This window comes from Microbispora sp. NPDC046973, assembly GCF_040644495.1.
In the GTDB taxonomy this organism is placed as follows: domain Bacteria; phylum Actinomycetota; class Actinomycetes; order Streptosporangiales; family Streptosporangiaceae; genus Microbispora.
Map to the genome: position 1 here is coordinate 118685 of NZ_JBEYWQ010000005.1, position 230686 is coordinate 349370.

General features: G+C 73.0%; 188 protein-coding genes, 2 pseudogenes and 1 riboswitch (2 of these 191 cut by a window edge). Of the genes and pseudogenes, 130 read left to right on the plus strand and 60 right to left on the minus strand.

Annotated features, from left to right (window positions below; translation table 11 throughout):
* The 4 genes from ABZ860_RS12900 to ABZ860_RS12915 all read left to right on the plus strand — a co-directional run.
* Positions 1 to 187, plus strand: partial view of an ammonium transporter gene (locus ABZ860_RS12900; RefSeq protein ID WP_357219126.1) — the final stretch only. 1118 nt of this gene lie to the left of the window's left edge; the window shows 187 of its 1305 coding nt (coding positions 1119-1305); its start codon lies off the left edge, out of view; the stop codon is at positions 185 to 187.
* A gap of 130 nt (positions 188 to 317) precedes the next feature.
* Positions 318 to 1244 carry an ABC transporter ATP-binding protein gene (locus ABZ860_RS12905; protein ID WP_357219128.1) on the plus strand — a complete coding sequence of 309 codons (927 nt, stop codon included), beginning with the start codon at positions 318 to 320 and terminating at the stop codon, positions 1242 to 1244.
* A complete protein-coding gene (locus tag ABZ860_RS12910) occupies positions 1241 to 2812 on the plus strand; it encodes a hypothetical protein (RefSeq protein ID WP_357219131.1) in 1572 nt (523 codons plus the stop codon). The genes ABZ860_RS12905 and ABZ860_RS12910 overlap by 4 nt, the downstream gene beginning before the upstream one ends.
* A 43-nt stretch (positions 2813 to 2855) precedes the next feature.
* Positions 2856 to 3620, plus strand: a complete 765-nt coding sequence (locus tag ABZ860_RS12915) for an ABC transporter permease (protein WP_357219134.1) — start codon at positions 2856 to 2858, stop codon at positions 3618 to 3620.
* Between the two features lie 66 nt (positions 3621 to 3686).
* On the opposite strand, the gene ABZ860_RS12920 is transcribed toward ABZ860_RS12915, so the two are convergent.
* The gene (locus ABZ860_RS12920; RefSeq protein WP_357219136.1) at positions 3687 to 4829 is read right to left on the minus strand and encodes an ROK family transcriptional regulator; all 1143 of its coding nucleotides are present in this window, start codon (positions 4827 to 4829) and stop codon (positions 3687 to 3689) included.
* Positions 4830 to 4934: 105 nt separating this feature from the next.
* On the opposite strand from ABZ860_RS12920, the gene ABZ860_RS12925 reads away from it, so the two are divergent.
* The 5 genes from ABZ860_RS12925 to ABZ860_RS12945 are packed head-to-tail and all read left to right on the plus strand — an operon-like array spanning position 4935 to position 9933.
* Positions 4935 to 6230, plus strand: a complete 1296-nt coding sequence (locus ABZ860_RS12925; RefSeq protein WP_357219139.1) for a sugar ABC transporter substrate-binding protein — start codon at positions 4935 to 4937, stop codon at positions 6228 to 6230.
* 3 nt (positions 6231 to 6233) lie between these two features.
* Positions 6234 to 7181 (plus strand): sugar ABC transporter permease, encoded by a 948-nt coding sequence (locus ABZ860_RS12930; RefSeq protein WP_357219141.1) that lies wholly within the window; start codon positions 6234 to 6236, stop codon positions 7179 to 7181.
* Positions 7178 to 8023: a carbohydrate ABC transporter permease gene (locus ABZ860_RS12935; protein ID WP_357219142.1), complete on the plus strand. Its 846-nt coding sequence runs from the start codon at positions 7178 to 7180 to the stop codon at positions 8021 to 8023. Before ABZ860_RS12930 ends, ABZ860_RS12935 begins: the two co-directional genes overlap by 4 nt.
* A gap of 24 nt (positions 8024 to 8047) precedes the next feature.
* Positions 8048 to 9049 carry a hypothetical protein gene (locus ABZ860_RS12940; RefSeq protein ID WP_357219145.1) on the plus strand — a complete coding sequence of 334 codons (1002 nt, stop codon included), beginning with the start codon at positions 8048 to 8050 and terminating at the stop codon, positions 9047 to 9049.
* Positions 9046 to 9933 (plus strand): BadF/BadG/BcrA/BcrD ATPase family protein, encoded by an 888-nt coding sequence (locus ABZ860_RS12945; protein ID WP_357219149.1) that lies wholly within the window; start codon positions 9046 to 9048, stop codon positions 9931 to 9933. The genes ABZ860_RS12940 and ABZ860_RS12945 overlap by 4 nt, the downstream gene beginning before the upstream one ends.
* A gap of 122 nt (positions 9934 to 10055) precedes the next feature.
* On the opposite strand, the gene ABZ860_RS12950 is transcribed toward ABZ860_RS12945, so the two are convergent.
* The 4 genes from ABZ860_RS12950 to ABZ860_RS12965 all read right to left on the minus strand — a co-directional run bounded on the left by ABZ860_RS12950 (position 10056) and on the right by ABZ860_RS12965 (position 14324).
* Positions 10056 to 10328, minus strand: coding sequence for a GlsB/YeaQ/YmgE family stress response membrane protein (locus ABZ860_RS12950; protein ID WP_357219662.1), 273 nt, complete (start codon positions 10326 to 10328; stop codon positions 10056 to 10058).
* Between the two features lie 460 nt (positions 10329 to 10788).
* Entirely contained in the window at positions 10789 to 11970 is a 1182-nt protein-coding gene (locus ABZ860_RS12955) for a cytochrome P450 (RefSeq protein WP_357219665.1), read from the minus strand.
* Between the two features lie 231 nt (positions 11971 to 12201).
* Positions 12202 to 13290 carry a M20 family metallopeptidase gene (locus ABZ860_RS12960; protein ID WP_357219152.1) on the minus strand — a complete coding sequence of 363 codons (1089 nt, stop codon included), beginning with the start codon at positions 13288 to 13290 and terminating at the stop codon, positions 12202 to 12204.
* A 17-nt stretch (positions 13291 to 13307) separates the two neighbouring features.
* Positions 13308 to 14324 carry a LacI family DNA-binding transcriptional regulator gene (locus tag ABZ860_RS12965; RefSeq protein ID WP_357219155.1) on the minus strand — a complete coding sequence of 339 codons (1017 nt, stop codon included), beginning with the start codon at positions 14322 to 14324 and terminating at the stop codon, positions 13308 to 13310.
* Positions 14325 to 14529: 205 nt separating this feature from the next.
* Between ABZ860_RS12965 and ABZ860_RS12970 the strand changes: the two genes are divergently transcribed.
* The 16 genes and pseudogenes from ABZ860_RS12970 (at position 14530) to ABZ860_RS13045 (ending at position 27968) form a co-directional block, all read left to right on the plus strand.
* The gene (locus tag ABZ860_RS12970; protein ID WP_357219157.1) at positions 14530 to 15510 is read left to right on the plus strand and encodes a substrate-binding domain-containing protein; all 981 of its coding nucleotides are present in this window, start codon (positions 14530 to 14532) and stop codon (positions 15508 to 15510) included.
* A 17-nt stretch (positions 15511 to 15527) separates the two neighbouring features.
* On the plus strand, positions 15528 to 16307 hold the full coding sequence (locus tag ABZ860_RS12975; RefSeq protein WP_357219159.1) for an ATP-binding cassette domain-containing protein: 780 nt from the start codon (positions 15528 to 15530) through the stop codon (positions 16305 to 16307).
* Positions 16304 to 17317 carry an ABC transporter permease gene (locus ABZ860_RS12980; protein ID WP_357219161.1) on the plus strand — a complete coding sequence of 338 codons (1014 nt, stop codon included), beginning with the start codon at positions 16304 to 16306 and terminating at the stop codon, positions 17315 to 17317. Before ABZ860_RS12975 ends, ABZ860_RS12980 begins: the two co-directional genes overlap by 4 nt.
* Positions 17314 to 18372, plus strand: coding sequence for a phosphotriesterase-related protein (locus tag ABZ860_RS12985; RefSeq protein ID WP_357219163.1), 1059 nt, complete (start codon positions 17314 to 17316; stop codon positions 18370 to 18372). Before ABZ860_RS12980 ends, ABZ860_RS12985 begins: the two co-directional genes overlap by 4 nt.
* Positions 18373 to 18403: 31 nt before the next feature.
* The gene (locus ABZ860_RS12990; protein ID WP_357219165.1) at positions 18404 to 19153 is read left to right on the plus strand and encodes a glutamine amidotransferase; all 750 of its coding nucleotides are present in this window, start codon (positions 18404 to 18406) and stop codon (positions 19151 to 19153) included.
* Position 19154: 1 nt separating this feature from the next.
* Entirely contained in the window at positions 19155 to 20096 is a 942-nt protein-coding gene (locus ABZ860_RS12995) for a nucleoside hydrolase (RefSeq protein WP_357219168.1), read from the plus strand.
* A 41-nt stretch (positions 20097 to 20137) separates the two neighbouring features.
* The gene (locus tag ABZ860_RS13000; RefSeq protein ID WP_357219170.1) at positions 20138 to 21091 is read left to right on the plus strand and encodes a ribokinase; all 954 of its coding nucleotides are present in this window, start codon (positions 20138 to 20140) and stop codon (positions 21089 to 21091) included.
* A gap of 242 nt (positions 21092 to 21333) precedes the next feature.
* The gene (locus tag ABZ860_RS13005; RefSeq protein WP_357219173.1) at positions 21334 to 22533 is read left to right on the plus strand and encodes a hypothetical protein; all 1200 of its coding nucleotides are present in this window, start codon (positions 21334 to 21336) and stop codon (positions 22531 to 22533) included.
* 124 nt (positions 22534 to 22657) lie between these two features.
* A complete protein-coding gene (locus tag ABZ860_RS13010; RefSeq protein ID WP_357219176.1) occupies positions 22658 to 23128 on the plus strand; it encodes a lamin tail domain-containing protein in 471 nt (156 codons plus the stop codon).
* Positions 23129 to 23407: 279 nt separating this feature from the next.
* Complete coding sequence (locus ABZ860_RS13015; RefSeq protein WP_357219178.1) at positions 23408 to 23890, plus strand: hypothetical protein; 483 nt, start codon at positions 23408 to 23410, stop codon at positions 23888 to 23890.
* A 241-nt stretch (positions 23891 to 24131) separates the two neighbouring features.
* Entirely contained in the window at positions 24132 to 24545 is a 414-nt protein-coding gene (locus tag ABZ860_RS13020) for a YchJ family metal-binding protein (RefSeq protein ID WP_357219180.1), read from the plus strand.
* Positions 24546 to 24873: 328 nt separating this feature from the next.
* Positions 24874 to 25200, plus strand: a complete 327-nt coding sequence (locus ABZ860_RS13025) for a hypothetical protein (RefSeq protein WP_357219182.1) — start codon at positions 24874 to 24876, stop codon at positions 25198 to 25200.
* A 212-nt stretch (positions 25201 to 25412) separates the two neighbouring features.
* Positions 25413 to 25943 carry a hypothetical protein gene (locus ABZ860_RS13030; RefSeq protein ID WP_357219185.1) on the plus strand — a complete coding sequence of 177 codons (531 nt, stop codon included), beginning with the start codon at positions 25413 to 25415 and terminating at the stop codon, positions 25941 to 25943.
* 154 nt (positions 25944 to 26097) lie between these two features.
* The gene (locus ABZ860_RS13035) at positions 26098 to 27315 is read left to right on the plus strand and encodes an ROK family transcriptional regulator (protein WP_357219188.1); all 1218 of its coding nucleotides are present in this window, start codon (positions 26098 to 26100) and stop codon (positions 27313 to 27315) included.
* A gap of 102 nt (positions 27316 to 27417) precedes the next feature.
* Positions 27418 to 27492 (plus strand): annotated as a pseudogene (locus tag ABZ860_RS13040) (hypothetical protein); the annotation flags it as partial.
* 305 nt (positions 27493 to 27797) lie between these two features.
* The gene (locus ABZ860_RS13045) at positions 27798 to 27968 is read left to right on the plus strand and encodes a hypothetical protein (RefSeq protein WP_357219191.1); all 171 of its coding nucleotides are present in this window, start codon (positions 27798 to 27800) and stop codon (positions 27966 to 27968) included.
* Between the two features lie 6 nt (positions 27969 to 27974).
* Here the strand turns inward: ABZ860_RS13045 and ABZ860_RS13050 are convergent, their stop codons facing one another.
* Complete coding sequence (locus ABZ860_RS13050; RefSeq protein ID WP_357219194.1) at positions 27975 to 28829, minus strand: SAM-dependent methyltransferase; 855 nt, start codon at positions 28827 to 28829, stop codon at positions 27975 to 27977.
* A 161-nt stretch (positions 28830 to 28990) separates the two neighbouring features.
* On the opposite strand from ABZ860_RS13050, the gene ABZ860_RS13055 reads away from it, so the two are divergent.
* Positions 28991 to 29176 (plus strand): hypothetical protein, encoded by a 186-nt coding sequence (locus tag ABZ860_RS13055; RefSeq protein ID WP_357219196.1) that lies wholly within the window; start codon positions 28991 to 28993, stop codon positions 29174 to 29176.
* Between the two features lie 54 nt (positions 29177 to 29230).
* A complete protein-coding gene (locus ABZ860_RS13060) occupies positions 29231 to 30106 on the plus strand; it encodes a TIGR03619 family F420-dependent LLM class oxidoreductase (protein WP_357219197.1) in 876 nt (291 codons plus the stop codon).
* 696 nt (positions 30107 to 30802) lie between these two features.
* On the opposite strand, the gene ABZ860_RS13065 is transcribed toward ABZ860_RS13060, so the two are convergent.
* From ABZ860_RS13065 to ABZ860_RS13080, 4 genes are all read right to left on the minus strand, one after another.
* Positions 30803 to 30949 (minus strand): hypothetical protein, encoded by a 147-nt coding sequence (locus ABZ860_RS13065; protein WP_357219200.1) that lies wholly within the window; start codon positions 30947 to 30949, stop codon positions 30803 to 30805.
* A 260-nt stretch (positions 30950 to 31209) separates the two neighbouring features.
* On the minus strand, positions 31210 to 31458 hold the full coding sequence (locus ABZ860_RS13070) for a hypothetical protein (protein WP_357219202.1): 249 nt from the start codon (positions 31456 to 31458) through the stop codon (positions 31210 to 31212).
* 148 nt (positions 31459 to 31606) lie between these two features.
* The gene (locus ABZ860_RS13075) at positions 31607 to 31948 is read right to left on the minus strand and encodes a hypothetical protein (RefSeq protein ID WP_357219205.1); all 342 of its coding nucleotides are present in this window, start codon (positions 31946 to 31948) and stop codon (positions 31607 to 31609) included.
* A complete protein-coding gene (locus tag ABZ860_RS13080) occupies positions 31945 to 32583 on the minus strand; it encodes a hypothetical protein (RefSeq protein ID WP_357219207.1) in 639 nt (212 codons plus the stop codon). The genes ABZ860_RS13075 and ABZ860_RS13080 overlap by 4 nt, the downstream gene beginning before the upstream one ends.
* Before the next feature lie 102 nt (positions 32584 to 32685).
* Between ABZ860_RS13080 and ABZ860_RS13085 the strand changes: the two genes are divergently transcribed.
* The 6 genes and pseudogenes from ABZ860_RS13085 (at position 32686) to ABZ860_RS13110 (ending at position 38514) form a co-directional block, all read left to right on the plus strand.
* The gene (locus tag ABZ860_RS13085; RefSeq protein WP_357219210.1) at positions 32686 to 35415 is read left to right on the plus strand and encodes an AAA family ATPase; all 2730 of its coding nucleotides are present in this window, start codon (positions 32686 to 32688) and stop codon (positions 35413 to 35415) included.
* Positions 35416 to 35476: 61 nt separating this feature from the next.
* The gene (locus ABZ860_RS13090) at positions 35477 to 35764 is read left to right on the plus strand and encodes a hypothetical protein (RefSeq protein ID WP_357219213.1); all 288 of its coding nucleotides are present in this window, start codon (positions 35477 to 35479) and stop codon (positions 35762 to 35764) included.
* Positions 35757 to 36467 carry a hypothetical protein gene (locus tag ABZ860_RS13095; protein ID WP_357219216.1) on the plus strand — a complete coding sequence of 237 codons (711 nt, stop codon included), beginning with the start codon at positions 35757 to 35759 and terminating at the stop codon, positions 36465 to 36467. The genes ABZ860_RS13090 and ABZ860_RS13095 overlap by 8 nt, the downstream gene beginning before the upstream one ends.
* Before the next feature lie 210 nt (positions 36468 to 36677).
* The gene (locus ABZ860_RS13100; protein ID WP_357219219.1) at positions 36678 to 37085 is read left to right on the plus strand and encodes a transposase; all 408 of its coding nucleotides are present in this window, start codon (positions 36678 to 36680) and stop codon (positions 37083 to 37085) included.
* A gap of 709 nt (positions 37086 to 37794) precedes the next feature.
* Positions 37795 to 37995, plus strand: a pseudogene (locus tag ABZ860_RS13105) (hypothetical protein); the annotation flags it as partial.
* 45 nt (positions 37996 to 38040) lie between these two features.
* Entirely contained in the window at positions 38041 to 38514 is a 474-nt protein-coding gene (locus ABZ860_RS13110; RefSeq protein WP_357219222.1) for a nuclear transport factor 2 family protein, read from the plus strand.
* On the opposite strand, the gene ABZ860_RS13115 is transcribed toward ABZ860_RS13110, so the two are convergent.
* Complete coding sequence (locus tag ABZ860_RS13115) at positions 38486 to 39433, minus strand: helix-turn-helix domain-containing protein (protein WP_357219225.1); 948 nt, start codon at positions 39431 to 39433, stop codon at positions 38486 to 38488. The two genes, ABZ860_RS13110 and ABZ860_RS13115, sit on opposite strands and share 29 nt — an antisense overlap.
* Before the next feature lie 88 nt (positions 39434 to 39521).
* Here ABZ860_RS13115 and ABZ860_RS13120 point away from each other — a divergent pair, with 88 nt between their 5' ends.
* Genes ABZ860_RS13120 through ABZ860_RS13130 form a run of 3 tightly spaced genes read left to right on the plus strand, consistent with a single transcriptional unit; the run spans position 39522 to position 42674 of the window.
* Complete coding sequence (locus ABZ860_RS13120; protein WP_357219228.1) at positions 39522 to 40712, plus strand: hypothetical protein; 1191 nt, start codon at positions 39522 to 39524, stop codon at positions 40710 to 40712.
* A complete protein-coding gene (locus ABZ860_RS13125) occupies positions 40712 to 41488 on the plus strand; it encodes an SDR family oxidoreductase (protein ID WP_357219231.1) in 777 nt (258 codons plus the stop codon). The genes ABZ860_RS13120 and ABZ860_RS13125 overlap by 1 nt, the downstream gene beginning before the upstream one ends.
* Before the next feature lie 31 nt (positions 41489 to 41519).
* On the plus strand, positions 41520 to 42674 hold the full coding sequence (locus ABZ860_RS13130; RefSeq protein WP_357219234.1) for a sulfotransferase: 1155 nt from the start codon (positions 41520 to 41522) through the stop codon (positions 42672 to 42674).
* A gap of 56 nt (positions 42675 to 42730) precedes the next feature.
* Here ABZ860_RS13130 and ABZ860_RS13135 read toward each other — a convergent pair whose 3' ends face one another.
* The 4 genes from ABZ860_RS13135 to ABZ860_RS13150 all read right to left on the minus strand — a co-directional run bounded on the left by ABZ860_RS13135 (position 42731) and on the right by ABZ860_RS13150 (position 48703).
* A complete protein-coding gene (locus tag ABZ860_RS13135) occupies positions 42731 to 45790 on the minus strand; it encodes a caspase family protein (RefSeq protein WP_357219237.1) in 3060 nt (1019 codons plus the stop codon).
* Positions 45791 to 45793: 3 nt separating this feature from the next.
* Positions 45794 to 46198, minus strand: a complete 405-nt coding sequence (locus ABZ860_RS13140) for a hypothetical protein (RefSeq protein WP_357219240.1) — start codon at positions 46196 to 46198, stop codon at positions 45794 to 45796.
* A gap of 141 nt (positions 46199 to 46339) precedes the next feature.
* Positions 46340 to 47836 (minus strand): sugar ABC transporter ATP-binding protein, encoded by a 1497-nt coding sequence (locus tag ABZ860_RS13145; RefSeq protein ID WP_357219243.1) that lies wholly within the window; start codon positions 47834 to 47836, stop codon positions 46340 to 46342.
* 66 nt (positions 47837 to 47902) lie between these two features.
* Positions 47903 to 48703 carry a DeoR/GlpR family DNA-binding transcription regulator gene (locus ABZ860_RS13150; RefSeq protein ID WP_357219246.1) on the minus strand — a complete coding sequence of 267 codons (801 nt, stop codon included), beginning with the start codon at positions 48701 to 48703 and terminating at the stop codon, positions 47903 to 47905.
* Positions 48704 to 49037: 334 nt separating this feature from the next.
* On the opposite strand from ABZ860_RS13150, the gene ABZ860_RS13155 reads away from it, so the two are divergent.
* The 5 genes from ABZ860_RS13155 (at position 49038) to ABZ860_RS13175 (ending at position 56435) form a co-directional block, all read left to right on the plus strand.
* Entirely contained in the window at positions 49038 to 51587 is a 2550-nt protein-coding gene (locus tag ABZ860_RS13155) for a PA14 domain-containing protein (protein ID WP_357219249.1), read from the plus strand.
* 223 nt (positions 51588 to 51810) lie between these two features.
* Complete coding sequence (locus tag ABZ860_RS13160) at positions 51811 to 52881, plus strand: ABC transporter substrate-binding protein (protein ID WP_357219252.1); 1071 nt, start codon at positions 51811 to 51813, stop codon at positions 52879 to 52881.
* Positions 52882 to 52979: 98 nt separating this feature from the next.
* Positions 52980 to 54530 carry a sugar ABC transporter ATP-binding protein gene (locus tag ABZ860_RS13165; RefSeq protein WP_357219255.1) on the plus strand — a complete coding sequence of 517 codons (1551 nt, stop codon included), beginning with the start codon at positions 52980 to 52982 and terminating at the stop codon, positions 54528 to 54530.
* Positions 54523 to 55473, plus strand: coding sequence for an ABC transporter permease (locus ABZ860_RS13170; RefSeq protein WP_357219258.1), 951 nt, complete (start codon positions 54523 to 54525; stop codon positions 55471 to 55473). The genes ABZ860_RS13165 and ABZ860_RS13170 overlap by 8 nt, the downstream gene beginning before the upstream one ends.
* Entirely contained in the window at positions 55470 to 56435 is a 966-nt protein-coding gene (locus tag ABZ860_RS13175) for an ABC transporter permease (protein WP_357219261.1), read from the plus strand. The genes ABZ860_RS13170 and ABZ860_RS13175 overlap by 4 nt, the downstream gene beginning before the upstream one ends.
* 195 nt (positions 56436 to 56630) lie before the next feature.
* On the opposite strand, the gene ABZ860_RS13180 is transcribed toward ABZ860_RS13175, so the two are convergent.
* On the minus strand, positions 56631 to 57071 hold the full coding sequence (locus ABZ860_RS13180; RefSeq protein WP_357219264.1) for a DoxX family protein: 441 nt from the start codon (positions 57069 to 57071) through the stop codon (positions 56631 to 56633).
* Positions 57072 to 57174: 103 nt separating this feature from the next.
* Here ABZ860_RS13180 and ABZ860_RS13185 point away from each other — a divergent pair, with 103 nt between their 5' ends.
* A complete protein-coding gene (locus ABZ860_RS13185; RefSeq protein ID WP_357219267.1) occupies positions 57175 to 57744 on the plus strand; it encodes a TetR/AcrR family transcriptional regulator in 570 nt (189 codons plus the stop codon).
* Between the two features lie 185 nt (positions 57745 to 57929).
* Here ABZ860_RS13185 and ABZ860_RS13190 read toward each other — a convergent pair whose 3' ends face one another.
* Entirely contained in the window at positions 57930 to 58382 is a 453-nt protein-coding gene (locus ABZ860_RS13190; protein WP_357219269.1) for a helix-turn-helix domain-containing protein, read from the minus strand.
* Positions 58383 to 58474: 92 nt separating this feature from the next.
* Between ABZ860_RS13190 and ABZ860_RS13195 the strand changes: the two genes are divergently transcribed.
* Positions 58475 to 59068, plus strand: coding sequence for a dihydrofolate reductase family protein (locus ABZ860_RS13195; RefSeq protein WP_357219272.1), 594 nt, complete (start codon positions 58475 to 58477; stop codon positions 59066 to 59068).
* A 72-nt stretch (positions 59069 to 59140) separates the two neighbouring features.
* Complete coding sequence (locus tag ABZ860_RS13200) at positions 59141 to 59524, plus strand: PPOX class F420-dependent oxidoreductase (protein WP_357219275.1); 384 nt, start codon at positions 59141 to 59143, stop codon at positions 59522 to 59524.
* Positions 59525 to 59560: 36 nt separating this feature from the next.
* Here ABZ860_RS13200 and ABZ860_RS13205 read toward each other — a convergent pair whose 3' ends face one another.
* Positions 59561 to 61807 (minus strand): glycoside hydrolase family 3 C-terminal domain-containing protein, encoded by a 2247-nt coding sequence (locus ABZ860_RS13205; protein ID WP_357219278.1) that lies wholly within the window; start codon positions 61805 to 61807, stop codon positions 59561 to 59563.
* 160 nt (positions 61808 to 61967) lie between these two features.
* Positions 61968 to 64325, minus strand: a complete 2358-nt coding sequence (locus ABZ860_RS13210) for a glycoside hydrolase family 3 N-terminal domain-containing protein (protein ID WP_357219281.1) — start codon at positions 64323 to 64325, stop codon at positions 61968 to 61970.
* 305 nt (positions 64326 to 64630) lie between these two features.
* Here ABZ860_RS13210 and ABZ860_RS13215 point away from each other — a divergent pair, with 305 nt between their 5' ends.
* Together ABZ860_RS13215 and ABZ860_RS13220 are read left to right on the plus strand one after the other, a co-directional pair.
* Complete coding sequence (locus ABZ860_RS13215) at positions 64631 to 65674, plus strand: LacI family DNA-binding transcriptional regulator (protein WP_357219284.1); 1044 nt, start codon at positions 64631 to 64633, stop codon at positions 65672 to 65674.
* 405 nt (positions 65675 to 66079) lie between these two features.
* The gene (locus ABZ860_RS13220; RefSeq protein WP_357219287.1) at positions 66080 to 67339 is read left to right on the plus strand and encodes an MFS transporter; all 1260 of its coding nucleotides are present in this window, start codon (positions 66080 to 66082) and stop codon (positions 67337 to 67339) included.
* Between the two features lie 20 nt (positions 67340 to 67359).
* On the opposite strand, the gene ABZ860_RS13225 is transcribed toward ABZ860_RS13220, so the two are convergent.
* Positions 67360 to 67995: a class I SAM-dependent methyltransferase gene (locus tag ABZ860_RS13225; RefSeq protein ID WP_357219289.1), complete on the minus strand. Its 636-nt coding sequence runs from the start codon at positions 67993 to 67995 to the stop codon at positions 67360 to 67362.
* A gap of 266 nt (positions 67996 to 68261) precedes the next feature.
* On the opposite strand from ABZ860_RS13225, the gene ABZ860_RS13230 reads away from it, so the two are divergent.
* The 4 genes from ABZ860_RS13230 (at position 68262) to ABZ860_RS13245 (ending at position 72838) form a co-directional block, all read left to right on the plus strand.
* Positions 68262 to 68957 (plus strand): peroxiredoxin, encoded by a 696-nt coding sequence (locus ABZ860_RS13230; protein ID WP_357219291.1) that lies wholly within the window; start codon positions 68262 to 68264, stop codon positions 68955 to 68957.
* Positions 68958 to 69055: 98 nt separating this feature from the next.
* Positions 69056 to 70411, plus strand: coding sequence for a D-arabinono-1,4-lactone oxidase (locus ABZ860_RS13235; RefSeq protein WP_357219668.1), 1356 nt, complete (start codon positions 69056 to 69058; stop codon positions 70409 to 70411).
* 56 nt (positions 70412 to 70467) lie between these two features.
* Positions 70468 to 72243: a glycoside hydrolase family 15 protein gene (locus tag ABZ860_RS13240; RefSeq protein ID WP_357219294.1), complete on the plus strand. Its 1776-nt coding sequence runs from the start codon at positions 70468 to 70470 to the stop codon at positions 72241 to 72243.
* Positions 72244 to 72367: 124 nt separating this feature from the next.
* A complete protein-coding gene (locus ABZ860_RS13245) occupies positions 72368 to 72838 on the plus strand; it encodes an SPW repeat protein (protein WP_357219297.1) in 471 nt (156 codons plus the stop codon).
* 91 nt (positions 72839 to 72929) lie between these two features.
* Here ABZ860_RS13245 and ABZ860_RS13250 read toward each other — a convergent pair whose 3' ends face one another.
* Positions 72930 to 74459 (minus strand): nitrilase-related carbon-nitrogen hydrolase, encoded by a 1530-nt coding sequence (locus ABZ860_RS13250; RefSeq protein ID WP_357219300.1) that lies wholly within the window; start codon positions 74457 to 74459, stop codon positions 72930 to 72932.
* Positions 74460 to 74685: 226 nt separating this feature from the next.
* Between ABZ860_RS13250 and ABZ860_RS13255 the strand changes: the two genes are divergently transcribed.
* Both ABZ860_RS13255 and ABZ860_RS13260 read left to right on the plus strand, forming a co-directional pair.
* Positions 74686 to 75816 carry a sensor histidine kinase gene (locus ABZ860_RS13255; RefSeq protein WP_357219302.1) on the plus strand — a complete coding sequence of 377 codons (1131 nt, stop codon included), beginning with the start codon at positions 74686 to 74688 and terminating at the stop codon, positions 75814 to 75816.
* 4 nt (positions 75817 to 75820) lie between these two features.
* Positions 75821 to 76501, plus strand: a complete 681-nt coding sequence (locus ABZ860_RS13260; protein WP_357219305.1) for a response regulator transcription factor — start codon at positions 75821 to 75823, stop codon at positions 76499 to 76501.
* Between the two features lie 187 nt (positions 76502 to 76688).
* Here ABZ860_RS13260 and ABZ860_RS13265 read toward each other — a convergent pair whose 3' ends face one another.
* The gene (locus tag ABZ860_RS13265) at positions 76689 to 77351 is read right to left on the minus strand and encodes a DUF4097 family beta strand repeat-containing protein (RefSeq protein WP_357219308.1); all 663 of its coding nucleotides are present in this window, start codon (positions 77349 to 77351) and stop codon (positions 76689 to 76691) included.
* Positions 77352 to 77632: 281 nt separating this feature from the next.
* Between ABZ860_RS13265 and ABZ860_RS13270 the strand changes: the two genes are divergently transcribed.
* Both ABZ860_RS13270 and ABZ860_RS13275 read left to right on the plus strand, forming a co-directional pair.
* Positions 77633 to 80236: an MXAN_6230/SCO0854 family RING domain-containing protein gene (locus tag ABZ860_RS13270; protein ID WP_357219311.1), complete on the plus strand. Its 2604-nt coding sequence runs from the start codon at positions 77633 to 77635 to the stop codon at positions 80234 to 80236.
* 260 nt (positions 80237 to 80496) lie between these two features.
* A complete protein-coding gene (locus ABZ860_RS13275) occupies positions 80497 to 80715 on the plus strand; it encodes a hypothetical protein (RefSeq protein WP_357219314.1) in 219 nt (72 codons plus the stop codon).
* Between the two features lie 51 nt (positions 80716 to 80766).
* On the opposite strand, the gene ABZ860_RS13280 is transcribed toward ABZ860_RS13275, so the two are convergent.
* Positions 80767 to 81162: a hypothetical protein gene (locus ABZ860_RS13280; RefSeq protein WP_357219317.1), complete on the minus strand. Its 396-nt coding sequence runs from the start codon at positions 81160 to 81162 to the stop codon at positions 80767 to 80769.
* A gap of 222 nt (positions 81163 to 81384) precedes the next feature.
* On the opposite strand from ABZ860_RS13280, the gene ABZ860_RS13285 reads away from it, so the two are divergent.
* The 5 genes from ABZ860_RS13285 (at position 81385) to ABZ860_RS13305 (ending at position 87247) form a co-directional block, all read left to right on the plus strand.
* Entirely contained in the window at positions 81385 to 81852 is a 468-nt protein-coding gene (locus tag ABZ860_RS13285) for a hypothetical protein (RefSeq protein WP_357219320.1), read from the plus strand.
* 6 nt (positions 81853 to 81858) lie between these two features.
* Positions 81859 to 83127, plus strand: coding sequence for a hypothetical protein (locus ABZ860_RS13290; protein ID WP_357219323.1), 1269 nt, complete (start codon positions 81859 to 81861; stop codon positions 83125 to 83127).
* 10 nt (positions 83128 to 83137) lie between these two features.
* Entirely contained in the window at positions 83138 to 84523 is a 1386-nt protein-coding gene (locus ABZ860_RS13295) for a hypothetical protein (RefSeq protein ID WP_357219326.1), read from the plus strand.
* Positions 84520 to 86397 (plus strand): peroxidase family protein, encoded by a 1878-nt coding sequence (locus ABZ860_RS13300; RefSeq protein WP_357219329.1) that lies wholly within the window; start codon positions 84520 to 84522, stop codon positions 86395 to 86397. Before ABZ860_RS13295 ends, ABZ860_RS13300 begins: the two co-directional genes overlap by 4 nt.
* Positions 86398 to 86524: 127 nt before the next feature.
* The gene (locus ABZ860_RS13305) at positions 86525 to 87247 is read left to right on the plus strand and encodes a GNAT family N-acetyltransferase (protein ID WP_357219332.1); all 723 of its coding nucleotides are present in this window, start codon (positions 86525 to 86527) and stop codon (positions 87245 to 87247) included.
* 86 nt (positions 87248 to 87333) lie between these two features.
* On the opposite strand, the gene ABZ860_RS13310 is transcribed toward ABZ860_RS13305, so the two are convergent.
* Both ABZ860_RS13310 and ABZ860_RS13315 read right to left on the minus strand, forming a co-directional pair.
* Positions 87334 to 87621, minus strand: coding sequence for a DUF6295 family protein (locus ABZ860_RS13310; RefSeq protein ID WP_357219335.1), 288 nt, complete (start codon positions 87619 to 87621; stop codon positions 87334 to 87336).
* A gap of 11 nt (positions 87622 to 87632) precedes the next feature.
* The gene (locus tag ABZ860_RS13315) at positions 87633 to 88376 is read right to left on the minus strand and encodes a dienelactone hydrolase family protein (RefSeq protein ID WP_357219338.1); all 744 of its coding nucleotides are present in this window, start codon (positions 88374 to 88376) and stop codon (positions 87633 to 87635) included.
* A gap of 312 nt (positions 88377 to 88688) precedes the next feature.
* Positions 88689 to 88831, plus strand: a riboswitch (cyclic di-AMP (ydaO/yuaA leader).
* A gap of 301 nt (positions 88832 to 89132) precedes the next feature.
* Here ABZ860_RS13315 and ABZ860_RS13320 point away from each other — a divergent pair.
* Positions 89133 to 89795, plus strand: a complete 663-nt coding sequence (locus tag ABZ860_RS13320; protein ID WP_357219671.1) for a CHAP domain-containing protein — start codon at positions 89133 to 89135, stop codon at positions 89793 to 89795.
* Between the two features lie 86 nt (positions 89796 to 89881).
* Here the strand turns inward: ABZ860_RS13320 and ABZ860_RS13325 are convergent, their stop codons facing one another.
* Positions 89882 to 90481: a DUF305 domain-containing protein gene (locus ABZ860_RS13325; protein ID WP_357219341.1), complete on the minus strand. Its 600-nt coding sequence runs from the start codon at positions 90479 to 90481 to the stop codon at positions 89882 to 89884.
* Positions 90482 to 90809: 328 nt separating this feature from the next.
* Between ABZ860_RS13325 and ABZ860_RS13330 the strand changes: the two genes are divergently transcribed.
* Positions 90810 to 91604 (plus strand): SRPBCC domain-containing protein, encoded by a 795-nt coding sequence (locus ABZ860_RS13330; RefSeq protein WP_357219344.1) that lies wholly within the window; start codon positions 90810 to 90812, stop codon positions 91602 to 91604.
* Positions 91605 to 91666: 62 nt separating this feature from the next.
* Here the strand turns inward: ABZ860_RS13330 and ABZ860_RS13335 are convergent, their stop codons facing one another.
* Entirely contained in the window at positions 91667 to 92932 is a 1266-nt protein-coding gene (locus ABZ860_RS13335) for a PHB depolymerase family esterase (protein ID WP_357219347.1), read from the minus strand.
* A 299-nt stretch (positions 92933 to 93231) separates the two neighbouring features.
* Between ABZ860_RS13335 and ABZ860_RS13340 the strand changes: the two genes are divergently transcribed.
* Positions 93232 to 94032 (plus strand): IclR family transcriptional regulator C-terminal domain-containing protein, encoded by an 801-nt coding sequence (locus ABZ860_RS13340; protein WP_357219350.1) that lies wholly within the window; start codon positions 93232 to 93234, stop codon positions 94030 to 94032.
* Here ABZ860_RS13340 and ABZ860_RS13345 read toward each other — a convergent pair.
* The 5 genes from ABZ860_RS13345 to ABZ860_RS13365 form a co-directional block, all read right to left on the minus strand.
* Positions 94029 to 95000: a zinc-binding dehydrogenase gene (locus tag ABZ860_RS13345; protein WP_357219353.1), complete on the minus strand. Its 972-nt coding sequence runs from the start codon at positions 94998 to 95000 to the stop codon at positions 94029 to 94031. The two genes, ABZ860_RS13340 and ABZ860_RS13345, sit on opposite strands and share 4 nt — an antisense overlap.
* Before the next feature lie 110 nt (positions 95001 to 95110).
* Complete coding sequence (locus ABZ860_RS13350) at positions 95111 to 95470, minus strand: hypothetical protein (protein ID WP_357219356.1); 360 nt, start codon at positions 95468 to 95470, stop codon at positions 95111 to 95113.
* On the minus strand, positions 95467 to 96330 hold the full coding sequence (locus ABZ860_RS13355) for an extradiol ring-cleavage dioxygenase (RefSeq protein ID WP_357219359.1): 864 nt from the start codon (positions 96328 to 96330) through the stop codon (positions 95467 to 95469). The genes ABZ860_RS13350 and ABZ860_RS13355 overlap by 4 nt, the downstream gene beginning before the upstream one ends.
* Positions 96323 to 97168 carry a citryl-CoA lyase gene (locus tag ABZ860_RS13360; RefSeq protein ID WP_357219362.1) on the minus strand — a complete coding sequence of 282 codons (846 nt, stop codon included), beginning with the start codon at positions 97166 to 97168 and terminating at the stop codon, positions 96323 to 96325. Before ABZ860_RS13360 ends, ABZ860_RS13355 begins: the two co-directional genes overlap by 8 nt.
* A complete protein-coding gene (locus ABZ860_RS13365) occupies positions 97161 to 98342 on the minus strand; it encodes a CoA transferase (protein ID WP_357219365.1) in 1182 nt (393 codons plus the stop codon). Before ABZ860_RS13365 ends, ABZ860_RS13360 begins: the two co-directional genes overlap by 8 nt.
* Positions 98343 to 98678: 336 nt before the next feature.
* Here ABZ860_RS13365 and ABZ860_RS13370 point away from each other — a divergent pair, with 336 nt between their 5' ends.
* The 5 genes from ABZ860_RS13370 to ABZ860_RS13390 all read left to right on the plus strand — a co-directional run bounded on the left by ABZ860_RS13370 (position 98679) and on the right by ABZ860_RS13390 (position 109798).
* Positions 98679 to 100127: an amidohydrolase family protein gene (locus ABZ860_RS13370; protein WP_357219368.1), complete on the plus strand. Its 1449-nt coding sequence runs from the start codon at positions 98679 to 98681 to the stop codon at positions 100125 to 100127.
* A gap of 81 nt (positions 100128 to 100208) precedes the next feature.
* Positions 100209 to 100643, plus strand: a complete 435-nt coding sequence (locus tag ABZ860_RS13375; protein ID WP_357219371.1) for a group II truncated hemoglobin — start codon at positions 100209 to 100211, stop codon at positions 100641 to 100643.
* A gap of 96 nt (positions 100644 to 100739) precedes the next feature.
* Positions 100740 to 101444 (plus strand): 3-oxoacyl-ACP reductase FabG, encoded by a 705-nt coding sequence (gene fabG / locus ABZ860_RS13380; RefSeq protein WP_357219374.1) that lies wholly within the window; start codon positions 100740 to 100742, stop codon positions 101442 to 101444.
* A 242-nt stretch (positions 101445 to 101686) separates the two neighbouring features.
* Positions 101687 to 108979 (plus strand): amino acid adenylation domain-containing protein, encoded by a 7293-nt coding sequence (locus ABZ860_RS13385; protein WP_357219377.1) that lies wholly within the window; start codon positions 101687 to 101689, stop codon positions 108977 to 108979.
* Positions 108980 to 109003: 24 nt separating this feature from the next.
* Positions 109004 to 109798, plus strand: coding sequence for an alpha/beta fold hydrolase (locus ABZ860_RS13390; RefSeq protein WP_357219380.1), 795 nt, complete (start codon positions 109004 to 109006; stop codon positions 109796 to 109798).
* Between the two features lie 23 nt (positions 109799 to 109821).
* On the opposite strand, the gene ABZ860_RS13395 is transcribed toward ABZ860_RS13390, so the two are convergent.
* Positions 109822 to 110643, minus strand: coding sequence for a 4'-phosphopantetheinyl transferase superfamily protein (locus tag ABZ860_RS13395; RefSeq protein WP_357219383.1), 822 nt, complete (start codon positions 110641 to 110643; stop codon positions 109822 to 109824).
* Positions 110644 to 110848: 205 nt separating this feature from the next.
* On the opposite strand from ABZ860_RS13395, the gene ABZ860_RS13400 reads away from it, so the two are divergent.
* The 7 genes from ABZ860_RS13400 to ABZ860_RS13430 all read left to right on the plus strand — a co-directional run bounded on the left by ABZ860_RS13400 (position 110849) and on the right by ABZ860_RS13430 (position 126705).
* On the plus strand, positions 110849 to 111661 hold the full coding sequence (locus ABZ860_RS13400) for an enoyl-CoA hydratase-related protein (protein ID WP_357219386.1): 813 nt from the start codon (positions 110849 to 110851) through the stop codon (positions 111659 to 111661).
* Positions 111658 to 113601, plus strand: coding sequence for an ACP S-malonyltransferase (fabD, locus tag ABZ860_RS13405; protein WP_357219389.1), 1944 nt, complete (start codon positions 111658 to 111660; stop codon positions 113599 to 113601). Before ABZ860_RS13400 ends, fabD (ABZ860_RS13405) begins: the two co-directional genes overlap by 4 nt.
* Positions 113602 to 113642: 41 nt before the next feature.
* Positions 113643 to 120428 carry a beta-ketoacyl synthase N-terminal-like domain-containing protein gene (locus ABZ860_RS13410; protein ID WP_357219392.1) on the plus strand — a complete coding sequence of 2262 codons (6786 nt, stop codon included), beginning with the start codon at positions 113643 to 113645 and terminating at the stop codon, positions 120426 to 120428.
* Positions 120429 to 120542: 114 nt separating this feature from the next.
* A complete protein-coding gene (locus ABZ860_RS13415; protein WP_357219395.1) occupies positions 120543 to 122225 on the plus strand; it encodes an MDR family MFS transporter in 1683 nt (560 codons plus the stop codon).
* Between the two features lie 207 nt (positions 122226 to 122432).
* On the plus strand, positions 122433 to 123332 hold the full coding sequence (locus ABZ860_RS13420; RefSeq protein WP_357219397.1) for a DUF6039 family protein: 900 nt from the start codon (positions 122433 to 122435) through the stop codon (positions 123330 to 123332).
* 88 nt (positions 123333 to 123420) lie between these two features.
* Entirely contained in the window at positions 123421 to 125778 is a 2358-nt protein-coding gene (fabD, locus tag ABZ860_RS13425; protein WP_357219400.1) for an ACP S-malonyltransferase, read from the plus strand.
* A gap of 3 nt (positions 125779 to 125781) precedes the next feature.
* On the plus strand, positions 125782 to 126705 hold the full coding sequence (locus tag ABZ860_RS13430) for a DUF6039 family protein (RefSeq protein ID WP_357219403.1): 924 nt from the start codon (positions 125782 to 125784) through the stop codon (positions 126703 to 126705).
* A gap of 85 nt (positions 126706 to 126790) precedes the next feature.
* Here the strand turns inward: ABZ860_RS13430 and ABZ860_RS13435 are convergent, their stop codons facing one another.
* Both ABZ860_RS13435 and ABZ860_RS13440 read right to left on the minus strand, forming a co-directional pair.
* Complete coding sequence (locus ABZ860_RS13435) at positions 126791 to 127159, minus strand: VOC family protein (RefSeq protein WP_142648886.1); 369 nt, start codon at positions 127157 to 127159, stop codon at positions 126791 to 126793.
* Between the two features lie 157 nt (positions 127160 to 127316).
* A complete protein-coding gene (locus tag ABZ860_RS13440; protein ID WP_357219406.1) occupies positions 127317 to 127724 on the minus strand; it encodes a DUF3224 domain-containing protein in 408 nt (135 codons plus the stop codon).
* A 180-nt stretch (positions 127725 to 127904) separates the two neighbouring features.
* Between ABZ860_RS13440 and ABZ860_RS13445 the strand changes: the two genes are divergently transcribed.
* Positions 127905 to 128621 (plus strand): PIG-L deacetylase family protein, encoded by a 717-nt coding sequence (locus tag ABZ860_RS13445; protein WP_357219408.1) that lies wholly within the window; start codon positions 127905 to 127907, stop codon positions 128619 to 128621.
* A gap of 147 nt (positions 128622 to 128768) precedes the next feature.
* Here ABZ860_RS13445 and ABZ860_RS13450 read toward each other — a convergent pair whose 3' ends face one another.
* Together ABZ860_RS13450 and ABZ860_RS13455 are read right to left on the minus strand one after the other, a co-directional pair.
* Entirely contained in the window at positions 128769 to 129518 is a 750-nt protein-coding gene (locus ABZ860_RS13450; RefSeq protein ID WP_357219410.1) for a class I SAM-dependent methyltransferase, read from the minus strand.
* A 91-nt stretch (positions 129519 to 129609) separates the two neighbouring features.
* Positions 129610 to 131703, minus strand: coding sequence for an alpha/beta hydrolase (locus ABZ860_RS13455; RefSeq protein WP_357219413.1), 2094 nt, complete (start codon positions 131701 to 131703; stop codon positions 129610 to 129612).
* A 269-nt stretch (positions 131704 to 131972) separates the two neighbouring features.
* Here ABZ860_RS13455 and ABZ860_RS13460 point away from each other — a divergent pair, with 269 nt between their 5' ends.
* The 6 genes from ABZ860_RS13460 to ABZ860_RS13485 all read left to right on the plus strand — a co-directional run bounded on the left by ABZ860_RS13460 (position 131973) and on the right by ABZ860_RS13485 (position 157975).
* On the plus strand, positions 131973 to 132236 hold the full coding sequence (locus ABZ860_RS13460; protein ID WP_357219416.1) for an acyl carrier protein: 264 nt from the start codon (positions 131973 to 131975) through the stop codon (positions 132234 to 132236).
* A 52-nt stretch (positions 132237 to 132288) separates the two neighbouring features.
* Complete coding sequence (locus ABZ860_RS13465; protein ID WP_357219419.1) at positions 132289 to 133848, plus strand: amino acid adenylation domain-containing protein; 1560 nt, start codon at positions 132289 to 132291, stop codon at positions 133846 to 133848.
* Positions 133849 to 133951: 103 nt separating this feature from the next.
* Positions 133952 to 155221, plus strand: a complete 21270-nt coding sequence (locus tag ABZ860_RS13470; RefSeq protein ID WP_357219422.1) for an SDR family NAD(P)-dependent oxidoreductase — start codon at positions 133952 to 133954, stop codon at positions 155219 to 155221.
* Positions 155218 to 156459 carry a hydroxymethylglutaryl-CoA synthase gene (locus ABZ860_RS13475; protein WP_357219425.1) on the plus strand — a complete coding sequence of 414 codons (1242 nt, stop codon included), beginning with the start codon at positions 155218 to 155220 and terminating at the stop codon, positions 156457 to 156459. The genes ABZ860_RS13470 and ABZ860_RS13475 overlap by 4 nt, the downstream gene beginning before the upstream one ends.
* Before the next feature lie 16 nt (positions 156460 to 156475).
* A complete protein-coding gene (locus ABZ860_RS13480) occupies positions 156476 to 156715 on the plus strand; it encodes a phosphopantetheine-binding protein (RefSeq protein WP_357219427.1) in 240 nt (79 codons plus the stop codon).
* Between the two features lie 27 nt (positions 156716 to 156742).
* The gene (locus tag ABZ860_RS13485) at positions 156743 to 157975 is read left to right on the plus strand and encodes a beta-ketoacyl synthase N-terminal-like domain-containing protein (protein ID WP_357219430.1); all 1233 of its coding nucleotides are present in this window, start codon (positions 156743 to 156745) and stop codon (positions 157973 to 157975) included.
* A 166-nt stretch (positions 157976 to 158141) separates the two neighbouring features.
* On the opposite strand, the gene ABZ860_RS13490 is transcribed toward ABZ860_RS13485, so the two are convergent.
* The 3 genes from ABZ860_RS13490 to ABZ860_RS13500 form a co-directional block, all read right to left on the minus strand.
* On the minus strand, positions 158142 to 158816 hold the full coding sequence (locus ABZ860_RS13490) for a Crp/Fnr family transcriptional regulator (protein WP_357219433.1): 675 nt from the start codon (positions 158814 to 158816) through the stop codon (positions 158142 to 158144).
* A gap of 238 nt (positions 158817 to 159054) precedes the next feature.
* Entirely contained in the window at positions 159055 to 159255 is a 201-nt protein-coding gene (locus tag ABZ860_RS13495; protein WP_357219436.1) for a ferredoxin, read from the minus strand.
* Between the two features lie 73 nt (positions 159256 to 159328).
* Positions 159329 to 160525, minus strand: coding sequence for a cytochrome P450 (locus ABZ860_RS13500; RefSeq protein ID WP_357219438.1), 1197 nt, complete (start codon positions 160523 to 160525; stop codon positions 159329 to 159331).
* Positions 160526 to 160834: 309 nt separating this feature from the next.
* Here ABZ860_RS13500 and ABZ860_RS13505 point away from each other — a divergent pair, with 309 nt between their 5' ends.
* Complete coding sequence (locus ABZ860_RS13505; protein ID WP_357219440.1) at positions 160835 to 161467, plus strand: hypothetical protein; 633 nt, start codon at positions 160835 to 160837, stop codon at positions 161465 to 161467.
* Positions 161468 to 161494: 27 nt separating this feature from the next.
* On the opposite strand, the gene ABZ860_RS13510 is transcribed toward ABZ860_RS13505, so the two are convergent.
* A complete protein-coding gene (locus ABZ860_RS13510) occupies positions 161495 to 161998 on the minus strand; it encodes a MarR family transcriptional regulator (RefSeq protein ID WP_357219442.1) in 504 nt (167 codons plus the stop codon).
* 137 nt (positions 161999 to 162135) lie between these two features.
* Positions 162136 to 162543: a four-helix bundle copper-binding protein gene (locus ABZ860_RS13515; protein ID WP_357219444.1), complete on the minus strand. Its 408-nt coding sequence runs from the start codon at positions 162541 to 162543 to the stop codon at positions 162136 to 162138.
* 220 nt (positions 162544 to 162763) lie between these two features.
* Between ABZ860_RS13515 and ABZ860_RS13520 the strand changes: the two genes are divergently transcribed.
* Positions 162764 to 162955 carry a DUF4236 domain-containing protein gene (locus tag ABZ860_RS13520; RefSeq protein WP_357219446.1) on the plus strand — a complete coding sequence of 64 codons (192 nt, stop codon included), beginning with the start codon at positions 162764 to 162766 and terminating at the stop codon, positions 162953 to 162955.
* A 206-nt stretch (positions 162956 to 163161) separates the two neighbouring features.
* Here ABZ860_RS13520 and ABZ860_RS13525 read toward each other — a convergent pair whose 3' ends face one another.
* Both ABZ860_RS13525 and ABZ860_RS13530 read right to left on the minus strand, forming a co-directional pair.
* A complete protein-coding gene (locus ABZ860_RS13525) occupies positions 163162 to 163491 on the minus strand; it encodes a DUF3140 domain-containing protein (protein ID WP_357219449.1) in 330 nt (109 codons plus the stop codon).
* A 1-nt stretch (position 163492) separates the two neighbouring features.
* Complete coding sequence (locus ABZ860_RS13530; RefSeq protein ID WP_357219452.1) at positions 163493 to 163720, minus strand: DUF2945 domain-containing protein; 228 nt, start codon at positions 163718 to 163720, stop codon at positions 163493 to 163495.
* A gap of 165 nt (positions 163721 to 163885) precedes the next feature.
* On the opposite strand from ABZ860_RS13530, the gene ABZ860_RS13535 reads away from it, so the two are divergent.
* From ABZ860_RS13535 to ABZ860_RS13550, 4 genes are all read left to right on the plus strand, one after another.
* Positions 163886 to 164110 carry a type II toxin-antitoxin system HicB family antitoxin gene (locus ABZ860_RS13535; RefSeq protein ID WP_357219455.1) on the plus strand — a complete coding sequence of 75 codons (225 nt, stop codon included), beginning with the start codon at positions 163886 to 163888 and terminating at the stop codon, positions 164108 to 164110.
* Positions 164111 to 164319: 209 nt separating this feature from the next.
* Positions 164320 to 164934, plus strand: a complete 615-nt coding sequence (locus ABZ860_RS13540) for a hypothetical protein (RefSeq protein WP_357219457.1) — start codon at positions 164320 to 164322, stop codon at positions 164932 to 164934.
* Between the two features lie 261 nt (positions 164935 to 165195).
* Positions 165196 to 165861 (plus strand): fasciclin domain-containing protein, encoded by a 666-nt coding sequence (locus ABZ860_RS13545; RefSeq protein WP_357219459.1) that lies wholly within the window; start codon positions 165196 to 165198, stop codon positions 165859 to 165861.
* Positions 165862 to 166314: 453 nt separating this feature from the next.
* Positions 166315 to 167088 carry a hypothetical protein gene (locus ABZ860_RS13550; protein ID WP_357219462.1) on the plus strand — a complete coding sequence of 258 codons (774 nt, stop codon included), beginning with the start codon at positions 166315 to 166317 and terminating at the stop codon, positions 167086 to 167088.
* Positions 167089 to 167153: 65 nt separating this feature from the next.
* Here ABZ860_RS13550 and ABZ860_RS13555 read toward each other — a convergent pair whose 3' ends face one another.
* On the minus strand, positions 167154 to 167354 hold the full coding sequence (locus tag ABZ860_RS13555) for a transposase (protein WP_357219465.1): 201 nt from the start codon (positions 167352 to 167354) through the stop codon (positions 167154 to 167156).
* 155 nt (positions 167355 to 167509) lie between these two features.
* Between ABZ860_RS13555 and ABZ860_RS13560 the strand changes: the two genes are divergently transcribed.
* The 7 genes from ABZ860_RS13560 (at position 167510) to ABZ860_RS13590 (ending at position 175872) form a co-directional block, all read left to right on the plus strand.
* Positions 167510 to 169684, plus strand: a complete 2175-nt coding sequence (locus ABZ860_RS13560; protein ID WP_357219467.1) for a glycogen debranching N-terminal domain-containing protein — start codon at positions 167510 to 167512, stop codon at positions 169682 to 169684.
* Between the two features lie 30 nt (positions 169685 to 169714).
* Positions 169715 to 170170: a DUF6157 family protein gene (locus ABZ860_RS13565; RefSeq protein ID WP_357219470.1), complete on the plus strand. Its 456-nt coding sequence runs from the start codon at positions 169715 to 169717 to the stop codon at positions 170168 to 170170.
* Between the two features lie 178 nt (positions 170171 to 170348).
* Positions 170349 to 171017, plus strand: coding sequence for a dienelactone hydrolase family protein (locus ABZ860_RS13570; RefSeq protein WP_357219473.1), 669 nt, complete (start codon positions 170349 to 170351; stop codon positions 171015 to 171017).
* A 24-nt stretch (positions 171018 to 171041) separates the two neighbouring features.
* A complete protein-coding gene (locus ABZ860_RS13575; RefSeq protein WP_357219476.1) occupies positions 171042 to 172019 on the plus strand; it encodes an aldo/keto reductase in 978 nt (325 codons plus the stop codon).
* Positions 172020 to 172118: 99 nt separating this feature from the next.
* Entirely contained in the window at positions 172119 to 172988 is an 870-nt protein-coding gene (locus tag ABZ860_RS13580; RefSeq protein WP_357219479.1) for a carotenoid biosynthesis protein, read from the plus strand.
* Positions 172976 to 174544 carry an FAD-dependent oxidoreductase gene (locus ABZ860_RS13585; RefSeq protein ID WP_357219482.1) on the plus strand — a complete coding sequence of 523 codons (1569 nt, stop codon included), beginning with the start codon at positions 172976 to 172978 and terminating at the stop codon, positions 174542 to 174544. Before ABZ860_RS13580 ends, ABZ860_RS13585 begins: the two co-directional genes overlap by 13 nt.
* A complete protein-coding gene (locus tag ABZ860_RS13590; protein WP_357219484.1) occupies positions 174541 to 175872 on the plus strand; it encodes a glycosyltransferase family 2 protein in 1332 nt (443 codons plus the stop codon). The genes ABZ860_RS13585 and ABZ860_RS13590 overlap by 4 nt, the downstream gene beginning before the upstream one ends.
* Here the strand turns inward: ABZ860_RS13590 and ABZ860_RS13595 are convergent.
* Positions 175823 to 176437, minus strand: a complete 615-nt coding sequence (locus tag ABZ860_RS13595) for a glycerol-3-phosphate acyltransferase (protein ID WP_357219486.1) — start codon at positions 176435 to 176437, stop codon at positions 175823 to 175825. The two genes, ABZ860_RS13590 and ABZ860_RS13595, sit on opposite strands and share 50 nt — an antisense overlap.
* Here ABZ860_RS13595 and ABZ860_RS13600 point away from each other — a divergent pair.
* Entirely contained in the window at positions 176394 to 177134 is a 741-nt protein-coding gene (locus tag ABZ860_RS13600) for a spheroidene monooxygenase (RefSeq protein ID WP_357219489.1), read from the plus strand. The two genes, ABZ860_RS13595 and ABZ860_RS13600, sit on opposite strands and share 44 nt — an antisense overlap.
* Positions 177135 to 177220: 86 nt before the next feature.
* On the opposite strand, the gene plsX is transcribed toward ABZ860_RS13600, so the two are convergent.
* The 4 genes from plsX to ABZ860_RS13620 are packed head-to-tail and all read right to left on the minus strand — an operon-like array spanning position 177221 to position 181971.
* Positions 177221 to 178294 (minus strand): phosphate acyltransferase PlsX, encoded by a 1074-nt coding sequence (gene plsX / locus ABZ860_RS13605; protein ID WP_357219491.1) that lies wholly within the window; start codon positions 178292 to 178294, stop codon positions 177221 to 177223.
* Position 178295: 1 nt separating this feature from the next.
* Positions 178296 to 179225: a phytoene/squalene synthase family protein gene (locus ABZ860_RS13610; RefSeq protein WP_357219493.1), complete on the minus strand. Its 930-nt coding sequence runs from the start codon at positions 179223 to 179225 to the stop codon at positions 178296 to 178298.
* Positions 179222 to 180748: a phytoene desaturase family protein gene (gene crtI / locus ABZ860_RS13615; protein ID WP_357219496.1), complete on the minus strand. Its 1527-nt coding sequence runs from the start codon at positions 180746 to 180748 to the stop codon at positions 179222 to 179224. Before crtI ends, ABZ860_RS13610 begins: the two co-directional genes overlap by 4 nt.
* Positions 180745 to 181971, minus strand: a complete 1227-nt coding sequence (locus ABZ860_RS13620) for a polyprenyl synthetase family protein (protein ID WP_357219499.1) — start codon at positions 181969 to 181971, stop codon at positions 180745 to 180747. The genes crtI and ABZ860_RS13620 overlap by 4 nt, the downstream gene beginning before the upstream one ends.
* A gap of 221 nt (positions 181972 to 182192) precedes the next feature.
* On the opposite strand from ABZ860_RS13620, the gene ABZ860_RS13625 reads away from it, so the two are divergent.
* The 4 genes from ABZ860_RS13625 (at position 182193) to ABZ860_RS13640 (ending at position 185076) form a co-directional block, all read left to right on the plus strand.
* Positions 182193 to 183272, plus strand: a complete 1080-nt coding sequence (locus tag ABZ860_RS13625) for a MerR family transcriptional regulator (protein WP_357219501.1) — start codon at positions 182193 to 182195, stop codon at positions 183270 to 183272.
* A gap of 111 nt (positions 183273 to 183383) precedes the next feature.
* Complete coding sequence (locus ABZ860_RS13630) at positions 183384 to 183905, plus strand: sigma-70 family RNA polymerase sigma factor (protein ID WP_357219504.1); 522 nt, start codon at positions 183384 to 183386, stop codon at positions 183903 to 183905.
* Between the two features lie 2 nt (positions 183906 to 183907).
* Complete coding sequence (locus tag ABZ860_RS13635; RefSeq protein WP_357219506.1) at positions 183908 to 184882, plus strand: DUF523 and DUF1722 domain-containing protein; 975 nt, start codon at positions 183908 to 183910, stop codon at positions 184880 to 184882.
* Positions 184879 to 185076 carry a TspO/MBR family protein gene (locus ABZ860_RS13640; RefSeq protein ID WP_357219508.1) on the plus strand — a complete coding sequence of 66 codons (198 nt, stop codon included), beginning with the start codon at positions 184879 to 184881 and terminating at the stop codon, positions 185074 to 185076. Before ABZ860_RS13635 ends, ABZ860_RS13640 begins: the two co-directional genes overlap by 4 nt.
* A 29-nt stretch (positions 185077 to 185105) precedes the next feature.
* Here the strand turns inward: ABZ860_RS13640 and ABZ860_RS13645 are convergent, their stop codons facing one another.
* A complete protein-coding gene (locus ABZ860_RS13645; RefSeq protein ID WP_357219510.1) occupies positions 185106 to 186266 on the minus strand; it encodes a pyridoxal phosphate-dependent aminotransferase in 1161 nt (386 codons plus the stop codon).
* Between the two features lie 56 nt (positions 186267 to 186322).
* On the opposite strand from ABZ860_RS13645, the gene ABZ860_RS13650 reads away from it, so the two are divergent.
* The 3 genes from ABZ860_RS13650 to ABZ860_RS13660 all read left to right on the plus strand — a co-directional run bounded on the left by ABZ860_RS13650 (position 186323) and on the right by ABZ860_RS13660 (position 188819).
* On the plus strand, positions 186323 to 186871 hold the full coding sequence (locus ABZ860_RS13650) for an XRE family transcriptional regulator (protein ID WP_357219674.1): 549 nt from the start codon (positions 186323 to 186325) through the stop codon (positions 186869 to 186871).
* Between the two features lie 113 nt (positions 186872 to 186984).
* Positions 186985 to 187860 (plus strand): MEDS domain-containing protein, encoded by an 876-nt coding sequence (locus tag ABZ860_RS13655; RefSeq protein WP_357219513.1) that lies wholly within the window; start codon positions 186985 to 186987, stop codon positions 187858 to 187860.
* Entirely contained in the window at positions 187857 to 188819 is a 963-nt protein-coding gene (locus ABZ860_RS13660) for a sensor histidine kinase (RefSeq protein WP_357219515.1), read from the plus strand. Before ABZ860_RS13655 ends, ABZ860_RS13660 begins: the two co-directional genes overlap by 4 nt.
* 48 nt (positions 188820 to 188867) lie before the next feature.
* Here the strand turns inward: ABZ860_RS13660 and ABZ860_RS13665 are convergent, their stop codons facing one another.
* A complete protein-coding gene (locus tag ABZ860_RS13665; protein ID WP_357219518.1) occupies positions 188868 to 189374 on the minus strand; it encodes a MarR family transcriptional regulator in 507 nt (168 codons plus the stop codon).
* Positions 189375 to 189460: 86 nt separating this feature from the next.
* On the opposite strand from ABZ860_RS13665, the gene ABZ860_RS13670 reads away from it, so the two are divergent.
* Positions 189461 to 191761, plus strand: a complete 2301-nt coding sequence (locus ABZ860_RS13670) for a phosphoketolase family protein (protein WP_357219521.1) — start codon at positions 189461 to 189463, stop codon at positions 191759 to 191761.
* 163 nt (positions 191762 to 191924) lie between these two features.
* Positions 191925 to 193901: a threonine--tRNA ligase gene (gene thrS, locus ABZ860_RS13675; RefSeq protein ID WP_357219524.1), complete on the plus strand. Its 1977-nt coding sequence runs from the start codon at positions 191925 to 191927 to the stop codon at positions 193899 to 193901.
* Positions 193902 to 194028: 127 nt separating this feature from the next.
* Here the strand turns inward: thrS and ABZ860_RS13680 are convergent, their stop codons facing one another.
* Positions 194029 to 194580: an Asp23/Gls24 family envelope stress response protein gene (locus ABZ860_RS13680; RefSeq protein ID WP_357219527.1), complete on the minus strand. Its 552-nt coding sequence runs from the start codon at positions 194578 to 194580 to the stop codon at positions 194029 to 194031.
* Between the two features lie 228 nt (positions 194581 to 194808).
* On the opposite strand from ABZ860_RS13680, the gene ABZ860_RS13685 reads away from it, so the two are divergent.
* Complete coding sequence (locus ABZ860_RS13685) at positions 194809 to 195360, plus strand: HIT domain-containing protein (RefSeq protein ID WP_357219529.1); 552 nt, start codon at positions 194809 to 194811, stop codon at positions 195358 to 195360.
* A gap of 36 nt (positions 195361 to 195396) precedes the next feature.
* Here ABZ860_RS13685 and ABZ860_RS13690 read toward each other — a convergent pair whose 3' ends face one another.
* Positions 195397 to 197529, minus strand: a complete 2133-nt coding sequence (locus tag ABZ860_RS13690; protein ID WP_357219532.1) for a hypothetical protein — start codon at positions 197527 to 197529, stop codon at positions 195397 to 195399.
* Between the two features lie 75 nt (positions 197530 to 197604).
* Positions 197605 to 197952 (minus strand): hypothetical protein, encoded by a 348-nt coding sequence (locus ABZ860_RS13695; protein WP_357219535.1) that lies wholly within the window; start codon positions 197950 to 197952, stop codon positions 197605 to 197607.
* On the opposite strand from ABZ860_RS13695, the gene ABZ860_RS13700 reads away from it, so the two are divergent.
* Positions 197851 to 198312, plus strand: coding sequence for a transposase (locus tag ABZ860_RS13700; RefSeq protein ID WP_357219677.1), 462 nt, complete (start codon positions 197851 to 197853; stop codon positions 198310 to 198312). The two genes, ABZ860_RS13695 and ABZ860_RS13700, sit on opposite strands and share 102 nt — an antisense overlap.
* Here ABZ860_RS13700 and ABZ860_RS13705 read toward each other — a convergent pair.
* Together ABZ860_RS13705 and ABZ860_RS13710 are read right to left on the minus strand one after the other, a co-directional pair.
* Entirely contained in the window at positions 198260 to 199861 is a 1602-nt protein-coding gene (locus tag ABZ860_RS13705) for a family 10 glycosylhydrolase (protein ID WP_357219537.1), read from the minus strand. The two genes, ABZ860_RS13700 and ABZ860_RS13705, sit on opposite strands and share 53 nt — an antisense overlap.
* Before the next feature lie 224 nt (positions 199862 to 200085).
* On the minus strand, positions 200086 to 202218 hold the full coding sequence (locus tag ABZ860_RS13710; protein ID WP_357219540.1) for an elongation factor G-like protein EF-G2: 2133 nt from the start codon (positions 202216 to 202218) through the stop codon (positions 200086 to 200088).
* Positions 202219 to 202488: 270 nt separating this feature from the next.
* Here ABZ860_RS13710 and pgsA point away from each other — a divergent pair, with 270 nt between their 5' ends.
* From pgsA to ABZ860_RS13805, 19 genes are all read left to right on the plus strand, one after another.
* A complete protein-coding gene (gene pgsA / locus ABZ860_RS13715; RefSeq protein WP_357219543.1) occupies positions 202489 to 203094 on the plus strand; it encodes a phosphatidylinositol phosphate synthase in 606 nt (201 codons plus the stop codon).
* Positions 203091 to 204065: a phosphatidylinositol mannoside acyltransferase gene (locus ABZ860_RS13720; RefSeq protein ID WP_357219545.1), complete on the plus strand. Its 975-nt coding sequence runs from the start codon at positions 203091 to 203093 to the stop codon at positions 204063 to 204065. Before pgsA ends, ABZ860_RS13720 begins: the two co-directional genes overlap by 4 nt.
* Entirely contained in the window at positions 204062 to 205195 is a 1134-nt protein-coding gene (locus tag ABZ860_RS13725; protein ID WP_357219548.1) for a glycosyltransferase family 4 protein, read from the plus strand. The genes ABZ860_RS13720 and ABZ860_RS13725 overlap by 4 nt, the downstream gene beginning before the upstream one ends.
* Before the next feature lie 40 nt (positions 205196 to 205235).
* Entirely contained in the window at positions 205236 to 205775 is a 540-nt protein-coding gene (locus tag ABZ860_RS13730) for a hypothetical protein (RefSeq protein ID WP_357219551.1), read from the plus strand.
* A gap of 135 nt (positions 205776 to 205910) precedes the next feature.
* A complete protein-coding gene (locus tag ABZ860_RS13735) occupies positions 205911 to 206912 on the plus strand; it encodes a DUF3048 domain-containing protein (RefSeq protein ID WP_357219554.1) in 1002 nt (333 codons plus the stop codon).
* 107 nt (positions 206913 to 207019) lie between these two features.
* A complete protein-coding gene (gene pdxS / locus ABZ860_RS13740) occupies positions 207020 to 207934 on the plus strand; it encodes a pyridoxal 5'-phosphate synthase lyase subunit PdxS (protein WP_357219556.1) in 915 nt (304 codons plus the stop codon).
* A gap of 210 nt (positions 207935 to 208144) precedes the next feature.
* Positions 208145 to 209833, plus strand: a complete 1689-nt coding sequence (locus ABZ860_RS13745; protein WP_357219558.1) for an alkaline phosphatase D family protein — start codon at positions 208145 to 208147, stop codon at positions 209831 to 209833.
* A gap of 87 nt (positions 209834 to 209920) precedes the next feature.
* Positions 209921 to 210346: a MarR family transcriptional regulator gene (locus ABZ860_RS13750; protein ID WP_357219560.1), complete on the plus strand. Its 426-nt coding sequence runs from the start codon at positions 209921 to 209923 to the stop codon at positions 210344 to 210346.
* A gap of 126 nt (positions 210347 to 210472) precedes the next feature.
* Entirely contained in the window at positions 210473 to 211063 is a 591-nt protein-coding gene (gene pdxT / locus ABZ860_RS13755) for a pyridoxal 5'-phosphate synthase glutaminase subunit PdxT (protein ID WP_357219562.1), read from the plus strand.
* Between the two features lie 3 nt (positions 211064 to 211066).
* The gene (locus ABZ860_RS13760; RefSeq protein WP_079316516.1) at positions 211067 to 211819 is read left to right on the plus strand and encodes a YebC/PmpR family DNA-binding transcriptional regulator; all 753 of its coding nucleotides are present in this window, start codon (positions 211067 to 211069) and stop codon (positions 211817 to 211819) included.
* A gap of 142 nt (positions 211820 to 211961) precedes the next feature.
* Complete coding sequence (locus tag ABZ860_RS13765; protein ID WP_357219565.1) at positions 211962 to 213134, plus strand: GNAT family N-acetyltransferase; 1173 nt, start codon at positions 211962 to 211964, stop codon at positions 213132 to 213134.
* A 110-nt stretch (positions 213135 to 213244) separates the two neighbouring features.
* On the plus strand, positions 213245 to 213847 hold the full coding sequence (gene ruvC / locus ABZ860_RS13770) for a crossover junction endodeoxyribonuclease RuvC (protein ID WP_357219680.1): 603 nt from the start codon (positions 213245 to 213247) through the stop codon (positions 213845 to 213847).
* Positions 213844 to 214464 (plus strand): Holliday junction branch migration protein RuvA, encoded by a 621-nt coding sequence (ruvA, locus tag ABZ860_RS13775; protein ID WP_357219568.1) that lies wholly within the window; start codon positions 213844 to 213846, stop codon positions 214462 to 214464. Before ruvC ends, ruvA begins: the two co-directional genes overlap by 4 nt.
* A 113-nt stretch (positions 214465 to 214577) precedes the next feature.
* Positions 214578 to 215627: a Holliday junction branch migration DNA helicase RuvB gene (gene ruvB, locus ABZ860_RS13780; protein WP_357219570.1), complete on the plus strand. Its 1050-nt coding sequence runs from the start codon at positions 214578 to 214580 to the stop codon at positions 215625 to 215627.
* Positions 215628 to 215869: 242 nt separating this feature from the next.
* Positions 215870 to 216226 carry a preprotein translocase subunit YajC gene (yajC, locus tag ABZ860_RS13785; RefSeq protein WP_357219573.1) on the plus strand — a complete coding sequence of 119 codons (357 nt, stop codon included), beginning with the start codon at positions 215870 to 215872 and terminating at the stop codon, positions 216224 to 216226.
* An 89-nt stretch (positions 216227 to 216315) separates the two neighbouring features.
* Positions 216316 to 218058 carry a protein translocase subunit SecD gene (gene secD, locus ABZ860_RS13790; protein WP_357219575.1) on the plus strand — a complete coding sequence of 581 codons (1743 nt, stop codon included), beginning with the start codon at positions 216316 to 216318 and terminating at the stop codon, positions 218056 to 218058.
* On the plus strand, positions 218058 to 219098 hold the full coding sequence (gene secF / locus ABZ860_RS13795; protein WP_357219578.1) for a protein translocase subunit SecF: 1041 nt from the start codon (positions 218058 to 218060) through the stop codon (positions 219096 to 219098). Before secD ends, secF begins: the two co-directional genes overlap by 1 nt.
* Positions 219099 to 219246: 148 nt before the next feature.
* Positions 219247 to 219753 carry an adenine phosphoribosyltransferase gene (locus ABZ860_RS13800; protein WP_357219581.1) on the plus strand — a complete coding sequence of 169 codons (507 nt, stop codon included), beginning with the start codon at positions 219247 to 219249 and terminating at the stop codon, positions 219751 to 219753.
* Between the two features lie 279 nt (positions 219754 to 220032).
* Positions 220033 to 222213: a bifunctional (p)ppGpp synthetase/guanosine-3',5'-bis(diphosphate) 3'-pyrophosphohydrolase gene (locus ABZ860_RS13805; RefSeq protein WP_357219583.1), complete on the plus strand. Its 2181-nt coding sequence runs from the start codon at positions 220033 to 220035 to the stop codon at positions 222211 to 222213.
* 95 nt (positions 222214 to 222308) lie between these two features.
* Here the strand turns inward: ABZ860_RS13805 and ABZ860_RS13810 are convergent, their stop codons facing one another.
* Positions 222309 to 223538: a DUF349 domain-containing protein gene (locus tag ABZ860_RS13810; RefSeq protein ID WP_357219586.1), complete on the minus strand. Its 1230-nt coding sequence runs from the start codon at positions 223536 to 223538 to the stop codon at positions 222309 to 222311.
* Positions 223539 to 223597: 59 nt separating this feature from the next.
* A complete protein-coding gene (locus ABZ860_RS13815) occupies positions 223598 to 224446 on the minus strand; it encodes a peptidylprolyl isomerase (RefSeq protein WP_357219589.1) in 849 nt (282 codons plus the stop codon).
* A 269-nt stretch (positions 224447 to 224715) separates the two neighbouring features.
* Here ABZ860_RS13815 and ABZ860_RS13820 point away from each other — a divergent pair, with 269 nt between their 5' ends.
* From ABZ860_RS13820 to aspS, 3 genes are read left to right on the plus strand one after another with little or no spacing between them, the layout of a single operon-like run.
* Entirely contained in the window at positions 224716 to 225399 is a 684-nt protein-coding gene (locus tag ABZ860_RS13820) for an MBL fold metallo-hydrolase (protein WP_357219683.1), read from the plus strand.
* The gene (gene hisS / locus ABZ860_RS13825; RefSeq protein WP_139575019.1) at positions 225399 to 226655 is read left to right on the plus strand and encodes a histidine--tRNA ligase; all 1257 of its coding nucleotides are present in this window, start codon (positions 225399 to 225401) and stop codon (positions 226653 to 226655) included. The genes ABZ860_RS13820 and hisS overlap by 1 nt, the downstream gene beginning before the upstream one ends.
* Complete coding sequence (gene aspS / locus ABZ860_RS13830; protein ID WP_357219592.1) at positions 226652 to 228400, plus strand: aspartate--tRNA ligase; 1749 nt, start codon at positions 226652 to 226654, stop codon at positions 228398 to 228400. The genes hisS and aspS overlap by 4 nt, the downstream gene beginning before the upstream one ends.
* Positions 228401 to 228460: 60 nt before the next feature.
* Here aspS and ABZ860_RS13835 read toward each other — a convergent pair whose 3' ends face one another.
* Positions 228461 to 229369 (minus strand): peptidylprolyl isomerase, encoded by a 909-nt coding sequence (locus ABZ860_RS13835; RefSeq protein ID WP_357219594.1) that lies wholly within the window; start codon positions 229367 to 229369, stop codon positions 228461 to 228463.
* A 215-nt stretch (positions 229370 to 229584) separates the two neighbouring features.
* Between ABZ860_RS13835 and ABZ860_RS13840 the strand changes: the two genes are divergently transcribed.
* Both ABZ860_RS13840 and ABZ860_RS13845 read left to right on the plus strand, forming a co-directional pair.
* On the plus strand, positions 229585 to 230052 hold the full coding sequence (locus ABZ860_RS13840; protein ID WP_357219597.1) for a hypothetical protein: 468 nt from the start codon (positions 229585 to 229587) through the stop codon (positions 230050 to 230052).
* Positions 230053 to 230068: 16 nt separating this feature from the next.
* Positions 230069 to 230686 carry the beginning of a replication-associated recombination protein A gene (locus ABZ860_RS13845; protein ID WP_357219599.1) on the plus strand. 702 nt of this gene lie beyond the right edge of the window, so 618 of the gene's 1320 nt are visible here — the first part of the coding sequence; the start codon lies at positions 230069 to 230071; the stop codon falls past the right edge of the window.

Genomic DNA, 230686 nt, shown 5'->3' on the forward strand with positions numbered 1-230686 from the left:
CTACGGGATCGGCAAGCTGATCCACCGGCTGATGGGTTTCCGCGTGAGCGAGGAGGACGAGGTGTCCGGCGTCGATCTGGCGCTGCACGCCGAGACCGCCTACGACCACGGCGTGCTCGACCACGCCGTGCGGCTGCGCACCCATCGCCCCGCGCCGGCCCAGCCGGATCCGCGTCCCACGACCTGATCGGCCTGATCGGTCCGAGCGGGTTCGCCGCCGGTGATGCCGGCGCCGTCGGTGCCGGGGTGCGTGACCTAACAGCAGTGTGACAGGCGGTGTTCGGCCCGTTTTAGGCCGGTGTCCGTACAACGGTCGCATGCAGGCACCCATCGAAGTCGCCGGGCTGCGCAAGCGGTTCGGCCACACTCTCGCCCTCGACGGCATGTCGTTCACCGTCCGGCCCGGCCAGGTCACCGGCTTCGTCGGGCCGAACGGGGCGGGCAAGTCCACCACCATGCGTGTGATCCTCGGGCTGGACGCCGCCGACGAGGGCCACGCGCTGATCGACGGCCGGCCGTACACCAGCCTGCGCACGCCCCTCTGCCATGTCGGCGCGCTGCTGGACGCCGGCGCGCTGCAGCCGAGCCGCACCGCCCGCAATCACCTGCTGTGGCTGGCGCACTCTCAGGGACTGGGCAGCCGCCGGGTGGATGAGGTGCTGGAGCTGGTCGGCCTCGGGCCGGTGGCCCGGCGCCGGGCCGGCGGGTTCTCGCTGGGGATGCGCCAGCGGCTCGGCATCGCCGTCGCGCTGCTCGGGGACCCGCCGGTGCTGCTGCTGGACGAGCCGGTCAACGGCCTCGATCCCGAAGGCATCGTGTGGATGCGCGGCCTGCTGCGGTCGCTGGCCGCCGAAGGGCGGGCGGTGCTGGTCTCCAGCCACCTCATGAGCGAACTGCAGGACACGGCCGATCACCTCGTGGTGGTGGGCAGGGGCCGCGTCATCGCCGACACCGGCGTGGCCGAGCTGATCACGGCCGCTTCCCGCGGCCGGGTCACGGTGCGTACTGCGGCACGCTCCGAGGCCGTGTCGGCGCTGGCCCGCGCCGGCGCCGCCGTCGACGCCGTCGCCGTGGCGGATCGCGACACGCTCGTCGTCTCCGGACTGCCCGCCGAGCGCGTCGTGGCCGTACTCAACGCCGGCGCGGTGCCGTTCTCGGAGGTGGCGACGTATCGGGTGACGCTGGAGCAGGCATACATGGACCTCACCGGCGAGGCGGTCGAGTACCGGGGAGCGGCGCGATGATCCCGGTCTCGCCCGGCCGCGCCGCCGCGCGGGCGGAGCGCGCGGGCTTCCACCGGCTGCTGCGCGCCGAACTGACCAAGTTCCGCACGGTACGCGGCTGGGTCGTCACCATGGCCGCGGCAGCGCTGGTCATGGTGCTGCTCGGGCTGCTGTCCGCGGCCGGCAGCCACGCCTCGTGCGGCGGCGCCGGCGGCGCCGAGATCACCTGCCCGCCACCGCTGACGGGACCGGACGGCCAAGCGGTGAACGACAAGTTCTTCTTCGTACATCGGCCGCTGACCGGCGACGGCGGCATCACCGCCCGCCTCACCTCCCTGACCGGCCAGATCCGCAAACCCGACGTCACGCCGGGAGAACGCAACCTCGTCACCGGGGTCGTGCCGTGGGCCAAGGCCGGAGTCATGATCAAGAAGAGCACCGAGCAGGGCTCGTCGTACGCGGCGGTGCTGATGACCGGCGGGCACGGAGTGCGGATGCAGCACGACTTCATCCACGACACGGCCGGCCGGCCGGGAGGCGTCTCCCCGCAGTCTCCGCGCTGGCTGCGACTGGTCCGCTCCGGGGACGTCCTCACCGGCTACGAGTCGGCCGACGGCACCACCTGGACCCGCGTCGGCACCGCCACCCTGGCCGGACTCCCGCAGACCGTCCGGATCGGCCTGTTCGCCACCTCTCCCGGCGACCTGACGGTCACCCGGGGAGATCTCGGCGGGTCCGTCGCGGCCGAGCGCTTCACCGAGGCCACCGGCGAGTTCGACCAGGTCACCGTGGAGGGCGCCGGGGCGCGCACCTGGCGCTACGACGACATCGGCGCCACCGTCGACCCCGACGGGTCGATCCACCATCCGGGCCGCGCCGGCCGATCGGGCGGCGGCTTCTCCGTCACCGGTGTCGGCGACATCGCGCCGGCCGTCGAAGGCCCGGCCGTCGAACGCCCGTTGAGCAGTGCCCTGACGGCCCTCGTCGTCGTCATCGTGGTGGCGGTCGTGTTCATCACCGCCGAATACCGGCACGGACTGATCCGCACCACGTTGCTGGCCGGCCCGAGCCGCGGCCGGACGCTGCTGGCCAAGGCCGCCGCGCTCGGCCTGGTCACCTTCGCCGCCGCCCTGCCCGCCACCACGGCCACGTTCGTGCTCGGAGGACGAATCCTGCGCGCCAACGGCAACGCCGTCCTGCCGGTGTCCCTGCTCACCCAGGCGCGCATCGTGGCCGGCATGGCCGCGCTGCTCGCGCTGGCCGCGGTGCTCGCCCTGGCCCTCGGCGCGCTGCTGCGCCGCAGTGTCGCGGCGGTCGTCACCGCCGTCGTGGTGATCGTGTTCCCGCACGTCATCGCGACCACCTCGGTCCTGCCCGACACCGCCGCGCGATGGCTGCTGCGCCTCACTCCGGCGGCCGGCTTCGCCGTCCAGCAGAGCATCCCCGAATACCCGCAGGTGCTGGGCCACTACGCGCCCATCGCCGGCTTCTACCCGCTGCCGCCGGTGGCCGGCCTCGCCATGCCGGCCGGTTACGCCGCGCTCGCCCTCGGCGCGGCCGTCCTCCGGCTCCGCAGGACCGACGCATGACACCTCGTGGTCCACACATCGGCCCCACGGACGGGAGATCGGCATGAGAGCGCACCTGCACGCGGAATGGACCAAGCTGCGCACCATGACGAGCACCGGATGGTTGCTGGCCACCACCGTCATGCTCACCGCGGCCGGTGGCGCCGCCGCCTCCGCCGTGGTCTCCTGCGACAGGCAGGGGTGCGGCTACGACCCCGCCGAGATCGGCCTCTTCGGGGTCCAGATCAGCCAGGCGGTCGTCGCGATCCTGGCCGTCCAGGCGGTCGCCGGTGAATACGGCAGCGGCATGATCCGGCTCACCTTGACCGCCATGCCCCACCGCGCCAAGGTCCTGGCCGCCAAGGCGATCGTCCTGGCCGGCCTGACCCTGATCGCCGGGACCGCCGCCGTGCTCGCCTCCGTGCTGGCGGCGCGACCCATCCTGCTCGATCGCGGCTTCCCGCCCGGCCTGCTCCTCCTCACCGGCGGCCCGATGCTGCGCGCCGCCTTCGGCTCCGTCCTGTATCTGGTGCTCATCGCCCTGTTCGCCCTGGGGGCGGCGACCGCCGTGCGCGACTCCGGCGCCGGCATCGGCGTCGTCCTGGGACTGCTCTATCTCTTCCCCGCCCTCATCCTCATGATCGGCGACGCGGACTGGCAGCGGCTGCTCTGGCGGATCTCCCCGATGAACGCCGGGCTCGCCATCCAGGCCACCACCGGCCTGGGCGGTCTCCCCCTCACCCCCTGGGCGGGGCTCGGCGTGCTGACCGCGTGGGCCGTCGCGGCGCTGCTCTGCGGCGGGTTGCTGCTGCGGGCGCGCGACGCCTAGCGGACGACCTCCGCGACCGCCGATCCCGGGTCGCGAAGGGGCCGGCGTGCTCGCCGCCGGGGCCGTTCAGGCGTGGATCAGGCGGTGCAGGGCCTGCTCGCGGGCGAGCACGGCGGCGCCCTCGACGGTGGCCGTCGCTCCCAGACCGCTCCGCCGGATCTCGACGGGGATGGACAGGGTGCTCAGGGTCTCCTGGACACCCTGGACGAGGAGCGGGTTGGAGCCCACCCCGCCGCCGAGGACCACCAGGCCGGGATCGAGCAGCGCGACGACCGCGACGATCAGCCGCCCGACCTGCGTGGCGTGCTCGGTCACGGCGCGCTGCGCCGGCGGGCAGCCCTCGCCCGCCCGCCGGAACAGCTCCTCGGCGCTCGTGGGCGGGGCTCCCTCCGACGCCGGCCACGCGGCGGCCGTACGCAGCAGCAGGTGCTCGGCGCCGAGGAAGCGCTCCAGGCCCTCGGGGACGGGCTCCCGGCCGGCGTCCCACGGGAAGGGCAGGTGGGCGACCTCGCCGGCCCAGCCGGACGCCCCGCGCAGCAGCCGTCCGCCGATGACCAGCGCCGCGCCTATCCGCACACCCGCCTGCACGTACGCGAACTGCGCGGCGTCCTGCGCCACGCCGAGGTTCCCCTCGGCGACGGCCGCGCAGTTGACGTTGTTCTCCAGGAGCAGCGGGGCCGGGGGGAGTGACAGCGCCTTCAGCATGTCGTGCACCTCGGGCGACTGCGAGGCGGCGGCGGGGTCCCTGTCGGTCACGACGGTCGGGAGCGCGATCACGATCTGCCGCAGCGGCCCGCTGTCGCCGAGCCGCGGCAGCGTCTCGCGCAGGAGCGCCCCCGCGGCGTCGGCGCTGGCCGTCAGGTCCGCCGTGCCGGACCGGGACGCCGGGGACGTGACGTCGCGGCTGACGCCCAGCAGCCGCTCGCCGCTCAGCGCGTGCGCGTGGATGCGCGTGCGGGTGACGCCGACGTCGACGCCCAGCACGTGACCGGCCCCTTCGCCGATGCGCCACAGCAGCGCCGACCGGCCGGTGTGCCCTTGGACGGAGCCGTCCTCCCGCACGAGGCCGAGCTCCTCGAGCTCGGACATCGCCGTGGAGACGGTGGGTTTGGACAGGCCCAGCGCCTGGCTGATCTGAGGGCGGGTGGCCCGGCCGCGCCGGGTGAGCTCCGCCAGCACCGCCCGCGCGCTCGTGCTCAGTGATGTCATCCCGATCCCCGCAGCTCCCGCTTCCACTTGATCCTTTCGTACCTGCCCTTGACATATCCTAGCCCACTTCGTTAGGTAAATGACCTAACTAACTGGAGGCTGGTTATGCACTCGATCTCACGCCGGAGGCTTCTGAGCCTGCCGCTGGCCCTCGGCGCGGCCGCGGTCCTGCCCGGTTGCGCCGTGTCCGGACCTTCCCGCGGCAGCGGCGGCTCCTCGGGCCCCGTCACGCTGAACGCCCTGTTCATGAAGCAGGCCAGCTACAGCGAAGACGACATCCGCGGCATGCTCGCGGCGTTCCGGAAGGCCCACCCGGACATCACGGTCCAGCCGACCTTCGTCGCGTACGAGGCCCTGCACGACAAGATCGTCATCTCGGCCCCGGCCGGCACGTACGACGTCGTGTTGATCGACTGCATCTGGCCGGCGGAGCTGGCCAGTAAGAACATGCTGCTCGACGTCACCGACCGCTACGAGCAGGCCTGGCTGGACGACATCCTGCCCGGCACGCTCGGCTCCGTCACCTACAAGGACCGCAGGTACGGGATGCCGTGGATCCCCGGCGGGAAGATCTTCTTCTACAACACCCGGATGCTGAAGGACGCCGGGGTCGACGAGACGGCGATGTCGACCTGGGACGGCGTGCTCGAGGCCGCCAGGACGCTGAAGGCCAAGAAGGTCGTCGAGCATCCGCTGGTGTGGAGCTGGGCGCACGCCGAGGCGATGATCTGCGACTACGCGCAGCTTCTCGGCGCGTTCGGCGGCCGCTTCCTCGACGACGCGGGCAAGGCGGCCTTCCACCAGGGCGGCGGGCTGCGGGCGCTGGAGTGGATGAGGCGCACGCTCGACGAAGGGCTCAGCGCGCCCTCCTCGACGAAGCTGCTGGAGGACGACGTCAAGAAGGTCGTCGTCCAGGGCGACGCGGCGATCGCGCTCAACTGGGACTACATGTACAGCGAATCCAACGACCCGAAGCAGTCGAAGATCGTCGGAGAGCTGAAGCCCGCGGTCAGCCCCAAGGGACCGGGCGGTCAGGGCCCGGCGGTCGACGGGTCGATGGGCCTGTCGGTCACCGCGACCTCCAGGCATCCCGACGCCGCGTGGCAGCTCGTCGCCTTCCTGTGCGGGAAGGACAACCAGCTCCAGTACGTCGAAAGGTCGCTGCCGGTGTGGAACAGCGCCTACGAGGACCCCAAGCTCACGAGCGGGGCGCAGGCGCCGCTGGTGGCGGCCGACAAGGCCCAGTACGGCTCGCTGATCGAGCGCCCCCAGGTCGTGCAGTACAACGCGGTGAGCCAGGAGATCCAGGCCGGGCTGCAGTCCTGCCTGGTCGGCGGCACACCCGCGGCCCAGGCGCTGTCCGAGGCCGCGGCCAAGGTCGACCGCGTCATCGGGGGCTGACCGGTGTCCCTGACACTGCGGCGCCCCGCACCCACGGCTCCGCCGGCGGCCGGGGCCGGACGGGGGAAGGTCGAACGCCAGTGGCCGCTCGCCCTGGCGCTGCTGGCCCCGGCGATGATCGTCGTGTTCGGCGTCGTCCTGTATCCCATGGGCCGCACGCTGGTGCTCAGCCTCGTCGACGCCACCTCGGCACTGCAGACCGAGTTCACGTTCTCCGGGCTGTCGAACTACACGGCGCTGCTGTCGAACTCCGAGTTCTGGGCCACGGTGTGGCGCACCGCGGTGTTCACCGTCTTCTCCACGGCGGTGGAGCTCGTGGTCGGCCTGCTGCTCGCGCAGTTCCTCAACCAGCGCATCCGCGGTCAGTGGTTCTTCCGCAGCCTGGTGGTCCTGGCGTGGGCGCTGCCCACCATCGTCAGCGCCAACATGTGGCGGTGGATCCTCCACCCCGAGTACGGCGCGCTCAACGGCCTGCTGATGAACCTCGGCCTGCTCGACTCCTACCAGGACTGGATCGGCGGCCCGACGCAGGCGCTGTTCGTGGTGGCGCTGGTCGACGCCTGGAAGACCACGCCTCTGGTGGCGATCCTGCTGCTCGCCTCGATGCAGACCATCGGCGACGACGTCTACGAGGCGGCGGCCATGGACGGCGCCGGGGCGGTGCGCCGGTTCCTGTCCATCACGATCCCGATGCTCAAACCGGCGATCGCGGTGGTGCTGGTGCTGCGCACCATCGAGGCGTTCAAGGTCTTCGACATCATCTACATCATGACCAGGGGCGGCCCCGACTCGGGGACCACCACGATCGCCTTCTACACCTACCTGCAGGCCTTCTCCAACCAGGAGTTCAGCCTCGGCTCCGCGGCCGCCTACCTCACCGTGCTGTTCATCTTCGTGCTGTCGCTGGTCTACCTGCGCATGCTCCGTACCGATTCGGGGGCGACGGCGTGAGACCCTCCCGCTTCTACCGGCCCTCGATGTATGTGTGCGGGGCGCTGCTGGCCGCCGTCGTCCTCGGGCCGTTCGCCCTGCTGCTGCTCGCCAGCGTGTCCCCGCAGGCCGGCCTGCTCGGCAAGCCGCCCGACCTGTGGCCGGACTCGCCCACGCTGGACCGCTACGCGGCGATCTTCACGCAGGCGGCGGGCGGGGTCGCGGGCGACTTCCGCGTGGCCCTGGTCAACTCGCTGGTGGTCGCCGGGTGCAGCGTCGCGGTGAGCCTGGTGACCGGCGTGCTCGGCGCCTACGCGTTCGCGCGGCTGAGGTTCCCCGGGCGCGGGCTGGTGCTGTTCGTCTTCATGCTGACGTACATGATGCCGCCGCTGGCGCTCGTCGTGCCCATGTACATGACCGGCGCCGCGCTCGGCCTGCTCGACACGCGGACCTCGCTCGTCGTGGTCTACTGCTCCTTCACCACGCCCTTCGTCCTGTGGCTGCTGTCCGGCTACTTCCGCGCCCTGCCGGCCGAACTCGAGGAGGCCGCCCGCATCGACGGATGCGGCCGGGTCGGCGCGCTGATCCGGGTGGTGCTGCCGGTGGCGCGTCCGGGCCTGATCTCCGCCGGACTCCTGGCGTTCCTCATGGCGTGGGACGAGTTCTTCTACGCACTCATCTTCACCTCGTCCCCGGCGTCGAAGACGGTCCCCGTGGCGCTGGCCGAGTTCACCGGCCGCTACAGCCTCGACTTCGGCCTGATGGCCGCGGGCGGCCTGCTCGCCGCCGTGCCGCCGGTGCTCATCGCGCTGATCTTCCAGAAGCACATCACCCGCGGGCTGGCCGCGGGTGCTGTCAAGTAACCCTCGCTTGTGAGAGAAGGTTCGATGTCCCACGACATCTCCATGTCCGACGCGCTCGACCGGCAGCCCGAGGCGCTGGCCTCCGCGGTGCGCACCCTGCGCGCGCAGCTCACGGGCTCCTGGCCCGCGCCGCGCCGCCCGCTGTTCGTGGCCATGGGCGCCAGCCACGCCGCCCTCGCGGCCTGCGTGCACCAGCTGCGCGCGTACGGCATCTGGGCGGGCAGGGCCGGATACGGGGAGATCCCGGCCGCCATCCCCGCCGCCGACGTCGACCTGGTGGCGGGGGTGTCCCAGTCGGGCCGCAGCGCGGAGACGATCGACGCCCTGCGGGAGGTGGAGGCGGAGCGGCGGCTGGCCGTGGTCAACATCGCCGAGTCACCGCTGGCCGAACTGGCGGGCACCGTGCTGAGCTGCGGGACGGTGCCCGATTCCAAGGTGTCCACCTCCGGGTTCACCGTCACGCTCGCCGCCCTCGGGATGCTGGCCGACGCGTGGGCGCTCGGCGGGCCGGCCGACGTCTGGCAGTCGCTGGCGGACCGCCTGGACGAGACCGCCGGGCGGGCCGAGGACACCGTGGACGTCCTCGTGCAGGACGTCGCGCAGAGCGTGGCGGCCGACGTCGTCGGTGCCGGGGCCTCGCTGACCGCCGCCGAGGAGGGCGCGCTGATGCTGCGGGAGGCCTGCCGGCTTCCCGCCACGGCGTACGAGACCCGGCAGTATCTCCACGGGCCGATGGAGTCGGCCGGCCGGACCGCGCACATCGTGATCGGGGACGAGCGCGAGGCGGCGCTGGCCCTGCAACTGGCCGAGGCCGGCCACCGGGTTCTCTACGTCGGGCCGTGCGCGACGCAGGTCCCGCACGTGCGGATCCCGCGCCTCGCCCCGGTGGCCCGCGCGATCATCGAGAACAGCGTGCTCCAGCGGCTCGTCGTCCAGGTGGCCGCCGCGCGGAACGTTCCTGTCGGCGAGTTCCTGTTCTCCATGGACGACACGAAGGTGGACACCCTCGCCGTGGAGAACGCGTGAGAGGCGTGGCCGTCGGCGTCGACGTGGGCGGGACGAAGACTCACTGGCGTGCGGCCGGGGAGGAGGGCCACGTCGCGGACCGCGTGGTGCCCAGCGACCTGGGATCGGACATGGACGACCTGGCCGAATGGCTGGTGTCGGACCTGCGCGCGTGGGGGGTGCCGTACGACGCCCTGGGCGTGGGCGCGCACGGATGCGACAGCGCGTCCCTGTGCCGGAGGCTGCGCGACCTGCTGAGCGCGAGGCTCGCGGTCCCGGTGCGGGTGGTCAACGACGCCCACCTCCTGCCGCACGCGGCCGGCGTCCCGGGCGCGATCGGCGTGATCGCCGGCACGGGGTCGGTCGCCGCGGGCACGGGTCCCGGCGGCGAGCCCCTCCTCGCCGGCGGCTGGGGATGGGCTCTCGGTGACGAGGGATCGGCCGCCGGGCTCGTACGCGAGGCCGTGCGCGCCACCTGCCTGCGCCACGACGCCGGCCTGCCTCCGGACGAGCTGGCGCGGGGCCTGCTCGCGGCCTTCCACGCGGACGAGGTGCCGGGGCTGTCGCACGCGCTGACCCGCTCGCCGAGCGCGGAGGAGTGGGGCCGTCACGCTCCGGTCGTCTTCCGGGCGGCCCAGCAGGGATCGGGGGTCGCGCTGCAGGTCATCGAGGAGGGGGGACGGGCGCTGGCGAAGCTGGTCGAGACGCTGATCTCCCGTGGGGCGTCGGCCGCGGCGGTGGTCGCGGCGGGCGGGGTGCTCACCACGCAACCTCCGTTGTTCACCGCCCTGGCCGACGCGCTGGGCAAGAGCCACCCGGACCTCCCCGTCATGCTGCTCGACGCCGACCCCGTGGACGGCGCGGTGCGGCTGGCCAGGGAGCTCCTCGCCGCTCCGCAGGCCTGACCGGGCCTTGCCCTGACCCCGGCGGCGGTGACGCGTTCGGGGCGATGCCTGTTCTGGGTACACGCAAGCGGCCCCGGTCCGGATACCTCGGACCGGGGCCACCAGGGCACAAGCACATACATCTAGTCGAGGCGGCGCCGGGCGTACAGGTTGGCGGCCAGGATGACTCCGACCGCGGCGAGAACCACCTGGATGATCAGTTCGATCCAGTCGATGCCGCGGGTGTCGGCGACGCCCAGGGCTCCGGCGATCGCCGTGCCGATGAGGGCGGCGACGATGCCGATCACGATGGTCAGCCAGATCGGGATGCTCTGACGTCCAGGTACGACGAGCCGGCCGAGCGCGCCGATGACAAGCCCGATGATTATGGCGGAAATGATGCCTGTTACGGCCATTACTTCACGCTCCCATGGTTCGCTGTCCCAGCTTGTGCCCTTACGGCCCGGTTCGGACACATAACGAATCGGTAGCATGGTGCCGATCGCCGTGTTCGTCCAGCTCACACAGGCCGTCAGAGCATGCGCGACCTCCGTCCCGGCGGGACGTCACGCTGTTCACCGCGTCACCGGTCGCCTGTCGCTGTCAGGCGGTCCCAAGACTCTCGATGACGCCGAGGACGCCCTTCGCCGGTTCCTCGGGGGCCAGCGGCGGCGGTGAGGACCGAGGCGCCGGTGAAATAGCCGGCCGCCGGCAGCATTTGCCGGCGAGGTCTCGAATCCGGACGGACGGATGGACGAGTTCCTATTCGCGGTCCCGTCCGTCACGAGCGAGAGCCGGCCCCCGGCGTTGCACGCGGAGGGCCGGCTGCCCGGCGTTGCACGCGGGAGGCCAGGTGCTCGGCGGTGAGCGGGACGCCTACCAGGCGATCGGCATCGTGGTCAGGCCATGGACGACGGTGAGGGAGCGGAACACGGGCTCGCCCGCCAGTCGCAGGCCGGGGAACCTGCGCAGCAGGGCGGGGAACGCGATCCGCATCTCCATGCGGGCCAGGGGAGCGCCGAGACAGTGATGGATACCGTGTCCGAACGCGACGTGGCCGATGACTTCACGGCGGATGTCGAGGTCGTCCGGGTTCGGCATGAGCCCCGGGTCGCGGTTGGCGGCGGGAAGGGAGCAGATGACGGTCTCGCCCGGGCCGATGGTCCGATCGCCGAGCCGGACCTCGGCCGTAGTGATCTTTACCGTCCCGGAATGCACGATGCTCAGCCACCGCAGCAGTTCCTCGACGGCGGCGTCCACGCGGTCCGGTTCGTCGCGCAGCAGCGCGAGCTGGTCGGGGTGCCGCAGCAGGGCGAGCGTGCCCAAAGACAGCATGTTGGCCGTGGTCTCGTGCCCGGCGAGCAGCAGCAGGCTGCCGATGCCGGTGAGTTCGGCGTCGCTCAGCTCGTCGCCGTGCTCGCGTACGAGCATTCCGAGCAGGTCCTCACCGGGATCGTTGCGGATCGTCTTGATCAGGCCTGCGATGTACGCCCTGGACTCCGCCGCCGCGGCCGCGCGTTCGTCCGGAGACAGGGACACGTCCAGGATCCGCTTGGTCGTCCCCTGGAAGCCGTCCCGGTCGGCGTACGGCACGCCCAGCAGTTCGCAGATCACCAGGGAGGGCACCGGGAGGGCGAAGTCCGTCACCAGGTCGGCGGGCGGTCCGCCGCGCTCCATGGCGTCCAGATGGTCGTCGACGATCTGCCGGACTCTGGGCTCCAGCCGGCGCATGCGGCGGACGGTGAACTCGGCCGTGAGCATCCGGCGCAGCCGGGTGTGCTCGGGCGGGTCGGAGCCGAGCAGGTTGCCGGCGCGCATCGCGGCGGCCTCCTCCTCGCTGGGCGGCGGTGCGCCGGGCGGCCGGAGCGGAGGCACGAGCGCGTTGCTGAACAGCTCGGGATGGCTCAGCACCGTGCGGACATCCTCGAATCTGGTGACCAGCCAGGCGTCGGTGCCGAAGACGGTGCGGAGCCGGGCCACCCCCTCCTCGTTCCGCAGCGTGGAGAGCTCAGGGGCGGGATGGAATCCGTCCCGTCGCATGTGCAGGGGCGGGGACATGTCGCGCACGCGACCTCCTCGGGTCACCGGAAGCCTGATGATCACCTTGCCACAAACCGACCATAACCGTCCGGTGCCCGCCGTGGACAATCGTGACACGACTGTGGCGGCCACGCAGGCGGCCGGACCGCCGGTCGGCCGATCCCGGCGACGACGGATCCCTGTGGTGCCGGGCCCGGCCGGGCGGCGTCGTCCGCTGCCGTCCGGCCGGTCGCCGGGCCGGTCACGTGATCAGGAGAACCGTCCGAGGGCGGCGGTGTAGATCTCGACGGCCTCCTCGATCCGATGGACCAGGCAGTACTCGTCGGTGACGTGCGCCTGCTCGGGCTCGCCGGGGCCGCAGACGACCGTGGGCGCCCCGCCACAGGCGGCGGCGAGGACCGAGGCGTCGGTGAAGTAGCTGGCCGCCGGGCGGTCGCCGGGCGCGCCCGCCCCCGCCTCGACCAGGGCCCGGACGAACGGGTCGTCCGGCTCGGTCCAGATCGCGGGCAGGTCCACGAGCACGTCGAGGGTCGCCTCGTCGCCGAGCGCGGCCTGCAGCCGCTCGCGGAGCCGTCCGTGGTCCTGGCCGGCGACGGTGCGCAGGTCGATGGTCGCGGCGGCCAGGTCGGGCACGGAGTTCACGTTGATCCCGCCGCGCACCGTCCCCACGTTCACCGTGGACGGGCCGAGCCAGGGGTGGTCGGGCACCCCGGGGTCGAACGTCTCGACGGCCCCGATCGCGCGGGCGAGCTTGTAGATCGCGTTGTCGCCCAGGTGCGGCATCGAGCCGTGCGCCGTGATGCCTCGCGTCGTGGCCTCCAGCCAGAGCGCGCCCTTGTGCCCGAGCAGCACCCGGTTGGAGGTCGGCTCGGCCACCAGCAGGGCGCGCGACCTGCCGACGAGCCCGGCGGACACCATGCCGGCCGCGCCCTCGCAGCCGGTCTCCTCGCCCACGGTGAAGACCATCTCCAGGGCGGCCTTCGGCCCGGTGCGGCGCACGTGCCGCTCGGCGGCGACCACCAGCGCGGCGACGCCGGCCTTCATGTCGCTCGAACCACGCCCGTACAGGCGGTCGCCGTCGATCTCCGCGCCGTGCGGCGCGTGCCGCCACGCCTGCCCGCCCAGCGGAACCGTGTCGAGGTGCCCGGTCAGCGTCACCGGTTCGCCCGTGCCCCAGCGGGCGACCAGCCCGGTGCGGCCGGGCGCGTGCTCGTGCGTGCGCACCGCGAAACCGGCGTCGGACAGCCGTCTCGCGATCGGGCCGGCCACCGCGGCCTCGCCCCCGCCCACCGAGTCGATCCTGATCAGCTCACGTGCCAGCTCGACCGCCTCGTTCACGCGGCCTCCTTCCTCAGCTACTCCGCGACGCCGGCCGCCACCGGCCGGCTGGTCTGCCGCACGACGAGCCGTGGAGCGATGGCGATGCGCTGCGCGGGCCGGGGGTCGCCGGCCTTGACCTGGCCGAGCAGGCGCACGGCCTCCGCCGCCATCTCCTCCACCGGCTGGCGCACGGTGCTGAGCGGCGGGTCGCACATCGTCGCGTGTCCCACGTCGTCGAACCCCACCACGGCCACGTCCTCGGGGACGCGCACCCCGCCGAACCGCAGCGACCGCACCAGGCCCACGGCGATCTCGTCGTTGGCGCAGACGACCGCGTCCGGCAGCCGGCCGGAGTCGAGCAGCCTGCGCCCGGCCTCGACGCCCCATTCGAGGGTGAACTCGCCCAGCAGCGGCGGCAGGACCTCCACGCCGGCCCGCGCGGCGGTGCGTTCGAACCCGCTGAGCCGTAACCGGGCGGAGGAGCTCTCCAGGCGGCTGCCCGCGAAGACCACCGAGCGGGCTCCGCCCGCGATCACGTGCTCGACCGCGAGGGCCAGCCCGGCCTCGTCGTCCACGCCCACCCAGTCGGCCCCGCCGCCCTCGATGTAGCGGTCGACCTGCACCAGCGGCACCCGGCGGGCCGCGTCCAGCACCGCGGGGACGCTGGCCTCGATGTCGCACGGGCTGATGATCAGGCCGTCCACGCGCCGGGCCAGCAGGGTCTCCAGCCTGCGGGCCTCGACCTGCGGACTGTACTGGGACGCGCACAGCAGCAGGTCGGTGCCGGAGTTCTGCAGCTCGCGCTCCACGGCCTCGACGATCGTGGTGAAGAACGGGTTGCCGATGCCCGGGACGACCATGCCGATGGTGCCGGTGGTCTGGTCGCGCAACGCCTTGGCGACCGCGTTCGGCTGGTAACCCAGTTCGGCGGCAGCGCGCGCCACCCGCTCGGCGATCTCCGGCGTGACCTTGCGCCGCCCCGAGAGGGCACGGGAGGCCGAGGCCACGGAGACGCCGGCCGCTCGTGCCACGTCGTGAATCGTCACGCCCATCGTGTAATCGATTTCCCTTGATCTTTGCCAACGATCGACCTTGTCGACCTTTGTGACGCCAGGATCACCAGGAACGATAGAGGTTCTGTGAGGAAAACGCACCCTTGACGGTGCTTTTTTGGTCCCACTAGCATGCCCGAAACTCGGGTAATCGATTACCCAATCGATCTCACTCCTTCCCGCCCCCCCGAAAGGCTCATCTCTCATGGCGCGATCCACGAGGCTCATCCGCCTGACAGCGGCGACGACGATCCTGGCCACCGGCCTGCTGGCGGCGGCCTGTGGCGGCTCGGACGACTCCGGCGCTTCCGGAGGCTCCGGCGGAGACCGGCCCCGGGTCGGGCTGGTCCAGATCAACCAGCAGGCGATCTTCTTCAACGAGATGAACGCCGGCGCCCAGCAGGCGGCGAAGGAGGCGAACGTCGATCTCACGATCTTCAACGCCAACGACGACCCGGCCAAGCAGAACGAGGCCGTCGACAACTTCGTCCAGCAGCAGTTCGACGCGGTCATCGTGGTCGCCATCGACGTCGAGGGCATCAAGCCCGCCGTGAAGATCGCCAAGGACGCCGGGCTGAAGGTCGTCGCCGTGGACGCGATCGTCGACTCGCCCGCCGTGGACACCCAGGTGGGCGTGGACAACGCCGCGGCGGCCCAGCAGGCGGGCGACTTCGTCAACAAGTGGGCCCAGGCGCAGGGCCTGACCGCACCGAAGATCGGCGTGGTGGGCGCGCTGAACTCCTTCATCCAGAACATCCGCAAGGACGACTTCAACAAGACCGTCGAGGGCGCGGGCGCCAAGATCGTGCAGACCGTCGACGGGCAGAACAAGCAGGAGGCCGCGATGGCGGCCGCGGAGAACCTGCTCACCTCCCGCTCCGACATGAACATCGTGTACGCCACCGGCGAGCCGGCCCTGCTCGGCACGGTCGCCGCGGTGAAGTCGCAGAACGCGGCCGACCGGGTCAAGGTCTTCGGCTGGGACCTGACCAAGGAGGCCATCACCGGCATCGACGAGGGGTTCGTCGCCGGGGTGGTCCAGCAGGACCCGAAGACCGAGGGCTACGAGGCCGTCAAGGAGGCCAAGGCCCTGATCGGCGGCGCCCAGGCGAAGAAGAAGATCGACGTGCCCGTGACGATCGTGACCAAGGACAACGTCGACCCGTACCGCGCCACGTTCAAGTGAGCGGCGAAGGGACTCGCATGACCGACCAAGAGGCGGGTCGCGTTGACCGGGTGGTCATGCGCGACATCCGCAAGCGCTACGGAATGGTCGACGCGCTGCGCGGCGTGACGCTGCGCGTCGGCCCGGGAGAGGTGGTGGGGCTCGTCGGCGACAACGCGGCCGGCAAGTCCACCCTCATGAAGGTGCTGGCCGGCGCCGTCGTGCCGGACTCCGGCGAGATCGTCTTCGACGGCCGGCCGGTCGCCTTCGCCAGCCCGAAAGACGCCCGCGAGCTGGGCATCGAGATGGTCTACCAGGACCTCGCGCTGTGCGACGACATCGACGTCGCCGGGAACCTGTTCCTCGGCAGGGAGCCGCGCAAGGCCGGCGGGATGATGCTCGACGTCCGCAAGATGCACGCGGACGCCCGTCGCCACCTCGACGCGCTGAACATCCGGATCCCGCTGACGGACATCCCCGTCGGAGGGCTGTCGGGCGGCCAGCGGCAGGCGGTCGCCATCGCCAGGGCGGTGACCTTCGGGCCCAAGCTGCTCATCCTCGACGAGCCGACGGCGGCGCTCGCCGTCGCCGAGGTCGAGACCGTCCTCGAACTGATCAAGACCGTCTCGGCCCAGGGCGTCTCGGTGATCCTCATCACGCACCGCCTGCAGGACCTCTTCCGGGTCTGCGACCGGCTCTGCGTCATGTACGAGGGCACGCTCAGGGCCGACCTGGACGCCCGGAGCACCAGCCTCGAACGGCTCGTGTCGGAGATCGTCGCCCACGACGAGGAAGACAAGGAGGGGAGGCGACGGTGACCGCCACCAAGACCGGGACCAGCCAGCGGGTCGTCACCACCAGGTCGGCCCGGGCCAGCGCCCACATCGGCCGGCACGCGCAGACGATCGCGATCGCGGTCGTGCTGGTGGTCCTGCTGATCTTCTTCGCGTTCTCCGCCGACCGGTTCGCCACCACCGGCAACGTGCTCAACCTGCTGCGGCAGATCGCCCCCACGCTGGTCGTCGCGACCGCGATGACCTTCGTGATCAGCACGTCCGGCATCGACCTGTCGGTCGGATCCACGGTCGCGCTGTCCGGGTCGCTGCTCGCGATCGTGCTGCAGCACGGGTGGAACCCCACCCTCGCCCTGGTCGCGATCCTCGCGCTCGGCGCGCTGATCGGGTTCGTGAACGGGTGGTTCTCCTCCTACCAGAACATCCCGCCGTTCATCGTCACGCTCGCGATGCTGTCGATCATGCGGGGCACGGCGCTGCGCGCCACCGAGGGCTACTCGACCCCCATCGACGGAGACCTCTGGATCGTCCAGATCGGACAGGGCCGCATCGCCGGAGTGCCCGTCCCGGCCATCCTCGCCGTGATCATCGCGCTCGTCGGCTGGCTCGTCCTCACCCGCACGCCGTTCGGCCGCTACGTCATCGGCCTCGGCTCCAACGGCGAGTCGCTGCGCCGCACCGGTGTGAACACGCGGAAGGTCGGGCTGACCGTCTACGTGCTCACCGGCCTGGCGGCGGCGGTGGCGGGCGTGCTGATCGCCACCCGGCTCAGCTCCGGCTCGTCCAACGCCGGCTCCGGCTTCGAACTGGAGGTCATCACGGCCGTCGTGCTCGGCGGCACCAGCCTCTTCGGCGGCCGGGCGAGCATGCTCGGCACGATCCTCGGCGCGCTCACGCTCGGCGTGATCGCCAACGGCCTCGTGCTGCTGCACGTCTCGCCGTTCTACGTGCAGATCGTGCAGGGCGGCATCCTGCTGCTGGCCATCTTCGCCAACAGCAAGGTGTGGGCGAAGTTCGGAGCCATCCGCAAATGACCTCCGCCTCCCGGCCTCCGGCCGTGACGACCGTGCTCGGCCCGGTGTCCCCCGACGACCTCGGGATCACGCTCTGCCACGAGCACCTCCGCAACGACGGCGCCCGCGCCTGGCACCCCGCGCCCGAGGGCGACGCCGAGGGCGAGCTGATCGCCCGCGACCGCCTGCGGTTGGAGTTCCTCGGCAGGCTGCGCAACGACCCGTACCTCTCCCGCGACAACGTGTCGCTGGACGACACGGGGACCGCGATCGAGGAGGTGCGCAGGTTCGCCGAGCGCGGCGGGCGCACGCTGCTCGAGGTGACGCCCGAGGGGATCGGGCGGGCCCCCGCCGAGCTGGTCGCGATCGCCCGCGCCACCGGGCTGAACGTCGTCATGGGCTGCGGCTTCTACCTGGAGAAGACCCATCCGGCCCGGGTCCGCCAGATGAGCGCGGCGGACGTCGCCGACGAGATCGAGCGCGACCTGACCGAGGGCGTGGACGGCGTTCGCGCGGGCGTGATCGGCGAGATCGGCGTCTCGCCGGACTTCACCGCCGAGGAGGAGAAGGTGCTGCGCGGCGCGGCCCGGGCGCAGGCCCGCACCGGCGTGCCGCTCTCGGTCCACCTCCCCGGCTGGGTGCGGCACGGCCACCGCGTGCTCGACATCGTCGCCGAGGAGGGCGGCCTGCTCGCCGGCACCGTGCTCTCGCACCTCAACCCCAGCGGGGCGGACCGCGACTACCAGGTGTCCCTCGCCCTGCGCGGCGCCTACCTCGGCTACGACATGTGCGGCATGGACTACCTCTATCCGGGCGAGGGCCAGTCCCCGTGCGACGAGGAGAACGCCGCCGCGGTGGCCTGGCTGGTCCGCGCCGGGATCGGGAACCGGGTGCTGCTCTCCCAGGACGTGTTCCTGAAGACCATGCTCGTCCGTTACGGCGGGACCGGCTACGCCCACATCCTCACCCACTTCGTCCCGCGCCTGCACCGGCACGGGCTGACCGCCGGCGACACCACCCGGCTGCTCGCGGACAACCCGCGCGAGCTCTTCCTCGCCGCCGCGCGCGGCCACTGATCACACACACGAACAGAAGGAGAAGATTTCCATGACCCGCGTGCTGGTCGCCGGCGAATCGTGGGTGAGCCAGTCGACCCACTTCAAGGGCTTCGACTCGTTCACCACGACCACCTACCACACCGGAATCGATCCGCTGCGGGACGTCCTGGTGGCCGACGGCATCGAGGTCGACCACCTGCCCGCGCACGACGTGCCCGCGTTGTTCCCCGGCACGCCCGAGGCGCTCGCGGCGTACGACGTGGTCGTGCTCTCCGACATCGGGGCCAACAGCATCCTGCTGCACCCCGCTACGTGGCTGACCAGCGAGAAGACCGTCAACCGCATCGACCTGCTGGCCGACTGGGTGGAACAGGGCGGCGGCCTCGCCATGGCCGGCGGCTACCTGAGCTTCCAGGGCTTCGAGGCCAAGGCCGCCTTCGCCGGCACGGCGGTCGAGCGGGTGCTCCCCGCCCGGATCTCCCGCTACGACGACCGCGTCGAGACCCCGCAGGGCGTGCCCGGCCTGCTCGCCGGCGACGCGCACCCTATCGTGGCCGGACTCCCCGCCCAGTGGCCCGACCTGCTCGGTTACAACCGGTTCGCGCTGCCCGAGGACGCCACGCTGCTCGCGACCGTCGCCGGCGACCCCCTGCTCGCCGTACGGCAGGCGGGGGAGGGCCGCACGCTCGCCTGGGCCTCCGACATCGCGCCGCACTGGTGCCCGGACGAGTTCGTCTCCTGGGACGGCTACCGCACCCTGTTCACCCGTGCGGTCCGCTGGCTCGCGAAGGAGCTCTGACATGCCGATCCCGGTGATCCTCGACTGCGACCCCGGGCACGACGACGCCATGGCCATCCTGCTCGCGGTGGCCCACCCGGCGATCGACCTGCGCGCGGTCACGACGGTCGCGGGAAACCAGACGGTGGAGAAGACCGCGCTCAACGCGCGGCGGATGCTGAGCCTGGCCGGCGTCACCGGCGTGCCGGTCGCCGCCGGCTGCGATCGCCCGCTCGCGGCGCCGCTGGAGATCGGCGACTACGTGCACGGGGAGAGCGGCCTGGACGGCCCGGCGTTCGGGGAGCCGAGCGTCCCGCTCGACCCCCGCCACGGCGTGGACCTCATCCACGACACGCTGGCGGCCGCCGCCGAGCCGCTGACCGTGGTGGCCATCGGCCCGCTGACGAACATCGCCACGCTGCTCCGCCGCCATCCGGAGGACCGCGAGCGGATCAGGGAAGTCGTGATCATGGGAGGCTCCACGGATCGCGGCAACCACACGCCGTACGCGGAGTTCAACGTGTACGCCGATCCGGAGGCGGCGGCGGAGGTGCTCGGCAGCGGCGTGCCGACGACGTGGGTCGGGCTCAACGTCAGCCACCAGGCGCTGGTGACCGCCGACGTGCTCGCCAGGATCGAGGCGCTCGGCACCCCGCTCGCCCGCGTCTGCGTGGAACTGCTCACGTTCTTCGGCTCCACCTATCACGAGACGTGGGGGTTTCCCGCGCCGCCGCTGCACGACCCGATCACGGTGGCGTACCTGATCGATCCCACGGTCCTGACGTACGAGCGGGTGGGCCTGCGGATCGAGCTGGACGGCCGGCACACCCGGGGAGCGACCGTGGCCGACCTGCACCGACGCATGGACTGGGAGCCCAACGCGAACGTCGGGACCGGGCTGGACCGCGACCGGTTCTGGGATCTCATGATCGGCGCGATCGAGACGCTCGGCCGGGCCTCCTGAGCGTCTCCGCAGCACTGACAGCCTGAAACAGGAGGAACGTCATGGAACCGAAAGGTGTCGTCGTCGTCGGGAGCATCTCCGCGGATGTCACCGCCTTCACCCGCCGCCTCCCGCGCCGGGGAGAGACCGTTCTCGGCGACGACGTCACCTTGGTCCTCGGCGGGAAGGGAGCCAACCAGGCGGTCGCCGCCGCCCGTGCGGGAGCGCCCACCTGGCTGGTCGGCTGCGTCGGCACCGATCCGTTCGGTGAGATCGTCTCGTCGGCGCTGCGCTCCCACGGCGTGGCGCTGACGGAGGTCCGCGCCGTCGAGAACCGCACGGGCGTCGCGCACATCAGAGTGGACGCGTCGGGCGAGAACGACATCGTGATGACTCCTCTCGCCAACGCGGACCTCAGCGCCGAGATGGTGGACGAGAGCATCCGGGCCGTGCGCGGCAAGGCGAGCGTGCTGCTCCTCCAGCTCGAGATTCCCGCCGAGGTCGCCTGCCACGCGGCCGAAGCGGGTGCGCGGGCCGGGCTGACCGTGGTGCTCGACCCCGCGCCCGCGCAGCCGCTGCCCGACCACGTGTGGCCGCACGTCGCCGTCGTCACCCCCAACGAGAGCGAGGCCGCCGCGCTGACCGGGGTGGAGGTCGTCGACGTCGCGTCGGCCGAGCGGGCCGCGGCCTGGTTCCTCGGCCGCGGCGTGCGGCACGCGCTCATCACGCTCGGATCGGCCGGCGCCCTGTCGGTCACCCCGGAGCGCACCCGGCACTTCCCGGCCTACCCCGTCACCCCGGTCGACACCACCGCCGCGGGCGACGCCTTCACCGGCTCCCTGGGCGCGGCCCTCGCGGCGGGCCTCGACACCGCCACGACCATCCGGCGGGGGATGGCCGCCGGAGCCCTGGCGACCACGCTGCCCGGCGCCAGCCCCTCGCTGCCCGATCGGAAGGCGGTGGACGAGCTGGTCGCCCTGCACAGCGTCGCGGAACCGGGCGACCGAGGCCGCTGATCGTCCCCCGCCGGAGAAGGGGCGTGCGGGAGCAGGCAGAGGCGTGTCGTGCGGGAGTGCGCAGAGGCATGTCGAGCAAGAGCGAGTGAAAGAGCAGGCAAAGCCGCCTTCGGACCGCACCCGGCGGGCGTTAGCGTCTCGCCGACCCGTCGCGCCGCGCCGCTCCCGTGCCGCGTCCGCGGCCGGTCGTGGTGACCGTACGGGCCGGGCCGGGCACAGCCCGCCGCGAGGAAGGGGCAGGCGTGGGACGAGCGCGTGGAACCGGTGCCGTGACCATGGTGCTGGCGATCATCGGAGGGTTCGCCCTCGCCGGTTGTGCGGCGCAGCCGGCCCCGCCGCCTGCCGAGCCGCCGGGGGCCGCGCCCTCGCGGGTCACGAGCACCGGGCCGGCGTCCGCTTCGCCGTCGCCGGACACCGCCGCGTCGCTCGAGGCGAGAGGCCGGGATCGGGCCGACGTCTACGCGGCCGACCGGCCGGGGATGCTCAGCCCCGTCGTCAGGGGGTTCCGCTCCCTCGTGTACGTGCCCAACAGCGAGAGCGGCACGGTCGACGTCATCGACCCGGAGACCTACCGCATCGTGCGGCACTTCACGGTCGGGGCGCTGCCCCAGCACGTGGTGCCGTCCTGGGACCTCAAGACGCTGTGGGTGAACAACAACCGGGGCAACTCCCTGACCCCCATCGACCCCCGCACGGGCAAGCCCGGCCACCCGGTGCCCGTGGAGGACCCCTACAACCTGTACTTCTCGCCGGACGGCGCGTACGCCCTGGTCATGGCGGAGCGCAACAACCAGCTCGACCTGCGCGACCCGCACAGCATGAAGCTGCTGCGCTCGCTGTCGCTGCCCTGCCGGGGCATCAACCACGGCGACTTCACCGCCGACGGCTCGGTGTTCCTCGCGAGCTGCGAGTTCAGCGGCGACCTGGTCGTGCTCGACTGGCGGACGCCGAGCGTGATCCGGCACATCCACCTGGGCCACATGAGCATGCCGCAGGACGTGAAGCTGTCGCCCGACGGCACCGTCTTCTATGTGGCCGACATGGAGCGGCACGGGGTGTGGCTGGTGGACGCGGCGACGTACACGGTCATGCGGTTCCTGCCGACCGGCCGGGGCGCGCACGGCCTGTACGTGAGCCGCGACTCGCGCCGTCTGTACGTGTCCAACCGGGGCGAGGGATCGGTGTCGGTCGTGTCGTTCCGGCAGCGGAAGGTGGTGGACGTCTGGCGCATCCCCGGCGGCGGCTCGCCCGACATGGGCGGGGTGTCGGCCGACGGCACGAAGCTGTGGCTCAGCGGCCGCTACCACGGCGTGGTCTACGTCTTCGACACCCGGGACGGCAGGGTCGTCCGCACCATCCCCGTCGGCGCGGGGCCGCACGGGCTGTGCGTGTATCCGCAGCCGGGCCGCTACTCACTCGGCCACACGGGCATCTTCCGGTGACGCGCTGATCTCCCTCGCAGGACGCTCCATCGGATGCAGAACCGAGACGGGAACGGTCCATCTGCATCAAGGGCGGTCAATATGATCGATGCCGATCATGTCCCCCCATCCCAGGAGCATCCCTGTGCGTACCCGATCTCTGCTGGCGGCCGCAGCGGTGGCCGCCGGCGTGGTCGCCGTCTCCCACCCCGCCCACGCGGCGGGCCCCGCCGTACGGATCACGAAGATCTACTACGACTCGCCCGGCTCGCCGGACTTCGGCGCGAACAGCAGCCTGAACGGCGAGTACGTGCAGGTCAAGAACACGACGAAGAAGGCCGTCAGTTTGAAGGGCTGGACCGTCCGCGACGACACGAAGCGGTCCGATCACATCTACACGTTCGGCCCGTTCACTCTCGGAGCCGGGAAGACGGTCACGCTGCGGACCGGCCGCGGAAAGGACACCTCCACCACCCTCTACTGGGGCCGGAGCGGGGGAACGCTCGCCTACATCTGGAACCAGACCAAGGACAAGGCGTACCTGCGGAACGCCTCCGGCATGCTGGTGGACTCCTGCGCGTACAACTCGTCGCGGCAGGACTACAAGATCTGCTGACCGCGGCCGGCCCTGCGACCCGGCCCCCGGCGGAGTAGCGCCGGGGGCCGGGTCGTCCTGCCCGGCGCGGAGTGAAACATTCAGCGGCCACGGCGGGATTTCGACCAGCTTCGCCACCCTCTCTGTCCTGGTCGTGGCGGAACGGTGTTCCCAAGGTCCCCGGGGTGCGTCCTTTAACGCCCGACCGGATCGAGCCCCGCGATCGCCGTGCTGGATCGGTCCGTGAATCTCGCAATAACCTCCGGGCACTCGGCACTCCTGCAACGGATGAGGTGTGAATTGACCGCACGCTCGCGAGGACGTCGCCTGACGACGTCGATCGCCATGGCCATCGCCGCGATGGCCGCCGCGCTCCTGCCGCTCAGCCCTGCGCACGCGGCGTACGGCCCGGACCAGCCGGTCTACCTGCAGCTGGTGAGCAACGACGGCAACGCGACGCAGCTGGCCCTCCTGGACGGCACGGTGGCGTTCGACGACGGGAACACCAAGTACCGCTACTCGCTGCGGCTGTGCTGGCAGCACGCCTACCCCGCGCCCTACTTCCTGATCAACGTCAACGGCACGAGCTCGTCGTGGCCGACCCAGACCGGGACCACGTCCTATGCCGGGTGCCAGCAGGCCTTCCTGTACAGCGGCGAGGTGAACTTCGGCAGCACCGTCCGTAACGTCCGCTTCGACGTGACCGGAGGGTGGTTCGGCAGCAACGGCCAGTACCAGACCCGCACCAAGAGCACCGGCACCTACGACAACCCCTACAACTGACCGGCTCGGGTGCGACACTCCGCCCGGTGAGGCGGGCTGAGGCTCGCGCCGGCGGCGGGGACGGCTGAACGGCTGAACGGCGAGGTCTCCGGCATGGCGGTCCTTCGTGGAACCGCCTGCCGGAGACCTCGTCGCCGTCCGGCGACGCGCAAGCCGGGACTCCCGCAGTGGCGTCCGCGGTCTGTGCGAGGAGCCGGGGACGGCGGGGCGGGCGCTCGGCCGGGGGCGATAGCCTCGCGGGGTGAGCCGCACCTCTCGTTCCCGCCGGGCGCCGCGCGCCGGCGAGCCCTGTCCCTGTGGCCTGCCGGCCGTCTACGGCGAATGCTGCGGCCGGTTCCACGCGGGGCAGTCCGTGCCGACGGCCGAGGCGCTGATGCGCTCGCGCTTCTCCGCGTTCGCCGTCGAGGACGAGGCGTACCTGCTGCGGACCTGGCATCCCTCCACCTGTCCGGCACGGGTCGAGTTCGACCAGGGCATGCGGTGGACCGGGCTGGAGATCGAGGCGGTCACGGGCGGGAGCCCGATCCACACCGACGGCACCGTCACCTTCCGCGCCCGGTACGCCTATCGGGGACAGCCCGGCGAGATGCGTGAGCAGAGCCGCTTCGTCCGCCACGAAGGCGCCTGGGTCTATCTCGACGCCGTCGGTGAGTGAGCGAGAAGACCGGACCGAGACCGAGACCCGGCGCAAATGTCTGTCATTCCGGATTTATGTCGATAATGACATTTGAGGGCATGAACGTGTGATGTCCGATCGGAAGGCATAGCGACAAAAAATACGTCATCATCCATGCTGCGCTTGGCATGAGCGGGGCTGAGGCCATGGCGCGGGGTATGAGGTCATCGTTGCTTATGTCCGCGACGAAAGCCCATTGCCGCATGGCCTTGGTAGGTAGGTGCGTTCCACGATGTCTCGCCGCTGTACGTCCCGCTCCCGCCCGCACAGGGCTCTGACGGTCCGTCACCTGACGCTGGCCGCTCTCGTGACCGCGATCGCGTGGAGCGCCGCGGCCCAGGAGGCGAGCGCGAGCGCGCAGCTCCTGAGCCGCGCTCCGATGAAGGCCACGGGCCATGGCGGCGAGGGTCAGGTGGCGTCGGGCGGGACGGCCACGGCCCGGCAGCTCAAGTCGGGCAACGGCAAGTTCAACCAGAATCTCAACGGCGTGTTCGCCCCGACCTTCATGATCGGCCAGCAGCAGACCGGCATCACGAACGGCGGGCGCATCAGCACCCAGGGCGCCTTCTGCGGTCCCGGCCCGAGGAAGTGCAAGATCTGGCAGAACATGCCCATCAATTCCAATGCCTGGTGATCGCGATCGAATGCGCGCGGGCCGTGGATTTCATGAATGCGGGGTCGTGCTGACTGATATGGCAATGATGCCGTAAGACGCCGCGCGCGCCGGGCGCGGGAAACCAGCGGGTCGCTAGCCTGAAAATGCCCGGGGGAAAAGGGCCGCCCGGGCATTGCGGCGGCGACTGGCGGGAGCGCGCGATGAAGTGTCAGCGGTATGGCGGGACGGCCATGAGGAAGGTCGGTCTTGGTCTCCTCGCCTGCGCGTCGGTCGTGGCGGCGCTGGCCGCCGCGGGGCCTGCCGCCGGGGCCACGCGTGCCCACGGGCGGGAGACGCCGCACCACCAGGAGTCCGGGCTCCGGTCCGCGCGGGCCGAAAGGGCCGCCGCCCAGCCCGAGCTGACCGCCTCGAGCCCCACGACCAATCGCGGTACGCAGCAGATCACCATCAACGTCGCGAACGGCGGGACCGGCATCCAGAACGCGATGTGCAGGGGCAACCGGGCGTGCGACATCGCGCAGGCGCTCGGCACGCCCTACACGGGCGCATCGCCCGTGCCGGCCCCGGCCCCGCAGGCGTCGCCCAAAGCGAGGGCGGCGACCCGGGCGGGAGCGGCGAGCCGTGGAGCGTCGGCGACCCGGGCGGGGGCGGCCTCTCGGCGTGCGGCGGTCTCCGCGGGCCGGTGGGGGACGGGCCTCCAGGCGGCGCGCACCCGAGGGCTTGTGATGCTGGGGGATCAGGGCGCGCGGACGCGCCGGTGAACGCGGGGCTCGGCCGGGGCCGACTCCGTTGGTAATCTCGAGATGAGGAAGGGGTCACGGCCCTTCCCTCCTGTCCACGGCCCGCCAACGAGGAACTCCTCCGAGTCGTCAGGATCTGCGCACCATGTCGAAAGCCGGTCGGTCCCAAGAGGAGATGCGCCGGCGCAACCTCGGCGATCTGCTGCGGCACGTGCATCTGGCCGGGGCGCTCTCCCGTTCCGAGCTGGCCGACCGGATGGGCCTCAATCGCAGCACCATCATGGCGCTGACCGCCGAACTGTCCGCGGCGGGGCTGGTCGGTGAGGAGCTGCCCGGAGACACCGGCAGGGCGGGCCGGCCGTCCCTGGTTGTCCGCCCGCAGCGCGACCGGGCGCACGTGCTGGCCTTCGACGTCCGCGTCGACCGCCTGGTCGCGGCCCGAGTGGGACTGGGCGGTGAGATCCTCGACCGCCGCGAGGCGGTGAGGCCCCGCGCGGGCGCGGACCTGGAGGACGTCGTCGGCGTGCTCGCGGGCTTCGGCCGCGAGCTGCGGCGCGGCGCCCGGCCGGGCTCGGTGTGCGTGGGGGTCGGCGCGGCCTACTGCGGCATGATCCGGCCCGACGACGGCACGGTGCGGTACGGGCCCTACGTCGGCTGGGTGGACCAGGCGTTCGGCGTCGAGCTCGGCTCCCGGTTGGGGCTGCCGGTGCTGGTGGGCAACGAGGCCCACCTGGGCGCGCTGGCCGAGCGCGACCGCGGCGTGGGCCGCGGCTTCGACAACCTGATCTACCTGCACGGCGACGTCGGTGTGGGCGGCGGGATCATCGTCGGCGGCAAGCTGCTCGGCGGCGACGGCGGCTACGGGTGCGAGCTGGGGCACATGATGGTGAACCCGTACGACGGGCGGCCCTGCATGTGCGGCTCGCGCGGCTGCCTGGAGGCCGAGGTCGGCGAGCACGCCCTGATCGACGCCGCGGGCCGTTCCGGCGAGCTGAGCGGCCGTGAGGGCGTGCGCGCCGTGGTGGAGGCCGCCGGACGCGGAGACGCGGCGGCCGAGGAGGCGCTGCACCGGATCGGCGACTGGCTGGGCATCGGCGTGGCGAACCTGATCAACCTCTTCAACCCCGGCATGGTGATCTTCGGCGGGATGCTGCGGGACGTGTACCCGGGCTCGGCGGCGCAGGTCGGCCGCAGGGTGGAGGCGAACGCCATGGTGATCTCCCGCGAGCAGGTGCGGTTGCAGGTGTCGGCGCTCGGCGACGACGTCACGCTGGTCGGCGCCGCTGAGCTGGCCTTCTCCAGGCTCCTGGCCAGCCCACTCGAGGTGCTCGCGGAGATGCGGCGTCGCACGGCACACCGGGCCGCGCCCCGCAAGCGCGCGCTCGCGCTCTGAGGGCGCCGCGCCGAACGGGGTTCAGAGGCGGGCGCAGGCTACGACCTCACCCGCGACGCCCCGATCTCCCGGGTCGACCTGCTGCTCGCGCGCGACACGCTGCTGTACTTGGACACCGACACGCAGCTCACCGTCGTCCGCAAGTTCCACTTCGCCCTCGCCGACCCCGGCTACCTGTTGCTGGGCAAGGCGGAGATGCTGCTCGACCACGGCGACAAGTTCGAGCCGGTGGACCTGCGCGCGCCTGTTCAGGAAGATCCCCCAGCCCGCGGGCGGGGCGCGGATCGGCTGGAACTCGCCCCCGGCGCACGCGCAGGAGAACACCCGCCTTCCGCGCCTGCAGAGCGCGGCGCTCGCCTCCGGCCCGGTCGCCCAGAGGAGCCCGGGGGCGGAGGAGCTGTGGGGGCTGCGCCGACGACGCCCACGGCCGCGGCCTGCCCTCGCTCGACATCGGCCTGCCCCTCGACCCGCTGCTGCCCGCGATGCGGCGCGTGCTGGCCGGCGAGCCGGCCGTGGGCGGTCAGGCGGACCCGGTGGGCGTCGAGACCGTCGACCGCCGGGGCCGCCCCGTCCGGCTCGCGGTCACACTGGCGCCGCTCCACGAGGACGGCGCCTCCGTCCAGGGCCTGATCCTGGTCATGAGCGGGAAGTGACGCACGTCAGGGGCCGGGAACGAGACCGACCCCGCCCAGGATGTCGCCGCCCGGCATGCCGTTCCATTCGAGCTCCACACTCTCGGGCCGCCACCTGTGCAGCGGCACGACGCCGGGTTCCAGCACGTGGAGGCCGTCGAAGAAGGTCCGGACCTGGGCCGCGGTGCGAGGCACGATGCCGCCCGCGGTGGTCGCGGTGTAGACGTCCCGGCCCCGCCTCACCGCGTCCTCGTCCAGGTCGCCTCGGGTGATGTGGGAGACCACCAGGTGGCTGCCCGGGACGAGCGGCGTGCGGAACGCGCCGACGACGCCTGCCGCCTCCGCGTCGTCGGTCACGAAGTGGAGGACGGCCAGCATGATCAACGCGACCGGCCGGGTGAAGTCGAGATGGGTGAGGACGCCCGGGTGACCGAGGATCGACTCCGGTTTCCGCATGTCGCCGTCGATCACGATCGACCGGGGGTTGTCGGCGAGCAGGGCGCGTGCGTGGGCGAGCACGATCGGGTCGTTGTCGACGTAGACGACCCGGGACTCCGGCGCCTCGGCCTGCGCCACCTGGTGGACGTTCGCCTGCGTCGGCAGCCCGGTGCCGATGTCGAGGAACTGCCGGATGCCCGAGCGCGCCAGGTGCCGTACGGCCCGCACGAGGAAGGCGCGGTTGGCCCGGGCGACCTCGCGGGCGTTGGGCAGGATCGAGATGATCTTCTCGGCGGCCTCGCGGTCGGCCGCGAAGTTGTCCTTGCCGCCCAGGTAGTAGTCGTACATCCGGGCCACGCTCGGCGTGCCGGGGTCCACCACCCACGCGGGAGCCTGCTCCTCGTGCACGCTCTGCCCTCCACTGCTCGGGTCGGTCCACCGCATGGGACGACGACCATCCTAGGGACACACGTGCCGATTCTGACCGTCTGATCCGACAATCGGCAATGTCAGATGTCCTGATGTGCGACCACGCCGACGCCGCCGGCGCGCGTGGTGCACGGCTCCCGGCCGGGTAGGGGATCGCTGCGGGGGGAGGTGACGGCATGGAGCCGCGCGGCGCCCTCGGGCTGCGTATGGTGCTGGCCACCTTCGGGCTGGTCGTCTGCGGCTTCATCGCGATCACGGCGTACGCGGCGGGGCTGGTCGTGCCGGCGGTCGTCGCGACCCTGCTCGCGATCGCCGCCGCGGCCGACTTCGTCATGCTGGTTCGCCGCCGCGCCGGGCGGTGAGGAAAGGGCATGCGGGACATTCAAAAATAGAACGCGTTCTCGTACGCTCCGGGTATGCGTTTCACCTATGCCGAGGCCATGACCGACCCGTCGTACCATCTGCCGCTCGCCCGGGCCGCGGAGGCGGCGGGGTACGCGAGCATGAGCGTGGCCGACTCCCTGGTCTACCCCCGGGAGTCCGACGCGAGGTATCCGTACACGGCGGACGGAGACCGGGAGTTCCTGGAGGACAAGAGCTTCATCGAGACGTTCGTCCTCATCGCGGCGATGGGGGCGGTGACGTCGACGATCCGGTTCACGCCGTTCGTCCTCAAGCTCACGGTGCGACCTCCGGTGCTGGTGGCCAAGCAGGCCGCCTCGGTCGCCTGGCTCACCGGCGGCCGGCTCGGCCTCGGCGTCGGGCTGAGCCCCTGGCCGGAGGACTACGCCGTGACGGGCGTGCCGTGGGCGCGGCGGGGCAGGCGCATGGACGAGGCCATCGAGATCGTCCGCGGCCTGACGCGCGGCGGCTACTTCGAATACCACGGCGAGTTCTACGACCTGCCGCCGGTCAAGATGTCCCCGGTGCCGGCCGAGCCGATCCCGATCCTGGTCGGCGGCCACAGCGAGGGGGCGCTGCGCCGCGCCGCCCGGCTCGGGGACGGCTGGATGCACGGCGGAGGCGACCCCGCCGAACTGGACGAGCTGCTCGCCAGGCTCGCCGCGCTGCGCGCCGAGGAGGGCACCGCCGACCGGCCCTTCGAGATCCATGTGATCTCCCCGGACGCCTACAGCGCGGACGGGGTGAAGCGGCTGGCCGACAAGGGCGTGACCGACGTGATCGTCGGCTTCCGCAGGCCGTACGTGAAGGGGCCCGACACCGAGCCGCTGAACCGGAAGATCGAGCATTTGGAGCGCTTCGCCGAGGCCGTGATCGCCAAGGTCGCCTAGTGGGTGGCCGGCCGCCCTTGGATCCTTTGGCGCGGCGGTTGGCGTCCTGGTCGGTCTTGCTGGGGATGGTGGCCTTGATGCCGCGACGCGGTGTCAGACGACCCGGTGACCAAAAGCGATCATCGCGAGGGGTGGGACAAGATCACGTCAAGGGTTGGCAGGGCGAGCCGTGTCAGGTCCGCTTCGGTGATCTCGGCGGGTGGATCTTCCCTGCGATGCCAGTGCTGATTTTTCGGGGCTGGTGAATGCAGGCAGTTTCTGCCCGATGAGAGGAATCTTCATGAGGCACATCTCACGGATGTGTTACCTCGTCGCGGCCTTGGCGGCGGCGGCCAGGCAGGTGCTCCGATCCTTCACGGAGAAATTGAGACGGCCAAAAGCGCCAGGGCCTGTAGAGGCGACCGGGGTAAGACACAGCCAGACCCCACCGCCGCCTCGCGCAGCTCATCCACCACCTGGGCCCCCGGCCGCGCATCCGCGCCGGGGGCCCACACATGCCCTGGGCAGGAACGACTCTCAGCCAGCCCTCGCACGCCGTGATCGCCACCGTCGCGCTCATCACGACCCGGCCGGCCCTCACGGCAGAATGATGTACCTCGGCTGACCGGTCCCGGACACGATGCCGCCCTGGAGGCCCTCCACGCGGGTCCGGCCCCAGCGCCACACCGGCGCGGGGGCCGTTCACTGCGTTGCCGGTCAGTAGGCGCGCTTCCAGTGCCAGCGGCGGTCGTTGCTGTAGTAGCCGCACTTGTAGCGCTTGTTCGTGACCTTGGCGTACCCGTACTTCCCGTGGGCCGCGGCCGGGCAGTAGGCGCCCGGGGTGATGTTCCAGTGGTTGCCCACCCGCGTGTAGCAGCTCGCCGCGACCGACGTGGCAGCAGAAGGGACGGACGCGTCGGCCGGTACGGCCAGCGCGGCGGGGCGGCGAGAGCGGACGCGACAGGCGCGCTCGCGGCCAGGGAACGACGGAGCGAAGATCGCTGGGGCACACGTACAACGCCGTCTCCCAGCTGATCGGCCTGACCGTCCTCGAGGCCGGCAAAACCACGGGGCTGGCCTCGCACGGCCCGGAGGTTGCGGTCAGTCACGACAACCGGTGATGTTCACGGCTTGCCGCGGATGACTTGGTAGAAGGTTTCGGAGGTGAAGCGCGGCCGGGGTTGGTCGTTCCAGCCGATTTCGCTGGCTCGGCGTCGGATCGCGTCGCCGGCCGCGGCGGCGGCTTCGTCGTCGTCGAAAACGGCGATCGACAGGCCGTTGCCGGTGGCTGGGTCGAGCAGATGGTAGGTGGCGCGTACCCCGGGGATGGTGGTGGCGGCCTCGATGACCCAGTCACGGTCGTCGGTGGGCATCGGTTCCCACCTTGCGACTCTGGCGATCATGCTGTTCTCCAATCAGGCGACTCTGACAGCCGGGCACGGCGTCACGAGGTTGTGCGGGCGGGTGAGGTGATGGGACAGGTCCGGCGGGGTCCGCCACGCGCGTCGGGCGGGACTCAGGCTAGGTGGGGGCCCGGCGGCCGACGGTGAGCAGAGCGATCGTGGTCACGGTGACCGCGAGCGCGATCCCGACGGCGATCATCGACCAGTCCGGTGCGTTGTCCGCCCAGTAAACCGGCAGGCTGAGCAGTCCGGAGACGGCCCGGGAGCCGATCACCGTGGAGATCGCGCCCCGCCGCCGGGCGAGCGCCGCGGCCACGATGGTGATGACCCCGAGCACCCCGCCGCAGATCGCGATCGCAGCAGGTGGTCCGTCGTCGGCCCACACGCCGCCCACGCCGGCGATGTCCAGCAGGCCCAGCAGCATGGCGAGGGCGAGGCCCCACTTGAGGGTCGGGTTCATGGCAGCTCCTGGTCGATGAGGGCCGGTGCGGTCCGCGCCGGGACGATGGCGGCCGGCCGGGAGGGTGCGACGCCGAGCGCGATGTACAGCGTGGCCCAGACGGTGAGCGCGAGCCGCCCAGCCAGGAAAGGCCCGGCGATCGCGGGTATTGCGGCGAGCAGTTGCACGCCGCAGGCGAGCAGGATCCACCGGCGCCAGCCGTGCCAGGCGCCCGCGCGGGCGACAGCGCTGCCGAGCAGCACCGGGCCGGTGCCGGTCAACAGCGCGGCCAGCCCGTAACCGGCGTTGAGCGCCCCGGCCGTGCCCGACGACATGGACGCGTGCAGCAGGAACATGGCGGCCACCTCGCAGAGGGAGAGGATGACCAGGCCAGCCACGGAGACGGCGCCGCCCCAGGCCGCGAGCCGACCGCGTCCCGCGACGCCGGCCCGAAGCACGCCCAGCACGCCGGCGAGCACCAGCACGTGGCTGACGAGGAAGATGGTCTGGGCGACGACGAACCAGCCAGGCGTGTACGGGTAGCTGAACCGGTCGGCGCCGACCGCGGCGGGGACGAACGCGGTGACCAGCCCGCCGGCCGCCCCGATCACCCCGCCGGCCACGCAGAGCCGGGCCAACGTTCGAACGGTCATCATGCGGGGACCATAGGTCGCATCGGGTCGGGTGGTCGTCCGGGAAAACACTCATCCGGCATACTCATTCGACGGCCGGCTGCCCGGCCTGGTTACCGTATTCGCGTGACGGAGCTTGTCGGGCGTGGGCGGGAGCTGGCCGAGGTGGAGACCCGGCTGGCCGGGGTGCGGGCCGGGTCGGGCGCCGTTGTCCTGGTCGAGGGCGAGGCTGGTGCCGGGAAGACCGCGTTCGCGAACGCGGTGACCCGGCGCGCACGGGCCGCCGGGCACGCCACCGCCTGGGGGTCCTGCCTCGAAGGCGAGCCAGGCGCGCCGTTTCGGCCGTGGCTGCAGATCCTGCGCGCCATCCGGGCCTCGGGTACCGGCCTCGACGAGCCCGCCGACGCCTCGGTCACCCGGTACCGGCGGTTCGACGCGGTCGTCGAGGCGCTGCGCGACCGGGCCACCGGCGTCGGCCTGCTGCTCGTCCTGGACGACCTGCACGCCGCCGACCTCGGCTCGTTACGTCTGCTGCAGCATGTCGCGTCCGAGGCGGCGGACCTGCCGCTGATGCTGCTGGCGCTGTTCCGCGCAGGGCAGGCCGGTACGGACCGGCACGACGTGCTCAGCGCGGTGGGCCGGGAGCGCGGGGCGCACCGGATCCGGCTCGGCGCGCTCGTCGCCGACGACGTCACCGAGCTGGCGACCAGGGCCGCGGCAGGTCCGCTGGACGCGGCAACGCTACGCGCGATCAGCGAGCGGTCCGGTGGCAACCCGCTGTTCGTGGTGGAGCTCGCCCGGCTGGCGGGTACCGGCGAGCGGCTCCCGCGTGGGATTCGCGCGACGATCGGCCGGCGGCTGGACGGGCTTGCTGCAGATACCCGGCTCCTGCTGCGCCAGGCCTCCGTGCACGGACGGGAGTTCGACGCGGCTACCCTCGCCGCGACCGTGCAGCTGACGCGCAACGAGGTGGTTGCGCGGCTGGGCCCCGCCCTGGACGCCGGGGTACTCGTCGCCGACGGGTCCGTGCTGCGCTTCGACCACGTGCTCACCCAGGAGGTGCTCTACGCCGAGCTGGGGCCCACCGAGCGGCAGGAGCTGCACGCGCGCGCCGCGTCGGCGGTCAGCGACGGTCCGATCGAGACCGTGGCGCATCACTTGCGCCAGGGCGGCGAGGCGGAGGCGTTGACGGTCACGTTGCGCGCCGCCGAGCGGGCCCGGGGCCGACTCGCGTACGAGGACGCCGCATACCAGTACCGGGCCGCCCTCGACCTGCTTCCCCGGGCGGACGACGGAACCCGGGCCCGGCTTCTACTCGACCTCGCCGGCTGCGAGTTTCGCGCTGGGGCGGTGGACGCCGCCTGGCGCTGTTGCCACGAGGCCGCCGACCTGGGCCAGGTCGCCGGCGACGCGGTCGTGCTCGCGGACGCGGCCACAGTCTTGCGCGGGGTCACCGACTCCTCGGTCACTCCGCAGATCCACGCCCTGTGCCGGTCGACGCTGCCGCTGCTCGGCGACACCGAGCCGGTGCGCCGCGCCCGGGTCCTCGCCCAACTGATCGTAACCGCTGACCCGTTCGGCCCCGGCCCGGAGGTGACGCACGACGGCGGCGAGCCGGACCTGGGGCGCCGCGCGCTGCAGCAGGCCGAGGCGTGTGGCGACCCGGACGCGGTGTTTCTCGCGTTGCAGGCGCGCGGCACCGAGCTGACGGGGGCGGGGCACGTGCTGGAGCGGCTCTCGCTCGGCGAGCGCGCGGTGCGGCTGGGCCACGAGGTCGGCCAGCCGGAGTACGCGGCCTGGGGCCATCTGTGGCGGCTGGGCGCGTTCGCCGAGCTGGGCCGCCGGGTGCCCTTCGACGCCGAGCTGGCTGCGTTTGCGGTCGCCGTCGATCAGCTGCGCGAGCCGCTGTGGACGTGGCGGCTGACCCTGGTGCGCACGTCCGTCGCGCTCAGCGAGGGCCGGCTGGCCCGGGCCGCCGAGCTGATGGCGGAGGGGCAGGTGCGGGGCCGGCGCGCCGGGCACGAGGGGGCCGATTTCTTCCACCTCATCTATGCCGAGGCGCTCGCGCAGCTGACCGGCGAAGGGTACGAGCCGGTAGAGCGGGCGGTGCGTGCGTTCACCGAGCGGGGCCCGTTCCTGGCCCGCTCCTGGCACGTGAACGTGCTGGTGCACATGGGCCGCATCGATGAGGTACGGGCGATCTGGCCATCCCTGGTCCCGCACCTCGGCGCGTTCCCGCGGCACGCCCGGGAGTGGATCGTCGCGATGGCCGGGATCGCGGATGTGTGCGTCGCGCTCAGCGACCGGGAGACCGGTGCGTGGACCTACGCGCAGCTGCTGACGTTCGCCGACCGGCAGGTGATCGCCGATCCGCTGGCCCCCGGATACGGTCCGGTGGCGCTGTCGCTGGGCCGACTCGCCCGGCTTCTGGGGGACGCGGAGGCCGCCGGGGAGCACCTGCGCTCCGCGCTGGCCGCCAGCCTCGCGATGGGGTTCGCGCCGACCACCGGGTACGCCCATCTGGAGCTGGCCCGCGCGGCGCTGGACCAGGGTGACCGGGCCGCCGCCCGCGGGCACCTCGACGCCGCCGGTGACCTGGCGCGGCGGTTGGGGCTGGCGCCGCTACAGGCCGAGGTCGAAGCGGTGGTCACGCCACCGCCGGCCGGCCCGCTGACCCCGCGCGAGGAGCAGGTCGCCGCCCTGGTGGCCGAAGGGCTGTCCAACCGGCAGATCGCCGAGCGGCTCTACCTGTCCACGCGCACGGTCGAGAACCACGTCACGCACATCCTGGTGAAGCTCGGCTTCGAGTCGCGGGCCCGGATCGCCTCCTGGCACGCGGACAGGGCACGCGGATAGGTACCGCGGATGAGTGGTTGCACGGATGCCCGGTGCCGGTCTCGGCCGTAGCGTGCGGGGCATGCATGCGGTCGTGGGAATCTGGTCCGCCGACGAGAGCCGGCGGGCGGAGCAGGAACGGGCGCTGCGCGCCGATGTGGTACCCGGGACCGCCGCGCGGCCGGGCTTCGTCAGCGGGTACTGGATGCGAGACGCGCAGACCGGCAAAATGCACACGGTCGCGGTCTTCGACACCGAGCCGCACGCACGCGCGTTCAAGGACAATGTTGCCCAGGCCACCCAGGCAGCCGCCCGCGTCGGCATGACCGTCGACGTGCTCGCGATGGTGGAGGTGTCCGCTCATGTCTGACGTCGATTTGGCAGCGCGCCGGTGGACCGGCGCCCTGCTCACACTCGGGGGGCTGCTGCCGCTGGTCGCCGTGCTGAACCCGCGCACCTGGCCGGTTTGGGGCGCCGATGAGGCGGAGTCCTGGCGACTTATCACTGAGCGGCACGCTTCGATGACCGCGGCCACCTGGCTCATCTGGGCCGGCGTGGCGCTCAGCATCGCCGGTGTCGCGCTGCTGGCCCGCATGCTGGGCTCGGCGCTGGCCATCGCGGCGCTGGCCGTGTTCGCCACCGGCGCGAGCCTCGCCCTGGTCAGTCTCACCTTCGAGGCGACCGTCAACCTTTCGCTCACCGCCAAGCACCGGCCGCAGCCGGACTGGTACCCCGTGGTCGACCTGTGGATCAACGGCCTGTTCACCGCGCACTCCGCGTTGCTCGCGCCGCTTGCATTGGTCGTCCTCGGGACCGGCATCGTACGTACTCGGCTGGCGGCGCGCTGGACCGGCTGGTTCGCGATCGCGATGGCCATCCTGCTATGGGGGCAGTTCGCCGCGTTCCAGGGCGCCCTCCCGGCGCCGCTGTTCCTCGCGCTTACCGCCATCGGCCTCTCGCTGTTCCTGGCCGCGCGGCGACCGGCCACCGCGGCGGAAGCGGTCGGGCCAGCCAAGCGGTGTATGCGCTGTTTCGGCGCTATCAGCGAGACGGCACCTGGCAGCAGATCCTGACCGCGCTGCAGGCGCTGGCCGAGGCGGCCGGACGCATCACGTGGGACGTCAGTGTGGACTCCATCACCGCGCGAGCGCATCAGCACGCTGCGGGTGCGCGCAAAAGGGGGATCTGCAGGCCGAGCCGCCCGGCGGGGTGGGTGACCCGGAACCAGACGATCACGCGCTGGGGCGCTCCCGCGGCGGGCTGACCACCAAGCTGCACCTGGCGTGCGAGCAGGGACAAAAGCCGCTGTCGATCCTGCTGACCGCCGGGCAGCGCGGCGACAGCCCGCAATTGACCGCCGTCATCGCCGGTATCCGGGTCCCCCGCACAGGTGCAACCGCGTCCTGGCCTACAAGGCCTGCACCTCCACGGCCAACCGCGCCTACCTGCGGCGGCGTGGCATCAAGGCCACCATCCCCAGCAAGACCGACCAGGACGCCAACCGCCGCGCCAAAGGATCCAAGGGCGGCGGGCCACCCGCCTTCGACCCCGAGATCTACGCCCAGCGCCACGCCGTGGAGTGCGGCATCAACCGGCTCAAACGCCACCGGGCCGTCGCCACCCGCTACGACAAACTCGCCGTCCGCTACGAAGCCACAGTCCTCATCGCCGCACTCAACGAATGGCTCTAACCGACTTCGATACAGGTCCTAGGGCCGGTATCGAAGTCCGCTGTGGCGGCCTCGCTCGCGGCTTGGCCGCATCCCGCCTGCCCGTCCAGTAGGCGGCGGCTCTCATTGATCCACAACCGGTTTCCAAGGGCAGACCGTGATCCTTTCGTGTGGCTGACAACGAAAGGAGATGACTGGATGAATAAGAAACACAAGGCCGTAATGGTCATGGCCCTGTTCTTCTCGGCTGGCGCCGCAAGCCTGATCAGCGCCGGTCCCGCCTCGGCCATGCCGCCAAACTGCGACTTCTATGTCTGCGAGCCGGACGGCGGCAGCGGAGGCGGCACCACTACAGGCGGTGGCGGTGGCGGGGGCGGGGGCGGCCGTGCGCCGCAGCCGCCGACGCCTCCTCCCGGTGGCGGGAGCCCCGACGGCGGGACAGGCGGCGGGACGGGCGGCGGCTACCCCCTTCCGCCACCCAACCTGGATATCTGCGATGTAGATCCCTACGCACCCGGGTGCCGCGTGTACTGATTTCGCGACGCCGGCCCCTGACCGATCCCCCGGCGCGCACGGCCGAGCGGGTCACCGTACGCGATGCAGTCCTGCGCGCGAGGTCGAGCGGCACCGACGTCGAGGCCGCGTCTCGGCCGCCCTCGTACGGCGGCAAGACCCGCGCGAGGCCGGCGGTGAGCTCGGCGACCTGCTCGGCCGACCTCGATCCGACCTACGGCCACCCACCTTCGGCCCCGAGATGTACAAGCGGCGCCATGCCGTCGAGTGCGGCATCAACCGGCTCAAACGCCACCGCGCTGTCGCTCCCAGGTACGACAACGGCGCCGCCTGGGCCACGCGCAGCAGGGCCATGATTTGTCAGGCACGACCTAGCGCCGTGGGACCTCCGTGCGGCGCGGCCGTCAGGCGTAGGTAGAACGCGTTCTTGCAAGGCGTTCCCCGCTGCCGCATGCTGGGGCGCATGGATCTGATCGCGCTGGAGGAGATCCGCCAGATCAAGTACCGCTACCTGCGCTGCCTGGACCTCAAGCGCTGGGACGACTTCGCCGGCACCCTCACCGGGGACGCCGTGGCGGCCTACGACAATCCGGTCGCCGGCGAGCCGCTGCGGTTCGACGGGCGCGAGGCCATCGTCGGCTACATGCGCGCCAGCCTGGGGCCGGGGGTGATCACGACGCATCTCGCCGGTCATCCCGAGATCGAGATCGACGGCGACGACGCGAGGGGCACCTGGTGCCTCGACGACACCGTGCTCATTCCACGCCACCGCCTGATGATCCGCGGATCCGCCTACTACGAGGACGCCTACCGGCGCTGCTCCGACGGGCGCTGGCGCATCAGCGGCACCGGCTACCGCAGGACGTACGAGTACACGGTGTCCCTCGACGACCTGCCCAGTCTGCGGTTCACCGCGAACCGCTGGGCCGCGTCCTGACCTTCCCCGCGCCGGGTCGCGCCGCCGCGCCGTCCGGGACCACGCCGCCGAGTTCCGCGGTGACGGCGTCGGCCGCGGCCACCAGTGCGGTTCCGCGCCGGGCGATCTCGGCGCCGGTGACGGAGGCGCCGACGTGCAGGGTGAGAACGAGTTCCTGCTCGCCGCCGGGACCGTAGGCGGGCGCGGCGACGAGATTGACGGGATGCTTCCTGCGCGGGTTGAGGCCCGCGCCGAGGTAGACGCGCTCGCCCAGGCTCGACACCATCTCGCCGACCAGGGCGCGCACCTCCCGCGGCAGCTCGTACGCCGCCACCCCCGCCATCAGGGAGTGCAGCCGCATGCCCGCCGGGGTGAGGCTCTCCACGAGATAGCCCGCCGCCCGGCACTGCCCGACGACCTCGCGCAGGTGCTCGCGGTCCATGCGCACCGGCAGCGTCGGCTCCCTGGCCAGCCAGCGCTCCAGCTCCCGGTCGGGGCCCCACAGCACGTACATGAGCCCGACGGGCGGCGCGAACGGGTAGCGTTCGCCCACCCTGACCGGCGGCTCGCCGGGAGGGACGACCGCGTCGAGCACCATGATCTCGTCGCCGACGACGGCCGAGGCGGTGCAGGTGGCGTGATAGCGCTCGGCCAGCGGCTCCAGGTGGCGCCGGGCCGCGTCGCCGGCCAGGAAACCGCGCCGCGCCGCCCTTCCCGCCGCGACCAGCGCGGGACCGAGGCCGTACGTCAGGGTGGCGGGATCGCGCACGAGATAGCCGGCGGCGACCAGCTCGGTGAGGATGCCCAGGCACGTGGGCTTGCTGATGCCCAGCTCGCGGGCGAGCGCGGACAGGCCGAGCCCGCGGCCGCCCGCCGCGACCAGATGGTCGAGCACGGCGACCACCCGCCGGGCGGGCGGAGAGCGCCGTGCCACCGCCATTGACCACTCCTAGAACGAGTTCTACTCTCGCGGTGGGAAAAGACTACCGCTTCGGTCCATATTTGTACCGCGCATCCGAGGGAGTCCCATGGCCACGGAACCGTTCGCCCGGGCGATCGCCGAGGCCGAGGAGATCATCCGGTCCGCGCCGCACGTGCGCACCGAGCAGGACCTGGCCGAGGGCCTCGACTACCTGGCGGGCGGCATCAAGGCGGCGTTGCACATGACGTGGGCCTACGACCGCGACTTCCCCTTCTTCGCCGCCTCCACCGGCCCGTACGCCAAGCTCGGCCTGGACAACCCCGACACGCTCTACTTCCACGCCTACATCCGGGACGACGCGGAATACGTGGTCACCGGCCGCCGCGGCACCACGGCGGACCTGAGCTTCCAGGTGCTCGACGGCGACTACTCGCCCGCCCGGTCGCCCGGCAGCCTCACCGCCTTCGACGACCGCGACATCGAGATCGCCCCGGACGGGTCGTACGAGCTGCGCTTCGGCCCGCCCGGCACGGGAGCCCGCTTCACGCCGGGCCCGAACCGCTTCACCCTCGGACCCGGCGCGGCGATGCTGATCGTCCGCGAGGTCTTCTCCGACTGGGACGCCGAGCGGCCCGGCGAGATCCGCGTCCACCGCGCCGACACGCTCGGGTCCGCGCCCCCGCCCCCGGACGCCGGCACGATGGCCAAGCGCTACGAGGTGGCCGCGAGGATGCTGCTGGGACGGCTGCGGACGTTCCTCGCGTTCCCCGAGAGGCACTACCTCACGCTGCCGGTCAACACGATGACCGAGCCACGGCCCACGCCGGGCGGCCTCGCGACGCAGTACTCCTCCGTCGGCCACTACGACCTCGACGACGACCAGGTCATGGTCGTCACCGTGCCCGCGGCGGGCCGCGACGTCGCGCCCTACCAGGGATTCCAGCTCGGCGGCATGTGGTACGTGTCCCTGGACTACATCAACCACCAGACCAGCCTCACCGCCGACCAGGCCCGCCACGACCCCGACGGGAAGATCCGCTACGTGGTCGCAGAACGCGACCCCGGGCTCGCCAACTGGCTCGAACGCACCGGGCACCGCCGCGGCTACCTCCAGATCCGCTGGCAGCGGCTCACCCGCCCGCTCGGACCCGGCGACGGCCCCGAGGTGGAGGTGATGCGGTTCGAGGACCTGCCGTCCCGCCTGCCCTACCACGATCGGCAGCGGGTGGGCCCGGGGGAGTGGGCGGCCAGGATCGCCGCCCGGCAGACCGCCGTCGCCCGAAGGATGCTGGGCTGATGCCGCTGAAGGACCGGGTCGTCGTGATCTCGGGGGTCGGGCCGGGGCTCGGGCGCGGCCTGGCGCTGCGCTGCGCGGCGGCCGGGGCCGACGTGGTGCTGGCCGCCCGGCACGAGGAGCGGCTGGCCGCGGTGGCGGAGGAGGTCGCGCGGCTCGGCCAACGGGCGGTGCCGGTGCGGACCGACGTCACCGACGAGGCGTCGCGGCGGCGGCTGCTCGCGACGGCGCTGGAGACCTGCGGCCGGGTCGACGGACTGGTCAACAACGCCTTCGCGATGCCGCCGATGACGGACCTCGTCGACGTGGACCTCGACGCGGTGCGCGCCGCCTTCGAGACCAACGTGCTCGCCGCGTTGCGGCTCACCCAGCTCTTCGCGCCGGCGCTCGCCGAGCACGCGGGCTCGGTCGTGATGATCAACTCGGCGGTGCTGCGGCACTCGCGGCGCACCTTCGGGGTGTACAAGATGGCCAAGGCGAGCCTGCTCGCCCTCGCCCAGAGCCTGGCCACCGAGCTCGGGCCGCGCGGCGTGCGGGTCAACAGCGTCGCACCCGGCTACATCTGGGCGGACAACCTGAAGCGCTACTTCGACGCCCTGGCCGGGCGGCGCGGCGTCACCGCGCGGCAGGTGTACGACGAGACCGCCGCCACGCTCGACCTGCGCAGGCTGCCCGAGCCCGACGAGATCGCCGACGCCGCGGTGTTCCTGCTGTCCCCGCTCGCGCGGGCGATCACCGGCCAGTGCCTCGACGTCAACTGCGGCGAATGGCACCACTGAGCAGCTTCCGATCCGCCCGCGGAGGAGACCGATGAGCACGGGACGCGACCGCGTCGGCACGATCGAGGAGCTGCACGCCTGGGCGAGCGGCGCCACCGGGCTGACCGGCTTCGGGGACGACCCCTACCTCGACGGCCTCGGGGTGCTGCTCGAGTCGTACGCCCGGGATGCGGCGCTCACCCCGCAGGGCGCCCGGGCGGCCCGCGCGATGCTGCGCGGCGCGCTGACCGCCCGGCTGCGGTGCGAGGAGGCCTGGCGGCGGCACCCGGAGCACGCGGCCGTGCCCGTCGAGCGGCCGATCTTCGTCACCGGCCTGCCGCGCACCGGCACCACCGCCCTGCACCGGCTGCTGACCGCCGACCCCGCAAACCAGGGACTGGAGCTGTGGCTGGCCGACTCGCCCCGGCCGAGGCCGCCGCGCGAGACCTGGGCGGGCGACCCGGGGTATCGGGCCGCCCAGGCCGCGTACGAGCGGCACCACGTGCGCCATCCGGAGTTCATGGGCGTGCACTACATGTCGGCGGACATGGTCGAGGAGTGCTGGCGGCTGCTCCAGCAGTCGATGCGGTCGGTCTCCTTCGAGTGCCTGGCCCACCTGCCGGCGTACTCGGCCTGGCTGGCGGCCCAGGACTGGACGCCCGCCTACGAGCGGCATCGGCGGATCCTCCAGCTCATCGGGCTGGGCGACCCCGGCCGGCGGTGGGTGCTGAAGAACCCCAGCCACCTGTTCGCCCTCGACGCGATCATGGAGGTCCACCCCGGCGCGCTGGTCGTCCAGACCCACCGCGACCCGGTCACGGCCATGGCGTCGATGTGCAGCCTCGCCGCGCAGGCGACCGCCGGGTGGTCGCAGGCGTTCACCGGCGCGGTGATCGGGCGGGACCAGCTCGACCTGTGGAGCCGGGGCCTCGACCGCTTCCGCGCCGCCCGCGCCCGGCACGACCCGGCGCGGTTCTTCGACGTGCGCTACGACGCGTTCGTCCGCGACCCGCTCGGCACGGTCGAGGCCGTCTACGCCCACTTCGGGCTGCCGCTCGGCGACGCCGCCCGTACGGCCATGGCCCGCCTGCACGAGGAGAGCGGCTCGGGGGAGGCCCGCCCGTCCCACCGGTACGAGTTGTCGGGCTTCGGGCTGACCCCCGAGGAGGTCGAGGCGCGCTTCGCCGGCTACCCCGCCGGGCGCTGACCGTCGCGCCGCCCCGGCAGGGACGGCTCTCCTGCCGGCGGCCCCGCCCGACGCCGTCAGCTCGGGCTGGGCGAGACAAGGGTGGAGAGAACGACGAGGGCGCGGCCGGTGGCCGCGTCCCAGAGCCGGGCCGTGCCGTCGTAGCCGCCGCTCGCCACGACCTTGCCGTCCCGGCTGAAGGCCAGCGCGGCGACCTCCCCGGAGTGGCCGGTCAGGGTGCGGATCTGCCGGCCGTTCGCGGCGTCAGAAAGCACGATGGTGCGGTCGTATCCACCGCTGGCCAGGATCGTGCCGTCGGGGCTGTAACTCAGGGCGGTCACGTGTCCCGCCGTGTGACCGCTCACGGTCGTCACGACATCACGGGTGGAGGTGTCCCAGATCAGGACCGTGGTGGTGGCCAGGCTGTTCGTCGCGATCGTCCGGCCGTGCCGGGGGCGGAAGGCGGCCACGGTGACGCCCGACAACGGGCCGTCGTCGCCGAACCGCCCGGTCAGGGCCCCGATGGTGCGGGCGGTCTTCACGTCCCAGAGTTCGACGGTGCGATCGAGGCCGGCGCTCGCCAGAGTCGTGCCGTCCGTGTTGAACGCCACCGCTTCGACGGAGCCGTTGTGCGAGTTCAGGACCTTACGGCTTTCGCCGGTCTCGGGGTTCCAGAGTCTGACCGTCGTGTCCACGCCACCGCTGGCCAGGATCGTGCCGTCCGGGCTGAACGCCAGCGCGCGGACGGAGCTGACCCCGACCACGCTGGGGCTGGGGCCGGTGCCGAGAGTCTCCAGTCCCTGCGAGTGGCCGACCAGGGTGTTCTCGAGACGGCCGGTGGCGACGTCCCAGAGCCGGATCTTGTTGTCGCCGTGCCCCGTGGCCAGGGTCTTCCGGTCAGGGCTCAGCGCCATGGAGAAGATCCCGCTGTCGTGCTCCTCCACGACGGAGCCCGGGATCACCCGGATCACGCGGCCCGAGGCCGGGTCCCACACGCGGGCCTGCGGTTCGAGGTAACTGGCGGTGATCAGGAGATCGTCCAGGAAGAGCACAGAGGTGATCGCATTGCGGGCGGGGGCGGAGGAGTCGCCGCGCTGCGACGCGAGCGAGGTCGCCGACTTGGTGCCGGCCGCCGAGGCCACCGCCAGCCCGGCGAGAAGCAGCATGCGCCGCGTCAGCATGCCCCGTCCGGCGGGGAGCGGGTAGGAGTCCCGCTGACGGAAGTACGAGGCGATCCTCATCAGTTCGACGTAGACGACCAGCTCCGGCAGGCCCAGCAGGGCGCCCCGGGTGAGGAGCTCGACCAGCCAGATCACCGGCAGGCTTCCCACGGTCGCCGCCGCCCAGGCGGGCCACATCGAGATCCGCCAGGCGGTCCGGGCGAAGAGCGCAACGCCGAGCAGGAGGACGAACAGCGACAGGAGTATCCAGACGTCTCCGAACAGTCCGGTACGCGCCGCGACGGGCGCCCCGGCGACCGCCGCGACGAGAGGCCCGGCGACGCCGAGCAGGAACGACAGTCGCCGGCCCAGGCTCCGGTCGATCCCTGTCGGGATGAATCCCCATAAGGCGGCTGCGAGCGCCGCCAGCGAGAGGAACCAGCTCCCCGTCGCGATGCTCATGGACGTGTCGTACGCGGGGGAGAAGTCCTTGTTCCCGTAGGTGATCGCGCCGACCAGCGCGGCCACGCCGAACATGGTGGTCAGGACGGCCGCCGCCGCGGATCCGGCGACGGCGAGCGCCGGCCGGCCCGCCGCCACGTGTCCGGACGCCGGCTCGCCGGGCGGCGGGGACGCCTGTACGGGGAATCTCTCGGCCGCCGGAGAACCGGTCTGGCGGCCGGCCGCGGCCGGGTGCTCGTCGGCGGCAAGGACGCGAGGGGGCGCCGTCGGCGGCCCGGAGGCCTCCGGAGGGGTGAGCGCGTCCGCCCGCGACATGGCCGGTGCCGTCGCGGGCACCGTCGTCGTCGCAGGGGGCGCGGTCTCCACTCCGGGTGAGTCGGACGGTGCCTGCGGTGCGGACGCGCTGTGGCCGAGGGCGGGCACCCCGGCCGGTTCGGCGGGCTCGGCCGATTCGGATCGCTCCGGCGGTTCGGCGGGCTGGGGCGGTTCGGGTCGCTCGGGAGGTTCCGCGGGCTCGGGCGGTTCGGCGGGCTCGGCGGGCTCGGGCGGTTCCGGTGATGCGGGCGGTTCGGCGCCGAGGGCGCGCAGCCTGGCGGCGGCGGCCGCGGAGACCATGCGGCTGTCGTCGTCGGCCAGCCGCAAAAGCGCCTCGCGCACCCGGGCCCTGACCAGGCCGTTGCCGACCCGGTGGAGATGGTCGAGCGTGTCCACGGCGTTCAGCCGGTCCCCGGCCATGGGGCTCGTAAGGGCGTGGACGACGTGCGGAGGCAGCGACCAGTTCACGTTCCGGGCGATCACGGTGCGGCCTTCGACGTTGTCCTGCCGCTTGGGCCGCTGCTGCGGCATCTCGGCCACGACGCGGTCGTAGACGTAGCCGTACAGTTCGTCGAGCGTGATGTCGCCGTCGCCGTCCAGGTCGGCCCGGCCGGTGCGCAGCCCCTCGACCAGGTGGCGGGTGAACACCGATCGCGGAGCCTCCCCGTGCACCCGGTCGCCCTCGAAGGCGTACTGGGTGGCGTCGGTGGCGGTGAGGACGGTGCGGCCGCGCCCCCGGAACTGGTCCAGCGCGTGCACGTCGTCACCGGCCTTGGCCAGCCGCCCGGCCGGGTAGGCCCCGCTGTAACAGCAGTCCAGGATGAGGACCTTCCGGCGCGACGCGCACGCCTCCATCGCGTAGTCGATCTGCTCGCCGGAAATGGCGGTGAAGATCAGACTGTCCCGCCGGGTGTCGCGCGTGGCCAGGTAGAGCCGGCCGTCGTCGTCCTTGAGGCCGTGACCGGTGAAGTACAGCAGCGTCAGGTCGTCGCCGCGCCGGTCGCGGTACAGGTCGGCGATGGCCTCCCCGACACGGTGGTTCGGCTCGTTCACCAGCGTGGTGACCTCGAAGCCGCCGATCTCCGGATCCCGGAGCACGGCGGCGAGCGTCTCCGCGTCGTGGGCCGGAGCGGTCAGCCGGCGCAGCCCCGGATCGTCGTACGCGTAGGTGGCGATCAACAGCGCCAACCGGCGGCCCATGCGCTAGCCGCCCGAATGCCGCCGGACGAAGGCGCCGATCAGCTCGCGCCGTTCGGCGGCCGTGGCCCGTTCGAGTTCGAGGGAGTCGCCGTCGACGGTGACCACGATCCGGTGCCGCGCCGACTGCCGGTCGAGCCAGTCCTGCAGCACGCCGACCAGCGAGGTGAACACGCCCCCGGAGGCGCTGAAGGCCACCAGGAGCGCGCCCACGGTGACCGGGTCGGGGCTTTTCGCCCCTTCGGGCGCCGGGCCGCCGGGGGCCGTCCGGATCGACTCGACGCCGACCTCGCTCAGTTCCCTGCGGAGCCTGCGGGTGAGCCGGTCGTGCAGGTCGGCGTCCACGTCCGCGTCCGGCAGCAGCTCCACGCGCACGCGGATCACGCCGCCGGCCTCCGGACTACCGTTCATCCCCGCCCCCTCGCCCGCGCCGCGCGGGCGGAGCCCGTGTGTCGCCCTGCTATCGTCGCCCGCCCCCGATGCCGTTACAGCGCGTCCCGTCGCACCACGCGGCGGCCATCGCTTCGGCAGCCACCGGTTCGGCGGCGCAGCTCAGCTCGCGGCGAGCGCTCCCATGATGCGGTCCTCGCTGACCTCGGGCCCGGCCAGCTCGCCGACGACGGCGCCGTCACGCAGGACCACCACGCTGTCGCAGTTCTCCACCAGCTCCGACACGTCGGAGGAGATCAGCAGGATCGCCAGCCCGTCCACCGCCAGGTCGTCGAGGAGCGACCGCATGGCCAGCTTGGTCGCGATGTCGACGCCCCGGCTGGGCTCGTCGAGCAGCAGCACCTTCGGGTGCATCGCCAGCCAGCGGGCCAGCAGCACCTTCTGCTGGTTGCCGCCGGACAGCTCACCGGCGGCCTGCCGGGGCGAGACGGCCTGGATGCCCAGCCGCCGCATGAACGTGGCGACGATCCGGTCCAGGTGCGCGTCGGAGACGATCCCCGCGCGGGACAGGCGGGGGAGCGCGGCCAGCGCGATGTTGTCGCGGACCGACAGGGTCGGCACGATGCCCTCCACCCGGCGGTTCTCCGGCACGAGGCCGACGCCGGCGCGGATCGCGTTCCTGATCGACCACTTGCCCGCGGGGGCGCCCGCGATCGTCACCTGGCCGGCGTCCACGCGCAGCGCGCCCGCGATCGCCTTGGCGGTCTCGCTGCGCCCCGCGCCCCGCAGCCCGCCGAGGCCGACCACCTCTCCCGTACGCAGGGCGAGGGAGACGTCGCGGAGCACGTGGCGGCGGGTCAGCCCGCGGGCTTCGAGCAGGGGCTCGTCGGCGGGCGGGCCGGCGGGCTCGCCGGTGACGGCGGCGTCGGCTCCCTCGGCGTGGAAGGGCCGGCCGAGCAGGAGCGAGACCAGCCGGCGGCGGTCGAGGCCGGCGAGTGGTCCCGTGTGCACCACCCGGCCCTCACGCAGCACGGTCACCCGGTCGCAGATCTCGTAGAGCTCGTCGAGCCGGTGGGTGACGTACAGCACCGCCCTGCCCTCGTCGCGGAGCCGGGCGATCGCGCCGAACAGGACGTCCAGCTCATCGCGCTCCAGCGCGGAGGCCGGCTCGTCCATGACGACAAGCCGCGCGTCCGCGGACGCGGCCCGGGCCAGGGCGACGAGCTGACGCGCGCCGTCGCCGAGCGAGCCGAGCGGACGGCGCGGGTCGGCGCGCAGGCCGTAGGAGGACAGCAGCTCGGCGGCCCGCGCGTGCATGGCCGCGAAGTCGATCAGGCCGAAGCGCCCGCGCGGCTCCCGGCCGAGGAACAGGTTGGCGGCGATGCTCATCGTGGGGACGAGCCCGGCGTCCTGGTGGATCGTGGCGATCCCGAGCCGGGCCGCGTCGGTGGGGGAGGACAGGACGATCTCCTCCCCGTGGAAGCGCAGCCGCCCCGCGTCCGGCCTGCACACCCCCGAGAGCACCTTGACCAGGGTTGACTTGCCCGCGCCGTTGCCGCCGACGAGCGCGTGGACCTCCCCGGCCCGCAGGGCCAGGGTGACGTGGTCGAGCGCGGGCGCGCCTTGAAAGCTCTTGCAAATACCTGCGGCCTGCAGCACGGTTGCCTCCGCCTCGAATGGTGAGCCCGGTAGGAAACAAACCCGTAACGAGGCCGTCACATTCGATCAAATCTGGGCAACGTGCAGGCGGACGCCCTTGCCGCCCAGCTCGTCGAGCACGTCGCGCGGCGCCTCGTCGTCGGTGACCAGATGGTCGATCTGCTCGGCGGACACGGTCTGCACCATCGCGTCGATGCCGATCTTGGTGTGGTCGGCCAGCACGACGACCTCCTCCGCGGCGGCGGCCAGGGCCTGGTCGACGCAGGCGACCTGCATGTTCGGGGTCGACAGGCCGCGGTCGGCGGTGAGCCCGTTGCCGGAGATGAAGGCCCGGCGCACGCGCAGCCCGGCGAGGGACCGCTCGGCCGCGCTGCCGACGAGGGCGAGGATGGGCCCGCGCAGCGTGCCGCCCGTCAGCATCACCTCGATGCGCGGGGAGCCGGCGAGGGCCTGGGCGACCAGCAGCGAGTTGGTGACCACGGCGAGCTCGGTGTGCCTGCTCAGCCTGCGGGCGAACTCCTGGGTGGTGGTCCCGGGGCCGATGACGATCGCGTCCCCGTCCTCGACCAGCGACGCGGCCAGGTCCGCGATGGCGGACTTCTCCGCCGAGGAGAGCGTCACCTTCTGGACGTAGCTGGCCTCCCTGTTCAGGTCGCCGGGGAGGGTGGCGCCGCCGTGGTGCCGGTTGAGCAGGCCCTCCGACTCCAGCGCGCGCAGGTCGCGGCGTACGGTGACCTCCGACGACTGCACCGCCTGGGCGAGCTCGCGCAGCGAGACGGCGCCGTTGGCCCGCACCAACTCCAGAATGCGCTGGCGGCGCTCGGCCGCGAACACGGGCCGGCGCCCGTCGCTGTCCGTGTCGACCACGCCCCCACCCTCCGCTGTGACCGGTTCCGATCATAGTCGACCAGCCAAACCGCCGCGTCGCTGACCGAAAATGAACGAATTTGATCCAGTCTCTTGACCGGATGGCGGCCGCGATGCTTATTTGAGGGCGATAACCGACTCGATCCTGTCCGAATCTGATCGGCAGCGTGCGGAAGGTGCGCTCTCCGCGTGCCCTGCGTCCGCCGGTCCGATCTCGACCCTCCCCCCACGTCATGGCAGGTGGTCGCCGGCGTGCCACGCACCGCCCCGCCGGCCGGACGCGGCCACGCCGTACGGCGCGTCCGCCCGCCCCTGCCCGCAGGAAAGGATCCCTGTGAGAAAGCCCATCCTCTTACTGCTGGCCGTCGTTCTCGGCGCCGTCTGGCAGGTCGCGGGCCAGGCCTCCGCGACCGCCGCAGGCGCCGAGCGGCACGGCCTGCGCGGCGACTACTACCTGTCCTCGGCAGCGGGGAAGTTCGACTTCGCCCAGCTCAAGGCCACCGTGATCGACCCGGATCTCGAGCTGCCCGACCTCAACCCGGTCTTCACCTCGCTGACCGGGCGGGAGGACGACGTCACCGTGCGGTGGACGGGCCGCATCCAGCCCGCGTACTCCGAGGCGTACACCTTCTCCATCATCGGGGACAACGGCTTCCGGCTCTGGGTGAACGACACGCTCGTCATCGACCACTGGGTGGACGACTGGGACAAGGAGCAGACCGGCGCCCCGATCACCCTGCAGGCCGGCCAGAAGTACGACATCAAGGTCGAGTATTTCGAGCACTTCGGCGGCGCCAACCTCCACCTGCGCTGGCAGAGCGCCAGCCAGCCCAAGCAGGCCGTGCCGGCGGACGCGTTCTACCTGCCCGAGGGCTTCGACCCGCCGGGGCCGGACAGCGCCGCCGTCGACGCGGCCGGCGACACGGCCACCCTCGACTTCGGCGACACCGCGCTCGCGCCGCTGCCCGCCGGCGCCGCCGAGCACTTCGGCCTGACGGTGGCCGGCACGAAGTGGCAGGTCGCGTCGGCCGCCCTCGACGGGACCACGAAGGTCACGCTGAAGCTCGCCTTCCCCATCCCGCGCCTCGCCGCCGACATCCGGGCCTCCTACGACGGCAAGGGCGGCCTCGCCAAGGCGGACGGCACCGCGATCGAGGCGTTCACCTGGGTGCCGGTGTCCAACGGCTCCACGTACGTTCTGAAGACCCGCTGGTCCGACAAGGTGGACGCGGACAACCCGCTGCCCGAATACCCCCGCCCGCAGCTCGTCCGCGACCGCTGGCAGAACCTCAACGGCACCTGGCAGTTCGCCGCCGCCGAGGACGGTGAGGCGCCGCCCTTCGGCCGCGACCTCGGCGAGCGGATCGTCGTGCCCTATCCCGTGGAGTCGAGCCTGTCCGGGATCGGCCGCCACGAGGACCGCATGTGGTATCGCCGGACCTTCGAGGTGCCGGCCTCCTGGAGGAAGGACCGCGTCCTGCTCCACCTCGACGCCGTGGACTACGAGTCGGTCGTCTACGTCAACGGCAAGCAGGTCGGCACCCACAAGGGCGGCTACGACAGGATCACCGTGGACGTGACCGACGCGCTCACGCGCAAGGGCCCGCAGGAGCTGGTCGTCGGCGTGACCGACCCGACCGACAACGGCCGCCAGCCCATCGGCAAGCAGCGGCTCAACCCGGGCGGCATCTGGTACACCCCCGCCTCCGGCATCTGGCAGACGGTCTGGATGGAGCCCGTCGACAGGACCCACATCGAGGCCGTGGACACGATCCCCGAGGTGCTCGGGCAGTCCCTGCGGGTGAAGGTCAGGGCGAGCGGCGACACCACCGCCGTCGTCACCGCCCGCGCCGGCAAGCGCGTCATCGGCAGGGTCTCCGGCCCGACCGGCAGGGAGCTGGCCGTGCCGATCCCCGACCCCCACCTCTGGACGCCCGACGACCCCTACCTGTACGACCTCACCGTGGAGCTCAAGGGCGGCGACAAGGTGGAGAGCTACTTCGGCATGCGCTCCATCGCGGTCGGCAGGGTGAACGGCACGACCCGGGTCCTGCTCAACGGCAAGCCGGTCTTCCAGTTCGGGCCGCTCGACCAGGGCTACTGGCCGGACGGCGTCTACACCGCGCCGACCGACGAGGCCCTGCGGTACGACCTGGAGCAGACCAAGGCGCTCGGCTTCAACATGGTGCGCAAGCACATGAAGGTCGAGTCCGACCGCTGGTACGCCTACGCCGACAAGCTCGGCCTGCTCGTCTGGCAGGACATGCCGTCGAAGTTCGGCGACGCGAACGCCGCCGACAAGGCGCAGTTCGAAAGCGAGCTCAAGGAGATGGTGGACGAGCACCGCAGCAGCCCGTCGATCGTGATGTGGGTGCCGTTCAACGAGAGCTGGGGCCAGTACGACGTCTCCAGGATCGCCGACTACGTGAAGAGCCTCGACCCCTCCCGGCTCGTGGACAACATGAGCGGCATCAACTGCTGCGGCTCCCAGGACGGCGGCAACGGCGACGTGATGGACTACCACATCTACCCCGGACCCGGCAGCCCCGCCCGGCCCGGCTTCTTCCGGGCGTCGGTGCTCGGCGAGTACGGCGGGCTCGCCCTGCCGGTGGTCGGCCACACCTGGACCGGCGGCGGCTGGGGCTACGCGGTCGAGTCCGACGGCGAGGCGCTGACCAAGCGCTTCCTGGAGATGGACGACGCCCTGCGCAAGCTGCACGCCTGCGAGGGCCTGAGCGCGGCCGTCTACACCCAGACGACCGACGTCGAGACCGAGATCAACGGCCTGATGACCTACGACAGGGCCGTGACCAAGCCGGACGTCAAGCGCCTCCACGACGCCAACACGGCGCTCACCGGAGAGATCCTCCCGGCCTGCGCATGATTCCTGGGCCTGATTCCTGGCCGTGATTCCTGGCCGTGATTCCTGTTCTTGATGCCCGCGCCTGAGTGAGGCCTCCCGCGGCCATGCCTGGCCGCCGGCCCGCTCGGCGCCGCCGCGGCCCGGACGGCTACGTCCGGGCCGCCACCCCCCCACCACCGGCGGCGCGTCGTCCTCCGGTCCGCCGGACGCGCCGCGGCACCCCCCGATCGGAAGAAGGATCACCATGAAGCCCTATCCCCGCACGGCCGCCGTCGCCCTCGCCGTGCTGCTCGGCGCGGCCGGCTGCGCCAAGTCGGAGACCCCGGCCACGGCGGGCCCCGGCGAGGCGGCGTCCGCGCAGCAGCAGGTCGTGCAGACCCCGGCGGACTCCGCCGGCCCGACCTGCACGCTCGACCGCTTCGGCGGCACGAAGTTCGACCTCAAGACCGCCACGGTCGGCTTCTCCCAGTCGGAGAAGGAGGCCAACCCGTTCCGCATCGCGGAGACCAAGTCGATCAAGGACGAGGCGGCCAAGCTCGGCATCGCCGGCCTCAAGGTCACCAACGCGCAGTCGCAGTTCTCCAAGCAGATCACCGACGTGCAGCAGCTCATCGCCCAGGGCGTGAAGCTGCTCGTCATCGCGCCGCTGAACTCCGACGGCTGGGAGCCGGTGCTCCAGCAGGCCGCCGCCAAGAAGATCCCCATCATCACGGTCGACCGCAAGATCAACGCCAACCCGTGCAGCGACTACCTGACGTTCATCGGCTCGGACTTCTACGAGCAGGGCAAGCGGGCCGCCGACAAGATGATCGACGCGCTCGGCGGCAAGGGCAAGGTGGCGATCCTGCTCGGCGCGCCGGGCAACAACGTCACCACCGAGCGCACCAACGGCTTCAAGGACCGGATCAAGGAGAAGGCGCCCGACATCCAGATCTCCTTCGAGCAGACCGGCGAGTTCGCCCGGGAGAAGGGCCAGCAGGTCACCGAGCAGCTCATCCAGTCCAACCCGGACATCAACGGCATCTACGCCGAGAACGACGAGATGGCGCTGGGCGCGGTGACCGCGCTGAAGGGCGCGGGCAAGGAGCCGGGCGCCATAAAGATCGTCTCGGTCGACGGCACCCGCAGCGCCGTCCAGGCCATCGCCGACGGCTGGCTGCACGCGGTCGTCGAGTCCAACCCCAGGTTCGGGCCGCTCGCCTTCGAGACCGCGCAGAAGTTCCTGGACGGTCAGGCGATCCCCGACAAGGTCATCATCTCCGACCGCGAATACGACGGCTCCAACGCCGAGGCGTCCCTCGGCGAGGCCTACTGACCTGCCGAAGCCCGTCACGGACGCCCGCGCAAGCCCGCGCGCGTCCCGGGCCTGCGCGCGCACGCGCACGCGCAGGCCCGCGCGAGGAAGGGAACTCATTGAGCCAGTCCGCTGCACCGGTGCTCGAGGCCAGGCAGATCAGCAAGCGCTTTCCCGGCGTGGTGGCCCTCGACGGCGTGTCCCTCGCCCTCCTCCCCGGCGAGGTGCACGCCCTCGTGGGCGAGAACGGCGCGGGCAAGTCCACGCTGATCAAGGTCTTCACCGGCGTCCACCGTCCCGACGGCGGTGAGCTGATCTACAACGGTGCGCCGGCGGCCTTCGGGACGCCGCTCGACGCGCAGCGCGCCGGGATCTCGACCATCTACCAGGAGGTCAACCTCGTCCCGATGATGAGCGTGGCCCGCAACCTGATGCTGGGACGCGAGCCGCGCGGCCGCCTCGGCGTCATCGACACCGCCAGGATGTACGGCGAGGCGGAGCGGATCCTCGCCGGATACGGCGTCGTCACCGACGTGCGCCGCCCGCTGCGCACCCTCGGGATGGGCGTCCAGCAGATGGTCGCCCTGGCCAGGGCCGTGGCGATCGACGCCCGCGTGGTCATCATGGACGAGCCCACCTCGTCCCTGGAGCCGCGCGAGGTCGAGACGCTGTTCTCGGTGATCAGGAAGCTCAGGGACGACGGCATCGCCGTCGTCTACGTCAGCCACCGCCTCGACGAGCTGTACGAGGTGTGCGACCGGGTGACCGTGCTGCGCGACGGCCGGGTCGCGCACACGGGCCCGCTCGCCGAGCTCGAACGGCTGAAGCTCATCGCTCTGATGCTGGGCCGCGACCTCGACGAGGTCAGGACCGGCGGCCTGACCAGGTTCTCCCGCGACCGCCGCCGGGCCCGTGAGCGGGAGGGCGCCGCGCCCGCCGTACAGGCCGAGGGACTGACCCGGCGGCAGGTGCTGCACGGGGTGGACGTCGCGGTGTGGCCGGGGGAGGTCGTCGGCCTCGGCGGGCTGCTCGGAGCGGGCCGCAGCGAGACGGCCAAGGGGATCGTCGGCGCGCTCCCGCTGGACGCGGGCCGGGTGCTCGTGGCCGGCCTGCCCCTGCGCACCGGCTCGACCACGGCGGCGATCAGGGCCGGGGTCGGCCTGCTGCCCGAGGACCGCAAGGCCGAGGGCATCGTCCCGGCGCTGTCGGTCAGGGAGAACATCGCGCTCGCCGCCCTGCCGTCGCTGTCGCGGGCCGGCGTCGTCTCCGACGCCAGGATCGACAAGGTCGTCGAGGTCTTCATGCGCCGCCTCAGGATCAAGGCGGCCTCGCCGCACCAGCCGGTGCAGGAGCTGTCGGGCGGCAACCAGCAGAAGGTCCTGCTCGCGCGGTGGCTCGCCATCCGGCCGAAGATCCTGCTGCTGGACGAGCCCACCCGCGGCATCGACGTCGGCGCCAAGGCCGAGGTGCAGGCCCTCGTGGACGAACTGGCCGAGGAGGGCCTGGGCGTGTTACTGATCTCGTCTGACCTGGAGGAGCTGGTGGAGGGCGCCGACCGGATCCTGGTGCTGCGCGAGGGCGCCGTCGTCGGCGAGCTGTCCGGCGACGACGTCACGGAGGACAAGATCATGGCGTCCATCGCCGAACGAGGAGCGGAGTCCGATGGCTGAAGCGGTCGCACCGCCCGGGCGGCGGGTGCTCGCCTGGGCCCAGGAGTACGGCGTCTACGCCGCGGTCGGCGTCCTCCTGCTGTTCAACGTGCTGTTCACCCCCCACTTCCTCGACGTGGCGAACTTCCGCACCCAGCTCGTGCAGGTCGCTCCGATCGTGATCGTGTCGCTCGGCATGGCGCTGGTCATCGGCACCCAGGGCATCGACCTGTCGGTCGGCTCGGTCATGTCGCTGGCCGCCGCGCTCGTCGCGCTCTACCTCGGGTACGGCGCGTGGCCGGCGCTGCTGGTCGCCCTCGTGGGCGGCGCGGTGGCCGGGACGGCGGGCGGCGCGCTGGTCGCCTACGTGGGCGTGCAGCCGATCGTGGCGACGCTCGCGCTGCTGGTCGGCGTCCGGGGCCTGGCCAACGTGCTCGTGCCGCAGCTCGTCGAGTTCCGCAACCCCGACCTGATCGCGCTCGGCAGCAGCTCGCTGTCCGGCGTGCCGGTCATCGTGGTCATCGCGGCCGTGCTGACGCTGCTGACGGCGTTCCTGGTCCGCAGGACGACGTTCGGCAGGCAGGTGGTCGCGATCGGCGGCAACCGCGCGGCCAGCGAGCTGTCCGGGCTGCCCGTCCGCCGGGTGCTGCTGCTGGTCTACGTGATCTCCGGGGTGCTGGCCGCGCTGGCCGGGGTGCTCGCCACGGCGCGGCTGCAGGCGAGCGATCCGACCTCGCTCGGCCTGTTCATCGAGCTGTCGGCCATCACGGCGGTGGTGGTGGGCGGCACGCCGCTGAGCGGCGGGCGGATCCGGGTGCTCAGCACGGTCATGGGCGCGCTGCTCATGCAGTTGCTGTCGGCCACCCTCATCAAGCACAACCTGCCGCAGTCGTGGACGCAGATCGTGCAGGCGGTCATCATCCTGGCCGCCGTTTACGCCACCAGGGAGCGAGGAACCCGATGACCGCATCGCCCGGACGCGAGCAGGTGAGCCGCGTCCTCCAGCAGCACGGCGCGCTGATGGTGCTGGCGGCGCTGGTGATCGTCGGCAGCGTCGCCTTCGACTCCTTCGCCACCGCGGGCAACGCCGCCAGCGTCCTCGTCTCCTCCTCGTTCACCGCGATCATCGCCGTCGGCATGACCTTCGTGATCATCAGTGGAGGCATCGACCTGTCGGTGGGGTCGCTGTTCGTGTTCGGCGGGGTCCTCGCGGCGTACGGCTCGCAGTATGGGCTGGTCGTCGCGCTCGCGCTGCCGCTCGCCGCGTGCGGGCTGGTGGGGCTGCTCCAGGGGCTGCTCATCGCCAGGACGGGGATGGCGCCGTTCATCGTCACCCTGGCCGGGCTGCTGGGCGTGCGCGGGCTGATGCTGGCGATCTCCGACGAGGGCGCCACCACCTACCTGGTGAAGGACTCCGCGTTCGCCCGGCTCGGGCAGAGCGGCGTGTTCGGCCTGACCTGGCCGGTCTACATCACCGCGCTCCTGGCGGTGGCAGCGATGGTCCTGCTCCAGCGGACGGCCTTCGGCCAGAACGTCTACGCGGTCGGCGGCAACGAGCAGGGGGCCGCGCTGATGGGCGTACCGGTGGCGCGGACGAAGGTCTACGTCTACCTGATGTCGGGCCTGCTCGCGGGCCTCGCCGGGGTGCTGAACGCGGCCCGGCTCTCCTCCGGCGTCACGATCCTCGGCATCGGCCTGGAACTCGACGTGATCGCCGCGGTGGTGCTCGGCGGCACGCTGCTGACCGGGGGAGCGGGCGGCATCGCCGGCACCATCGCCGGCGTGCTGCTGCTCGGGGTGATCCAGAGCCTGATCAACCAGGTGGGCAACCTGACGTCGGCCTTCCAGCAGGTGGTCAGCGGCCTGTTCCTCGCCCTGGTCGTGGTGGCCCAGCGGCTGCTCGGCAGAGCCCAACGACTCGGCTGACCGGCCAACACTCGCTGACCGGCCAACACTCGCTGACCGGCCAAGGCACGCGCCGGCGGGGCCGTTCGTGGTGAGCTGAGGCCAGTCAGCTCTGTGTGAAGGCGAGCGGCACGCCGCAGGCGTCCTCGGCGGCGACATAGAAGCCGTCAGGGGTGGTGTGCGGACGGGTGAGGCGAGGGGTGTTCGGGCCGTGACCTACGCGGCCGCGGCGATGGCGGCGGCGATGAACAGCACCTGCAGGGCGGTGCGGGCGGGCAGTGGGGTCACGGGCTTTCCGGCCAGAGTGAGGCCGCGGCGGGCGGCCGAGACGTTGGCCGGGAACATGGCGACCATGAGCAGCGCGAGCCCGATCGCGGCCAATGGCGCCAGGGGCGGGATCAGCAGCCCGGCGGCGCCGGCCAGTTCCAGGACTCCGGTGATGGTGACCAGCAGGGCCGGATGCGGGAACACCTCGGGGATCATCGCGACGAAGTCGCGGCGCCACGATGGCAGGAAATGTGGCACGCCGGTGACGACGAACATCAAGGCGAGAGCTCCTCGTAGTGCGGGCTGCCAGCCGTCCATGACGTCGATGCCGGCCAGGCCGAGCAGGCGCAAGACGACGAAGCCACCGATCAGGGCGACGAACGGAACCATTCCGTCCCTCCAATCTTGTCATTGGAAAGATTGGAGGAGATTCCCTATCTTGTCAACGTCAAGATAGAGTGGGCCTGACCCTGCCGATCACGAAAACGGGGAGGTGAGGCAGATCAAGCAGACGGCTTACCACCACGGCAACCTGCGGCGCGCCATCATCGACGCCGCTCTCGAGGCCATCACGGAGTCCGGCCCAGTCGGATGGAGCCTGCGTGAGCTGGCCCGGCGTGCGGGCGTCTCGCACGCCGCCCCCGCCCATCACTTCGGCGACAAGGCTGGACTGCTGACGGCCGTGGCCGCAGAGGGGTTCGAGATGTTCGCCGACACCCTGGAGCGAGCGGCCGATGACGTGCTGGAAGTCGGAGTCGCCTATGTCCGCTTCGCCATCGGGCATCGGCCCTACTTCGAGGTGATGTTCCGGCCTGAGTTGTATCGCATGGATGATCCCGGCCTGAAAGCGGCGAGTGAGCGCGCGGCTCGTGTGCTCGTCACCAGCGCAGGCAGGCTGTCGCCGAGTCCGGCGCAGGACCGCTTGACCACCATCGCCGCCTGGTCGCTGGCCCACGGCTTTGCCGGCCTGTGGCTGAGCGGCGCCCTGCCCGAAACCGCCCATGACGACCCACAGGCCCTGGCCCGCTCGGTGATCCGGCTCTTCTTCGGCACGACGCATTGATCGACGTGATTGCCCGGGCCGGGGATGCGGCAGCCGGAACCGCCCGCGCGGCGTGGGTGGGGTTGCGGCGGGTGGTTCCAGGAACTCCGCGGTCGATGTAACCGATCCTGCCGCGCCGCCGAGCACGGGCGACTGCCGTGCATCCGAAGCTCGCCGGGGCTGCCGGCGAGCTCTGGAAGTCTCGGTCAGGCGGCCGCGCCCGGGCCCGGCAGCGGATCGACGTCGCCGCCGTGCATCGGCTCGCCGCAGTGGGCGCAGCGCAGCTCGGCATGGCTGATCTCACCGCACGCGTGGTGGCGGTAGAGCACCGGCGGCCCGGCCTCGCCCGCGAGCCACCGGTCCCCCCAGCCGGCCATGACCATGAGCAGGTCGACCAGCTCGGCGCCCTTGGCCGTCAGGTGGTACTCGTAGCGCGGCCGCCGGTCGTAGGGGTGGCGCTCGAGCACGCCCTGGTCGACGAGGTAGGCGAGCCGCTCGGTCAGCACCTTGCGCGAGATCCCGAGGTCGGCCTGGAGCTGGTCGAACCGCGTCATGCCCACCCACACGTCACGCAGGATCAGCGGCGACCACGGCTCTCCGATCACGTCGAGGGTGCGCGCGATGGAACAGGCCATCTCCCCGAACTTCGTGCGTTGCATGGACGCAGTCTAGCAATTGGGGTTCCCTAAAGAAACTTCGGCTGTTACGGTCATGGAGTCTCTTCAAGGAACTCGAAAAGGGAGTCGGCGAGATGAGCAAGGTCATCAGCGCCCACGCGGTGTCGGTCGACGGGTACGTCACCGGGCGCGACCCGGGCGCCGGACGCGGACTGGGCGACGCGCCGATGCTGTTCGACTGGTACTTCGACGGCGACACGCCCAGCGGCGTGTTCGACGGGTTCAGGCTGAGCGGGCCCAGCGCCCGGATCTTCGACACCCTCGCACGACGCGTCGGTGCGGTCGTGGCAGGGCGCAACACCTACGAGGACTCCGACCGTTTCGGCGGCGGCAGCCCGCACCCGGCGGCCCGGCTGTTCGTCCTCAGCCGCCGGGCGGCGCCCGAGATCAGCGAGAGGCAGACGCTGGTCACCACCGGCATCGAGGACGCGATCGCGGCGGCACGCGAGGCGGCCGGGGGCAGGGACGTCGCCCTCATGGGCGGCGGCGTGCTGACGTCCGCGCTGGAAGCGGGCCTGGTCGACGAGGTGATCCTCCACCAGGTGCCCGTTCTGCTGGGCTCCGGTCGCCGCTTCTTCCAGGAGCTTCCGAAGCACGTGCGTCTCCGTCTGGTGGAGGCCGTCCCGGCGCCCGGCGTGACCCACCTCCACTACGAAGTGGCCCGCTGACCCTCGTCATCACCGCTCGTCGCCGTCCACGTCGCGTGGCGCGCCGGAAACAACCCCTGAAGGAGTGCACCCATGCTCGACCCCGACGTGCGCCGCGTGCTCGACGGCGCTTCGATCGCGCACCTCGCCACCGTCCTCCCGGACGGCTCGCCCCACACCGCTCCCGTCTACGTCGGCACCGAGGGCGACCGGATCGTCTTCTTCACCGGCCCGGGCACGCGCAAGGCGCGCAACCTTCGCCGCGACCCCCGGATGGCGCTGTCCGTCGCGCCCGTGGACAACCCGTTCGAGCCCGTCGTCGTCCGGGGAAGGGCCGTCGAGTGGCTCGACGGCGACGCGGCGTGGGAGATCGTCGACCGGCTGGCCACGAAGTACACCGGTGCGCCCTACCCCCGGGGGCAGGAGCGCGTCGTCGTCGTGATCGAGCCCGAGCGGCAGACCGTCGGCATCGGCTGACCGGCCGCTTCCCGTTCCCGACCGACATCGGGTGGCTCAGGCCGCCGCGCCGTCCGATCCGCCCAGTTCCACCAGTTCCCGCAGGGTCGTTTGCGGGATGTCGATGCCGGCGAAGCTCAGGAACCGTCCCATCGGCATCGACGAGGCCATCCGCAGTCCGTTCTCGTCGTCCTCCCCGGGCCGCTCGTTCCTCCCGCCGGTGAGGACCCGCAGGAGAGCGGGCCCGGCGAGCGGATGGGAGAGCCACTCGCCGAGCGTCGAGTCGAGCGACACCACGGGGACCACGGAGTCGCCGTCGAGGGTGATCGTCGCCTCGGCCACGACGGACGAGGCGTTCTCGCCGATCTGGATCGTGTAGTCGCCCGCCGGGACGACCCACCGGCCGAGCGGGACGTCGTAGTACGCGAACGCCCGCCGGTCGAGAGGAAGGGCGACCGTGCGCGACTCGCCGGGAGCGAGGGCCACCTTCGTGAAGGCCCGCAGCTCCCGGGCGGGCCGCCGTACGGGACCCGCGACGGTGGCCACGTAGACCTGCACCACGTGCTTGCCCGGCCGATCGCCGGTGTTGGTCACCCTCACGGTGACGGTGGCCGTGTCGCCGCCCGTACGGGCGACCCTGAGGTCGTCGATCGCGAACGTCGTGTAGCTCAGGCCGTGGCCGAACGGGTAGCGCACGGGCAGCTCGACCGTCTCGTAGTAGCGGTAGCCGACCATGACACCCTCGCCGTAGCGCACGTGCCCGGCCTCGCCGGGAAAGTTGAGGTAGCTCGGCGTGTCCTTGAGCCGCACCGGGATGCTCTCGGCGAGGCGCCCGGAGGGGTTCACGACGCCGAAGAGGAGGTCGGCGACGGCCGAGCCGCCCGCCTGGCCGAGCAGCCAGCCCTCCAGTACGGCGTCCACGTCGTCGTGCCAGCCCTCCATCGAGACGACGCCGCCGTTGGACAGGACGACCACCGTACGGCGGGCCGCGGCGGCGACGGCACGGATCAGCTCGACCTGGACGGCGGGCAGGTCGATCGTCTCCCGGTCGAAGCCCTCCGACTCCTCCCGCTCGCCCAGGCCCGCGAAGACGACCGCGACGTCGGCGGACGCCGCGGCCTCGGCCGCCGCCTCGCGAAGCTCCCGCGCGTCGCCCGGCCCGTCCAGCGAGAACCCCTGGGCGTAGGCGACGTCCGGGGCGAGGGCCCGGATCGCGTCGAGCGCCGCGTCGACCCGGGTGGCGTTGATGTGGGAGCTGCCGCCGCCCTGGAACCGGGGCCTGACCGCGAACTCGCCGATCACGGCGATGCGGGCTTCCGGGGAGAGGGGGAGCGTGCCGTCCTCGTTCTTGAGCAGCACGGCGCAGTCGGCGGCCAGCTCGCGGGCGAGCGCGTGGTGGGCGTCGGCGTCGAACGCGCCGGACACGCCGCTGTGGCGTTCGGTGAGGGCGACGACGCGGCGCACGCTCGCGTTCACCACGGCCTCGTCGAGGTCGCCCGCGCGGACGGCGTCCACGATGCGCCGGTCGCTCGCGCCGCCGGTCCCCGGCATCTCCAGGTCCAGGCCCGCGGCCAGCGCGGCGACGCGGTCCTGGACCGCACCCCAGTCGGAGACGACGACGCCGGTGAAGCCCCACTCGCGGCGCAGGACGTCGGTGAGCAGCCACCGGTTCTGCGAGGCGTGGACGCCGTTGAGGCGGTTGTAGGAGCACATGACGGTGGCGGGCCTGGCCTGCCTGACCACCCGCTCGAACGCGGGGAAGTAGATCTCGCGCAGTGTGCGCTCGTCCACGTCGGCGCTGACCCGCATGCGCTCGGTCTCCTGGTTGTTGGCCGCGAAGTGCTTGACCGACGCGCCCGGCCCCTCGGCCTGCAGCGCGGCGACGTGCGCCGCCGCCAGTACGCCGGAGAGCAGGGGGTCTTCGGAGTAGTACTCGAAGTTGCGCCCGCACAGCGGCGAGCGCTTGATGTTCACGCCGGGGCCGAGCACGACCGCGACGCCGAGGGCCCGGCCCTCCCGGCCGACGGCGGCGCCGATCCGGGCGGCCACCTCGGGGTCCCAGCTCGACCCGACCGCGGCCGCGGGCGGGAAGCAGGTGGCGGGGATGCTCTCGTTGATGCCGAGGTGGTCGGAGCCGCCGGCCTCGCGGCGGACGCCGTGCGGCCCGTCGCACAGCGTGATGGACGGAATCCCGGCCTCCTCCAGCGGCTTGGTCGTCCAGAAATCCCGGCCCGACAGCAGCGATGCCTTCTGCTCCAGGGTGAGCGCGTTCAGTGCGCGCGCGTCGAGGTCGGTCCGGGCCATCGGGGAGGCTCCTATCACGGGAAGGGTTCATGGTGTTTCCTGCCCCGGAAAGGAGCAGCGGCGGCAGGGCGTGATCTTCCCCGGGCCGGGGGAGCCGTGTCGCCGGGCGCGGGACGGCGCGCGGCGGGCGGCTCGGCCGCCCGCCGCACGCGTGTCACGGTCAGGAGGCCGGTTCCGGCACCCGCGCGTGGGTGGTGAGCCGCCGGGCGCGGCCGAGCACGACGGTGTCGCCGGTCAGCAGGATCTCGGCGCGCAGGGGGCGGTCGGCGGCGGACGGGCCCGCGGTGAGCGCGATGACGCCCGGTTCGACGATCCTGCGCAGGTCGGGACCGGTGTAGGAGAAGGCGTCGGTGGGGACCTCGAAGACGACTTCGCGGGTCTGCCCGGGCGCGAGCGGCACCCGGGCGAAGCCGACGAGCTGCGCGACGGGACGGGCCACCTGCGCCACCGGGTCGGAGGCGTACAGCTGCACGACCTCCTCCGCCGCCCTGGAGCCGGTGTTGGTGACGGTCACCCGCGCCTCGACCGTGCCGTCCGTGGGGCACCGCTCCGCCGAGGTCGTCATCGCGTCATAGACGACCGTCGTGTACGACAGCCCGTGGCCGAACGGGAAGGCCGGGGTCGGGTCGGACACCGAGATGCCGTCGCTGCGCAGTCCCAGGGGCGGCTGCAGGTACGTGGAGGGGTTGACGAACGGGGAGCCGGGGATCTGGACGGGCAGGCGGCCCGAGGGCTCGACCCGGCCGCTGAGCACCCCCGCGATCGCCGAGCCTCCCTCCACGCCTGGCAGGAACGCCTGGAGCGCGGCGGCGGCCCGGCCGGCGTAGGCGCCGATCGCGTACGGGCGGCCGGACACCACGACCAGGACGGTCGGCGTGCCGGTGGCCAGGACCGCCTCGACCAGCTCCGGCTGGACTCCGGGCAGGGCGAGGTGGGCGGCGTCGCAGCCCTCGCCGGAGGTGCCGTTGCCGAACAGCCCGGCCCGGTCGCCGACGAACAGCAGGGCGAGGTCGGACTGCCCGGCCAGGGCGGCGGCCTCGGCGATGCCGGAGGTGTCGTCGCCCGACACGTCGGTGCCCCGGGCGAAGCGCAGGTCGGCGCCGGGGAACTCGGCCCGCAGGAGGTCCAGGGCGGGCGCGATGGGCAGGCCCATGCCGTGGTCGGGGAAGCGGTCGAGGACGTGGTTGGGGAAGGCGTAGCAGCCGAGCAGGGTCTGCGGGTCGTCGGCGCACGGGCCGATGACGGCGATGCGCGCGCTCGTCGCGGAGGCCAGCGGCAGCACGCCGGTGGGGTTGCTCAGCAGCACGACGGAGCGTTCGGCCACGGTGCGGGCCAGGTCGCGGTTGCGGGGGCTGTCCAGGTCGGCGTCGCCGGCGTTCTCGGGCACGAGGGGGCCGTCGTCGAGCAGGCCGAGCTCGATCTTCTGCCGCAGCACCCGGCGCACGGCCTCGTCGACCAGGGTCTCCTCCACGTGGCCGGCCAGCACGCTCTCGACCAGGCGACTGCCGTAGCCGACCGTGTCGGGCAGTTCGACGTCGATGCCCGCCCGCAGCGCGACCACGCCCGCGTGCGCCTCGTCGGCGGCGACGTGGTGCATCATGGCCAGGAACGGCACCGCCCAGTAGTCGGCCACGACCGTGCCGTCGAATCCCCACTGGTCGCGCAGCACCCCGCGCAGCAGTGCGGCGTTGGCGCCGACCGGCACGCCGTCGACGTCGGTGTAGGAGTTCATGACCGAACGGGCGCCGCCCTCGCGGATGGCCGTCTCGAACGGCGGGAGGATGACGTCGGCCATCTCGCGGGGGCCGATGCTGACCGGGGCGTGGTTGCGGCCCGCCCGGGAGGCGGCGTATCCGGCGAAGTGCTTGAGCGTGGCGATGATCCCGGCGTTCTCCAGGCCGCGCACGTAGGCCGCGCCGATCTGACCCACCAGGTAGGGGTCCTCGCCGAGGGTCTCCTCGACCCGGCCCCAGCGGTAGTCGCGCACCACGTCGAGAACCGGCGACAGGCCCTGGTGGACGCCGACGGCGCGCAGGTCGTCGCCGATGGCCCGGGCCATCCGCTCGACGAGCGCGGGGTCGAAGGTCGCGGCCCAGGCCAGCGGGGTGGGGTAGGCGGTCGCGCCGTAAGTGGCGAAGCCGGTCAGGCACTCCTCGTGCGCGATGGCGGGGATGCCGAACCGGTTGGCCGCGATCACCTGCTCCTGCAGCCTGCGCAGCCCGGCCGCCCCCTCCGCCGGGCTCACCGGCGCCGTGCCGTACACCCGGGTCAGGTGACCGACCCCGTCGCGCATCCGGTCGGCGAGGTTCGCGCCGTCCTTCATGAACAGGTCCTGCAGCGGCGCGACGTTGCCGCCCGCCGCCTCCGAGCCGGCGGGCGAGATGTCGACCCACACCGATCCGAGCTGGGCGACCTTCTCCTCCAGCGTCATCTCGGCCAGCAGCGCGTCCACGCGCTCGTCGAGAGGCCGGTCGCCGTCCCGCCAGGGCGCGAGCCCCGGCGCGTCTACGAATGTCATGACATCCCTTGCTTGTCGATCCGTCGCGTGGGCCTCGGCCCCGGAAGACGCCGTACGGGACCAGGTGACGATCGGCCCGGCCGTACCCGCGCCGCGACGGCGGCAGACAGCGGTACGCGAGCAACCGCATCGAGCGCCCCCTGCTCATCCGAACTGTCGTCTGAACTGTGGTCCGAAAGTTTCTGAATCAGGACCGATAGTTTATGTGGACTCTAGGCCGGTGCGCCGGAGGCCGTCAAGGATGGGGCGGTGAGGCATCCGAAACATTCGGGTTGGTGACCGAAAGTTCGGGCTAAACTGCGGCCATGACGACGACCAGGGAGCCGACACCGCCGGACCGCACGCCCTCCCGGCCGCTGACCATCGCCCAGATCGCCGAGCTGGCGGGGGTGTCCCCAGCGACCGTCTCCAAGGTCGTCAACGGCAGATCCGAGGTCGCCCCCGAGACCCGTGCCCTGGTCGAGGAGCTGATCCGCGAGCACGGGTACCGCCGGCAGAAGAAGCGCCCCACCGCGGCTCCGCTCATCGAACTGGTCTTCCACGAGCTGGAGGGCGCGTACGCGATGGAGGTCATCAAGGGGGCCGAGCAGGTGGCGCGCGAGCACGGCCTCGCGGTCGTCGTCTCCGAGCTGCCCGACCACCACCCTCCCGCCATGGGCTGGATCGAGGGGGTGATCGGCCGCCGTCCCCACGGCGTGATCGTGGTCTTCTCCGGCCTCACCCGGGCCCAGCGCGAGCAGCTCAGGACCCGGGACATCCCTGTGGTGCTGGTCGATCCCACCGGCGATCCCGGGCACGAGCTGCCCTCGGTGGGCGCGGGCAACTGGAGCGGCGGCCTGTCGGCCGCGCGCCACCTGCTGGAGCTGGGACATCGGCGCATCGCCCTCATCACCGGTCCCGCCCACGCGCTGTCCAGCCGCGCGCGGCTCGACGGGTTCCGCGCCGCCATGGACGCCGCGGGCGTGCCGATGGACCCGGAGCTCGTGCGGCAGGGCGACTTCAGCGCGGAGGACGGCCTGGCGCACGCCCGCTCCCTGCTCGCGCTGCCCCGGCCTCCGACCGCCGTGTTCGCCTTCAACGACGCGCAGGCCATGGGCGTCTACCAGGCGGCCCACGAGATGGGGCTGCGCATCCCCGACGAGCTGAGCGTGGTCGGCTTCGACGACCTGCCGATGGCCCAGTGGCTCATCCCCGCGCTGACCACGGTCCGCCAGCCGCTGACCGAGATGGCCGCGGCCGCCACGACCATGGTGGTCGCCATCGCTCGCGGGGAATCCCCGCCGCAGAACCGCCTCGAACTCACCACCGGCCTGGTCGTGCGCGGCAGCACCGCCCCGCTCGTGGCCTGAGTCCCCGCGGCCTGAACATTCGGAACACAGACAGAAATTTCGGTGCCGGGGCCCGTACGCGCGGTCGTGGCGCGCGGAACCTGCGGAGCCGGCCACGTCCCCCTGCCCGGCCGGGGCGGGCGGAACGCGCCGCGCGTGGGGGCCGTTCGTGCCGGGACACGTCCTTCACGGCGAAACATTCGGAATTCAACCGAAAAATTTAACGGCCATCGCTGAGGTGTCAGGGGTGGCTCCGCGCGCTCGGACCGCACCCGCCCCCCGGGCGCCGCCCTCTCCGCTGACCACGGCGACGCGTGCCGGGCGATTACGGTCTGATCCTTTCCCCCGACTCCGGTCGCGGCCGCCGCACGCGACCAGGGTAAAGTACCCCAAATGTTGCATATGCCCAGATCAGCGAGGTAGAGGGTGGCGGGGGTACAGGCAGTTCTGAAGCGTGTCGCCCTCGACACCCGGCCCCTGAGCATTCCCGCGTACCGGCGGCTGCTGGTGGGCCAGGGCGTCTCCTTCATCGGCTTCCAGCTGACCTCGGTGGCCGTGAGCGGGCAGGTGTACAGCATCACGGGCTCGTCCCTGTGGGTGGGCCTGCTCGGGCCGGTGAGCCTCGTCCCGCTGGTCGTCTTCGGCCTGTGGGGCGGCGCGGTCGCCGACGCCATGGACCGCCGCCGGCTCCTGCTGGCCGGCTCGGTGGTGGCCTGGCTGTCCACCGTCGCCCTGCTGCTGCACGCCTGGTCGGGGCTCGGCAGCGTCTACCTCATCCTCGCCGTCATCGCCCTGCAGTCGATCGGCTTCGCCGTCACCTCGGCCACGCGCGGGGCGATCATTCCCCGCATCGTGCCCACCGAGCGGGTCCCCGCGGCCAACACCCTCAACTTCCTCGTCAGCAGCATCGGCACGGTCGTCGGGCCGCTGCTGGCCGGGGTGGTGCTCGCCAAGGGCGGGTACGCCACCGCGTACCTCATCGACGCCGTCCTGTTCGGCGCCGGCTTCTACGCGGCCGTACGGCTGCCGACGCTGGCGCCCGTCGGCGAGATCTCCCGGCCGGGGCTGCGCTCGGTGGCCGACGGGCTCAGATACGTGGTGAGCAGGCCCGTCGTGCTCATGTCGTTCGTGGTGGACATCATCGCGATGGCGTTCGCGATGCCGAGGGCGCTGTTCCCGGAGATGGCGGCCGAACGCTTCGGCGGGTCGGCCGTGGCGTTCGGCTGGCTGTCGGCGAGCATCGCCATCGGGGCGGTCGTCGCCGGCGTCTTCTCCGGCTGGGTCGGCCGCGTACGCCGCCAGGGGGTGGCGCTCACACTCGTGATCGCCCTGTGGGGCGTGACGGTGGCCGCCGCGGCGCTGGCGCAGCCGTTGTGGCTGGTCGTGGCGCTGCTGGCGATCGGCGGCGCGACCGACCTCGCCTCCGCCGTCTGGCGGCAGACGATCCTGCAGACCTACGCCCCCGACGAGATGCGCGGACGCCTGCAGGGGGTGTTCATGGTCGTCGTCGCGGGCGGGCCCCGCCTGGGCGACCTGCGGGCGGGCGCCACCGCGGACGCGTTCGGGCTCGTGCCCTCCTGGGCGGGCGGCGGCCTGGTGTGCGCCCTGCTGGTCCTGGTGACCGGCTTCGGCGTGTCCGCCTTCCGCCGGTACGACGCCCTGGCGAGCCGCCCGGACACCCGCTGAGCCGTTCGATCGGGCTCGGGTCAGGACCGGGCCTCGCCGCGTACGCAGAAGGAGATGGGGCTGCGGACGCGGGCGGGGAAGACGAAACGCTCCAGCGACTCGACGGTGAAGCCGGCCGCCTCGACGGCCGCCACGCTGTCGCGGCCCGTGTGGCAGCCGCCGGTCAGGCACGGCCACACGGTCGCGTCCAGCAGGTCCTGGGCCCTGGCCCAGCCCGCGGCTCCGGCGCGGACGTGCTCGAGGAAGCGCAGCCGCCCGCCGGGGGCCAGCACGCGGCGGATCTCCCGCAGCCCGGCGACGGGATCGGGCAGCGAGCACAGCACGAACGACACCACCGCCGCGTCGAACTCGCCGTCGGCGGCGGGGAGCCGGTCGGCCAGGCCCGCGACGACCTCGATCCGCGCCCGCGCTCCGCGGGCGGCGTGGCGGGCGACCGCCCGCAGCCGCGGCTCGGGCTCGACGGCCAGCACGCCCGTGACGGACGGCGGATAGTGGGCGAAGTTCAGCCCGTTGCCCGCGCCGACCTCGATCACCCGGCCCGACAGCCCCGCCACCAGCGCCTCGCGCCGCCCGAGCATGCCCTCCCGGTCGAGCACCTGGCTGAACCACGTGTAGAAGCGGGCGAACAGCGGATGGCTGACCCCGGTCGTCGGCATGGCGTCCCCCTTCCCGTCCCTCGTACATTCCCCCGCGCTGAGCGGAGCGGCGTGTCCGGTGGGCGGAGCGGCATTACCGAATCGGGGTGAATCGGTCGTGGTCGCCACCGGTCTTCGCGGGTACGGGGCTCGATGGACGACGCGATGGACGACGCGGTGGACGACGCGGTGGGCGCTGCGGCGACCGCCGCGACGGGAGCGGCATCCGCGGCGGCACTCGCGGGCCGGCTCCACTCCGGCCGGCGTGACGCGGAAAGGAAGCGACCATGACCTCTGCCGTGACCTCTGCGGTCGACCCCGCGGCGACGCCCGGGGTGGAGCCCGCCCGGCTGCCGCTCATCGGGGACAGGGCGCCCGACTTCGAGGCCGAGAGCACCCAAGGGCCGGTCCGGCTCGCCGACTACGCCGGGCGGTGGCTGGTGCTGTTCAGCCATCCGGCCGACTTCACCCCGGTGTGCACCACCGAGTTCGTCGCGTTCGCCGAGCTGGCGGAGGAGTTCGCCGCCCGGAACGTCGCCCTGCTCGGCAACTCGGTCGACTCCGTGCACAGCCACCTCGCCTGGGTGCGGGCGATCGAGGACAGGCTCGGCGTCAAGATCCCCTTCCCGATCGTCGCCGACCTCGACACCCGGGTGTCCCGCGCGTACGGCATGCTCCACCCGAACGCGTCGGCGACGGCGGCGGTCCGCGCGGTGTTCGTGATCGACCCGGAGTCGGTCGTCCGCGCGATCCTCTACTACCCGATGAACGCGGGGCGGATGGTCCCCGAGATCCTCAGGCTCGTGGACGCGCTGCAGACGGCCGACCGCGACGGCGTCTCCTGCCCGGCCAACTGGCGGCCGGGCGACGACGTGCTGCTGGGCGCGCCGAAGACCCAGGCCGAGGTGGAGGCCAGGCTGACCGACGAGCGGCTCAAGCTCGTCGACTGGTATCTCGCGAGCCTCCCCGGCCGCGGCGCGTGACCGCAGGGGTGCCGCCGCCGGAAAGGTGAATCGCGCGCAGACGGGCATCCGACCGGCAGGCGGGAGCGATGTTCCGGTAGAACTCCTCTGTGACTCATTTGGTGACAAACTGGGCGGGCAACATCACCTTCCAGGCCGCGGAGGTCGAGCGGCCCTCCTCCGTGGAGGAGGTGCGCGCCCTGGTGGCGCGGAGCGAGAAGGCCCGCGTGCTGGGCAGCGGACACTCCTTCAACCACATCGCGGACTCCCCGGGCGCGCTGATCTCGCTCGACGCGCTGCCGCCGGAGATCGAGATCGACAGCGGGTCGTCCACGGTGCGGGTCGCCGCGAGCGTCCGGTACGGCGAGCTGGGCCGCCGTCTGCACGACAAGGGCTACGCCCTGCCCAACCTCGCGTCCCTGCCGCACATCTCGGTCGCGGGCTCCTGCGCGACCGGCACCCACGGCTCGGGCGACGCCAACGGCGGTCTCGCCACGTCCGTGCGCGCGGTCGAGATGGTGACCGCGGACGGCGACCTCGTCACGCTGAGCCGCGACGCGGACGGCGACCGGTTCGCGGGGTCGGTCGTCGCGCTGGGCGCCCTCGGCGTCGTCGTCGCCATGACCCTCGACGTCGTGCCGTCGTTCGACGTCCGCCAGCGCGTGTACGAGGGCCTGCCGGCCGACGTGCTGGACGACCAGTTCGACGCCGTCATGTCCGCCGCTTACAGCGTCAGCCTGTTCACCGACTGGCGGACCTCCCGGATCAACCAGGTCTGGGTGAAGGAGCGGGCCGGCGCGGCCGGCGCGGACCCCGCCGAGGCGGCGGCGGTGAGCGGGCTCGCGGGGGACGCGGCCGCGGGCGGCCTGGAGGGGGCCACGGCCGCCGGAGGGCTCCACGGCGGCGAGCCGGGCGGCGGCTTCTTCGGGGCGACCCCGGCCGACGGCCCGAGGCACCCCGTGCCGGGCATGTCCGCGGTGCACTGCACGGCCCAGATGGGCGTCCCCGGCCCCTGGTTCGAGCGCCTGCCCCACTTCCGGCCCGACTTCACCCCCAGCAGCGGCGAGGAGCTCCAGGCGGAGTACATGGTGCCCCGGCGGCACGCGGCCGCGGCGTTCCGCGCCCTCGACGGGATCCGCGACCGCATCGCCCCGGTCCTGCAGATCTCCGAGATCCGCACGATCGCCGCGGACGACCTGTGGCTGAGCCCGAGCCAGGGCCGCGACACCGTGGCCTTCCACTTCACCTGGATCAAGGACACGGCCGCCGTGACGCCCGTGCTCACCGCGATCGAGGAGTGCCTGGCGCCGTTCGGCGCGCGGCCCCACTGGGGGAAGCTCTTCACCCTCCCGGCGGACGTCCTGCGCTCCCGCTATGAGCGCCTGGACGACTTCGCGGCGCTGGCGCGGCACTACGACCCGCGCGGCGTCTTCGCCAACGAGTTCGTCGAGCGGTACGTCCTCGGCCTCGGCTGATCCCGGGTTCGTCCACCTAGGGGCGGGTAAGTCCCCCGGGATCACGGGGGAAGACGATGCGCATCGAGGACTACGCGCTCATCGGCGACATGCACACGGCCGCCCTGGTCGGCCGCGACGGCTCGGTCGACTGGCTGTGCCTGCCGCGCTTCGACTCCGGGGCCTGCTTCGCGGCGCTCCTGGGCGGACGCCCGGCGGGACGCTGGCTGCTGGCCCCGGCGGGCGAGGGGACGTGCACCGGGCGCCGCTACCGCGACGGCACGCTGGTCCTGGAGACGACCTGGGACATGCCCGGCGGGTGCGTGCGGGTCCTCGACTTCATGCCGCCGCGCGGGGAGGCGCCCGACCTCGTGCGGATCGTGGAGGGCGTACGGGGCCGGGTGGAGATGCGCACGGAACTGCTGCTGCGCTTCGAATACGGCGCCGTGGTCCCCTGGGTGCGGCACCGCGGGGGAGAGCTCGCCGTCGTCGCCGGTCCCAACGCCGCCTGGCTCCAGTCGCCCGTCGAGCTCACCCACGACTCCCGCCTCCGGGGGACGACGGCCTCCTTCGCCGTCGCGGCGGGAGACCGGGTGCCGTTCGTGCTCACCTGGCAGCAGTCATGGCAGGGCCGGCCGCGGCGGCTGGAGGCGGGCGAGGAACTGGCCGCCACCGACCGGCTGTGGAGGCAGTGGCTCGGCCGGTGCCGCTACCCGGGGGAGTACGGCGAGGCCGTGGGCAGCAGCCTCCTCGCGCTCAAGGCCCTCACGTACGCCCCCACGGGCGGCATCGTCGCGGCGCCCACGACGTCGCTGCCCGAGCGGATCGGCGGGCCGCGCAACTGGGACTACCGCTACAGCTGGCTGCGGGACGCGTCGTTCACGCTCCAGGCGCTGATCGGCGCGGGGTACGCGGACGAGGCGACGGCCTGGCGCGACTGGCTGCTGCGGGCCGTCGCCGGAGACCCCGCCGACCTGCAGATCATGTACGCGGTCGACGGCAGCAGGCACATACCCGAGTGGACCGTCGACTGGCTGCCGGGATACGAGGGGTCGCGGCCGGTGCGGATCGGCAACGCCGCCTCCCGGCAGTTCCAGCTCGACGTGTACGGAGAGGTGATCGACTGCCTCTACCGGGCCAGGGAGGCGGGCCTGCGGCCGGACGAGGAGGCGTGGGACCTGCAGCGCGCGCTCATGGACTACCTGGAGGGGGCGTGGCGGGAGCCCGACAACGGGCTGTGGGAGGTGCGCGGCCCGCGCCGCGACTTCGTCCACTCCAAGGTCCTCGCCTGGGTGGCGGCCGACCGCATGGTCCATTCGGTCGAGAGGCAGGGCCTCGGCGGTCCCGCCCGCCGGTGGCGCGCCCTGCGTGAGGAGATCCACCGGGACGTGTGCGCGCACGGCTACGACGCCGGCCGGAACACCTTCACCCAGTTCTACGGATCGAAGGGTCTCGACGCCGCGCTGCTGCTCATTCCCCGGCTCGGCTTCCTGCCCCTGGACGACCCTCGCGTGGCGGGCACCGTCGACGCCGTGTGCCGCGAACTGACGGAGGACGGCCTCGTCCTGCGTTACCGGCCCGAGGCCGACGACGTGGACGAACTGCCGGGCGGGGAGGGCGTCTTCGTCGCCTGCTCCTTCTGGCTCGCCCACGCACTCGCCCTCATCGGCCGCCGCGAACGGTCGCGGCGCCTGTTCGAGCGCCTGCTGTCCCTGCGCAACGACGTCGGCCTGCTGGCGGAGGAGTACGACGTCCGCAAGGGGTGTCAGACCGGCAACTTCCCCCAGGCGTACAGCCACGTCTCCATCGTGAACGCGGCCCAGGCCCTTGCCGCGCCGGGAGCATCTGTCTGACAGATGTCGTCCATCTGTTTCCCGCGCATCTCGCGACCTCCCCTCACCCACCTGCGGCGTTGCATGATGCAAGCGAGGGTCCGGGTCTTCGGCCCGGCCCGTCTGGGAGAAGAGGTGACGCGACATGGTGCGACCAGGTCTGGCCCGCCGCCCGGACGTGACGGAGCTGCGCCAGACGTACGATCGCGCGGGATCGACCGTTCCCGCGCAGATCATGGACGGGGTGACGTTCCTCGCCGGGGTCTATCTCGCCATCTCGCCGTGGATCGTGGGCTTCAGCGGTCTCGGCGGTCTGGCGATCAACAACCTGATCGTCGGGCTGACGGTCGCGGCGCTCGCGATGAGCTGCGCGTCCGCGTTCGGCCGCACGTACGGCATGAGCTGGGTGGTGCCGGTGCTCGGCGTCTGGACGATCATCGCGCCGTGGGTGATCCGCGGCCAGCCGGCGACCACGGCGACCATCTGGGACAACGTGGTCACCGGGGCGATCATCTTCCTGTTCGGCCTCGGCGCGCTGGCGTTCGCCGCCAACTACCGGCAGCACGAGCACGGCGGCACGCGCCGGGGGGTCGGCGCACCGGGCGGCGAATGGTAGCCGCCGCGCCTTCGGCGGGCGGCGTACGGCAGGCGGCCGGCGAGGAGGAGTTCCTTCGCCGGCCTTACCGTCGTTCCGGCCCGGCTGCCGCCTACTGCGGCATCGCGTGAGCCGGTGCGGCGGCGTGTGCGGCCGGCGCACGCCGGGTGCCTGCCGCACCGCCCGTCGCACTGCCAGCCGCACTGTCTGCCCCACCCCGGGTGCGGGCCAGGGACGCGAGTGCGAGCGCCAGCAGGAGCGCGCAGGCCCAGGCGAACCAGTCGCCGAACCTTGTGTAGGGCGTGTCGGCCGAGCGGGTGGGCAGCGCGGTGAGGACGGACACGATCGGCGCGTCCGCGCTGTGCGCCTCGGCCCGGATCCGGCCGTAGGCGTCGCTCACGACCAGGTCGCCGTTGCGCGCCGCGCGCGCCACGGTGAGCCCGGTCTCGACGCCCCGGGTGACCGCCATCCTGCCATGCAGCCAGCGGTCCCGGTCGAAGTCCCAGGCGGGCACGAAGAGCGTCGTGGCGCCGCTCCTGCGGTAGTCGCGCACCAGGCCGGGCAGGTCCAGGTCGAAACAGATCGCGATCGCCCAGCGGGAGCCCGAACCGGGCACGAAGGCCTCACGGTCCCCGGGGTGGAAGTCGCTTTCCAGTCCGGGGATGAGGTGGTGCTTGAAGTACTCGACCGGCCGGCTCCCGTCGGCGGGGAAGTCGATGGCCGCGTTGCGGAGGCTGCCGGACCGCTTGAGGATCAGCCCGACGATGATGTCGACGTGGTGGTCGGCGGCGAGCCGTGCCAGCGGCGCCGCCAGGACGGGCAGGGTCGCGTCGTCGGCGATGAAGACCTTCTCCGGCATGACCACGACCCGCGCGCCGCGTGCGGCGAGGCCCGGGATCCGCGCCGCGTACCGCCCGAGGAGGGCACGCCCCTCCGCCGAGGCGGCCGGGAGCCAGCCGTCCTCCATCCGGTCGGTGGCGAGCAGCGCCACCTTCTGCGAGCCCGCATCGTACGGCGCGCGCAGCCGCAAGGCGCCGTACCCCACCGCCAGAGCCAGGATGGTCACGGCGGTGATCGCGACCCGCAGCCGCCCGGCCGCCCGCGGCGCGAAGAACGCGGCGGCGGCCGCGGGAACCCCGAGGATCAGGAAGGTGATTCCCCACGGTCCGGTGACCGAGGCGGTCTGCAGGACCGGAAGGACGTCGGCCTGGGTGTAGGCCAGGCTCCACCACGCCCCGTTCGGTGACACCACCGAGAGCGCGTACTCGACGGCGACCCAGGCCGCCGGGACGACGGCGGCGGCCGTCAGCGGGCGTCCCCTCCGCAGCAGCGCCCGTGACGACAGGACGGCCAGCCCGAACAGCAGCGCCGACCCGACGATCACCGACACCACCAGCGGGGGCGGGATTTGCACCGTGTCGAGGAAGTAGCTCCACATCGTCGTCTCGCCGCCGAGCCACGCGGCCGACGCCGCGAGGAACGCGGCGCGGGCGCCGACGTGGTGAGCGAGGACGAGCACCGGCAGGGGTGCGAGCCAGGTGAGCCAGGGCACCGGTGTGAGCCCGGTGCCGAAATGGAACAGCGTCGCCGACAGCGCCGTGGCGGCGAGCGCCACGGCCAGACGCCGAATGGGTGAGTTCATCGTGCCTCCTTGTCCAGCCGCCCCGACCCTCCGGGATCGGGCCTGGACGCGCATCACCGGCGGGAGCGATCCGGGTGCCGGTCGCGGGGACCGGGACCGTTCGGACTGTGGTGGCACCGCGTTTCACTCGAAGGAGTGAGACGGCCGTCAGCCGAGCGGTGGAGGCGACGACGGGGGCCGCGCGCGTAGTCTTGCCGGGTTTCCTTCGACACCTCCGGAGCCGGTCATGCGGGCGAGCATCCCCAGTCCATCAAGGTCCGACGTCGCGATCGCCGCCGTCGTCACCGTGATGACGGTGACGCCCGTCCTCGTCCCGTTCCGGCAGCCGTGGTGGGCCGTGGCGCTCGCCGTCCTGATGTCGGTGCCCGTGCTGTGGCGGCGCCGCGCCATCCTCCTCGCCGGGGCGGTCGTGGGCTGCGCCACGACGGTCCTGGCGATCGCGGCGAAGTCGCTGCCGCACTCCGCGGCCCTGCTGCTGCTGCCGTACGGCGTGCTCGTGTGCACCTACACGTTCGCGGCGGCGGATCTGTCCCGGGCGCGGCGCGCCGCGGGCATCGCGGGTCTCGTCGCCGGCGTGGCCGTGTCGCTCATCGTCCCGCACGAGAATCTGGAGACCTACCGTTACCTGCTCACCGCGATCGTCGCCGCGTACGCCGTCGGCGTGGGCGCACGGGCCCGGAGGGCCGGCCGGGACGCCGAACGGGAGCGCGAAGCTCGCATCCGCGAGGAACGCGCCGCCGCGGTCGCACGCGAACGCACCCGGATCGCCCGCGACATGCACGACATCGTGACCCACTCGGTGGGCCTCATGGTGATCCAGGCGGAGACCGGCCCGCTGGTGGTGCGCGATCACCCGGAGAAGGCCGAGGCGGTCTTCGAGGGGATCGCAGCGGCCGGGCGGGACGCGATCGGCCAGCTCCGCCTGATCCTCGGCGCGCTGCGCGGAAGCGAGGCACCGGGTGGTCCGGCTCCGGCCCGCGGGCCGCAGCCCGGGCTCGACGCCCTGCCCGGTCTGCTGGACAACGCCCGCCGGGCGGGCCTGGACGTCCGCGCCGATGTGCGTGGCGAGCCACGGCGCCTTTCCTCCGACGTGGACATCGCCGCGTACCGGATCATCCAGGAGGCGCTGACCAACACGATCCGGCATGCTGGAGCGAGCACCGTCCGCGTCGGGCTCCGCTGGTCCGCTGACACCCTGGACGTCGAGGTCGCCGACGACGGCCGGGGCGGGCGGGAGCTACGGGAAGGACACGGCATGATCGGGATGCGGGAGCGGGTCACGGCGTGCGGCGGACGGCTCGCCGTCCGGCCGGGGAACCCGGGGTTCACCGTCACCGCGACCCTGCCGATCGGCTGACGGCATGCTGCGCGTGCTCGTGGCCGACGACCAGGACCTGTTCCGCGGCGGCTTCGCGATGATCCTCAACGCCCATGACGACATCACCGTCGTCGGCGAGGCGGCCGACGGCGCCGAGGCCGTCACGAAGGCGGTCGAACTGGAGCCGGACGTGGTCCTCATGGACATCCGGATGCCCGGCGTGGACGGCGTCGAGGCCACCGCACAGGTGTGCCGCAGGACCGAGGCGAAGGTGCTGGTCCTGACGATGTACGACGTCGACGAGTACGTCTACGACGCCCTGCGCGCCGGGGCCAGCGGCTTCCTGCTCAAGGACGTGCGCCGGGACGACCTCGTACGCGCCGTCCGCCTGGTCGCCGAGGGGGAGTCGCTGCTCGCCCCCGCGATCACCCGGCGCCTGATCGCCGAATTCGTCGATCGCGGACGTGCCCGGCCCCGGCTGCGGCAGCGACTCGGTGAGCTGACCGACCGGGAGATGGACACGCTGCGGCTGCTCGCACGCGGCCGGTCCAACGCCGAGATCGCCGCGGATCTGGTGGTCACCGAGCACACGGTCAAAAGTCACGTGAGCAACCTGCTGACGAAACTGGACCTGCGCGACCGCGCCCAGGCCGTCGTCTTCGCGTACGAATCCGGCCTGGTGGTCGCCGGCGACCAGGAGATGTCGCCCACCGATCGGCGGTGACGACCCGGTGCCGCCCATCGAGACGCGTGGGGGCTGCAAGAGCCACCCCTCGCCCCCGTCCTCGTAGCCGGCCCCGCGGGGCCTCGGCGCGGCGGGGGTGAACGCCGCAGCGTTCACCCCCATCGCCGTCAAGGGGATCGAGACCGTGACCGGCCGGCTGTCGGTTACGCGCACGCGAGGCCGGGGGTCACAGGCTGCGAGCCGTGATGTCGCCGTTGGAGGTCGTGGCGTGGATGTCGAGTTCGGCGGTGCCGTCGTTCTTGAGGGCGTTGGCGACGCGGCCGTGGGTGGTGCCGGCGTCCAGGGCGGCCGACACTCCGACGGCGGCGGCGATCGAGATGTCGCCGGACTGGGTGCGGAGCACGACCGTGCCGCCGGTGGCCTCGGCGATCCGGATGTCGCCCCGCGCGGTGCTGATCTCCGCGGGGCCGCCCAGACGGCCGACCTCGACGTCGCCGTCGGTCGCGGTGAGGCGGAGGCTCGCGATCTCGTCGATCTCGATGTGGTGGTACGCGCCCTCGAAGGCGACGTCGCCGAGGCGGCCGACGGTCCGCAGCTCGGCGCTCGCCGTCTTCGCCTCGACCTGGGAACCGGCGGGCAGCTCGATCGTCACGTCGACGGATCCGGAGGGGCCGAGGTACTGGTTCTTCACCGCGGTCTCGATCCGCAGGACGCCGTCGGCGTACTCGACCGTGGTCTGCTCGGCCGCCTTCACGTCGCGGCTCTTGGCGGCGTTCGCGGGCCGGACCTCGACCGTCGTGTCGGCACGGTCGGCGGCGATGAACTGGACGCGTCCGGCGGGGATGGCCAGGACGGCGGAGATCGGGGTGGGGGTCTGGAACTTCTGCATCGTGTGCTCCTTGTGTCGTGTTCTTTCGATCTCCACGATCGCCGGCCGCCCTGATACCGGGCTGTCGCCGTCCTGACGCCGCCGCTGACATACGGCGGCCCCGGATCCCGAAAAAAAGGGGACGACACAAGATCCGGTGGCGGGCTAGGGTGACGGGCCAAGGGGCGGCTCCTGGACGTGCTTCCTTCTCGATCTCTTAAATCGCTTTAGTGCGTCCGTTCTCCGCCCCGTCTCACTTTCCCGGTGCCTGTCCGATCGCTCGTACACCAGGGAGGATGCCCGTGGACCGGCTGGCGGAGCTGCTGCTGCGGCAGCGGCTGGTCGCCCCCGACCTTCTCGTCCCCCTTCTCGTCTCCGCCGCCGAGCGGGAAGCCGCCGTCCCGGGCCCCGAGAGCCCCGGCCGTTCGCCGCGCTCGTCCCGCCGGAAACGGCCCCTGGCCACCGTCGCCGACGGGGTGGTCGCGCTGGAGGCGGACCTGCTCCAGCTCGGGCACGTGCTGAGCGCGCCGCTGCGTGCCCGGCTGGCCGAGCTGGACGCCGGGGAGCTGGAGCGGGCGGGCCGCGCGCTCGTCTCCGCCCTGTCGGCCCAGCTCGGCGGGCGCGTCGTGCACGCGCCGCTGTTCCGCCGCTTCCCGGAGGCGGTCCCCGCCGACACGGTGGAGCTGTTCGTCCGCAGGGTGTTCTCCGTGCTGCTCCAGCGGCCGGAGCAGCCGTGCGTGTTGTGCGGGGACGTCGCCGCCGTCCACCCGGTCTCCCCGTGCGCGCACCTCGTCTGCCGCGCCTGCTGGGACGGCGCGGACTACAGCGCCTGCCCGATCTGCCATCGCCGGATCGACCCCGGTGACCCCTTCCTGCGCCCGGCCGACGACGTCTACGCCCCGGCCGTCAGGTGGAACGGCCGGGTGCCGCAGACGCTGACCCTGCTCGGGCTGTGCGACGACCCCGCCGGCCGGGCCCGCGACCTGCTGGGTCCGCTGCTGTCCCGGCAGGCGGCGCCGCGCGCGGAGGACGGGGCGGTCGTCACCGAGATCGTCGATCGCTTCTGGCCCGAGTCGGCCGGCTGGCTGCCCGAGCGGATCCCGGCCCGCGAGACCCGCGCCGTCGTCCTGGCCACGGCCGTACGGCACGGCGACCTGGACCTGCTCACGCGGCACGCCGACACGGCGACCGACGTGCTGCGGCTGCTCCACGCCCTCATGGGCGGCGACCCCGGCCTGCGCGCCCGCCTCCCGCGCCGCACGAGCCTGCCCCGGCCGGTCCGCCGCGCGCTCCTCGCCGCGCTCGACCGGCAGGCGCTGCCGCACCTGATCGAGGACCTGCACCGCTACCCGGCGCAGTGGCGGCACATGGCGGAGGTGCTGCACCCGCACGAGTTCCACCGGCGCCACCCGGACGCGGCCCTGGCGTTCGCCGTGCTGCGCGGCACCCCGCTGCGCAAAGGCACGCCGATGGCGGACGTCCTGCTGGAGCGCGCGGCGGCCCACGGGGACCTGCTGTCGTTCGACGGCGTACGGCTGCGCGCCCGCACCTTCGCGAGGCGGTTCGAGGCCGCGCTGCGGACCGATCCCCGCGAGGCCCTCGCCCTGCTGGCGCGCCGGCCGGGAGAGCTGCTGCGGCGCACCGCCGATCTCGCCCGCCGCCTGCCCGCGGCCGATGTCGCCGAGGCCCTGCGCGCCGCCGCACCGCACGTCTCCCCGGCCGTGCTGATCGCCGCCCTGGGCCAGTTGCGCACGCCGCCGGGCGGCACCCGCATGTTCCTGCCGCGCGGGGGAGCGGCGCGGATCTGGGCCGAGCCCGACGTCCGCGAGGAGCTCGCCCCCGAGACCGTCGCCGCACTGTCCGCCGTGCTGACCGGCGAGATGCTGCGCCGGGCCGCCGCGCTGCCGCCCGTCGAGACCGCGCTGCTGGACGAGGAGCTGGCCGACCTGCTCGCGCCGGAGACCGAGCGATCCGCCTCGGCCTCGCTGGTACGGCTGCCGCGCGGCAGCGTCCGGCCGCTGCCTGGCGGTGCGCGGATCCGGCTGTTCCTGCACTGGGCGCAGCCCGCGGATCGCGTGGTCGACCTGGACCTGTCGGTGGCGGTGTTCGACGCGCGGTGGACGTTCGTCGGGCTGTGCGACTACACGAGCCTGCGGCTCGGCGGGAGCGCCGCCGTCCACTCCGGGGATCTGACCTCCGCCCCCGAGCCGCTGGGCGCGTCGGAGTTCGTGGACCTCGACGTGGCCGCGCTGCGCGCGATCGGCGGCCGATACGTGGTGCCCGTCGTGTTCAGCTACAACGACGTGCCGTTCGACGAACTGGTCCGCGGTTTCGCCGGGTTCATGGACGATCCGGACGGCCTGTTCGACCCGCTCGCCGTACGGCAGCGCTTCGACCTGACCGGCCCGGCGAAGATCCTCGTCCCGCTCGTCGCCGACCTCTGGTCGCGCACGATGCGCTGGGTGGACCTCAACGTGTCCGCGTTCGGCGGGTTCCACAATGTGTACGAACACGAGGAGCAGATCGCCCGTCTGGGTGCGGCCGCCGAGGACGCCTACGGTCTCGGCGAGCGCGTCACCCTGTGGGAGGTCGCCTGCTGGCACGCCGCAGCCCGCGCCCGCGAGGTCGTCGTACGGCACCGCGACGGCGCCGTGAGCCGGCACGCGCGTCGTCCCGGCGAGGACGCCCCCGCCTTCGCGTCCCGCCTCGGCGTACGGCGGGCGGGCGACCCCGCGCCGGAGGCCGGGGCTGCGGAGGCGGAGCTCGCCGTGGTGCTGGAAGACGACGTGCGGGTGAGCGAGGGGGCACAGGTCTACGCGCTGCACCCGGCCCGTCTCGACCCCGCCGTGATCCGCCCTCTCGACGCCTCCGACCTCGTCGGCATGCTCGCCCCAGTGACGCGCTGACTCCTGGAGACAACGGTTTGCGCGCTCGGTGACCCTGGCTTTCCCGCGCGCGTTCACCCCTCCGCTCCGAGCGGCGGGCGAACCGCTCCACCTTGTCATCGCCCCGCCCCTTATTCGCTCTTCCACGGCCCGGGCAGCGTCTCGAATTGCCGCTCCGGGTATCGCCCCAAGGGCCTCGGCCCCACGCCGGCGAACCGCCCCACCATGCCCTGGCGGTACAACCGCCCCGCCGTGGCACCAGCGCCTTCTTCTACCTGGACGTGCCCTTCGCCGAGACGCTCCGCCGGCACGAGACGCGGCCGCAACGGCTGGCTTTCAGCCCGGACCAGATGCGCGAGTGGTACCAGAAGAAGGACCTACTCCCGGACGGCCGCGAAACCGTCATCGGGCAGGACAGTTCCCTGGAAGAGACGGTACGGCTCGTGCTGCGGGAGTCCGGGCTGACGCCGTTCCGTCCTCGACCCCTTTCAGGAAATTGAAAGCTTGCCGAAAGAGCGCCCGGTGCTTGCGAAAAGTTCACTCGTCGCCGGTCAATCGACCGGCCTTGTCGATGTGCGGGCGGCGGCGATCGCCAGAGCGGTGTTGGTCACCGAGACGGCGGTGGCCAGGACCGCCACCCGGGCCGGCAGCCGGCCGCGCACCCCGGCGGTGAACGCGGACATCGCGTCGGTCGCATGGATCAGGATGCCCAGGGCCAGGTCACGGCGCCGCCCGGGGTCGTCGGGGGCCGCACACCGGAGCAGGTCCCAGGCGAGCACCACGGTACGGATCCCGAACATCCGCAACGGGTAGATCGCCACCCCATTGACGGCCGGATCGGCGCCCAGCCTGCGCAGCATGAACGAGGGGGCCAGCAGCGCCGTCGCCCCGTTCACCAGGCGCACACCGGCCAGGGCGAGGCGCGCGCCGTCACGATCGATATTCATGGGTTTCATCTCCTGCCGGTCTCGGCCTTACCTGGATGCGGTACGACGTCCGCACGGGACTTGCCCACATATGGGTTTGGCGGGTTGTGCGATTTACGGAGTGCGGAGAAATATCCGTTATATGACGTTAAGTCGGAATTCGAGTTCCCGGAAGCATAGGCGATCATGCGCGTCAAAACGGAAATCCAGCAGAATTTGCTGAACTTATCCAATGCCGAACTGATGCGGCTGTTTCGCGACAGCCCGGCCGGTCCGGTGCCGAGCGGAGAGGCGGAGGGCACCGCGCTGCTGGCCTCCGGAACCCTGCTCGGCCGGATCATCGCGTTCCTCGCCAGGCTGCTGGTCTGGCAGGGGAAGGTCTTCGAGCCCGAACGCGGCCGGCTGCGCAACCGCGTGACCCCCCTGCGGATCCTGGCGCTGCCGGCCCTCGTCCGGCGCGGCCCCAGCCGGGTCGACGGCCGGGACTGCATCCTGGTCGAGTACACCCGGCTGTCCCGCCTCGTCGGCCGCCTCGACGACGAGATCAGAATGGTCTCCCCGGGGCTCTACCTCGGCATGGCGTTCTGGCGCGGCCTGCACATGACCACCTTCTCGCTCCGCTTCGGCGACGAGAGCGCCGACGGAGACATCGGCGTCGGGAGTGCCGTCAGGGACATCGGCGACGCCGTCAGGGACACAGAGCAGAGGTGACGGGCCATGCCGCATCAGGTCGCCGTGATGATCCACGCCCCGCTCGACCAGGACCGGGTCACGGATCTGCGCAAGAGGCTCGGCGACATCTCACGCGCCGGAATGGCCGGCCCGCCGTTCCACTTCGGCCGGATGCCGGGCGTGCACTTCGCGCGGTTCTTCGTGCTGCCGGCTGACCGGGACCCCTCGGGGGCCCCGTTGCCGGCCGAACTGGTCTACCTGGGCGAGGTGGACGCGCCCGCCCGGCGGCATCTGCGCACCTTGCTCGACGTGGCCGCCGACGGCCTCGACGAGGTGTTCGGCCACTGCCCGGGCTACCCCGGCGCGGCGGCGCCCCGCGGGGAACGGCTGCGCTGGCTGCGCCGTCACTCAGCGCCCGCCGACGCGTTCTACGTGAACACGGTGGGGCGCACCGTGGCGCAAATCCGGGCGGAGGCCGAGCTGCGCCAAGTGATCCAGGACTATCTGGACCGGCGAGGCTCCTGGGCCGAGGTCCCCCCGCAGCGGGCGCGCCAGGCGATCCAGGCCCATGTGCGCAGCAGGCCGGAGCTGGCGTGGGCGTTCCGGCCGCCACCCGGACCCGCCCTGTGGTGGCGGTCCCGCGAGGTGCTGCACCGTCTCGGGGTGCCGCTGCTGCTCCTGCCCGCGCTGCCGATCCTGGCCGTCGCGGTGCCCGTCTGGCTGGTACTGCTGCGCCTGCACGAGATTCGGGACGTGCCGGACACCGAGCGTCCCGGCCACGACCGGCTGCTGGAGCTGGCGGACTGCGAGGACGACGCGGCGCAGAACCCCTTCACCGCGGTGGGGTTCGTCAAGCCGGGGACGCTGCGCCGGCTGACCACGCGGGTGGTGTTCGCCGCGATCGACTACGCGGTGCGGCACCACTACAACCACGCCGACCTGGCGGGGGTGAAGACCATCCACTTCGCCCGCTGGGTGAGCTTGGACGGCCGCCGCGTGCTGTTCGCCAGCGACTACGACGGCAGTCTCGAAAGTTACATGGACGACTTCATCGACAAGCTCGCCTGGGGCCTGAACGCCGCGTTCAGCAACGGCGTCGGCTACCCGCGGACCCGCTGGCTGGTGACCGGCGGCGCGCGGGACGAGCAGGCGTTCAAGTACTACCTGCGGCGGCACCAGATCCCCACCGCCGCCTGGTATTCGGCCTACGACACGCTCACCGCCCGCAACATCGACCGCAACGCCCGTATCCGGGCCGGTCTGCGCGGCGACATGACTCCGGACGAGGCCGAAGGCTGGCTGCGCCTGCTGTGAGGTGGTGACCGTGAGCATGAGTCTCGACGACGTCCAGGGCCTGGTGGCCCGCGGCTACCGGGAGCTGCCCGCCGGGTGCCTCACCCTCGTCACCGTCGACGACGCGGCCGCCGCCGGGGCGGCGCTGCGGACACTGCTCCCCCGGGTCACCACGGCCGGGCCGTTCACCGGAGGCGTCGCCCTGCACGTGGCGCTGACCGCGTCGGGGCTGCTCCGGCTGGGGCTGCCCGAGCCCGCCCTGGCCGGGTTCTCCGCGGAGTTCACCGAGGGCATGACCGCCCCGCACCGGAGCCGGTTCCTGGGTGACACGGGCGAGGACGATCCGCGCTGGTGGCGGTGGGGCGGCCCCGGGACGCCTCGCTGCGACGGCGTGTTCCTGCTGTACGCGGGCGACGAAGGTCTGCTGACGGACGAGCAGGACCGGTTGCGGCGGACGCTGGACGACGGCGGTTTCGGCGTCCTCGCCGAGATGCGCACCCTCCCGTCCGCCGGAACCGAGGCGTTCGGGTTCCGCGACGGCATCTCCCAGCCGATCGTCGAAGGGCTGTCCAAGGCCGCGGACGCCGAACGGACGGTGCCGACGGGCGAGTTCGTCCTCGGCTACCCGAACGCCTACGGCAGGCTCACCGACAGGCCGCTGCTGCCGGCGACCGCCGATCCGGACGGGCTGCTGCCCAAGGCGCCCGGCTCCGGGCTGCCCGGCCCGTCGCCCGATCTGTCGCCCGATCTGGGCCGCGACGGCAGCTACCTGGTGATCCGCCAGCTGGAACAGGACGTCGCCGCGTTCCGCGACTACCTGGACCGCGCCGCCGGGCCGCAGGGCGCTGCCGCGCTGGCGGCCCGGATGGTGGGCCGGTGGCCGAGCGGGGCGCCGCTGGTCAAGACACCGGGCGGCGACGATCCGGCGCTGGCCTACGACAACGCCTTCGGCTACCACCACACCGACCCGCACGGGGTCTCCTGCCCGATCGGTGCGCACATCCGGCGGGCCAACCCGCGCGACTCGCTCGACCCCGAACCCGGCACGGCCAAGTCGCTGGAGGTCAACGACCGGCACCGGCTGCTGCGCCGGGGACGTTCCTACGGATCCGACGGCACGGCCGGGCTGTTCTTCATGTGCCTGACCGGCAACCTGGCCCGGCAGTACGAGTTCGTCCAGCACACCTGGCTGAACGATCCGGCCTTCAACGGGCTGTCCGACTCTCCCGACCCGCTCGTCGGCCCGCGCCGGTCCGGCTCCGCCTTCGTCGTCCAGGCCCGTCCGGTGCGCGAACGTCATGTCGGCCTCTCCCGGTTCGTCCGCGTCCGGGGCGGCGCCTACTTCTTCCTCCCCGGCATCCGGGCCCTGGACTACCTGTCCCGGTGCCATGAACGTCCGTGGAAGGGATCGCCATGACCAGGACAGCAGGACAGGCACACGTACGCCCCGCCCCGGCTCCGCAGCGGGCCCGGCCCGGTCCGCCGCGCGGGCGTGCCCGATCTCGGCTCGGCCGGCTGCACGAGGGTCTCTCCCTGTTCCTCGACCGTACGGTCGGCTGGCACCGGCTGCCGAAGCCGCTCGGGCTGGCGGTGCTCGCCGGCCTGCGCAACGTGCTGCGGCGCGAGAACCTCTACGACAGCAACACCCTGCCGGCCGTCGATCAGCCGCCGGTGCCTCCGTACGCTCCCGCGTTCCGGACGACCAGGACCGCCGACGGAACGTACAACGACCTGCGCGAGCCCCGTGCGGGCATGGCTCAGTCGCGGTTCGGGCGCAACGTGCCGCTGGACCGGACATTCCCGGAGGTTCCCCCGCGGATCATGACGCCCAGCCCCCGCGAGGTCAGCCGGCGGCTGCTGACCCGGACCGAGCTGATCCCCGCGACCTCGGTGAACGCCCTGGTCGCCGCGTGGCTGCAGTTCATGCTCCGGGACTGGTTCAGCCACGGTCGCAGCCCCGCGGAGGACCCGTGGGAGATCCGGTTGAGCCCCGACGACCCGTGGCCGAACCCGGCGATGACCATCGCCCGGACCAGGCCGGACCCCACCATGCCGCCCGGGTCCCGGCCGCCGACCTGGGTGAACACCGAGACCCACTGGTGGGACGGGTCCCAGATCTACGGCTCCTCCGTCGACCTGCGGCAGTTCGTGCGCACCGGGCGGGACGGCAAGCTGCGGCTGACCGAGTACGGCCTGCCGGCCTGGCCCCTCGACCCGGAGCGCGACCCGGCCCGGGTGCCGGGGTTCTGGCTGGGCCTGCTGATGATGGGGACGCTGTTCGCCCACGAGCACAACGCGATCTGCGACCGCCTGCGCGCCGAACACCCCACCTGGACGGACGAGGACCTCTTCCAGCGCGCGCGGCTGGTCAACGCGGCCCTGATCGCCAAGATCCACACGGTGGAGTGGACGCCGGCGGTCATCAACCACCCCACCACCGTGACGGGGATGCGGGCCAACTGGTGGGGACTGGCCGGGGAGCGCGTGCATCGGCTGTTCGGCCGGATCAGCCGCAGCGCGATCATCAGCGGCATCCCGGGATCGGCGACCCGGCTGGACGGCGTGCCGTTCTCGCTGACCGAGGAGTTCGTGGCGGTGTACCGGATGCATCCGCTGGTGCCCGATCACTATCCGGTGCGGGCGGCCGACGACGGACGGCCGCTGGGGGCGCTGACGCTCCGCGACATCGCCGGGCCGCAGGCGCTCGACGTGGCCCGCCGGCACGGCATGACCGACCTGCTCTACTCCTTCGGGACCATCCATCCGGGGCTGGTGACCCTGCACAACTTCCCGCGGTTCCTGCAGGAGTTCCGGCGGCCGGACGGCATCCTGCAGGACCTCGCCGCCACCGACATCCTGCGCACCCGGGAGCTCGGGGTGCCCCGGTACAACGAGTTCCGGCGTGCGCTGCGCCTGGCGCCGGCCCGCGACTTCCGCGCCCTGACCGACGATCGTCGCACCGCACGGCTGATCGAGGAGGTGTACGGGGGCGACATCGAGCAGGTCGATCTCATGGTCGGCATGTACGCCGAGAAACGGCCCAGGGGGTTCGCCTTCAGCGACACCGCGTTCCGGATCTTCCTGCTGATGGCCTCTCGGCGGTTGAACGCCGATCGGTTCCTCAGCGAGGACTACCGGCCGGACGTCTACACCAAGGCCGGGATGGACTGGATCGACGACAACACGATGAAGACGGTCCTGCTGCGCCACTTCCCCGCGTTGCGACCGGCGCTGCGCGGGCTTGACAACGCCTTCAGCCCGTGGAGCAGGGGGCCGGGTGCGCCGTCGTGACCGCAGCGGCGATGCGCGGCATTTTTTTGAAGTTTCAAGTCGGAGCGGCGCTGATCGCGTCGCTTTCGACTTTCCTCGAATCCGTGAGGTCGATATCACCGTGGGCATCGATGTCCAGAGTTTCGCCGTGGCCAACCTTCGCCGCCGTCCCGAAGTCGTCGAGATCGGGGGCTTCGTCCTCGGCGTGGAGCCCGGCACCACCAGCCCGTACGTCAACTACGCGACACCCCTGCCCGGCGCCCGGCCGGGCGGGCGGGACGTCGCGGCGCTGATCGGGGCGTTCCGCGAGCGCGGGCTCAAGCCCCGTCTCGAGTTCGCCCCGGACGCCGCGCCCGCCGTGGAGCCCGCGCTGCGCGAGGCCGGGTTCACCGTCGAGGCGGTGCACGACTACCTCGTCTGTGTCCCGGCCACGCTGAGGATGCCGCGGGCCGCTCTCGCGGTGGAGACGCCGTCCACCGACGAGGACTACGCGGCGATCGACGCCGCCCTGTCCGAGGCGTTCGGCGGCGAGTTCCCCTCGTCGCCGGAGGGCGCGGCCCGGCTGCGCCGTACGGAGGAGAGCGGCGGCGCGGTCCGGTTCGTCCGGGCGCCCGGTGGCGGCTGCGCCGGAGCGGCCCTGTGCTCCGCCCCGGCCGTGGAGACGTCGGAGCTCGCCGGGGTCGGCACCCGCCCCGAGTTCCGCGGGCGGGGCATCGCCGCCGCGGTCACCGCCACGCTCGCCGAGGCGATGCTCGCCAGGGGAGCACGGTCGGTGTGGCTGGAGTACGGCGGCGAGGGATCGCGCCGGGTCTACGAACGCGTTGGCTTCCGGCCGGGCGGCACCCGCCTGTACATGTCGCTCGACGACTGACGCGCGCGGGTCCCGCCGGTCGCCGGCCGGCGGGACCCGTCCGTTCAGCCTGCCCGCTCACCCCCGGGGGGCGGGCGGGGGCGGGATCAGACGGAGGCCGGCCGGCGGGCGGCCGACGCGAGCCCGGGCGGCGCCGCGGCCAGGGCCTTGTGGATGGCCTCCACCAGGGCGAGCGCCGCCTCCTCGGTGAGCTCGATCGCGACCCGGGCCGACGGGCCCTCGGCCGGGTTGGTGAGGTCGATGTTCACCGTGTGCTCCTGGCACGCGTGGTAGGGATGGTCGAGGTAGACCATGCCGTCGGTGACCGTGAACCAGCCCGACGCCCCCTTGGCGGCGCCGTCGATCCGGATCTTCTCGGTGAGATAGGTGCACATTCCTGTCCTCCTCAGGCGGCGAGGTGGCGGCCGAAGAAACCGAAGACCTTCTTCCAGCCCTCCACCGCGGCGGCGGGCCGGTACGCCGGGCGGTCCACGGAGAAAAACCCGTGGCCGGCGCCGGGGAACACGTGGAACTCGTGGTCCTTGCCGAGTCTGTCCAGCTCGGCGGAGAGCACGTCCACCTCGTCCGGTGAGGGGTACCTGTCGTCCGCCCCGAAGAGCCCGAGGAGCGGGCAGGACAGATCGGCCGCCCGGGAGATCAGCGGTTCGGCGTCGAGCGGGAATTCGGCGGGCGGCGCGGTGACCACGAAGGCCCCGTAGCAGTCGACGGCCGCGTCGATCCGGAGCGAGCAGGCGGCCAGGAACGTCTGCCGCCCACCGGAGCAGTAGCCGATGACACCGATCCTGCCGTTGGCGTGCTCCAGGCCTTTCAGGTAGGCCGCGGCGCCGGCGACGTCGCCGACGAGTTGCTCGTCCGGGACGCCGCCCTTGGCCCGGGCCGCGGCGGCCTGGTCGTCCGGGCTGACGCCGGTGCCCTCCCGGGAGTACAGGTTGGGGCAGATCGCCGCATAGCCGTGCGCGGCGAACCTGCGGACGATCTCCTTGGTGGCCTCGTCATAGCCGGGCAGGTGGTGGATCACCACGACCCCGCCGTGGGAGCCGGAGCCGAGCGGCCGGGCCGCGTACGCTTCGAGCTCGGCGCCTTCGTGCCCGGTCACGGCGACCGTACCCGCCCACATCGCGTCCGTCATCGAGATCCCCTTTCCCCTCTGATCACAGCGCTGCCCGTGAGAAGCGGTGCCGGGAGCCACCCTAGTAGTTAGTTTGGCTAAGTAATCCCGCCGTCCGGCAGCGGACCGATGACTGCGCCGGGCGGGCGCTCGTGCCGTACGGGGCGCTGTGTGGCGCATCTCACCGCGGACAGTCCGCGACCGTGAGGACCTGCGGAAGCGCGGAACGGTGGGGGCCAGAATCGTGCCGTTTGCCGCCTTTTTGGTCGTGTCTTACTTGTTATCTACTAAGCTTCCCGTGTCTCGCCGGTGAGCGGTCCTCAACCCGAGGACGACCGGCGACCGCCGAATCCCGGAAGTCATCGATCCCGGGAACCGGGGACCCACGTCTCTTGGGGTGAATCCGGACCATCCGGTAGGGCTACTCCTGGCCCGAACCCGTCAGCTAACCCGGTAGGCGGCCAAGGAGAGGAGAGCGCGTGGAGTGTCGGCTCCACCTGCCCACCCGGTCCGCGTCGCATCGCCGGACCACATGCCTGCCCTGGAACGTCTCCAGGCTTCCGGGGTGATGGCGCGCCCGTGACGGGCTGCCACATCTCCCGTTTCTGATTCCGCCCCGCCGCGGCCGTGTCCTCGGACGGTCATGCCGTCATGCCGTCACGCCCCGCGGGCCGGTTCGTCATGTCTCGATTCGTCATGTCTCGAAGCGCGCCATAGGAGCCTCCGATTTCCACCGATCCGATCGCCCGAGAGCTGCTCGACGCCGTCCGCCCGGAACTGGGCTACCGCGAGCGAGCCGGGAAACACACGAAGTTCGGCGAGTGGTACGCCGACAACGTCGCCAAGGACCCCGACTTCAAGACCGCCCCCTGGTGCGACATGTTCGTCTCCTGGGCGGCGGACCGGGCCGGGGTGCAGGACCATGTCGGCGAGTTCGCGCTGACCACACGGCACGCCAAGTGGTTCAAGAAGAACCACGCCTGGAGCGACAAGCCCGAGCCGGGCGCCGTGGTCTTCTTCGACTGGTCGGGGTCCAAGAAGATCCACGACATCGACCACGTCGGCATCGTCGAGAAGGTCGTCGGCGGCAAGGTCCACACCATCGAGGGCAACGTCGACGGCGTGTGGCTGAAGCGCAAGGTGCGCGACACGAGCAAGATCGTCGGGTACGGCCTGCCGCGCAAGGTCAAGGGGGCGCAGAAGGCGCCGGTGACGATCCAGCCCGTGGCGGCCGTGAAGGCGAGCGTCCAGGGTGCCGCGGCGCCCGCGACCAGGAACATGGCGGCCACGCAGGGGAAGTCCCTCGACGTCGTGTGGTCGCCCGGCGACGCCGTCCTGCCGGCGGGCCTGCTGTTCGCGGTGGTCTCCACCGCCGTGACCGGGCTCCGGTTCAAGGCCGCGGCGGCGACGTCCGGCGGGCGGCACCGCAAGCGCGGGTGACCTCCCACCGCCGGCCTCCCACCGGTCCGCCTTCCCGTGGCGGCGGACCATAGGGGCACGTCGTCGACGCGGGCCGTCGCGGCGCGCTAACCCAGCAGGCTCTTCATCTCCTTGATCTCGGCGGACTGGCTGAAGACGATGGACGCCGCCATCCGCCGGGCAGGCGCGTAGATTCCGCTGCGCAGTTCGTCGCGGGCCATGGCGACGGCGCCCTCGTGGTGCCGGATCATCATCGTGAGGAAGGCCCGGTCGAAGGCCCGTCCGGACAGCCCTTCGAGACGCCGCATGTCCTCGGGGGACATCATTCCCGGCATGGCGTGGTGCGCCGGCGCCGGGCTCTCGCCGGGCACCTGCTCACCCCAGGCCCTGAGCCAGCCGCTCATGGTCCGGATCTCGGGAGCCTGCGCGGCCTCGATCCGCCGGGCCAGCCGCGCGACCCGGGCGTCCGCCGCGCGGCCCTCGGCCAGCCTCCCCATCTCCACCGCCTGACGATGATGCGGGATCATCATCCGGGCGAACATGACGTCCTGGTCGTTGTGGTCGGCGGCCGGCGTCGTGGCGGCAGGCGCGGTGAGCGCGGCGGGCGGAGAAGGCGTCCCGGCCGATGCGGCGGAGCCGTACGCGCCGCCCACGCCGACCAGCAGGCCGCCCGTCAGCAGGGCCACCGGTAGAACACGTCCCTTCATCGGCCGACACCTCCGTACGTCTGAAGGGGGGCGAGCGCGAGCCCCTGGAATGCGGGCACGGAATGCGCGCCTCTGGCTTGTCGTACCCCGCCCCGCGGAACGTTCCCGTCGGCTGAACGTGATCCGGAACCGGTAGTTGTCGCCGTAGGTCGAGCCGCGGATGGCGAACGCCGCGCTCCCCGAGCTCACGCGGCCCGAGACCGTCGCCCCGGCGTAGTCGTGCCGCGTCTGGACCCGGTGGGCAGCCTTGCGGGGAGACGTTGACATGCAGCCTTGCGGCTGCGTATCGTTCATGCAGCCAAACGGCTGCATGTTCGGGATGGGGAAGATGGACGAGGTGTTCAAGGCGCTGGCCGACGCCAGCCGCCGCCGGTTGCTGGACAGCCTGAACGCCCGCAACGGCCAGACGTTGCGTGAACTGTGCGCGGGGCTGGACATGGCGCGGCAGTCGGTCAGCAAGCACCTGGCGGTGTTGGAGGCGGCGAACCTCGTGACCACGGTGTGGCGCGGCCGGGAGAAACTGCACTACCTCAACGCCGTGCCCATCAACGCCATCGCGGACCGCTGGATGAGCAGGTTCGACCGCGAGCGGGCCCGTGCTCTTGCCGATCTCAAGAACGCATTGGAGCAGGAACCGATGGGCAACCCCGAGTTCGTCTACACCACCTACATCAGGACCACGCCCGAGCGGCTGTGGCAGGCCCTGACCGACCCCGGCTTCACCCGGCGCTACTGGGGCCTGTCCTTCGACACCGACTGGCGGGCGGGGGCGCCGATGACCTGGCATCAGGGCGGTGTGGCGATCGCCGATCCCGAGCAGGTCGTCGTCGAATCCGAGCCCGGCCGCCGTCTGTCGTACACCTGGCACTCCTTCACGCCGGAGTGGGCCGAGGCGGTCGGCCTGGGGGAGGACGTGCTCGCCAGGCTGAAGGCGGAGCGCAGGTCACGGGTGACGTTCGAGATCGAGCCGGTGGGGGAGACGGTCAAGCTGACAGTCGTCCACGACGGCTTCGATCCCGGCGGCACCCTGCGGGAGATGGTCGGCCAGGGCTGGCCCCAGGTGCTGTCCGCGCTCAAGACCCTGCTGGAGACGGGCGAGCCTCTGCCGGCCGGGAGCGCGTGACCTGCGCGCCGCGCCCCGCCCGGACGGGCAGGGCGCGGCACGCCCCGGCAGGGCGCGGCGGATCAGCACTGGCCGTCGGCGAGCACCCAGTAGTCCGGGCCGGTCTGGCGCAGCGCGTGCGTGGTGAAGGTGTTCCACAGTCCCATCGCGTCGTTCGACCCCTTGGCGTAGGTGTAGCCGCCGGATTGGTACGCCCGCCCGGCGGTGGTGTGGGCGTAGTTACTGGCCCGCACGCACGTGCCCGGCGGCGTGGCGATGGGTGAGGGGCTGGGTGACGGGCTGGGTGACGGGCTGGGGCTGACGGTGGGCGTGGCGCTGGGGCTGGGGCTGGGCTGGGCGCCGCCGTCGAGGCCGAAGAAACGGGCGTCGTGGTAGGCCGAGCAGATCGTGTCGAGGAAGTACGCCGCGGTGGCCCCGCACTGGTCGGCGGCGCCGCCCGGATCGACCGGCAGACCGTGGCCCATGCCGCTGATCTCGTAGAGGCGCACGTCGTCGTCGCCGTACACCTTGAGCGTGGTGCCGCCGGTGAGCGACCGGGTGGACGTGGGAGTCGTGGAGACGCCCCGCACGTTCGTCCACTGGTCGCGCACCTGGGCGCCGTTGGCGGGGACGACCGTGTAGTCCGACTGGCCCTGCCAGACGGCCACCCGCGGGTACGGCCCCGTGTAGCCGGGATAGGCGTTCCGCACCAGGTCACCCCACTGCTGCGGAGTCTTGCTCGTCGGGCCGTACTGGCAGCCGGACGCCTCGGTCAGGCTGCTCGCGCAGCGGTAGGCCAGGCCGGCCGCGATCGAGCCGGCGGCGAAGACGTCCGGGTAGGTCGCGAGCATGACGGCGGACATCGCCCCGCCCGCCGACAATCCGGACACGTAGACCCGTGAGGGGTCGGTCCCGTAGTTCGCGACCGCGTACGCCACCATGGCGCGGATGGACGCGGCCTCGCCCTGCCCCCTCGTGGTGTCGCCGGTCTGGAACCAGTTGAAGCAACTCGACGAGTTGTTGGCGCTGGAGGTCTGCGGCAGCACCAGGGCGAAGCCCCACTGGTCGGCGTACTTGCGCCATCCCGAATCGGCGAAGTAGCCGCTCGCGTTCTGCGTGCAGCCGTGCAGGAGCACCACGAGCGGCCGGCCGCCGGGCAGGCCGTCCGGGCGGTAGGCGTACATCGCCAGGTTGCCGGGGTTGGACCCGAACGCGCCGACCTGCGTCAGCGAGGCGGCCCGCGCGGGCGGGGTGATCAGGGCCGTGCCGAGCAGGCCGGCCAGGACGAGCAGGAGGGTCGCGAGGGCGAGGACCGCTCGCGGCGGCCGGACGGTGAAGGACGTGACCATGGGGGCTCCTCGGATGACCTGGCGCACCGATCCTTTCCGCGCACGCTAGGACTCCCGCCACCCTCCCGACATGGCCGCCGGACACACTTTCCCCCCCCCCTGTCATGGTGCCGCCGTCGCGCCGTTAGAGCGGACAGAGGTCCGCTGGGCGGTCATGCCGGGTACGTGTAACCATCGGGCGCGACGTTACGGTGATGTGACGCTGGGCATCCCGGTCCGCGCGGACCGCCGTCAGGCGGACAGCGAACCGCGAACAGGGTCTAAAGTTGACTCGGCGAGTTCGAGCGGAAGAGGCGTTCATGGCACGAGGCGACACCGGACCTGACTTCATCGAGGCGCTGGCGCGCGGCCTCGATGTCATCAGGGCGTTCCAGCCGGGGCGTCCGGTGATGTCCCTGACGGAGGTGGCGGCGGCGACCGGCCTGGCCCGTCCCACCGCCCGGCGCATCCTGCTCACGCTGCAGGAGCTGGGGTACGCCCGCGCGGCGCAGGGCGGCTTCGCCCTGACCCCGCGGGTGCTCGAACTCGGCGTCTCCTACGTCCGCTCGACGGGCCTGTGGGAGGTGGCCCGGCCGCACCTGGAACGGCTGGTCGCCCAGACGCACGAGTCGTCGTCCATCGCCCAGCTCGACGGGTCCGACATCGTGTACGTCGCCCGCGTGGCGGTGCCGAAGATCGTCACCCTCTCGGTGCAGATCGGGACGCGCTTCCCCGCGATGCAGACGTCCCTGGGCAAGGTGCTGCTGGCCGCGCTGCCTCCGGCCGAGCTGGAGCGAGTGCTGGCCGAGCCGAGCCGGTCGGGCATCGAGCCGCGCTGGCGGCCCGATCGGCAGGAACGCGACGCCCTGCTGCGCGAGGTGCGGGCGAAGGGCTGGGCGCTGACCGACGAGCAGCTCGCCCTCGGGATCCGGTCGGTGGCAGCGCCGCTGCGCGACGGCTCCGGCAACGTCATCGCGGCCGTGAACGTCAACAGCCACGCGGCCGAGACCTCGCTGGAGAAGCTGACCGAGGAGTATCTTCCGCTGCTGCTGACGACCGCCGGCGCGATCAGCGCCGACTGGGCGCTCTACGAGTCGGTCCCGCAGGTGACGGCCTCCTAGGTCCGGCAGACCGCCCCGGGGATCAGGACGATCCTGCCGGAGGCGGTACCGGCCGCCTGACGCCGCCAGGCGGCGCCGGCCTCCTCCAGCGGGACCCTCTCGCAGGCGACGGCCAGCCGCCCGAGCGCCGCCTGCTCGGCGACGAAGACGATCGAGGCGGCCCGCTGCTCGGAGGTCAGCTCGTTGTTGGTGTATCCCAGCAGCCGCAGCGACCTGCTGCGCAGCGTGGCGGAGTCGATCGGGCAGGTCTCGTCCGCCGAGGAGCCCAGGTTGACCCACCGGCCCGCCTGCCGCAGGGCACGGGCCGCGGCGGCCGCCGCCGGGCCGAAGAGCGGGTCGAGCACCAGGTCGGCGGGTCCGTCGCAGGCCTCGGCGAAGCGGGCGGCCAGCGTGGCGACGTCGCCGGTGTCGAGCGCCACCACGGCGTCCGCGCCCGCCCGCCGGGCGCGTTCACGGGCGGCGGGGGAGCGGGCGCCCGCGACGACCCTGCGGGCGCCGGCGATGCGTGCGATCTGCACGGCGGCCTGCCCCACGACGCCGCCCGCACCGAGCACCACCACCTGCTCACCGGGGGTGAGCTCACCGCGCCAGGTCAGCGCCATGTGCGCGGCGACGGCCGAGAGCCCGAGCGCGGCCACCGCGACCGGGTCGGCCGCCGCGGGCAGCTCGACGAGGTCGCGCGCGGGCACGGCCGCCGCCTGCGCCATGCTGCCGTCGCCCGGCGCCATTCCGGCCGAGGTCGCGAACCACACCGGCCGCCCGTCCGCGACGCCGGCCCCCTGCACCCCCGGCACGTACGGCGTGCGCGGCCTGCCGAAGTAGGACGTGCCGGTCGCGCACAGCAGGTCGAGCGGCGTGACGGGCGCGGCGGCGACCTCGACCAGCCTCTCGCCGGGCCCGGCGAGAGGCACGGGCAGGTCGCCCACCACCGGCGGCCTGCCGGGTTCCACGATCTGTGCCGCCCGCATGTTCCACCTTTCACTCAGGCATCCTCATCGGCGAGAGCCGCCGGGCCCGCCCCGCACGACGTGCCCGGCGCCTCGCCGCCCGGCCCGCCTCGGGCGGCGGGCAGGTCCGATCACGTCGCGATGTCGGGGTACGGCAGCGTCATGTGGGCCAGCCGCCGGGCGTACTCGGTCTGGAAGCCCATCGGCTCGTGGTCGCGCTCGAACATCGCGATGAACAGCGTGAGCGTGAGGAACGGGTGCGCGCCCAGCTCGAACAACGTGGGGTAGTCGTGGCCGGCCAGGGCCTCGCGCTCGGCGTCCTCGAAGCGCAGCCAGGTCGACGCCTCCCCGCCGTGGCAGCTCAGCAGCCGGTTGGCCTGCTCGGCCTCCCACCACTCCACCGTGCCGCGGGGGTCCTCGCGGTAGCGCTCGACCAGGTCCGGATCGCGGTCGACGGTGAACAGGAACTTGTTCAGCAGATACTTGCTCACGCCGCGCCTCCGTTGGGGTACCAGGTGAAGTAGGCCTCCATGGTGTGGAACAGGTCGTAGGTGTCGACGTAGTCGGCCTTGGCGCCTTCGCCGGCTACGCCCATCATCAGCATGAAGTCCATGAAGCCGTGGGTGGCGTTGCCGGGCAGGTGGAGGCTGTCGAGGGTGACCTCCGACAGGCAGCCCTCGATGTCGCCGGAGGAGATCCACTCGACCGCCCTGCGGTCGAACTCGGGGTCGGGCCCGTGCGGGCCGAACTGGCGCGGCCCGCCGAGCTCCAGCGACAGGTGCCCGGTGCCGATCACCGCCACCCGCCTGTCCGCCGGCCACGACTCCACCAGCTCGCGGATCGTACGGCCGAGCTGCACGAACCGCTTCGGCCGCGGCAGCGGCGGGGCGAAGATGTTGGTGTAGATCGGCACGATCGGCAGGTCGTTCTGCGGGCGCAGCGTGATGATCGGGCACGTGATGGAGTGGTCGATCCGCAGCTCGTTGGAGAAGGCGAGGTCGAAGCCCGCGTCCAGGCCCTCCCGCAGGATGTACGCCGACAGGTCCTCCTGGCCGGTGAAGAACATCCGGGGCAGGCCGAACTCGCGTTCCTCGTTGTACCAGTTCGCATCGTAGAAGGGCGCCTTGCCGACGAGGAACTGCGGCATGTTGTCGAGCCAGAGCTGGTGGAAGTGGTCGGAGCCGACCATGACCAGCACGTCGGGCCGCGCCTTCGTCAACGTCTCCCGGAACGCCTCGACCTTGCGCACCCACTCGTCGGCGAACGGCGGGCGGTCCTCGCCCGTGGCCGTGCTGGCGCGGTAGTAGAACGGATGATGGGTGGACGCGATCACCGCGACCAGTTCAGCCATGCGAACCTCCAGTGGCGTCAGGGGCGTAGGGCTCAGGGTCGACGGACCGGTTGTTGAGGTCCACCGACAGGAAGATCTCGTTCGCCACCGGGCGGCGCAGCTCCTCGGCGAGCTGCCCGATCAGGCCTGCCGTACGGGCGAGCAGGGCGAAGCCGCGCAGCAGCTCCAGCGGCAGGCCGAGGTCGGCCAGCGCGGCGCCGCAGACACCCGCGCCGTTGAGCGGCAGTTTCCTGCCCAGCACCTCGGGATGCACACGGCCGATGGCGGCGAACAGCGACAGGTGCGGCCCGGACAGATTCTCCTCGGCGGCGATCTGCAGCAGCCGGGGCGTGCGGGGGTCGCCCTCCTTGTGCACGTGGTGGCCGAGGCCGGGGATGAACCGCCGCGCCTGCCGCTGAGCCCGCACGGTCTCCAGGGCGAGGGCGTCCCAGCCGGCGTCGTCGGACGGCAGCGGCCCCTCGTGCGCCGTCAGCACGTCGTGCAGGAACCGCCCGCAGTCCTCGGTCACGCCGAGGAAGCGCGACCCGCCGCCGAGCAGCCCGGCCGCGAGCGCGCCCTGGATCGAGTCGGGCGCCGACAGGTACGTCAGCCGGGTGACGATCGCGGTCGGGGTGAACCCGTGGTCGGCCAGCGCGGCGAGCACGGCCTCGAACACCCGGGTCTCGCCCGGCGTGGGCCGCCGCTGGGCGGCGAGCCAGAACGCGAGCTCGCCGAACCCGACCTTCCCCATCACGTCCTCGGCGAGGTCGCAGCCGAGCAGCGTGATCGACTTCAGCGAGGACGCTCCCAACGCGGTGGGATACGACGGCCGCTCGATCATCTCCGGCCGGTCAGACATCGTCGTCCTCCTCCTGGGTCAGCCATTTCCGCAGCTCGTCCCCGTGCTCGTCCAGCTCGGGCGGCGGAAGCCGGTAGGCGGCGGGGGTCGCGGAGAACCGGATCGGGTGGCGGGTGGTCGGGACCGCGCGGTCGCCCTCGCCCACCTCCACGATCGGGTCGAGCCCGAAGCGCTCGGCCATGGCGAACCCGCCGTCGATGGTGTTGATCGGCCCGCACGGCACCCCCGCCGCGACCAGCAGCTCGAACCACTCGAGCGCGCCGCGCGTGGCGAGCCGTCCGACCAGGATGGGCCGCAGCTCCTCGCGGCGCGCGGTCCTGTCGGCGTTGCGCGCGAAGCGCGGGTCGTCGGCGATCTCCGGGATGCCGAGCACCTCGCACAGCCTGCGGAACTGGCCGTCGTTGCCGGCCGCGACGATGATGTCGTTGTCGGCGGTCGGCAGCGGCTCGTAGGGGAACACGCTCGGGTGGGCGTTGCCCATGCGGTAGGGGACGACGCCGCCGGCGACGTACGCGGAGCTGTGGTTGACCAGCCCGGTCAGCGCCGAGGACAGCAGGTTGACCTCGACGTGCTGGCCCTGCCCGGTCGCGTCGCGGTGGCGCAGGGCGGCGAGGATGCCGATGGCGGCGTGGTTGCCCGCCATGACGTCGAAGACCGAGATCCCCGCGCGGTACGCCGGCCCGTCCGGGTCGCCGGTGAGGCTCATCAGCCCCGACATGGCCTGCACCATCAGGTCGTAGCCGGGCACGTCACGGCCCGCGCCGGAGCCGAACCCGCTGATCGAGGCGTACACCACGCCGGGGTTGGCCGCGCTCACCGAGGCGTAGTCGAGGCCGTACTTGGCGAGCCCGCCGGGCTTGAAGTTCTCCACCAGCACGTCGGCGCGGCGGGCCAGCTCCCGGGCCACCTTCGCGTCACCGGAGTCCCGCAGGTCGAGCGCGATCGACCGCTTGCCCCGGTTGACTCCCAGGTAGTACGTCGACACCTCGCCGCGCACCGGCGGCATCCAGGTGCGGGTGTCGTCCCCCTTTGGCCCTTCGACCTTGACGACCTCGGCGCCCATGTCGGCCAGCAGCATCGTGGCGTACGGCCCGGCCAGGACCCGCGAGAAGTCGGCCACCAGCACGCCGGACAGCGGCCCGCCTCCCCGCTCGGGCGCGGTGTCGTCTGTCATCCGGCTCCCCCCTCTTGCTTTCACAGCAGTGTCCGCTGAACGGACATCGGTCCGCGAAGCCGATTCTGGCACAGGCGGTCCGCCCGTCAAATGCCCGACCGGGTCTTCATCGCAAGACGATGCGGGAAAGCCATGGTTGACAGCGCGAGCGGTGCTCGGGAAAGTAACAGCGGAAGCAGCGCTGACCGTGCAGCGGACAAGTGTTCGTCGCCGCTGAGCGCGCTCGGCCTGTGGAAGGAGAGGAAGCCGAGCTGGGCGCAGTGCGGGTCGTGTGAGCGGACCGCGACTGTGCGAGGCGAGGCGGACTCGACCAGTGGGAAGGTGAGGAGTTCGACGATGAACGAGCCGACCGATTTCGGACCGGACCGGCCCGTGCTGCTGCGCGGCGGCACGGTGCTGCCGATGGACGACGCGCACAGCGTGCTGCCCGGCACCGACGTCCTCGTCGTCGGCGACCGGATCGCCGAAGTGGGGCCTGACCTCCCCGCGCCGGACGGCGCCGTCGTCGTCGACGCCACCGACGGCATCGTCATGCCCGGAATGATCGACACTCACCGGCACATGTGGCAGACGGCGATGCGCGGCTACGGCGCCGACTGGACGCTGACGCAGTACTTCGTCTGGTACTACCTTGAGTACGGCACGCTGTGGCGGCCCGAGGACGTGCACGCCGGCAACCTGCTTGCCGCGATCGAGGCGATCGACGCCGGCGTCACCACGGTCGTGGACTGGTCGCACGGGCTGCGGACCGTGGACCACGCCGATGCGGCCGTGGACGCGCTGCAGACGGTGCCCGGCCGGTTCGTGCTGGCCTACGGCAACATCCAGGCGCCACCGGCCGAGTGGACCGGCGCGCCGGAGTTCCGCGACTTCGTTCGGCGCCGCATCACGGGCGACGACATGCTGGGCTTCCAGATCGCCTTCGACGTCACCGGCGACCCGGCCTTCCCCGAGAAGCCGGCCTTCGAGGTGGCCCGCGACCTCGGCGTCCCGGTCACGACCCACGCGGGCGTGTGGGGCGCGACCAGCGACGACGGCATCCGGCTCATGTACGAGCACGGGTTCATGACGCCCGAGACGGTCTACGTCCACGCCGCCTCGCTGTCGGCGGACTCCTACCACCGCATCGCCGCCACCGGCGGTTCGATCTCGGTCTCCACCGAGAGCGAGCAGAGCGCGGGCCAGGGCTACCCGCCCACCTGGGCCATCCGCGCGCACGACATCCCGGTCTCGCTGTCGATGGACACCAGCGTCTGGTGGAGCGGCGACCTGTTCTCGGCGATGCGCACCACGCTCGGCGCCGACCGGTCCCGGGAGCACATGGAGGCGCATGCCAGGGGGGAGACGATCACCCACTGCAGCCTGCGTGCCGACCAGGTGGTGGACTGGGCGACGCGCGGCGGCGCCCACGCCATCGGCAGGAGCGACGACCTCGGCAGCATCGAGGCGGGCAGGAAGGCCGACATCGTGCTCATCAAGAACGACGCGTCGCCCGTGTCGTTCCCGCTGCTCAACCCGTACGGGCACGTCGCGTTCCAGGCGCAGCGCGGCGATGTGCACACGGTCCTCGTGAACGGCCGCGTGGTGAAGCACGAGCACCGCCTGGTCGGCGTGGACCTCGCCGCGGCCCGCCGCGCGGTGGAGCGGACCGTCGAGTACCTGCGCTCGACGCTCGGCGAGGAGGCATGGCAGAAGGGGATGAACCCCGACATCCCCGAGACGAAGATCCTCGACAACCCCTACACGTACACCGACTACCACAGCGCCGCGACGCACAGCCGTTGATCCCTCGTCCACTTTTGAGCAGAATCGGCGACCGCCCGCCGCCTACGGTGACGCCAGCCCAGGCGTTCCGAGGAGGCTGCGATGACGACGATGTACGAACATGTCGGCGGCGAGGCGGCGCTGCGCAAGTTCGCCGAGCACTTCCATGAGTCCGTGCTGCGCGATCCCCTGCTCAAGAGGCTGTTCGAGTACGGCTCCTCTCACCATGCGGAGAACCTGACCGCGTTCTTCGTCGAGATGCTGGGCGGCCCGAGCCGCTTCAGCGACGAGCTCGGCGGGTTCGAGGTGATCTTCCGGGCGCACCAGGGCCTGAAGATCACCGACGAGCAGCGCGACCGGTTCGTGGAGCTCATGCTGAGGGCCGCGGACGAGGCGGGGCTGCCGGGCGACGCCCGGTTCAGGCAGGCGTTCACCCGGCAGGTCACCCGGGCGGCCGGTTTCTCCACGAAGGTGTCGCACGACGCGCCGGATGCCTACCAGGCCCCGTACCCCCCGATGGGCCGGTGGGACTGGTGACGGAATGAGCGAGCGTAGCGAGCGAATCGGCAGGCACAGCATCTGGAGGCACAGCATCTGGCGCATGCCACTCCAAGCCGGAGGCGAGGAGGTGGCATGAATCGCTCGGTGCTGGTGACCGGTGGCAACCGCGGCATCGGCCTGGCCATCGCACGGGCGTTCGTCAAAGAGGGCGACCGCGTGGCGGTCACCCACCGGGGCAGCGGCGCGCCGGACGGGTTGTTCGGCGTGCGCTGTGATGTGACCGACGCGGCGGCGGTCGACCGCGCGTTCGCGGAGGTGGAGGAGCGGCACGGCCCGGTGGAGGTCCTCGTCGCCAACGCCGGCGTCACCGCCGACATGCTGCTGATGCGCATGGACGAGGCCGCCTTCACCGGCGTCCTCGACACCAACCTCACCGGCGCGTTCCGCGTCGCCCGGCGCGCGGTGGGGCCGATGGTACGCATGCGGCGCGGGCGGATGATCTTCATCTCGTCCGTCAGCGGCCTGTCCGGCGCGGCCGGGCAGGCCAACTACGCGGCGGCCAAGGCCGGGATGGTCGGGCTGGCGCGGTCGCTCGCGCGCGAGCTCGGCTCCCGGGGGATCACCGTCAACGTGGTGGCCCCGGGATACGTCCGCACCGACATGACGGACTCGATGACGGAGCAGCGGCGGGCCGAGGTGCTCGGGCAGGTCGCGCTGCGCCGTACGGCCGAGCCCGAGGAGGTGGCCGGGGTCGTCGTGTTCCTGGCCGGGGAGGCGGCGTCCTACATCACGGGCGCGGTCGTCCCGGTGGACGGCGGCCTCGGCATGGGCCACTGAGCCCGTCCGATCCGGTCGCGGGGCGGCCTGCTCAATCCTGAGCAGCGCGCCGGCGGGCCCCCGCCTAGCTTTTCGGTACGGACGGGCGGCGACGGCCCGACGCCGGATCGCACGCCGGATCGCACGGAGGATCTCCGCCGGGTCGCCCGCGGACGCCCTCGCCGGGGGGATCGCGGGGCCCTTTCCGTGCGCCCCGCCCGGCCCGATCCACCCTCCGACGCCGACACACGACTGGGAGAGCGATGGGACCGACACGGGACATGGTCGCGGAACCGGTGGACGCGCCGGTGGACGAGGTCCTGGCGGCGCTGCGGCGGATGCTGGCCGCGGCGCTGCCGACCGGCACGGGCACGGGCATGGGCAGTAGCCCTGGCACGGACCGGGGCACGGGTCCGGACCCGGTCGCTGGCCCGGATTCCCCCGAGACGGCCGCGGACGACACCCCGCTCGCGGCGTACGGGCTGGACTCGATGACGGCGGCCCGCCTCGTCATGGAGATCAAGGAGGAGCTGGGCGCCGACGTGCCGCTGGAGTGGCTGCGCGACGCGGGGGGCCTGCGCGACCTGGCCCGGCGCATCGCCGCGGCCCTGCCCGATGACGGCCTGCCGATGGACGGCCTGCGCGAGAACGGCCAGCAGGAGGACGGCCTGCCCGGGCGGCCGGCCCACGCCTCGCCCGGCGAGGGGGCCGCGCCCGAGGACCGGTTCGCGCCGTTCCCGTTGACGCCGATGCAGCAGGCGTACGTCGCCGGGTCGCATCCGGACCTCGGGCCCGACCCGGTGGGCTGCCACCTCTACCGTGAGTTCGAGATCGCCGGGCTCGACCCGCACCGGCTGAAGGAGGCGTGGGGACGGGTCGTCGAGCACCACGACATGCTGCGGGCCGTGCTGACCGAAGACGGGCGCCAGCGGGTGATGCCGGAGGCGGGCCCCTGGACGATGCCGGTGCACGAGGTGCCCGAGACCGAGCTCGGCGACCGCGTGGCCGAGGTCAGGGAGCGGCTGACGCGGCTGCGGCACGAGCCGGGCGACTGGCCGCTGTTCGCCGTCGAGGTGACCCGGGCGCGCGACGGCCGGGCCGTCGTGCATCTCGATGTGGACGCGGTCGTGACCGACGGACGCGGCCTCGACCTACTGCTGTCCGACTGGTGGCGCGCCTACGTCCGGCCCGGCGATCCGCTGCCCGGACCGGCCGGACTGACCGGACTGCCCGGGGCCGGGCCGAGCGTGCGCGAGTGCGTCGAGCGGCTGCGGGCGCACGCGCGCACTCCGGCCCACCAGGCCGACCTCGACCACTGGCGGCGGCGGCTCGCCGATCTGCCCCCGGGCCCGGCCCTGCCGTGTGCTGCCCCGGCGCTGGGCTCTGCTGTCGTGGCGCCGTCGGGGGAGCCGCGACGGCCGCTGGAGGGCGGGCTGGCGGAGGCCGAGTGGCGGGCGCTGCGCGAGCGGGCCGCCGCCTGGAACGTGTCGCCGACCGCGCTCGTCCTCACCGTGTTCGCCGAGACTCTGGCGTGGGCGGGCGCGCGCACACCGTTCTCGCTCGTGCTGACCACCAGCGACCGGGTGCGGCTGCCCGCCGCGGCCGACCGCCTGGTGGGCCCGTTCACCTCCAGCCTGGTCTTCCCGGTGCCGGCCCTGGACGGCATGGACCTGGGCGAGGCGGTGCGTGAGGTCCACCGGCTGCTGTGGTCGGATCTCGACCACGCGGCGGTCGGCGGCGTGGAGGCGCTGCGCCGCCTGTGGCGCGGGGCCCCGCCGCCGCTGCCCGTCGTGTTCACCAGCATGCTCGGCGTGCGGGCCGAGCCGCCGGGGTTCGGCCGCGACGTCCGCTACGCCGTCACCCGTACGTCCGGTGTCGGGCTCGACCACCAGATGTGGGAGCAGGACGGCGGGCTGCGCTTCCGCTGGGACGTGGCGGACGGCCTCCACCCCGGGATCGAGGCGGTGTTCGCCAGGTTCGCGAACACGCTGCGCGCGCTGGCGGCCGAGGACCCCCGCGCCGACCGCGTCCTGCCGCTCAACGACCTGCAGCAGGCCTACTACGTCGCCCGGCGGTCCGGCGGGGAGGGCTGCCAGGTCTACCACGCCTTCGAGGTGGCCGACCTCGACGTGGACCGCCTGGAGCGGGCGTGGCTGCGCCTGGCCGAGGCGTACGAGCCCCTGCGCGCATCTGTGACCGTGGACGGGCGGCTGCTCGTGCGGTCGAGGGCACCCCGCCGGTGGCACATCCCCGTGTCCGGCCTCGACGCCGAGTCGGTCCGCGCGACGCTGTCCGTGCGGCCGTTCCCGCTCGGGCGGGGGCCGCACGCCGAGATCCAGGTGACGCGCGGCGCCTCCGGCTCGCGCGACGCGGGCGCGTCCCCGGGCACGAGCGCGTCCGCGGGCACGAGCGCGTCCGCGGGCACGAGCGTGTCCCCGGCGAGCGTGTCACCGTCTCCGGGCGGGGACGCCGGCGCGGTGGGAGCGGCCACCGTCCACGTCGCGGTCGACCTGGCCGTGGCCGACGCGCGCAGCATCCATCTCCTGCTGCGCGAGCTGTGGCGGCTGTACGCCGACCCGGCGGCCGATCCCGCGCCCGCCGCCGACCCCCGCGAGCACCGCCCCGCCTCCTCGCCGGAGCAGGTCGCGTACTGGCGCGAGCGGCTGGCCGAACTGCCGCCGGGCCCCGCGCTGCCCTCACCCGTGGTGGGGGAGGAACGCGGCCTGCGGCGTACGCGGCTGGAGACGACGCTGACGGGATGGCGGCGGCTGAAGGAGATCGCCGAGGGCGCCGGGCTGTCCGCCGACGCCGTGATCCTGGCCGCCTTCGGCGAGGCGCTGGCCGCCAGGCTGCCCGGCACGTTCGCGCTGACGGTCGTACGGTGGCCCGGGTGGGCCGAGCCGTGCCGGCCGGGAGAGCACACGGCGCTGAGCTGGATCCCGCACGTCCCCGGCGGCCGGTCCGGCAGCGGGGACACGCCGCTGCTGGAGCGCGCCCGCGACCACCAGCGTCTGCTCGCGGCCGACGCGGCGGCCGACGGCGCGAGCGGGCTGGCCGAGCTGCGCCGCGTCGCCGCCCGGCGCGGCGGTCTGGCCCATCCTGTCGTCTACACGAGCGTGTTCGACCTCGACGGCCACCCGCTGCCGCCCGGGGTCGTCGCCGGGGAGTGGCGGACGTGCACGCCGGACGTCTCGCTCGACTGCGTGGCCGTCGGCGAGGGCGACCGGCTGCAGCTGTGCTGGGACCTCGACCCCGCGGACCTGCCCGAGGAGACGGCCGAGGCGGCGTTCGCCGACCTCCGGGACCGGCTGGCGGATCTCCTCGCCGAGCGGGAGCGCCCGGGCGGCATGTCCGCCGCAGAGCGGCGCACGATCCTCTACGAGTGGAACGACACGGCCCGCGAGTTCCCCGCCGACGGGCCGGTCCACCTGCTGTTCGAACGGCAGGCCCGGGAACGGCCAGGCGCCGTGGCGCTGCGCTGGCGCGGCGGCACGATGACCTACGCCGAGCTCAACCGGCGCGCCAACCGCATCGCCTGGCACCTGCGCGACCGCGGTGTGGGCCCGGAGACCGTGGTCGGCATATCGATGCGGCGCGGGCCCGACATGGTGGCCGCCGTCTTCGGGGTGCTCAAGGCGGGCGGCGTCTACCTGCCGGTCGAGCCCTACCTGCCGAGGGAGCGGGCGGCCGTGATGCTCGGCGACGCGGGGGCGGCGCTGGTGCTGTCCACCTCGCAGACCCCGTGTCACGAGGTGGGCGTCGAGGTGGTCCGCGTCGACCGCGATCCGGTGCGCGACGACCCGCGCGGCGACGAGAACCCGCCCCCGGTGACCACCCCGGACAGCACGGCGTACGTCATCTTCACCTCCGGCAGCACGGGCCGGCCGAAGGGCGTCGCCGTGGCCCACCGGCCGGTGCTCAACCTGCTGAACTGGGCCTATCGTGAGTTCGGCTTCGGCCCGGCGGACGTCGGGCTGTGCGTGACCTCGCTCGGCTTCGACCTGTCGGTGTTCGACATCCTGGGGCTGCTCGGGCGGGGCGCCGGGCTGTACGTCGCGGACGAGACCGAGCAGCGCGACCCCGCCGAGCTGGCCGACGTGCTGCTGCGGGAGCCGATCACCTTCTGGAACTCCGCGCCCACCACGCTCACCCAGCTCGCCCCGCTGCTGCCCGCGTACGCGGGCCGGCCGGGCACCGGCGACCTGCGGCTGGTGTTCCTGAGCGGCGACTACACCCCACTGTCCCTGCCCGGGGAGGTCCGGGCGGTGTTCCCCCGGGCGCGCATCGTCAGCCTCGGCGGGGCCACCGAGGCGACCGTGTGGTCCAACTACTTCCCGGTCGAGGACATCGACCCCGCCTGGCGCAGCATCCCGTACGGCAGGCCCATCGACAACAGCCGCTACTACATCCTCGACGAGCACCTCGAACCGTGCCCGGTCGGCGTGGAGGGCGACCTCTACATCGCGGGCGAGTGCCTGAGCCTGGGCTACTACAACCAGCCCGAGCTGACGGCCCAGCGTTTCGTGCCCGACCCGTTCTCACCGCGGCCGGGCGAGCTGATGTACCGGACCGGCGACCGGGCCTCCTTCTTCCCCGACGGGAACATCTGCTTCCTCGGCCGTGCCGACAACCAGGTCAAGATCCGCGGGTTCCGGGTCGAGCTGGGCGAGATCGAGCACCGGCTGCGGCAGCACGAGGGGGTCAAGGAGGTCGTGGTGCTGGCCCGGCCCGACCATACGGGCGACCGCAAGCTCGTGGCGTACGTGCAGCCGTCGGGTCCGACCCCGCCGGGGGTCAGGGATCTGCGCGCGTTCGCGGCCGAGACGCTGCCCGAATACATGGTGCCCAACTTCGTCGGGTTCGTGAGCACGTTCCCCGCCACGGCGAACGGCAAGCTCGACCGGGACGCCCTGCCGTGGCCGCTGACCGACGCGCCCGGCGCGGCGCAGGAGCCCGGGGCCGAGCCGGCCGAGCCGGAGGCACCGGGGGAGGCGTCGAGCGAGGCACCGCAGGAGGCACCGGGAGAGGCGCCGCGCGGGCCGGGCGTCGAGGAACTGCGAGACGAGATCGCCGCGCTGTTCGCCGAGCGGCTGGGCGTGCCTGCCGTGCGGCCCGACGACGACCTGTGGGACCAGGGCGCCACCTCGTTCACGATCGTGCAGGTCTCCGGCGAGCTGCAGAAGCGCTACCGCCAGCGGGTGCCGGTCGCGACGCTCCTGTCGGAGCCCACGGTCACCGCCATCGCCCGGCACGTCGCCGCCCGGCTCTCGGGCGGCGACGGCGGGCAGGCCCCCGCGGCCGATAGGCGGGAGACGGACCGGCCCGCGCGCGCCCACGCCGCCGAGGCGACCACCGCCGCGCCGGACGGCTCCGCGGCGCCGGGCCCGTCGCCGGACCTGCCGGCCGTGAACGGCGTCGCGAAGAGGCCCGGCATTTCGCATTCCGTGCCGGACACGAACGGCGCCGCGCGCTCTGCGGCCGGGCCCGGCGACGGTGAGGGCGACGGGGCTGCGGGCGGAGCGCCGGCCGCGGGGAGCGTGGACTTCTTCTCGCCGCAGGAGCGGGCCGCGTTCAAGGCCGGCCGGTGGGGTGAGCGGCCGCGGCTGGCGGGGGAGCGGATCGTCCCGCTCGACGCGGCCGAGTTCGCGCCCGAGCACTACGACTGGCGCGGCAGCCACCGCGAGTTCGCCGACGCGGCGCTGCCGTACGACGACTTCTGCCGTTTCCTCAGCCTGCTGCGCACGTCGGCGCCGGGCGAGCGGGGCCGGCGGCTCTACCCCTCGGCGGGGGACACCTACTCCGTCCAGGTGTACCTGCACGTGCGGCGCGTCGAGGGCGTGGCCGCAGGGCTGTACTACTACCGGCCGGGAGAGCACGCGCTGCAACTGGTCGGGCCGGCGGACGGGATCGACCGCTCCGCGCACTTCTACTACAACCGGCCCGTCTACGACCAGGCCTGCTTCGAGCTGTACCTGGTCGGGCAGCTCGACGGCATCGCGCCGCTGTACGGCGACGACGCCCCGCGCTACCTGGCCCTGGAGGCCGGATACATGGGCCAGCTCCTGATGATGGGCCAGGCGGCGTGCGGCGTCGGGCTCTGCCCCGTCGGAGCGGTGGCCTTCGAGCCCGTCCGCGAACGGCTGCGCCTGGGCGACGGGCACCGGTTCCTGCAGTCGTTCCTCGGCGGCGTGCCCGCCCGGCCCGTGCCCCCGGTCGCCGCCTCGGGGGAGCGGCCGGTGTTCGGCGCCGCCCGCCTCGACCGGCTCGCCGCGCCCGCCGTCCCCGCCTCGGACGGGCGGCGGGCGGCGGAGATCGCGATCGTGGGGGTCGCCGGGCGTTATCCGGGCGCGGCCGACCTGGCGGAGCTGTGGGGCGGCCTCGTCGAGGGACGTCAGGCGTTCGGCCCCATGCCGGCCGGCCGGGCCGCCGGCGGCGCCGGCCTGACCGGCGGCTTCCTCCCCGACGCCGACGACTTCGACAGCCTGTTCTTCCACATCTCGCCGGCCGAGGCCCGCACGCTCGACCCGCAGCTGCGGATGATGCTGCGGGTCATGTGGGAGTGCCTGGAGAACGCCGGGCACACCCCCGCCTCGCTGCGCCGGGCGGCGCCGCGCGTCGGCGTGTTCACCGGCGTGATGTGGCACGACCACCGGCAGGCGGGCGCGGACGCGTGGCGGCGGGGCGAGCCGCCGGCCGTCACGGCCATGGCCTCCGACATCCCCAACCGGGTCTCGCACCTCTTCGACTTCCGCGGGCCGAGCGTCGCCGTCGACACCTCGTGCTCGTCGTCGCTGACCGCCCTGCACCTGGCGGTGGAGAGCCTGCGCAGGGACGAGTGCGACGCCGCCCTGGTGGGCGGGGTCAACCTGGTCTGCCACCCCTACCACGCGGAGGTGCTGTCGGCCCTGGGGCTCGTGTCGCCCGGGGGCTCCGCGGGCGCGTTCGACGCCGCCTCCTCGGGGTGGGTGCTCGGCGAGGGGGCGGGCGCCGTCCTGCTGCGCCCCGCGGAGGCGGCGGCGCGGGACCGCGACACCGCCCACGGAGTCGTCGAGGCCACCTGGATCGGTCACTCCGGCCGGAGCGTGCGCTTCGGCGCGCCTAACAGCCCGGCGCTCGCCGACTCGATCCGGCAGGTGCTGCGCCGCGCCGGCCGTACGCCGGAGGAGATCGGGTACGTCGAGTGCGCGGCAGCCGGGGCGAGCGTCGCGGACGCCGCCGAGATCGAGGCGCTCGCGGAGGTCTTCGCCGGGACGGCAAGGGGCGGTGGGGGCGGCGTGCCGGTGGGCACGGTCAAGCCCAACATCGGCCACCTGGAGTCGGCCGCCGGGATGTCGCAGCTCGCGAAGGTGCTGCTGCAGTTCGCGCACCGGGAGATCGCGCCCACACTGGCCGGGCGGACCGGCGGGCTGGTGTCGTGGGACGCGCTGCCGCTGCGCCTGGCGGACCGGCGGGAGCAGTGGCGCCCGCGCCGTGCGGGGGAGCCGCTGCGCGCCCTGGTGAACGCGCTCGGCGCCAGCGGGTCCTACGCTCACGTCGTGCTGCGTTCCGCCGGATGACGGACGAGGCGAGGAGGTGGTCGCGTGACGATCGCGCAGGCGTACCCGAAAGGGCCGGAGCCGGCGCCGCCGGCATGGCTGAGCAGCGACGCCGGACGGGAGGACGCGCCGGCCCGGCTGTTCTGCTTCGCCCACGCGGGCGGAGGCGCCGGCTTCTTCCGGCCGTGGCGGCCGCTGCTGCTGCCGGAGGTCGAGATCTGCCCGGTCGTCCTGCCGGGCCGCGAGTGGCGGCTGCGGGAGCGGCCGTACACCCGGATGGAGGAGCTCGTGCCCGCCGTGGTGGACGGCCTGCTGCCCCATCTCGACCGGCCGTACGCGCTGATGGGCCACAGCATGGGCTCGGCGGTGGCCTACGAGGTGGCCCGCCGCCTGTCCGCGGGCCCGGCCGCCCCGCCCGCGGGGCTGGTCGTGTCCGGCCGCCGGGCCCCGCACCTGCCCAAACGCCGCGCCGACCTGCACGGCCTGCCGGACGAGGAGTTCGTCGCGGCGGTCGCCCGGTTGAACGGCATCCCCGACCAGGTGCTGCGGCAGCCCGACCTGCTGCGGCTGTTCGTGCCCGGCATGCGGGCCGACTTCACGCTGAACGAGACCTACCGGCCCCTCCCCGGGCCGCCGCTGTCCTGCCCGGTGTCGGGGCTGACGGGGGACGCCGACCCGGAGGTCACGCCCGAGGAGATGCTGGCCTGGCGGGAGGTGACCACCGGCCCCTTCACCCTCCGCGTGTTCGCGGGCGACCACTTCTACCTCAAGGGCGTGCGGCCCGACTTCATCGACGCACTCCGGACCGACCTGCGGCGCCTGCTGTCCGTGACCTCCTGAGCGGGCCTGCCGAGCGCCGCGTCTCACGGCGCGGGCGGCGGGGCGGGGTGGACGACGACCGCGCAGGGCAGGCCGGGCTCCCGCCGTACGGCGAGGGCGAGCAGGTGGCGCGGGCCCGGCCGCCACTGGGCGAAGCGCCACCGGGCCGGGTCGTCCCGCAACCGCGGCCCGAAACGGGCCGCGCTCCGCCCCTCCACCGCCGCGCGCGCCTCCGCTGGGACGCATGCCGCGATCTCGAAGTCGCATTCGTTCATCGGCAGCGTCATCCCGTATCCGCGCGCCTTGACGTACGCCTCCTTCAGCGTCCAGTAGCGGAAGAACAGGTCGGCCCGGTCGTCGGGGTAGTCGAGCGCGACGAGCCGGGCGTACTCGGAGGGCGAGCAGACCCTGCGGCCCAGCCGCAGCGGGTCGGCCCGGCGGTGCACGCGCTCGACGTCCACCCCGCAGGCGGCGCCCAGCGTGACCACGCAGGCCACCCGTCCCGCCGTGTGGGAGATGTTGAACCGCAGCGGCCGGCGGGGCGGCTGGCCGGCGATCTCCGGCCTGCCGTGGGGCGTGGTCGTGAACCGCCAGGCGTCCGCGGCGACGGCGGGCGCGCACCAGGTCAGCGCGGCTCGGGCCAGGCCGTGCGCGGCCTCGAACGCCAGCCGGTCGGCCTCCGAGCGGAAGGCGGCGGCCCGCTCCCGCTCCGGCGGCGACAGCGCCGCGCGGTAGCCGCCGAGCGTCCCGTCCCGATCGAGCACGTCCGGGTCCGCCACCCACACGTGCGCCTCGCCGGCCGCGATCCGCGCGTCCGGCGAGTCCGCTCCGTCCGCGGACGCCGTCGCCCGTCCCGTCAGCGCCACCGCTCGGCCCGCCTCCGATCCTGCCGCAGCCCGTCTCCCCTTCTCCCCGCGTCTCCTCAGGTCGGCAGGTGCCGGAAAACGCCGGGGATCCGCCGCCGCAATCGTCTCCCGGAAGCGGGCACGCCGCCTGCTCAATGGTGAGCAGACGCCGCTCCCGGCCGCCGGTAGAACCGGATCGTCGCCCTCGCCGCCGATGGAGATGATCATGGATTATCGGGGCATCCGCGTCGAGGCGTCCCCCGACATCGTCCGGGTGACCCTCGACCGGCCGGACCGGCGCAACGGTCTCGACGCCCGTACGATCGCCGAGATCGGGCACGCCTTGGACGAGGCCGAGCACCGGCCGGACTGCCGGATCGTCGTGCTCGCGGGCCGCCCGGGCGTGTTCTGCACGGGCATGGACCTCGCCGAGGCGGTGGACGCGCCCGAGGGCGACGGCGGCGTGGCCGACTTCCACGCCCTCCTGCGGAGGATCAGCACGACGCCCCGGGTGGTGGTGGCGGAGGTCGACGGCCAGGCCGCCGGGGGCGGGGTCGGGCTGGCGGCGGCCTGCGATCTCGTGCTGGCCACGCCCCGCAGCACGTTCAGCCTGCCGGAGGCGCTGTGGGGACTGCTGCCGTGCGCGGTCCTGCCGTTCCTGGTGCGGCGCACCGGCTTCCAGCCGGCGTACGCGATGACGCTGACCACCAGGCCCGTGCCCGCGGCGGAGGCGCACCGCGACCGGCTGGTCGACGAGGTGTGCGACGATCCCGCCGCCGCGCTCGGCCGCCTGGCGTTCCGGCTGACCAAGGTGGCACCCGAGGCGATCGGGGAGGCCAAGCGATACTTCGGCCTGCTCTGGCCGGTGTCCGAGGAGACCGGCCGCGTCGCCGCCGCCGAGTTCGCCCGCCTGATGGCGGCTCCTGCCGTACGGGACCGGATCGCCGCCTTCACCCTGCACCAGCGGATGCCGTGGGAGACCGGCGCGGGGGGTGGGACACGCCCGCTCGCGGACGCGGACGGAAGGAGGGGCACATGAGCGTCGCCTGGATCTTCCCGGGGCAGGGGGCGCAGCGCCAGGGCATGGGCGCCGGGCTGCTCGACCGCTACCCGGATCTGGTCGCCCGGGCCGACGAGATCATCGGGGTCTCCCTGCGCCGCCTGTGCGCGGGAGAGGAAGAGAGGCTCCAGCACGACACGCGATACGTCCAGCCGGCGCTGTTCGCCGTGGCCGCGCTCGCCCATCGGGCGGCGCTGGAGGAGGGGCCCGCCCCCGCCTACCTCGCCGGGCACAGCCTCGGCGAGATCGCCGCGCTGCACGCCGCGGGATGCTTCGACTTCGAGACCGGCCTGCGGATCGTGCGGCGGCGCGGCGAGCTGATGGCCCGCGCCCGGGGCGGCGGCATGCTCGCCGTCGTCGGGATGCCGGTCGACCGGCTGCGCGAGGTGCTGGCCGAGGAGGGCGCCACCGACGTCGACCTCGCCAACCACAACTCGCCCGACCAGGTCGTGCTGTCGGGCCCGGAGGACTCGGTGCGCGCGCTCGCCGCTGTCCTCCGCGGGGCGGGCGCGGGCAAGTGCGTGCTGCTCAACGTGAGCATCGCCGCGCACTCGCGGTACATGGCGTTCCCCGCCGCGGCGTTCGCCGAATATCTGCGCACGGTGGACTTCGCCCCGCCGCGCGTGCCGGTCGTCTCGAACGTGACCGCCCGCCCGCACCGGCCGGAGACCCTGCCCGACCTGCTCGCCCGGCAGGTGCGCAGCCCGGTGCGATGGTGGGACACGATGGTCTACCTGGCCGGGCAGGGTGTGCGCGAGGTCCGCGAGATCGGCCCCGGGCAGGTGCTCACGAAACTGTGGCGCAAGTCCGCGGGACACCTCGTCCCGTCCACGTCCGGTTCCGCCGGGCCGGCCGTCCGGGCCGGAACCGGCACAGAACCCGGCGCAGAGCCGTACCGCGTGCCGGCCGAGCGCCTCGGCTCGGCGGAGTTCAGGAGGGACTTCGGCACGCGCCTGGCATGCGCCGCCCTGGAGGACGCGAGCGCGGGGAGCTCGGCCGACCAGGTGACCCGGGCGGCCCGGCGCGGCGTGCTCGCCTTCCTCGGCGTAGACGGCCTGCCCACCGGCGACGTCGAGCGGGCCGTCCAGCGCCTGCGCCGCGACCTCGGTCCGGCCGCGCCGTACGGCGTCGCCCTGGACGCCCGCCGTACGGGTGGCGACGAGGACGCGGAGCAGGGGCGTGTGACCGGCCTGTGCCTGCGTTACGGCGTGCGCTTCCTGCACGTGACCATCCCGCACGAAGCCCTCGCGCAGGCGCCCTCAGAGGTGGTGCGCTTCCGCTTCGCCGGGGCCTACCGCGACGCCGCAGGCCTGCCCGTCGCGCCCAACCGGATCGTCGCCCGGGTGGCGGCTCCCGACCTGGCGGAACGGCTGATGCGACCCCCGGCGGAGCCGATCCTGGACGCGCTGTCGGCACGTGGAGCGCTCACGCCCGCCGAGGTGGAGGTCGCCCGGCGCCTGCCCGTGAGCGAGGACGTCTGCCTCGACTGCTCGTCCGCGGGCCCGGGGCTGGAGGTCCTGCTGCCCGAGGCGCTGCGCCGCCGCGACGAGGCGGTCGCCGCCCGCGGACACCACATCCGGGTCGGGGCGGCGTGCGCGACGCCGGAGGCCGTCGCCGTCGCGTTCGTGCTGGGCGCCGACTTCGTGGTCGCGGCCCGCGACGTCGAGCTCCGCGACGTCGAGCTCCGCGACGTCGAGCTCCGCGACGTCGAGCTCCGCGACGTCGAGCCCCACGGCGCGGGCGGCCGCGCGCCGGCAGGTCCGCCCCTCCTCCGCGCGGGCGGCCAGGCGGAGAGGGCGCAGGTGGAGGGGGCGCAGGTGGAGGCGGTGCGGCTCATGGAGGCCGCCGCCGACCTGCTCGGCCGGCGCCTGACGACGCTGGCGCCGCCCGGCGCCCGGCCCGTTCCCACCGGCGCGTGAGCACACCAGAAGACCGACCGTCGACGCATCTGTGAGGCGAGATGAACCGGACAGAGCCCGAACGGCTCGTGGACCCCTGGGCCACCGGCCCGGGAGCCTCCTGGGCCCCGGACCCGGGAGACGGCCGGGCGGCGCAGCCCGGACCCCGCACGCACGTCGTGGTGCTGTCGGCCGCGAGCGAGGAACACCTCAACCGCTACGCACGGCGGCTGCGGGACCATCTGGTCGCCGCGCGCGCCGCCGGCACGGCCCCCGCGCCGGCGGACGTCGCGTTCACCCTGCAGACGGGCCGGGTGGCGATGTCCCATCGGCTGGCCGTCCGCTGCGCCGACCTGGAGACACTGACCGAGGCCCTGGACGCCATGGTGGCCGGTCGCGACCATCCCGCCCTGAGAACGGCGGTGGCCCCGCCGCCGGGCGCCCCCGGCACGTCGGCGAGCCCGGCGGCGGGGCGTTCTCCCGCCGGGACGTCGGTCGGCTCCGGGACCGCGAACGCGGGCGATGCCGCTGCGGAGGCCGATGGGGGAGCCATCTCCGAGACGGAGGCCGCGGCAGCGTGGCTGGCCGGGCACGACGTGGCGTGGGAGGACTGCTGGCCGGTGCCGGGCGCCCGCGTCCCGCTGCCCACGTATCCCTTCGACGGCCCCTCCGACGAACCGTCCCCCGGCGGACCGCGGGCGGAAGACTCCGGGGCCCTCGACGGCGACGGTCCCGCGGCTTCCGCCGACGGCGTTTCCGGCGGGGCTCATGGGAACGCGGCCGCTCCTGTGAACGGAGCCGCTTCCGGGGGCGACCCTGGGCGTGCCTCTGCGGACGACCCCCTCCTGCGCGCCCGGGTGGAGGACTACCTCAAGGCGCGGTATGCCGAGGTCTCCGGCATCCCGGCGGACCAGTTGCATGCCTATGTGCCGCTGGAGCACTACGGGCTCACGTCGTACATCGTGGCGCGGCTGAACGACGCGCTGGCGCGCGACCTGGGCGAGGTCTCCCCGACGCTCTTCTTCGAGCACCGCGACCTCGCCGGGGTGGCCGGAGTGCTCCTCGGCCTCGACGGGCCCTGGCTCACGGACGAGCCGGGCCGTACGGCGTCCGGGAGGGGGCGCGGAAACGCCCACCGGGACGCCGGACCCGACGAGCCGGAGGCGCCGGACCGGGACGCCGGGGACGGGCAGGCGCGGCGCCGGCTGGAGGCGCTCGCGGCGCGCGGCGACCTGCGTGGGGAAGGCGAGCGCGACGAGGACGACCGGGCGATCGCCATCGTCGGCATCGCCGGACGGTATCCGCACGCCCCCGACCTCGACCGGTTCTGGGAGAACCTGGTCTCCGGGCGCGACTGCGTCGGGCCGCTGCCGGACGCGCGACGTCGTCCCGGCTGGCCCGCCGACATCATGTGGGGCGGGTTCCTGGACGAGGTCGACACGTTCGACCCGCTGCTGTTCAACATCACCCCCAGGGACGCCGCCCTCATGGACCCGCAGGAGCGGCTGTTCCTCGAGGTGACCTGGGAGGCCCTGGAGGACGCGGGCTATCCCCGGCGGCGGCTGCGCGAGCGGCACGGCTCCCGGGTGGCGGTGTACGCGGGCTCGATGTACAACGAGTATCCCTTCTTCGGCGTCGAGCAGACCCTGCGCGGCAACCCCCAGGACTCGGGGTCGGCCATCGGCGGCATCGCCAACCGGGTCTCGTTCCACTTCGACCTGCGCGGGCCCAGCATGACGATCGACACGATGTGCTCGTCCTCGCTCGTCGCCATCCACCTGGCCGTGCAGGCGCTGCGCCGCGGCGAGGCCGAGATGGCGATCGCCGGGGCGGTCAACCTGTCGCTGCACCCCAACAAGTTCATCCAGCAGCGCCGCATGAAGCTGACCGCCTCCGACCTGCGCTGCCGCAGCTTCGGGCTGGGCGGTGACGGGTTCGTGCCGTCGGAGGGCGTCGGCGTGGTCGTGCTGAAGCCGCTGCGCCGCGCCCTGGAGGACGGCGACCGCGTGCACGCGGTGATCCGCGGCAGCTCCGTCGTCCACATGGGCAGGACCAACGGCTGGATCGTGCCCAATCCCGCGGCGCAGGGCGAGATGGTGCGCGACGCGCTGCGGGACGCGGGCGTCGACCCGGCGACCATCGGTTACCTGGAGGCGCACGGAGCCGGAACGGCGCTGGGCGACCCCATCGAGATCGACGGGCTCATGCGGGCCTTCGGCGACGCCGGCCTTCCCCCCGGCGCCGTCGCCATCGGTTCGGTCAAGTCGTCGATCGGGCATGTAGAGGCCGCCGCGGGCATCGCGGGCCTGACGAAGGTCGTGCTCCAGATGCGGCACGGCACGTTCGCGCCGTCCCTGCACGCCGAGGAGCTCAACCCGAAGATCGCCTGGGACCGCGTGCCGTTCCGGGTGCAGCGTGAGGCCGCGCCCTGGCCGGAGCGTGAGGACGGGCGCGGCCGTCCGCTGCCGCGCCGGGCCGGCGTCAGCTCCTTCGGCGCCGGTGGGACGATCGCCCACGTCGTCCTGGAGGAGTACGCGGACGTCCCCGAGCGGCCCCGCTTCCCGGCCGGACGCCCGCAGGTGCTGGTGCTGTCGGGGCAGGACCGGGACGCCCTGCGGCGGCTGGCGGGCCGCATGGCGGCCTGGCTTCGCGACGCGGGCGACCGTCACGACCTGGCCGACGTCGCCTACACGCTGCAGGCCGGCCGAGAGCCGCTGCGCGAACGGCTCGCCCTGGTCACGGCGGACTCCCGGGAGGCGGCCGGCCTCCTTGAGCGCTTCGCCGCCGGTGAGGAACCATCGGACGTGCTGCGGGGCCGCACCCCCGGCCCCGGGCAGGAGCCCGGACCCGTGCTTCCGCGCGTCCCGGCCCCCGGCGCCGGGCACGTTCCCGTCGCGGGACCGCACTCCGTGTCCGATCCGGCGTACGCCCCCGGGTTCGGGGAGGACGAGCTGCGGGAGATCGCCGCCCACTGGGCAGGCGGCGGACGGGTGGACTGGCCGCGCCTGCACGGGGCCCACCTGCGATCCTCCCGGTCCTCCCGTCCGGAGCGGGGCGACCAGGACGCCGAGGGTCTCTCGCCGCGCCTCATCGCGCTGCCGTCGTATCCCTTCGCCCGGATGCGGTGCTGGCTGCCCGAGCGGCCGTACGAGCCCGGCGCCGGGGCGCCGATCGCCGGTTCCGCCGACGCCCGCCAGACGCCGGGCACGGCGTACGCGCGGGAGACGGGCGAGGGACCACACACGGGCCGGGAGATCCCGCTCTACCGCAAGGAGTGGGTGCCCGCCGATGCCGCACGCGTTCCCGCCTTTGCCTCCGCCGAGGGGCCGCTGCTGTGCGTCTTCGGCGACCGGACCGAGAACGTGGCGCGCGAGCTGGCCCGCGCCGCGGGCCCAGGACGGGTGCTGCTGGTCCGCGAAGGCGCCGCCCACTCTGATCCCGCCCACTCTGATCCCGCCCACCCTGATCCCGGCCGCAACGGAACCGGCCCTGCTTCCGGCGACGGCGGCGTGCTCTGCTACGACGACGAGGCGGGCGCGGTCGAGGCCGTCGGCGTTCTGCTGGCCCGGCATCCCGACCTGGCCGGGTGGGTGGATCTGTGCGACCTCGACGCCCCGGCGGGACCGGGGCGGTGGCAGGCCAGACTGGCCATGCTGCAGCAACTCGTGTCCTACCGGCACGCCGCCGGTCTGCGCGTCGTCCACGTCACCCGGGGGCTGCTCGGCGCGCCGGGTGCTCCCGCCACCCTCGCCGGCGCCCGCTTGGCCGGATTCGTCCGCATGCTCGGCGCGGAGTACGGCAAGGTCCGGGCGACCGTGCTCGACACCGACGTGCCCGCCTCGCAGGCGGCCGAGGTCGCCCGGCAGGTGCTGGACGAGTGGGGCGATCCCAGCCGTTACGGCGAGGTCTGCCACCGCGCGGGACGGCGTCTCGAGCCCCGGCTCGTGCCGGTCGAGGCGCCGCACACGCCGCCCCGGCTCGCGGCCGACGCGCCGTACGTGCTGAGCGGGGCGACCCGGGGCATCGGCGCCCGGGTGGCCCGTCACCTGGTCGAACGGGGCGCCCGCCGGATCGTCCTGGTGGGCGCGCGGTCCCTGCCGCCGAGAGAGCGGTGGGACGACCCGTCGCTGCCCGAGCCCTCGGCCGCCGCCGTCGCCACGGTGCGCGAGCTGGAGCGCCGCGGCGCCGAGGTGCGGGCGCACACCGGCAGGCTCTCCGACCGGGCCGGGCTCGCCGCGTTCATACGATCGGTCCGTGACGCGTGGGGCCCGGTGGCCGGCGTGGTCCACTGCGCGGGGCGGGTCGGCCGGGGCACCCCGGTCTTCGCCCACAAGGGCGCGGTCGAGATGCGGGCCGTGCTGGAACCGAAGACCGACGGCCTGGAGGCGCTGGCCGAGGTCTGCGAGGCCGACCGGCCCGCGTTCTTCCTCACGTTCTCCTCGGTGTGCGCGGCGGTGCCCCGGCTCGCCGCCGGAGTGGCGGACTACGCCGCCGCCAACGCCTTCATGGACTTCTACGTGAGCGGCAAGGCCCGGCAGGGCCACGACGCGTTCCGCTCGGTGAACTGGCCCATGTGGCGCGAGAGCGGGTCGGGACGCGGCGGGCCCAACGTCTGCGAGCCCGTGGGGCTCGACAGCCTCGGCGACGCGGAGGGCCTGCGTGTGCTGGAGCGCGTGCTCGCCCTGCCCGCCGACGCCCTGCCGGACGGCGCCTCGGTGCTGCCCTGCCCGCCGCTCCACGGTGTCGCGCCCGATCCCGGCGCCCTGCTCCTGACCGGTACCGCTTCCGCCGCTCCCTCCGCCGGACCCTGGGCCGTCCCGGAGGCAGACGCCGCCCTCATCGGCGACGTCTCCACCGGCGCGGCCATCGCCCCGTCGGCGGCGTCCGGGCCCCCTGTGTCGTCCGTGCCGCCTATGTCCTCCGTGCCGACTGCGGCGCGGCAGCCGGTGAGCGCGGGCGCGTCCGGCGGCCGTCCGCCCGCATGGCTGGTGGAGCTGTTCGCGCGCAACGTGGGGCTCCCGGCCGGGGACCTCGATCCCACCGCCGACTTCGCCGAACTCGGCGTCGAGTCGGTCATGCTGGGCGAGCTGCTCCAGCAGATCGAGGAGCATCTGGGCCGCAGGCTGGAGCCGTCCGTCCTGCTGGACCACTCCACGCTGGAACGCCTCTCCGCCTACCTGGCCCGGTTCGCCCCGGAGCCCGCCCCCGACCCGATGCCGGAACCCGCCCTCGCTGCCCTTCCGGAACCCGCCCTCGGCGCCCTTCCGGAACCCGGCCCCGTGCCGATGCCGGAACCCGGTCCCGGCCCGGCGCCGGACGCCGGTCCGGTGACCGCGGTGGAGCGGGCCGTGCCGCCGGCCGGTGCGGGGAGGGACGACGCGACGGCCGGCAAGATCGCGGTGATCGGGATGGCCTGCCGCTTCCCCGGCGCTCCCGATGTGGAGACCTACTGGGCCAACCTGCTGTCGGGACGCTGCTCGGTGACCGAGGTGCCGGCGTCCCGGTGGGACCACCGGCGGCTGTACGACCCGGTTCCGGCCGTGGGCAGGTCGCTGAGCAAATGGGGCGGCTTCCTCGACGGGATCGAGGACTTCGACGCGGCCTACTTCGGCATGGGCGACGAGGAGGCGACCTGCCTCGATCCCGGCATCCGGCTGTTCCTGGAGGCCACCGCGACCTGCCTGGCCGACGCCGGATACACCGGGGCCGAGCTGTGGGGGCGGGACGTCGGCGTGTTCGTCGGCGGCCGGATCTCCTCCTACGGCAGACGGGCCGGGCTGCGCCCCGCGGTGCTGCAGTCGGACCAGAACTTCATCGCGGCCCACGTCGCCCACCACTTCGACTTCCGCGGGCCCAACCTGGTCGTCGACAGCGCCTGCTCGTCCTCGCTCGTCAGCGTGCAGCTCGCGTGCCGTGCCCTGCTGGCGGGCGACGCCGAGATCGCCGTGGCCGGCGGTGTCGAGGTGCTGCTCGACGAGCAGCCCTACCTGGAGTTCAGCGCCGCCCGCGCGATCTCCCCGTCGGGCCGCTGCGCCACCTTCGACGAGCGGGCCGACGGATTCGTGCCGGGAGAGGGGTGCGGGGCGGTGCTGCTGAAGCCGCTGGCCGCCGCGCTCGCGGACGGCGACCGCGTCCACGCCGTCATCGAGGCCGTGGCCGTGAACAACGACGGCCACACGATGGGCATCACCACGCCGAACCCGGCGGCCCAGGCCGACGTCATCAGGAAGGCCCTGGCGGCGGCGGGCCGGCGGGCCGGCGAGATCGGCATGGTCGAGGCGCACGGCACCGGGACCCTCATCGGCGACCCGATCGAGCTGCGCGCGCTGACCGACGTGTACCGCGAGACCAGCGACCGGACCGGCTGGTGCGCGATCGGCAGCGTCAAGTCGAACGTCGGCCACCTGCTCAGCGCGGCGGGCGTGGCCGGGCTGATCAAGGTGGTGCTCGCCGTCGAGCACGGCCAGATCCCGCCCACGCTGTTCTGCGAGACCCCCAACCCGCGCTTCGACTTCGACGCCTCGCCGTTCTTCCCGAACACCCGGCTGCGCACCTGGGCGCCGGGGCAGCGGATGCGGGTGGCAGGACTCAGCTCGTTCGGGCTCGGCGGCACCAACGCCCATCTCGTCGCCGCCCAGCTCGACCCCCGGTTGCGCGACGGCGCTCCGGCGCCCCGAGAGCCGCTGCCCGCCCCGGTGTTCCGGCGCAAGCGGCTGTGGCTCGGCCGGGAGGCCGATCCGGCGGCCACGGCGACCGGTCCGACCGCCGGGACCGCGCGCGGTGAAGACACCGGTCAAAATGGGGACGAGCTCGTCGCGTCGCTGCTCGAGCTCTCCTTCACCGAGTAGGACCGAGGTCCGCACGGCGGGCCGTCCCGAGAGGTCCTCGCGAGTGGGCGGAGGGCCGCTGTGGGGCGGCGGCGCAGTCCGCAGACCACGTTCCGTATCAGACGGGAGGAAACGATGAGCACCACAGCCAGCGGCGCACCCCCCGCCGGGCAGGCGGCCCCCGCCCTGTCCGCCGCGCATGTCCGGCTGGCGGTGGCCGGCGTGATGGCCGGCATGCTGCTGTCCGCCCTCGACCAGACCGTGGTGAGCACCGCGCTGCCCCGGATCGTGAGCGACCTGGGCGGCATGGACATGCTCTCCTGGGTGGTCACCGCCTACCTCGTCACATCGATGGTGGTGACCCCGCTGTGGGGCAAGGTCTCCGACCTGTACGGCAGGCGGGCGACGTTCATGGCCGCGATCGGGTCGTTCCTGGTCGCCTCGGCGCTGTGCGGCCTGGCCCAGGACGTCGGGCAGCTCATCGCGTTCCGGGCCCTGCAGGGCCTGGGCGGCGGCGGGCTGTTCGCGCTGGCGCTCACCGTCATCGGCGACGTCGTGCCGCCCCGCGAGCGGGGCCGCTACCAGGGGTACTTCGCCGGGGTCTTCGCCCTGGCCAGTATCGGCGGGCCGCTGCTCGGCGGCTGGCTGGCCGACGGGCCGGGGTGGCGCTGGATCTTCTGGGTGAACGTGCCGGTCGGCCTCGTCTCGCTGGCCGTCGTCGCGGCCGTCCTCCGGCTGCCGGTGACCCGCAGGGAGCACCACGTCGACTACCTCGGCGCCGCGCTGATCGTCGCCGGTGTCACCGCGCTGCTGCTCTACCTCGACTGGGCGGGCGAGGAGTACGGCTGGGCCGCTCCGGGGTCGCTCGCCCTGCTGGCCGGCTTCGCCGTCGCCGCCGCGCTGTTCGTCGTGGTCGAGCGGCGCGCGGCCGAGCCCGTCATTCCGCTGCGGCTGTTCGGCAACCCGGTCTTCCGGGTGGCGAACGTGTTCGGGTTCCTCGCCGGCGCCGCGATGTTCAGCGGCATCGTGTTCCTGCCGGTGTACCTGCAGGTCGTGTCCGGCATGTCGCCCACGACGGCGGGCCTGGCGATGCTGCCCGCGATGTTCGGGATCATCATCGCCACCGCCGTCTCCGGCAACCTCATCACCCGCACCGGCCGCTACAAGGTCTTCCCCGTGCTCGGTTCCGTGCTGCTGGTGCTGGCGATGCTGCCGCTGTCGCGCCTCGCCGTGGACACGGCGTACTGGTGGGTGGCCGTGCTCTCGTTCGTGTTCGGCGCCGGCACCGGCCTGACCATGCAGCCCGTCCTGACCGCCGTGCAGAACGCCGTCGAGATGCGCGACCTGGGGGCGGCCACCGGCGCGGCGAACTTCTTCCAGCGGATGGGCGCGGCCGTCGGCACGGCGGTGCTCGGCGCGGTCTTCAGCTCCGGCCTGGCCCGCCACCTCGCCGACGAGGCGGGCGGCGTGCGCGTCGCGGCCGACGACGTTCAGGCCGTCCACCGGCTGGCAGAGCCGGTCAGGGGGCACGTGCTCGCCGCGTTCGCGCAGGCGCTGGACGACGTCTTCCTCGTCGCCGTGCCCGTGGTCGTGCTGGCGCTGGTGGTGTCGCTGTTCCTGCGCGAGGCGCCGCCCCGGCAGACGACCCCGCCCGCGGACGGCGCCCGGCAGGCGGCAGGTGCCGGGCAGCCTCAGCAGCCGGAGCAGGCCCAGCAGCCCGTGCAGCCTGTGCAGCCCGCCGGGCAGACGGCGCCGGACGCCGGCGGCAGGGAGCGAACCGGCGCCGACCAGGGCGGCCGCGTGAACAGCTCGCGCTGACCCGCCGCCTTCCAGCTGACCCGCCGCATCCGCAGGGGGCCCGATCACTCGATCGGGCCCCCTTCCCTTGCGCAACATTGCGCAGACACGCTCTGACCGGCCAAGTAGCGTCTGCCGCAGTTCCCCATCGTCTCCTCCGAACGCGGCGAACGCGCTCGGCGGGCAGATCCGTCAGGCGCGCGCCGATTGCCGAGAAGGGATCGCGCAATGTCAGACACGGCGGTGTCCACCCTCGACGCGGGCCGGATCAGGCCGGCACAGCACCAGACCTCCGTCCCCGCCGACAAGGTGCTGCACTCGGGCAACTCGGGCTTCATCATCGCCCGCAACGCCCAGCTCAAGTACAGCCACCGGGCCGAGGGCCGCCAGTTCTTCTCCGAAGTCGTCCGCCACATGAACGACTCCGACCTCAACGGGGCCTCCTTCTTCTGCTACGAGGAGGCGTTCGGCACGCAGGACCGCCTCCACTGGCTCATCCACTGGAAGTCGCCCAACGACTACGGCATCAGCCTGGAGATGGTCGACCACGACGACACGATGATCGACCTTCTCGAGTCCGACCGGGTCAAGGACGACGACGGCGTCGGCGCGTGGGGCCGGCTCATCGTCGAGGGCACGATGCAGGAGAAGATCCTGGTGCCCCAGCACGGCGCCCACCACGAGAACGAAGAGGACATCCCGAGCGACCTGTGGGTCGACCCGGCCTGGAAGCAGAGCTCCCAGCCGCTGTCGGAGCAGCTCAACTCGGCCAACGCCGAGCTCGTCCTGCACCGCGTGGGGCAGGCCAAGCACGAGTTCCGCAAGGAGGCCCGCTACTTCGCCTTCGCCTGGCAGAACCACGTCAACAAGGTCCTGTCCGGCCGGGTCACGTCGTACCTGTACGAGGAGACCTTCGGCGTGATGGACCAGCTGCACTGGCTGATCCACCTGCGGTCGTTCGAGGACTACCTGACGCTGATGCACCTCGACGACCACGACCCCGACTTCCGCCGGATCCTGGAGAAGGACTTCATCGCGCCGCACCGCGGCGGCGGCACCTGGGCCAGGACCTTCATGGACGGCACGCTGCACGACACGCTCCTGGTGCCCTACCAGCTTCCCCGGTGACGGCTTTCCCGGTGACAGCGGACCAGCCCGGGCTCCGGGCGGGCGCGCCACGCCCGCCGGCGCCCGGCGGAGGAGGAGAAGGCTGATCATGCGCGCGTGGCTCTTCCCGGGCCAGGGGTCGCAGCGCAAGGGCATGGGGGAGGGGCTCTTCGACCTCTTCCCCGGCCTGTGCGCCGAGGTCGACGCGCTCCTGGGCTACTCGATCCGCGACCTGTGCCTGAAGGACCCCGACGGACGGCTCCGGCAGACGCAGTACGCCCAGCCGGCGCTGTTCGTCGTCAACGCGCTGACCCACCTGGCCCGGCTGCGCGAGGAGCCGGAACCCGACTTCTACGCGGGGCACAGCCTGGGGGAGTTCGACGCGCTGTTCGCCGCCGGCTGCTTCGACCTGGCCACCGGCGTACGGCTGGTCCGGCGCAGGGGCGAGCTGATGGGCCGGGCTAACGGCGGGGTCATGACGGCCGTGCTCGGCCTGCCCGCCGCGACCGTGGCGGCACTGCTGGAGGAGGCCGGCGTCGCGGACGTCGACGTCGCCAACCACAACTCCGCCGACCAGGTGGTCCTGTCCGGAACCCCGGAGGGCATGGCCCGGGCGGTCGGGGCCGTCGAACGGGCGGGCGGCGCCCGCTGCGTGCCGCTCAACGTCAGCGCGGCCTTCCACTCGCGGCACATGCGACCGGCGGCCGAGGAGTTCGCGGCGTTCCTGCGCGAGGTGGAGTTCGCGCCTCCGCGGGTGCCGGTCGTCGCCAACGTCACCGCCCGGCCGTACCCGCCGGACGGGGTGGCGGACTTGCTCGCCCGGCAGATCGCCAGTCCGGTCCGCTGGTGGGACAGCATGAGCTACCTGCTCCACCGCGGGGTCCGCGAGGTCGCCGAGGTCGGCCCGGGCACGGTGCTCACGGGACTGTGGCGGTCGGCCCGCCGCACTCCGGCTCCCGTGACCCAGCCTCCCGTGACCCAGCCTTCCGTGACCCCGGCCCCCGCGCTCACGGCCCCCGTGACCCCGGCCCCCGCGCGCACGGCCGTGGCTCCGGCTCCCGTCTCCCGGGTCGCCGTCGCCGAGACGGACGCGCGGCTCGCGTCGGCGGCCGAGCGGCTGGGCTCGGCCCGGTTCCGCCGCGAGTACGGGCTGCGCTACGCCTACCTCGCCGGCTCGATGTACAAGGGGATCTCCTCGGCCGACCTGGTCGTGCGCATGGGCCGCTCGGGCCTGATGGGCTTCTTCGGCGCGGGAGGGCTGTCACTGGAGCGCATCGAGCAGGCGCTGCTCGACATCCGGCGCCGGCTCGGCCCCGAGGTCCCGTTCGGCATGAACCTCCTCAACGACCTCGACGACCCCGCCAGGGAGGAGCGCACGGTCGCCCTGTATCTCAAGCACGACGTGCGCTTCGTCGAGGCCGCGGCATACCTCAACGTCACGGCCCCGTTGGTGCGGTTCCGCTTCAGCGGCGCCCATCGGGACGCCCAGGGCAGGCCGGTCGCCGTGCGGCGAGTGCTGGCCAAGGTGTCGCGCCCGGAGGTGGCCACCGCGTTCATGAGCCCGCCGCCGCAGGCGCTGCTCGACCGGCTGGTGCGGGAGGGCGGACTCACCCCTGCGGAGGCCGAGGCGGCGCGGGAGCTGCCGGTCAGCGGCGAGGTCTGCGTCGAGGCGGACTCCGGCGGGCACACCGACGCCGGTGTGGCGCTCACGCTGGTCCCCGCCATGCGCCGGCTCCGCGACGACCTCACGGACCGGTACGGCTATCGCACGCCGATCCTGCTCGGCGCCTCGGGCGGCCTGGGCGCGCCGGAGGCGGTGGCCGCCGCCTTCGTCCTGGGGGCCGACTTCGTGCTGACGGGGTCGGTGAACCAGTGCTCCCCCGAGGCCGGCACCTCCGAGACCGTCAAGGACCTGCTGGCCGGGCTCGACGTGCAGGACACGGCGTACGCGCCCTCCGGCGACATGTTCGAGCTGGGGGCGCGGGTGCAGGTCGTGCGGAAGGGGACGCTGTTCGCCGCCCGCGCGACCAAGCTGCACCAGCTCTACCAGCGCCACCGGTCGCTGGAGGAGATCGACCCGGCGACGCTGGCGAGCATCGAGCGCACCTTCTTCCGCCGCTCCGTCGAGGAGGTGTGGCGGGAGACCCGCGACCACTATCTGTCCGGCGGGCGGCCCCACGTCGTCGAGAAGGCCGAGCGCGATCCGCGCCACCGGATGGTGCTCGTCTTCAAGTGGTACTTCGCCCACTCCAACCGGCTCGCCCTCGCCGGAGACCCGGCCGAGCGCGCCAACTACCAGATCCAGTGCGGCCCGGCGATGGGGGCGTTCAACCGGTTCGTCCGCGGCACGGAGCTGGAGGACTGGCGCAACCGGCACGTCGACGTCATCGCCGAGCGGCTCATGACCGGCGCCGCCCGATGCCTCGATGGCTGCATACCCCCAGATCCCACGTCCATGAAGGAGTAGACGGTGTCGAACAGCACCACACAGACGACCGTGCCGCCGGCGCTGCACCAGACGTCGCAGTCCCCGGACCGCGTCCTGCACTCGGGGAACGCGGGCGTGATCGTCGAAAGGGTGGCGCAGATCCGCGGCGGGCAGGGCGGCGCCGCCCGGAGGGCCGCCCGGGAGATCGCCGAGCACATCAACGCCAAGCACGCGGGGACGGCCACGGTCTTCGTCTACGAGGAGACCTTCGGCGTGAAGAACCGGCTCCACTGGCTGCTGCACTTCACGTCGTACGCCGACTACGGGGCCCTGCTGGCGATGGGCGGCCCGGGCGGCGACATCCGGGGCGGCGTCTTCGGCGCGCACGAGGCCGACGTCTGGGACGAGCTGTTCGAGGCGGGCAGCGTGCGGGAGACCGTCATGCTCCCGCACCGGTGGGGCATCTTCGGCACCGCCACCGAGGCGATGGCCGCAGACCCGGCGATGAGCCCCATCGTCCCCGGAGAGGGCGGCCTCCCCCGGTTCGACGTGCGGCCGGCCCAGGAGCAGACCGCGATGCCGGCGGACAAGACGCTCAACTCGGCCACGGCGGGCGTCGTCATGCGCCGTACGGTCGACTTCGACTACCGCTACCGTGCCGAGGCGCGGGTGTTCGCGCGGACCGTGGCCGAGAACATGAACCTCAACATGGACGGCCTGGCCACGGTCTTCCTGTACGAGGAGGCGTTCGGCCGGATGGACCGCGCGCACTTCCTCATCCACATGCGCTCGCTGGACGTGATGTACCTGCTGATGGGCCTCGACGCGCGCACCGACCCCGACGCCCCGCGCGCCTCGTTCATCCAGGACTGGATCTCGATGGACAAGGGCGGCGGCGCCTGGGACAAGATCATCGTGCAGGGCACCACCCGGGACGTCCTGCTCACCCCGCAGCACTGGGGCTGAGGCGGAACGGGGAAGGGGCCACGGCGTCGCCGCCGTGGCCCCTTCCGCACGCCTGGGACGTGTTCCGCTGCGCCTGGAACGCGGTTCAGCCCGTGTAGGTGGTGATGCAGAACGGGTGCCCCGCGGGGTCGAGGAGCACCCGCCACTTGTCGCCGCCCGGCTGGAAGTCGGGCTTGGTCGCGCCCAGCTCGAGCAGCTGCTGCTCCGCCTTGTCCAGGTCGGGCACGCTGAAGTCGAGGTGGAACTGCTTGGCCGAGTCGGGCCAGCTGGGCCGCGGGTGGTCCGGCACCCGCTGGAAGCTCAGGCGCACGCCTCCGTCGCTCCCGGCGAGATAGGTGAAGTTCTCGCTGCTGAACACCACCTCCCAGCCGGTGACCTGGCGGTAGAAGTCCGCCAGCGCGGCGGGATCCTGGCAGTCGAGAGAAACCGCGGCGAGAGTGCCGATGGCTGACATGGTGAAAGCTCCCTTCGTCTGGCCTGCTGCGCCTCCGGACGAGCCGGACAGGCCCGTTCCGGAGCCGCAGACGGACGTATGCTGCGCGGTGGCGTCGAATGACGGCCGGCTTTCACCTGCCGTCAGACGGCGCCGATTTCCGATGGTACGCAGCCGATCAGTCGAGCTCGTACTCAAAGGTGAATTCCGCGTGGCCGTCCGGCCCCACGTTGCCGCTCGTGTAGCGGGCCTCGCCGCGCAGCCCCTTGAGGTCGCCGGTGCCGGAATCCGGCACCACGGTCAGGGTGGCCTCGGCCGTGCCCGGCCGGACGACGCCTTCGAGCCGGAAGACGAAGCTGCCCTGGCGGCCGTCGAGGCTGCCGGTCACCCGCTCCAGGCCCTGGAACGGGCTGGTGCCGTCCGCCTCCGTGAGGATCAGGCACTCCAGCGCGCCGGTGGCCGCGAGGTCGCCGGTGTAGTGGTTGACGACGGTGCCCCGCGACAGGGCCGGGCCGCCGTCCTGCACGGCGTACGGCTGCGGCTGCCACGGCTCCCATTTCATCGTCCCGGTGGCGGTCTTTCCCATCGGAAACCTCCCGCGTGTCGAATGTCGCTGTATTCATCGCGTGTGGAATGACGGCACTGTTCTGCAGCATTCTGCCTGGCAGGCGGGGGTGTGTCTGCTCAGGATTGAGCATCTCCGGCGCTTTATAAAAGCGGTTTCCGGCCTTTATCGAGAATGGCGCGGCATGCTAATTTAAATGATATGAGCGACGAACTGCAGCCTATGCCCGACGACTGGAGCACGGCACTCGCGGTGGTGGCCCATCCGGACGACATCGAGTTCGGCGCCGCCGGGGCCGTCGCGAGCTGGACCGCCGCCGGGAAGTCCGTGAGCTACCTGCTGCTCACCCGCGGCGAGGCCGGGATCGACGGGATGCCGCCCGAGGAGGCGGCCGCCGTGCGGGAGGCCGAGCAGCGCGAGAGCGCGTCGATCGTGGGCGTGGAATCGGTGACCTTCCTCGACTACGCCGACGGCGTCGTCGAGTACGGCCTGCCGCTGCGCCGGCGGCTCGCCGAGGAGATCAGGCGGCAGCGGCCCGAGCTGGTCATCGGCTTCAACCACCACGACCGGTTCCTCAGCGGCCGGTGGAACCCGCCGGACCACCGCAACACCGGACGGGCCCTGCTCGACGCCGTGGGCGACGCGGGCAACCGCTGGATCTTCCGCGACCTCGGCCTGGAGCCCTGGCAGGGCGTGCGTCACGTGGCCGTCGCCAACTCGCCGCACCCGACCCACGCCGTGGACGTCACCGATTCCATCGACAAGGCCGTGGCCTCCCTGGAGGCGCACCGCGCCTATCTGGCGGGCCTGCGGCCGCCGGTCACGGACGTACGCGGCCCGCTGACCGCGATGGCCCGGCAGACGGGTGAGCGGTTCGGCGGCCGGCTCGCGATCGCCTTCGAGCTCATCCCCCGCTGAGCCCGGCGGCGTCCCGTCCTCCCGCCCCGGCCCGCGGCCGATCGTCTCGCCCGGGCCGGGGCCGCGGCTCGCGAAGCGGCCGTGAAAGCCGAAAGGACCGCCCGCGGCGGTGTGCCGGCCTCTGCCCGGCTCCGTGCTCGTCCAGCCTCAGCCCTGCTTCTCCAGGACCGTGCACATCGAGCGCCAGGTCTGCACCCGCGGCCGGTCGGGGTCGGGGAGTGCGCGCAGGCCGGAGACGACCGGGACGACCACGTCCCGCCAGACGTCGCCGGGCACGTGCCACAGGTATGGCGGCACCCGCCGCTCGATGCTCTCCGCCAGCTCCGCGGGCGAGGTGGCCTTCTCGTATTCGGCGGCGAAGTGCTGCTCCACCGGCCGCAGCCCCGCGGCCTCCCCGGCGGACAGGAGCCCCTCCGGGGTGTCCGGCCGCGGCGGCTGCAGAGGCGCCAGCCGGTCGAGGGCCTCCACCAGCTCGTCGGGATCGGCGACGGGGCTGCCGTGCACGGCGGCGAGCCGCCCGCCGGGGCGCAGCACGCGGGCCGCCTCGGCCACGGCGGCGGCCATGTCCCCGACCAGGTGCAGGACGTGGACGAACACGACGTTCGCCACCGTGCCCCGGGGCAGGGGGAGCGCTCTGGCGTCCGCCCGCGCCACCCGGCCGCCGAGCCGCTCGTGCGCACGGTGCAGCATCGGCTCGGAGATGTCCACCCCGATCACCGGATGTCCCAGCTCGCGCAGTCCTGCGGCGACCACGCCGGTGCCGACGCCGACCTCCAGGGTCGTGCCGGCCACCAGGTGCGGGGCCAGGCACGCCGCCGACTGGCGGCCCCGCTCAAGGCCGCCGCGCATCTCGTCGTAGCTGTCGGCGACCCGGTCGAACGACATCGCCTGCGTCATCGGGCGTTCCTCCTCGGTCTCGAACCCTCTGGAACCGTCTCGAACCGTCGTCGCCGACCGGCCGCCGGGCCCGCCGGCGCCCCGCCTGCGGTCACCGGTCCACCTCACCCGCCAGGCCGGCGACCACGTCGGAGCTTGCCATCGCCGCGGGATCGGCCACGAACTCCTCGATCAACCCGGCCAGCACGGCGGCGCGGTCGTACAGGCACTGGTGCGTCGCGCCGCGGAGGTGAACAAAGCACCCCGAGGGGAAACGGGCCGCCGCCGCGCGCAGCCGCGGCGTGGAGACGATCCGGTCGTGCTCCGCGCCGACGGCCAGGACCGGGACGCGGACCTGCCCGGCCTCAGCTGACACGTCGTCATCCCAGAAGGCGAGCATCTGAAGGGCGTAGGGCACCAGGGTCTGCGCAGACAGGAACGGCGCACGGACCTCCTCGCGCAGCGCGCCGTTGGTCAGGGCGAGCACCTCGCCGGGCCGGGAGGCGGGCGGGTCCTCGCCCCCGAACAGGCGCAGCAGCCGCCCCGCCTGGTCCGGCCGCCGCGCCAGCGTCCGGCACAGGTAGTCGAGATTCCGCTCGTATGGGGTGTCGAGGTCGTCGTGGCCCCCTTCGGCCCGGAACGAGCCGTTGAGGAACACCATCGAGGCGACCACGTCGGGCCGGCGGACCGCGAACCGGACGGCCTGTTTGGGCCCGGTGCACCAGCCCACGAGGTGGCAGCGTTCGACGCCCTCGTTCTTGAGCACGGCCTCCAGGTCGTCGACGTGGTCGTCGAGACCGGGCACGGACGCCGGGCCGTCGTCCTCGGGCCCGCGCGGATCGACGACCAGGACGCGCCGCCGGGCCGACAGCCTGTCGATCAGGGGGTGCCAGAAGGCCAGGCCCTGGCCCAGCGCGTTGAGCAGCACGATCGGCTCGGTTCCGGGTCCCCCTCCGGCCGGGGCCCGCCTCGGCATGGCAGGGGGAAGGGCAGGGGGCACGGTAGAGGGCACCGCCAGGTGGTAGGTCAGCGGCCGTCCGGCGACGTCGATGGTGGTGCGCACGAGCCGTGCGGGCAGCCTCTCCTGACGGTCGCGGGCCGTCTCGGCGGCCGCCTCCTGGGCGCGCCGCATCCGTCGAAGCAGCGCCCGCTGCGCGGGCGGCCCCGACACGAGCGGCCCCGTCGTCGTCTCCCGGCAGCCGGTCCAGGGCGACGGCTCGGCCAGGAACCCGGTGAGCCGGTCGTGCAGCAGCCGGTCGATCGGATCCAGCTCGGCGGGGTCGTGCACCGGCAGCAGCCGCACCCCGTAGACGTCGCCGATCCGCCGGAGCAGGCCGTCCGCGGGCACGACCTCGGACGCGGCCAGGCGGAACCGGCCGCCCGCCGTCTCCGGATCGTCCGCCAGCTCGACCAGCACGCGCGTGACCTCGTCCATCGGCGTCAGCCGTACGGCGGACTCCGGGGGGAGCAGGCAGCGCAGGGGCCGCGTAACGAAGTAATCCGGCGCGCGGGCGGTGACCTCGTCGACGACCGAGCGCAAGGCGGCCAGGAACCGGTGCAGCCCGGCGGGCACGGGATCGCCCGGCCAGGCGGCCGGCGGCACGACCCCGGTGTGCGGCGCGACCCCAGTGTTCGGCACGGCCCCGGCCGGCGCGGCCGGATCGAGAGCGGAGAGCGTGCCGGAGGGAGGCAGCGCGTCGACGGGGGAGACCGTGTGCACCAGCCGATGGCCGAGCCCGTGCTCCGCGCAGGCGGCGGCGACCTCCTCCTCCACCGCCGTGTGCAGACGGGCGACGACGGCGTCCACCGGCCTGGCGTCCGCGCCGTGGGGACGGCACAGCTCGTCGGCGGTCACGTGGACGACCCCGGCCGCGCCGAGCGCGGGCAGGCGGGCGATGACGCTCCGGGCCAGCGCCGCGTCCGCACGGGCGTCGCGGCCGGGAACCGGCCCGGCGTCCCCGGTGAGGAGCCAGACGGCGTCGGCCCGGACCCCCTCGGGCAGGTCGCCGGACGGACCGGCGTCCACGACGAGCAGCCGCGGATCGCGCGGCCGGTCGTCCGGTGAGGCCGCGCCGCCCATGCGGGCGGGCGGCCGCCCGGGAGGAGTGACGATCGTCACCCGGCCGGCGCCGCAGGCCAGGAGGCGGTCGGCGAGCCGGGCGGCGAGGAGGGCGGACGAACCGCCGAGCAGCACGTCACGAGCCATGCTGTCGATCGTCGCCAGACCGGCCGGCGGCCGTCTGCTCAACTTTGAGCGGCATCGCTCCGGCACGCCTGCCTAGCATCCGGCGTACGCGGCGGGCCTGCGCCTCCACGACTCCGGGCCGCGTCCGGATCGCGTCCGGACCGTGCGCGGGCAGCCACACCGCCCGCCCGCGTGGCGCGCCGCGTCGTGGGGCGCCAGGTCGTGGCGCCGCGTCGTGAGCGCGGTGCCGTGGGCGCGGCGTCGATCGAGTGCGAAAGGCGGACCGAACGGTGACCGAGGACTGGGACGAGACGTTCGAGAGCGTCCTGCGGCCCTACCTTCCCACGCTGCCGGAGGGCGCGCCGCTCGCGCCCGACCTGGTGACGGCGGCCTTCGGGCTGAACTCGGTGGCGACCGTGGGGCTCATCGCGGCGCTGGAGGACGCGTACGGGGTGACGTTCCCCGACGAGGACCTGGTGCCCGCCAACTTCCGGACGCCGGGGAGCGTGTGGGCACTGCTGACCCGGCTGCGCGCCACGTCGGGCCGGCCCTGACTCCGGTCGCGGGGCCGCCGGTGGCGGTGCGGTTCGAGCTTCAGGAGGACTGATGACGGAGCGGCTGCTGGACGAGTGGTTCCTCGACGGGCTGGCCCGCGATCCCGGCGGCCCGGCCCTGCGGGTGCACGCCGTGACCCTCTCGTACGCGGAGGTGGACCGGCGGGCCCGCGCCTGGGCCGCCGCGCTGACCGAGGGCGGCCGGGCGCCGCGCCGCGTGGGACTGCTCGCGAACAAGAGCCCGGAGGCGTACATCGGCCTGCTGGCCACGCTGTACGCCGGGGCCGCGGCCGTGCCGCTCGGCCTGGAGGCGCCGGCCGAGCGCAACGCGGAGATCGCCCGGACCGCGGGCGTGGACTGTCTGGTCGTGGACGCCGGCGGGGCCGCGCAGGCGGCGCGCGTGGCCGAGGCGGCCGGCGTCCGCGTCGTCCTGGCCGCCGACGCGGCCGTCGGAGTGCGGGCAGGCGTGCCCGTGCGGGTGCCCGGCGACGACGACGCGGACTCCTTCCGCCCGCCGTCGGGCCGTACGCCGCAGGACGTCGCGTACGTGCTGTTCACCTCGGGCTCGACGGGGCGGCCCAAGGGGGTGCCGATCGCGCACCGCAACGTGAGCGCGTTCCTGCGGGCGTCGCTGCCGCGCTACGACGTCGGCCCCGGCGACCGGTTCAGCCAGGTGTACGACCTCACCTTCGACCTGGCGATGTTCGACATCTTCATGGCCTGGGGCAGCGGGGCCTGCGTGTGCGCTCTGACCCGGCTGCAGGCCCTCGACCCGGCCCGGTACGTCCGGTCGTACGGCCTGACCCTCTGGCACGCCACCCCCAGCCTGGTCAACGCGGTGCGGGCCAGGGGCGCGCTCGCGCCCGGGTCGCTCGCCGGGCTGCGCTACGCGGTGTTCTGCGGGGAGCCGCTGCCGGTCGAGACCGCACGGGCGATGCGGGCGGCCGCGCCGGACGCCGCCCTCGACAACATCTACGGCCCGACCGAGCTGACGATCGCCTGCACGGCCTACCGCTGGCCGGCGGGTGAGCCGCTCGACTGGGAGGGCGAGACCGTGCCGATCGGCTACCCCAACGACGGCATGGACTTCCTCATGCTCGGCCCGGACGCCGAGCCCGACCAGCGGACCGGCGAGCTGTGCATGACCGGCCCGCAGATGTTCCGCGGCTACCTCGACCCCGCCAACGACGCGGGCCGGTTCCACCAGGCCGACGGCAGGACGTGGTATCGCACCGGCGACCGGGTCCGGCTCGACGACAAGGCAGGGCTGGTGCACCTCGGCAGGGACGACTCCCAGGTGAAGATCCAGGGCTACCGGGTCGAGCTGGCGGAGGTCGAGCACGCGCTGCGCGAGGCCGCGCCCGGCTGCGACCCGCTGGTGTTCGCGCTGGACGACGAGACCGGAACGGTCCTGGTCGCGTTCGTGGCCGGGGGAGGGGCCGACACGGCGGCGCTCGCCGAGCTCGCCGCGCGGCTGGCCGACCGGCTGCCGCCCTACATGCTGCCGCGGCACCTGTGGCCGCTGGAGGAGATGCCGCTGAACCGCAACGGCAAGGCCGACCGGGCGGCGCTGCGCGAGCGGGCTCTGCGCCGCCTCGGCGCTCACCCTTGAGCTGAGCCGCGCTCAATCTTGAGCTGAGCCGCCGCCCGACCCGTTCTTACCATCCCCGCGATGCCACGCGCGCTCTGAGCACACCGAGGAGAGGAACGCTTCGATGCCCGAGATCGAGTGTCGCCTGTCGCTGCGGCACGCCGACTTCATCATGCAGAACCACCGGGTGCACGGTGTGTCGGTGATGCCGGGAGTGACCTTCCTCGACATCGTCTACCGCATCCTCATCGCCAAGGGGTTCGACCACCGGCGCGCGGAGCTGCACAACGTGCTGTTCACCGAGGCGGTCGCCACGGCCCACGGCCTCGACCGGGAGATCCGCGTGCTCGTCGGCCCCGAGGAGGACGGCGTGCGCCAGGTGACCGGGGAGAGCCGCCCGGCGGGCGGCGACGACTCGTCCTGGCGGCGGAACTTCTCGGCCGAGCTCCGCTTCGCCGACGGGCCCCGGCCCGGGCGGCTCGACCTGGACGCCGTCAGGGCGAGGGCCACCGCCCGCCGCGACATCGCCGAGCTGTACGCGCAGGCCCGCGGCGAGCGAATCGAGCACGGCGCCCCCATGCGCTGCCGGGGCCCGCTGTTCCAGGGGGACGGCGAGCTGCTGGCCGAGCTGGACCTGGAGAGCGGGGGCCCCGGCCACGAGAAGGGCTTCCACCTGCACCCGGCGGCACTCGACGCGGCCTCCATCGTGGCCTACGGCCAGCGGCCGTCGCCGGGCGATCCGTTCATCCCGGTCTTCATCGAGCGTTTCCGCGCACCCCGGCCGCTGCGCGGCCGCTGCCACGTCCACGTGCCGTCGCCCGAGGAGTTCGCGCCCTCGGGCGACGTGGTCCACAACGACTGCTTCCTGTACGACGAGGAGGGGCTGCTCGTCGCGGAGTTCCGCAAGCTCACCTGCAAGCGGATCCGCCATCCCGAGCTGATCACCAGGCTGGTGGGCGGCGACGTCACGGCGCCGGCGAGGGAGAGCGCGCCGGCCGGCCGCCCGGACACGCGGGACGCGGCACCGGCGGGCGGCGAGACCGATCAGGCCGACCAGTCCGGCGTGACGGACGACCCGGTCGGCGAGACGGCCGGCCGCCTGCGCGAGCTGCTCGCCGGGCTGCTCGGCGTGGACCCCGCGGACGTCCGGACCGATGCCGGGTTCTACGAGCTCGGGCTCGACTCGGTCGCGATGCTGCGCATCAGCCGCGACCTGGAGGAGCTCGTCGGCAGCAAGCTCTACCCCACGCTGCTGTTCGAGTTCAGCGACATCGACAGCCTGGCCCGCCACCTGGTGGACACGTACGGGCCCGTGGCACGGACGGGCGGCGACGGCGGCGCGACCGCGGTTGAAACCACGACCGCGACCGCGACCGAGGCCGGGACCGGCACCCGGACCGGGCCGGCGCCCGCCGAGGGCCCGGCGCGCACGCCCGGCGAACACGGCGTCGCGGGGACGGCAGGGCGCCCGGACGCCGCGTCCGGCGAGGCCGAGATGACGTGCCTGGCTCCGGTGTGGGCGGCGTCCCCCGCCGCACCGACCGGCGAGCGCGGTGAGCCCGGTGAGCCCCATAAGCCCCGCGACCTCGTCCTCCTCGGGGGGACCGCGGACCTGGCCGACGCGCTGCGCGACGGGATCGACGGCACGGGCGGACGGGTCGTGCACGTGACGGCGGGCGAGGCGTTCGCCGTGGTCGACCGCGACACCTGCGAGACGCGTCCCGGCGACCGGGCCCATGCGCGCCTGCTGCTCGGCGAGCTGTCCAGGACCGCCGCCGCGCCGAGGACCTATGCCGTCGTCGCCGATCCCGGTGGCGACGCACGTCTCGCCGATGCGGAGGCGGCGGACCGGGACGGGCCCTACCACGCCGTCTGGGCACTGGCCGCCGCGCTGGCCGACCACCGCGTCACCGAGCCGGTCGACGTGCTGTACGTCCACGCGGCCCCGGACGGTGCGGCGCGTCCCGGGGACGCGGCGGTCGGGGCGCTGGCCCGCACCCTGTCGGCCGAGGTTCCGGCGCTGCGCTGCCGCCGGGTCGAGGTGGACGCCGACGAGGACGACGTCGAGGCCGTGGCCGCCGCGATCCTCGCCGAGGCCGCCGCCGGAGCGGACGCCGAGGGCGCGGCGGCGGACGCCCACGGGGAGGTGCTGTATCGCGACGGCGAGCGGTTCGTCCGCAGATACGCGGAGGTCCGGCCGGGCGGCGAGCCGCTGCCGTTCCGCGAGGGCGGGGTCTACGTGCTGGCGGGTGGAACGGGCGGGATCGGCGCCCTGCTGGCCGGTCACCTCGCCCGGCGCTGGCGCGCCCGCCTGGCGCTGCTCGGCCGGGGGCCGCTGCGGGCCGAGACGGCCACGCGGATGGCGGCCTGGGAGGAGGCGGGCGCGGAGGTCGTCCACCTCCGGGCCGACATCACCGACGCCTCGCAGACCACGGCGGCCCTGGACAAGGTGCGCGCGCTGTACGGCCGCGTCGACGGTGTGTTCCACTGCGCCGGCCTGGTCCGCGACGCGGTCTTCTTCGCCAAGGATCCGGCGGCGTCCGCGGAGGTCCTGCGTACCAAGATCGACGGCGTGGTCAACCTCGACCGGGCGACGGCGGACGACGACCTGGACATGTTCGTGCTGTTCTCCTCGCTGTCGGCGACCCTGCCCAACCCCGGCCAGTGCGACTACGCGTACGGCAACGCCTTCATCGAGCACTTCGCCCGGTCGCGGGCGGAGCGGTCCGACCGGTCCGGGCGCACGCTCGCGATCGGGTGGCCCTACTGGGCGGAAGGAGGGATGCGCGTCGCCCCGGAGGTGCTGGAGCGGGCCCGCGCGTCGTCGGGGCTGGCCCCGATGCCCACCGAGGTGGGGCTGCGCACGCTGGAGGAGGCGGGGGCGTACGACGAGGTGACGATCGCCGCCGTGTACGGCGACTGCGCGGCCGCCGGCCGGGCCCTCCCGGTCGCCGCACCCGAAGAGCCCGGAAGTCCCGGAGTCCCCGCAGAACCCGCAGGGGCCGGAGAGCGCGGCACGGCCCTGCCGGGCGGCGCGCGGCCCGGCGCCGTACGGGAGCGGCGAGCCCGCACCGGCACGGCGGGCGGCCGGGCGCAGCACCCCGGGCGGGGCGAGCAGACTCCGATCGCCGTCATCGGCATGGCCGGCCGCTATCCGCAGGCGCGGGACCTGCGCGCCTTCTGGCGCAACCTCGCGGGCGGGCGCGACTGTGTGACGGAGGTGCCGGTCGAGCGCTGGGACCACGAGGCGATCTTCGACGCGCGGCGGGGCACGGCGGGCCGCACGTACGGGCGCTGGGGCGGCTTCGTCGACGGCGTCGACCGCTTCGACCACGCGTTCTTCGGCATCTCCCGGCGCGACGCCGAGCGGATGGACCCCCAGGAGCGGCTGTTCCTGACGGTCGGCTGGCACGCCCTGGAGGACGCGGGCTACCCGCCGGCCACGCTCTCCGGCCTGCCGGTCGGGGTGTTCGTCGGCGTGATGTGGAACCACTACCAGCTCCTCGACTCCGCCGACGACGGCGTCCGGCCCATGGCGGTGCACTCGGCCATCGCCAACCGCGTGTCCTACACCTTCGACCTGCACGGCCCGAGCGTCGCCCTCGACACGGCCTGCTCGTCCTCGCTCACCGCGCTGCACCTGGCGGTCGAGAGCATCCGCCGGGGCGAGTGCGACCTGGCGCTCGCCGGTGGGGTCAACCTGAGCGTCCACCCGCAGAAGTACCTCCAGCTCGCGCAGGGCCAGTTCCTGTCCGACGACGGGCGCTGCCGCGCCTTCGGCCGGGACGGCACCGGTTACGTGCCGGGCGAGGGCGCGGGGGCCGTGCTGCTCAAGCCGCTCGACCGGGCCCTCGCCGACGGCGACCACGTGTACGGCGTCATCCGCGCCTGCGCGGTCAACCACAGCGGCCGGACCAGTGGCTTCACGGTCCCCAGCCCGGCCGCGCAGGCGAAGGTGATCGGCGAGGCCGTCAGGCGGGCCGGAATCGACCCCCGCACCGTGGGGTACGTCGAGGCGCACGGCACCGGCACCTCGCTCGGCGACCCCATCGAGATCGAGGGCCTGCGGCAGGCGTTCGCCGGCGCCGGGTTCGCGCCGGGCGCCCGCTCCGTCGGGTCGGTCAAGTCGAACATCGGTCACCTGGAGAGCGCCGCCGGCATCGCGGGCGTCACCAAGGCGCTGCTCCAGCTGCGCCACTCGGCTCTGGCGCCCTCGCTGCACTCCGCCGAGCCGAACCCGCACATCGACTTCGCGAACTCGCCCTTCCGCGTGCAGCAGCGGCTGGAGCCGTGGCCCGAGCCGGAGGGCGGCGGGCCCCGCCGGGCGGGCGTGAGCGCCTTCGGCGCGGGAGGCTCGAACGCCCACGTCATCCTGGAGGAGGCGCCCAGGCCGCCGCGCCGTGCCCGCCGCAGGGGGCCGCACCTGTTCGTCCTGTCCGCCCGCACGCGGGACGCGCTGCGGGAGTACGCCCGCGCCTACCTCTCCTTCCTGCGCCCCGGGGACGACGGGGAACCGCTGCCCGAGCTCGCCGACCTCGCGTACACGAGCCAGGTCGGCCGGACCCCCATGCCCGTACGGCTGGCCGTGCTGGCGGACGACATCGAGGACATCCGTACGGCGCTGGCCCGTTTCGTGGACGGCGAGCCCGGGGACGGCGTCCGGTCCTGGACGCCGGTGGAGACCGGAACCGCGACCGGATCGGTCACCGAGCCGGCCACTGAGCCGGCCACTGAGCTTGCAACCGGGGCGGCCACCGGTGGCGGCGTCCCGGCGGGCTTCGACCCCGTCCGGCTCTTCCGGGCCGGGAGATTGGCGGAGGTGGCCGCGGCCTGGGTCGGCGGCGCGGACGTGCCCTGGGCCGCGTGCCACCCCCGCCCCGCCCGGCGGGTGCCCATGCTGCCCGGGTACCCCTTCGCCGAGGAGCGCTGCTGGCTCGGCGACTGGCGGCGCGGCGGGGCCGAAGCGCCGGAGACCCTCGTGTCCCTCGCCGATTCGGAACCGGCCGGCACGGCCGATGCCGATGCCGATGCCGACGACGGCGGCCGGGCCCGGCGAGCGGCGGCGGCAGGCGGCCCGCGCCCGCTCTCCGTCCACGCGACGCTGCCCGAGCAGACGGCACCCGAGCAGACGGCGCCCGAGGTGACGCGGTTTGACGAGGCAGCGCCCGAGGGGACGGCGAGTGTGCCGCGTGAGGAGATCGTCCGGGCCATCGAGGACGCGCTGTGCGAGCAGCTCTACGTGTCCAGGCGGGAGATCGACCCGCGCACGCCGTTCAGCGACATGGGCGTGGACTCGATCACGGCGGAGCTGGTGCGCCAGGAGCTCGGCGAGCGCTTCGGCGTCGAACTCGACTCGGTGGCCGTCTACGACCATCCGACCGTCGAACGGCTCGCGGACTTCGTCCACGGACTGTGCGCTGAGCGTCCTGCTGCCGCGTCTCCCACGACCGCGTCTCCCACGACCGCGTCTCCCGCCACCGGGCCCGCCGCCCGCGCTGGCGGCCCGGAGGAACCTCCGCGGCCGAGGGCCGACGCGGCTGTCATGCACCCGGACGACGGCGTGTCTCCGGATGAGGCGCCGACCGTGGAGGCGCACGACGGCGGTGCGCCCTCTGACGGCGGTGCGGCGACGGGGAGCGCGGAGTCCGGCGGGACGATCCCGGACGGCGGGCCGCGAGGGGACGACATCGCGGTCATCGGCATGTCGGGACGCTTTCCCGGCGCACCCGACCTGGACGCCTTCTGGGCCGATCTGGCGGCCGGGCGCTGCGCCGTGACGGAGGTCCCCCGCGACCGGTGGGACGCCGACGCGTACTACGACCCCGACCGGACGGTTCCCGGCAAGTCGTGCAGCCGCTGGGCGGCCATGCTCGACGACGTCGACGCGTTCGACGCGGGGTTCTTCGGCGTGTCGCCGCTGGAGGCGGAGGCGATGGACCCCCAGCAGCGGTTGTTCCTGGAGGAGGCGTGGAAGGCCCTGGAAGACGCCGGCTACGCCGCCCCCGGCCCGGGCCGGCCGCCGCGGTGCGGAGTGTTCGTGGGCTCGGGCGCGGGCGACTACGCGCGGCTGCTCCAGGAGGAGGGCGTGCTCGACAGCGGGTACGGCTTCCTCGGCACCTCGCCCTCCATCCTGGCGGCCCGCGTCTCCTACCTGCTCGACCTGAACGGGCCCACGATGGCGGTGGACACCGCCTGCTCCTCCTCCCTGGTCGCGATCCATCTGGCCTGCGAGAGCATCCGCACCGGGCAGTGCGAGACGGCGATCGCCGGCGGCGTCGCGCTGATGCTGACGCCACAGCTCCAGGTGCGCTGCAGCCAGGTGGGCATGTTGTCGCCGACCGGCCGGTGCGCCCCGTTCGCCGCCTCGGCGGACGGCACGGTGCTCGGCGAGGGCGTGGGCGTGGTCGTCCTCAAGCGGCTCGACCGCGCGCTGGCCGACGGCGACCACATCCACGGTGTCATCCGGGCGACCGGCGTGAACGGCGACGGCAGGACCAACGGCATCACCGCGCCCAGCGCCACGTCGCAGACCGACCTGCTCACCGCCGTGCACCGCCGCGCCGGGGTCCGCCCCGACGACATCGGATACGTCGAGGCGCACGGCACCGGCACTCCGCTGGGCGACCCGATCGAGGTGAAGGCGCTCAGCCAGGCGTTCAGGACCGGCACCGACCGGGTGGGCTTCTGTGGGATCGGCTCGGTCAAGGCCAACGTCGGCCACACGACGATGGCGGCCGGGGTGGCCGGGCTCATCAAGGTGCTCCTCGCGATGCGGCACGGCAAGCTGCCGCCCGCCGTCCACTTCGACGGGCCCAACCCCAACATCGACCTCGACGGCAGCCCGTTCTCTGTGGTGCGCGAGCTGACCGACTGGCGCCCGGGCCCGTCCGGCAGCCGGGTCGCGACGGTGAGCAGCTTCGGCTTCAGCGGCACGAACTGCCACGTCGTGGTCGCCGAGCCGCCGCGGCCGGTGCCGCGTGCGGACCGTCACTCCTCGGACGAGGCTCACGTCGTCCCCATCTCCGCGCGCACCGACGAGGCGCTGCGCCGCCGGCTGGCCGACCTGGCCGACGCGGTCGCCGCGCTGCCCGCGTCGTACACGCTGGAGGACGTCGCGTACACGCTGGCCGTGGGCCGCCGTCACCTTCCCGTACGAGCCGCCGTCGTCGCCCGCGACCTGCCCGAGCTGGAGGAGCGGCTGCGCGCCCTCCTGCGTACGGGCCGGGCGCCGGGCTCCTTCCCGACCGGCGTGCCGGACGGCGCCGAGCCCGCCGAGGAAGCGGCCGCGGCAGCGGCAGGGGAAGCGGCGGACGAGGCGGAGCGGCTGGCCGCGGCCTACGTGCGGGGGGAGGCCGTCGACTGGGCGGACCGTCACCGCGGCAGGCGTCCCCGCCGCGTGCCGCTGCCGGCCTACCCGTTCGCGCGCGACAGGCACTGGATCGGCGGTCCCCGCTCCGACCGGCCCGCCCGGCAGGCGGCGGCGCACGCCGCGCCGGAAGGGCGGTCACGGGAGGACGCGTTCGGACTCGCCGTGCCCTGGCTCCTGCGCGACCACCGGGTGAACGGCGAGCCGATCCTGCCCGCCGCCGCGGCCGTGGAGGCCGTGGCCGGCGCCACCGCGCGGACGGGCGCCACGCCGCCCCTCACGCTGTCGTCGGTGCGCTGGCTGCGCCCGCTCGGGGCAGGCGACGGGCCCGTGCAGGTCGAGCTGGCCGCCGACGGCACGTTCGCGCTGACGGCCGGCGACCCGGCCGGCCCGTACGTCACCGGCCGGGTGTCTGCGGGGAACGGGTCCGCCGGCACCCTGGACCTGGCCGGCATCCGAGCCCGCTGCCGTGAGCGGCGGACCGCCGACGAACTGTACGGGACCTTCGCCGCCGCGGGGATCGACTACGGCCCGGCCTTCCGGACCCTCACCGAGGTCGCCCTCGGCCCGCAGGAGGCGCTGGGCACGCTCGCGAACGCCCCGGACGGCCCGCCGGTCGCGCCCCGGCCGGGTGAGGACCGCTTCACCGTGCATCCGGCGCTGCTCGACGGCGCGCTGCAGACGGCGGCCGCCCTCGTCGCGGACGGCGCGACCGGCCCCGCCGTGCCGTTCTCCGCCGACCTGGTCGACGTCCTCGCGCCGCTGACCGGACCCGCGTACGCGCACGTCACGCGGGACGGCGAGCATCGCTTCACCATCGAGGTGGCCGATCGCGACGGACGCGTCCTGGTGCGGCTGTCCGGTCTCGTCGTACGCCCGGTGCCGGACGCCCTGGACGGCATGCTGTACGTGCCGCGATGGCGGGAGGCCGGGCTACGGGAGCGCGTCCCGGCCGGCGCGGACGGTGCGGACGGCGACGGTGAGCGGCGAGTGCTGGTCGTCCACACGGCGGAGTCGGCCGCCCTCGCCCGCGCGCTGCTCGCGCTCCACGACGGCGGCCACACCCAGGCTCTGCCGCTGGCCGAACTCGATCCGGCGCGGCTCGACCCGCCGTACGACCGGGTCTACTTCCTGGCCGGGACGCGCCCCGGCGACGCCTCCGGGCATCCCGTCATGCTCGGCCTGTTCCGGCTGATGAAGGCCCTCATCGCGGGGGAGCGCCCCGAGCGGGGGACGCTGACGGTGGTCACGTCGGGCGCGGTGCCGTTCGACGGCGTGGAGGCGGCGCCGGCCGACGCGGCGGCACGCGCGGAGGCGGCCGGGCTGCTCGGCCTGGCCCGCACGTTCGGCGCGGAATACCCCCGATGGACCGTCACCTGCGTCGACCTGGGCGACGTGCCCGACCCCGATGCGGCCGCGCGTGCGGTGCGGGCGGAAACGGAGGGCGCGCCGATCGTGGTGCGCCAGGGAGAGCGCCGCTGGACGCGCACGCTCGTCCCGGCCCGGCTCCCCGCCACCGGCCTGCCGTTCCCGGACGGCGGGGTGTGCCTCGTCGTGGGCGGGGCGAGCGGCATCGGCTATGAGCTGAGCCGCCACCTCGCCCGTGCCCACGGCGCCCGCCTGGCGTGGATCGGCCGCCGCGAGCGGGACGCGGAGATCGAGCGCCGCATCGCGGAGATCGCCGGCCTGGGCGGCGAGGCGGTGTACGAAAGGGCGGACGTCTGCGATCCCGCCGCTCTGCGCGAGGCGGTCGCGCGGGTCCGGCAGCGGTTCGGGCCCGTCGACGGCGCCGTGCACTCGGCCGCCGTGGCGGCGGACCGCACCCTGGCCAACCTCGACGAGGAGACCTTCCTCGCGGCGCTGGCGCCGAAGAGGACGGGACTGGTCAACCTGCACGAGGCGCTGCGCGGGGAGCCGCTCCGCTTCCTGGTGCTCTTCTCGTCGGCCGCGACGTTCGTGGACACCCCCGGGCAGGCGGCCTACGCGGCGGCCGGGACCTTCGAGGACGCGTACGGCCTGCACCTGCGGGCGGCGGGGGCGGCCCCGGCTGTGGTCGTGAACTGGGGCTACTGGGGCGGCGTCGGCATGGGCGCCGACGATCGGCACCGGCGGCGCTTCGCCGACCTCGACGTGGGCTCCGTCGAGCCCGCCGAGGGCATGGCCGCGCTCGCGCGGATCCTGGCCGCCGGGGTGCCGCAGGCTCTCGTGGTGAAGGCCGGGCCCGCCGGACTGGCCAGGTTCGGCATCGAGGCCGCGACGCCCGCCACCGGGGAAGGCCGGCAGACCTCCGGGACCTCGGCGATCGAGAGCGCTCGCCAGGACGACGGTGCCACGGCGTCGGCGGCCGTCGACGCCGGGCCGGTGGCGCCCGCGGCGGGCGGCATGGGCGAGGCCCCGGCGCCGGCGGGTATGGGGCTCGACCGGCAGGCCCGCGACTACGTCAAGCGCGTCTTCGCCGAGGTGCTCAAGTTCCGCGAGGCGGACCTGGGCGAGCGCACCACGTTCGAGAACTTCGGCATCGACTCGCTGATCAGCCTGAACATCATCAACCGGTTCGAGCGCGACCTCGGCCCGCTGCCGTCGACCCTGCTGTTCGAGCAGCTCACGATCGAGCAGCTGGCCCGATACCTCGCCAGAGAGCACGCGGACCGGCTGAGCAGCATGCTCGCCCCCGAGCCCTCCGGCTCATCCGGGTTCTCCGAGCCCTCCGAGCCCTCCGAGCTCTCCGAATCCCCCGAGCTCTCCGAGCTCTCTGACTCGTCCTCCGACTCGTCCGAGGCGCCCGCGGCATTCGGGACCTCCGGGCCCCTCGCCACTCCGCCCACCGCACCCGCCACGATCCGGGCCGGCAGTGAGGACGGCGGCGGAGACGAGGCACGGCCGGTGGACGTGGCGATCATCGGGGTGAGCGGACGCTACCCGGGCTCGCCCGACCTCGCGGCCTTCTGGCGCAACCTGGCCGAGGGCAACGACTGCGTCACCGAGGTGCCCGCCGACCGGTGGGACTGGCGCCCGTACTTCGACCCGCGCCGCGGCCGGCCGCAGCGCACCTACAGCCGGTGGGGCGGGTTCATCGAGGGCGTCGACCAGTTCGACGCCGGGTTCTTCGGCATCCTGCCGCGCGACGCGGTGAACATCGACCCGCAGGAACGGCTGTTCCTCGAGACGACCTGGAACCTGCTCGAAGACGCGGGCTACCTGGGTGAGCACACCCGCGAACCGCGCACCGGCGTGTTCGTCGGCATCATGTACGGCACGTACGGCGAGCTGGGGGCGACCCAGTGGCCGCGGGGGCGCCTGTCGGGGGCGCACTCCGCCTACTGGTCGGTGGCCAACCGGGTCTCGTACTTCTTCGACCTGTCCGGGCCCAGCTTCGCGGTCGACTCGGCCTGCTCCTCCTCGCTGACCGCCGTGCACCTGGCGGTGGAGAGCATCCGGCGGGGCGAGTGCCGCATGGCCGTCGCGGGCGGCGTGAACCTCATCCTGCACCCCAACCACCACGTGTCCCTGTGCGCGATGAACATGCTGTCGGCCGACGGCGCGTGCAAGGTCTTCGACGCCCGCGCCGACGGATACGTGCCCGGCGAGGGCGTCGGCGCCGTGCTGCTGAAGCCGCTCGACCGGGCCCTTGCCGACGGCGACCGGATCTGGGGCGTGATCCGCGGCAGCGCCGTCAACGCGGGCGGGAAGACCGCCGGGTTCACCGTCCCCAACCCGAACGCGCAGGCCGAGCTGGTGTCGGAGGCGCTGCGCCGGGCCGGGGTCGATCCCCGGACGATCAGCTACGTCGAGGCCCACGGCACCGGCACCGAGCTGGGCGATCCCATCGAGGTGGCCGGTCTCACCCGGGCGTTCGGCGCGGCCGGTGACGACGGCGCGGGCCGGTGCGCGATCGGCTCGGTCAAGGCGAACATCGGTCACCTGGAGGCCGCGGCGGGCGTGGCCGGGCTGACGAAGGTGCTGCTCCAGATGCGCCACGGCACGATCACGCCCTGCGTCCACCTCGAGACCCTCAGCCCGAAGATCGACTTCGAGAGGTCGCCGTTCCTCCCGCCGTCGCGGGCGACGGAGTGGAAGCGGCCGGTGGTCGACCTCGGCGGCGGGCCGCGGGCCGTTCCCCGAAGGGCCGGCGTGAGCTCGTTCGGCGCGGGCGGCGCGAACGCGCACGTCATCGTGGAGGAGCACATGGAGAACCGGCCCCGGCTGCCCGACGACGGAGAACGGCAGCTCTTCCTGCTGTCCGCCCGCGACGCCGGACTGCTGTGCGCGTACGCGGCGCGGGTGGCGGACTTCGTGGACGACGACGCGGCGTGCGACGCCACGCTGCGCGAACTGGCCTACACCAGCCAGGTCGGCCGCCAGGAGATGACCGAGCGCCTGGCGGTGCTGGCGACCGACCGGCGGGGCCTCGCGGAGCGCCTGCGCGCGTACGCGTCGGGCGAGCCGCATCCCGACGTCGTCACCGGCAGGGCGGAGGGTGCCGGCACCCGGCTCCTGCTGGACGACGACGAGGGCGCGGAGTTCGTGGCCGCGCTCCTGGCCAGGCGCAGCCTTCCCAAGCTCGCCCGCGTGTGGGTGGCCGGGGCCCCGGTGGACTGGCGCGTGCTGTGGCCCGCTCCGGTGCCCCTGCGGGCGTCGTTCCCCACCTATCCGTTCCAGCGCCGCCGCTACTGGCTCGACCTGGACGGCCCGGTGGTGCCCGCGGAGACCGGTGCGGCCGACACCACCTCTGCGGCCGACGGGGACGCGGCAGGCGCCGCGTCCTCCGGCGGCGCGATGACGTCCGTGCCGCCGGGCGAGCCCGGTTCCGGCTCCGCGGAGAGGGCACTCCTGCGGCTGGACGGCGGCGAGCCGCACCTGACGGATCACCGTGTCGGCGGGGCGCGCTGGCTGCCGGGTGCGGCGGTCCTCGAACTCGTCCGCTCGGCCTCCGGCCCGTCCGGCGCCGCCGTAGCCCTGCGCGACGTGCGCTGGCACCGCCCGATCACCCTCGAATCCGGCGTTCGTGAGGTCTCGGTCCGTTTCATTCCGGAGAAGGACGGCCGCCGGTTCCGGGTGCTCGGACCCCGCGGAGACGGCGCCGCGTACGCCGAGGGCCTGCTGGCCCCGCTCGCCGCCGCGGCCCCGGCCGGTGACGGTGTGACCGGGCCGGAGGCGGTTCGGCGCGACCCCGCGCAGGCGCTCGACCTCGGCGCGATCAGGTCCCGGTGCCGCCGGGAGGTCGACGTCGCGGGCTTCTACCGCGAGCTCGGCCGGGCGGGTCTCGACTACGGGCCCGGGCTCCGCGTCGTCTCCGCCCTGCATCTCGGCGACGGCGAGTGCCTGGCCCGCCTCGCCGTGCCCGCCGCGCCCACGGTTCCCACGGTGCCGGCCGCGCCCACGGTGCCCACGGTGCTGACGGTGCCCGCCGCGCCCGCCGTGCCGCGCTCGGCGGCGGCCCGGGACGCCCTGACCGCGACAGCCGTACCGGACTCGCCGGCGGCGGAGGAGACGGGCAGGGCCGGGGCCGACGAGGGTGACGGCGGCCTCGCGCGTCGGGCCGCGCTCCTGGACGGCGCCTTCCAGGCGGCCGCCGCGCTGGTCGAGGGAGCGACGGGTTATGTCCCCGTCGGGCTCGACCGGGCCCTGTGCCCGGCCCCCCTGCCGCCCGTGTGCTGGGTCCATGTCGCCGAGACGGCCCCGGACGATCGGGGACGCCGCCGGTTCGACCTGCGGATCGCCGCCGACGACGGCGCCGTCCTGCTCGCCGTGGACGGACTGACCGTCGCTCCGGTCGGGCAGCCCGCCTCCGGAGGGACCGGCCCGGCCGGCGACTCGGGTGACGGCGGGTCGCAGAGCGCCGGCTCTCTCGGCACTGCCCTGGCGAGCGCCGACTCCGGCACCGCCGACTCCGGCGCCGCCGCCGTCGCGCCCGCCGCCGCGTCGGCGGCCCCAGGCGGTACGGGGGCCGCCGGGTGCCGTTATCTGCGTCCGGTCTGGCGTCCGGCCGGTCCGGTGCGCCAGGGCGGCTCGCCCCGCGTGGCCCTGCTCGACGTCGCGGACGAGCCCCTGCGCCTGGCCGTGGAGAGCGAGCTCGTGGGACGCGGTGTGACCTGCGTGTCCGTGGTCGCCGGAGCGGACTACGGGCGGCGCGACGACGGGGTCTACACGCTGGTCCCGGGCCACCCGGACCACTGCCGGCGGCTGATCGGCGACCTCGCCGGTCGCGGCCTGCTGCCCGACGCGTTCCTGCGTGTCCCGGCCGCCGAGGCTCCCGATGCGTCGGCCGACGTGCGGGAGGGGTTCCATGCGCCGTTCTGGACCGCCCTCTCGATCCTCGGGCGGGACGGCGGAGCCTCGCTGCGCGCCGTCGTGGCGCACGCGGGCGGCCCCGGGCTGATCCTCCCGGCGTACGCCGCCGTGGCCGGGACCCTGCGGACGCTCGCCCTGGAGCACAGCCGCTTCACGGCCGCCCGCGTGGAGTTCGATCCCGGCACGCCCGGCGGGCGGCTCGCCGCCCTGCTGGCGGAGGAGCTCTGCGCCGAGGCCGGCGGCGTCACCGAGGTGCGGTACGACGGCGCGGGACGCCAGGTCCGCGAGCTCGAGGACTTCACACCCGCCGGCGTCGCCGGTCTTCCGCTGCGTCCCGGCGGCACCTACCTGATCACCGGGGGAGCCGGCGCCCTCGGGCTGCTCGTCGCCGAGTTCCTCGCCGGGCACGGTCCGGTCAACCTGGTCCTGACCGGCCGCTCCCCGCTCGACGAGACGCGCCGTGCCCGGGTCGAGGCCCTCGATCGCGGGGGCGTGCGGGTGCGCTACCTGCCCGCCGACATCGCCGTACGGTCCGACGCCGAGCGCCTGCTTCAGCAGGTGCGGGAGGAGTTCGGCGGGCTCCACGGCGTCGTCCACGCGGCGGGCGTCACCCGCGATGCCCGGGCCGTGCTCAAGACGCCGGGAGAGGTCGCCGAAGTGCTGGCCCCGAAGATCGACGGGGCGCTCCACCTCGACGCCCTGACGAAGGACGACCCGCTCGACTTCTTCGTGCTGTTCTCCTCGGCGACGGCGGAGATGGGCAACCTCGGCCAGGCGGACTACGCGTACGCGAACGGCTTCCTCGACGCGTTCGCCCGCCACCGGGAGCGGGAACGGCTGGCCGGGCGGCGCGCGGGCCGCACGGCCGCGATCGGCTACCCGCTGTGGCGTGAGGGCGGCATGGCCGTGGACGAGGCGACCGAGCGCCTGATGGCCCGTCACTGGGGCATCGCGCCGCTGAGCACGTCCGCGGGACTGGAGGCGTTCCGCCGGGCGCTCGCGGGGGACGAGCCGAGCTTCGTCGTCTTCCAACCGGCGGTCGCCGCGTCCGCGGGCGGCCCCGGCGCGCCGGAGGCGTACACGCCGTCGCACGTGGGGCACGCGGCTTCCGGCGGGGCTGACGGCGGGGCACCCGGGCACGCCTCGTGGGAGGGCGGAGAGCAGGGCACCATGGGTTACGCGGCTCACGTGGAGCGCGACCTGCGCGCGGTGGCCGCCCGCTTCCTGCTGGTGGACGAGTCGGAGGTCGATCCGGACGCCGACCTGATGGAGCTGGGCTTCGACTCGGTCTCGCTCACCGAGCTGATCAACGAGGTCAACGAGCGCTACGCGCTCGACCTCCTGCCCACCGTCCTGTTCGAGTGCCCCACGCTGACCGGCTTCGCCGCCTACCTCGACGACAACCACCGGGCCGAGCTCGCCGCCCGCTACGCCGGTCCGGAGCGGCCCGCCGGCGAGAGCACGGACCGGCCGATCGCCGGCGCGCCCACCGCCGCAGACGCAACGGCGCGGGCCGAGGCGGACGCAGCCGCCTCCCCGGCCCCTGAGCCGGAGACGGCGGCCCACGGCGAGCGGCCAGAGGAATCGGAGGGACCGGAGGGGCCCGGCGAGGGGGACGGCGTTGTACGGGAACCCCGCGGCGGGCGCGGGCCGGTCGAGGTGGCGGTGGTCGGCATGGCCGGGATGCTTCCCGGATCGTCCGACCTGACCGAGTTCTGGCGGCACCTGGTGCGCGGCGACGACCTCGTGGGCCCGGTGCCCGACGACCGTGCCGACCTTCGCGCGGACGATCGGACGCGGCACCTGCAGGGCGGCTTCCTGGACGACGTCGCGGCGTTCGACGCCGGGCTGTTCGGCATCTCGCCCGCGGAGGCGGCGCTGATGGACCCCCAGCAGCGGCTGTTCCTGCAGGCCGTGTGGCGGGCGATCGAGGACGCCGGGCACCGGCCCTCGGAGCTGGCCGGAACCGCGACCGGGCTGTTCGCCGGAGTCGCGACCTCCGACTACGACGCCCTGCTCACCCGGCACGGCGTGCCGGTCCGGGCCCACATGGCGACCGGTGTCGCGCACGCGGTGCTGGCCAACCGGGTCTCGCACCTGCTCGACCTGCGCGGCCCGAGCGAGGCGGTGGACACCGCCTGCTCCAGCGCCCTGGTGGCCATCCACCGCGCGGTCCGCGCGATCCAGGCGGGGGAGTGCGAGACGGCCCTGGCCGGCGGCGTGAACGTGCTGCTCAACCCGGACGTGTTCGTCGCCTTCACCCAATCGGGCATGCTCAGCCCGGACGGGCGATGCAAGACGTTCGACGCGGCGGCCGACGGCTACGTACGCGGCGAGGGCGTCGGCGTCGTGATGCTCAAGCCGCTCGACCGGGCGCTCGCCGAGGGCGACCACGTGTACGCGGTGGTGCGCGGCACCGCCGCCAACCACTGCGGCAGGTCGGCGTCGCTCACCGCGCCCAACCCGGAGGCGCAGGCCGACGTGGTCGTCCGGGCGCACCGGGAGGCGGGCGCCGACCCGGCCACGGTCACCTACATCGAGGCGCACGGGACGGGCACCCGTCTGGGCGACCCCATCGAGATCGAGGGCCTGAAGAAGGCGTTCACCCGGTTGTACGAGGACTGGGGCCGCCCGATGCCGCGGACCCCGCACATCGGCGTCGGCTCGGTCAAGACGAACATCGGCCACCTGGAGGCGGCGGCCGGCATCGCCGGGGTCCTCAAGGTCCTGCTGGCCATGGAGCACGGCGAGCTGCCCGCGACCCTCCACCGGCGACAGGTCAACCCCTACCTGCGGCTCGACGGAACGCCGTTCCACCTGGTCGACACCGCCCTGCCCTGGCCCGCGACCTCCGGCCCGGACGGGCGGCCGATCCGGCGCGCGGGCGTGAGCTCGTTCGGCTTCGGCGGATCGAACGCCCACGTCGTGCTGGAGCGGGCGGTGACCCCCGCGGAGGAGGAGGCGGGGCCGTCGCCGGCCGGACCCGAGCTGTTCGTGCTGTCCGCGCCGACCCGTGAGGCGCTGCGCGCGTACGCGGCCCGGCTCGCGGGCTTCCTCGGCGAACGGCCCGGCCTGGAGCTGTCGCGCGTCGCGTACACGCTGCAGGCCGGCCGGGAGGAACTGCGCGAGCGGCTCGCCGTAGTGGCGGCGGGCCATGAGGAGCTCGTGTCGGCGCTGCGCGCCGCGGCGGCAGGTGAGACGGCGGCGAGGGACACGGCGCCCGGCGGCCACGGTGTGTTCCATGTCGGCACCGCCGCGCGGAACGCCGGTCCCTGCGACGAGGAGGACCTGGACGCGCTGGCCCGCGCCTGGGTCGCCGGGGCGCGGGTCGACTGGGCCGCGCACAGGGCCCGGCGGGCGGGCGGCGGCGCCCGGCCGCCGCGCAGGCTGCCGATGCCGAGCTTCCCGTTCAGCCGGACCAGGTTCTGGTTCACCCGAGAGGAGTCCCGTCCCGCCGCGCAGGTCACCAGGGAGGTCACCACGGACGTCACGGAGGTTGCGGTGCAGAAGCCGAACCAGCACGTACGGCACAGCATGGGGCCCCGGCCGGCCCGACGGGCCCGGGTGCGGCTCGCCCCGCCGGACGCCGCGCGGGGACAGGAGAACCCCGCCCGGACCGGCGAGCCCAGGCAACGCCCCGAGCCCGCCATGAGAGGCACGGCGACCGCCGACGGCGGCCGGCCCGCGCCGAGCGAGCCCACCGCCGCCCCGCCCGTCCCCGAGGAGCCCGCCGCGCGGCCGGTGGCCGTCGCGGCCGCCGTGCGGGTCACGGCCGAGGCGGCGGCGCCGGTGACGCGGAGCATCAGGGAACACCTGGGGCGCATCCTCGCCATGCCGGCCGAGGAGATCGAGGGCGACCGCCCCTTCGCCGAGCTGGGTCTCGACTCGATCTTCCGGATGGACCTCGCCCGCGTGCTCGGCGCCGAGTACGGCCTGGAGCTCAAGGCCGAGGACATGTACGAGCACGACAGCGTCGACTCGCTCGCCGCGCACATCACGTCGCTGACCGCGCCGCCCGGGGACCGGCCCGCCCGGCCCGCGCCCGCGCCCGCCGTCCAGGGAACGGCTGCGGAGCACGGCGACGACGGGGCAGCCGCCGAGCGGGCGGTGCGCGACCTCGTCGAGGGCGTCATCCGGCGGCCGCTGGACCCGGCGCGGAGCTTCGAGCACAACGGGCTCACGTCGTTCGACATGCTGCGCGTGATCAGCGCGCTGGAAAAGCGGCTCGGCGGGCTGCGCAAGTCGCTGCTGTTCGACCGGCCCACGCTCGCCGAGCTGACCCGCTGGCTGCGAGACACCTTCGGGGCCGCCGCCGTCGCCTCGCTGGCCCCCTCCGGTGATGACGCCCCCACCGGCGGCCCGGGTCGCGCCCCCACCGGGGCACCCGAGGCCGCCATCGCAGGAGGCGCGGCGCGGGCCGCCGGGGCGCCGGCCGAGGAGGAGGGCGGGCCGCTGATCGTCCCGCGTGCCGCCGTCACCGAGCGTCCCGGCCTGCGGGACCTGGTGGCCGACCTGGAGCGGCGGTATGCCAAGGAGACCGGCCTCGCGGGCCGGGACATCGCGCCGTTGCTGTTCCTCGGCTCGTCGCGCCAGGGGTTCTTCACGTTCTCGCGCCGTGACGACGACCTCTTCTCCTGGAGCTACGTCGGCTCGGACGAGTACTTCACCGAGCTCGTGGCCAAATACCTGGACTACGCGCGCGGCCACGGCCTCAGGGCCAGCTTCCTGTCACTGCGCCGGCTGGAGGAGGCGGGGGGCCACCGCCTGACCGCCACGCCGTTCGGCGCGGTGCAGCGCCTGGAGGACCTGAGCCGGTTCACCTTGAAGGGCGGCCGGATGAGCCGGCTGCGCTACATGGTCCAGCGGTTCGAGCGCAGCGGCTCCTGCCGCACGGTGGAGTACCGCTCGGGCTCCGACCCCGCGACGGACCGCCGGCTGGCCGAGCTGGTGGACCGCTGGGCCGGCGGCAAGCAGATGACCAACCCGTACGTCCGCAGGGTCCGCGAGGAGATCCGCGAGGGCCTGCTGAACGAGCGGCACCGGGTGTTCCTGACCTACCTGGACGACGCGCTCGTGAACGCGGTGGTCGTGACCCGCATCCCGTCGGAGAACGGCTACCTGCTCGACGTGGAGTTCTACCCGGCCGACGGACCGCTGGGCGGCCTCGAGTACGCGATCGTGAAGATCATCGACGTGCTGGTGGCCGAGGGGTGCACGCTGTTCAGCTTCGGCGCGAGCTTCGGGGCCAAGGTGTGCGATTCGCCCAACGCCGCGCCCGAGGTCGAACAGGGCCTGGAGGAGCTGCGCGGCGCGGGGATCTTCGGCACCGGCAACTTCCAGTTCAAGAACAAGTTCCGGCCCGTGAACGTGCCCCTCTACCTCTGCCAGCCCGCCGACGGGCCGCGGACCCCGGTCGCCGACGTCATCTTGATGATCGCCGACCCCACCATGCCCGCCGACCCCACCATGCCCGCCGTGCCCGCCGACCCGCCCGTGCCCGCCGAGCCGGCCGTGCTCGCCGACGTCACGCCACCCGCCGCCTCCGGCGGCCCGGCCGAGGGCACCGCACCCGCCGCCGGCCCGGCGGCCACGCCCGCGGAGCGGGAGGCGCTGCTGGCGGCCCACGGGCACAACCCGCTGCGGCTGCCGTCCGGGGCCGTCGAGTTCGACCTGGTCACCGACTCGTGGGCCGAGCGTACGGACGAGGCGGTGGTGCGGCGGGTCGAGGAGCTGATCCACCGGGCCGCCGAGCCCGGCGCGGGCGACGGGCTCACCCCGCCCTGGCTGCCGTTCGAAACGGTCGTCGCGGCGCCGTCCGGACGGGCGGCCGAGGCGCTGCTGTGCCGGTCGTGGCCGGGACGGCGCGGCGCGGTGCCGCACAACGGGCTCTTCCCGACCCTGCTGTTCAACCTGGCCGACAACGGCTTCGACCCCGTCCCGGTGCCGTCCGCCTCCGGCGGTCCTTTCGGCGGCGACCTGGACCTCGCCGCCCTGGACAAGGCGCTGGAGGCCGGGGAGACCGCCTTCGTCGCCGTCGAGCTGACCGGCAACGCCGGAGGCGGCGCACCGGTGTCGGCGGCCAATCTCCGTCAGGTGCGGGAGCGCGCCGCGGCGCACGGCGTGCCGCTGGTCGTCGACGCGACCCGCGTGGTGGAGAACGCCGTGCTCGTGGCCGAGCACGAGCCGGGACACCAGGGCCGAGGAGTGTGGGACGTGGTACGCGACCTGCTCACGTCGGCGGACGTCGTGACGATGAGCGCCACCAAGGACTTCGGGGTCCACGCGGGCGGCCTGGTGGCGACCCGCCTGCCCGAGGTGGCGGCGCGGCTGCGGGAGGAGGCCGAGCTGCGCGGGCCCGGTCTCAGCCTGCTCGACCGCCGGGCGCTGTCCCTGGCCCTCGCCGACCGCGAGGGCGTGCTGAAGCTGGTGCGCCAGCGAATGCGCGGCGTGCGGACGCTGTGGCGGCGGCTCGACGCCGCGGGCGTGCCGCTCGCCGGGCCCCCCGGAGGGCACTGCCTGCTACTCGACCTGTCCCGCATGGACCGCCTCGCCGGCCTGCCCCATCCGGTGCCGTCGTTCCTCGCCTGGATGTTCCGCGAGACCGGCGTGCGCGGCGGGCCGCACCTCGCGGGCGACCGGCTGGTCCGGCTGGCCGTCCCCCTGGGGTACGGCAAGGCCGAGATCGACGTCGTCGCCGAACGGCTGACCGGGCTGTTCGGGTCCGCCGCCGAGGTGCCGCGCCTGGTGACGGCCGAGGAGCCGGTCACGGCCCTCGACGCCGCCCGCGCCGCCTACCGTCCCGCCGGGGAGGTGCCGTCCGACATCCAGGACGTGCTGCGCGAGGGCTACCGCCCGGCCGACCAGAACTGGGCGGCGGTGCGGGAGGCCGCTCCCGGCGTCCGGCGCACGCTCGTGCCGTACGGCGGGGGACAGGTCGAGGTGCTCAGCGCGGGCGAGGGCCCGACGCTGCTGCTGATGCATCCGTTCAACATGGGGGCCGGGGTGTTCGCCCGGCAGTTCCGCGACCTGGCCGGACGGTGCCGGGTCGTGGTGATCCACCATCCCGGGGTCGGCGCGACCACCGCGGACGGCGACATCAGCCTCGACGGCATCACCGCCCTGCACCTCGACGTGCTGCGCCGGCTCGGGGTGGAATTCCCGGTCCACGTCGCGGGCGCGTCGTTCGGCAGCCTGCTGGCGCAGAACTTCGCGTTGCGGCACCCCGAGGCCACCGCGTCCCTGTCGATCATCTGCGGGTCGTACAAGTACGCCAACCGCGCCGGCGCCGTCAACCGGCTGGAACGCGTCGTGGCCGAGGACCTCGACCACATCGTCGCCGGATCGGGGTCCGCCCGGATCCGCGAGCAGCGCGACGGCCTGGAGGCGGCGCTGCTGCGCTGCGAGAGCATGGACCCGCGGATCGGCCTGCGCTACCTCGACGTCTTCGCGGCCGAGCCCGACCTGCTGGGCCGGCTGCCGGGCATCTCGGTGCCGACGCTGATCGTCCAGGGCCGCCACGACTCGGTCATCCCGCTCAAGACCGCGCATCTGCTGCACGGCCTCATCCCGGACGCGCAGTACGTCGAGATTCCCGACGCGGGTCACTTCCCCTGCGTCACCCACCCGGACGAGGTGAACCGCGCACTGGCCGGCTTCCTCCGCCTCGGAGCCGGTGACGAGCGCCCCGGCGCCACGGGGCGGACCGCATCGATCGAGGAAGGGGAGGGCCGACGATGACAGACCGGCTCACCGGCATCGAGTCGCTCAACGTGTACGGCGGCGTGGCCTGCGTGCCGGTCGCCGAGCTGTTCGCCGGGCGGGGGCTCGACGCCGGCCGGTTCGGCAACCTCATGATGGCGCGCCGCGCGGTGGCGCTGCCGTTCGAGGACCCGGTGACCAACGCGGTCAACGCCGCCGCCCCGCTGCTGGAGCGGCTCGGCGAGGAGGAGCGCGACAGCGTCGAGTTCCTCATCACGGCCACCGAGTCGGGGGTCGACTACAGCAAGTCGGTCGCGTCGTACGTGCACGAGCACCTCGGCCTCGGCCGGCACTGCCGGCTGCTGGAGGTCAAGCAGGCGTGCTACTCGGCGACGGCCGCGCTGCGCCTGGCCGCCTCCTACGTCGCGTCGGGCGTCTCGCCGGGCGCCCGCGCGCTGGTGATCGCCACCGACGTGGCGCTGGCCGACGAACGGGCGGAGTACGCCGAGCCGGCCACCGGCAGCGGCGCGGTCGCCATGCTGGTCGGCGACGACCCTCGGGTGCTCGTCCTCGACCCCGGGGCCTTCGGCCTCTACAGCTTCGAGACGCTCGACACCGCCCGGCCCTCCCCGGCGTACGACATCGCCGATGTGGACCGGTCGCTGCTCGCCTACCTGGAGTGCCTGCGGGAGAGCTTCGCCGACTACCGCGCCCGGGTCGAGGACGTCGACCTGATGACGACGTTCGACCTGCTGGCGCTGCACACGCCGTTCGCGGGGATGGTCAAGGCCGGGCACCGCAAGCTGCTGCGCGAGTTCACCGCGGCGACCCCGGCCGAGATCGAGGCGGACTTCGAGCGGCGGGTGGGGCCGTCGCTGGCCTATCCCGGCGAGGTCGGCAACCTCTTCTCCGGCTCGCTCTACCTCGCCCTGGCCGGCGCGCTCGACACCGTACGGCCCGCGGCGCCCCTGCGTGTGGGCCTGTTCTCCTACGGCTCGGGCTGCTCGTCGGAGTTCTTCAGCGGCGTGGCCGACCAGAGGTCGGCCGAGGAGGTCGCGGCCATGGACATCGCCGGACGGCTGTCGGCCAGGGCCGAGCTGACCTTCGCCGAATATCTGGAGGTGCTGCCGGAGAACATGCGCTGCCTGGTGCCCGAGCGCGACCGGAAGGTGGACGTGGCCGCCTACGAGCACCTGCTCGACCGGTGCGCCGACCGGCGCCCGATGCTGGCCCTGCGCGCGGTGGAGGACCACCACCGCCGGTACGAGTGGATCTGAAGGGAGTGAAGGGTGAATGGACGACATCGCGATCCTCGAGTCGATCCGGCGGCAGACGGTGGCGGTGGTCCCGGAGATCGATCCGGCTGAGATCACGCCCGATCGCAGCCTCGCCGACCTCGGCTGCAACAGCGTGGACCGGGCCGACATCGTCACCGCGGTGATGGAGGAGCTCGCGATCGAGGTGCCGCTGTCGGAGTTCCGCCAGGGCGCGCCGGTCGGGGAGCTCGTCGAGCTGCTGCGCAAGCACGCGTGACCGGCACGCTCTGATGGAGGCGCTCCGATGGAGACGGTGACCGTCACGGGCCTCGGCGTGGTCTGTTCGATCGCGGGCGACGCCGGCTCGTTCGAGCGGGCGCTGCGGGAGGGACGGCGGGGCGTGCGCCCGCGCCCGGACGGCGGCCCTCCGGCCGCCCTGCTGGACGAGGAGGTGCGCGAGGCGCTGCCCGCCTTGCCCGCGGGCGCGCCCGACGGCCTGCGGCGCTCCGCCGAACGGCTCACCCGGCGGGCTCCGCTGCCGCTGCGCGCCGCCGTGGGCGTGGCGGCCGAGGCGTGGATCGGGGCCGGCCTGCACGCCGGCGGCGTGCCGGGCGACCGCGTGGGGCTCGTGGTCGCCGGGAGCAACCTGACCGGGCGGCACCTGACGGACCTGCACGACCGGTACGCGAACCGGCCCGCCCACCTGCCCCCGCGTGCGGCTCTGCGGCTCCTCGACACCGACCACGTCGGCACGATCAGCCAGCTGCTCGGGATCACGGGGGAGGGCTGCACCGTGGGCGCGGCCTCGGCGAGCGGCAACGCGGGCCTCGTGCACGGCGCCCGCCTCGTCGCCACCGGAGAGGCCGACGTGTGCCTCGTCGTCGGCGCCCTCACCGACCTGTCCGCGGTCGAGGCGCGGGCCCTGCTCAACGTCGGCGCGATGGCCCCCGGCCCTGCGGGACCGCCGTTCGACGAGACGCACGGCGGCTTCGCGTACGGCCAGGGCGCCGCGTGTGTGGTGCTGGAGTCGCGGCGGTCCGCGCGGGCGCGGCGGGCCGAGGTGCTCGCCGAGCTGGCCGGATGGGACCTTCGGCTGGCCGCGAGCAGTCTCACCGAGCCCGACGGCAAGGCCGAGGAGGCCACGATGACCCGGGCGATGAGGCGGGCCGGCGTCTCTCCGGGCGACGTGTCGTACGTGAACGCGCACGGCACCGGAGCCCCGCTGGGCGACGCGACGGAGGCGGAGGCGCTGCGGCGGGTGCTCGGCGAGGCGGCGGGCCGTGCCTGGGTGAACTCCACCAAGGCCCTCACCGGCCACTGCCTGTCGGCGGCGGGGGTGGTCGAGGCGGTGGCGACCGTCGTGCAGATGCGGGGCGGGTTCGTCCACCCCAACCCCGGGCTCGGGCACCCCGCCGATCCCGGCCTCCGGTTCGCGCCGGCCGCCGGCGGGGTCCGCGCCGATATCGGGGTCGCCCTCTCGAACGGCTTCGGCTTCGGCGGATTCAACGGCAGCGTGGTGTTCCGCGCGCCGACATGATCGCGGGCGGGACAGGCGGCCGCGGACCAAAAGCACGCGGTTCTACCCTCGATGAGGACTCCTATTCCCGACATTCGAAATCGTTAATCCGGAAGAAACGCCGACGGCCGGGGCGCGGAAAACCGCCCCGGCCGTCCTGCTCCACCGAACGCTGTTCGTTTAAATTTCAGGAAATCGCTTCCATGTAGTCGCCCAGCCGTTCCTCGTCCACCGCCAGGAAGGCGTCGGGCCGGGTCTCGATCAGCCCGCTGTCGCGGAAGCGCTTGAGGAAGTAGCCCACCCGGGAGCGGGTGGTGCCCACCATGCCGGAGAGCTCCTCCTGGGTGATCTTGTCGTTGATGCAGAGCTTGCCGGCCTTGGGCGTGCCCAGTTTGCGGGCCAGGCGAAGCAGGGTGTGCGCCAGGCGCTCCTCGCTGTCCGCCGTGACCAGGCTGGTGATCACCTGCTGCTGCTCGGTCAGGCGATGGGCCAGGTAGCACAGGAAGTCCTCAAGCAGGCCGTCGTCCGCCAGCGCGGACAGGAAGTTCGCCCGGGGGATCCTGCGCAGGGTGGCCGGGGTCATCGCGGTCACCGTCTCGCCCCGCCTGCCGCCCAGCAGGCACGACTCGCCCAGCAGGTCGCCGTGGGTGTGGATGCCCAGCAGGCACTCCTTGCCGGAGCGCGAGACGCTGACCGTCTTCAGCCGGCCGCTGATGATGATGTACAGATGACTCGCCTGCTCACCGCAGACGTATAAGTGCTCGTTGCGGTTGAGCCTGACAACGGATGTGTGATCGGAAGCGGTATAACAGAGGGCGCGAAGCCGCTCGCCGATCTGTAAAGAGCCGGATACCCGACGCATACACCCCCCAATGACGTGAACGCCTCATGATCCGCCTGTATTTTAAGCGAAACATGCTTAATCTGAAAAGTCGGCTTATCGTGCGTAATGTCGTGCCTATTTAGGCTGGTCGGAGTTCAGAGGTGATCGCGGACGCCGAGCCGGCGCGTCCCGGACGCGATGAGGGGCCCGGCGCATCCCAGCCATGAGGGGCCAGGCGTGCCGCAGACGCGATGAGGGGCAGGGAAGGCCCTGCCCCTCATTCCTCGTCGTCGACATGGATGGCGCTGCGGGGACACGCGACCGCCGCCTCCCGGACCTCGTCCCACAACTCCTGCGGAGGGCACGGGTCCATCAGGACGACCGTGCCCTCGTCGTCGGTCTGGTCGAAGACGCCGGGCGCGACGAGGACGCACGTCCCCGCCCCGCAACATCGGCCGGTGTCGACGCTGACACGCATGTTTCCTCCTCGGCCGTCCCGGCGTACGGGGACCGGCTCGTCCGATCTCGTCCTGCGGGCGCGCGGCCCCTCGTCACCAGGTGACGGGGAGCTCCTGCACGCCGTACACGATCGCGTCGTAGCGGAAGGGGATCCGCTCGACCGGGGTGGCCAGGCGCAGGCCCGGGAAGCGCTCGAACAGCCGGGTGAACGCGATCTGCAGCTCCAGCCGGGCGAGCGTGTGCCCGAGGCACTGGTGCGGGCCGTACCCGAAGGCGACGTGGTTGCGTGCGCCGCGGCGGATGTCGAACCTGTCGGGGTCGGGGAAGACCTCGCCGTCGCGGTTGGCCGTCGCGAGGAGGGCGATGACGCCCTCGCCGGCCCGGATGAGCTGCCCGCCGACCTCGGCGTCCGCCACGGCCACCCGGGTCATGCCGAGCTGCATGACGGTCTGGTGCCGCAGCAGCTCCTCCACGGCGCCCGCCATCAGCTTCGGGTCGGCCTTGGCCGCCGCGAGCTGATCCGGGTGCTCCAGGAGGGTCAGCACCCCCAGGCCGATCATGTGGGCGGTGGTCTCGTGGCCCGCGGCGAGCAGCATCCAGGAGATCGTGATCAGCTCCTGCCTGCTGAGCCGTCCGGAGAGGACCTGCTCGGTCACGAGGCGGCTGATCAGGTCGTCGCCGGGCTCGCGTTCCTTGTCGGCCACGAGCCGGTCGAGGTAGGCCGCGAGGCCGGTCTTCGCGGCGCCGATCTGCTCGCGGTCGCTCTTGGCGTCGAACAGCGTCTGCAGGTATCCGCCGAAGGTGGCGTGGTCCTCGTGAGGAACGCCGAGCATCCCGCAGATGACCCGGGAGGGCACCGGCAGCGCCAGATCGCGCACCAGCTCGGCCGGGGAGCCGGATGCCTCGATGCGGTCGAGGCAGCCGTCCACGACCGCCTCGATCGCCGGGCGCATGGCCTCCACCCGCTTCACCGAGAACTCCCCGGTCAGCATGCGCCGGTAGTGGGCGTGCTCCTCGCCGTCCATCCGGATGAACGTGCCCTTGAGCACGGGCTCCACGGGCTTGGCGTAGAGGTTGGGAAACCCGGGCCGGCTCATGTCCGAGCTGAACCGGGGATCGTCGAGCACTGCCCGCACGTCCTGGTGCCGGGTGAGCAGCCACGCCCACTGGCCGCTGGGCAGGTCGACCCGGCTGACCGGCCGTTCGAGCCGGAGCCTGGCGTACTCCCGCGGCGGATCGAACGGGCAGGCCCGTTCCGTCACGGGAAAGGCAAGGCGGGCGTCCGTCATCGGTTCTTCCTTCGCTGTGCGGCGCTCAGCTCGACGGGTGACCGGCCGGACGGGTCTCGGTCTCCCACGTGCTGATCTGGGCGGGAAGCCGGAGTGGCACTGGGATGCTACCGAGGGGCTTTACTTCTTGTTTGCTCAAGAATGAGCACGCTCGGGGGACTTGTCGCGGGGTGCAGGTCCGGCCGCCCGTGGAGATTCATGATTGTTTAGACGTCTTTGTGAAATTTGGTCACTAGTGGGGTTAGGGTGGGCAGCCACCTGCGGAAGCCGTGGAGGTTTCCCCGAAACGACCGCTGGGAGTTGTCTCACATGCAAGGGCGCGTCCCGTCACAGACGAGCCAGGATGACCGGTTCCGGCAGGAGATCCTCTCCAGCCAGGAGGAGCCGCCCCGCACGACCAAGAACAGGAAGCCCGTCGTCATCGCCGCTGCGGCCCTGGTGGCCGTGCTGGCCGCCGGGGGAGCGGGCTTCGCGCTCCGCGGCGGCTCGGGCCCCGCGGACCCGCCCGCCGGTGCGGGGCGGTCGGCGGCCCCCGCCCAGGACGCCGCCGGTTCCGCCGGTGACGACGCCGGTGACGACGCTCAGGGCGGACAGGACGCGGAGGGCCCGGCGGACCAGGGCCCGGCGGACCAGGGCACGGAGGATCAGGGCGCGGAGGATCAGGGGTCGGGGGGCCAGGACGCGATCGGGTCCGGCGGCGACGGCTCGGGCGGAGCCCAGGCCCCCGGCGGGAGCGGCGCGGACACCGCCTCCGGCTCCTCGGGCGGCGGCTCCTCCTCGGGAGGAAAGAGCTCCGGCGCGGGCCGGGCCGGGACCGGCTCGTCGGGCAAGACGGGCGGCGCCTCGAAGGGCGGCGGCAGCCAGGACCAGGGTGAGGTGCCGTCGGGCGCCGACGGAGCCCCCGGGCTCATTCCCGGGGCCTGCGCCGCCTCCGGCTGCTGAGTCCGCTGCGAGAAGTCGCGCGGCCGGTCAGGAGGACGGGCCCGGCCAGCCGAGCGGGAAGGCGATGCGGGCGGGCGGTTCGCCCGCCGCGTCGTTGAACCCCCGCATGGCGGTGATGAGGGCCTGCCGCTGCGCCGCGGGCATCCGCGTGAGGATCGCGGCGATCTCCTCCTTGCGCCGGGCGGTGACCTCCTCCACGATCCGCCGGCCGTCGTCGGTCAGCCGCAGCAGCGTCTCCCGCCGGTTCTGCGGATTCACCTCACGCTTCAGCAGACCGGCGGCGGCGAGGCGGCCCGCCATGCGCATGGCCGTCGACGGATTGACGCCGAGCCTGTCCGCCAGCGTCACCAGCTTGGTCTCACCCTGCCCGACCACCAGCAGCATGCGGAACTGCGGCAGGGTGATCCTGTCCTCCGCGGCGGCGAGGGACCGCGCCGAGATCGCGACGAGCACGCGCGAGGCGGTGAGCACGGCGGCGGTGACGGCCTCCAGGTCGTCGCCGGTCGGCTCCTCGTCCGCTTCCTTTGCCATAGGAACCGTTTTTACACGGTCCCTCTCGCGGCCATGTCATCGCACTCGGCAATCGTGCGGCGGGGGCGGGCACGGGCACGGGTGTGGGCACGGCGGCGCCGTGGGGACGCCGTGGGGACGCTGCTGGCGGCGGGCGCTCAGCCGAGCGCGGCCAGCAACTCGTTGCAGGACTGGGCACAGCGACGGCACGCCTGCGCGCAGACCCGGCAGTGCTCGTGCATGTGGGCGTGCAGGCCGCACTCGTCGCCGCAGCTGCGGCACGCCTGCGCGCACGCCTCGAGCTGCGCGCGCGTCAGGTTCGCGTCGTAGCCCGTGTGCCGCGACAGCACCCGGCCCGTCGTCGCGCAGATGTCGGCGCAGTCGAGGTTGGTGCGGATGCAGCGGACGAGTTCCGCCACCGCGTGCTCGCTCAGGCAGGCGTCGGCGCAGGCCGTACAGGTCTGCGCGCAGTCGAAGCAGGCCTCGATGCAGTTCGCGAGCACCTGCCTGTCCACGCCGCCGAGGTCGGCGGGGTAGGCCTCCAGCATCACTCCGGCGTGTCCCATGACACCGCTCCTTCCGGTCGCGGGCGGGCGTCTCCGTGAGGAGGTGAAGACCCCGCCGACGAGGTCGGGTCCGTGAGCCCGGCCGCCGATTCGATCGCGTTCCTGACGGCCGAAAAGCTCATTGCGGGCCATACCCGGCGGCACGGTCGTAAACGGGGATGATCCGGTCGGCCGGTGTGCTGATCGTCTTCCGGGGTAGTCGCGAGGGCACGGAGAATTCATGGAGGAACCAATGGGCTGGAGCTACCGGAAGTCGATCAAGATGGGACCGTTCAGGCTCAACCTCTCGCGCGGCGGCGTCGGGCACAGTTTCGGCGGACGCGCCTTCCGTGTCACCAAGACGGCCGACGGGCGCCGCACCCTCACCGTGAACCTGCCCGGCGGCTTCCTGTGGAAGAAGACGCTCAACTGAAGGCGCGGCTCGTCCGGCAGGACGGGACACAGCGCGGCCCCGGCGTTCCCCGGGCGCCGGTGAGAAGGGTTCGGCGGTCGCACGGCTGCCGGACCTCTCCTCCGATCGAACGTCCCTGATCGGGCCGCCGGACCCACGCCGGCGCCGGCCGTCGTCGCGGCCGCCACCGGATGCACCCCTGTCAGCGGATCCCGCCCTCCACGGCCCTACTTCAGCGGGTCGTGGCCCCAGTTCATCAGCGAGTACCGCCAGCGGGTCTCCCGCACGTCCCCGGAGGGACGCTGGGCCAGGTGCCGGTGGACGTACCCGACGACCTTGCGCATGTGGGCGTAGTCCTCGTCGTCCAGCTCGCCCTTGTGCTTGCGGAGAATGGCCACGATGCGCCGGCCGGACTCGTGACCCGTCGACTCGCCACCGTCCGGCTTGTCGCCGACCTCCTTCGACCGCTCCTCGCGCAGCCATCGCTCCAGTTCGGCCACGGACATGTTGACCGCCTGACCGAACTCGGCCGCGGTCTGCCCCCTGTCGGCGGTCACGTCACTCCTTCGGATGCAGGGCCGACGGCTTGTGCACCGCCGTCCCGCCGCTCTTGTCGCTGCGCACGAGGAACTGCGGGTCCTCGGGTGAGGCGGCCACGGTGCGGCCCGCCTCCTCCGTGCGCTCGGTGATCTTCTTTTCGACCTTGCCGACCGCCTCGCCGCCGTGGCTCTTCCAGGTGACCTCGTCGCCCACCGACGGCTCTTCCTTCTTGTCTTTGTCGCCCATGCGCCCGGCCCTACCCGAGGAAACGCGTCATCCTCCCGAAAGGACGCCGGCATGCCTCCCTATCAGGCAAAATCGGCACGAAGCGCCTGCGGGCCGGGTGAGAATCTCCGTACAGTTGCCCGCGCCCCGGGATTACCGCGGCCCGCCGCCGCGCACGGTGGGAGCATGGGGCGGACCGTGCGGCTGACCGCGACCGTCACTCCCGAGGACGGTGGCCTGTACTGCGCGCGGTGCATCCAGGTCGAGGTGGCCTGCGAAGGGCACACGGTCGACGAGGCGCTCGACCGGCTGCGGGGCGCCCTGGAGCACTACTTCGAGCGCCGGCCGGTGCCGCACCCGCCCTCGCATCCGCCGATCGTGGTGCCGATCGAGGTCAGGCTGCCGGACTGAGCCCGTCCCCTCCTCACGCGTGGGCCTCGCCGCCCTACGCCGGCCTCTCCGCGGGCGTACGGAGGCCGCTTGCGGGCGCGATGGGATCTTTTGCGGGTGAAGCCCCCGATCACCATGCTTGACCGGACATTGGTCGTCGGATGCGTGATCACTCCCCGGTGCGGCGCTTACCGTCGTGCTCGTACCATCCATGACCTCGGGGGAGTCTCATGCCTCTCTGCACAGCCGTACTGGCCGCCGCCCTGCTTTCCGGGCCGGCCGCCGTGCCGCCGGACCCGGCCCCGCCCGGGACGAGGGCAGCCACGGACAACAACAACGCCGCGCCGTCCTCGGGCCGGCCGCAACTCGCGTCGCTGCCCGGCATGGCGCCGCAGCCCGGGGAGTTTCCGTTCACCCTTCCCCAGGCGCCGCCATGGATGGCTCCCAGCGGGATGGACGGCAGGAGCGACGACAGCGCCGCCGCGCCCCGATCGCCGGCCGGGGCGAGCCGGCCCGGAGCCTCCGGCGCGTCCGCCAGGCCCGGCGCGGACGGCGGACGGCCCGCGACGGCGGGCGACACGGCGGGCGACACGGCAGCCGGAGGACAGAACGGGACCAAGTACGTCCCGATGATCGATCCCAAGACGCGCGACGTCTTCATCCAGCCCGTCTTCGCGTCCGGCAAGCCCGGAGAGGCGCCGCAGCCGTTCACCTTCGGGCCGACGCAGGGGATCCAGTCGACCAGGACCTATCCGCCGCCGAGGGGCGAGAAGACGGCGCAGCAGAAGACGGCGCGCCCGAAGACGATCGCCCGGCCCCGCCAGCATCAGCGGCCGCGCGACTGATGAGCCCGCCCCAGACGGCCTGATGGAAGAGGCCCGTGTGACCGGCTCGTCTGAACGGCCCGCCACACCGGTCCTGAGCCGGTGTGGCGGGCTCTTCCGGTGTCGCCGTCCGCAGGGGTCGCAAAGACGCGGGCGGTCGTGCGGGTGGCACGCCGGGCACCGCGTCCGGTCCCAGGACCGATAGGTGCGTCCGTTTCGTGTCTCATCACGCACCCGACCGCCACCCAGCAACGACCTTTCCACGACTAAGGAAACACGATCATGAATACCCGTCTGCTCGCCCTTGCCGCACTGACCGCGGCGCTTTCGATGTCCGCGGCGTGCGGTAGCCAGGGCGGCGGCAATCCCGCGGCTCCGGTCGCGGCCAACGAGACCGCCACGGACATGACCACCGAGACCCCCAGCGCCGAGGCGAGCGAGAGCGTCTCCCCGTCGGCGTCCGCGTCGCCGTCGGTCGCCGGGTCGCCCGTCGGGGCGGGCTGCTCCTCGCTGCCGGCCTCGGGCAAGGGCAGCCCCGCCGAGCTGGCCAAGGTTCCGGTCGGCACCGCGCTCTCCGACATCCCGTCGCTGTCCACGCTGGCGCGTGTCGTGAAGAAGGCCGGGCTGGCCGAGACGCTCAACTCCGCCCAGGACATCACGGTGTTCGCGCCGACGAACGAGGCGTTCAACAAGATTCCGAAGAGCCAGCTCGACCAGCTGATGTCGAACCGCAAGTCGATCAGGGGACTGCTGGCCTACCACGTGGTCAAGGGACGCAAGGCACCGGCGGACATGCACGGCCAGCTGACCTCCCTCGAGGGGCGCAAGCTCACCGTCTCGGGGTCCGACTCCAGCCTCAAGGTCAACGACGCCGCCGTGACCTGCGGGAACATCGCGACGAGCAACGCCACTGTCTACCAGATCGACAAGGTCCTCATGCCGAGGTAACCGGCCGTCGTCCTGCGACAGCCTTCACGGGGGTGAGCCGTTCGCGGCTCGCCCCCGTGCCGTTTCCGCCTCTTCCCTGCCTCTGTCCTGCCTCTTTCCTGCCTCGGGAACCCCTCCCGAGGGGCACTTCGCGCCGGACCTCTCCATGCCCGGCATGCCGGCGCCTACGTGCCTGACGTGCCATGACCGCCCTCATGCGACCGACCGGCGAGTTCGCCGGTGTCGCCACTCACCCGACACGCTTTTGAGAACAAATCGCCGGCCGGTGCCGCGCCGTGCCGCCTACCGCCCGTGCCCGGAAATCGGCGAAGCAGAGGGTGACCTGGGGGTCTATGTCCTGAAGCGGCTGATCCTCTTATTTGACCGGACACTGAGCTTCGGGTCCCTGATCACCCGGCATCGGGCGCTTACCTTCGTTCTTGTATCGTCCACGAGATTTCGGGGGAAATTCTCATGCCTATATGCACCGCCGTACTCGCCGCGGCTCTCCTGTCCGGTCCCGCTCCCGCGGACCCGGCTCCGCTGTCCGCCAAGGAGCCGATGTCGCCCGGCAAGCAGATCGCCGCGATGGCGATGAACCACCCGGAGGAGCCCGACTTCGTCGCCTCCAAGGCCCTGGACATCCTGGACAAGGGTGCGAAGGTCGGCCCGTTCTTCCCGGCCGACGACGAGGCCGAGAAGCGGGCGAACGGACCGACGGCGAACGGCCAGAGCCCCAAGGGCCCGATGACCGGCAAGCAGGCGCCCGGCGGCGAGACGGCCGGCGGCCGGCAGGCCGGCAAGCAGCCGGCCGGAGGTCCCGCCGGAGGCAACCCGCTGGCCGGCGTCCCGGTCGTGGGCGGCAGGCCCGCCGGCGGCCCGATGAACGGCAGCCAGGCGAACGGATCGCAGCCGGGCTCCATGTTCACGATGCCCGCCACCGGCAAGAACAACAGCCAGCGCTCGCCGCAGGACGTCTTCCTGCACCCCACGTCCAACCAGCCGACGTACACCAAGATGTCCGGCAACGACTTCGCGGGTAAGCCGCCGAGCGCGAAGGCCGACGACGAGGACGCCGGCGCCTGGGCGCGGCCGCTCCAGGGCTGGGGCATGCCGAAGATCGGCAAGGCGAAGCCCGCCGCCGCCAAGGCCAAGCCCAAGACCCAGATCAAGGCGCAGCCCAAGGCCCAGATCAAGGCGCAGCCCAAGGCGGCCGACGACTTCTGGAACATGCCGGGCTGGGACTGAGCGCCCGCGCCGCGGTGAGGCGACGCGGTGGCGCGACGGAGGGGTGAGCCGGTCCGGCTCACCCCTCATCCATGTCCGCGGGCCGTGGCGGCGTGACGCAGGTCGACGACCTCCACCAGGTCGGCGAGATCGACGTGGGCCGCCACCTCCGCGACGGAGGCGCAGTAGCCGACGTGGTAGCCCAGGTGCCGTACGCGCAGCAGCGGGCGGCCCTCGATGACGACCGGGTCCACCTCGTGCCCCTCCGAGCTCACCCACCTGCGCATGGCGGAAGAGTAGGAAACGCCGGGTCATGGACGGGTAAAGACCCCTCTGGACCGCCCAATCTGGAAATAAGACAGTAAATATGGCGAAAACCGGCGCCATCTCCGGGTATGAGGGCAACCGTCGGGACCGAGGGACCGGGCCGGGGTGATCGGGCATGACGGGCGGGTGGACGTTCGAGGGGCAGCCCACTGCGCTGGGCGGGGGCGCGATGACGCTCGTGTCGGGAGGGTCGTTCTGCGTGTCGTCCCGCAGCGGCGACATCTTCCCCGGATCGGCGCACGGGATCTACTACGCCGACACCCGGCTGCTGTCCCACTGGGAGCTGCGCATCGACGACGGGCCCATCGAGGAGTTGCAGGTCCTGCCGGGCGAGCCGTACCACGCGACGTTCGTCGGCCGGGCCAAGCCGCGGCCGGGGCAGGCGGAGAGCACGCTGCTGGTCGTCCGCGACCGGTACATCGGCGGCGGCCTGTCGGAGGACGTCGTGATCCGCAACATGGCCGACGAGCCGGCCGGCTGCATGGTGGCGCTGCACATCGGCTCCGACGTGTGCGACCTGTTCGAGGTGAAGACCCACCGCGTGCACTGGGTGGCCGACGTGACGACGGCGGCCGAGGACCAGTCGCTGCGCCTGTTCTCCGTGAGCAAGGCGAGGGGCGTGCGGGTGCTGGGCAAGGCCGGCGACACCCCGGTGCTGGCGGTGACCAACCCGCGCCTGCTCATCTTCCGCGTGGTGGTCCCGCCACGCGGCGAGTGGTCGGCCTGCCTGCAGGTCAACCCGATCATCGACGGCGTGGAGACCGAGCCCTGGTACAAGGAGAAGCGGTTGTCGCCCGCGCTCGCCGAGCGGGCCGGGCGGCTGTTCGAGTGGGACAAGTACGTGCCGAAGGTGAGGACGTCGAACCAGGCGTTCGGCGCCGTCCTGGCCCAGTCCCGCCACGACCTCGGCGCGCTGCGGCTCATCGATCCGGACCATCCCGAGCTGCCGCCCACCGTGGCGGCGGGCGCGCCCTGGTTCATGACGCTGTTCGGCCGCGACTCCCTGCTCACCTCGTGGCTGGCGCTCCCGCTCGACCCCAACCTCGCACACGGGACGCTGGTCCGGCTGGCGGAGCTGCAGGGCACCAAGGTCGACCCGCTCACCGAGGAGGAGCCGGGCAAGATCCTGCACGAGCTCCGGTACGGAGCCCGCCAGGGTGAGGGAGGTGGCGGCCACGCCTACTACGGCTCGGTCGACTCCACCCCGCTGTTCGTCGTCCTTCTGGGAGAGCTGCGCCGCTGGGGTCTGCACCAGTCCGCGTTGGAGAAGCTGGTGCCACACGCCCAGGCGGCGCTGCGATGGATGGGGCGGTACGCCCGGCGCGACGGGTTCCTGTGGTACCAGCGCAAGACCGACCAGGGCCTGCTCAACCAGGGCTGGAAGGACTCCTTCGACGGAATCAACTTCGCCGACGGGACGCTCGCCCGCGCGCCCATCGCGCTCGCCGAGGTCCAGGGGTACGCCTACGGCGCCTACCTCGCCAGTCACTACTTCGCGAGGGAAGTGGGGGACGTCGAGACCGAACGGCGCGCCCGGGAGCGGGCGGCCCAGCTCCGGGCGGACTTCAACGAGAAGTTCTGGCTGCCCGACCGCGGCTACTTCGCGGTGGGGCTCGACCACGACGGGCGGCCCATCGACGCGCTCGCCTCGAACATGGGGCACTGCCTCTGGTCGGGCATCGTCGACCGGGACAAGGTGGGGGCCGTCGCCGAGCACCTGATGTCGCCCCGGATGTTCACCGGGTTCGGCGTCCGCACCCTCGCCTCCGACATGGGCGCCTACAACCCGATGAGCTACCACAACGGCTCGGTGTGGCCGCACGACAGCGTGCTGGCGGCCGCCGGGCTCATGCGGTACGGCTTCGTGGAGGAGGCCCAGCGCATCGCCACGGGCCTGCTCGACGCCGCACAGGCCTTCGGCAACCGGCTGCCCGAGCTGTTCTGCGGCTTCGACCGGGGGGAGTTCCCCGTTCCGGTGCCGTACCCGACCTCGTGCTCGCCGCAGGCATGGGCCTCGGCGACGCCGATCCAGATCCTGCGCATCCTGCTCCGCCTCGACCCCTGGGTGCCGATCGGCAAGGTGTGGGTCTCCCCGGTCCTGCCCCAGGGATTCGGCGAGGTGCACATGACCGGACTCACCATCGCCGGGGCGAAGGTCGATCTCGACGCCCGGGAGGGGAGCGGCGAGGCGTACGTGAGCGGCCTGCCCGAGGAGGTGCGCCTCATCACGGAGCCGCGCCCGCCTGCGGCCTTCGGCAGACCCTCCGCGGGCGCGGTCGGAGCGGAGTGAGCCGCCGATCTCCTGGGGCATAGTGGAGCCATGGCCGAGGATCTGAACTACTACTCGACGCTCATCGCGGTCGCCGACGACTGCCCGGTGACCGCCGCGCAGGTGCCCGCGGCCCGGGGCGGCAAGCCCACCGTCGCCGTCCTGCAGTATGAGTTGATCTCCGGCGCGCCGTACGGGCTGACGCAGGAGGACGTGCTGTTCGAGACCTGGCTGCGCCGCCAGGACCTGCCGGCGGACCTGCCCGCCGAGCGGCGCGCGGAGCTCAGGAAGCAGTTCTTCTCCCGTTCCCAGGCGTGCCTGAGGTCGTCGCCGCTGCCGAAGAAATACGGCTGGGGGCTGCTGTTCGACCGGGACGGCCGCATCGCGCTGTGTCCCATGGAGTCGGAGGAGTACCGGAGCCTGGTGGATGGCGCGTCCCGCGGCGCGCGGGCCGGGGAGGACGACGGCGTGCGGGTGCTCAAGGCGCTGCGCTCACGTCGCTCCTGACCTCACAGCGCTCACCTCGCTCCTGCGGTCGCCGCGCTCGTGGAGGCCGTGCCGTCACCGGTTTGCCTCGACCGGCCGGGGGTACGCCTCCCGGTTGTCCAGCGCCGTCCCGGTTGTGCAGCGCCGTCCTGATCGTCCGGTGCCGCTCAGCCGGGCGCGGCCGAGGGGGGCGGGCGTCATGAGCGAAGTCGAACTCAGCGTGCGGATGCCGGTCGGCGATGTCGTGCTCGATGCCGACGTGGCGGTCCCCCGGCAGGCCCGCGGAGCGGTGCTGTTCGCCCACGGCAGCGGCAGCGGCCGGCACAGCCCGCGCAACCGGTACGTCGCCGGGGAGCTGCAGCGGGCCGGACTGGCCACTGTCCTGGCCGACCTGCTCACGGTGGAGGAGGAGCGCGTCGACGCGGTCACCGGCCACCTGCGCTTCGACATCGGCCTGCTCGCCGACAGGGTGGGCGCGCTGGCCGACCGGCTGCCCGAGGACGAGGTCGTCGGCGGTCTGCCCGTCGGCCTGTTCGGCGCGAGCACCGGCGCCGCCGCCGCGCTCGTCGCCGCGGCGACGCGGCCCGGCGGTGTCGGGGCGGTGGTGTCCAGGGGCGGCAGGCCCGACCTCGCCGCCGGCGCGCTCCGCTCGGTCCGCCAGCCGACGCTGCTGATCGTGGGGGAGCGCGACTCCGTCGTCCTCGACCTCAACAGGGAGGCGATGCGGGCGATCAGCGCACCGGTCCGGCTGGAGATCGTGCCCCGCGCCACACACCTGTTCGAGGAGCCGGGCGCGCTGGAGACGGTCGCACGGCTCGCCCGCGACTGGTTCCTGCACCACCTGGCGGGTGGAGCGGCCCCCGCCTGAGCTGCCCCGCTACGATCTGACCTCATGGAACAGCGCGTGTTGGGCAGGACGGGCAGGCAGGTCGGCGTCGTCGGGCTGGGGGCGTGGCAGCTCGGGGCCGACTGGGGCGAGGTGAGCGAGGCCGACGCGTTGGCCACGCTCAACGCCGCGGTCGACGCCGGGACCACCTTCATCGACACGGCCGACGTGTACGGCGACGGCCGCAGCGAGAAGATCATCGGAAAGCTGATCAAGGAGCGGTCCGGCCTGACCGTGGCCACGAAGATGGGCCGCAGGGTGCAGCAGACGCCCGAGGTCTACACGCTGGACAACTTCCGCGCCTGGACCGACCGCTCCCGCGCCAACCTGGGCGTCGACACGCTCGACCTGGTGCAGCTCCACTGCCCGCCGAGCGCCGTCTTCGAGACCGACGAGGTCTTCGACGGGCTCGACACGCTGGTCGCCGAGGGCAGCATCGCCGCGTACGGCGTGAGCGTGGAGACGGTGGCCGAGGCGCTGACCGCGATCGCGCGTCCCGGCGTGGCCACGGTGCAGATCATCCTCAACGCCTTCCGGCTGAAGCCGCTGGACGAGGTCCTGCCCGCCGCGGAGAAGGCCGGCGTCGGCATCATCGCCCGGGTCCCGCTGGCGAGCGGCCTGCTGTCGGGCAAGTACGGCCCGCAGACGGTCTTCGCCGAGGACGACCACCGCAACTTCAACCGCCAGGGCGAGGCGTTCGACGTCGGCGAGACCTTCTCCGGCGTCGAGTACGGCGTGGGCCTCCAGGCGGTCGAGCGGCTGCGCGGCCTCGTGCCGGACGGCATGACGATGGCGCAGTTCGCGCTGCGCTGGATCATCGACCAGCCCGGCGTCAGTGTCGTGATCCCCGGCGCCCGCAACGCCGGGCAGGCCGAGGCCAACGCGGCGGCGGCCCAGTTCCCGCCCCTGCCGGCCGAGACCCACGACGCGGTCCGCCAGGTGTACGACGACCTGATCCGCCCGCAGGTCCACCACCGCTGGTGACGACCCGCCGGGTATCGCCGGGCGTAGCCGAGCTTCCTCAGCCGTTCCCGCAGGGGGTCGAGCGCATCCGATCAGGGGGACGCGCTCGAATCACCCTACGTGGAGACGTGGGAGACCACAGGGAAGAACGCGGCGAAGAGGGCGGCCGAGGCTGACGGCGCGCGCTCCGGGCGGCGCGGAGGGTGGCCGAGCGGGCCGCCGGCGGGCTCGCGGCTGAACGCGGCCGGCGTGGTCGCGCTGGCGGCGATGGTGGCCGCCCAGATCGCGACGGGACTGCGGCCCCAGGACCTGCGCCTCACCACCGCGGTCGTGGTCCTGCTCGCGGTGAGCGCACTCGCCTTCGCCGCGGCGGCGCACACCCCGCGCAGGGCGGCGGGCGCGTTCGCGGCGGCGGTGGCGGCCGGTTACGCCGCCGAGTGGATCGGCACCAGGACGGGCGTGCCCTTCGGCGCCTACCGCTACACCGACGCCCTGTGGCCGCGGCCGGGCGGCGTCCCGCTGATCGTCGCCCTTGCCTGGGGCGGCATGGGCCTGGCCGCCCACGCCGTCGCCCGCCGCGTGGCGCCGCGCGGCCCGCTGACGCCGATCCTCGCCGGAGCCCTGGCGCTCACCGCGTGGGACCTGTTCCTCGACCCGCAGATGCTCAGGCTCGGGCTGTGGGTCTGGGCGGAGCCGGGACCTTACCGCGGTGTGCCGCTCGCCAACTTCGCCGGCTGGCTGCTGGTCTCTCTGCTGGTCATGGTGCTTGTCGGCCGCGTCATGGGCCGGGCCTCCGCAGACCGGCCCGCGAACGGCGTCGAGGCGGCGGGGACGACCGGGCTCGTCGCGCTCTACACGGTCATGACGACCATGGAGACCGTCGGCTTCGCCGTGGTCTTCAGGCCGCCCGATCCGTTCGTGGCCGCCGCCGGAGGGCTCGCGATGGGCGCCTTCGCCCTGCTCGCCTGGGGGCGCGCATGGCGGAGGTGATCGTGGTCGGGGGCGGCGTCGGCGGCATGGTGGCCGCCCTCCTGCTCGCGCGGGACGGGCACGACGTGCGGATCTACGAGCGGCTGCCGCGGCTCGGCGGCAAGCTGGCCGAGCACAGGCGGGCCGGGTTCACGTTCTCGATCGGCCCCTCGCTGCTCACGCTGCCCGGCCTCTTCCTGGACCTCGGTGTGCCGCTCGACCTGCTCGAACTCGATGAGTTGTGCCGCTATCGCTTCGCGGACGGCTCGACGCTGTCCACCTACCGCGACCCGGAGCGTACGGCGGAGGCGGTGGACCGGCTCGCGCCGGGCGAGGGCCGCAACTGGCGGGCGTTCCATCGCTGGGCCGAGCGCTGCCTGGACGCCTCCACGCGCACCTTCTTCGCGGGACCGCCGTCCGGGCCCGTGATCGAGCCGCCGTTCCGGCCGGCGGGCGGGCGGCCCGGCGATCGGCCGGGCCGGTCGGCGGGCGGACCGGCGGGCGGACCGGCGGATGGGCAGCCGGGCGGACCTCTCCCGCGCCCCCGGCTGGGCGACCTGGCCGCGGTCGCGCCGGGCCGCACCCTGCATGCGCTGGCGGGCCGCTTCTTCCGGGACGCCCGCCTGCGCCAGTACGCCGACCGTTACGCCACCTACGCCGGGTCGAACCCCTACCGGGCGCCCGCCGCCCTGGGCTGCGTCCCCGCCATCGAGCACGGTGACGGCGGGTGGTACGTGCGGGGCGGGCTGCCCCGCCTCGCCGACGCGCTGGCCGCGTCGCTCGGCGAGGCGGGCGTCGAGATCCGCCTGGAGACCGAGATCACCGAGGTCGTCGCCGACGCGGAGCGGGTCGGCGGCGTCCGCACGGCCCTCGGCGAGGTGGTCAGGGCCGACATCGTGATCGTCAATGCCGACGCGGCCGCCCTGTACGGGCGGCTCCTGCCCGACCGTGCCCGGCTGCGCCGGATCGCCCGGCTGGGCCTGTCGTCGTCCGCCTTCCTGATGCTCGCCGCCGTGGAGGGACGGACCGAGGGCCTGCCGCACCACTCGGTCGTGTTCTCCGCCGACTACCGGCGCGAGTTCGGCGACATCTTCGACAGGCGGCGGCCTCCGGAGGACCCCACGGTCTACATCGGCTGCCCGGCGGTGGCCGACGCCACCCAGGCTCCCGCCGGCGCGGAGAGCTGGAGCATGCTGGTGAACGTCCCCGCGGGCGACCCCGCGCGCTGGCCGACGCCGCCCGAGGCGTACGCGGAGCTCGTCCTCGACCGGCTGGCGAGCCGGGGGCACGACCTGTCCGGGCGGCTGCGCTTCCTCGACCTGCTGACCCCGGCCGACCTGCGCGACCGGTACGGCGCGTGGGGCGGGGCGATCTACGGCGGCGCGTACGGCGGCCCGTTCGCCCCCTTCCGCCGCCCCGGGAACCGGGGGCCGCGGCGCGGGCTGTACCTCGTCGGCGGGTCCGCGCATCCGGGAGGCGGGCTGCCGCTGGTGGCGATGGGCGGGCGGATCGTGGCCGCGTTGGTGCGCAGGGACCTCCCCCGTTCAGGGCGGCGGCCGGAGGAGGCGAGACGGTGAGGGCCGAACCGGCCGGGACGACCAGGACCGGCGGGGCCATCGGGACCGGCGGGGCCGTCGGGACGGCCGGGCGCCCGCGGGCCGGGGCCGCCGCACGGGTGCTCACCGCCGCCCAGGCCGCCGCCGCTCTCGTCGTGCTGGCGCGGCTCGCCCGCGGCCGCCGGCGCCTCCCCCCGCTCGCCGCGCCCGTGCCGGACACCTCTCCCGGCACCGGCGGCTCGGCGGCGTGGATCGGCCGCGGCGGAACGCCGGGTGGTGGAGGTCCGGGTGGCGCAGGTCCGGGTGTCTCCGCAGGTCCGGATATCTCGGTGATCATCCCGGCCAGGGACGAGGAGCGGCGGCTCGGCCCCTGCCTGCGGGCGGTGCTGGCCGACCCGGCCGTCACCGAGGTGATCGTGGTGGACGACGAGTCCTCCGACGGCACCGCGCGGCTCGCCGCCGCCCGCGGGGCGAGGGTGGTGCGCGGGCGCCCGCTGCCGGACGGCTGGGTGGGCAAGCAGTGGGCGCTGCACCAGGGGCTGCGGGAGGCGCGGGGCGAGGTCGTGGTCACCCTGGACGCCGACACCCGGCCCCGGCCGGGCCTTTTCCACGCGCTCGCCGCCGCCCTCGGGGACCACGACCTGGTCAGCGCGGGCCCGCGTTTCGTCTGCGACGGCCTCGCCGAGCAGGCGCTGCACGCGTCGTTCCTCGCCACGCTGGTCTACCGGTTCGGCCCCATCGGGCCCCCGGCCCCGCCGCCGCCCCACCGGGTGGTGGCCAACGGCCAGTGCCTCGCCTTCCGCCGGGAGGCGATGCGGCGGGCCGACGGCTTCGCCCGGGTGCGCGGTCATATGACCGACGACGTCGCCCTCGCCAGGGCCCTGGCCGGAGACGGATGGAGGGTCGGCTTCCTCGACGCGGGGGACCTGCTGGAGGTCGACATGCACGAGTCGGCGGCCGAGGTGTGGCGGGAGTGGGGGCGTTCGCTGCCGCTGCGCGACGTCACCCGCCCCGCCTGGCAGGCGGCCGATCTCGCCGTGGTCTGGCTCGCCGCCGCGCTGCCGGCGCTCCGCCTGGCCGCCGGGCGGCCGACCCGGCTCGACCTGACGCTGCTCGCCGTACGGGTGCTGCTCACCACCGCGCTGCGGCGCAGCTACGCCAGACCGGGCGCGGGCGTGATGCTGTCGTTCCTGCTCGACCCGGCCACGGCCGTACGGCTGACGCAGGCGACGCTGCGGCCCGTCAGGACCTGGCGGAGCCGCGCCTACGGCCCCGGCCGCGCGGCCCTCGCCGATGCCGTCACGTGCGGCGCGCGGCCAGCGCCGCCTGACCGAAACGCAGCCCGATGAGGCACATCAGCGCGCCGGTCGCGGCGACGTGGCCGATCGGCGCGAACGGCAGTTGCAGCAGCGGGATCGCGAAGACCCCGGCCCTGGCCCCGATCGCGAACGACCGCGTGACCAGGAACGTCACCCCCAGAAGGGCGAGCGCGAGCACGAACGCGGGCGGGCAGATCACCGCGATGCCGCCCGCGAAGGTCAGCACCGACCGCCCGCCGCGGAACCCGGCGAAGACCGGCCAGGCGTGCCCGATCATCGCGGCCCCCACCGCCAGGTACGCGGCCGGGGCGCTCGGGCCGGCGACCACTCCCGGCCCGGTCGTGTGCGCGCCCCCCGCCAGCAGCCCGAGCAGCCCGGCGAGCGCGCCCTTGGCCATGTCGCCGGCGAAGACCGGCGCGGCGGCCCGGCGGCCGAGCCGTTCGCGGACGTTCCAGAAGCCGGGGTTGCGGTCGCCCACCTCCCGGGGATCGACGCCCCGCCGCCCCGAGACCAGCACCGCCACCGGGATCGAGCCGAGAAGGTAGCCGCCGATGAGCGCCACCAGCACGGGGACGAGCGGCGGGAGCGTCGTCACGTTCCACCTCCAGAGATACGCCGACCGGGGGGCGATGCGTCATATGGCCTTCGACCGCCCGGTGCTGCGCCGCACCGGGGGGCTGCTGTTCTGGCGGCTGCTCGGCACGGGCCGGGGGCCGTCGACGACCCTCGGCGCCGATCTGCGCCGCTGGGCGCTGCTCGCCGTCTGGCGGGACGAGCGGGCGCTGGAGGAGTTCCTGGCACGCTCGCCGATCCCCGCCAGGTGGCGGCGCGAGGCGATCGAGACCTGGAGCGTACGGCTCGCGCCGACGGCCTCGCGCGGACGCTGGAACGGCGTCGAGCCGTTCACCCTCGTGACCGGCGGCGTGCACCCCGGTCCGGTGGCGGTGCTGACCCGGGCGTCGATCCGGCCGTCGCGGCTGCCGGCGTTCTACCGGTCCGCACCCGCCGTCGACCGGTCGCTGCGGGCCCAGGAGGGCTGCCTCGCCTCCGTCGGGCTGGGCGAGTGGCCGCTGGCCAGGCAGGCGACCTTCTCCCTGTGGCGCGACGCCGCCGCCGTACGCGCCTTCGCCTACGCCGGGCGGGCACACCGCGAGGTCGTCGAGCGGGTCCGTGCTCACGACTGGTACTCGGAAGAGCTGTTCGCCCGGTTCATCCCGTACGCCAGCGCGGGCACCTGGGACGGCGCCGACCCCCTGGCCGACCCCCTCGCCGGTCCGCCCGCCGACCGCTGAGCGGTCCGGCAGGCCGCTCGGGCGTCCCGATGATCCGGAAGGTGGGCCGGAACGCGGGCCGGAGCCGGGCCCGGCGGCGGGTGCGGTCACCGCCCGGGGTGGATGGCGAGACGGTCGCCGAGGCGGGCCACGACCTCGCCCTCGGCCAGGTCGCGCGCCACCACGCAGGCCCTGGTGATCGTCGCGGCCCGGGAGGAGCCGTGGGCCACGACGACGGTGCGGGCGAGCCCGAGCAGGGCCGCGCCGCCGTGCGTCTCGGGGGCGTAGCGCCGCGCCACCCGGCCGAGGCCGGCGGACCCGGCCACGCCCTCCGCCGCCGCGAGGGCGAGCGTGGCGCGCACGGTCCCCTCCACGTTCTTCAGCACGATGTTGCCGGTGAAGCCGTCGGTGACGATCACGTCGACGGCCCCGGTGAGCACGTCGCCGCCCTCGACGTTGCCGTGGAAACGCAGCGGCATGCCGCGCAGCAGGGTCTCGGCTTGGCGGCTCAGCCGGTTGCCCTTGCCGGGCTCCGCGCCGATGGACAGCAGCCCGACGCGGGGGTCGGCCACATCCAGCACGAGCTGCGCGTACGACGCCCCGAGCAGCGCGAACTGGGCGATCATCTCGGGCGTCGGGTCCATGGTCGCGCCGGCGTCGATCAGTACGGTGGCCCCGCCCGCCGTCGTCGGCAGCGCCACGGCCAGCGCGGGGCGCAGCACGGCGGGCGCGGTGCCCAGCCGGTCGACCGCGCAGGCGACCACGGCCCCGGTGGACCCCGCCGACACGAAGGCCGCGCCCGCTCCGTCCCGCACGAGGTCGAAGCCGACGGCCAGGCTGGAGCAGACCTTGCGGACCGCGCCCGCGCCCCGCTCGGTCATCGGCACGACGTCGGCGGCGTGCGCGACGTCGATCTCGCCCGCGGCCCCGGCCCGGGCCAGTTCCTCGCGTACGACCCCGGCCCGGCCGACGAGGACGACCGGCACGCCGTGCTCTCGCCACGCCTCGACCGCGCCCCGCACGATCTCCGCGGGCCCGTGGTCGCCGCCCATGGCGTCCACCACGACCGGCCGGGACGTCGCGTCCGGATCGCGGGCGGGAATCCTCGGCCCGGGGACCGGACCGGCGCCCGGCGCGGCGTCCTGCCCGGGATCCTGCTCGGGATCCTGCTCGGGATCCATGTCAGGCCACCTCCACACGGCGCTCGGCCTGCGCGGCGGCGCGCGCGGCGAGCAGGTGCCTGGCGAAGATCGCGAGCCTGCGCCGCCGGGGCACCCTGGCCCGCCTGGCCAGCACGTCGTGCCCGGCCGCCTCGACCTCGTCCAGGATGCCGCCGTACAGCTCGTACGCCGCCCGGATGCACGGCCGGGACGACGGCGCGAGCAGCTCGATCCCGTCGCGGGCCCGCCGGTAGTGGTCGCGGGCGCGGTCGCACTCGTAGGCCACCAGCTCCCGCACGGCCGGCGCGGCGTACGGCGCGGCCAGGTCGTCCTCGGTCACGCCGAACTTGTCGAGGTCCGACAGCGGCAGGTAGACGCGGCCCCGCGCCAGGTCCTCGCGGACGTCGCGGATGAAGTTCGTGAGCTGGAAGGCCAGCCCGAGCTGGCGGGCGGGCTCGTGGGCCCGCGCCTCCTCGCCCGGCAGCGCCTCCAGCACCGGCAGCATCATCGTCCCGATGACCGCCGCCGACCCCTCCATGTATCCCAGCAGGTCGTCGTAGGTCGCGTACCGGTGCACGGTGAGGTCGGCGCGCATGGACGCGAGGAACGCCCGCACGTCGGCCTGGTCGATCGCGAACGCCCGCACCGTGTGCGTGAACGCGGGGAGCACCGGATCGCGGACGCGGTCGCCGTCCAGCGCTGCCGCGAGCCGGGAGGACAGGCGCTCCAGCGCCGCGGCCCGGTCGCCGGTCAGCGCGAGCGAGTCGACGATCTCGTCGGCGTAGCGGGCGAAGCCGTACAACGCGTGGACGTGCGGCCGTTTCCAGGCGGGCAGCAGGCGGGTGGCCAGGTAGTACGAGCGGCCGTAGCTCGCGTGCAGCCTGCGGCACCGTTCGTAGCCGGCCGTCAGCGTCGCGGCCGGCGCCCCGGACGGCGTGCTCGGCGTGCTCATGGGGTGCTCTCCAGGATGCGTTCGGCGGCCAGGCGGCCGGAGATCAGTACGGGCGGCACCCCGACCCCGGGAGCCGTGTACATGCCGGCGAAGTGGAGGCCGGGAACCCGCCGGGCCGCCCCGGACGGGCGGAACCACGCGGTCTGGGTGAACCGGGCGTCGAGCGCGAAGGGCGTGCCGGCCGAGTGGCCGCGCCGCCGCCAGGCGGGGGGATCGAACACCAGCCGGGGCGTGCCGGACAGATCGCCGTACCCGAGGCGGTCGAGCCGGTCGACCATCCGGTCCAGGAGACGGGGGGTGAGGGTGGTCCAGTCGGCGCCGCCCCGCGTGTTCGCGGTGGGTTCCAGCACGCTGAGCACGGCGGGGCCGCCGCCGGCCGGCCCGTGGTTGTGGGGCCCGTGGTTGTGAGGCCCGTGGTTGTGAGGCCCGTGGTTGTGAGGACAGGTGACCAGCAGGCTCGGGTCCGGCTGCGGCCTGCCCGCCTCCAGCGCCGCGAACGTCGTCTCCCACTCCCGCCCGAAGTGCAGGGTGTGATGGGCCTGCCCCTCCGGGCGCCGGTCGAGCGCGAAGTGGGCCACCAGGCAGGAGGGAGAGAAGCGGGGCCGCCGCAGCCGCCAGTCGGCCGCCTCCTCAGGCAGCAGGCCGTCGCCGCCCCGCCGGCCGTGCGCCCGCACCAGGTCGAAGGCCACCACGGCGTGCCGGGCCGCGAGCCGTTCGCCGGTGTCGAGGCGGACGGCGGCCACCCCCGCCCCGTCGGTCTCGATCCGCGTGGCCCGCACGCCGTACCGGAAGACCGCCCCTGCCTTCTCGGCTGCGGCGGCCATGGCCCGGGGGACGGCGTGCATGCCGCCCTCCCGCGGGAAGTAGACCCCGCCGACCGTGTCCATGTGGGCGATCACCGCGTATATGCCGAGGGCGCGGCGCGGCGACAGGCCGACGTACAGCGCCTGGAAGGTGTGCGCCCTGATCAGCCGCTCGTCGGTGAGGTGACGCCGCACGAGCCCGTCCAGCCGGCGGAAGCCACCGAGCGCGGCCAGCCGCATCAGCGCGTACGGCCGGGCCAGCGCGCGCAGCCGGGTCATGTCCCGGTCGATGAACGCGCTCCACTCGGCCTCGAACATCTCTCCCAGCAGGCGCCGGAACCGCCGGTAGCGCCCGGCCTCCGCGGGGCCGCACAGCGCCCGCACCTGCTCGGCCATCGCGTCGGCCCCCGCCACCACGTCGAGCCGCGATCCGTCGTGGAAGGTCAGCCGGTAGTACGGATCGAGCCGCCGCAGCGGCAGCCAGCGCTCCAGATCCTGCCCGGCGGCGGCGAAGGTGTCGGCCAGCACCCCCGGCATGGTCAGCACCGAGGGCCCGGTGTCGAAGCGGTGGGAGCCCAGGGTCGCGGTGCCGCAGCAGCCCCCGGGCGCGTCGGCCGCCTCCACGACCGTCACCTCACGGCCCGCCCCGGCCAGGCGCATCGCGGCGGACAGGCCGCCCAGCCCGGCGCCGATCACCACGATCGGCCCGCCCGCGGTCATCGGCCCGCCCCGCCGGCAGCGGGCTCGGCGGAGCCGGGCGGACAAGCGGAGCCGTCCTCGGGAGCGGGGCCGGCCAGAGGAGCCGGACACGTCTGGGGAGCCGGACGCGTCCGGGGAGCGGGACCGGGCTGGGCGGCGCGGCGGGCGAGACCGAGCAGGGCCGCCCGGGCGTCCGCGGGGATGTCCGCCCCGGACAGCGCCTCGCCCGCGTACTCGGTCAGGCCGCGGATGCGCCGCTCGACCGCCTCCAGCGCGCCGGTCGCGGAGATCACCTCCCGGGCCGCGGCCAGGCGGTCCGCCCGCGCCTCGCCCGTCCCCGGCAGCGCGTCGAGCAGCGCGGCTCCCGGGCCGTCGGCCCGTTCGCGGGCCAGCGTCAGCAGGTAGGTCCGCTTGCCCTGCAGCAGGTCGGCCCCGGCGGGCTTGCCGGTCTGCGCCGGGTCGCCGAAGACGCCGAGGACGTCGTCGCGGAGCTGGAACGCCTCACCCAACGGGAGCGCGTACGCGCTGAGGACCCGGCGCAGCCCGGGCTCGCCTCCGGCGATGGCGTGGCCGAGGTGCAGCGGCCGCTCGACCGTGTACTTGCCCGACTTGTACGTCGAGATCAGCCGGGCCTCCCGGCGGTCGCCGCCGCCCCGGGCGGCGCAGGTCAGGTCGAGGTACTGCCCGGCGACCAGCTCCACGCGCAGCTGGGTGAAGACCTCCAGGGCGTCGGCCAGCCTGCGGCGGTCGGCCAGCAGCGCGGAGTCGGCCCACGTGAAGGCGAGCACGCCGAGCAGGATGGCGGCCGACTCTCCGAACCGGCGCGACGACCCGGCCCAGCCGAGCTCCCGGTGGCGCTCCGCGAGGGCCAGGTGGGCGGCCGGCCGGCCGCGCCGGAGGGGCGACTCGTCCATCACGTCGTCGAGGATCAGCGCGCACGCGTGGAGGAGCTCGATCGAGCAGCCCGCCGCCAGCACGGCCCCGAGGTCGTCGGGCGAACCGCCGGAGGCCCGATGGCCCCAGTACACGAACGCCGGCCGCAGCCGCCTGCCGCCGCGTGCGACGAAGTCGGCGAGGTGCCGCCGCAGCACCTCACGGTCGTCGGCGTCGAGGAAGGACAGCCGGCTCATCTCGCGCCGGAGCAGCTCGTCCAGGGCGCGGTCGAACAGGCCCGAAAGGCGGCGATCGAACGGCTCCCGCGTGTCGTCCCGAACGCCGCCGGTCTCGCGGGTCAACGTCAGCATGCGCACTGCTCCTTCGATCGTTACGGTGATCGGCGGCGCCGTCAGTAGAGTTTTCGCGCCCGCCCGCTCCGGCGGTTGCATCCGTGCCGGGCCGCCGCGCCGAAACAAGGTCAGGGGCGGCCGGGAGCACCGTGCGCGGGCCGGTGACATGGAGGGCGTGCGGGTGGCCGGAGGACGGCGGGCGGCCGCGACGACCGGACGGACGGACACGGGGTGAGCACGTGACGCGCGAGGGCGGGCCGGGGGCCGGCGAGAACGCCACCGAGGAGGAGCCGGGCTACGGCATCGGCGCCGTCTCCCGGCGGCTCGGCGTGCCCGCGTCCACGCTGCGCACGTGGAACCTCAGGTACGGCATCGGCCCGAGCAGGCGCAGCCCGGGCGGGCACCGCCGCTACGACGACGCGGACCTGCGCCGCCTTGAGGAGATGAACCGGCTGATCCGGGCCGGGATGCCCCCCGCCGACGCCGCCAGGCAGGCGCTGCGGCCGCGGCCCGCCGCCGGGGAGCGGGCGGCGTCCCCGGCGGGGCCGGCGGGGGAGAGGGCCGCCGCGCCGCCCGAGTCGCCCGGGCGGCCGGAGTCCCCCGGGGCGCCGGAGTTCCTTAGGCTGCCGGAGTCCCACAGGCCGCCGGAGTCCTCCAGATCGCCGGAGGGCGCGATGCCGCCCGCCCCCGCCGTACGGCCGGCCGCGGAACCCGGGTTGCTGTCGGCGGCCATGCTGGCCCGTGCGGCGGCGGCGCTGGACGCCGCGACCGTGAACGCGGGACTGGACGCGGCACTGGCCGCGCACGGCGTGGTGTGGACCTGGGAGCGGCTCGTGCTGCCGGTGTTCGCGGCCGTCAGCCGCAGGCAGCAGGACACCGGTGCCGGGATCGAGGTCGAGCACCTGTTCTCCGATCGGCTGCAGGCCGCACTGGCGCGGTTCTCGGCGCGTGCGCCCTCGCCCGTGCATCCCCGTCCCGTCCTGCTGGCCGGTGCGGAGGAGGAGCAGCACGCGCTGCCGATCCACGCGCTGGCCGCCGCGCTCGGCGCGCTCGGGGTGGAGACCCGCCTGCTCGGGGCGCGCACGCCGTACACCGCGCTGGCGGACGCGATGCGCCGCCTCGGTCCCGCTGCGGTGTTCGTGTGGTCGCAGATCCGGGAGACGGGCGATCCGGCCCCGCTGGCCGGTCTCCCCGGGCTCCGCCCCGCCTGCCGCGTCGTCGTCGGCGGCCCCGGGTGGTGGGACGGCCTGCCTACGCAGGTCGTCCGGGTGAACACGTTTCGTGACGCCATCTCGGCGGTAATGACCACTCTGCGGTGATTCGACCTCTTTGACGCATTTTTAACACCAGTGTTCGGCCCCCATGGTTGCTCACGTCGAACACGGGCACCTATGAATAGGTTTTGAATAGATTCTGCTCAAGGGGGGCCGATGGAGGAGACCCTGGAGTTCCGCCTCGCCGCGGGAGACACGGGAGCGCTGGGGGAGTGCTACCGGGCGCACTCGCCGGCCGTACGCTCCTACCTGCGCAAACTGGTGCCGCCCCAGGACGTGGAAGACGTCCTGCAGGTCGTCTTCACCGAGGTGTGGCGCTTCCGGCACCGCTTCGACCCGGCCCGCAGCCTGTCGGCCTGGCTGTTCGGCATCGCCCGCAACCGCGCGGTGGACCACCTGCGGGCGCGTACGCCGGCGACGGTGCCGCTGGAGGCGGTCCCCGATCCGGCGGGGCACGACGGCCGGTTGGACGGCGACGAGCTCGCCGACCGCGACCGTATCCGCCGCGCGCTGGCCACGCTTCCGCAGGTGCAGCGCCAGGCGATCGAGCTGGCCTACTACGGAGACCTGACCCAGCGGGAGATCGCCGAGCATCTGCGGGTCCCGCTCGGCACGGTCAAGGCGCGTACGGCGCGCGGCCTGCACCGCCTGTCCGCCCTGCTCCGGCCGGCGGCCTGATCATGGAACCCGCGGAAGGGATCAGGCCCAGGGTCGCCGTGTCGAGCTGCCTGCTCGGCGCACCCGTGCGGTTCAACGGCGGCCACAGCCGTGACCGGTTCCTGACCGAGGAGCTGGCGGAGCACGTGGACTGGGTGCCGGTCTGCCCCGAGATCGAGATCGGCCTCGGCGCCCCGCGTGAGACGCTCCGCCTGGAGCGCTCCCCGGACGGACCACGGCTCGTCACCCGCCGGACGCGCGAGGACCTGACCGCCCCGATGACCGCCCTCGCCGCCGGACGCGCGGCCGGTCTGGCGGACGTCGACGGCTACGTGTTCAAGTCGAGGAGCCCGAGTTGCGGGCTGCACGGCATCACCGTGTACGCGGAGTCCGGCGCGGCCGCCGACCGGCGGGGGAAGGGCATCTTCGCCGCCGCGCTCACCGCCGCCCGCCCCGAGCTGGCGGTCGAGGACGAGGGCCGGCTGCACGACGCCGTGCTGCGCGAGGCGTTCGTCGAGCGGATCTTCGCCTCGGCCCGCCTGCGGGCCCTGCTGGCCGGCGACTGGCGCCCCCGCGACCTGGTCGCCTTCCACACCCGGCACAAGATGCAGATCCTCGCCCACGCGCCCGCGGCCTACCGGGAGATCGGGCGGCTCGTGGCCGCGGCGGGCGAGCGGCCACGGGAGTCGCTGGCCCGCGAGTACGGCCGGGCGTTCCGCGCGGCGCTCGCCGCCAGGGCCACGGTCGGGCGCCACGTCAACGTCCTGCACCACTGCCTCGGCATGATCGGCCGGGAGCTCGACCCGGCCCGCCGGGCCGACCTGGCCGAGGTGATCGCGTCGTACCAGGTCCGCAGGGTCGCCCTCGCGGTGCCGCTCGCCCTGCTCAGGCACCACGCGAGGGGCGCGGGGGACGTCCACGCGCGGTACCTCCGCGACCAGACCTACCTGTCCCCGTATCCCGACGCGCTGCGCCTGCGCAACCACATCCCCGCATGAGCGCGGACAACCCCCGCCTCGCGCTCGCGGAGATCCTCGCGCTCAACGTGTCGAACGCCCTGCTGACCCGCCGCCTCCTCCGGCAGGACCGTACGGCCGGGCTTCTGCTGCTGCCGTACGCCGGATGGACGGTCTTCGCCACCGCACTCAACGCCGCCATCGCACGACACAACCCGGAAGCACGGACAAGCTGAAAGCACGGCACAACCCGGACGCCTGAGGGTCAGCCGATCGCGCGGCGGAAGCGCTCGCCGAGCCCGGCCAGCCGTTCGACCGGCTCGTTGGCGAACACGAGCCGCAGGTAGTGCGCCCCCGACGGGCCCCAGCCGTCCATGGGCGTGGCGGCGACCCTGCCGCGTTCGAACAGCAGCCGGGACAGCTCGGCGGGCGTCAGCCCGAGCGGGCGGGTGTCGACCAGGGCGGACCAGCCGCCGTGCGGCGGGACGACCGGATAGTCGGCCAGTTCGCGCAGGACGGCGTCCCGGCGGCGTGCCCACACCGCGGTGGCCGCCGCCACGTCCGCCTCGGCGCCCGGGTCGTCCAGGGCGGCCGCCACCGCCTCCTGGGCGATCCCCACCTGGCACACGACGTTGGTGAGGCCGACCAGGCGGATGTCGGCGAGGACGGCGGCCGGCCCCACCACCCAGCCGACCCGCCAGCCGATGAGCCGCAGCTCCTTCGACGCCGAGCCGACGGTGATCGTGCGGCCGGCCAGGTCGTCGCGGGCGGCGGGGTGGCTCGGCGGCCGTCCGTCGAAGCGGATGCGCTCCATCGCGGCGTCGTAGATCAGCCAGGCGTCGTGCCGCTGACAGGCGGCGGCGAGCGCCGCCCAGTGGCGGTCGTCGAGCACGAGCCCGGTCGGCATGAGCGGGCTCATCATCAGCACCGCGGCGGTCCGTCCGGTGACCGCGGCGGCCAGCTCCTCCGGGTCGAGCGTCCAGCCTCCGGTCGTGGCCCTGGCGGGCACGAAGCGGGGGACGCCTCCCGCCAGCCGCACCCGGTTGACCAGCCCCGCGTAGACGGGGTCGCACAGCACGACCTCCCGCCCCGGCTCGACGGTGGCGAGCAGCGTGTTCAGCACGCCGTTGAGCCCGCCCGCCACGCTGACGCACTCGGTGCCGGGGTCGTACGAGCGCCCTGCCATGCGGCCGACGTGCGCGGCGGCGGCCGTACGCAGGGAGCGGCGGCCCTGGAACGGCAGATAGCTGTTGGCCGCGTCGTCGTCGAGGGCGGCCCGGGTCGCCTCGATCGCGACGGCGGGCGGCCGGAGGTCGGTGTCCAGGTTCTCCAGCCGCAGCAGTTCCGGATCGTCCGCCGCGTCGGCGGCGTCGCCGACGAGGTCGACCCCGATGCCCGGGATGTCGCGGAGCCGGGACACGGTCATGAGCACTCCGTTCGTTTTGCTGATACTCGCGTACCACTATGCTGATACGCGTGAACATGGCGCAAGTGGTCGGCGACAACGTCCACCGGCTGCGGAACGCGGCCGGCATCTCCCTGGCGGACCTCGCGGCGGCGGGCGGGATCAGCAAGACGACCCTGCACGGTATCGAACAGGGCGCGGGCAACCCCACCCTCGGCACGCTGTGGGCCCTCGCCACCGCGCTCAAGGTCTCACTGGGGGAGCTGATCGAGCCGCCGGCTCCCGTCGTGGAGGTCGTGCGCGCGGACGACGAGCGGCCCGCCGTGACCGGCGACGCCGTGGGCGCCCGCCTGCTGCACCGCATCCGGCTGCGCGGCACCGTGGAGGTCTACGCGATCGAGGTGGCCGCGAACGGGCAGGAGTCGCAGCCTCATCTGCCCGGCGTCGAGGAGTGCCTGGTCCTCACGGGCGGCCGGATCACGGCCGGGCCCGCCGACGCGCCGGTGGACCTGTCGGAGGGCGACTCCCTGCGGTTCGAGGCCTCCCGGCCCCACGTCTACCGGGGCCACGACGAGCGCAACCGGGCCGTGCTGCTCATGCTCCACCCCGACCCGCCCGGCGCCTGAGCCCCCGGCCCCGCCTCAGGGAGGATCGGCGGCGAAGGTCCTCCCTGAGGCGGGGACGCCTATAGCCTGGGGGCGCCCGCATTCCCCAGGCGGCGTGTTATGAGGTGGACGCCATGGTCCCGTCCCTGTTCGACCGGCTGGTCGCCGGCGATCACGTGTGCACCGTCTACGACGACGAGGCGCAGCGGCTCACCGCCGTCGCCCGGTTCGTCCGCGCCGGCGTCGGCGGCGGCAACAGGGTCGTCGCCTTCTCCGCCGGCTCCCCGGAGAAGGCCGTGGACGAGCTCGTGACCCAGGGCGTGGACGCCCGGGCGCTGTGCGAAACCGGCGCACTGCAGGTGTACGCCGCGGGGGACACCTACCTGGCGTCGGGCTCCTTCGACCCCGAGGCGGCGGTCGGCGGCTGGCGGCGGGCGCTCGCGGAGGCTCTCGACGCGGGCTACACCGGCCTGTGGGCGCTGGGCGACATGGCCTGGGGGGCCTCGCAGATCCCCGGCGCCGAGCGCCTCCACTGGTACGAGGCCGAGGTCAACCGGGTCTTCTCCGGCGGCCAGGCCCTCGCCATGTGCCTGTACGACCGGCGGACGATGCCGCCGGAGGCGCTCGACCGGATCTCCGCCGCCCACCCCTCCCGGCTCGGCCCCGGGCCGGACGAGAGCTGGGCCCCGCTGTTGCGCATGCGGCGGACGGCCGTTCCACCCGGCCTCGCCCTCTCCGGCGAGGCCGACGCGTCCAACCGGGAGGCGCTCGCCGCCACGCTCGCCGGACTGCGGGAGGACCTGCCGGACGCGCGCGGGCCGCTGACCGTCGACCTGTCGGAGCTGCGCTTCGCCGACGCGGCGGTCGCACGGCTGCTGATCGAGAGCCACCGTGCCCTTCCCGGAGGGATCAGAGTGGTCGGGTGTCCACCTCAGGTCGCCCGGCTGTTACAGGTGCTGGGCGGCGAGGAGATCCTTGGAGCGGTCGACCGCGCGGAGGTGACGGCATGACCGGGTTCGACCACATCGGGCTGCTGTATCGGGACGAGGACGAGTACGCCACGGAATGCGCCGCCTTCCTCCGGCGGGCTCTGGCCGCCGAGGAGCCCGCGATGGTCGCCGTGCCGGGCGGCAACGGCGAGCTGATCCGGGCCCGCCTCGGGAGCGACGCCCATCGGGTCGTCTTCAGGGACATGAGCGTCGCGGGCCGCAACCCGGGGCGGATCATCCCGTCGGTCCTGCTCGCCTTCCGGCGCGAGCACACGGGCCGGCGCGTCTGGATCATCGGCGAGCCCATCTGGGACGGGCGCAGCGAGATCGAGTATCCCGCCTGCGCCCAGCACGAGGCCCTCATCAACGCGGTCTTCGCCGCCGAGGAGGCCGCGATCCTGTGCCCGTACGACGTGGCGCGGCTGAGTCCGGAGGCGGTCGCCGACGCGCACCGGACCCATCCCGTGATGCAGGACGCGACCGGAGTCTGGGACAGCCCGGTCTACACCGACCCGATCGAGACCGCCGCCGCGTTCGACGTCCCGCTGCCCGCCCCTCCGCCGACCGCGGCGGCCTACCGCTTCGAGGGCCTGCGCGCTCTGCCGGCGCTGCGCGCGTTCCTGTCCCGCGAGGCCCTCGCGGCCGGGCTCGGGGGGCGGCGCCTGACCGAGATGCTCATCGCCGTGAACGAGCTGGCCACCAACACCGGGGAGTACACCGACGGGGCCGGCACGCTGACGGTCTGGACCGAGCACGGGACGCTGGTGTGCCAGATCGACGACGGCGGCCGGATCGCCGACCCGCTCGCGGGGCGGGTGCCGCCCCCCGACCACGCCACCCATGGTCGCGGCCTGCTCGTCGCCCACGAGTTCGCCGACCTGGTCCGCATCCACCGGCACCCGCGGGGGACGAGCATCCGCGTCCACTTCGCCCTGCCGCCCGAGCAGGTGCCGCCCGAGCAGGTGCCGGCCGTCGGGTGACGGACCGGCGCCGTTCACCGGGCGGCGGCGTTCACCGGGCGGCGGCGTTCACTGGGCGGCGGCGTCGAGCGCACGGGGGCGCTCGGCCTCCGCGGCCCGCTGGTACTCGAAGGCCGACAGGATCGTGTCGAGGATCTCGCCGAATTGCCGCACCTGGCCGGGGGTGAGGGGGTCGAACAGCACCCGGCGAACCTCCTCGACGTGGCCCGGCGCCGCATCCTCGAGTGCGGCGAAGCCCTCGTCGGTCAGCTCGGCGACGGTCGTGCGCCGGTCCTCCGGCCGCTTGAGCCGCCGCACCCAGCCCTTCTCCTCCAGCCGCGAGACGGCGTGGGACAGGCGGCTGACCGAAAACTGGAGGATGGCGGACAGCTCCGTCATCGTCATGGTCCGCCCGGGCGACTCGGAGAGGACCACCAGGATCATGTAGTAGGCGTGCGGCATGCCCGAGTCGCGCTGCAACTGCCGTTCGAGGGCCTCCTGGAGGAGCTGGCTCGTCCGGAGGTAGGAACGCCAGGTGCGCTGCTCCTCCTGGTCGAGCCATCGGGTGCCGGACATGGCGCCAAGACTACCGTCGGTGGGCACGCTGTTTTGTGGGCGAAAGACCCTGGTTCGGCCGTCGCCGCTGGGAAAGTGTCAGGGGCATGGACGCACACGGGAACATCGACGCCTACTGGCGGGCCGCCAACTATCTCTCCGTCGGCCAGATCTACCTGATGGACAACCCGCTGCTGACCGACCCGCTCACCTCCGAGCACGTCAAGCCGCGGCTGCTCGGCCACTGGGGTACGACGCCCGGGCTCAACTTCTGCTTCGCCCACCTCAACCGGATCATCCGGGAGCGCGACCAGGACATGATCTACATCGCCGGCCCCGGTCACGGGGGCCCGGCGGCCGTCGCCCACGCGTGGCTCGAAGGCACCTACACCGAGCGCTACCCCCACGTCACCCAGGACGCCGAGGGCATGCGCAGGCTCTTCCGCCAGTTCTCCTTCCCCGGCGGCATCCCCAGCCACGTCGCCCCCGAGACCCCGGGATCCATCCACGAGGGCGGCGAGCTCGGCTACGCCCTGTCCCACGCGTACGGCGCGGCCTTCGACAACCCCGGCCTCGTGGTGGCCTGCGTGGTCGGCGACGGCGAGGCCGAGACCGGCCCGCTCGCCACCGGCTGGCATTCCAACAAGTTCCTCAACCGGGACACCGACGGGGTGGTCCTGCCGATCCTGCACCTGAACGGCTACAAGATCGCCAATCCGACCGTGCTGGCCAGGATCCCGGAGGACGAGCTGGTCAAGCTCTTCGAGGGGTACGGCTACCGCCCGCACATCGTCTCCGGTCACGAGCCGGCGGAGATGCACGAGCTCATGGCGGCCACCCTCGACACCGTCTTCGACCAGCTGGCCGACCGCGGTCCGCTGCCGATGATCATCCTGCGTACGCCGAAGGGCTGGACCGGGCCGCGCGAGGTCGACGGGGTCCCGGTCGAGGGCACCTGGCGCGCCCACCAGGTGCCGCTGACCGACGTCCGGGACCGGCCCGACCGGCTGGAGGCCCTGGAGGAGTGGATGCGCTCCTACCGGCCCGAAGAGCTGTTCGACGCCGGCGGGCGGCCGGTCGAGACGATCACGCGGACCGTCCCGGACGGTCCGCTGCGGATGAGCGCCAGCCCGCACGCCAACGGCGGGGAACTGCTGCGCCCGCTCGTGCTGCCCGACTTCCGCGAGTACGCGGTCGAGGTCAAGGCCCCGGCCACGGCCTCCAGCGAACCGACCCGCGTGCTCGGGGCGTTCCTGCGCGACGTCATCGCGGCCAACCCCACGAACTTCCGGCTGCTCGGCCCGGACGAGACCGCCTCCAACCGCCTGTCCGCCGTCTTCGAGACGACCGACAAGGAGTGGGAGGCCGCCCTGCTGCCGACCGACGAGAACATCGGTCCCCGGGGCAGGGTCATGGAGGTGCTCAGCGAGCACCAGTGCCAGGGCTGGCTGGAGGGCTACCTGCTGACCGGCCGCCACGGGCTGTTCAACTGCTACGAGGCGTTCATCCACATCGTGGACGCGATGTTCAACCAGCACGCCAAGTGGCTGGAGTCCTCCCGCAAGATCCCCTGGCGGCGGCCGGTCGCCTCGCTGAACTACCTGCTGTCGTCCCACGTCTGGCGCCAGGACCACAACGGCTTCAGCCACCAGGATCCCGGCTTCCTCGACGTCGTCGTCAACAAGAAGGCCGAGGTCGTCCGCGTCTACCTGCCGCCGGACGCCAACACCCTGCTGTCGGTCGCCGACCACTGCCTGCGCTCGCGCGACTACGTCAACGTCGTCGTGGCCGGCAAGCAGCCCGTGCTCGACCTGATGAGCATGGACGAGGCGATCGTCCACTGCACCCGCGGGCTGGGCATCCTCGGCTGGGCCTCCACCGACGAGGGCACCGACCCCGACGTCGTGCTCGCCTGCGCCGGTGACGTGCCCACGCTGGAGACCCTGGCCGCCGCCGCGCTGCTCCGCGAGCACCTGCCCGAGCTGCGGATCCGCGTGATCAACGTGGTCGACCTCATGCGGCTGCAGCCGGCGTCCGAGCACCCGCACGGCCTGCCCGACGCCGAGTTCGACGCGCTGTTCACCACGGACCGGCCGATCATCTTCAACTTCCACGGCTACCCGTGGCTGATCCATCGCCTGACCTACCGGCGCACCGGGCACGACAACCTGCACGTGCGCGGCTACAAGGAGGAGGGCACCACCACCACGCCGTTCGACATGGCGATGCTCAACGACATCGACCGCTTCCACCTGGTGATGGACGTGATCGACCGGGTGCCCGGCCTGGGCAGCAGGGCGGCCCACCTGCGCCAGCGCATGGCCGACGCCCGGCTGCGCGCCCGCGCCCACACCCGCGAGTTCGGCGAGGACCCCGCCGAGATCCGCGACTGGACGTGGCCCTGCTGAATCCCGGGCTCTGCTGAATCCGGGGCGAGTCCGGCGGCGGGCGCGGCGCATGACCGCCATTCGGGGGCGGCGGCACCGGTAGCATCGGATGCGACCGGAGCCGCCGCCTCGCGTGCGCGCGGGCCCCGAGATCCATGCGCCGAACCTGTCCTAAGGAGCCACCGTGTCCGCCGCCCTTGAGATACGCATCACCCTCGCCGGAGCCGAGCGCGTGGTGGCGGCGGGTACGACGGCCGGGGAGGCGCTCGGCGCCGACGGCAGGTCGGTGATCGCCGCCCGGATCAACGGCGAGCTGCGCGACCTGGCCGCCGAGGTCGCCGAGGGCGACGTGGTCGAGCCGGTCGCGATCGACAGCCCCGACGGCCGGGCCATCCTGCGCCACTCCACCGCGCACGTCATGGCCCAGGCCGTCCAGGAGATCTTCCCCGAGGCGAAGCTCGGCATCGGCCCGCCGGTCGACAACGGCTTCTACTACGACTTCGACGTCCGCGAGCCGTTCACCCCCGACGACCTCAAGCGCATCGAGAAGCGCATGCGCGAGATCGTCAAGCAGGGGCAGACCTTCCGGCGCCGCCCGGTCGGCGACGACGAGGCCCGCGAGGAGCTCGCCGCCGAGCCGTACAAGCTGGAGCTCATCGGGCTCAAGGGCGGCGCGGCCGAGGCGGCCGACGGCGCGAACGTCGAGGTCGGCGGCGGCCAGCTCACCATCTACGACAACCTCGACCCCAAGTCGGGCGAGCTGTGCTGGAAGGACCTGTGCCGGGGGCCGCACCTGCCGAGCACCCGGGTCATCCCGGCCTTCAAGCTCATGCGGTCCGGCGGCGCCTACTGGCGGGGCAGCGAGAAGAACCCGCAGCTGCAGCGCATCTACGGCACCGCCTGGGAGTCGCGCGAGAAGCAGGACGAGTACCTCCACCTGCTGGAGGAGGCCGAGAAGCGCGACCACCGCAAGCTCGGCGCCGAGCTCGACCTGTTCTCCTTCCCCGACGAGCTGGGCTCCGGCCTGCCGGTGTTCCACCCCAAGGGCGGCGTGATCCGCCGGGTGATGGAGGACTACTCGCGCCGCAGGCACGAGGAGGCGGGCTACTCCTTCGTCAACACCCCGCACATCACGAAGGACAACCTCTACAAGATCTCCGGCCACCTCGACTGGTACGCCGACGGCATGTTCCCTCCCATGGAGCTGGAGGGCGCGCGCTACTACCTCAAGCCGATGAACTGCCCGATGCACAACCTGATCTTCAGGGCGCGCGGGCGGTCCTACCGTGAGCTGCCGCTGCGACTGTTCGAGTTCGGCACGGTCTACCGCTACGAGAAGTCGGGCGTGGTGCACGGCCTGACCCGCGTACGCGGCCTGACCCAGGACGACGCGCACATCTACTGCACCCGCGAGCAGATGCGCGACGAGCTCACCTCGCTGCTGCGGTTCGTGCTCGACCTGCTGCGCGACTACGGCCTGGAGGACTTCTACCTGGAGCTTTCCACCAAGGACCCGGAGAAGTTCGTCGGCAGCGACGAGACCTGGGAGGAGGCCACCCAGACCCTGCGGGAGGTGGCCGAGTCGGAGAAGCTGGAGCTGGTCCTCGACCCGGGCGGCGCGGCCTTTTACGGGCCCAAGATCTCGGTGCAGGCCCGGGACGCCATCGGCCGGTCCTGGCAGATGTCGACCATCCAGCTCGACTTCAACCTGCCCGAGCGCTTCGGCCTCGAGTACCAGGCCCCCGACGGCACCCGGCAGCGACCGGTCATGATCCACCGGGCGCTGTTCGGATCGATCGAGCGCTTCTTCGGCGTGCTGGTCGAGCACTACGCGGGCGCGTTCCCCGCGTGGCTCGCCCCGGTGCAGGTCGTCGGCATCCCGATCGCCGACGCCCACGTTCCCTACCTGCAGGACGTCGCCAAGCGGCTGCGTGAGCAGGGCATCAGGATCGAGGTCGACGAGAGCGACGACCGCATGCAGAAGAAGATCCGCAACGCCCAGAAGGCCAAGGTGCCGTACATGCTGCTGGCGGGCGACGACGACATCGCCGCGGGCGCGGTGTCCTTCCGCTACCGCAACGGCGAGCAGAAGAACGGCGTCCCGATCGACGAGGCGATCAACGAGATCGTCGACGCCGTCCGCCGCCGCGTCCAGGTCTGACGACCGGCCACGCCGAACGCGGGCGCCCCACCCGGGGCTCCCGCGTTCTGGCTTCTTCCCGGCTCGCTTCTCCCCGGCCCCGCTCCTCCCCGGCAGAGCGGGCAGGGGAGTCCTCCGGAAGGCCGGCTCAGGATGCCCGGGCGGCCTCGGCGGGGGAGTCCTGGCCGGGGAGGCGGACGTCGTCGACGGTCACGTTGACCTCGACCACGCGCATGCCGAGCATCCGGCTCACCGACCGGGCGACGTTGACCTTGACCTCGGTGGCGACGTCCATCACCACGTGGCCGTACACGATGACGATGGTCACGTCGACCGAGACCTGCTGATCCTGGATCTTGGCCTGCACGCCCTGCGTCGCCCGCTTGCTTCCCACACCGATGCGGTCGCGTACGGATTCGAAGGCACGCTCAAGGTCGCCGCCCAGGTCGGCGACGCCGGGGATCTCCAGGGCGGCCAGCGCCGCCACCTTCTCCACCACCTCGTCGGCGACCTTGATCCGGCCCTTGAGGACGTTCGCGGTCGGCGCCTCGGGCCTCGGCGTCCCCGCGAAAGGTTCCGGCTCCGCCGGGTCGGCCGCCTCCGGGCCCGCCTCCACGCCCGCCGGGTCGTCGAGGCTCCCCTCGGCGTACGCGTCGGTCTGCTCTTCCACTCGCTCCTCGACGGCGGCGGCCTCGCTCATGTGACGGCTCCTGGGGGGTGGGGCGTCCGGCAGGTGCATTGTGCCCGATGATCAGGCAGGCCGTCCGGTGTCCGCCGATATCCGTGAGCCGCCGGTCGTGCCCGCCCTGGCGGTGGCCGGCGCAACCCGGCCGGTGGGAGGAGATCCGCGAGGTCATATGCTGCTGCCAGTGCCCAGTACCAAATGCGACAGTGCACAGGGACGACGGGAGCGGAGGAGATCGCGGACGTGGACTCAGAGCCGATCGAGCAGGAGGGCGCCGGGGTTCCCGACAGCTTCCAGCGCCTGTGGACCCCGCACCGGATGGCCTACATCAAGGGCGAGAACAAGCCCAGCGGGTCCGGCGCGGATGACGGCTGCCCCTTCTGCGAGATTCCCAAGCTCCCCGACGAGGACGGGCTGATCGTGGCCCGGGGATCGGCCGTGTTCGCCGTGCTCAACCTTTACCCGTACAACTCCGGGCACCTGATGGTCTGCCCCTACCGGCACGTGTCCGACTACGCGGACCTCGACGGGCCCGAGACGGCGGAGCTGGCCGAGTTCACCAAGCGCGCGACGCAGGCGCTGCGCAAGGCGAGCGGGGCGCAGGGCTTCAACGTCGGCATGAACCTGGGCAGCGTGGCGGGCGCGGGCATCGCGGCCCACCTCCACCAGCACGTCGTGCCGCGGTGGGGCGGCGACACCAACTTCATGCCGGTGGTCGGGCGCACCAAGGTGCTGCCGCAGCTGCTGCGCGACACCCGCGACCTGCTCGCCGACGCCTGGCCCGCCGCGTCCTGACCGTTCCCCGGCCGAGAGCCGGCCGCCCGGACGGCCTCAGGCGGCCGCGGGGCTCGGAGGCGGGGCCGGCGATCCGCCGGAGGCCGGCTCGCCGTGCTGCAGGGCGCGGATGCCCGCGCTGAGGACGAGCGGCACGGCCAGAGCCAGGGCCATGGACAGCACCGCGGCCCCCGAGTCGTTGACGAGCATGCCGACCAGACCGCTGACGAGCGCGCCGAGCAGGCCCGCCCTGAGCATGGGCGCCCGTTCGAACGCGATCGGCAGCACGCCGGCGCTGGCCGCCCCCGGCCGCAGCAGCGCGAAGACGAGGAACGCGAACGCGGCGATCACCACGGGCATCAGGTTGGGGCTGAGCAGCGTGGAGAGCATCGCCCCGAGCTTGCGGGAGATCACCGGCAGGAACGTGCCGTCGGCCACCTGCCCCACGAAGCGGCCGAGGTGCGTCTGGCTGGCCGGCGGACGCAGGTAGTCGAGGTAGGCGATCGCCATCACCAGCACGCCGCCCGCCGCGCAGAAGGCGCCCAGCTTGACGATCGACACCCGCCTGCCCGCCACGATCAGAGCGGTGACCGCGATGCCCGGGACGAAGGCGATGACGCCGCCGAAGTCGCTGCCCACGCCCGGCCATCCGTCGAGCAGCATGGCGAAGGCACCGAGCGCGGCGACCAGGGCCACCGCCACGGCCTTGCGGCCCGCCCTGACCAGCCGGTCGGCGGCTGCCGTGGTGACGAGCAGCACGGCCGTGGCGAGCAACGCGAAGGGGATGTTCCCCAGGCCGTAGTAGCGGGCGCCGACCACGCCCGTGTACCCCATCAGGCTGTTGAGCTGCAGGGGCGTGCCGGTCAGCAGGTCGCCGAGCAGCACCCCCGCGGTCACCGCCGCGATCACGGTCAGCGGTCCGAGCACGCCGCGCCGCCACGGTCCGGCGAGCGCCGCCACGGTCAGCGCCGCGGCGATCGCCGCGATCGAGGCGAACAGCGTGACCGCGGGCTGTGCCGTACGGGCCCACGGGGTGAGGTTGACGAGGTAGGTCGAGACGGGGATCGAGGCGAGTGCCACGGCGGCGGCCCGTACGGCGGGCAGCCCGTCGCGGCGGCGCAGCAGCAGGAACGCGGTGACGTAGAAGAGCACCTGGAGCACGGCGAGCGTGGTGAAGAAGACGCCTGTCGCGTCGCGGATCGTCTGCCCGGCGACGTCGGCGGTGCGCAGGGCCGACACGCGCTCGTCCTGGGTTCCGCCCGTCGCATGGGTCTCGACCGGCACGCCGACGACGGCCGGGGGAGCGGCCACCCCGGTCCTGGCCAGGATCGTGGCGGTGAGATCCGGAACGATGATCATGTCGTCCCGGTGGGTGGAGCGGGCGCCGAGCGTGCCCGAAGCCCCGCCACCATGGATCATCGCGGTCCTGAGGTGGGGGACGGAACCGTGGTCGGAGAGCCCGGCGACCAGCACCGTCGCCGATCCGAGCCGCGGCAGGAACGCGCCCAGCTTCGCGTCGGCCGCCCGCGCCGCGGCCCGCCGCGCGTCGGCGGACAGGAGCTCGGGCACCTCGCTCAGCCGGTCGCCGGAGACGTAGGGCGCGATGAGGTCGGGGATCTCCACGGCGACCACGTCGCCGCGCGACCACTGTGTGACCTCGGCGGGGGAGGGGGCGTAGACGTCCACCCTGCCCTCGCGGTCGGCCAGCGCGAGCGCCGCTCCCGGCCCGACGGCCATCGTCGTCCGCCCGGCCGCGTGCAGGGCCTGCCCCAGCGTGCCCGCCTCGCGCTGCTCCCGCACCTCCCACAGCCAGGAGAACTCGGGGACGACCGCCCCCTCGCCGTCGGCTTCGGGCGTGGGGGCCATGCCGCACGCTCCCCCCACCGCCGACCGCACCCCGGCAGAGACTGTGAGCCAGGCGTCGTACGGGCAGGTGTCCTTGCGTACGGCCCGCACCGACAGGGAGCCGAGGGCGGACTCGCCGGCGAGCCGCCACAGGTTCGGGGTGTCGGCCGGGGTGACGTCGCTCCACATCAGGCCGGGGATTCCGACGAGCACGACCCGTTCGCCGCGCGCCGTCGCCGGCCCGGCCGCGAGTCCGGCGGCCGCGACCGCCGCGGGAGTGCAGGCCACGACCGACACGCCGAACACGACGGCGGCGACCGCGCGCTTCACCCACGTGCCTCTCACCGGCGACCCCCCGTAAGTGATCTTGAAAAAACTCGCGACCACGCTACCAGGATTCGTCCGCAGCGCTCCGGCCTTTCAGGCGGGGTGAAGCGTACTGTCCGGTGAACTCACAGGGGGCCGGTTTCGCTGTTCGTTGTACTGGCGCAGGACATTGACAGGTTCGCCGCCCACACTCGCGGCGAAGGAGGCGCGCGACCACAGCGTATTCGGCCGGTTCGCACTCGAAGTCGGTAGAGACGGCAGCAGGCGTTCGCGGACCTGAATACCGCCTCCGCTTTCCTGCGGCGGGCGGAGAAGAAACTCACGCGGCTCCAGCGGGCGCTGTCCCGCAAGAGCGAAGGGGCGAACAACCGGGCCAAGGCCCGGCAACAGGGTGCCCGCCGGCATGCGAAGGTCGCCGACGCGCGCCGCGAGTTCCACCACCGGCAATCCACGAAGCTGATCCGCGACAACCAAGCGATCTATGTGGAAGATCTGGCGGTCAACGGGCTAGCACGCACCCGGTTGGCCAGGAGTGTGCACGACGCCGGCTGGTCATCCTTCGCGACCATGCTGGAGTACGAAGCCCGCATGCACGGGCAGGTCTTCCATCGGATCGGCCGGTGGTTTCCCTCCTCCAAGCTCTGCTCCAAGTGCGGGGCGGTTGCCGCGTCCATGCCGCTCGACAACATCCTCGCCGCGGCATTCCGCGACGACCCGTCCCGAGGGAGGGAGGGCGCGGGGGGCGGGGTCAGGCGGCCCGGGTCGCCGGGCTCTCGTTGCCGAGGCGGTCGACGGCGGTGACGTAGTAGGCCCCGGGGGCGCCGGCGGCGTACGACGGAGCCTGGGAAGCCGGCACGACGGCGACCAGGTTGCGGGCGTCCGCCGTGGCGCAGGAGGCGTCCTTGCCCGTCACCCGGTAGATCCCGTACGCCTGGGCGCCCGGCTGGGCCTGCCACGTCAGCGTCCCGCCGGCCGCCTTCACCCCGCGCGGGGCCGCGGGCGCGGACCCCTGCCTGAGCACCGGCGGCAGCGCCGGGCGGGCGTAGTGGCTCTTCATGATCCGGTCGAGCACGCCCAGCGGGTTCTTCACCAGTTGCGCGGCGCTGAAGTAGACGTCGCCCGAGATCTCCGGATACTTGCGGTTCAGCGTGAGGTGGGCGGGCAGCTCGCCCGCCTTGGTCCAGGCCGGGGTGTCGGCGGCGCCCACCCGGTAGAGCGCCTGCCCGATGTAGAGGTCGACGTCGGTGCCCTTCACCGCGTCGGCCCACCACTTGGCGAGCACGGAGTAGTCGGCCGCGGCGAATCCCCGGGGCCAGTAGAGCTGGGGCATCACGTAGTCGACCGAGCCCGCCTTGATCCACGCCCTGGCGTCCGCGTAGATCGAGTCGTAGGCCGACATGCCCTTGGTGGCCGAGCCCGCCGGGTCCTCGGCCGTGTTGCGCCAGATGCCGAACGGGCTGATCCCGAAGACGGCGTACGGCTTGGCCGTGTGCACCGCCTGCGAGACCTGGGCGACCAGCTGGTTCACGTTGCGCCGCCGCCAGTCGGCGAGCGTCAGGCCCTTGCCGTACTTCTTGTAGGCGGCCTGGTCGGCGAACCGCGTGCCCCGGCCCGGGTAGGGGTAGAAATAGTCGTCGAAGTGGACCCCGTCGACGTCGTAGCGCTTGACGACGTCCGTCACGACCGTGGTCACCCAGTCGCGCACCTGCGGCAGGCCGGGGTTGTAGTACAGCTTGCCCTCGTGCTTGACGGTCCAGTCGGGATGCAGCCGCGCCGGGTGCCCGTCGGGCAGCTTGGAGGTGGCCGAGTCGGCCGCCCGGTAGGGGTTGAACCAGGCGTGGAACTGCAGGCCGCGCTTGTGGGCCTCCTCCACCAGGAACGGCAGCGGGTCCCAGCCGGGGTCCTTGCCCGCCGTGCCGGTGAGCCACTGGGACCACGGCTCCAGCGGCGAGCGGTAGATCGCGTCCGAGGCGGGCCGCACCTGGAAGAACACCGCGTTCAGTCGCCGTTTGACCGCGTTGTCGAGGATTTTCACATATTCGGCCTTCTGCCGGTCGGGCGACAGCCCCGGCTTCGACGGCCAGTCGAGATTGTGCACGGTGGCGATCCAGACGCCGCGAAGCTGGCGCTTGGGGTATTTCACGCTGGTGGCGCAGGTGTCGGCCGCCGTGAGCGTCTCCGCCTCGACCTGCTGCCGCGTCGCCTTCACCGCCGCCGTACGACCGGTCTTCTCGGCGCCGACCTTTTCGGCCTGGGCGCCGGGGCCGAGCGTGTAGGCGGCTCCGACGGCGACGGCGGCGATGACGGTGGTGGCGATCAACGGGCGGATGACCTGTCCCCGCTCGGTCACGTGGCTACCCCTCTGATTTGCCAGTAAGTCCGGCCATAAGTCTTACATCGGCAAAAGAGCGGTTTAGCCAGAAAAACGAAATGAACTTGTGATGCGGATGTGACGCGGGGCACCCTCTGGGGCTCCCCTTACTCCACGCGAACGAAACCCGGCTCCGGCGACGGCGCGGTTGAGCTGCGAAGACCCCGGCGGACGGGAGGCGGCCGCCGGGGTCTCCGATCGGACTACTGCTCGCCCGCCGCGGCCACCTTGTCGGCGAGATGGGCGGGCAGGGGCTCGTACCGCAGGAAGGAACGGCTGAACGTGCCCGCCCCGTGGGACAGCGACCGCAGGTCGATCGCGTAGCGCGTGACCTCCAGTTGCGGCACCTCGGCGCGCACCAGCGTGCGGCCGGTGCCGACCGGCTCGGTGCCGAGCACCCTCCCGCGGCGGGAGGACAGGTCGGACATCACGGCTCCGACGTACTCGTCCGACACGAGCACCGACACCTCGTCCACCGGTTCGAGCAGGTGCGTCGCCACCTTGGACGCGGCGTCCTTGAGCGCGAGCTGACCGGCGATCTGGAAGGCCATGTCGGAGGAGTCGACCGAGTGGGCCTTGCCGTCGTAGAGCGTCACGCGGACGTCGACCATCGGATAGCCGGCGACGACGCCGCGCTCCATCTGCGCCCGCACGCCCTTCTCCACCGACGGGATGAACTGCCGCGGCACCACGCCGCCCACGATCTTGTCGACGAACTCGAACCCGCCGCCCGACGGCAGCGGCTCGACCTCGATGTGGCAGATCGCGTACTGCCCGTGGCCGCCGGTCTGCTTGACGTTGCGGCCCATGCCCTGCGCCTTGCCGGCGAACGTCTCCCGCAGCGGCACGCGCAGGTCGATCTTCTCGACCTCGACCCCGTGCCGCTTGGCCAGGCGGTCGAGCAGGACGTCGGAGTGCGCCTCGCCCATGCACCACAGCACGAGCTGGCGGGTCTCGGCGTTGTTCTCCAGCCGAAGGGTCGGGTCCTCCGCGACCAGGCGGGCCAGGGCCTGGCTGAGCTTGTCCTCGTCGGCCTTCGACCTCGCCCTGATGGCGACCGGCAGCAGCGGCTCGGGCATGGTCCACGCCTCGACCAGCAGCGGGTCGTCCTTGTCGGAGAGCGTGTCGCCCGTCTCGGTCCGCGACAGCTTGGCGACCGCGCAGATGTCCCCGGCGACGCACTTGCCCACGGTCCGCTGCGACTTGCCGAGCGGCGACGACAGCGTGCCCACGCGCTCGTCGACGTCGTGGTCCTCGTGCCCCCGTTCCGCCAGTCCGTGGCCGGAGACGTGCACCGTCATGTCCGGCCGCAGCGTGCCCGAGAAGACCCGGACCAGGCTGATCCGCCCGACGTACGGGTCGCTCGTGGTCTTCACGACCTCGGCCACGAGGGGGCCGTCCGGATCGGCGGTGATCTCCCTGCACGGCTTGCCGTCGATCGAGGTGATCTTCGGCAGCGGGTGCTCCAGAGGCGAAGGGAAGCCCTGCGTGACGATCTCCAGAAGCTCCAGCATGCCGACGCCGGGCGCCGTGGCGAGGACCGGGTAGAAGCCGGCCCGCGCGACCGCCTTCTCCAGGTCGTCGATGAGCACCTTGGTGTCGATCGTCTCGCCGGAGAGGTAACGGTCCATCAGGGACTCGTCCTCGCTCTCCTGGATGATCCCCTCGATGAGGTCGCCGCGGTACTGCTCGATGAGCGTGAGCTGGTCGGCGTCGGGCTCCCGCTCGGTCCGGCGCCCGCCGCCGTAGTCGAACAGCCGCTGCGACAGCAGGCCGAGCAGCCCGGTGCCGTCCACCGGCAGGTAGAGCGGCGCCACGCCGTCGCCGAACGTGTCCTGGCAGGTGGCGAGGACCTCGTCGAAGTTGGCGCGCTGATGGTCGATCTTGGTGATGACCACGGCGCGGGGCATCCCGACGAGCGCGCACTCCTCCCAGAGCATGCGGGTGAGCCCGTCCACGCCCTCGGCCGCCGAGACGACGAACAGCGCCGCGTCGGCCGCGCGCAGCCCGGCCCGCAGGTCGCCGACGAAGTCGGCGTACCCCGGGGTGTCCAGAAAATTGATCTTGATGCCGTTGTGGACGACGGGGGCGACCGACAGGTTGACGGAACGCTGCTGGCGCACCTCGACCTCGTCGAAGTCGCTGACCGTGGTGCCGTCCTCGACCCGGCCGGGGCGCTGGATGGTGCCCGTCTCCGCGAGCAGCGCCTCGACCAGCGTGGTCTTCCCGGCCCCGGAATGGCCGACCAGCACGACATTGCGCACCATGTCCGGCCGATCGGCCGCGGGTGCCCTGCCCGCGGCCCCTGTTGTCGCGCCGGATGATCTTTCGGCCACATCGCCTCCCGAATCTCTGAGCGGTCGGGATGGGCACGTGGCACGCACCCCGCGCCGGCCGCTCGTGCCGTCGCTGTCCGCGCCCGGGGGCCTCGCCCACTCAGGACCGTGCGGCGGCCGGCACGGAGGGGTTCACCTCCGCGTCATCCCCGCGCGGTCCTGCGGGCGCGTGCTCTTCACCCTTTACCCATGTGGCGCATATCACAAGACTTTTCGGCGGAATGTGCTTGCGAGGTGCGGCGGCGCTGGATGGCCTACGATCGGACGGCGATGTTGAACATCCTGCGCCCCGCCGTCACCCGAGTCATGACCCCGCTGGGGCGAGCCCTCGCCCGGTGGGGGATCTCGCCCGATGTGATCACCACGATCGGCACGCTCGGAGTGGTGGCCTCCGCTCTCGTCTTCTACCCGCTCGGGCATCTGTTCACGGGAACGCTCGTCATCACGTTCTTCGTGCTCGCCGACCTCCTGGACGGCGTGCTGGCCCGGATGACGGGCAAGGGGAGCACGTGGGGCGCCTTCCTGGACTCCACGCTCGACCGTCTCGGCGACGCCTCGATCTTCTCGGGGCTGATCCTCTACTTCGTCCTCAAGGACGAGCCCGAGATCGTCCTCGCGACAGTCGCGCTCTTCTGCCTCGTCGCGGGAGCATTGGTCTCCTACGCCAAGGCCAGGGCCGAGGGCCTCGGCATGACCGCGAACGTCGGCATCGCCGAACGGGGGGAGCGTCTCGTGGTCGTGCTCGTCGCGGCCGGCCTGTCCGGCCTCGGCGTGCCGTACGTCCTGGCGGCCGGGCTCTGGCTGCTCGCCGCCGCCAGCGCCGTCACGGTCGTCCAGCGGATGGTGCACGTCTACAGACAGGCGGTGGTCAGATGAAGGGCACGGCCGGCCCACCCCCCGGGCGGCCCCCGCGACCCGGCGCGGCGCCGCTCGCCGACCGGCTGGTCGCGGCGGCGTACACCGCCGGCTGGGCCGTGGTCCGCTACGTGCCGGAACGGCTGGCCGCCTGGTTCTTCCGGGTCCTCGCCGACTGGCTGTGGCGCAGGCGGGGCACGTCCGTGCGCCGTCTGGAGGCCAACCTGGCCCGCGTCGTCGGCGGCGACCCCGGCGACCACGCCGTACGCGACCTGAGCCGGGCCGGCATGCGCTCCTACTTCCGCTACTGGATGGAGTCGTTCCGCTTCACCGCCTACAGCCGCGAGCGCATCCTCGACGGCACCCGGGCCACCGGGGGCGAGCACATCTTCGACAACCTCGCCCGGGGCAGGGGAGTGGTGATCGCACTGCCCCACATGGGCAACTACGACCTCGCCGGAGCCTGGCTGGTCCACATGGGCCACCGCTTCACCACCGTCGCCGAACGACTGAAGCCGGAGTCGCTGTTCGAGCGATTCGTCACCTACCGCGAGCAACTCGGCATGGAGGTGCTGCCGCTGACCGCCAGGGACGGCGGCAGCGCGATGGCGTTCGGCACGCTCGCCAAGCGGCTGCGCGAGGGCAAGCCGGTCTGCCTGCCCGCCGAGCGCGACCTGACCGCCTCCGGCGTCGAGGTCGAGTTCTTCGGCGCCAGGACGCGCATGGTCGCCGGCCCGGCCGTGCTGGCGATCCAGACGGGCGCCGCGCTGCTGCCCGCCGTGCTGTGGTTCGACGGCGAGGGCTGGGGCATCCGGGTGCATGAGGAGATCCCCGTCCCGGCCGAGGGGACGCGGGAGCAGAAGGTCGGGGTGATGACCCAGGCCGTGGCGGCGGTGTTCGAGAAGGGCATCGCCGAGCATCCGGAGGACTGGCACATGCTCCAGCGCCTATGGCTCGACGACCTGGAGCCCCGCGGCGGGGCCGAGTCGTGAACGTCGGCATCGTCTGCCCGTACACCTGGGAGGTCCCCGGGGGCGTGCAGGCGCACATCAGGGACCTCGCCGAGGCGCTCATCGACGACGGGCACAAGGTGTCCGTCATCGCCCCCGCGGGCGACGACGCCGAACTGGAGGCGTACGTGACCCCGGCGGGCCGCGCCGTGCCCGTGCCGTACAACGGGTCGGTCGCCCGCCTGGCGTTCGGGTTCCTGTCGGCCAACCGGGTGCGCAAGTGGATCAGGGAGGGCGGGTTCGACGTGCTGCACGTGCACGAGCCCGCCGTGCCGTCCCTCGGCGTGCTCGCCTGCTGGGTCGCCCGCGGGCCGATCGTGGCGACGTTCCACGCCTCCTACGAGCGGTCGCGGGCGATGTCGGTGGCCGCGCCGATGCTGCAGAGCGCGCTGGAGAAGATCACGGGCAGGATCGCGGTCTCCGACGCCGCCCGAAAGACGCTGGTGGAGCACCTGGGCGGCGACGCGGTGCTGATCCCGAACGGCGTCACGGTGCGCAGGTACGCCGAGGGCGAGCCGCTGCCGGGCTGGGGCCCCGACGGCAACGTGATCGGCTTCCTCGGGCGGATGGACGAGCCGCGCAAGGGCCTGGCCGTGCTGCTGGAGGCCTTCGCCCTGCTGGCCCCCGAGCGGCCCGCGCTGCGCCTGCTGATCGCCGGTCCGGGCGACCCCGACGACGTGCTCGGGCGGGTGCCCAAGCAGTTCCGGGACAGGGTCGGGCTGCTCGGCATGGTCAGCGAGGCCGACAAGGTGCGCGCCTACCACTCCGTGGACGTCTTCTGCGCGCCCAACCTCGGCGGGGAGAGCTTCGGGATCGTGCTCACCGAGGCCATGTCGGCCGGGGCGCCGATCCTCGCCAGCGACATCCCCGCCTTCCGGCGCGTGCTGGGGGACGGGCAGGCGGGGGCGCTGTTCGCGACCGGGGACGCCGCCGCCCTGGCCGGGGAGGCCGCCCGGCTGCTCGACGACCCCGAGCGACGCACGAAGCTCTCCGACGAGGCCCGCCAGGCGGTGTGGAAGTACGACTGGTCGACGGTCGCGCGGGAGGTCGTGCGCGTCTACGAGACGGTCACCCATGCCAGCGCGGGTGTGGTGGAGGACGTGTTGCCATGACGATCCGCAGCGATCAGGCCACGTGCCGGGAGGCGCCGGCGTGACCACGACCCTGATCCTCGTGGCGGCCGTGGTCGTCGTGCTGTTCGCCGTCTACGTCTCCTGGCGGGCCGGGCGGCTCGACCGCCTCCACATCCGCCTGGAGACCGCGCAGGCCGCGCTCGACGCCGCGCTGCTGCGCCGCGCCGCGGTCTGCCTGGAGCTCGCAGGCTCGCGCATCCTCGACCCCGCCACCTCGCTGGTGCTCGCCGCGGCCGCCCACGAGGCCCGTACGGCGGGGCCGGACGAGCGCGAGCACGCCGAGAGCGACCTGTCGAGGACGCTGCGGGCGGTGGTCGACCAGGAGCGGTTCCGGGAGAAGCTGGCCGAGCACGCCGCGGGCGCGGCGTTGCTGGAGGAACTGGACACGGCGGTCGCCAAGGTCGTCTACTCGCGCCGGTTCTACAACAACGCCGCCGGCGTCACCCGTACGGCGCAGCGGCGCTGGCTGGCCCGGACGCTGCGCCTGGCCGGGCACACCGATCCGCCCCGTTTCTTCGACATCGACGACGAACCGCCCGAATCCCTCGCTACTGGATAGTCACTTTTTGTCGGGTATTTCGGGCCGATCCCGGTAAGCTCATGCCGTTTCATTGCCATGCTGGTCAACGGGTCCGCGTGGGCCAGGTCCGTCGTGCCTGGTGGCGGGGGCTTTCCACCGGGAGGAGCGGGTACGGTGCGGGCAGGGATCGGCTTCACGCTGGCCATGGCGGTCATCCTGACCGCAACCGCGTGCTCGGGCGACGACAAGCCCGCCGCCCAGTCCCAGGACGCGAGCCCGCTGGCGTCCCCGTCGCCGACGCCGCCTCCCGAGCATCCGTTCACCGGCCGCCCCGTCGCCGCCCGCAAGCCGGTCCTCGCCGTGAAGATCGAGAACACCCACGCGGGCAAGCCGCAGCTGGGCCTGCGCAGCGCCGACGTCGTCTTCGTCGAGCAGGTCGAGGGCGGGCTCACCCGGCTCATGGCCATCTTCTCCTCCAAGCTGCCCGCGCAGGTGGGACCGGTCCGCAGCGCCCGCATCTCCGACCTGCACATCCTCCCGATGTTCGGCAAGCCCGCCCTGGCCTACTCCGGCGTGCAGACGAAGATGATCCCCTACGTCCAGAAGGCCTCGCTGTTCGACGTGTCCGACAGCCGGGTCCCCGGCGCCTACACCCGCGCGCCGGGCCGGGTCGCGCCGTACAACCTCGTCGGCAGCCCGAGGAAGCTGCTCGCCAAGGCGCCGCAGGCGAGCAAGGCGGACGACATCGGCTTCGTCTTCTCCGACGAACCGCCGGCCGGGGGCACGCCGCAGAAGAGCGTCACCGTCCGCTATCCGGCGGCCCGCTTCACCTTCGCCTGGTCGGCGGCGCAGAAGCGCTGGCTGGTGACGCAGGACGGCGAGAAGGACATGGCGGCCGAGGGCGGCCAGCAGGGCGCCCCGACGATCGTCATCCAGTGGGTGAAGACCGACCGCTCGGAGTTCCACGACTTCACCGGCAGCTACACCCCGCTCGTGCACACGGTCGGCAAGGGCACCGGCGTCGTGCTCAGGGACGGCCAGGCCTACCGGGTGAAGTGGTCGCGCGCATCGGAGAAGGAGGGCACCACCTACACCATGGCCGACGGCACGCCCATGCCGTTCGCCCGCGGCCAGGTCTGGGTGGTGCTCGCCTCGCGCAAGCCCGTCGCGCCATGATGGACAAAAGGCCCGGCCGGCTCTGACAAATGGGTGCGTCGGGTGCGGGATCGGCCAGCGCCTACCATGGAGGGGATTCCGTAGGCCCGCCGTCGTGAGGTAGCACCGTGTCCAGCAGCACGCCCGAAGTCAACGAGACCACCGCCGTCGGCACCGCCCGCGTGAAGCGCGGCATGGCCGAGATGCTCAAGGGCGGTGTCATCATGGACGTCGTCACCCCGGAGCAGGCCAAGATCGCCGAGGACGCCGGAGCCGTCGCCGTCATGGCGCTGGAGCGCGTCCCCGCCGACATCCGTGCCCAGGGCGGCGTGTCCCGGATGAGCGACCCCGACATGATCGAGGGCATCATCAACGCCGTCTCCATCCCGGTGATGGCCAAGGCCAGGATCGGCCACTTCGTCGAGGCCCAGGTGCTCCAGGCGCTCGGGGTCGACTACATCGACGAGTCCGAGGTCCTCACCCCGGCCGACTACGCCAACCACATCGACAAGTGGCAGTTCACCGTTCCCTTCGTGTGCGGGGCCACCAACCTCGGCGAGGCGCTGCGCCGCATCACCGAGGGCGCCGCCATGATCCGCTCCAAGGGCGAGGCCGGGACCGGCGACGTCTCCAACGCCACCACCCACATGCGCCAGATCCGGGGCGAGATCAAGCGCCTCACCTCGCTGCCCGAAGACGAGCTGTACGTCGCCGCCAAGGAACTGCAGGCGCCGTACGAGCTGGTGGCCGAGGTCGCCAAGAGCGGCAAGCTGCCGGTGGTGCTGTTCACCGCGGGCGGCATCGCCACCCCGGCCGACGCCGCGATGATGATGCAGCTCGGCGCCGAGGGCGTCTTCGTCGGCTCGGGCATCTTCAAGTCCGGCGATCCCGCCAAGCGCGCCGCCGCCATCGTCAAGGCCACCACGTTCTACGACGACCCCGACGTGATCGCCAAGGTCTCGCGCGGCCTGGGCGAGGCGATGGTCGGCATCAACGTCGACGACATCCCCGTGCCGCACCGCCTCGCCGAGCGCGGCTGGTAGACGGCCCAGGAAGCTCGGCACACAGGAGAGAGACGCTCGGCTGGGACATCCCGGCCGGGCGTTCTTGCTGTCCGCGCGCCGACGCCGGGATGGGCGTGCGGTGATGTCGCCTTTCGGAGGACCGATATCGTTCCGCCGATCTTTGCTCTCCTGTCACGATCGATCGTCAGGCTGCGGGCGTCCCCCCTCTGATCGTCACAGGGAGCCCAATTGCCCGGCCTCGATCGTCGTTCCTTCCTGGTCACCGGACTCGCCGCGGGCGCCGTCGCCGCGATCCCCGCCGCCGCCTCCGCGGCCCCCGCACCCACCCCCGAGGCGGCGGGTGAACTCGCCTCCCGAGACCTGCGCTCCGACCCCTTCACCCTCGGCGTGGCCTCGGGAGACCCCGACCACGCCGGCTTCGTGATCTGGACCCGCCTCGCCCCGCAGCCGCTGGCCGAGGACGGGCTCGGCGGCATGCCGCAGCGGGCCTTCCCCGTGCAGTGGCAGGTCTACGCCGACGAGAGTTGCCGCCGCGTGGTGCGGGCGGGCGTGGCCGAGGCGAGCCCGGAATGGGGGCACAGCGTCCACGTCGAGGTGGACCACCTGCAGCCCGGCAGGGAGTACTGGTACCGCTTCCGCCTCGGGCCGTACGTCTCACCGGCCGGCAGGGCCCTGACCGCGCCGCACCCGCTGTCGTTCGGCGGCCCGCTGACGATGGCCTTCGTGTCCTGCGCGCAGTTCGAGCACGGCTACTTCACCTCCTACCGCCGCCTCGCCGAGGACCACCCGGACCTGGTCCTCCATCTGGGCGACTACCAGTACGAGTACACCAAGAACACCTACGTCGCCGCCGGCGGCAACGTGCGCGACCACGAGGGGCCGGAGACGATGACGCTGGCGAACTACCGCCAGCGGCACGCGCAGTACAAGACCGACCCCGACCTGCAGGCCGCGCACGCCGGCGCGCCGTGGCTGGTCGTCTTCGACGACCACGAGGTGGACAACAACTGGGCCGACGAGATGCCGGAGCACCCGGAGGAGCAGCCCACCTTCCTCGAGCGCAGGGCCGCCGCCTTCCGCGCCTACTACGAGAACATGCCGCTGCGCCGCACCTCGGTGCCGCGCGGCATCGACATGCAGCTCTACCGGCGCGTCAGGTGGGGGGCGATGGCGAACTTCCACATGCTCGACACCCGGCAGTTCCGCGACGACCAGGGCTGCGGCGACGGCTACAAGGACTGCCCGGAGGCGGTCGACCCGGCCCGCTCGATCATGGGCTTCGAGCAGGAGGCGTGGCTGCTCGACGGGTTCCGCCGGTCGCGGGCCCGCTGGGACGTCATCGGCCAGCAGGTCTTCTTCGGCCAGCGCGACAACAACGCCGGCCCGGCGAAGATCACCAGCCAGGACGCCTGGGACGGCTACGTCGCCTCGCGGCAGCGTGTCACCCAGGGCTGGATCGACGCCGGCGTGCGCAACCCGGTCGTGCTCACGGGAGACGTGCACGCGCACTGGGCCGGCGACCTGAAGCTGGACTACGACGACCCGACCGGCCCCACGGTCGGGTCCGAGCTGGTGGCGACCTCCATCAGCACCACCGGCGACGGGGCCGACTCCGACCCGGCGGCGCACCCGTTCCTGAAGATCAACCCCCACCTGAAGTTCTACAACAACCAGCGCGGCTACGTCCTCACCAAGATCGACAAGGACGCGCTGACCGCCGACTTCAGGGTGGTGCCCGTCGTCTCGGCCCCCGGCTCCGAGGTGCGCACCAGGGCGACGTTCGTGATCGAGGACAGGGTGCCCGGCGTGCAGCAGACGTACCTGCGCCCGCTCGACCCCTCGATCGCGGCGCGGAGTGAGATGACGGCCGAGGACATGGTGGAGGCGACCGTTCGGCAGGAGACCGAGCGCCCCTGACGGCGCGCTGCGGCGGGCGGCGTCCCCTTTCCGGGGACGCCGCCCGCTTCGTCTGTCCCGGCCCGGCCACCGTTATGGTGACCTGCTATGACGACCGACGACACCGGACGGCTCGCCGAGAACCTGTCACGCGAGCTGCGCCACATCGTGATGCTGCTGCGCCGTACGACGGCCGGGCAGCCGGTCACCGCCCAGCAGTACTCCGTGCTCGGCTCCCTGGAGGACGGCGCGCGCCGGATGACCGACCTCGCCGAGGAGCACGGCGTGCAGCTCCCGACCATGAGCGTGCAGGTCAACCGTCTGGAAGAGGCCGGTCTCGTCGCGCGGGGCAGCGACGCCTCCGACGCGCGGGTGCGCACCGTCGAGCTGACGGGCGAGGGCCGCGACCGCCTCCGGGCCGTACGGCAGGCCAGGATCGCCTACCTGTCCGGCCGGCTGGGCGCGCTGACCCCCGAGGAACGCTCGGCCATCGCCCGCGCCCTCCCCGCCCTCGCGAAACTGGGTCGTGTCTGACAAAACATGCCCTGCTGCGCGATGGGCGGCCTTTGTCAGACACTCCCTGGCCGTGTCTGATTTATCGTTTTGGGCGGGCAAGACCGTGGCCATACGCTGAACAGGGCCACCACAGGAAGGGAAACCGTGACGTCCGCACCCAAGATCGGCGTGCTCGCCCTGCAGGGCGACGTGCGCGAGCACATCCGCGCTCTGGAGGAGTCGGGCGCGACCGCCACGCCGGTGCGCAGGCAGGAGGAGCTCGCCGCGGTGGACGCGCTGGTCGTCCCGGGCGGGGAGTCGACCACGATGTGGAAGCTCGCCACCACCTTCGAGCTGCTCGAACCGCTGCGGCTGCGGATCAAGGAGGGCATGCCCGCCTACGGCTCGTGCGCCGGAATGATCATGCTGGCCGACCGGATCGAGGGCGGCATCGAGGGCCAGGAGACGCTGGGCGGCATCGACATGGTGGTCCGCCGCAACGCCTTCGGCCGCCAGGTCGACTCGTTCGAGGCCGATCTCGACTTCGCCGGGCGCGCGACGATCAGGGCCGTCTTCATCCGCGCGCCCTGGGTCGAGTCCGTGGGGCCCGACGTGGAAGTGCTGGGCCGCACCGAAGCTGGGGATAGGATCGTCGCGGTCCGACAGGGACCGTTGCTCGCGACGTCCTTCCATCCGGAGCTGACCGGTGACGCGCGGGTGCACTCGTATTTTGTCGAAATGGTGAGGGAGCTCTAGGCGATGTCCGGCCACTCCAAATGGGCGACGACGAAGCACAAGAAGGCGGCGCTGGACTCCAAGCGCGGCAAGCTTTTCGCCAAGCTCATCAAGAACATCGAGGTCGCGGCCAGGACCGGCGGGCCCGACCCGGACGGCAACCCCACGCTGTTCGACGCCATCACCAAGGCCAGGAAGAACTCGGTCCCGATCGACAACATCGAGCGGGCCCGCAAGCGCGGCGGCGGCCTCGAGGCCGGCGGCGCCGACTGGCAGACGATCATGTACGAGGGCTACGCCCCCGGCGGCGTCGCGGTCCTCATCGAGTGCCTCACCGACAACCGCAACCGCGCGGCGTCCGAGGTGCGTGTGGCGCTGACCCGCAACGGCGGCTCGCTCGCCGACCCCGGCTCGGTGTCGTACATGTTCAACCGCAAGGGCGTCGTGATCGTGCCCAAGGGGTCGCTGACCGAGGACGACGTGCTCATGGCCGTCCTCGACGCGGGGGCCGAGGAGGTCAACGACCTCGGCGAGAACTTCGAGGTGGTCTGCGAGGCCTCCGACCTTATCCCCGTGCGCAAGGCGCTGCAGGACGCGGGCATCGACTACGAGTCGGCCGAGATGAGCTTCGTCCCCACGCTCAACGTCCCCCTCGACGAGGAGGGCGCCCGCAAGGTCTTCAAGCTCATCGACGCGCTCGAGGACAGCGACGACGTGCAGAACGTCTGGGCGAACTTCGACGTGAGCGACGAGGTCATGGAGAAGGTCGAGGCCTGACGCCGCAGGCGGGCACCGGCCCTCGGCTCCCAGCCGGCACAGCACCTCGGGTCCAGGCCGGCACAGAGCCTCGGCTCCAGGGCGGCGAGGGGGCGGAAAACGGGTGGCAGAGGCCGCCGGGGCCCGCATAGCTTGGCCGGTTGTGGAAATCCGTCATCTCACGAGCGACGACCTGGACGCCGTCCTCGACAACCGCAGGCGCGCCTTCGGCCCGCTGTCCGGCGGCGGCGCGGAGACCTGGCGCAAGCTCGTCTCCCCGATGCTGCCCGAGGGCCGTTACCTGGGCGCCTTCGACGGCCCCCGCCTCGTCGGCACGGCCAGGATCAACCCGTACGTCCAGTGGTGGCACGGCCGCCCCCTGTCGATGGGCGGCGTGGCGGGCGTGACGGTGGCGCCGGAGGACCGCGGCAGGGGCGTGGGCCGGGCGCTCACGCACGCGGCCATCGAGCGCTGCGCGGAGCTCGGCCACGCGGTCTCGGCGCTCTACCCGGCCACCACGCCGGTGTACCGGAGCGCGGGCTACGAGCACGCCGGCGTGCTTCAGCGGATCACCGTGCCCGCCGAGGCGCTGCGCACGGTGGGCGGCCCCGGCGGCGCGGCCGGCGCGGTCAAGCTGCGCCGGATGGGCCCCGCCGACGCGGCCGAGCTCGTGGCCCTGATCGGCAGGGTGCACGCCGCCAACCGCGCGAGCGGGCCGCTGTGCTTCGACGAGCGGACCTGGCGGCTGTGGCTGGAGGACGACGACGACTTCTGCTACCTGGCCGAGGACGGGTTCGTCGTCTACCGGTGGAGCGACGGGGACATCGAGGTCGACAACCTGCTGGCGGGGTCGGAGGCGACGGCCAGGGCCCTGTGGTCGATGGTCGGCAGCGCCTCGAGCGTCGCGACGTCGGTGACCGCCTGCGTCGACCCGGCCGACCCGGTGCTCTGGATGCTGCGGGAGCGGTCGAAGGACGAGGTCGCCCAGACCCGGTGGATGTTCCGGCTGATCGACCTGCCCGCCGCCGTCGAGGGGCGCGGCTTCCCCGCCGGAGTACGCGTCGAGACCCCGATCGAGGTGACCGACTCCCTGCGCCCGGGCAACGCGGGCGCGTGGCTGCTGCGGGTGGACGGCGGCGCCGGCGCCGTGACGCGGCGCGAGACGCCTTCCGGGGACGCGACGCGGCTCACGATCGGCGGGATGTCCGCGCTGTTCGCCGGCGTGCCCACGGCCACGCTCCGCCGCGCCGGTCTGCTGAGCGGCGGCTCTCCCGACGCCGACGACGCGCTGGACGCCGCGTTCGGCTGCGCCGCGTACATGATCGATTACTTCTGACGCGCCCGCGCGGCCGCTGATCGCGATAGAGTGACCGGCCGAACAGATGTTCGGCGTAGCGGCGGCCGCGCCGCCGGGATCAGGGAGGCGTGCCGGTGCGGTTGCCCCAACTGCGGGTGATGGGCGTGGACCCGGGGCTGACGCGGTGCGGTCTCGGCGCCGTGGAGGGCCGTGCGGGCGCGCCGCTGAGCCTGTTGTCGGTCGGGGTGGTCCGCACCCCGACCGACGACGACATCGGGTCCCGGCTGGTCGTCATCGAGGCGGAGATCGAGCGCTGGCTCGACGAGATCAGGCCCGACGCGGTCGCCGTCGAGCGGGTCTTCGCCCAGCACAACGTCCGTACGGTCATGGGGACGGCACAGGCGTCGGCCGTCGCGATCGTCTGCGCGGCCCGGCGGGGGCTGCCGGTCGCGCTGCACACGCCGAGCGAGGTCAAGGCCGCCATCACCGGCAACGGCAACGCCGACAAGAAGCAGGTCGGCACGATGGTCACCCGGCTGCTGCGGCTCGACGCCATGCCCAAGCCCGCGGACGCGGCCGACGCGCTCGCCCTGGCCATCTGCCACGTCTGGCGCGGCGGCGTGCAGCACCGCCTGGCCGACGCCCTGGCCCGGGCCCGTTCCGGGGGTGGGGGCCCCGCAGGCTCTGGTAGGACTGGGAGGCCCGGCGAAGTCGCGGCCGGGCGTCCGGACCGGGGAGGGAGCACGCGGTGATCGCATCCGTTGCGGGGCAGGTGGCGGCGATCGGCGCCGACAGCGCCGTGGTCGAGGTGGGCGGCGTCGGGATGCTCGTCCACTGCACCCCTGGCACCCTGGCCGGGCTGCGCGTCGGCGAACCCGCCCGGCTGTCCACCTCGCTCGTCGTCCGCGAGGAATCGCTCACTCTGTACGGGTTCGCCTCCGACGACGAGCGCACGGTCTTCGAACTGCTCCAGACGGCCAGCGGGGTCGGGCCGCGCCTGGCCCTGGCCATGCTCGCGGTCCACGCGCCCAACGCGCTGCGGGTCGCGGTGGCGAGCGCCGACATCAAGGCCCTGACGATGGTGCCCGGCATCGGCCAGAAGGGCGCGCAGCGCATCGTGCTCGAACTCAAGGACAAGCTCGGCACCCCGGCGGCGGCCGTCGACGCCGCGATCAACGGCGCGGCGGCGCCGCCCGTGTGGCGCGATCAGGTCCACGCGGGACTGGTCGGGCTCGGCTACTCGTCCAGGGACGCCGACGAGGCGGTCGCGGCGGTCACCGCGGAGGCCGAGGCGGAGGTCGCGGCCGGCCGCGCCCCGCAGGTGGCCGCGCTGCTCAAGTCCGCCCTGCGGGCGCTGAGCGTACGGTGACCTCGTGACGGGCCGGGCCTCGCGCGCCGTGCGGGGCGCGCGGCGGGCTGACGGATCATGAAAGTTTCACCGGGAAGCGGACGGGTCCCGGCAGGCCGAGCGGATGGTGTCGAGTGAGCTTCGAGCGGGATCTCGTGTCGCCGGAGCCGGAGGGCGACGAGCGGGCGATCGAGGCCGCGCTGCGCCCCCGGCGCCTGGACGAGTTCATCGGGCAGGGCCGGGTGCGCGAGCAGCTGTCGCTGGTGCTGGAGAGCGCCCTGCGCCGCAACCGCCCGCCCGACCACGTCCTGATGAGCGGCGGCCCCGGGCTCGGCAAGACGACGCTCGCCATGATCATCGCCTCCGAGCTCGGCGCGCCGCTTCGGATGACCTCGGGCCCGGCGCTGGAGCGCGCGGGCGACCTCGCCGCGATCCTGTCCACGCTGACCGAGGGCGAGGTCCTGTTCATCGACGAGATCCACCGCATGGCCCGCCCGGCGGAGGAGATGCTCTACCTCGCCATGGAGGACTTCCGGGTGGACATCGTCGTCGGCAAGGGCCCCGGCGCCACCTCGATCCCCCTCGACATCGCCCCGTTCACGCTGGTCGGAGCCACCACCAGGGCCGGGTTGCTGCCCGCGCCGCTGCGCGACAGGTTCGGCTTCACCGCCCACATGGACTTCTACGAGGTGGCCGAGCTGGAGCAGGTGCTGCGGCGCTCGGCGCGGCTGCTGTCGGTGGAGCTGCCGGACGAGGGCGCCCACGAGATCGCCCGGCGCTCGCGCGGCACGCCCCGCATCGCCAACCGCCTGCTCCGGCGGGTGCGCGACTTCGCCGAGGTCCGGGCGGAGGGCGTGATCACCCGGGAGGTCGCGGCGGCGGCGCTCAACCTCTACGAGGTCGACGCCGAGGGGCTGGACCGGCTCGACCGGGCCGTGCTCGACGCGCTGCTGCGCAAGTTCGGCGGCGGCCCGGTGGGCCTGTCGACGCTCGCGGTGGCCGTGGGGGAGGAGCCGGAGACCGTCGAGGTCGTGGCCGAGCCCTTCCTGGTGCGGCAGGGGCTGCTGGCCCGCACCCCGAGGGGCCGCGTCGCCACCGCCGCCGCCTGGGCGCATCTCGGCCTGACTCCGCCTCCTGACGCGGTCGGGTCGGTGGCGGTGCCCACGCTCTTCGACGACGCCTGAACGCCGGCGCGGCGGCTGGAAGTGGAAACCGGGGCAAAGAGGTAACAGACCGATTGCGAAGCCCATGAAACGGGAACTTTCCTGCCCGCCGAGCCGTGGGTTCGTTGCCGGGCTTCAGCGTGCTCGCATACACTGCGTGGCTTGACTGGCCGCACACGCGAGAAGTCGCGGTGGCCCGCGTGTGAAGCGCACAAGACCTCCGGCGTCAGGCCGGTTCATCACGTTACGGAAGGGTGGCCCCCGTGGGTAACAACCCGCTTGGGACGTTCCTGCCACTGATCTTGCTGGTAGTGGTTTTCTACTTCCTCCTGATCCGTCCGCAGCGCAAGCGGCAGCAGGAGCAGATCCAGATGCAGAACTCCCTCACCCCGGGCGTCCGGGTCATGACCACGACAGGACTGTTCGCGACGGTCGTCGCCCTGCAGGACGACGACGTCGTGCTGGAGGTGGCCCCCGGCGTCGAGACCCGCTGGACCAAGGCGGCGATCGGCCGGGTGCTCACTCCCGTGGACGAGGTGACGGACGGGGAGGCCGAGGAGACCGTGACGGACGCTCCCGACACGGGGAACGGTGACGATACGAGCACCAAGCAGTCCTGAGTAGGCTGATCACAACCTTTCGACGAAAGAACTGACCTCCAGTGGCCCCACCGACCAGTAGCCAGAGCAAGCCTGGACGCACACTCCTGTTGCTCCTTGCGCTCATCCTCGTCATGGGCGCGACGGTCGCCCTCCAGAAGGCGTTCGTCCCCAAGTTCGGCCTCGACCTCGCGGGCGGCACGACCGTGACGCTCTCGCCGGTCACGGCGAACGGGAAGGCGCCGTCCCAGGAGAGCCTCGACCGAGCCGTGACGATCATCCGGCAGCGCGTCAACGGCACCGGCATCTCCGACGCCCAGGTCGCGAAGTCGAACGACAACATCGTGATCCAGATCCCGGGCGCGGGCCGTGACGAGGCGCTGCGGCTGGTGTCGACCACCGCCGAACTGCGTATGCGGCAGGTCCTCGCGGTGGCCGCCGCCACGAACCAGCCGGCGCAGGTGCCCACCGCGGCTCCCACGCCCAGCGGGTCGGCGGCGGCGACGCCCGCGGCCACGTCGAAGGCGTCCACGCCGGCCGGGCAGAGCGCGGCCCCGAACGGCAACGCGACCCCGGCGGGCCGTGCCCTGTCGAAGGCGCTGACCGCGCCGTCGCCGGACCCGAGCACCTCGGCGAGGGCCACGAACCACCACAGGGCCGGCGCGGGAGCCGCACGCGCCAACCGGGCCAAGGCGTCGCCCTCGGCCGCTCCCAGCCCCACGCCGACGGCCGCTCCGCAGGACACGGGCGACCCACTGGCCGGTCAGGACACCAGCGGCATCGACCCGGCGCTGCTCGCCGAGTTCCGCAAGATCGACTGCACCGCGAAGAACCGCGGCCAGGGCGCCATCGACGACCCGAACAAGCAGATCGTCGCCTGCAGCGACGACGGCTCGGCCCGCTACATCCTGGACAAGGCCGCGGTGCAGGGCACCGAGATCAGCGGCGCGCAGGCGGGCACCGACCCCACCACCGGTGAGTGGATCGTCCAGGTCGACTTCAAGTCCAAGGGCGCCACGCTGTTCGCCGACATCACCCGGCGCATCACCAGCCTGCCGGCCCCGCGCAACCAGCTCGCCAACGTGCTGGACGGCGTCGTCATCGTCGCTCCGACGATCGAGGAGGCCATCCCCGGCGGCAGCGCCCGCATCTCCGGCAGCTTCACCCAGAAGACCGCCACCGAGCTGGCCGACCAGCTCAAGTACGGCGCGCTGCCGCTGAAGTTCCAGCAGAGCTCGGTCGTGTCGGTCTCCTCGACCCTCGGCCAGGACCAGCTGAGAGGCGGTCTCATCGCCGGCGCGCTCGGCCTGATCGTCGTCGTGATCTACCTGCTGCTCTACTACCGCGGCCTGGGGCTCATCGGCATGGCGAGCCTGTGCGTGGCCACCGTGTTCACCTACCTGACGGTGGACGTGCTGAGCCACAACGCCGGCTTCCGGCTCTCGCTGCCGCACATCATCGGTCTGGTGGTCTCGATCGGCATCACCGCGGACTCGTTCATCGTCTACTTCGAACGGATCCGCGACGAGATCAAGGAGGGCCACCGCACGCTGCGCTCGGCGGTGGAGGTGGCCTGGCGGCGGGCCCGGCGGACCATCCTGGTCGCCGACGCCGTCATGTTCATCGCCGCGGTGGTGCTCTTCTACCTGGCGGTCGGCGACGTGGCCGGCTTCGCGTTCGCGATGGGCCTGACGACGCTCATCGACATCGTGGTGGTGTTCCTGTTCACCAAGCCGCTGATGTCCCTCGTGGCGCGGTTGCGGTTCTTCTCGAAGGGCCACAAGCTGTCCGGACTCGACGCGGAGCGCATGGGCCGCACCAGCCCCGCCGAGCAGACCCTGCAGGAGGCGTGATGCCGGGAGTGATCAGCCGCCTCTACCGCGGCGACATCAACATCGACTTCGTCGGCAAGCGCAAGATCTGGTACGGCCTGTCGGTGTTCCTGCTGGCCGTCTCCATCCTGGGCCTGGCGCTGAACGGGCTGAACCTGGGCGTGGAGTTCCGCGGCGGCTCGGTCTTCGACTTCACGCGCACGCCCGGCTCCAGCATCGAACAGGTCCGCGAGACCGTCGCGGACGCCGGACCTCACCAGGTCATCGTGCAGCAGGCCGGGCCGAACTGGCGGGTCACCACCGAGAGCCTCAAGGGCGACGAGGTGACCAAGGTCCAGCAGACGGTCGCCCAGAAGTACGGCATCACGGAGGACCAGGTCAGCTCGCAGGTCATCGGTGCGACCTGGGGTGGCGAGGTCTCGCAGAAGGCCTGGATCGGCCTCGCGGTCTTCATGATCGCGATCATGCTCTACCTGTCGGTGGCCTTCGAGTGGCGGATGGCCCTCGCGGCGATCGTCGCCCTCGTCCACGACCTCGTGATCACTGCGGGCGTCTACGCCTGGTCGGGCTTCGAGGTCACCCCGGCGACCATGCTCGGCTTCCTCACGATCCTCGGTTACTCGTTGTACGACGCGGTCGTCGTCTTCGACATGATCAAGGAGGTCACGGGCAAGCTCGGCACGAGCGCGAAGATGACCTACACGCAGGCCGCCAACAACGCGCTCAGCCACACGCTGATCCGGTCGCTGAACACCTCGCTGGTGGCGATCCTGCCGGTGGCGGCGATCCTGTTCATCGGCACCACGCTGCTCGGCGCCGGCACGCTGAAGGACCTGTCGCTGGCCCTGTTCGTCGGCATGATCGTCGGCACCTACTCGTCGTTGTGCGTGGCGACGCCGATCCTGGTCACGCTGAAGGAGCGGGAGCCCAAGTGGCAGGCGCTGGCCCAGCGGGTGCAGGCCAAGGAGGCCTCCGCCGCCAAGGCCGCCCGCACGGCCAAGGAGCCCGTCTCCGCCGGCTCGCAGAACGTCACCGCCTCGGAGAAGCGCAAGAAGCGCTGATTCAGGCTCGCGTCGCAGGCGCCCCCGGAACCCGCCCGGTTCCGGGGGCGCCTTCGTGTCCCGGTCGCCCCGTCCGCGCCTTTCCGCCGTGCGATGCACCGCTCCGTCCGGGCGGATCCCGCCGGTCGCGGCACTAGGCTTGGGCGTCGTGACTGACTGGACGGCTCTCATCAGGGATGTCCCGGACTACCCCAAGCCGGGCATCCTCTTCAAGGACATCACGCCGCTGCTGGCGGACCACGCGGCCTTCACGCAGGTCGTGGACGAGCTCGGGGACGGCCTGGCGTTCGACAAGGTGGTCGGCATCGAGGCGCGGGGCTTCATCCTCGCCGCGCCGGTGGCCTACCGCAGCGGTGCGGGGTTCGTACCAGTGCGCAAAAAGGGCAAATTGCCCTCCGACACGTACGAGGCGTCCTATGATCTGGAGTACGGCTCCGCGACGATCGAGGTGCACGCCGACGCCTTCGACCCCGGCGACCGGGTTCTGATCGTGGACGACGTCCTCGCCACGGGCGGCACGGCCAGGGCGGCCGTGGAGCTGGTCAGAAGGACGGGCGCGGAGGTCGTGGCCGCGTCCTTCCTGATGGAGCTGTCCTTCCTCTCCGGCCGCGATCGGCTGCCGGGCCTGGACGTCCGCACCCTGCTCGCCGTCTGAGCCGCGCGGGCCGGTCAGGGGGCACGCGGCCGAGAGTGCTGTGGCAGCACGGATACACTGTGGAATCTGGACTCGACGTGAGGAGTCTGTGTGCCCCGTGATGTGGTCGTGCCCGACAGCGCGCGGGTCGATCGCGGAGTGACCTCCCGCGACGCCCCCGAGCCCGTCGCAGACGTGCCCCCTGACGCGGCGCGCGACCCCGCGGCGGTCCCGGAGGACAAGCCGGCGTCGCCGGCCACGCGACGGAGGCTCGCCCGTTTCGGGGGGCAGTGGGGTGCTATGAATCCGGTGTTGGAGCCGCTCTTCAAGACGGTCCGTGCCACCCATCCCAAGGCGGACCTGCGGCTGATCGAGCGCGCGTACGACGTCGCCGCGTATCACCACCGCGATCAGAAGCGCAAGAGCGGCGACCCGTACATCACCCACCCGCTCGCGGTGGCGACGATCCTGGCGGAGCTGGGCACGGACGACGAGACGCTGTGCGCCGCCCTGCTGCACGACACCGTGGAGGACACGGCCTACAGCCTCGACGAGTTACGAGCCGACTTCGGCGACAACATCGCGTTGCTCGTCGACGGCGTGACCAAGCTCGACAAGGTGAAGTTCGGCGACGCGGCGCAGGCCGAGACCGTGCGCAAGATGGTCGTCGCGATGTCGCGCGACATCCGCGTGCTGGTGATCAAGCTGGCCGACCGGCTGCACAACATGCGGACCATGCGCTACATGCCCGAGCACAAGCGCCAGCAGAAGTCCCGGGAGACGCTGGAGATCTTCGCGCCGCTGGCCCACCGGCTCGGCATGAACACCATCAAGTGGGAGCTGGAGGACCTCGCGTTCGCCATGCTCTACCCGAAGCGGTACGACGAGATCGCCCGGATGGTGTCGGAGCGTGCGCCGCGCCGCGACCTGTTCCTGCACGAGGTCATCGAGAAGGTCTCCGCCGACCTGCGCGAGGCGAAGATCAAGGCGACCGTGCGCGGCCGGCCCAAGCACTACTACTCGATCTACCAGAAGATGATCGCCAAGGGCGTGGCCTTCGACGACATCTACGACCTGGTGGGGATCCGCGTCCTGGTCGACACGGTCCGCGACTGCTACGCCGCGCTCGGAACGATCCACGCCCAGTGGAAGCCGGTGCCGGGGCGGTTCAAGGACTACATCGCCATGCCCAAGTTCAACATGTACCAGTCGCTGCACACGACGGTCATGGGACCCGAGGGCAAGGCCATCGAGCTCCAGATCCGCACGCGGGCCATGCACAACCGCGCCGAGTACGGCGTGGCCGCGCACTGGAAGTACAAGGAGGAGATGACCGGCGCCGGCCCCGGCAAGGTCAAGCAGGTCAACGACATGGCCTGGCTGCGCCAGCTCCTCGACTGGCAGAAGGAGACCTCCGACCCCGGGGAGTTCCTGGAGTCGCTGCGCTTCGACCTGTCGGTCTCGGAGGTGTTCGTCTTCACCCCGCGCGGCCAGGTGATCGCCCTGCCCGAGGGCGCCACCCCGGTCGACTTCGCATACGCCGTGCACACCGAGGTCGGCCACCGATGTATCGGCGCGCGGGTGAACGGCAGGCTGGTCCCGCTGGAGTCCCGCCTCGGCAACGGCGACACCGTCGAGATCTTCACGTCGAAGTCGCCGGACGCGGGACCGTCGAGAGACTGGCTGAAGTTCGTCAAGAGCGGCCGGGCCCGCAACAAGATCCGCCAATGGTTCACCAAGGAGCGCCGCGAGACCGCCATCGAGGCGGGCAAGGAGGCCATCGGGCGGGCCATGCGCAAGCAGGGCCTGCCGCTGCAGCGGCTCATGTCCGGCGAGGCGCTGCTGGCCCTGGCCAGGGACCTGCGTTACGCCGACGTCTCGGCCCTGTACGCGGCCGTCGGCGAGGGGCACCTCACCGCGCAGTCGGTCGTGGACAAGCTCGTACAGGCCCTGGGCGGCGTCGAGGGTGCCGAGGAGGACATCGCCGAGGCCCAGGTCCCCACGCGGCTCAAGGGCCGTCTGAGGGCCAACTCGAACGCCGGTGTGATGGTCGCGGGCGACCCGGACGTGTGGGTCCGCCTGTCGCGCTGCTGCACCCCGGTGCCGGGAGACGAGATCGTCGGGTTCGTCACGCGGGGGCACGGCGTCTCCGTGCACCGCACCAACTGCCCCAACGTGGAGCAGCTCAGCGCACACCCCGACCGGCTGGTGCAGGTCTCCTGGTCGCCCGGGGACGACTCGGTCTTCCTCGTCGCCATCCAGGTGGAGGCGCTCGACCGGCCCCGCCTGCTGTCGGACGTCACGCGGACCCTGTCCGACCAGCACGTGAACATCCTGTCGGCCTCGGTGACGACCAGCCGCGACCGGGTGGCGATCAGCAAGTTCACCTTCGAGATGGGCGACCCCAAGCACCTCGGCCACGTGCTCAAGGCGGTGCGCAACGTCGCGGGTGTCTACGACGTCTACCGCGTGACCAGCTGAGGGCCCCCCGCCCTGCGGCGGGGCGTCCGCACCGGGCGGCGGACATGCGAAACCCGGCGTGACACGAGGTCACGCCGGGTCGCGCGCGAAGCGGGTCAGGAGAACTCGGCGAGCGTGCGCTCGGCCTCCTGGAGCCAGGAGCGGCGGGCGGACAGCGCCTCCTCGGCCTCCTTGACGTCCTTGTCCCGGCCGGCCGCCTGGGCCTTGGTCAGCCGCGTCTCCAGCTGGTCGATGGACCTGCGGAGCTGGTTGACCGTGTCCTGGGCACGGGCCCTGGCCTCGGGGTTGGAGCGCTTCCACTCGCTCTCCTCGGCCCTGCGGACCGCGTCGTCGACCTTGCGCAGCCCGCCCTCCAGGCGGTCGCGCTGGTCGCGCGGCACCGGTCCCGCGGCCTCCCAGCGCTCCAGGATGCCCCGAAGCGCCGATCGCGCCGAACGCGCGTCGGTGACCGGCAGCAGCTTCTCGGCCTCGGCCAGCAGGGCCTCCTTCACCTCCGCGTTGGCCGCGAAGGAGGCGTCCCGCTCCGCGAACACCGCGGAGCGGGCCTGGAAGAACTGGTCCTGGGCGCCCTTGAAGCGCGCCCACAGCTCGTCCTCGACCTCGCGGGAGGCGCGTCCCGCGGCCTTCCACTGGCGCATCAGCTCCCGGTAGGCCGCCGCGGTGGCGTTCCAGTCCGTCGAGTCCGCCAGCGCCTCCGCCTCGCTCACGATGCGCTCCTTGGCGCCGCGCACCGCGTCGCGCTGCTGGTCGAGCGAGGAGAAGTACGCCTTGCGCCGCTTGGCGAAGGCCGTGCGCGCCGTGGACAGCCTCTTCCACAGCGTCGCCTCGGTGGCCCGGTCGACCCGCTCGGCGGCCTTCCACTCGTCGACGAGCTGCCGCAGCCGCTCGCCGCCGGACTTCCAGTGCGTCGTCTCCTCGGCGATGCGCTCGGCCTCGGCGACGATGCGCTCCTTCACCTCGCGCGCGTGCGCCCGGGCCTGGTCGCGCGCGGCCCGCAGCTCCTCGCGCCGCTTGCCGACCAGCTCGGTCAGCGCCGTCAGCCGGTCCTGCAGCGAGCCGAGGTCGCCGACCGCGTGGGCGTCGGTCACCGTCTCCCGCAGCTTGGCGATGCTCGCCTCGGCCTGGGCCGGCGCGAGGTCGGTGCCGCGCACCCGCTGCTCCAGGAGCTGCACCTGGCCCGCCAGCTCGTCGAACTTCCGGCGGTAGTAGGCCAGCGCCTCCTCCGGCTCACCGGCCTGCCAGGACCCGACGGCCCGTTCTCCCTCAGCCGTACGCACGTAGACGGTGCCGTCCTCGTCTACCCGGCCCCACGGGTCGGTGCTCACCGTGTCCTCCCGCACTTGAATCAGCCTCCAGGGCTCGATGTGCCCTTGGTTGTATTACGTCAGCTCTTGCTGGTGATTGTCACGTCTTTGATGACCACGGGCTGCTTCGGGGCACCAGTGCCGTCCCCGCCGGCACTGGGGATGACGCCCTTCTTGGCGACCTTGTCCACGATTTCGAGTCCTTTGGTCACCGTACCGAAAGGCGTGTAGTCCGGGCTCAGCCCGGTGTCCCCGAACACGATGAAGAACTGGCTTCCGTTGGTGTTCGGGCCGCTGTTCGCCATCGCGAGCACGCCCCGCGTGTACTTCGCGCCCGCGAGGTTCTCGTTGGCGAAGCGGTAGCCGGGACCGCCCTGGCCGTCGGTCGGGTTCTTGCCGTCGGCCTTGGCCAGCGGGTCGCCGCACTGCAGGATCGGGAAGTCCGTGCCCATCCGGTGGCACTTCGTGTCGTCGAAGTAGTCCTTGGAAGCCAGGAACTTGAACGAGTTGACCGTGCAGGGCGCCTTCTCGCTGTCCAGCCTCGCGACGATGTCGCCGAGGTTGGTCTTGATGGTCATGGTCGCCGGGGCGGTGCTCACCTTCTCCGGCGGCAGGCCGACGTTCTTGACCTGACCGCTGCCCTCGTCGGCGACGTAGCCGCAGGTGCCCTTGGCCGGGTCGTAGGGCTTGGGGTCGTTCGCCAGGGGCTTGCTGCTCGCCGACGCCGACGCGGACGCCGTGGCGTTGCCGTCCTCGCGGCCGAGGAGGGTCGTCGCCGCCACCACGCCGCCGATCACCACCACCACGGCCGCGGTGGTGCCTATGATCGCGGCGCGCCGCGACTTCTGCTCGCGTTCCGCGCGTGCGCGCAGCTGCCGTTCGTAGTGTTCCCGGGCCAGCTGCTTCTGCCGGTCCTTGCCGGTGACCACTTCGACCTCCCGACTCGTCCTGTTTCCCATGGTCGTACGCCCGGACGCGATCTCGCCGGCGCGTGCCCGCCACACCCGGGAGGTACTCCGGGGACGGCGGCCCGTTCTATAGCATCCGGCTCGACTGCTCCAAGAATGACTATTGAGGTGGGCGAATCGTATCGGCTGACGGGTATTGGTTCGCAGCCTGCCGACCCGCACCGGTACCCTTCGGTTACATTCGCTCGCGCAATCCTTGATTGATCCGTAGAGACGCAGAGGCCGCTTCCGTGCTCGTCGCCGGGTTTCCCGCAGGGTCGTTCCAGACCAACTGTTATGTCGTCGCTCCCGCAGCAGGCGAGGAGTGCGTGGTCATCGACCCAGGTCAGGACGCCGTGGAGGATCTCGACGCGCTGCTGCGCGAGCACCGGCTGAAGCCGGTCGCGGTGCTGCTCACCCACGGTCACATCGATCACGTGTGGTCGGTGGCCCCGGTGTGCGGCGCCCGCGACGTGCCCGCGTGGATCCACCCGGAGGACCGCGACCTGCTGTCGGACCCGGCGAAGGGGTTCCCGCCGCAGGCGGGCCAGGTGTTCGGCGGGTTGAAACTTTCCGAGCCGGACGACGTGCGGGAGCTGGCCGACGAGGCCGTGCTGTCGCTGGCCGGGCTCGAGCTCACGGTCGAGCACAGGCCGGGCCATACCAGGGGGTCGGTGACGTTCCGGACGCCCGTCGAGGACACCCAGATCCTGTTCGCGGGCGACCTGCTGTTCGCCGGCTCCATCGGCCGTACCGACCTGCCCGGCGGCGACTACGCCGCCATTCTGCGCAGCCTCGCCAAGACGCTGACGCTGCCGGACGAGACCACGGTCCTGCCCGGCCACGGACCTCAGACGACCATCGGCCGCGAGCGCGCGACCAACCCCTTCCTCAGGGACGTCGCGCCGCACGCAGGCCCGACCAGGGGATTGTGATGACCTTTCAGGCGCCCAAGGGCACCTTCGACTGGATGCCTCCGCGTTCGGAGTGGGCTCTCGCCGTACGGGACGCCCTGGCCGCGCCGGCCCGCCGCGCCGGCTACGGCTACATCGAGACGCCGGCCTTCGAGGACACGGCGCTGTTCTCGCGCGGCGTCGGCGAGTCGACCGACATCGTGACCAAGGAGATGTACACGTTCACGAGCCGGGGCGGCCAGTCGCTGACGCTGCGCCCCGAGGGCACCGCGAGCGTGATGCGGGCCGTGCTCGAGCACGGTCTGTACGGCGGGCCGCTGCCGATCAAGCTCTGGTACTCAGGCAGCTACTTCCGCTACGAGCGGGCCCAGGCGGGGCGTTACCGCCACTTCTCCCAGGTGGGGGCGGAGGCCCTGGGGGCCGAGGACCCGGCGCTCGACGCCGAGCTGATCGTGCTGGCGATGGACGGCTACGCCTCGCTGGGCCTGCGCGGCGTCCGGCTGCTGCTGAACTCGCTGGGCTGCAAGGAGTGCCGCCCGGCCTACCGCGCCGCGCTGCAGGACTTCCTGCGCGGCCTGGACCTCGACGAGCCCACCCGCAACCGGATCGAGATCAACCCGCTGCGGGTGCTCGACGACAAGCGCCCCGAGGTGCGCGCGCAGCTGGAGAACGCGCCGCTGGTCACCGATCACCTGTGCGGGGCCTGCAAGGCCTACCACGAGGAGGTCAGGGGCCTGCTGACGGCCGCCGGCGTGGCCTACGAGGACGACCCCCGGCTCGTGCGCGGCCTGGACTACTACACGCGTACGACCTTCGAGTTCCTGCACGACGGCCTGGGCGCCCAGTCGGCGGTCGGCGGGGGTGGGCGTTACGACGGGCTGAGCGAGCAGATCGGCGGCCCGGCGCTGCCGAGCGTGGGCTGGGCCCTCGGGGTGGACCGCACGGTGCTGGCGATGGAGGCCGAGGGCCTGCTGGCCGAGCGCCCCCGCGGCGTCGAGGTGTTCGCCGTGCCGCTCGGCGAGGAGGCCAGGCGGCGCGTGTTCCCGCTCGTGAGCGAGCTGCGCAGGGCCGGTCTCGCGGTCGACATGGCCTTCGGCGGCCGTGGCGTCAAGGGCGCGATGAAGGCCGCCGACCGCAGCGGCGCGCGGTACGCGCTCATCCTCGGCGACCGAGATATCGAGGCGGGAGCCGTGCAAGTGAAGGACCTGACCACAGCCGACCAGACCGCGGTTCCGCTCGCGGAGGTCGTCGAGTTCTTGAAGGGGAAACTCTCGTGATCCGCACCCACGAGGCAGGCGCGCTCCGCAAGGAGCACGCGGGCCAGAAGGTGACGCTGGCCGGATGGGTGGCGCGCCGGCGCGACCACGGCGGCGTGGTCTTCATCGACCTGCGCGACGCCTCCGGCTCCGCCCAGGTGGTCTTCCGCGAGGAGGACCACGCTCACGACCTGCGCGCGGAGTACTGCGTGAAGGTCACAGGCGAGGTACGCCGGCGCCCGGCAGGCAACGAGAACCCCGATCTGCCCACGGGCGAGATCGAGGTCGTCGCCTCCGAGGTGGAGGTGCTGAGCGAGTCGGCGCCGCTGCCGTTCCCGATCGAGGGCAGCGCGGGCGTGTCGGAGGAGGCGCGGCTGAAGTACCGCTACCTCGACATCCGCCGCCAGAAGATCGCCGACGCGCTGCGGATCCGCTCGCAGGCGACCTACCTCGCCAACGAGGTCATGCGCGAGCGCGGGTTCGTCTACGTCGAGACCCCGAACCTGACCCGCTCGACGCCCGAGGGCGCCCGCGACTTCCTGGTGCCCGTGCGGCTCCAGCCGGGCAACTGGTACGCCCTGCCGCAGTCGCCGCAGCTGTTCAAGCAGCTCCTCATGGTCTCCGGCCTGGAGCGCTACTACCAGCTCGCCCGTTGCTTCCGCGACGAGGACCTGCGGGCCGACCGGCAGCCCGAGTTCACCCAGATCGACATCGAGATGTCGTTCGTGGACCAGGACGACGTGATCGAGCTGGGCGAGGCGCTCATCGGGCGGATCTGGAAGGAGACGCTCGGCTACGAGCTGCCGACGCCGCTGCCCCGGATGACGTACGCCGAGGCGATGGCGCGGTATGGCTCGGACAAGCCGGACCTGCGCTTCGGCGTCGAGCTGACCGACCTCACGGACTACTTCTCCGGCACCTCCTTCCGCGTGTTCCAGGCGCCGTACGTGGGCGCGGTCGTGATGCCGGGCGGCGCCTCGCAGACCCGCAAGGAGCTCGACGCCTGGCAGGAATGGGCCAAGTCGCGCGGCGCGCGCGGCCTGGCGTACGTGCTGGTGCAGGAGGACGGCACGCTGGGCGGCCCGGTGGCCAAGAACCTCTCGGAGACCGAGCTGGGCGGCCTCGCCGAGGCGACCGGCGCCAAGCCCGGCGACGCGATCTTCTTCGCGGCCGGCGCGCGCGCGGCCTCCCGCGACCTGCTCGGCGCGGCCCGTCTGGAGATCGGCCGCCGCTGCGACCTGATCGACGAGTCGCAGTGGTCGTTCCTGTGGATCGTCGACGCCCCGATGTTCGAAGAGGACGGCGAGGGCGGCTGGACCCCGGTCCACCACCCGTTCACCTCGCCCAAGCCGGAGTGGGCCGACACCTTCCAGGACAACCCGGGCGAGGCCCTGGCGTACGCGTACGACATGGTCTGCAACGGCATGGAGATCGGCGGCGGCTCGATCCGTATCCACCGCGCCGAGATGCAGCAGCGCGTGTTCGACGTGCTCGGCATCTCCAAGGAGGAGGCCGAGAGCAAGTTCGGCTGGCTGCTTGAGGCGTTCAAGTACGGCCCGCCGCCGCACGGGGGCATCGCCTACGGCTGGGACCGCGTCTGCATGCTGCTGGCGGGCGGCGAGTCGATCCGGGACGTGATCGCGTTCCCGAAGACGGCGTCCGGCTACGACCCGCTGAGCGGGGCGCCCACCCCGATCAGCCCGGAGCAGCGCAAGGAGGCCGGCGTGGACGCCAGGCCGAAGGCCGACAAGCCCGAGTCGGCGTAGCAGAACGTGAGACGGCCCCCGCGACATCGATCGCGGGGGCCGTCTCGCGTCCGGGGCCGGTCAGATGACGGCCACGTCCTTGATGATGACCTTCTTCTTGGGGGCGTTGGACCCCTCGCCCCGCACGTCGGCCGTGGGGTCGCCGTTGAAGGGGATGATCCCGCCCTTGGCGATCTTGTCGATGACGTCCATGCCCTTGGTCACGACACCGATCATCGTGAAGGCCGCGCCCATGGCGGTCAGCTGCGTGTTCTCGTCGGTGAAGGAGATGAAGAACTGGCTGCCGTTGGAGTTGGCGTCCTCCGTGGCCTGGGCCAGCCCGACCGTGCCGCGGCTGAGCGGCAGTCCGCCGAGGTTCTCGTCGTTGAACAGGTATCCCGGGCCGCCAGCGCCGTCGGTCTTGCTCTTGGCGTCGCCCTTGGCCAGGGGGTCGCCGCACTGCAGCATGCCGAGGCCGACGGTCTCCACCGTCGCGAGGCGGTGGCAGACGGTGTTGTCGAAGAAGTTCTTCTTGGCCAGGAAGGCGAAGGAGTTCACCGCGCAGGGCACGTCCTTGGTGGCCAGGTCGATGACGATCCGGCCCTGGTTCGTGGTGATGACCATCTTCTTGGCCGCGATGACCCCCCTGCTCAGCTTGCTGGGCGGGAAGCCCACGAACTTCGACGGGGCGCCCGTGTCGTCCTTGCGGTACTCGCACGTGACCTGACGCAGGCTGGTGGGCTTGGCCGACGGTGTGGGCTCCGTCAGCTCGGTGTGCGTCACCGTGGGACCCGTGGAATCGGAGGCCGAGGGGGTGGCCTTGGCTGTGTTTTCGGCCGAGCCGTCACTGCAGGCCACCAGGCTGCCCGCCAGCGCGAGGAGCCCCAGGCCGGCGCCGAGGGTGCCACGCAGGCGGCGACGGGGGGTGGTCGCGCGCCCGGCCGTGCTCACGCGCGAAGCCGGTTGCTTCTGCCGATCAGTGTCGGTCACCGCTATGCCTTCCCTTTCCCCTTTTATTACGACTGAGGCGCCACTCTATCCGTGATCCCGTCGGCTTCGTGTAAAGCAGGCGTCCCATGGGTATCACGATGGTTTGCGCTCATCTTGCTCTCAGATCCGCCTGGGAACCTCCTGCCGAGCGAATCCGTACACCGGGGGACGGCTCGCAATCCGCGCCCCGGCCGCCGTCTCAGGAGCGATGCACGATGTTCGACCAGGTCTTCGGACTCCCGGCCCATGCTCTCATCGTCCACGCGGCGGTGATCTTCGCGCCGCTGCTCGCGGTGCTGGCGATCGCGTACGCCGCGCTGCCCCGCCTTCGGCACAAGCTCGACTGGGCCCTCGTGGCGACCGCCGTGGTGGCCCTCGGCGCGGTGTTCGCGGCCAAGGAGAGCGGGGAGGCGCTGGAGCACCGCATGTTCCAGGGCCACCCCTCTGACGCGATCGAGGTCCACAGCGGGCTCGCCGAGATCCTTGTGCCGGTGACCGCGGGGCTGACCGTCGTGTCCCTGGTGATGGTGTGGCTCACCCGGGCCCGGCGCGCCCCCGAGGGCGGCGGCTCGCGGGCCGTCGCCCTGGTCGTGTCGGCCGCCGCCGTGATCCTCGCCGTGGCCGTCGGCTACTACGCCGTACGGACCGGGCACACGGGCGCGACGGCCGTGTGGGGCGGCTGACGGTAGTGTCGGCGACGTGGAGAGCCTGTTCGATTCGGCCGCCGAGGAGGCGCACCGGGGCCAGGAGCCGCTGGCCGTGCGGATGCGGCCGCGCTCGCTGGAGGAGGTGATCGGCCAGCGGCACCTGCTGGGATCCGGCACGCCGCTGCGCCGGCTGGTGGAGAGCGACGCCCCGATGTCGCTGTTCCTGTGGGGACCCCCGGGCACCGGCAAGACCACGCTGGCGTACGTCGTGGCGGGCGCGACCAAGCGGAGGTTCGTGGAGATCTCAGCCGTCTCCGCCGGGGTCAAGGACGTGCGCGCCGCCATCGACCAGGCCCGCCGCGAGCTCGGCATGACCGGCAGGCAGACCGTGCTGTTCGTGGACGAGGTCCACCGGTTCAACAAGGCGCAGCAGGACGCGCTGCTGCCCGCGGTGGAGAACCGCTGGGTCACGTTCATCGGCGCGACGACGGAGAACCCGTTCTTCTCCGTCATCTCCCCGCTGCTGTCCCGCTCGCTGCTGCTCACCCTCGAGCCGCTGGCCGAAGACGACGTCCGCGCCGTCCTGGAGCGCGCGGTGACCGACCCGCGCGGCCTCGGCGGGCGCGTCACGCTGCACCCCGACGCCCTCGACCAGCTCGTCCGGCTGGCC

What these genes read in the sequence shown, in the direction of transcription:
- ABZ860_RS12905 (WP_357219128.1), top strand. Translation starts at nt 318, where the DNA reads ATGCAGGCACCCATCGAAGTCGCCGGGCTGCGCAAGCGGTTCGGCCAC.
- ABZ860_RS12910 (WP_357219131.1), top strand. Translation starts at nt 1,241, where the DNA reads ATGATCCCGGTCTCGCCCGGCCGCGCCGCCGCGCGGGCGGAGCGCGCG.
- ABZ860_RS12915 (WP_357219134.1), top strand. Translation starts at nt 2,856, where the DNA reads ATGAGAGCGCACCTGCACGCGGAATGGACCAAGCTGCGCACCATGACG.
- ABZ860_RS12920 (WP_357219136.1), bottom strand. Translation starts at nt 4,829, where the DNA reads ATGACATCACTGAGCACGAGCGCGCGGGCGGTGCTGGCGGAGCTCACC.
- ABZ860_RS12925 (WP_357219139.1), top strand. Translation starts at nt 4,935, where the DNA reads ATGCACTCGATCTCACGCCGGAGGCTTCTGAGCCTGCCGCTGGCCCTC.
- ABZ860_RS12940 (WP_357219145.1), top strand. Translation starts at nt 8,048, where the DNA reads ATGTCCCACGACATCTCCATGTCCGACGCGCTCGACCGGCAGCCCGAG.
- ABZ860_RS12950 (WP_357219662.1), bottom strand. Translation starts at nt 10,328, where the DNA reads ATGGCCGTAACAGGCATCATTTCCGCCATAATCATCGGGCTTGTCATC.
- ABZ860_RS12955 (WP_357219665.1), bottom strand. Translation starts at nt 11,970, where the DNA reads ATGTCCCCGCCCCTGCACATGCGACGGGACGGATTCCATCCCGCCCCT.
- ABZ860_RS12965 (WP_357219155.1), bottom strand. Translation starts at nt 14,324, where the DNA reads ATGGGCGTGACGATTCACGACGTGGCACGAGCGGCCGGCGTCTCCGTG.
- ABZ860_RS12970 (WP_357219157.1), top strand. Translation starts at nt 14,530, where the DNA reads ATGGCGCGATCCACGAGGCTCATCCGCCTGACAGCGGCGACGACGATC.
- ABZ860_RS12975 (WP_357219159.1), top strand. Translation starts at nt 15,528, where the DNA reads ATGACCGACCAAGAGGCGGGTCGCGTTGACCGGGTGGTCATGCGCGAC.
- ABZ860_RS12985 (WP_357219163.1), top strand. Translation starts at nt 17,314, where the DNA reads ATGACCTCCGCCTCCCGGCCTCCGGCCGTGACGACCGTGCTCGGCCCG.
- ABZ860_RS12990 (WP_357219165.1), top strand. Translation starts at nt 18,404, where the DNA reads ATGACCCGCGTGCTGGTCGCCGGCGAATCGTGGGTGAGCCAGTCGACC.
- ABZ860_RS12995 (WP_357219168.1), top strand. Translation starts at nt 19,155, where the DNA reads ATGCCGATCCCGGTGATCCTCGACTGCGACCCCGGGCACGACGACGCC.
- ABZ860_RS13000 (WP_357219170.1), top strand. Translation starts at nt 20,138, where the DNA reads ATGGAACCGAAAGGTGTCGTCGTCGTCGGGAGCATCTCCGCGGATGTC.
- ABZ860_RS13030 (WP_357219185.1), top strand. Translation starts at nt 25,413, where the DNA reads ATGAGGAAGGTCGGTCTTGGTCTCCTCGCCTGCGCGTCGGTCGTGGCG.
- ABZ860_RS13035 (WP_357219188.1), top strand. Translation starts at nt 26,098, where the DNA reads ATGCGCCGGCGCAACCTCGGCGATCTGCTGCGGCACGTGCATCTGGCC.
- ABZ860_RS13045 (WP_357219191.1), top strand. Translation starts at nt 27,798, where the DNA reads ATGCGGCGCGTGCTGGCCGGCGAGCCGGCCGTGGGCGGTCAGGCGGAC.
- ABZ860_RS13050 (WP_357219194.1), bottom strand. Translation starts at nt 28,829, where the DNA reads ATGCGGTGGACCGACCCGAGCAGTGGAGGGCAGAGCGTGCACGAGGAG.
- ABZ860_RS13055 (WP_357219196.1), top strand. Translation starts at nt 28,991, where the DNA reads ATGGAGCCGCGCGGCGCCCTCGGGCTGCGTATGGTGCTGGCCACCTTC.
- ABZ860_RS13060 (WP_357219197.1), top strand. Translation starts at nt 29,231, where the DNA reads ATGCGTTTCACCTATGCCGAGGCCATGACCGACCCGTCGTACCATCTG.
- ABZ860_RS13070 (WP_357219202.1), bottom strand. Translation starts at nt 31,458, where the DNA reads ATGCCCACCGACGACCGTGACTGGGTCATCGAGGCCGCCACCACCATC.
- ABZ860_RS13075 (WP_357219205.1), bottom strand. Translation starts at nt 31,948, where the DNA reads ATGAACCCGACCCTCAAGTGGGGCCTCGCCCTCGCCATGCTGCTGGGC.
- ABZ860_RS13080 (WP_357219207.1), bottom strand. Translation starts at nt 32,583, where the DNA reads ATGATGACCGTTCGAACGTTGGCCCGGCTCTGCGTGGCCGGCGGGGTG.
- ABZ860_RS13090 (WP_357219213.1), top strand. Translation starts at nt 35,477, where the DNA reads ATGCATGCGGTCGTGGGAATCTGGTCCGCCGACGAGAGCCGGCGGGCG.
- ABZ860_RS13095 (WP_357219216.1), top strand. Translation starts at nt 35,757, where the DNA reads ATGTCTGACGTCGATTTGGCAGCGCGCCGGTGGACCGGCGCCCTGCTC.
- ABZ860_RS13110 (WP_357219222.1), top strand. Translation starts at nt 38,041, where the DNA reads ATGGATCTGATCGCGCTGGAGGAGATCCGCCAGATCAAGTACCGCTAC.
- ABZ860_RS13115 (WP_357219225.1), bottom strand. Translation starts at nt 39,433, where the DNA reads ATGGCGGTGGCACGGCGCTCTCCGCCCGCCCGGCGGGTGGTCGCCGTG.
- ABZ860_RS13120 (WP_357219228.1), top strand. Translation starts at nt 39,522, where the DNA reads ATGGCCACGGAACCGTTCGCCCGGGCGATCGCCGAGGCCGAGGAGATC.
- ABZ860_RS13125 (WP_357219231.1), top strand. Translation starts at nt 40,712, where the DNA reads ATGCCGCTGAAGGACCGGGTCGTCGTGATCTCGGGGGTCGGGCCGGGG.
- ABZ860_RS13130 (WP_357219234.1), top strand. Translation starts at nt 41,520, where the DNA reads ATGAGCACGGGACGCGACCGCGTCGGCACGATCGAGGAGCTGCACGCC.
- ABZ860_RS13135 (WP_357219237.1), bottom strand. Translation starts at nt 45,790, where the DNA reads ATGGGCCGCCGGTTGGCGCTGTTGATCGCCACCTACGCGTACGACGAT.
- ABZ860_RS13140 (WP_357219240.1), bottom strand. Translation starts at nt 46,198, where the DNA reads ATGAACGGTAGTCCGGAGGCCGGCGGCGTGATCCGCGTGCGCGTGGAG.
- ABZ860_RS13160 (WP_357219252.1), top strand. Translation starts at nt 51,811, where the DNA reads ATGAAGCCCTATCCCCGCACGGCCGCCGTCGCCCTCGCCGTGCTGCTC.
- ABZ860_RS13170 (WP_357219258.1), top strand. Translation starts at nt 54,523, where the DNA reads ATGGCTGAAGCGGTCGCACCGCCCGGGCGGCGGGTGCTCGCCTGGGCC.
- ABZ860_RS13175 (WP_357219261.1), top strand. Translation starts at nt 55,470, where the DNA reads ATGACCGCATCGCCCGGACGCGAGCAGGTGAGCCGCGTCCTCCAGCAG.
- ABZ860_RS13180 (WP_357219264.1), bottom strand. Translation starts at nt 57,071, where the DNA reads ATGGTTCCGTTCGTCGCCCTGATCGGTGGCTTCGTCGTCTTGCGCCTG.
- ABZ860_RS13190 (WP_357219269.1), bottom strand. Translation starts at nt 58,382, where the DNA reads ATGCAACGCACGAAGTTCGGGGAGATGGCCTGTTCCATCGCGCGCACC.
- ABZ860_RS13195 (WP_357219272.1), top strand. Translation starts at nt 58,475, where the DNA reads ATGAGCAAGGTCATCAGCGCCCACGCGGTGTCGGTCGACGGGTACGTC.
- ABZ860_RS13200 (WP_357219275.1), top strand. Translation starts at nt 59,141, where the DNA reads ATGCTCGACCCCGACGTGCGCCGCGTGCTCGACGGCGCTTCGATCGCG.
- ABZ860_RS13205 (WP_357219278.1), bottom strand. Translation starts at nt 61,807, where the DNA reads ATGGCCCGGACCGACCTCGACGCGCGCGCACTGAACGCGCTCACCCTG.
- ABZ860_RS13210 (WP_357219281.1), bottom strand. Translation starts at nt 64,325, where the DNA reads ATGACATTCGTAGACGCGCCGGGGCTCGCGCCCTGGCGGGACGGCGAC.
- ABZ860_RS13215 (WP_357219284.1), top strand. Translation starts at nt 64,631, where the DNA reads ATGACGACGACCAGGGAGCCGACACCGCCGGACCGCACGCCCTCCCGG.
- ABZ860_RS13225 (WP_357219289.1), bottom strand. Translation starts at nt 67,995, where the DNA reads ATGCCGACGACCGGGGTCAGCCATCCGCTGTTCGCCCGCTTCTACACG.
- ABZ860_RS13230 (WP_357219291.1), top strand. Translation starts at nt 68,262, where the DNA reads ATGACCTCTGCCGTGACCTCTGCGGTCGACCCCGCGGCGACGCCCGGG.
- ABZ860_RS13240 (WP_357219294.1), top strand. Translation starts at nt 70,468, where the DNA reads ATGCGCATCGAGGACTACGCGCTCATCGGCGACATGCACACGGCCGCC.
- ABZ860_RS13245 (WP_357219297.1), top strand. Translation starts at nt 72,368, where the DNA reads ATGGTGCGACCAGGTCTGGCCCGCCGCCCGGACGTGACGGAGCTGCGC.
- ABZ860_RS13250 (WP_357219300.1), bottom strand. Translation starts at nt 74,459, where the DNA reads ATGAACTCACCCATTCGGCGTCTGGCCGTGGCGCTCGCCGCCACGGCG.
- ABZ860_RS13255 (WP_357219302.1), top strand. Translation starts at nt 74,686, where the DNA reads ATGCGGGCGAGCATCCCCAGTCCATCAAGGTCCGACGTCGCGATCGCC.
- ABZ860_RS13260 (WP_357219305.1), top strand. Translation starts at nt 75,821, where the DNA reads ATGCTGCGCGTGCTCGTGGCCGACGACCAGGACCTGTTCCGCGGCGGC.
- ABZ860_RS13265 (WP_357219308.1), bottom strand. Translation starts at nt 77,351, where the DNA reads ATGCAGAAGTTCCAGACCCCCACCCCGATCTCCGCCGTCCTGGCCATC.
- ABZ860_RS13280 (WP_357219317.1), bottom strand. Translation starts at nt 81,162, where the DNA reads ATGAATATCGATCGTGACGGCGCGCGCCTCGCCCTGGCCGGTGTGCGC.
- ABZ860_RS13285 (WP_357219320.1), top strand. Translation starts at nt 81,385, where the DNA reads ATGCGGCTGTTTCGCGACAGCCCGGCCGGTCCGGTGCCGAGCGGAGAG.
- ABZ860_RS13290 (WP_357219323.1), top strand. Translation starts at nt 81,859, where the DNA reads ATGCCGCATCAGGTCGCCGTGATGATCCACGCCCCGCTCGACCAGGAC.
- ABZ860_RS13300 (WP_357219329.1), top strand. Translation starts at nt 84,520, where the DNA reads ATGACCAGGACAGCAGGACAGGCACACGTACGCCCCGCCCCGGCTCCG.
- ABZ860_RS13310 (WP_357219335.1), bottom strand. Translation starts at nt 87,621, where the DNA reads ATGTGCACCTATCTCACCGAGAAGATCCGGATCGACGGCGCCGCCAAG.
- ABZ860_RS13315 (WP_357219338.1), bottom strand. Translation starts at nt 88,376, where the DNA reads ATGACGGACGCGATGTGGGCGGGTACGGTCGCCGTGACCGGGCACGAA.
- ABZ860_RS13325 (WP_357219341.1), bottom strand. Translation starts at nt 90,481, where the DNA reads ATGAAGGGACGTGTTCTACCGGTGGCCCTGCTGACGGGCGGCCTGCTG.
- ABZ860_RS13330 (WP_357219344.1), top strand. Translation starts at nt 90,810, where the DNA reads ATGGACGAGGTGTTCAAGGCGCTGGCCGACGCCAGCCGCCGCCGGTTG.
- ABZ860_RS13335 (WP_357219347.1), bottom strand. Translation starts at nt 92,932, where the DNA reads ATGGTCACGTCCTTCACCGTCCGGCCGCCGCGAGCGGTCCTCGCCCTC.
- ABZ860_RS13340 (WP_357219350.1), top strand. Translation starts at nt 93,232, where the DNA reads ATGGCACGAGGCGACACCGGACCTGACTTCATCGAGGCGCTGGCGCGC.
- ABZ860_RS13345 (WP_357219353.1), bottom strand. Translation starts at nt 95,000, where the DNA reads ATGCGGGCGGCACAGATCGTGGAACCCGGCAGGCCGCCGGTGGTGGGC.
- ABZ860_RS13355 (WP_357219359.1), bottom strand. Translation starts at nt 96,330, where the DNA reads ATGGCTGAACTGGTCGCGGTGATCGCGTCCACCCATCATCCGTTCTAC.
- ABZ860_RS13360 (WP_357219362.1), bottom strand. Translation starts at nt 97,168, where the DNA reads ATGTCTGACCGGCCGGAGATGATCGAGCGGCCGTCGTATCCCACCGCG.
- ABZ860_RS13365 (WP_357219365.1), bottom strand. Translation starts at nt 98,342, where the DNA reads ATGACAGACGACACCGCGCCCGAGCGGGGAGGCGGGCCGCTGTCCGGC.
- ABZ860_RS13370 (WP_357219368.1), top strand. Translation starts at nt 98,679, where the DNA reads ATGAACGAGCCGACCGATTTCGGACCGGACCGGCCCGTGCTGCTGCGC.
- ABZ860_RS13375 (WP_357219371.1), top strand. Translation starts at nt 100,209, where the DNA reads ATGACGACGATGTACGAACATGTCGGCGGCGAGGCGGCGCTGCGCAAG.
- fabG (WP_357219374.1), top strand. Translation starts at nt 100,740, where the DNA reads ATGAATCGCTCGGTGCTGGTGACCGGTGGCAACCGCGGCATCGGCCTG.
- ABZ860_RS13385 (WP_357219377.1), top strand. Translation starts at nt 101,687, where the DNA reads ATGGGACCGACACGGGACATGGTCGCGGAACCGGTGGACGCGCCGGTG.
- ABZ860_RS13400 (WP_357219386.1), top strand. Translation starts at nt 110,849, where the DNA reads ATGGATTATCGGGGCATCCGCGTCGAGGCGTCCCCCGACATCGTCCGG.
- fabD (WP_357219389.1), top strand. Translation starts at nt 111,658, where the DNA reads ATGAGCGTCGCCTGGATCTTCCCGGGGCAGGGGGCGCAGCGCCAGGGC.
- ABZ860_RS13410 (WP_357219392.1), top strand. Translation starts at nt 113,643, where the DNA reads ATGAACCGGACAGAGCCCGAACGGCTCGTGGACCCCTGGGCCACCGGC.
- ABZ860_RS13415 (WP_357219395.1), top strand. Translation starts at nt 120,543, where the DNA reads ATGAGCACCACAGCCAGCGGCGCACCCCCCGCCGGGCAGGCGGCCCCC.
- ABZ860_RS13420 (WP_357219397.1), top strand. Translation starts at nt 122,433, where the DNA reads ATGTCAGACACGGCGGTGTCCACCCTCGACGCGGGCCGGATCAGGCCG.
- fabD (WP_357219400.1), top strand. Translation starts at nt 123,421, where the DNA reads ATGCGCGCGTGGCTCTTCCCGGGCCAGGGGTCGCAGCGCAAGGGCATG.
- ABZ860_RS13435 (WP_142648886.1), bottom strand. Translation starts at nt 127,159, where the DNA reads ATGTCAGCCATCGGCACTCTCGCCGCGGTTTCTCTCGACTGCCAGGAT.
- ABZ860_RS13440 (WP_357219406.1), bottom strand. Translation starts at nt 127,724, where the DNA reads ATGGGAAAGACCGCCACCGGGACGATGAAATGGGAGCCGTGGCAGCCG.
- ABZ860_RS13445 (WP_357219408.1), top strand. Translation starts at nt 127,905, where the DNA reads ATGAGCGACGAACTGCAGCCTATGCCCGACGACTGGAGCACGGCACTC.
- ABZ860_RS13450 (WP_357219410.1), bottom strand. Translation starts at nt 129,518, where the DNA reads ATGACGCAGGCGATGTCGTTCGACCGGGTCGCCGACAGCTACGACGAG.
- ABZ860_RS13455 (WP_357219413.1), bottom strand. Translation starts at nt 131,703, where the DNA reads ATGGCTCGTGACGTGCTGCTCGGCGGTTCGTCCGCCCTCCTCGCCGCC.
- ABZ860_RS13465 (WP_357219419.1), top strand. Translation starts at nt 132,289, where the DNA reads ATGACGGAGCGGCTGCTGGACGAGTGGTTCCTCGACGGGCTGGCCCGC.
- ABZ860_RS13470 (WP_357219422.1), top strand. Translation starts at nt 133,952, where the DNA reads ATGCCCGAGATCGAGTGTCGCCTGTCGCTGCGGCACGCCGACTTCATC.
- ABZ860_RS13475 (WP_357219425.1), top strand. Translation starts at nt 155,218, where the DNA reads ATGACAGACCGGCTCACCGGCATCGAGTCGCTCAACGTGTACGGCGGC.
- ABZ860_RS13480 (WP_357219427.1), top strand. Translation starts at nt 156,476, where the DNA reads ATGGACGACATCGCGATCCTCGAGTCGATCCGGCGGCAGACGGTGGCG.
- ABZ860_RS13485 (WP_357219430.1), top strand. Translation starts at nt 156,743, where the DNA reads ATGGAGACGGTGACCGTCACGGGCCTCGGCGTGGTCTGTTCGATCGCG.
- ABZ860_RS13490 (WP_357219433.1), bottom strand. Translation starts at nt 158,816, where the DNA reads ATGCGTCGGGTATCCGGCTCTTTACAGATCGGCGAGCGGCTTCGCGCC.
- ABZ860_RS13495 (WP_357219436.1), bottom strand. Translation starts at nt 159,255, where the DNA reads ATGCGTGTCAGCGTCGACACCGGCCGATGTTGCGGGGCGGGGACGTGC.
- ABZ860_RS13500 (WP_357219438.1), bottom strand. Translation starts at nt 160,525, where the DNA reads ATGACGGACGCCCGCCTTGCCTTTCCCGTGACGGAACGGGCCTGCCCG.
- ABZ860_RS13505 (WP_357219440.1), top strand. Translation starts at nt 160,835, where the DNA reads ATGCAAGGGCGCGTCCCGTCACAGACGAGCCAGGATGACCGGTTCCGG.
- ABZ860_RS13510 (WP_357219442.1), bottom strand. Translation starts at nt 161,998, where the DNA reads ATGGCAAAGGAAGCGGACGAGGAGCCGACCGGCGACGACCTGGAGGCC.
- ABZ860_RS13515 (WP_357219444.1), bottom strand. Translation starts at nt 162,543, where the DNA reads ATGGGACACGCCGGAGTGATGCTGGAGGCCTACCCCGCCGACCTCGGC.
- ABZ860_RS13520 (WP_357219446.1), top strand. Translation starts at nt 162,764, where the DNA reads ATGGAGGAACCAATGGGCTGGAGCTACCGGAAGTCGATCAAGATGGGA.
- ABZ860_RS13530 (WP_357219452.1), bottom strand. Translation starts at nt 163,720, where the DNA reads ATGGGCGACAAAGACAAGAAGGAAGAGCCGTCGGTGGGCGACGAGGTC.
- ABZ860_RS13535 (WP_357219455.1), top strand. Translation starts at nt 163,886, where the DNA reads ATGGGGCGGACCGTGCGGCTGACCGCGACCGTCACTCCCGAGGACGGT.
- ABZ860_RS13540 (WP_357219457.1), top strand. Translation starts at nt 164,320, where the DNA reads ATGCCTCTCTGCACAGCCGTACTGGCCGCCGCCCTGCTTTCCGGGCCG.
- ABZ860_RS13545 (WP_357219459.1), top strand. Translation starts at nt 165,196, where the DNA reads ATGAATACCCGTCTGCTCGCCCTTGCCGCACTGACCGCGGCGCTTTCG.
- ABZ860_RS13550 (WP_357219462.1), top strand. Translation starts at nt 166,315, where the DNA reads ATGCCTATATGCACCGCCGTACTCGCCGCGGCTCTCCTGTCCGGTCCC.
- ABZ860_RS13555 (WP_357219465.1), bottom strand. Translation starts at nt 167,354, where the DNA reads ATGCGCAGGTGGGTGAGCTCGGAGGGGCACGAGGTGGACCCGGTCGTC.
- ABZ860_RS13560 (WP_357219467.1), top strand. Translation starts at nt 167,510, where the DNA reads ATGACGGGCGGGTGGACGTTCGAGGGGCAGCCCACTGCGCTGGGCGGG.
- ABZ860_RS13565 (WP_357219470.1), top strand. Translation starts at nt 169,715, where the DNA reads ATGGCCGAGGATCTGAACTACTACTCGACGCTCATCGCGGTCGCCGAC.
- ABZ860_RS13570 (WP_357219473.1), top strand. Translation starts at nt 170,349, where the DNA reads ATGAGCGAAGTCGAACTCAGCGTGCGGATGCCGGTCGGCGATGTCGTG.
- ABZ860_RS13575 (WP_357219476.1), top strand. Translation starts at nt 171,042, where the DNA reads ATGGAACAGCGCGTGTTGGGCAGGACGGGCAGGCAGGTCGGCGTCGTC.
- ABZ860_RS13585 (WP_357219482.1), top strand. Translation starts at nt 172,976, where the DNA reads ATGGCGGAGGTGATCGTGGTCGGGGGCGGCGTCGGCGGCATGGTGGCC.
- ABZ860_RS13600 (WP_357219489.1), top strand. Translation starts at nt 176,394, where the DNA reads ATGAGCGCCACCAGCACGGGGACGAGCGGCGGGAGCGTCGTCACGTTC.
- plsX (WP_357219491.1), bottom strand. Translation starts at nt 178,294, where the DNA reads ATGGATCCCGAGCAGGATCCCGAGCAGGATCCCGGGCAGGACGCCGCG.
- ABZ860_RS13610 (WP_357219493.1), bottom strand. Translation starts at nt 179,225, where the DNA reads ATGAGCACGCCGAGCACGCCGTCCGGGGCGCCGGCCGCGACGCTGACG.
- crtI (WP_357219496.1), bottom strand. Translation starts at nt 180,748, where the DNA reads ATGACCGCGGGCGGGCCGATCGTGGTGATCGGCGCCGGGCTGGGCGGC.
- ABZ860_RS13620 (WP_357219499.1), bottom strand. Translation starts at nt 181,971, where the DNA reads ATGCTGACGTTGACCCGCGAGACCGGCGGCGTTCGGGACGACACGCGG.
- ABZ860_RS13630 (WP_357219504.1), top strand. Translation starts at nt 183,384, where the DNA reads ATGGAGGAGACCCTGGAGTTCCGCCTCGCCGCGGGAGACACGGGAGCG.
- ABZ860_RS13635 (WP_357219506.1), top strand. Translation starts at nt 183,908, where the DNA reads ATGGAACCCGCGGAAGGGATCAGGCCCAGGGTCGCCGTGTCGAGCTGC.
- ABZ860_RS13640 (WP_357219508.1), top strand. Translation starts at nt 184,879, where the DNA reads ATGAGCGCGGACAACCCCCGCCTCGCGCTCGCGGAGATCCTCGCGCTC.
- ABZ860_RS13645 (WP_357219510.1), bottom strand. Translation starts at nt 186,266, where the DNA reads ATGACCGTGTCCCGGCTCCGCGACATCCCGGGCATCGGGGTCGACCTC.
- ABZ860_RS13650 (WP_357219674.1), top strand. Translation starts at nt 186,323, where the DNA reads ATGGCGCAAGTGGTCGGCGACAACGTCCACCGGCTGCGGAACGCGGCC.
- ABZ860_RS13655 (WP_357219513.1), top strand. Translation starts at nt 186,985, where the DNA reads ATGGTCCCGTCCCTGTTCGACCGGCTGGTCGCCGGCGATCACGTGTGC.
- ABZ860_RS13660 (WP_357219515.1), top strand. Translation starts at nt 187,857, where the DNA reads ATGACCGGGTTCGACCACATCGGGCTGCTGTATCGGGACGAGGACGAG.
- ABZ860_RS13665 (WP_357219518.1), bottom strand. Translation starts at nt 189,374, where the DNA reads ATGTCCGGCACCCGATGGCTCGACCAGGAGGAGCAGCGCACCTGGCGT.
- ABZ860_RS13670 (WP_357219521.1), top strand. Translation starts at nt 189,461, where the DNA reads ATGGACGCACACGGGAACATCGACGCCTACTGGCGGGCCGCCAACTAT.
- ABZ860_RS13680 (WP_357219527.1), bottom strand. Translation starts at nt 194,580, where the DNA reads ATGAGCGAGGCCGCCGCCGTCGAGGAGCGAGTGGAAGAGCAGACCGAC.
- pgsA (WP_357219543.1), top strand. Translation starts at nt 202,489, where the DNA reads ATGTTGAACATCCTGCGCCCCGCCGTCACCCGAGTCATGACCCCGCTG.
- ABZ860_RS13720 (WP_357219545.1), top strand. Translation starts at nt 203,091, where the DNA reads ATGAAGGGCACGGCCGGCCCACCCCCCGGGCGGCCCCCGCGACCCGGC.
- ABZ860_RS13750 (WP_357219560.1), top strand. Translation starts at nt 209,921, where the DNA reads ATGACGACCGACGACACCGGACGGCTCGCCGAGAACCTGTCACGCGAG.
- ABZ860_RS13760 (WP_079316516.1), top strand. Translation starts at nt 211,067, where the DNA reads ATGTCCGGCCACTCCAAATGGGCGACGACGAAGCACAAGAAGGCGGCG.
- secF (WP_357219578.1), top strand. Translation starts at nt 218,058, where the DNA reads ATGCCGGGAGTGATCAGCCGCCTCTACCGCGGCGACATCAACATCGAC.
- ABZ860_RS13805 (WP_357219583.1), top strand. Translation starts at nt 220,033, where the DNA reads ATGAATCCGGTGTTGGAGCCGCTCTTCAAGACGGTCCGTGCCACCCAT.
- hisS (WP_139575019.1), top strand. Translation starts at nt 225,399, where the DNA reads ATGACCTTTCAGGCGCCCAAGGGCACCTTCGACTGGATGCCTCCGCGT.
- ABZ860_RS13840 (WP_357219597.1), top strand. Translation starts at nt 229,585, where the DNA reads ATGTTCGACCAGGTCTTCGGACTCCCGGCCCATGCTCTCATCGTCCAC.